Genomic DNA, 229575 nt, shown 5'->3' with positions numbered 1-229575 from the left:
GTCCTGACCAGCCCGGGGCTCGGCGGGGAGATCGCGCTCGGCGGGGTGCTCCTGGTGCTGGCCGGCTCGGTGTGCTGGTCGCTCGGCTCCTTCTCGGGCTCGAAGCTGACCCTGCCCGCGAACCCCTTCACCGGCAGCGCGTACCAGATGCTCGCGGGCGGGACCGGCGGGATCCTCGTCGGCCTGAGCCGCGGCGAACAGCACGGGCTGGACCTCACCTCGTACTCCACCGCGTCCTGGCTGGCCCTCGGCTACCTCGTGCTGTTCGGCTCGCTCGTCGGTTTCACCGCGTACGTGTGGCTGCTGCGCGCGGCTCCGCTCTCGCTGGTGGCCACGTACGCCTACGTCAATCCGGTCGTGGCCGTCGCCCTGGGCCGACTCATCCTCGACGAGGCCCTGACCTGGCCGATCCTGCTCGGTGGCGCGATCGTCGTGGCGGCGGTGTGCGTGATCGTGAGCACGGAGCGCCGCGGCTGAGGGGCCGGCAGGACCTCAGTCCCCGGCCTTCGCCGCCCGCTCGTAGAGGGCCTTCGCCCGGTCGTCGAACAGCGCGGCCGTGGAGTCCACGTCGGTGTCCCCGCCGCTCAGCACCCCGATGAGCTGCCCCGGCCGCCCCGGCCCACCGCGGTCGGCGATCCACGGGCTGCCGCTCGTCCCCGTCCAGAACCCCGCGCAGTTGATGTAGAGCATGTCGGGGTCGTCCTCGTCGTGCCGGCTCTGCGTCGTACAGGCGACGGGCTTGTTCTCGGGGTTGTGCTCGGACTCCGGATAGCCGACGACGGTCACGTCCCGCTCGTAGCCGGAGGTCCAGACGGGCTTCGGGGCCTCCCCGCGGCCGACGACCTCCTGCAGGCTGCGCCCCTCCGCATCCGGTTCGACGCTGAGGAAGGCGAAGTCGGCGGTGTCCTCGCCCCACTTGCTCCAGCGCTCGTCGACCTGGACGGAACGCACCTTCCACAGCCCGAGGGGCCGCTGCCCGGAGCCCTCGCCGGAGAAGGCGGGGGCGAAGGAGAGCTCGCCGATGGCCAGCCCGTCGTGCGCGGCCTCGCCCGGCCGGCCGTCCTCGCCCGCGGGGGCCACGCAGTGCGCGGCGGTGGCGACGACATTGCCCTGCGGGCTGTCGACGACGCTGGCCGTGCACCAGTGCTCGCCGCCCGCCATGAGGACGCCGACGGTGGGGAAGGGGAGCGCCGCGCGGTCCTCGTAACCGCCGGAGTCGACGAACACCACGGCGAGCAGCGCGGCGACCCCCGCGAGGGCGGCCGAGCCGATCCCGATCCCCTTGATGCCGGGGCTCACCGCGAGGCGGCGCCGCTCGCGCCGCCGCTCGGGGCCGGCCGGGGCTTCGGGGTGGGTGCGGACATCACCTTGCTGATCCACTCCAGCGCACCCTCCCTCATCCCGCGTACGTACGACTTCCCGTTGTGCTCACCATCCTGGATCACTTGCAGCTTGGCGTGCACGGGGCCCTTGCCGTAGTCCTCGATGAACCGCTCGGCCTTCTCCCGGCCGGTTTCCTTGGTGCCGATCTGGAAGTTGACGTAGATCTCGGGACCGCCCGCCGCGATCAGCTTCGCGGCGAGCTTCTCCGGGTTGTTCTCGTCCATGGCCCGCGTGTTTCCCTGCCACAGCGGGGAGTCGGGGGCGGTGTCGACCCCGCTCGCGATGGCCGCCTTGAAGCGGTCGGGGTACTTCAGGACGTGCTTGAGGGCTCCGAAACCGCCCGATGAGGAGCCCATGAAGGCCCAGCCGTCGCGGGAGGTGAACGTCCGGAAATTGGCCTTCGCGAAATCCGGGACGTCCTCGGCCATCCAGGTGCCCATCTTGGGCTGGCCGGGGATGTCGGAGCCGTCGAAGTGGTGCTTGGTGTCGGCGTTGATCACCGGCATGATCAGGATGAAGGGCAGGCTCTTGCCGGACTTCGCCCCGTCGCTCACGGCCTGCTGGAGGCCGAGGCCGGGGCCCGTCCCCCAGTAGTTCGTGGGGTAGCCGCGGCCGCCGGGCAGGGAGATCAGGACCGGGAAGGCGCTGTCGGCGTACGCCGGGTCGTCGTACTGCTTCGGCACCCACACCCACACGTCGCCCTTGAACCCGGACTTCTCGCCCGTCAGGGTGGTCTTGGCGATCTGGGTGCCGTCCGGCAGCCGGGAGGTCCGGACGAACGAGGCCTTCGGCCCGGTCGGCATGAGCACGCCGGGCTGGGCGTGCGAGGCGGCGGAGACCGCGGGCCGGGGCTTCTCGAAGGAGACGGGATCGCCTATGTCCGAGAAGAGGTCGTAGTGGTACGCGGCCGCCCCGCCGCCCGCCAGGAGGGTGAGCCCGAGGCCCCCGCTGATCAGGATCAGGCGCAGCCGCCGCGTGGGGCGGCGGCCCCCGGTCGCGGCGGCGTGGTTCCCGGTCGCGGCGGCGTGGTTCCCGGTCGCGGCGGCGCCGCCTTCGGCCGCCGGACCCGCGCTCTCGGTCGTGGCGGCGGCTTCACCCTGCAGGTCTTGGTGCACGGCTCGTTCCCGTTCCTTCTCCGGCGCCCTCCGGGAGCGCGGGTTGGACCGTTTGGTCCCCCTTACATCCCTAACAGAGGTATGAACGACCGGATGGGTTGCCTGGGACGGGTGGACGTGGCGAGCGCCACGTGGGGGAAGCGCGCCGTACGCGGTGCGCGCGGGCGCCGCTCCCCCGCGCGGGTGCGTCCGATCGAGGTCAGCCCGCCTCGGGCTTCGGCCCCTTGAGCACCTTGCTGACCCACTCCAGCGAGCCTTCCTTCATGCCGCGCACGTAGTGCCAGCCGTTGTGCTCGCCGTTCTGGATGTCGCGGATGGTCATCTTGACCGGGCCCTTGGCGTACTTCTGCCGGAACTGCGTCATGCGCTCCTTGCCGCTCTCCTTGGTCCCGATCTGGAAGTTGATGTAGACCTCGGGGCCGCCCGTGTCGATCAGCTTCTGGGCGAGCTTCTCGGGGTTGTTCGCGTCCATTTCCGCCTGGTGGCCCTTCCAGAACGGCGAGTCGGGGACGATCTCGCCGCCGCTGGCGATCACGGCCTTGAACTTGTCCGGGTGCTGGAGGACCTGCTTCATGCCGACGAAGGCGCCGGAGGAGGAGCCCATGAAGGCCCAGCCGTCGCGGGACTTGTACGTACGGAAGTTGGCGCGGGTGAAGTCCGGGACGTCCTCGGCGATCCAGGTGCCCATCTTGGGCTTCCCGGGGATATCGGAGCCGTCGTAGTAGTACTTCGGGTCCGGGTTGAGCACCGGCATGATCACGATGAACGGGAGGCTGGTGCCGGCCTTGACGCCTTCACTGATGGCCTTCTGGAGGCCGAGGCTGCGGTCGGCCCAGTAGTTGTCCGGGAAGCCGTTGCCGCCGGGGAGCGCGATGAGCACCGGGAAGCCGCTCTTGGCGTACTTCGCCTCGCCGTACTCCTTCGGCGTCCACACCCAGACGTCGCCCTCGAAGCCGGACTTGGCGCCCTTGAGGCGGGTCTTGGCGATGATCGTGCCGTCGTCGAGCTTGGCGGTCTGCTTGAACGCGGAGGCCGGGCCGGTCGCGAGCTGTACGTCCGGGTCGCCGGTCGGCGCGGGCGGGCTCGCGGAGGCCTTGCCCGGGCTGCCCTGCGCCGCTCCGGTGTCGGCGGAGGGCGGGGTCGTGCCGAAGCTCACCGAGGAGCCGTTGCCGGAGAACCAGTCCAGCTTCCAGGCGGCGAAGCCACCGCCGCCGAGGAGGAGCACGAAGGCCATGGCCGCGCCGATCCACGGCAGGCGGCGGGAGCGGGCGCGGCGGGAGCGGCGCGGGGGCTCGGGCGTGCGCGGGGGCTCGGGTATGTGCGGGGGCTCGGATATGTGCGGGGGGACGTACGCCTCGTTGCCGTACGCGGGCCGGCCATCGGGTTGGTACGACAGGTCCTGCTGGTACGGCGGGTACGGCTGGTGCGTCGGGTGGGACTGGTACGGCTGATCATCGGGCCGCGGGCGCTGCGGGTCCTGGTGCACGAACTTCGCTCCGAACGGTCATGACTGCCCCCCGGCGGGACAGAAGGGACTGGGATCCCCCTAGTCCTGATGTGTGAATCCCCCGGAAAGTTCCAAATCAGCGCAAAATCATGATCCGAATTCCGGGCGCCTCACTTCAGTGCGTCGAGGACCCCCGCGCACCGCCCGAGCAGTTCGATCAGCAGCTTCCGCTCCTCACCGCTCAACTCGGCGGCCAGCGCCCGCTCCACCGCCACCGCCCCCGCGTCGGCCAGCTCCATCACCGAGCGCCCCTCCTCGGTGAGCCGGGTCTCCAACACGTTGCGGTGCAGTTCGTGCGGGGTCCGCTCGATGAGGCCGCGCTCCGAGAGGTTCTTCAGCACGGTGTTCATGGTCGGCGGCGTCACCCCGCACAGGCGGGCGAGCGAGGCGGCGGAGATCCCGGGCTTCTCGGCGAGCCAGAGCAGGGCGGCGTACTGCGGAACCGTTACTGCGGCCGGCTTCACCGCCGTGTTCTTGGCCCCGAGGAGCGCCTGCTCGGCGCGCTTGATGTGGGAGCCGATGCGCTCCTCGGCCGGCATGGAAGTCATCCCCGCATCATAAAGCCCTTGCACGCATTAGAGCTCTAACTTAGATTCGTGCTCACACAAAGAGAAGAGGACGTCCGATGACGAAGAGCTCGACGAAGAAGTTCCTGCCCGCCGCCCTGCTCACCCTGACCGCCGCCCTCACCCTCGGCGCGGCCCCCGCCGCCACGGCCTCCGGCGGCGCGGCCTCCGGCGGCCCCGATCGCCAGGGGGCCCGTACGGGCATCTCCACGGCCTTCACCCTCCCCGGCACGCAGGTCTTCCCGGAGGGCATAGCCGCCGACCCCCGCACCGGCACGGTCTACGTCGGCTCCTACAAGGACGGCACCGTCTACCGGGCCCGCTCCGGCGGACGCGCGGCGGAGGTCTTCCTGCCCGCCGGCACCGACGGCCGCCACACCGCGAACGGACTGCGGGTCGACGGCCACGGCCGACTCTGGGTGACCGACTCCACCTCGGGCGTCTCCGTCTACGACACCCGGTCGGGGGCCCGTACGGCCCACTTCGAGATACCCGGGAGCGAGCCCCGCTTCCTCAACGACCTGGCCGTCACCCCGGACGGCACCGCCTACCTCACCGACAGCGTCCGCGCGGTGGTCTACCGGGTCACCCCGGAGCAACTCGCCGCCGGCTCCGGCCCGTTGCGGGCCGCCTACGACCTGAGCGGGCGGCTCACCCCGTCCCCGGCGGGCAGCTTCAGCCTCAACGGCATCACCGCGGACCCGGCCGGGCGGTTCCTGCTCACCGTCGACATGACGGCCGGCGATCTGTACCGCATCGACCCGGTCTCCGGCGCGGTCTCCCGCGTGGCGCTGACCGGCGGGGACCTGAAGACGGCCGACGGCCTCGACCTCGCGCCCGGCGGGGTGCTGCGCGCGGCCCAGAACACGCGGAACACCCTGAGCCGCTGGCAGGTGTCGGCCGACGGCACCCGGGCCCGCCTGGTCCGCACCGTCACGGACCCCTCGCTCCAGATCCCGACCACGCTGGTCCGGGTCCCGGGGCGGACGCTGGTGGTGCGGTCCCAGTTCGACAAGGACGGCGGGGTGCTGCCCTCCACCGGCGCGCCGACCGCCTTCACGGTCGCCTCGGTCCGCGGGCTCTGACCCGGCGGCGCGACCGCATCGAGGAGCGGGCGGCGCGGTAGGGCTGGCCATACCCCCGAAGCTCGCCCCTGCCCCGCTGACCGGGGGCCGCGCGGCCTGTTGGCTGGGAACCATGCTGAGGATCGCGTTGAGGTCGCTGCGGCGGCGCTGGATGACACAGGTGGGGACGTTCGTGGCGGTGGCCCTGGGGGTCGCGCTGATGACCGTCATGGGGCTGGGGCTCGCCGCTTCGGCGGCGCTGCCCGCGGGTGCGGAGGTCGTGGGCCTCAACTCCATGCTGGGCACCGCGGGCGGGGTGAGCTCGTTCGTGGCGGCGTTCGTCGTGGCGTCGACCTTCTCGTACGCCGTGGCCGCACGGCGGCGCGAGCTGGGGCTGCTGCGGCTGGCCGGGTCGACGCCGGGGCAGCTGCGGCGCCTGGTGCTGGCGGAGGCCGCGGCCGTCGGGCTGGCCGGATCCGCGGCCGGGCTCGTCCTGGGCCGGGAGGGTGCCCCGCTGATGGCCCGCTGGACGGTGGCGCAGGGGCTGGCGCCCGCCGGGTACGCGATCGGGAACCAGACCTGGCCGCTGCACACGGCGTTCTGGACGGGACTACTGGTCGCGCTGTCGGGGGCGTACGCCGCTTCCCGGCGGGCGGGCCGGGTCGGTCCGCTGGAGGCGTTGCGCGAGGCCGTGACCGACGGGCGGCCCATGACCCCGGGGCGCTGGGTGGTCGGGGGCGGGCTGCTGCTGTGCGCGGTCGGCTTCGTGGGGTGGCGGCTCGGGTCGGATCCGGGTTCGCTGCTCAAGCGCAAGACGTACACCGTGCAGCCGATGCTGCTGATCTCCGCGTGCGGACTGCTGGCTCCGGTGCTCGTACGGCCCGTCGTACGGCTCCTGATGTGGGTGCCGGTGCGGCTGACCTCCTACGCGGGCCGGCTGGTGCGGGCGAACGCCTCCGCCGGGATCCGCCGGACGGCCGCGGTGGCGGCGCCGGTGCTGGTGATGGTGGCGCTGACCGGATCGCTGCTGGGATCGGCCTGGACCCTGAAGGATGCCAAGGCGGTGGAGGCCCGGGCCCGGACCGGCGCGGACTACGTACTGACCGGCGGGCGGCTGCCGGACCCGGCGGCGGGCCGGGGATTCGCCGGCGTCCCGGGAGCGAGCGCCCTCGCGGTGGCCGACACCCGGCTGACGGTGCTGGAGGAGGGGTTCGTGAAGGTGCCGACGGAGGCCTTCGCGGTCGACCCGGCGGCGCTGGCGGAGGTCTCCCGGCTGCCGGTGGTGGCGGGCTCGGTCGCCGACCTGGACGACGGCGGCATCATCGTCACGCAGGAGTGGTGGCAGCACCGGGTCGGGGACTCGGTACCGCTGTGGCTGGCGGACGGCACCGCGGCCCGGCTGCGCATCGTCGCCGTGATGCGGACGGGCACCGGCGACAACGGGGCCTACGTCACCCCGCGCAACGCGCCCGGCGCGAAGGTCTCCCGCATCGAGGTCAAGGCCCCCGCGTCCGCGGCCGCGGCGGTCCGCGAGACGGCGGCCCGATACGGGGCCACGGCCCACACCACGGAGGAGTGGCTGACGGCGACGCACCCGCGCACGAACCGCTTCACGGTGCTCGGTTACGTCCTGGTCCTGGGCATCGCCCTGGTCTACACGGCGATCGCGCTGGCCAACACCCTGCTGATGGCCACCTCCGACCGGGGCGGCGACCTGCGCCTGCTCCGGCTGGCCGGGGCCACCCGCGGCCAGGTACTCGCGGTGACGACGGCCGAATCCCTGCTGGCGGCCGCGGTCGGCGCCCTCCTGGGGACGGCGGTCACCGCGGTCAACCTGGCGGGCATGCGCGCCGCCCTCGCGGTCCTCGGGGTCGACTCGCCGGTGGTCGTCCCCTGGCTCCCGATGGGCGCGGTCGCCGGTGTCTGCGCCGTGCTCTCGGCCCTGTGCACCCTGCTGCCGGCGGCCCGCGTCCTGCGCCGCCGAACGGGGCGGCGCGGGACGGGGCGGCGCGGGACGCGGTCGGGGGAAGTACCCGGCATTGCCGCCGGGTTGGCCTCGCGCTGAAGCCGAAGCACCGGCCATCTGCGGGGTGTTCCGGAGACGGCGGCGGCGACCGCGGCGGCCGGTCAGGACCTGGTCAGGACCCGGTCAGGTGCTCCGGGCGCACCGGTGTCTTGTTCAGCTCCAGCCCGGTCGCGGCGCGGATCGCCGCGAGGACGGCCGGGGTGGACGACAGGGTCGGGGCCTCGCCGATGCCCCGTACCCCGTACGGGGAGTGCGGGTCGCCCAGCTCGAGGTAGTCGACCGGGAGCGTCGGCGTGTCGAGGATGGTGGGGAGCAGGTAGTCCGTGAAGGAGGGGTTCTTCACCTTCGCCGTCTTCGGGTCCACGATGATCTCCTCCATGATCGCGACGCCCAGGCCCTGGACGGTGCCGCCCTGGATCTGGCCGACCACGGACAGCGGGTTGAGGGCCTTGCCCACGTCCTGGGCGGTGGCCAGCTCCACGACCTTGACGAGTCCGAGCTCGGTGTCCACCTCCACGACCGCGCGGTGCGCGGCGAAGGAGTACTGGACGTGGCCGTCGCCCTGACCGGTCCTCAGGTCGAAGGCTTCGGTGGGCCGGTGGCGCCACTCCGCCTCGATCTCCACGACCTCGTCCTCCAGGACGTCCACGAGGGCGGCGAGCACCTCTCCCCCGTCGGTGATCACCTTCCCGTCCTCCAGGAGGAGTCCGGCGCCGGCCCACCCCGCGTGCTCGGCGCCGAACTTGCGCCGTCCCAGCTCCAGGACCTTCTCCCGGACGAGCCCGCAGGAGTTCTTGATGGATCCGCCGGTCATGTACGTCTGGCGGCCCGCCGAAGTCGAACCGGCCGAGCCCACCTGTGTGTCGGCGGGGTGGATGGTGACCTGCTGGACACCGAGTTCGGTACGGGCGATCTGCGCGTGGATGGTGATCCCGCCCTGGCCGACCTCCGCCATGGCCGTGTGGACCAGGGCGACGGCCTCGCCGTTGATGACCTCCAGGCGCACCTTGGCCGTGGAGTAGTCGTCGAAGCCCTCGGAGAAGCCGACGTTCTTGATGCCGACGGCGTAGCCGACGCCCCGGACGACCCCCTCGCCGTGCGTGGTGTTCGACAGACCGCCCGGCAGCGCGCGCACGTCGGCCGCGCCGTCGGCGCTCTCCCACTGACGCTCGGGCGGAAGCGGACGGGCCTTGACCCGGCGCAGCAGTTCGGCGACCGGGGCCGGGCCCTCCACGACCTGCCCGGTGGGCATGACCGTGCCCTGCTCCATGGCGTTGAGCCGGCGGAACTCCACCGGGTCCATGCCCAGTTTCGCCGCGAGCTTGTCCATCTGGGCCTCGTACGCGAAGCAGGCCTGGACGGCGCCGAAACCGCGCATCGCGCCGCACGGCGGGTTGTTCGTGTAGAGGCCGACCGCCTCGATGTCCACGTCGTCGATGACGTACGGGCCGACCGAGAGGGAGGCCGCGTTCCCGACGACCGAGGCAGTGGACGAGGCGTAGGCCCCGCCGTCGAGCACGATCTTGCACTTCATGTGCGTGAGCTTGCCGTCGCGGGTGGCGCCGTGCTCGTAGTACAGCTTCGCCGGGTGGCGGTGCACGTGCCCGAAGAAGGACTCGAAGCGGTTGTAGACCATCTTCACCGGCTTGCCCGTGCGCAGCGCGAGCACACTGGCGGTGATCTGCATCGAGATGTCCTCGCGGCCGCCGAAGGCGCCGCCGACGCCGGCCATGGTCATCCGGACCTTCTCCTCGGGCAGGCCGAGGACCGGGGCGATCTGCTTGAGGTCCGAGTGCAGCCACTGGGTGGCCACGTACAGGTCGACTCCCCCGTCCTCGCAGGGCACGGCCAGTCCGGACTCGGGGCCGAGGAAGGCCTGGTCCTGCATGCCGAAGGTGTACTCGCCGGTGACGATGACGTCGGCGCGCTCCCGGGCCGCCGCCGCGTCTCCGCGGAGGATGGGCTGGCGGTGCACGATGTTCGGGTGCGGGACGTGGCCGGAGTGGTGGTCGTCCCGGTTCTCGTGGACGAGGACGGCATCGGGCGCGGTCGCCGAGGCCTCGTCCGTGACGAGCGGCAGCTCCCGGTACTCGATCTTGATCTTCGCGGCGGCGCGGCGGGCGGTCTCCGGGTGGTCGGCGGCCACCAGGGCGACCGGCTCGCCGTGGTGGCGGACCTTGCCGTGCGCCAGGACCGGAGTGTCCTGGAACTCCATCCCGTAGTACTTCACCGGGGTCGGCAGGTCCTCGTAGGTCATGACCGCGTACACGCCGGGCAGGGTCAGGGCCTCGGAGACGTCGATGGACAGGATCTCGGCGTGCGCGACCGTGGACCGCAGGGCCTGGCCCCACAGCATGTCCTCGTGCCACATGTCCGAGGAGTACGCGAACTCGCCGGTCACCTTCAGGGTGCCGTCCGGGCGCAGCGTCGACTCTCCGATGCCGCCCTTGGTACGGGTGCCCTGGGTGACCTCGGTGGGAATGCCGGTGGTGGTGCCGGTCATGATCAGACCGCCCTTTCCTGGAGTCCTTCGTGTTCCCGGCGTGCCCGGCGGGCGGCGGCCGGCCGGACCGCGTCCGGGATCTTCTCGTAGCCCGTGCAGCTGCCGCTGCCGCTCCCGTTCTCACCCACGACCGTGCCGGTGTCGCGACCCCCGTACGCGACACGCTGCCCGGCGTGGGCGGCCAGTCCCTCGACCGTCACCACCTCCCGGACGTCATCCGCTTCTCTCGTACGGCCGTTGACCGTGAGGTTCACGCGCATGGTCACGCAACTCCTTCCCTGTGGCCGGAAGTCGTCGTCGGCCGCATGCGCAGAAGTAGATCCCGCACCCCACGGGGCGAGGCAGTCACCGATCGCTCAGAACCGGCTCCTCCAACGGCTGTGGACGAGCGTGCTTTCGCACGGCCGCACCCCGGTGAGCTGCACCGATCCCTCTCCCGCACACCCCGCTCCGTGCGAAAGTGGCGATCATGCGGCTACGTGAACTCCTGGACGCCACCGAGCTCGGACTGCTCCTGCTCGTGGGCCATGCCACCGACGAGACCGACACCTCCCTCGACCGCACCATTTCCGCCGTCGCGACCAATGACCTGGCCGACCCCGGCCGCTTCCTCACCGGCGGCGAGCTCGTCCTCACGGGGCTCGCCTGGTGGCAGGGGGACGGGGACGCCGAGTCCTTCGTACGCGTCCTGCACCGGGCGGGCGTCACGGCCCTCGCGGCCGGCGAGGTCGAACACGGACTCGTCCCGCACGACCTCGTGCGTGCCTGCCGGCGCCACGGGCTCCCGCTGATCGCCGTACGGCCGGAGACCTCGTTCGCCGCGATCACCGAACACGTCCTGCGCCGGCTGCACCGCCGGGACCCCGGCAGCCTCGCCGGCCTGGCCGCTCTGGTCGAACGCCACCGGCGGCTCCTCTCCGACCGGGCCGCCCCGGACTCCGTACTGGAGCTGCTGCGGCACACCCTCGGCCTCGACGTGCGCGTCCTGTCCGCGACCGGACGCCAGGTCGCCGGGGCCCGGCCGCCCCTGCGCGCCAAGACGGCGGCGGCACTGGCCGCCCGCCACCTCGCCGCCCGCCGCGCACGCGAGACGGCCCCCCACCACGTCACGGTCGGCGGCCGCCCGTACTCCCTCGTACCGGTGCCCGCGCCCGTACCCACGCCCGTACCGCCGTCGGGATCCGCTCCCCGCGCCGCCGAGCTGGGCGACTGGCTGCTCGTCCTGGAGGCCGACACCTCGCTCTGGCCGGCCCCCGACCGGGAACTCCTCGACCGCACCGTCGAATTGGTCGCCGACGCCCGCGCCGCCCACGAACAGGCCAAGACGGCGCGCAACGACCTGGCCGACCGCTCCCTCGCCCTGCTGCACAGCGACGTCCCGGCCGAGGAGATCCCCATCCGGCTGCGCAGCACCGCGCAGGCCGTGGTCAGCGGAGTCGGCTACTGGCCGCGGTGCCAGTTCGTGGTCGCCGGCGGCGAGTGGCACGCGGGCCGCCCCGTCCCCGCCGCGGCCCTGCGCGTCCTCCTGGAGGAGGCCCTGATCCAGGAGGACGGCCCGGTGCCGGTCTCCGCGGAGGACATCGCCGCCACCGTCGACGGGGACCGGGCCGTACTCCTCGTCCTGGTCCCCGAGCCCTCGGACGCACACCCCGACCCGGCCCTCGACCACGCCGCCCTCCAGCGCAGGCTCTCCGCGGCGCTCGCCCGCTGGCTCGGCCCGGCGGACGGCGTCTCGATCGGCGTCAGCTCCCCGGTGGCCGAGCCGGGCAACGCCCGCCGGTCACTGGAGCAGGCCCACAACGCCCTGCGGATCGCCCGCGCCGCCCCCGGGCAGGTGACGGTCCGCGGTCCGGAAGACCTCACCTCGCACATCCTGTCCCTGCTCCCCCTCATCCCGGCCGAAGCCCGCCGCGCCTTCGCCACCCGCCTCCTGGGCCCCCTGCGCGATCACGACGCCCGCCATCGCACCGAGCTCCTGATCACGCTGGAGACCTTCCTCGACTGCGACGCCTCCTGGACCGCCTGCGCCGCCCGCCTCCACCTCCACGTGAACTCCCTGCGCCAGCGCATCGCCCGCATCGAACACCTCACGCACCGCGACCTGTCCCGCCTGGAAACCCGACTGGACTTCCTGGCGGCCCTGAAATCCGGCTGACCGGGGATCACCGGCACAGGCTCCCCTCGACGGCCGCAATCGCTAGGGTTGCCCCATGACCGAACTGCCCGACTGGATGCGCCCGCCGCGCGCGGAAGGCTGGTTCGCGGAGGACCTCGACCGCCTCCCCGAGGCGCCCCGCCACACCGAGCTGATCGATGGAGCCCTCGTCTTCATGATGTCGCCCCAGAGGTGGTGGCACGGCCACCTCATCACCATGCTCACGGTCGCCCTCATGGAACAAGCACCCGCCGACTCCAGAGTCGGCCGCGAGATGACCATCAAGCTCGATCGGCGCAACCGGCCCGAGCCGGACCTGCTGGTGACGACGGCCGACTTCGATGGTGACCGGACCTGGTTCTCACCGGACGAAGTGCGGCTCGTCATCGAGGTCGTCTCCCCCGAATCCGCCCACCGCGACCGCACCGTAAAGCTGCGCAAATACGCCGAGGCCGGTATCCGGCACTACTGGTGCATCGAGGACGAGGACGGGGCACCCGTCGTGCACGTCTACGAGCTCGACGAGCCCACCAGGACCTACGCGCCCGCCGGCATCTTCCGCGACACCCTCCGGCGCCCCGTGCCCTTCGAGATCAACCTGGACCTAGGCAAGCTCACGCCGCCGCGGAGCGGCTGAAACCGGCAGGGCATGCGGAAGGGGCCGGACTCGTCGGAGTCCGGCCCCTTCCCGCTGCAAGGGTTACAAGGTCCCGGTCACAGCCGCTTCGCGCTCCGCAGGGTCGTCGCGTAGTAGCCGTTGCCGTCGAGGCGGGAGGTGCCGCCCTTGTCGCCGATGGTCGGGCCGTTGGCCTCTTCGCGGCTGGATATGAAGATCTGGTGGCCGTCGGTGTCGGTGCCGAGGTAGATGCCCGTGTGGTCCAGCCGCTCTCCGGTGCGCCCGTCCAGCTTGAAGAACAGAACGTCGCCCGGCTGCAGGACGTCGATGGAGGTGGGCCGGTTCTCGGCGCCGATGCCCTTGAGCGGGATGACGTTCACGCCGGTCTTGGAGCGGGCCATGCCGTTCGCGGTGCGCGGCAGGCCGTCACCGGCGGTGTCGTTGGCCATCAGCGGGAAGCGGGCCCGGTAGCCGAAGACGGTCCGGACGAAGCCGGAGCAGTCCATCGAGCGGGCACGCATCGCCTCGGGCTTCGCCGTGGTCCCGCTGCGGAAGGTGTACGGGATCCCCAGGTAGTCGTAGAAGTCCGACTCCTCCAGGCGGTAGTCGTTGCCGACCGAGCCGTTGGGGTTGATCGGGCCGAAGCTCGCGTCGCCGGCGTACGAGACGCCCTCCGCGTCCTTCTTGACCGGGGCCTGGTCTCCGTACTGGAAGGCCATGGCGAAGATGTCGTCCTCCTCGCTGCCCAGGTACTTCTTGAACCACTCCTGGAACCACTGCTCCTTCTCGGCACCGCTGCGCCAGGTCTCCGGCATCAGCCGCACCCAGTTCTCGGTGACCACCCGGGTCTTGGTGGTGGCCGGCTCGGTGAAGGTGCGGCTGGGGCCGGTGAGCGTGGCGGTGCGGGCGCCGTCGGTGAAGGTCGCGAGGATCCCGCCCTTGCCGTCGCGCAGCACGGAGCGCTCCGGGTTCTTCAGCCGTTCCCACTTCTGCGCGCCTTCGTCGCCGCCCCCCTTGCCGGCGACCGGGGCGTCGACGAGCGACTGGATGGCGGGCGCCTTGGCCTGCTCCTCCTTGCGCAGCTCGATGGTGAAGTAGGCGCTGCCGGCCAACAGGGCGACCACGGTGGCCGCGTGCAGGACGGGACGTGTGCGGCGCTTGGACGTGGCGGTCATCGGTTACTCCGGGCGAGGTCGGTCGAGCGGACGAAAGGGCGGGCGGGGGCGGCGGGCCGCGGCGGGGTCACGCGTGCGGCATGACGCCGAGCAGGATGCCGGCGGTCAGTACGACGTACGTCATGAGCGTCGCGGAGCCGGTGGCCAGCAGCGTGGCCCCCTTGGGCTGGCGGACCAGCTGGTAGGCGATCAGGCCGGGCACGATGAAGCCGAGGGTCTGGTTCGCGTACAGCAGCGGGAACTTCATCTGCAGCAGGATCACGACGCCGCCCTGGAGCAGCACGCCGATGAGCACGACGGTCGCGAACAGCCGCTTGCCGTAGAGGATCACGTAGCGCTGCGCGACGAGCGTGAGCGCGTACGTCAGGACGGTGACGCCGAGGACGATCGCGGCGCGCTGGAGGTCCTCGATGAGGGTGAGGGCGAGCCAGCCCGGGGTGATCATGCCGCCGGGAGACAGGTTGGTCGTCAGGTAGCAGACGAGGGAGAACAGCAGACCCAGGGCGATGCCGATCGCGGCGATCTCGGGGGTGAGGACGGCGGGGATCAACGGGGTTCTCCTGGGTTAGACCACTGCGGGGGCCGCGGGTGCTGCGGGTGCTGCGGGTTCTCGGGCTGAGAATTCTGGTGCTGCGGGTTCTGGTGCTGCGGGTTCTGGTGCTGGCGGGGCGGCGGCGGGAGCTGCGGCTGCTGCTGGAGCGGCTGCGGATGCAGGGGCAGCGGCTGCGGCTGCTGGAGCTGCGGCCAAGCCGCCGACGTCAGCTCCGGGCGCTGCTGCGGGAACTGCTGCTGCTGTTGCTGGTGCTGCGCCGCCTGGTACTGCTGCTGCTCCGCGGGCGGGAACTGCTCGTACGCGGGCGCGTACGGCCGGGGCTGCGGGAACTGCTGCTGCGGGAACTGCTGGTTCGGGTAGTGCGGGAACTGCGGGTTCGGGTGCTGCGGCGGGATCTGGGGGTTGCGCATCCGGCGTGCTTCCTCGGCCGCGGGCAGGTTCGCGTACGGGTCGAGGTGCTTGACGTACAGCGTCATGGTCTGGTCGTGCCGTACGTGCTGCGTGGGCGCGCCCGGCGTGGGCAGGGCATCGCCGTCCTCCTCGAAGGAGGGCAGTTCGGCGAGGTGCTCCAGCAGGATCTCGCCCTGGCCGTGGATGTTGCCGATGGCCACGAGCGAGGAGTCCGCGCTGAGGTGGTCGAAGAGCTCGTTCATGAACTCCTCGCCGTCGCGCCCGTCGCCGCCGAGGTCGACGGCACGGTCGCGCCAGTCGGCGGGGATCGCGTCGATGGCGCTCTTCGACGGGTGACCGATGACGAACACCTTGTCGGGCTGGAGGTCGGGCACGATCTGACCCATCTGGCCGTTGCGCTCGACCCGGTCGGGCCGGCAGTTGATGACCACGTTCAGCGGGCGGTTGATCGCGCCGAGGTCGAGCAGCTGGTTGATGTTCATCAGCGTGGACTCGGGGTCGTTGGCCGCGAACACGTTGGCGAACCGCAGCCGCTTGTCGCCGGGGCCGACGTAACGCTCGACGGAGAGCACACCCGGGTCCGGCGGGGCGTCGTACATGCCCTGCAGCGCGGTCTCCCGGTCGATGCCGAGGAGCTCGGCCACGACCAGCGCGATCGCCACGTTCTCCTTGAAGGTGAACCAGCTGAAGCCGCGCAGCTCCTCGTCGCTGACGATCTCGGGGTCGGCGTAGATGAGTCGGCAGTTCCGCGCGTCGGCCTCCTCCTGGAGGACGTGGAAGCGGTCCTTCTCGGCGGTGACGCAGATGCCGCCGTGCGGCATGGAGCGGGACAGCGAGCGGCCGATGTCGTCGAGGGTCGGGCCCATCTCGGCCACGTGGTCCTCGCGCACGTTGCACAGCACGCCGATGGTGGACTGGATCAGCTTGGCCTGGTTGAGCTCCTGGAGCGGCGGCATGACGGCCATGCACTCCATGACCAGCGCGTCGGGCTTGTAGGCCGCGGCGCGGCGCACGATGCCGATCTGCTCGACGACGTTGGCGATGCCGAACTTGCGGTAGACCGGCTCCTCGGTGGCGTCGGGGTGGATGAAGCGGGCCGCGGTGCCGGTGGTCTTGGCGACCGTGACCAGATCGCCGCCGCGCAGCGCGCCCGCGACGAGCCGGGTGATGGAGCTCTTGCCGCGGATGCCGTTGACCAGCACCCGGGTGGGTATTTCTGCCAGGTTGGCGAAGTGCCGCCGCTGCTCGATGACGCCGGCGATCAGCATCACCACGCAGCAGACGACCAACACGCTGAAGAGAAAGAGCACGGGGTCAGTTCCTTCCGGCCTTGGCAGCCTGGCCGGACCGGCCGGCGGTGCTGGTGGCTTCCCGCTTGCGCAGTTCCTGGAGCTGCTGCCTGATGACTTCCAGGCTGCGGGTGACGGCGCCGACCTCGTCGTGGTGGCGCGGGTAGAGGACGGTGCGGCGGTCGCCGTCCGCCAGGGCTTCGGCGCGCCGCGTGAGTTCGCGCAGCGCCTGGACCACCACGATCTGGAGCCAGCCGAGACAGACCAGGGCGGCCGTGAGGCCGAGCAGTCCGGCCAGCACCGTGCGGTTCTGCAGGTTGTACTCGGGGATGGCCAGGCCCTTGGCGGGCTGCCAACTGACCACGGTCCAGGCGAGCGGCTTGGCGGCGCCGCCGCCGGCCATCGGGACCGCGGCGGCGATGGTGATGTCGTCGTCGTTGTTGCGCAGCACGACGCTGCTGGGGCGCGGGCCCTTGCCGACCTTCTGGTTGGTGCCGGCCACCAGCGCCCGCAGGCTGTCGTTGGGCAGCTGCGAGAAGGCCAGGTAGCCGTTGTTGCCGCCGATGATGCGCTGCTTCTCGTCGATCACCCGGATCTCGCCCAGGCCGGGACGCTTGAGCAGGGAGTTGAGGAAGTCGATGCGCAGCTCTCCGACCACGGACGCGCCCTTGATGCCGGGGGCCGCGGCGAACTCGACGATGACCGGCGCGTTGCCGGATTCGAGCAGTGCCACGGGTGCGTCGACGGCGGGTGCCTTGCCGTGCGGGCGCCGGGGCGCGGCCCCGACCTTGGCGGTGATGGTGCCGTCCGCCTGGAGGACGTACAAGGACTCGTAGCGGCCGTGCTGGGTGAGGGTGCGCTCCAGGATGCCGGTCATCTCGGCGGGGGTGGTGGCCGGGCCGATCAGCGAGCCCACGGAGGCGAGGTCCGTGTGCCCCTCGTTGAGGGCGCGGCGGACCCGGTCGGCAAGGGTGTCGGTACGTTCGCGCTGGTCGTGGACGATCGTCTGCGGTACGCCGACGGAATCGCCGGCCCGGTTGAGCAGCAGCACCAGGGGCGCGGACCACAGCAGCAGGAGCGCGCCGCAGGTGGCGAGCAGGGCCCGGGCGCCGATCCGGCCGCGGCCGCGGCCGGGGCTGTGTGCCTTCTGGTCCTCGGAGGACTCGCCGAGCAGCTGGCGGCGCAGCCGCTCCAGGGCGGTGCCGATGCGGGCGGCCTCACCGTACTTGGGCCGGTTGACCGGACGGTTCAGGTCGCCGCGGCTGAGCCGGCGGCTCTCCAGGAAGAGCTGGAGCAGCGGCTTCTGCACGGTGCCGATGAGGAGGGAGACGGCGAGGAGGCCGATGACGAGCAGGACGGCCGCGGCGACGATCCCGAAGAAGGGGTCGACGAGGGAGGCCCGGTCCTCGGTGACGCTGATGAGGGAGATGACGGTCAGCCCGAGGGCGGTGGCCGCGGTGCCCTTGCCCGCCTCGGGGCCGGTCAGGCTCGCGTAGCCGACGACGGTCCGCTCACCGCCGTTGGAGGAGCCGAGCAGGCTGCCGCTGACGCCGCGGAAGCCGCCCCCGCCGGGCTCCTTGGTGGTCAGCGGGTTCGCCTTGGTCTTCCTCGCGGCGATCTTGGCGTACTTCTTGAGCTGCTTGCGGGCCTGCTCGGTGTCTTCCTTGACGTCCTCGGACTGGATCTGCTCGTCGTTGGCGATGCCGTCGCTGCTGAGGATCTGTCCGGTGGGGTCGGTGACGGCGATGGCCCGGAACTTGCCGAGGCTGACGCCGGGGAACCTCAGGCTGCTCGAGGCGACGAGCAGTTTCTGGGGCTGGCCGGGCCAGGACAGCACGGCGAAGGTGAGCAGGCGGGTCTCGCCGTTCTCCAGCCGCACCATGCGCGGGACGAGGCCGTTGGCCTCGGCGAGCTTGGTGTGGTCGATGGCCTTCAGCGGCACGTTCTCGCCGCGCTGGGCCTCCAGCCGTCCCGACTTGACCTCGATGACGGCCGTGCCGCGCCACTTCTGGTAGACGTTGCCGAGCTTGTCGAGCACCGTGTCGGCGGAGACCGGGGCGCCCGCGTTGAAGAGGGTGGCGGTGCGGGAGATGTCGGTGATCGACTCGTCCAGCGAAGCCCGCATCGCGATGGCGCCGTCCTCCGCGAAGTACTGCTGGGAGGTGCGGACCGCCTCGGGGACGGACTCATTGCCCACCTTGCCGAGGTGGAATGCGGTGAGCGCGGCAAGGGCGAGCAGCAGCGCGGACAGCGCGGCGATGGGCGGCCGGATGCCGCCCAGCAGCGACATGTCAGCCCTTCGGCGGGCCTTCTGCCGCCGCTTCGTGCGCGACGCGGACAACGGGACTCCTGTGGATGTGGGTGATGGTGCGGGTGCGGGTGCGGTGCGGTGCGGGTTCGCTGGGCGACACGTCCGGCGGGCGGACTGCGGTCGCCCCGGTCCTAGCGGTTCGTCAGCGGCGCCAGTCCGTCCTTGCCGCCGCCCCGGTTGAGCAAGGTGCCCTGGGTGCGGTCGAACGCGAGCTGGTAGCGGGCGCGCCGTTCGGCCGACAGCCCGCTGTCGTTCTTCAGCGCGGTGGCGAGCTCGATCAGCCTGTGGTCCTTGACCTGTCCGGTCTCCGGCAGCTTGACCGCGGGGTCGGAAACCTCCAGGTCCGGCGGCAGCTCCACGAAGGTGGGGACGTACCGGGCCTTGACGTCCCACTTGCCGTTCTTCTCGGCGAATTCGAACCAGCCGATGACGCCTTCCTCGGACAGTCCGCTCGGCACCTCGTGCCGGGCGAGCTGGTTGCCGAGCCCGTACGCGACCCAGATGTCGCCGACCTTCTCCATGGGCTGGACGACGTGGGCGTGGTGGCCGATGACCAGGTTGATGCCGGTCTTCTCGGCGACCTTCTTGGCGAGGCTCAGCTGGAGCGAGTTCGGGGCGGGCTGGTGCTCCGTGCCCCAGTGGATGCTGAGGATGACGACTTCGGCGCCGGCGGCCCGGGCGGCCTTCTCGGCGGCCGAGATGGCGTCCAGTGAGGTCTTGTTGGCCAGCCACGGCTTGTCCGCGGGTACCTGACGGCCGTTGAACCCGCCGGCGAAGGAGATCTGCGCGACCTTGACGCCCTTGACGTCCATGATCAGCGGCTTGGCGCCCTCCGCCTGGCTGCGTGCGGAGCCGGTGTGCTTGAGGCCCGCCTTGTCGAGGGCGTCGAGGGTGCTCTTGACACCGCCCTCACCGTGGTCGAGCACGTGGTTCGACGCGGTCGAGCAGGTGTCGTACCCGAGGTCCTTGAGGGTCGTGGTGACCTGCGGCGGCGCGATGAAGTCCGGGAAGCTCTGGAACGGCCCCTCCGGCTTGCCCAGCACGGGCTCCATGTGGCAGATCGCCAGGTCGGCCTTGCTGATGACGGGCTTCACCCCGGCCATGATCTGTCCGAAGTCCATGCCGGCCTTGCCCTTGGCCTTGGCATCCTGCTCGGCCTGAGTGGTCAGCTCGGGGTGGATGAGAACGTCACCGGCCGCGGCCACGGTGAAAGAACGCCCACCGGCCCCCGTGGACAGACGGCCCTTGGCATCACCACCGGATCCTGCGCCGCCGAGGAGTCCACAGCCGGTGAGCGCTGTCGACAGGAGCAGGGTGAGCGCTCCGGTGCGGAGCGTGACGAGAGAGGCGGATATCTTCACTCGGTCTATCTTTATCCGATCATGACTCCGTTCCTCGCGAAACGTATAACGATTAAGGCAACTCTGTGCGCGGTGGCCATCATGGCCGCGATTGTGGCGTATTTCACGCTCTCCGCAGGGCAACCATCGGGCGAAATGCAGGTGAATTCCAGACCTTCGGCTGCCCCGGGGGTCGACCTGGAAAAGCGGATTACGGCATTCACCCAGGGATTCGGCGAGCGGGGGGGGTACCGGATCCCCACCGCGACCGAGCGCCGGACGGTCACCCAGGGTGTCGCCCTCCTCCTCGACGGCAAGGAGGAGGCGGCGCGCAAGAGGCTGGCCGAGGTCGATTTCACCGTGCAGGCGTTCACGGACACCGTCAGCGGCCGGGACTACGCCGAGGTCGCGGACGCGGCGGGCTCTTCGGGCTCGGCGAACCGCGGCTGGGGCCGGGTGTACGTCAACCTGGGCGTGCCGCTGACCTGGAGCGTGCAGGTCCCCCACCCGGTCGCCGACCAGGAGACCGAGCGGCTCGGCGCCCGGGTGCTGCGCGGGGCGCCCGGCGGAGTGATGGTGCTGGCCGGCGCTCACCGGACCGCCGGCGAAGGGGACTCCGCCGATGTGGCGCACCGCACGGACTCGGTGTTCCACAAGGTGATCGAGGAGCTGATGGAGCGCGGCCTGCCAGGGGTGCAGCTGCACGGCTTCGCCAACGAGTCCTTCCCCGAATTCGACGCCGTGGTCTCGACCGGGGCCGGGGACCGTGCGGTGTCCGAGGCCAGGACCCTGTCGGCGGCGCTGACCGACGAGGGCCTTGAGGTCTGCCGGGCCAATGTCCGGAAATGCAAACTGTCCGGAACCTCGAACGAGCAGGGCCAGGTGGCGGCCGAGGAAAAGCTGCGTTTTCTCCACATTGAACTCGCGAGGGTGATAAGGACGGACGACAGCCGCCTCGACGATGTGACAGAAGCCATAACGGTTCTCACCAAGCGCTGGTCGAAATCTTGACCGTCTCGACCGCATTTGACTGGTTTGGCCGTGGTGACCGCACACCGAAGGGGCCGGCTCCCGCAGGAGCCGGCCCCTTCGGACCACTCAGACGTTGAAGCGGAACTCGACCACGTCGCCGTCCTGCATGACGTAGTCCTTGCCCTCCATGCGGGCCTTGCCCTTGGAGCGGGCCTCGGCGACCGAGCCGCAGGCGACCAGGTCCTCGAAGGAGATGATCTCCGCCTTGATGAAGCCGCGCTGGAAGTCGGTGTGGATCACGCCGGCGGCCTCGGGGGCGGTGGCGCCCTTCTTGATGGTCCAGGCGCGGGTTTCCTTCGGGCCGGCCGTCAGGTAGGTCTGCAGGCCCAGGGTGGCGAAGCCGACGCGGCCGAGGGTGGCCATGCCGGGCTCCTCCTGGCCGACCGACTGGAGGAGCTCGAGCGCCTCGTCGTCGTCGAGCTCGATGAGCTCCGCCTCGAGCTTGGCGTTCAGGAAGATCGCCTCGGCCGGGGCCACCAGCGCGCTCTGCTCGGCCTTGAAGGCGTCGTCCGTCAGCTCGTCCTCGTCCACGTTGAAGACGTAGAGGAACGGCTTGACCGTGAGGAGGTGCAGCTCGTGGAGGAGGTCGCCCTGCTCCGTGCCCTTCGTGATGCCGTGCGAGAAGAGGGTGTCGCCCGCTTCGAGGATCTTCGTGGCCTTCTCGACGGCCGCGAGGACCGCGACCTTCTCCTTCTGGAGGCGGGACTCCTTCGTCAGACGGGGCACCGCCTTCTCGATGGACTGGAGGTCCGCGAGGATCAGCTCGGTGTTGATGGTCTCGATGTCGTCCTTCGGCGAGACCTTGCCGTCGACGTGGACGACGTTCTCGTCCTTGAAGGCGCGGATGACCTGGCAGATCGCGTCCGACTCGCGGATGTTCGCGAGGAACTTGTTGCCGAGGCCCTCGCCCTCCGACGCACCGCGCACGATGCCCGCGATGTCGACGAAGTCGACCGTCGCCGGGAGGAGCTTGGCGGAGCCGAAGATGCCGGCCAGGACGCCCAGGCGCGCGTCCGGAACGCCGACGACGCCGACGTTCGGCTCGATCGTGGCGAACGGGTAGTTGGCCGCCAGCACGTCGTTCTTGGTCAGGGCGTTGAACAGGGTCGACTTGCCGACATTTGGCAGGCCGACGATTCCGATCGTGAGCGACACGTTGGCGACTTCCCGTAGCTGGAGGGGGCGGCGGCCCGGAGTGGGCCAAGGAGCAGTTTACTTTCGATGAGGGGGCACGGATGTACGCGTGTCCGGGCACACGATCGGCTGCCTCCCCGCCTAGCTTTGGGGGGTGGAGCGATACAAGGCGCGTACGGTACGTCACCCGGCGGAGCGGTCTGCCGAGCGGTCCCCCCAGCGAGTGCCGGCGCCGGTGCGCCGGCTGCCGCGGCCCCGGCTGACCGGGCTCGGCGGCGGGCTCTTCGCCTGCGCCGCGATGTTCCTGATCGGCGGCCTCGACTGGCTGCTGTTCGACGCCTCGCTGTTCGTCTACGGCCTGTTCTTCCTGCCGGTCGCGGCCGCCACCGCCCTGTGGGTGCGGCCCGCCGACCTGATCACCGCGCCCATCTCCGCCCCCATCGCCTTCGCCGCCGGAGTGTGGCCCGTGTCGGGCGGCTCCGGCGGCTTCGCCGGCGAGGTGATGGGGCTGGTGTCCGCGCTGTCCCTGCACGCCGGCTGGCTGTACGCGGGCACGCTCGTGGCGGCGCTGATCGCGGTGGTGCGCAAGGCCGTCCTCATCGGCCGCCGCCGGATGCCCCGCCGCGTCGCCTGAGCCCGGCGTCGCCTGAGCCCGGCGGGGCCGGGTCCTGCGGGGCCGGGCCCTGCACGGCCGGGTCCTGCGGCTACTGCCGCGCCGCCGAGCGCGCCGCCATCGCCGCGCCCACGATGCCCGCGTTGTTCTGCAGCTCCGCCGGCACGATCCGCGCCCGGACGCCCTCGATGAGCGGCAGGAACTTGTCCGGCTTGCGGCTCACGCCGCCGCCGATGATGAAGAGGTCCGGGGAGAAGAGCATCTCCACGTGCGCCAGGTACTTCCCCACCCGGCGCGCCCAGTGCTCCCAGGTCAGCTCCCCGTCTTCCTTCGCCTTCACCGAGGCCCGCGTCTCCGCGTCGTGGCCCTTCAGCTCCAGGTGGCCGAGCTCGGTGTTGGGCACCAGTCGTCCGCCCGTGAAGAGCGCGCTGCCGATCCCGGTGCCCAGCGTGAGCAGGATGACGGTGCCGTCGACCCCGCGCCCCGCCCCGTAGGCCATCTCCGCGACCCCGGCCGCGTCCGCGTCGTTCAGGACCGTCACCGGGCGGCCGTCCAGGCGCGAGGAGAGCAGCGCCGCCGTGTCCACCCCGACCCAGGCCTTGTCCATGTTGGCCGCCGACCGGGTCACCCCGCCCGTGACCACCCCCGGGAAGGTGACCCCCACCGGGCCGTCCCAGCCGAAGTGGCGCACCACCTCGACGACGCAGCCGGCCACCCCGTCGGGGGTGGCCGGCTGCGGTGTGAGCACCTTGTGGCGCTCCTGCGCCAGGTCGCCACGGTTGAGGTCCACAGGAGCGCCCTTGATCCCGGAACCGCCGATGTCCACGCCGAAGATCTCCATGGACTCACCGTACGAAAAGACCCGCCGGAGCGCCCTGCCGGGGAGATGCCTACTTCTGTACGCCCGAACCCGGGCCCGCACCCGCGCCCGGCGCCGCCACGAGCTCCGCCGCCTCCGCGCGCAGGTCGCGGCGCAGTTCCTTGGGCAGGGAGAAGACGATGGACTCCTCGGCCGTCTTGACGATCTCCACGTCCGCGTACCCGCGCGCGGCCAGCCACTCCAGCACCTCTTCGACCAGCACCTCCGGCACCGAGGCGCCCGAGGTCAGACCGACGGTGGTGACGCCCTCCAGCCAGGCCTCGTCGATCTCGCCGGCGAAGTCCACGAGGTACGAGGCCTGCGCGCCGGCGTCGAGGGCGACCTCGACGAGGCGGATCGAGTTCGAGGAGTTCTTGGAGCCGACGACGATGACGAGGTCGCAGTCCTTGCCCATCACCTTGACCGCCTCCTGGCGGTTCGAGGTGGCGTAGCAGATGTCGTCGCTGGGCGGCGAGACGAGCAGCGGGAACTTGGTCTTCAGGGCGTCGACCGTCTCCATCGTCTCGTCGACGGAGAGGGTGGTCTGCGACAGCCAGACGACCTTCGACTCGTCGCGGACGGTGACCTTCTCGACGTCGTGCGGGCCGTCCACGATGGTGATGTGGTCCGGGGCCTCGCCGGAGGTGCCGATGACCTCCTCGTGGCCCTCGTGGCCGATGAGGAGGATGTCGAAGTCCTCGTTCGCGTAGCGGATCGCTTCCTTGTGGACCTTGGTGACCAGCGGGCAGGTCGCGTCGATCGTCGCGAGCTTGCCGCGCGCCGCCTCCTCGTGGACCACGGGGGCCACGCCGTGCGCGGAGAACATCACGATGGATCCCTCGGGGACCTCCTCCGTCTTCTCGACGAAGATGGCTCCCTTCCGCTCCAGGGTCTGCACGACGTACTTGTTGTGGACGATCTCGTGCCGCACGTAGACCGGCGCGCCGTACTGTTCGAGGGCCTTCTCGACGGCGATCACGGCTCGGTCCACGCCCGCGCAGTAGCCGCGCGGGGCGGCGAGGAGAACGCGGCGGGATGCGGGAGCGGGGGCGTCAGCAGTCATGGGCTCCATCGTACGGGGGTGTCCAGGAGGCCGGGGGTCGCCCGTTCGGCACAAACTGGGTCGAACATCCGCACCTGCCTTACCTCCGGAGGAAAGATGGCGTCCGCGACGGATCCCAAAACGCCGCCCGGCCCGCCCGGTCCGTCCGGCGGCCCGTCCGCCGCGCCCGGCACCTCGCTGCGCCGCAGTCTCGGATTCCGGGACCTGGTGGTCTACGGGCTGCTCTTCATCGCCCCCATGGCCCCGGTCGGCGTCTTCGGCACCCTCGACGCCAAATCGCACGGCGCCGTCGCCCTCGTCTACCTGGTCGCGACGGTGGCGATGGCCTTCACCGCCTTCTCCTACGCGCAGATGGTGCGGGTGGCCCCGCAGGCCGGCTCTGTTTTCACGTACGCCCGCAAGGGCCTCGGCGAGGGTCCCGGGCTGATCGCCGGCTGGATGGCGATGCTCGACTACCTGCTGATCCCGGCGGTCGCGTACCTCTTCTCCGGCATCGCCATGAACGCCCTGGTCCCGGAGGTCTCCCGGTGGGTGTGGACGGCCCTGGCGGTGGTCGTGACCACCCTGCTCAACCTGTGGGGCGTACGGGCCGCCGCCCGCGTGGGCTTCGCCGTGCTGGCCATGGAGATCGCGGTCCTGCTGGTGTTCCTGGTCTCGGCGGTGACCGTACTGGTCCGGGGCGCGGAGCACCGGGCCTGGCTCTCCCCCTTCACCGGGGACGGCTCGCTCGGCGGGTTCTCCACGGCCGCCGTGCTCGGCGCGGTCTCGGTCGCGGTCCTGTCCTACCTGGGCTTCGACGCCATCGCCTCCTTCGCCGAGGAGGTCACCGGAGGCAGCGCGAAGGTGGCCCGGGCGGTGCTGTTCTGCCTGGCGCTGACGGGCGTGCTGTTCATCGCCCAGACCTATCTGGCGGCCCTCCTCAGCCCCCTCTCGGCGGCGGAGCTGGCGGCCGACCCGGCGAAGCAGGGCCCGGCCTTCTACACGACCGTGGAAGCCTCCGTGGGCATGTGGCTGCACGACCTGGTCGCCGTCAGCAAGGCCATCGGGGCCGCCTTCGCCGCGCTGGCCGGACAGGCCGCGGCCGGCCGGCTGCTCTTCGCGATGGCCCGCGAGCGGCGGCTGCCCCGCGTGCTCGCCCACACCTCGCACGGCACCCCGCGCCCGGCCCTGCTGCTGGCGGCGACGGTCACCCTGATCGCGGCCGTGTGGGCGGCCCGGCGCGACGACGGGCTGGACCACCTGGTCTCGGTGGTGGACATCGGGGCGCTGGTGGCGTTCACGCTGCTGCACGCCTCGGTGGTGGGCTGGTTCGTGGTCAAGCGCCGCGAGGGGGCTCCGAACTGGTTCAAGCACCTGGTGATCCCGGTCCTCGGCGCCGCCGTGACCATCACGGTGATCGTCGAGGCCTCGTGGACGGCGCAACTGGTGGGGGCGGTGTGGCTGCTGGCGGGCCTGTGCGTGCTGGTGGCCCAGCGCGGGCGACGCGGGCAGGATCAGGGCTCCCGGCCCGACGCCGGTGTCGGCGCGGGCGGTTAGCCTGCGTGCATGGGTCTGAATTCGTCGGCTGACGCGCCGCTGCCGGTCGGTCAGGTGTCCCGGCTCATCGGGGGCTGGATCGACAAGCTCGGTCAGGTGTGGGTGGAAGGGCAGATCACGCAGCTCTCGCGGCGGCCGGGAGCGGGGGTGGTCTTCCTGACGCTGCGCGATCCCTCGCACGACATCTCCCTCAGCGTGACCTGCTTCCGGCAGGTCTTCGACGAGGTCGCGGACTCCGTGACGGAAGGCGCGCGCGTCGTCGTGCTCGCCAAGCCCGAGTGGTACGCCCCGCGCGGGCAGCTGTCCCTGCGGGCCACCGAGATACGGCCCGTCGGCATCGGCGAGCTCCTCGCCCGGCTGGAGCGGCTCAAGCGCTCCCTCGCTTCCGAGGGGCTCTTCGCGCTGGACCGCAAGAAGCCGCTGCCGTTCCTGCCGCAGCTGATCGGGCTGGTGGTGGGGCGGGCCTCGGCGGCCGAGCGCGACGTCCTGGAGAACGCCCGGCGCAGGTGGCCGGCGGTCCGCTTCGAGGTCCGCAACGTCGCCGTCCAGGGGGTGCACGCGGTGCCCCAGGTGATCCAGGCGGTCAAGGAGCTGGACGCCATCCCCGAGGTGGACGTGATCATCGTGGCCCGCGGCGGCGGCAGCGTGGAGGACCTGCTGCCCTTCTCCGACGAGGAGGTCGTACGGACCGTCGCGGCGGCCCGTACGCCGGTGGTCTCGGCGATCGGGCACGAGCCCGACTCCCCGCTGCTGGACCTGGTCGCGGACCTGCGGGCGTCCACGCCCACGGACGCGGCGAAGAAGGTGGTCCCGGACGTCGGCGAGGAGCTGGAGCGGGTGCGCCAGCTGCAGGGCCGGGGGCTGCGCGCCGTGCGCGGGCTGCTCGACCGGGAGGAGCGGGGGCTCGCGCACGCGCTCGCGCGGCCGGTCTTCGTCCATCCCCAGCGGATGGTGGAGACCCGGGAGGCGGAGGTGGACGCGCTGCTGGCGCGCGGCCGCCGGACCCTGGGGCACTTGCTGGACCGGGCCGATTCGGAGCTGGCGCACACGCTCGCCCGCGTGGTGGCGCTGTCCCCGGCGGCCACGCTGGAGCGCGGGTACGCGGTGCTGCAGCGGGACGACGGGCACGTGGTGCGCTCGCCCGAGGACGTGTCGGCGGGCGATGTGCTGCGGGCGCGGGTGGCGGAGGGGGAGTTCTCGGTGCGGGTCGCCGCGGCCGAAGAGCCCTCGTAGGCAGGTCGCTTCACCGGCAGGTCGCTTCACACTGCCGCAACAAATTTCGGTGTACTACACAGTTAAGGTGGGAGCGGGAATGGCAGAGACCGATACGGCGCTGGGGTACGAGCAGGCCCGGGACGAACTGATCGAGGTCGTCCGCAAGCTGGAGGCCGGCGGCACCTCGCTGGAGGACTCCCTCGCGCTCTGGGAGCGCGGCGAGGAGCTCGCGAAGGTCTGCCGCCACTGGCTGGAGGGGGCCCGGGCCCGGCTGGACTCGGCGCTGGCGGCGCGTGAGGCGGCCGAGGGGGGCGGCGGGGAGTGATCCCGCTCACCCGGAAACATATTTAGTTGAATTTTCATCTACTTTCGTCGTAGGCTCTGGGCATCGCTTCAGTCCCGTACAGAAGAAGGCTTTCCGATGTCTCTCGTTCTCGACGCCGCCGCTCAGGACCTCCTCTTCCGTGAGGCCCGCACCGCCAACACGTTCTCCGACGAGCCGGTGACCGAGGAGCAGGTCCAGGCGATCTACGACCTGGTGAAGTACGGCCCGACCGCCTTCAACCAGACGCCGCTGCGCATCACCCTGGTCCGCTCCCCCGAGGCCCGCGAGCGCCTCGTGAAGCACATGGCCGAGGGCAACCAGGCCAAGACCGCCGCCGCCCCGCTGGTCGCGATCCTGTCCGCGGACAACGAGTTCCACGAGGAGCTCCCGCAGCTGCTCCCCCACTTCCCGCAGGCCAAGGACGCCTTCTTCTCCGCGCGCCCGGTCCGCGAGCAGTCCGCGCTGGTCAACTCCGCGCTGCAGGCCGCGTACTTCATCATCGGCGTCCGCGCCGCCGGCCTGGCCGCCGGCCCGATGACCGGTCTGGACTTCGCCGGCCTCCAGAAGGAGTTCCTGGACGGCGACCACACCCCGCTGATGGTCATCAACATCGGCAAGCCGGGCGAGGACGCCTGGTTCCCGCGCTCCCCGCGCCTGGAGTTCGACCAGGTCATCACCACCGTCTGAGCCCAGCCCCGCAGGCGGTGAACGAAAAGGCCGCGCTCCCCGGAATCCCGGGGAGTGCGGCCTTTTCTCGTCGTGCCGCGTACTGCCGCGTCCTGCTGCGTGCCGCCCGGCCCTACGAGCCCTGCTTGAACTCCAGCGCCGCGGCCATCGCCCCGAGCTGCTCGAAGGAGGCCGTCCCGGTCACCACCGTGACGTAGCCCTGCTCCTTGCGCACGAGGGCGTCGTACTTCTCGCCGTCCCAGCGCTCCCAGACCTGGTCCCCGACCTGCTGGGTCTCCCCGGTGGCCTGCGCCTTCAGGGTGACCTTCCCGATGTACTTGTCCGTGGCGTCCGCGGACTGCTCCACCGCCACGTACTGCCGCGCCGGGTCCAGGAAGCCCAGGTGCCAGGCACTGGCGTCCTTGCGCGCGTACCCGACGGAGGTCGCCCGCCACTGGGGCGGCAGCCCGACGGGCACCGCCACGGGGTACGGAGCCGCGCGCCGGGCCGTGATGCTTTCGACGCGGTAGTCGACCACCCTCGTCGGATCGGCCTTCTCGTCATGTGGGATGACCAAATAGATCCCCCCGACCACGAGCCCGATCACCGCCAGCGACCGGACCATGTCCACGACCGTCTGCTTGCCCTTCATACCTGCCACGACACCATCGTCCCGCATGGCTCCGGGCGATCACCGCCGGGGTCTCCATGGCGCGCCACGGGCGGCGCAAGATGTCCGCTCAGGACAATCAGCTGACCGATATGGCGCTCATACGTGACCCGGTCTGCTCAATATGTCGACGTACCGATAGAGTCCAGGGACCCTCACTCCCGGCCGTCGCCGTACAGAAAGGTGCGCTCCGATGACCGAGCACAACCTGCCGCCCCAGCTCGAAGTCTCTCCGGAGGCACCCGACCGCAACCTCGCCCTGGAACTCGTACGGGTCACCGAGGCCGCCGCCATGGCCGCGGGCCGCTGGGTCGGACGCGGTGACAAGCTCGGCGCCGACGGCGCTGCCGTCAACGCGATGCGCACCCTGATCTCCACCGTTTCGATGAACGGCGTCGTCGTCATCGGCGAGGGCGAGAAGGACGAAGCCCCGATGCTCTTCAACGGCGAGCGGGTCGGCGACGGCACCGGTGCCGAGGTCGACATCGCCGTGGACCCCATCGACGGCACCACCCTGAACGCCAAGGGCATGCCGAACGCCATCGCCGTTCTGGCCGCCGCCGACCGCGGCACCATGTTCGACCCGTCCGCGGTCTTCTACATGGAGAAGCTGGTCACCGGTCCCGAGGCCGCCGACTTCGTCGACATCAACGCCCCGGTCTCCGTCAACATCCGCCGCGTCGCCAAGGCCAAGAACATGGCCGTGGAAGACGTCACCGTGATCATCCTCGACCGCCCCCGCCACGAGGGCATCGTCAAGGAGATCCGCGAGACCGGCGCGCGCATCAAGTTCATCTCCGACGGCGACGTCGCCGGCTCGGTGCTGGCCGTCACGGAGGACAGCGGCATCGACCTGCTGCTCGGCATCGGCGGCACGCCCGAGGGCATCATCTCGGCCTGCGCGATCAAGTGCATGGGCGGCACCATCCAGGGCAAGCTGTGGCCCAAGGACGAGGCCGAGCGCCAGAAGGCGATCGACGCGGGCCACGACCTGGACCGCGTCCTGTTCACGAACGACCTGGTCTCCGGCGAGAACGTGTTCTTCGTCGCCACCGGCATCACGGACGGCGAGCTGCTGCGCGGCGTCCACTACCGCTCGGAGACCGCGACGACCTCCTCGCTGGTCATGCGCTCGAAGTCGGGCACGATCCGGCAGATCGACTCGACCCACCGCCTCTCGAAGCTCCGCGCGTACAGCGCGATCGACTTCGACCGCGCCAAGTAGGCCACGGGCGGCACGGCATCACGGAAGGGGCGCTCCCGCGTGCGGCGGGGGCGCCCCTTTGCCGTTCGTCCTTGCCGTTCGTCCTTGCCGTTCGTCCGCTGCCGGCCCGCGCACCGCGGAGCCCCGCGCCGCCTACGAGGCTTCGCGCAGCTCCACCGCCCGGCGCCGCCGGCGGGCGAGCACCACCCGGCGCTCGGCGGCCGTCAGCCCGCCCCAGACCCCGTAGGGCTCGGGCTGGATCAGCGCGTGCTCCCGGCAGGCGACCATGACGGGGCAGCGGGCACAGACCCGCTTGGCGGCGTCCTCACGGGAGAGCCGGGCGGCGGTCGGCTCCTTGGAGGGGGCGAAGAAGAGCCCGGCCTCGTCGCGCCGGCACACCGCGTCCGCGTGCCATGGGCCGTCCTCTTCCCTGGCCGGGACCCGCGGCTTCGGCACGACCGCCGCCGGGCGCCCCTGGAGACTCTGGACGGCGGCTACCTGCAGGGACTGGCGCGGCGGATGCGGCACGGTCTACTCCTGACGACGTATACGCGAGCGAGAGAGGCGACGCACCTGTCCCTACCCGCTGTGGGCGCCCCTATGCACCGTGTGCCGCCGATCCGGCCGGTTCGACCGAAAGGTGCTCCCGCCCGGCCCCGCCCCTCGCGCCCCCGCCCGGCCCCGCCCCCGTCACCCGGACGTCACGCGGCGGACGGCGTCCAGTCGGGGCTGCGGCCCAGGAAGGCGAGCAGCGCACCGGCCGGATCGGTGTCCGGATCGGGCGCGGGGGTGAGCGCCGGGGCGTACGCGAACCCGCGCAGCGGCTCGGCGAGCACCCGGGCGGCCGGGCTCAGGGCCGCCGCGAGCGCGGGGGTCAGCGGGGAGGCCTGGCCGGTGGCGACCGCGAGGTCCCAGGCGTGGACGGCCGCGTCGAGGGCGGCCGCGGCGACCGCGGTCTCGGCGTCGAGGGTGAACGGGGGCAGCGGGACGGCCACCTCCGCGGTGCCCGGCGCGACCCCGGCGAAGGCCTCGGCGGCGGCTTCGAGGGCGGGCTCCAGCAGCTCCGCGGGGCTGCCGGCCAGGGTTCCGGTGGGCGCGAAGGGGTCCTCGGCCGGTCCCGGCCCGCCGGTGAGGCGGCCCGCGTAGGCGAGCTGGTCGCCCGCCGCGTGCTGGAGCACTTGGCCGACATTCCACTGGTCGCACGGTGTCGGCGCGCTCAGGGCATCGGCCGGTATGGCGACGGCGACGGAGCGCAGCGCCGCGTACGCCCGGTCGAGCAAGTCCCACTTGGATACGGTCATGGGCCGACCCTACGAGCACCTATCGACCAAGGGGGCCGATTTCAGCGGCAGTTGTCTGCGTGTCGGCCCTACCGGGTGCCCTACCGGCCCTTACGGGGCGCCCTCCCGGCCCTTGCGGAGCCTGTTCGCCAGGTCCACCAGGCGGGCGCCGAGCCGGGGGCGGGCCTCGATGTTGCCCAGCAGCGCGAAGCCGCGGACGATCACGACCGGGGCCTGCGGGTCGGTCTCCCCGCGCCCTTCGCCCCGGACCTCGAAATTGCCGAGGACCCCGCTGCCGTAGCCGCGCAAGGTGACATTCTCCGGGACCAGGATCTCGACGTTGCCGAGGATGCTGGTCACGTTGATCTCGGTGACCTGTTGCTCGAAGACCGCCTGGGTCAGGTCGATGCTGATGTCACCCATGACGGAGACCGCGCGGGTGTGCGCGCCCGGCCGCCAGCGCCCCTTGCGGGAGGAGCTGCTGCACACGGCCACGATCGTCTCGACCGGGGCGCCCGCGGGTGCTCCCGCGGCATAGGACGCCGCCGCCTGGCCGGCGCCGGGCCCGGGCGCGGGCAGGTCCCGTACGAGCACGTCCAGCTCGGCGACCGTCTTCAGCGCGTACAGCGAGTCGAGCCGGTCCGAGTGCTCCTCGGCGGTCAGCCGGCCCTCGGCGACGGCGTCGGCGAGGATGTGCGCGATCCGGTCCCGGTCCGCATCGGAGGCGCGCAGCCCGGGGGCGGGCGCGGGGGGCGGCGCGGGGGCCGGCACGGATGAGGGCTGCTTTTCCAGGTCCACGCGCCCCAGCATAGCGAGACACGATAGATCGCGATACAGGCCAGTGAGCCTTACCTCACAACAAAAGCCGCCGGAAGAGGTCCTACGCTGGTTACCGCGCTGCCAAACGGTCGTCAGCGCCGTCTGCCGAGTGAGGGAATGACTGCCGTCATGCCAGAGTTTGCGTACACCGACCTGCTGCCCCTGGGCGAGGACTCCACCCCGTACCGGCTGGTGACCTCGGAAGGCGTCTCCACCTTCGAGGCCGACGGCCGTACGTTCCTCAAGGTCGAGCCCGAGGCGCTGCGCAAGCTCGCCGAAGAGGCCATCCACGACATCCAGCACTTCCTGCGCCCGGCGCACCTCGCGCAGCTGCGCCGGATCATCGACGACCCCGAGGCCAGCGCGAACGACAAGTTCGTCGCCCTCGACCTCCTGAAGAACGCGAACATCGCGGCGGCCGGCGTCCTGCCGATGTGCCAGGACACGGGCACGGCGATCGTGATGGGCAAGCGCGGCCAGAACGTCCTGACGGAGGGCGCCGACGAGGCGGCCCTGTCCCACGGCATCTACGACGCGTACACCCGCCTCAACCTGCGCTACTCGCAGATGGCCCCGGTCACCATGTGGGAGGAGAAGAACACCGGCTCGAACCTGCCCGCGCAGATCGAGCTGTACGCGACCGACGGCGGCGCGTACAAGTTCCTCTTCATGGCCAAGGGCGGCGGCTCCGCCAACAAGTCCTTCCTCTACCAGGAGACCAAGGCGGTCCTCAACGAGGCCTCCATGATGAAGTTCCTGGAAGAGAAGATCCGCTCGCTCGGCACCGCGGCCTGCCCGCCGTACCACCTGGCGATCGTGGTCGGCGGCACCTCGGCGGAGCACGCCCTCAAGACCGCGAAGTACGCCTCGGCCCACTACCTGGACGAGCTGCCCACCGAGGGCTCCCCGCTGGGCCACGGCTTCCGCGACGAGGCCCTGGAGCAGCAGGTCTTCGAGCTGACCCAGAAGATCGGCATCGGCGCGCAGTTCGGCGGCAAGTACTTCTGCCACGACGTCCGCGTCGTCCGCCTCCCCCGCCACGGCGCGTCCCTCCCGATCGCGATCGCCGTCTCCTGCTCCGCGGACCGCCAGGCCACCGCGAAGATCACCGCCGAGGGCGTCTTCCTCGAGCAGCTGGAGCGGGACCCGGCGCGCTTCCTCCCGGAAACGACGGACGAGCACCTCGCCGAATCCGAATCCGCGGACGTGGTCTCCATCGACCTGAACCAGCCGATGGAAACGATCCTCGCGACCCTCACCCGGCACCCGGTCAAGACCCGCCTCTCCCTCACGGGCCCGCTGGTCGTGGCGCGCGACATCGCGCACGCCAAGATCAAGGAACTGCTGGACTCGGGCGCGGAGATGCCGCAGTACCTGAAGGACCACCCGGTCTACTACGCGGGCCCCGCGAAGACCCCCGAGGGCTACGCCTCCGGCTCCTTCGGCCCGACCACGGCCGGCCGCATGGACTCCTACGTCGAGCAGTTCCAGGCGGCGGGCGGCTCCAAGGTCATGCTGGCCAAGGGCAACCGCTCCCAGCAGGTCACGGACGCCTGCGACAAGCACGGCGGCTTCTACCTCGGCTCCATCGGCGGCCCGGCGGCGCGCCTCGCCCAGGACTGCATCAAGAAGGTCGAGGTCCTGGAGTACGAGGAGCTCGGCATGGAAGCCGTCTGGAAGATCGAGGTCGAGGACTTCCCCGCCTTCATCGTGGTCGACGACAAGGGCAACGACTTCTTCCAGAACCCGGCCCCGGAACCGACGTTCACCCACATCCCGGTCCGCGGCCCGGGCCTGTGACCTGAAGAACGCAGAGGGGCCCCGCGCCGTATGGCGCGGGGCCCCTCTTGCGTTCTACTGGGCGGCGGGGTCCGCTCCGCCGGAGGAGCGCGCGATGCTGTTGTCGATGTCTGCGAGGACCTCGCGCGTCAGATCGAGCTCAATCTCAAGGATCTCGCGGCTGAACTTACCTGGGCCCTTCTCATAGCGGGCCCTCCCGCGCGCCGAGGTGAAGGCGGATGCGGGAACCGCGTCCTGGCCCTCTGGGATGAACTTGAACACCTCTTCAACGGCAGCCAGCGCACTCGCCATCGCACCCTGGTACTTGTGGTGCTCAGACCCGGGCGAGTTCAGCAGCCCTAGGCCGGCCCAGCGGGAGTAGCGGTCCGCCACATCGGAGAACTCACCCGGATCGATGATCTCGGACGGCTCGGCACCACCGTAAGCCGGCGGAGGCGGCGGAACTTCCACCGCCATCACAAACTCAAAACGCCGGTCCCGACCACAGCCACGGCACACACCCTCATACACGGCCACAAGGTCATCACCCAGCCGCTCCAGCTGATGCCGACGCCCGAAATCCGCACCCCCACACTCACAAGGGTGCAGATCCATGTACAGATGCGCTTCCGACGAAGAGCGGGCTCTCAACGTCATCCGGCCGCAGGACCGGCACCGCCGGACGAACGCGCGATGCTGTCGTCGATGTCTGCGAGGACCTCGCGCGTGATGCTGAGCTCGTAGTCAAGGAGCTCACGGCTGAACTTCCCCGGATCCCGCTCGTAGCGGGCCCTCCCACGCGCAGAGGTGAAAGCGGACGCTGGAACCGAGTCCTGACCCACCGGGATGAACTTGAACACCTCTTCGACGGCAGCCAGCGCACTCGCCATCGCACCCCGGTACTTGTGGTGCTCAGACTCAGGCGAGTTCAGCAGCCCCGGGCCAGCCCAACGGCGGTAACGGTCCGCGACCTCGGAGAACTCGCCGGGATCGATGATCTCGGACGGCTCGGCACCACCGTAGGCAGGCGGAGGCGGCGGAATCTCCACTGCCATCACGAACTCGAAGCGCCGGTCCCGACCACAGCCACGGCACACACCCTCATACACGGCCACAAGGTCATCACCGTGTTGCTCAAGGTGATGCCGGCGCTCGAAATCCGCACTCCCACACTCACAGGGGTGCAGATCCATGTACAGGTGCGCTTCCGACGAAGAGCGAGCTCTCAACATGGCATGATCTTAAAGTCTGTTGTGCGATGTGCATATGACGCTTCCTGGGGAGGGGCATCACATGGAGCCGTCGGCCTACCCTCGGATGGGCACAGGAACCCTACCGCCGTACCGGGACGGGCAGCAGCACGAGCTCGTTTCGGCTGCAGCACAGGAGATGGAAGGGGTGGCCGCCGCTGTCCTGCGCGAGCGGCTCGGAGGCTTCCAGTCACTTCGGGACCGGGAGGGGCGCCAGCACTTCAAGTTCCTGGACGGCAACGGCGGCGAGGCGACCATCTGGGTGGACGCCGTTCCGCTGGAGGCCGAGGGAATCGTCGCCACAGCGACGAACACCAAGTCTCAGAACTACGTGATCCTCGTCTCCGATCGCCTTCCGCGCGAGCTGCTGGGACGGGTACTCGCCCACGAGCTGGGCGAACTCACCACGGTGCGTCAGCGGGCGGCCGAAGGCCTGACTCCCGTGCGGGAAGACCTCCTGCGTGACGGTCCCGAGCTTCCGGCCGAGCGGGAGTTGTCCGCCGCGGACATGGGACGCATAGGCGAGCTCGACTGGCTGGCCGCACGAAGCGCGGACCCCGGCCTTTCGCCGCAAGAGCAAGCGGCGGCCCGTGCGGAGTTCTCCTCGCTGCTCGACCCGTACGGGCTTCGGCCGACGGCCGTACTCGATGACGAGGTGTTCCGCTCTCAGGCTCGGGCAGCGCGCGTCCGGATCGCAACCTCATTCGGATCCATGTCCAATGCTTCCGGAAAGCTCCTGAAAGACCTCGCCCGTCCCATCGAGCAGCTCAACCCCGCCGACGCCACCGCGCTCCAGGCCTCCCGCGAGGCCGCCACCCGCGCCGAGCGGCAGGTCGCGGCGTTCATCGGGCGGCGCGAGGTCACCATGGCCATGCCCGGCTACGACCAGAACGGGCTCCCGCTGCCGCGCGACCAGACCGGGGTCGCCGCCGGCGAGTGGTCGGCGTGGCGGACGCATGTCAGCGAGCAGACCGACCAGAAGCTCCAGGAGCAGATCGCGCGCGGGGAGACCCCGCTGCGCAAGGTGACGATCGGCGGCGGGGCGAGCCTCAGCGGCCGCGACCCGGAGGCGTTGCTGGTCGATGCCGTCGGGCGGTGGCAGCGGGATCCCGGCGTCGGGATCGTGCAGTCGGCGGATCAGGACCGGGATCTGGCCCAGTGGATGGGAGTGGACCCGTACGCGGCGGTGGACGACCCCCGCAAGCGGGTGCCCATCAAGGCGGTCCGGGTGTGGGAGGACCAGCTGGCCACCCAGGGCGACGTGGTGAACGGGCACGCGCGACTGGAGCTCGGCGAGAACGGCGAGCTCGTCGCCGAGATCAACACCCTGGGCGAGGACGGTGCCGCGACGGGGAACCCCCTGCAGGTGGCCTGCGCCGGCACGCCCGTCGTGGCGACCGGTCTGCCGCCGGAACTCGTACCCGGAAACGTGCGCGACCAGCGCGACCGGCCAGGGGTGGAGAGCCGGGGCGAAGCCCTGCGGCTGGTCGGGGACCGGCTGCGGGAGCTCGAAGGCGAGGGTGTCGCCGGGGCGGGTGAACTGCGCGCCTCGCTGCAGCAGGCCGAGCGGGGCGGCGCCGACACCCGGACCGTGCTGGAACAGCTGGGTGCGTCCCCGCTGAACGAACTGCTGCGGACCGGTCGGGACGGCAGCCCCGCCACCCGCATCGAGGGCTGCTTCACGGTCCTGAACGCGACCCAGAAGTGGGAGGCCGCGCGCGAGGACGCCCCCGGGCGGGCGCTGATGGGCGACGAGGTCGCCGACAACCGGTTCGACGCGCGCGACGCCGATCACTGGATCATCGCCGGATCGGGCGGAACCGGGGTCGCGAACGCCGAGATCATCCTGCGCGAGAACCGGAACGCGCGGGTCACCATCATCGGCCGCGGCAATCCGCCGCCCGCCCTGGCCCACCAGGTGCAGTTCGACCAGATGGACGCCAAGTGGGGCAAGGAGAACGGCGACGGGCGGCTGGAGTTCGGCTACGCGAGCATCGGCGAGATCGAGACCGTCCGGGGCGAAGACGGGCGCACCCGCTTCCGTATGACGTACAAGACCAGCCAGGACGAGAACGCGGAGACGGTGACGGTCGACGCGGACGGCTACGTCGCGAGCCTCGGCCGTACGAACCCGCTGCCCGCAGCCGTGCAGGGTCTGGCGGACCAGGTACAGGACCGGGGCGGCCAGGTCAGGGGGGACCTGATGTTCGACCGGGACGACCAGTACATCGGCTACGGCCTCACCTTCGACGTGGACGGTACGGAGCACCGGGTCGACGTGGACGGCGCGGCGTCCTGGCAGCTGCCGCGCGAGGTCTTCCCCCCGGAGAACGGACTCCAGCAGGAGCTGAACGCGATGGGAACGCGCGCGCTGCCTTCCGAGACGGGCAACGCCGCGCCGGGGTTCGCCCCCATCGCCCGGCAGAGCGCGCTCCGGGCACGGGCCGTCGCGCAGGTGCACGACGGGGACCACGGGGCGGTACAGCGGCTGGAGACCGTGCCGGACCGCTGGAAGCGCCCTTCCAAGCCTGCCCGGAATACCCCGGCCGCGACCGTGGCCCGGGAGGACCCGTCCGTGGCCCGGGAGAACCCGGCCGCCGCCGTGGACCGGGAAGCCCCCACGCCCTCGGCTGCCGCCATCGACCCGGCGGCCACCGCGCCGCCGGCCGCCACGGTCGACTCCGCGACCCCGGCCACCCCGGCCACCCCGGCCACCCCGGCGCCCCCGGCTACCCCCGCGACCCCGGCCGCCACCGCACCCCCCGCCCCCAAGGCGCCTCCCGCGCCCGAGGCGGCCCCGCCCGGCCGGGGGGCGCCCGGGGGGCACCTCTGGCAGCTCGGCGTTGCCCGGCCCGGAAAGGGCGGGCCTCCGACCCCACCGGCGTCCGGCCAGGGTCCCCCGCCTCCGGAGACCGGCCCGACCCGCCCGGGCCTCGGCCACGGGGACTGACCGGGCGGGGGGCCGGGCCCCGTACCGGCAGGGCGCGCAGGGTGGGGAGGCCGAGCAGGGAACCGTCACGAACTGTTCGGCCGCCGGTGGAGCACGCTGCACCGGCCCGGTCATCGCATCCGGTTACCGTCTACTCCATGACGCAGCCGTTCCCCTCCGCCGCGCGCGCCACCCGCGTGGTCGCCCACCGCGGGGCCTCCCACGAGCACCCCGAGCACACCATGGCCGCCTACCGGCAGGCCATCGCCGACGGGGCCGACGCGCTCGAGTGCGACGTACGGCTGACCGCCGACCACCGGTTGGTCTGTGTGCACGACCGGCGGGTCGAGCGGACCTCCGACGGGCGCGGGGTCGTCTCCGAGATGACGTACGAGGAGCTGCGCGCCCTCGACTTCGGGGCGTGGAAGGGGTCCGGCCACGCCGGGGCCCGGGTGCTGCTCTTCGAGGACCTGGTCAAGGAGGCGCTGGCCGCGCCGTACCCCGTCGGGCTGGCCGTGGAGACCAAGCACCCCACCCGAGCGGGCGGCCGGCTGGAGGCCGAGCTGGTGCGGCTGCTCGGGGAGTACGGGCTCGCCGACGGCTCCGCCGGGCGCGTCGAGGTGATGAGCTTCTCCCGGACCGCGCTGACCCGGATGCACCGCCTCGCGCCGGGGCTGCCGGCCGTGTACCTGATCGAGCGCAGGGTCCGGCCGGTCCGGCCCCCGTACGCCACCCACGCGGGCCCGGGCATCGAGCTCGTACGGCGGGATCCGGGGCTGGTGGGCCGGCTGAAGGCGAAGGGGCTCGAGGTCCGCGTGTGGACCGTGGACGAGCCCGAGGACGTGGAGCTGTGCGTGCACCTGGGCGTGGACACCCTCATCACCAACCGGCCCCGGGACGTACGCAAGCTGCTGCTCGACATGTGAGCACCCGGCCGGGGTGCGCCGGCCGGGTGTGGGGGGTCGTTGGGGTGTGGCGGTCGTCTGGATGTGGCGGTCGTCCGGATGTGGCGGTCGTCCGGGCGCCGGAACCTACGGGGGTGCGGGTCCGGAGGGGGTTGCCGGAGGGGTTACACGAAGCGCTGGTTGGCCGAGCCGTTGCAGGTCTGGAGGCGCAGCGGCTCGTGGGCCGCGGCCACCGTCAGGCACATGCCCGGGGCGGCGGCGGGCCGGAAGGTGGCTCCGTCGCGGACGAACTGCTGGTTGGCGCCGCCGTGGCAGTTCCAGATGATCAGTGCGGTGCCGCCGCCGTAGTTGGCGCCGGGCGCGTCCAGGCAGCGGTCGTGGGTGAGCTCGACGTGCAGGGACTTCTTCGCGGAGTCGTACCACCAGCCCTGGTTGCGGCCGCCGTGGCAGTCCCAGCCGAGGACCTTGGTGTTGTTGGCGCTGGCGCCGCCGTTGGAGTCGAGGCAGTTGCCCGTCGCCTCGTTCTTCAGCGGCTTGTAGAGGTCGTCCCAGGCCCCGGCCTGCAGGACGGGGGTCCCGGTGCTCGCCGGGTCGGCGCAGGAGGCCTCGCGCAGGCCGGAGGAGTAGAGCTGGGTCAGACAGGACGCGAAGGCGCCGTGGCCGCGGTAGTTGGGGTGGAAGGACTGCCGGGCGGTGTTCTCGTCCCACGGGAAGTGGTCCCCGAGGTCGAGGTAGAGGCCGCGGGCCCAGGTGTCCTCCATGCAGACCTCGTGGCCCTGGAAGAGCCGCGAGTTGTCGAGGTAGGTCGCGCCCGCGGCGAGGGCGGCCGCGCGCATGCCCTTCTCGAAGGTGGGCACCGCGTAGTTGCGGCCCCAGGTGGCGTCGGAGTCGTATCCGGCGCAGCCTCCGGGAAGCTTGCCGGGGAAGTCGGGGTTGTCGTTGAAGTCGGGGCCGATCGGGCTGGGGTAGCCCATCACGACCAGTTTGTAGTCGGTGTCGGCGTAACCGGCGTCGCGCATGACGGTCTTGAGGTCGCCGATCGTCGACTGCACCTTGGGCTTCAGCCCGTCGACGCGTGCCTGCCAGCCCGGACCGTACTTCGGCTCGCAGGTGCCCTGACTGAGCACCCAGCGGGTGACGCAGTCGGTCATGACCGGGCCGAACTGCAGGTCGTCGTTGGCTCCGGCGACCAGCAGCACCATCTTGATCTTGGTGTTGCGGGCCTTGATGGCCAGGCTGTCGCTCTGCACCAGCTCGTCGGCGTACTGCTTGCTGCCGCCGATCTTGATGTTGCCCGTGTAGCCGCCGGAGCAGGCCGCGTTGAAGGTGTAGTCGGCCGCGATGCCGGTGCGGTGGATCGCCGCGTCGGGCGACCGGTGGCACTGGTTGGACGAGGTGTTGGTGGCGGGGTCGTAGTTGCCGACGCCCTCGCCGGAGATCTCGCTGTCGCCGAGCGAGATCAGACCGGTCTTGCGGTCCGCGAGCGGGCGGATCGCGGAGTCGCCGTAGATCTTGACGGCCTCGGCGGCCCGGATGGCCTCCAGTTCGGGCGTGAGGGGCGTGACGGCGGCCCCGGCGGAGGACCCGGCGGCTGTTGCCGCCTGGGCCATGGGAGTGATGGCGGTGATGCCCCCGAGGGCGGCCGCGACCGCCGCGACGGCGGCGAAGGTAGATCTGAACCTGGATTGTGTACGGACACGTGCCATGAGCGCCTCCCCGATCTCAGTGTTACCCCCGGTATTTACTGGCCGGTAGGCGAGTTGGGAACAGTCCGAACAAGACAATTGCTCAACTTTTTGAGGAGGCACCACAGATGACCGATGATCAGCAACCGACCGAGGGCTCCGCGGAGTACCGCACCGAGCACGACTCCATGGGCGACGTACGGGTCCCCGCGCACGCCAAATGGCGAGCTCAGACCCAGCGCGCCGTGGAGAACTTCCCCATCTCCGGACTGCGCCTGGAGCGCGCCCACATCGAGGCCCTGGCCCGGATCAAGGCCGCGGCCGCCACCGTCAACGCCCGGCTCGGCGTGGTCGACGAGGACATCGCCGCCGCGATCGTCTCGGCGGCCGAAGAGGTCGCCGACGGCCGCTGGGACGAGCACTTCCCGGTGGACGTGTTTCAGACGGGTTCCGGCACCTCGTCCAATATGAACGCCAACGAGGTGATCGCCACCCTGGCCGCCGAGCGGCTCGGCCGCGCCGTCCACCCCAACGACCACGTCAACGCCTCGCAGAGCTCCAACGACGTCTTCCCGTCCTCCATCCACATCGCGGCCACCGCCGCCGTCACCGGCGAGCTCATCCCCGCCCTGGAGCACCTGGCCGGCGCGATGGAGCGCAAGTCCGCCGAGTTCTCCCAGGTGGTCAAGGCCGGCCGGACGCACCTGATGGACGCCACCCCGGTCACCCTGGGCCAGGAGTTCGGTGGATACGCGGTCCAGCTCCGCTATGGAGTCGAGCGACTGCGCGCGGCGCTGCCGCGGCTGGCCGAACTGCCCCTGGGCGGAACGGCCGTGGGCACCGGGATCAACACCCCGCCCGGGTTCTCCGCGGCCGTGATCGCCGAGGTGGCCGCGGCGACGGGGCTGCCGCTGACCGAGGCCCGGGACCACTTCGAGGCCCAGGGGGCACGGGACGCCCTCGTCGAGACGTCCGGAATGCTCCGTACGGTCGCCGTCTCCCTCACCAAGATCTGCAACGACCTGCGCTGGATGGCCTCGGGCCCGCGCACCGGATTGGCCGAAATCAATCTCCCGGATCTCCAGCCGGGGTCCTCGATCATGCCCGGGAAGGTCAATCCGGTCGTCCCCGAGGCCGCGCTGATGGTCGCCGCCCAGGTGATGGGGAACGACGCGGCGGTCGCCGTGGCGGGCGCCGCGGGCAACTTCGAGCTCAACGTGATGCTCCCCGTGATGGCCCGCAACCTCCTGGAATCCATCCGGCTGCTGGGCTCCGTGAGCCGCCTGCTGGCCGACCGCACCGTGGACGGAATCACCGCCAACACGGCCCGGGCCAGGGAGTACGCCGAGTCCTCGCCCTCCGTGGTGACCCCGCTGAACCGGTACATCGGCTACGAGGAGGCCGCCAAGGTCGCCAAGAAGTCCCTCGCGGAGCGCAAGACGATCCGCGAGGTCGTCCTGGAGTCGGGCTACGTGGACCGCGGCGACCTCACCCTGGAGCAGCTCGACGAAGCACTGGACGTGCTGCGGATGACCCGCCCCTGACCCCGGCGCGGCCGCCCCGTCCCGGGGTCCGGATCCGGTCGTTTCCCGCCCCCGGGCACCTCGGTGACCTGCAGCGCAGCGATCCTCCGGACCCCAGCCCTAAGATCTGCCCATGACAGGTACCGGAGGCCGCGGGGGCGGCAGTGCGCGGAGCTCGGCACGGGGCGCGGCACGGGGCGCGGCACGGAGTGCGGAGCGGACCGTGGAGCGGGGCACCGCCGAGGGCGTCCGCTGGGCGCCCGGGGAGCAGATCCTCTGGCGCTACCGCGATCACGCGCCCGGCGCGAAGGGCGCCGTCCACATCTGCCGGCCCGTGACGGTGGTGACCGACACCGACGATCTGCTCGCGGTGTGGATGGCCCCCGGGACCGAGTGCGTCAAGCCGGTGCTCGCCGACGGGACCCCGGTCCACGAGGAGCCGCTCGCCACCCGGTACACCGCGCCGCGGACCACCGTACGGTCACGCTGGTTCGGGGCGGGGGTGCTGAAGCTGGCACGGCCCGGGGAGCCGTGGTCGGTGTGGCTGTTCTGGGGGCCCGGCTGGCGGCTCAAGAACTGGTACGTGAATCTGGAGGAGCCCAGGTCCCGGTGGGCCGGCGGGGTGGACTCCGTGGACCACTTCCTCGACATCGCCGTCTACCCTGACCGAAGCTGGAAGTGGCTGGACGAGGACGAATTCGCGCAGGCCCAGCGATCCGGTCTGATGGACCCGGAACAGGCCCGGCGCGTACGGGACGCCGGCCGCGCGGCGGTGGACGTGATCCGGGCCTGGGGTCCGCCGTTCTCCGAAGGCTGGCAGGATTGGCGACCGGACCCGGCCTGGGGCGTACCGGCCCTGCCGGAGGACTGGGACCGCACCCCGGCGCATATGACCTCATGAGACCCTTGATGCGCCCCCGGGGGGCAATCGTAGGATCGTCCCGCACCGGGGTGCCGGGGGTCAAATGTCGCCGGCAGAACAGCATTTGACCTAGGCCGACGCGATAGCGAGAGGTAACGAGCGGGACGCGGAAACGCGGGGTGATGGTGTCCCCGCCGCTGAGCGGGTATACCGCGACTGACCGAGTTGAGTGCAGCGCACATCGAGCGCAAACGGACGGAATGCCACGCGTGACGGAGTACCCCACCTCTCAGGAGGGCCCCCAGCCGGTTGCCTCCGGCGGTCGGACGGACGAGTCCGGCCACGGCACGGAGGAACTGGGCCACGGCAAGGCCCCGCTCCCGGCGGCCGAGGCCGTGCGCACGCATGCGCAGCCCCAGGCGGCGGACCTGCCCCGCCCCCGCGCCACGGCGGAGGCGCCGTCCGCCTCCGACGGTGCCGGGGAGCCCGGCGATTCCCCCGCCGGGCCCGGCCAGGGCGCCGCCCGGGTCCGGGCCGGCCGTGACGAGGCCGCGGCCGCCGAGGCCGGCAGTGCGCGCACCCGCGACGGCGAAGCCGCCCGCGAGACCGCCCGCGAGACGGGTCGGCCCGGATCCGCGTCCGGACCGGGCTCCGGCACGTCCGGGACCGCGCACGGACCCGTCAGCGGCATCGGGGTCGACGCGACCATCGCGCGGCGGGAAGGCGACCGGCTGCGGTTCGTCGGAGCCGCCACCCGGCGGATCGCGCGCGGGATCGACCTCGACGAGATCGTGCTCGGCCTGTGCCGGGCCACTGTGCCCACATTCTCCGACGCCATCCTCGTCTACCTGCGCGATCCCCTCCCCGTCGGCGACGAGCGGCCCGTCGGACCGGTCGTTTTAAGGCTCCGCCGAACCGACCGGCTCCGGCCGATCGACGAGTTCACCGGAGCGGGAGCCGGCGCGGGAGCCGGATCCGGAGCGGGAGCCGGCACCGTCGGCGCGATGACCCCCGACGGCGAGCTCGACTTCAGCCAGCTCGCCCTGGTCGGCCCGCAGGGTGACCTGCCCGCGGCCGAGCTGTGCGAGATCCGCCCCGGCGGGGCCCTCGCCGAGGTGCTGCGCGGCGTACGGCCCGTCTTCGGGTCCTCCGCCGCCGCCCGGGCCGCCCTGCCCGAGCTGCTGGGCGCGGAGCACCCGGTCCCGCGCGGGCAGCGGGCCATCCTCGCCCCGCTGCGGGGCCGCCGCCGCGTCATCGGCGCGGCGGTGTTCCTGCGCACCCCCGAGCGGCCCGCCTTCGAGACGAACGACCTGCTGGTCGCCGCGCAGCTGGCCACCCACACCGCGCTGGGCATCGACAAGGCCGTGCTCTACGGCCGCGAGGCGTACATCGCCGACGAGCTCCAGCGCACGATGCTGCCCGACAGCCTCCCCCAGCCCACCGGGGTCCGCCTCGCCAGCCGCTACCTGCCCGCCGCCGAGACGGCCCGGGTCGGCGGCGACTGGTACGACGCCATACCCCTGCCCGGCAGCCGGGTCGCACTCGTCGTCGGCGACGTCATGGGCCACTCCATGACCTCCGCCGCGATCATGGGACAACTCCGCACGACGGCCCAGACGCTGGCGCAGCTCGACCTGCCGCCCGCCGAGGTCCTGCACCACCTGGACGAGCAGGCGCAGCGCCTGGGCTCCGACCGGATGGCCACCTGCCTCTACGCCGTCTACGACCCGGTCTCGCACCGGATCACCATCGCCAACGCCGGCCACCCGCCGCCGGTCCTGCTGCACCTGGGCGGCCGCGCCGAGGTGCTGCGCGTGCCCCCCGGCGCCCCCATCGGCGTCGGCGGCGTGGACTTCGAGGCCGTGGAGCTGGACGCCCCGGCCGGGGCCACCCTCGTGCTCTACACCGACGGCCTCGTCGAGTCCCGGCTGCGCGACGTCTGGACCGGCATCGAGCAGCTCCGCGAGCGCCTGGCCACCACGGCGCAGCTGACGGGCCTGGACCACCCGCCGCCGCTGGAGGCCCTGTGCGACGACATCCTGGACATGCTCGGCCCCGGTGACCGGGACGACGACATCGCGCTGCTCGCGGCCCGGTTCGACGGGATCGCGCCCAGCGACGTGGCGTACTGGTTCCTGGACCCGGAGGAGACCGCTCCGGGCCGGGCCCGCCGGTTCGCCCGCCGCGCGCTGGCGCGCTGGGGTCTGGAGGAGCTGGAGGACTCCCTGGAGCTCCTGGTCAGCGAGGTCGTGACGAATGCCGTGCGGTACGCCGAGCGGCCGGTGACCCTGCGCCTCCTGCGGACGGACGTACTGCGCTGCGAGGTCGGCGACGACTCCCCGCAGCTGCCGCGCCAGCGCCGGGCGCGCGACGACGACGAGGGCGGCCGCGGCCTGTTCCTGGTCAACCGGATGGCCCGCCGCTGGGGTGCCACCCGGTTGAGCAGCGGCAAGGTCGTCTGGTTCGAGCTGGCCCTGCCGCCCGTACCGGGTGCGCCGGGTGCGCCGGGCGCGCCCGAGCGCCGCTGACCGGGCCGCCACCCGGTCCGTACGCACCACTGCCCCGCCGGCACGAAGCCGCGGGGCAGTGGTGTGTACGGGGCGGGGTCCTGCGGTGGCTACCGCTCCGGTTCCCGGTCCGACGGCGGGGGCTTCGGCGAGTTGGACTTGGTCCCGCTCGGCGACGGCGTGCCGCTCGGCGTCCGGCTCGGCGACGGGGTCCCGCTCGGCGTCCGGCTCGGCGACGGGGTCCCGCTCGGCGTCCGGCTCGGCGACGGGGTGCTGCTGGGCGACGGGGTGCCGCTCGCGGACTTGCTCGGCGTGCTCGACGGGGAGCTGGTGGGGCTCGACGACTGGACCTTGCCCATGTCGGCCTCTTCCAGGTCGAAGGAGCCCGTGTCGGCGCCCTTGAGCGCGGCGAGCGTGTACTCCTTCCAGATCGCGGCCGGGAAGCTGGAGCCGCCCGCGCGTCCGCCGCCGGCGGTACCGGTCAGGCTGGTCTGGATGTGGGTACCGGGCTCGTCTCCGAACATCGCGACGACGGTGACCAGTTCCGGGGTGAAGCCGGTGAACCAGGCGGCCACGTTCTTCTCGGTGGTGCCGGTCTTGCCCGCGGCCTCGTAGGCCGAGCTCTTCACGGCCTTGCCGGAGCCGTCCTCGACGACGCCGGTGAGCACCTTGGTGACGGTGTCGGCGGTCTTGCGGCTGATGGCCTGGGTGCCGACGGCGCGGACGGGCTTGTACTCGCGGGTCGCGTGCTCGGCGGACTTGATGATGCTCGGCGTGACCTTCTTGCCGTGGTTGTCGAAGGTGGCGTAGACGCCGGCCATCTCCAGGGTGTCGGCGCTCATGGTGCCGAGCGACATGGCGGGCCTGTCCTCGGGCCAGCCGTCGCGGTCCTTCATGCCGAGTTCCAGGGCGGTCTTCTTCGCGTACTTCGGCCCGACGTCCACGATCATCTGGGCGTACACGGAGTTCACCGAGGAGTTGGTGGCGGACTGCACCGTCATCATCGGGTCGCCGTAGTCGCGGTCGTCCTGGTTCTGCGGGTTGAACGGGGTGTCGCTGCCGACCACGGGGCGCTTGCTGGTGCCGTCGTAGAGGGCGTTGGGCGTGATCGGCTTCCCCTCCTGCGTGCTCGCCTTGCGCTCGAGGGCGGAGGCGAGCACGACCGGCTTGAAGGTCGAGCCCGGCTGGAAGTCCTTGCGCAGGGCGTTGCTGGCCCACTGCTCGCTCTGTCCGGTGCCGCCGTACATCGCGACGATCATGCCGGTCTTCGGGTCCACGGAGGTGGCACCCGCCTGCACGGCGGCGTCGACGGGACGGCCCTTGCGGTCGAGCTTCGATTCCAGCTCGTCCTGGACGGCCTTCTCCAGCGCCGCCTGCTTCTTCGGGTCGATGGAGAGGGTGATCTCCCAGCCGCCCGCCTTGAGCTGAGCGTCCGTCATGCCGGTCTGCCGCTTGAGCTCCTCGTCGGCGGCCTGGATCAGATAGCCCTTCTGGCCCTCCGAGCCGGCGGCCGCCTTGGGCTTGATCGGCTCCTGGAACTTCATCTCCCGGCGCTTGGCCGGGTCCAGCTCGCCCATCTCGACCATGTTGTCGAGGACGCCGTTGAAGCGGATCATGACCAGCTTCTTGCCGTTCGGGCCGGCGGTCGCCCAGTCGTACTGGCTGGGGGCCTGGAGGAGGGCGGCGAGGTACGCGCCCTGTTCCAGGGTCAGCTTGTCGGCGTCGACCCCGTAGTAGGCCTGGGCCGCGGCCTGGATGCCGTAGGCGTTGCGCCCGTAGAAGTTGGTGTTCAGGTAACCCGCGAGGATCTCGGGCTTCTCCAACTCCTGGTCGACCTTGAGGGAGATGATCAGCTCCTTCAGCTTGCGGGTCGCCGTCTGGTCCTGCGTCAGGTAGAAGTTCTTGACGTACTGCTGGGTGATCGTCGAACCGCCCGCCTTGCCCTTGCCGGTGACGGTGTTGAACAGGCCGCGGCCGATGCCCTTGAGGTCGATGCCCCGGTCGCTGTAGAAGGACTTGTTCTCGATCGCGATGAAGGCCGTCTGGACGTTCTTCGGAACCTTGTCGATCGACACGATCTGACGGTTCATCGCGCCGACACGGGCCATGACCGAGCCGTCGGAGAGCTTGTAGACGTTGTTCTGCGTCAGCGCGTCGGCCTTCGGGTCCGGCAGTTCCACGTAGAAGTACAGGCCGACCAGGGCCGCCATGCCGAGGAGCATCGCCCCGAAGAGGGTGCCGAGCACCTTCCTCCAGGTGAAGAAGCGGCGTATGCCGGTGGGCTTCCCGCCCCTGCTCTTGCCGCGCCCGCGCGGCGCTCGTCGTGCACCGCGCTGCTGCTGCGCCCTTCGCGCTTCTGCTCGGCCCATCGCTCCCGCTCCGCTCGATAACCCCCCGACGTCAGCTCAGAAAGCTAACACCGCAGGCTGTGACAAAAACCGGCCAACCAATGGACATACAGGGCAATTCGGACGTGACAATGAGCACCCGTCCCACCGGAACCGACGCACCCGGAACCCCGGAGGTTGCCGGACCCGCACCACCTTCCCACCGTCCGGCCCGCCCCCTTCCCACCCGGCTCCCATCGGGCCCAAAAAAGTGATATCACTTTGCTAAGCGGCTCGACCAGCCGCAACCGAAGGAAACGGGGCAGAAGATGACGAACACCACGGGCGGTACCGAGACCGGCGTACGGGAGTTCCCCGCGCGGAGCGTGGGCGGCGGGCTCGCGCTGCTGCTCGGCCTGGCGGGAGTCGCGGCCGGGGCGGGCCTGATCGCGCTCGGCGCGGTGTCCGGGACCGACGGCGCCAAGGTGGGCCTGATCGCGGCGGGCGTCGTCGTGATCCTCGCCGCCCTCATCGCCATGGGCGGGCTGAACACGGTCTCGCCGGGCGAGGCCCGCGTGGTCCAGCTGTTCGGCCGCTACCGCGGCACCGTCCGCACCGACGGACTGCGCTGGGTCAACCCGCTGACCTCCCGCCGGCCCCTGTCCACCCGGGTCCGCAACCACGAGACGGCCGTCATGAAGGTCAACGACGCCTACGGCAACCCGATCGAGCTGGCGGCCGTGGTGGTCTGGCGGGTCGAGGACACCGCCCGGGCCGTCTTCGAGGTCGAAGACTTCACCGAGTTCGTCGAGACCCAGACCGAGGCGGCCGTCCGGCACATCGCGATCGAGTACCCCTACGACGCCCACGAGGACGGCGGCCTGTCGCTGCGCGGCAACGCCGAGGAGATCACCGAGAAGCTCGCCGTCGAACTGTCCACCCGCGTCGAGGCGGCCGGCGTCCACATCATCGAATCCCGCTTCACCCACCTCGCGTACGCCCCGGAAATCGCCTCCGCGATGCTCCAGCGGCAGCAGGCGGGAGCGATCGTCGCGGCGCGCAAGCAGATCGTCGAGGGCGCGGTCGGTATGGTCGAGCTCGCCCTGACCCGCCTCGCGGAGCAGGAGATCGTGGACCTCGATCCGGAACGGAAGGCGGCGATGGTGTCCAACCTGATGGTGGTCCTGTGCGGCGACCGCGCGGCCCAGCCGGTCATCAACACGGGCACCCTCTACCAGTGATCCCCGACGACGGCACGGACTCCCCCGGCGACCGGGCGGCCCCCACCGACCCGACCGGCTCCGGGGCAGCCGAGTCCGGCGCGGGCGGTTCCGGCGCGGGCGAGGCGCCCGCCGTGCCCCCCAAGGCGGCCGGACGACAGGCCCGCAAGCAAGTGCTGCTGCGGCTCGACCCGCAGGTGCACGACGCGCTCGCGCGGTGGGCCGGGGAGGAACTGCGCAGCGCCAACGCGCAGATCGAGTTCCTGCTCCGCCGCGCCCTGGCCGAGGCCGGCCGCCTCCCCGGCGGGGCGGGCCCGATCGCGCCCCGGGGCCGCCCCCGCGCCACTCCGGATTCCTGAGCCCGCCGGGACGGCCCACCGGACACCGGACCCGGCGGACCGGCGGACGGGCGGACGGGCGGACCGGCGGACGGGCGGACGGACCGGCGTCAGGCCCGCTAAGAAGGCCGGTTGAGCAGCACGAAGCCGTCCTCCTGGGCCACCGTCCGGTACCCCTCGCTCCGGGCCCGGCCGAGGGCGATGGACTCGTCGATCAGCGACAGCGGCCACCGCCGCTCCGGTGCCACCTCGGTGTCCACGATGATCCACTCGGGGTCGGCCCGGCTGTCCGCCCAGCCGTGCAGGCTGACGCTCGTACGGTTCGCCAGGTGGGGGACCAGCCCGTCCGAGGCCTGGACGGTGGCCCCGTCCGGGATCCGGTCCATCAGCCGCTGCGCCACGGCCACCCGGGGGTCGGTCCGCCAGAAGTCCGGCCGCCCCAACTGCCCCAGCGAGTGCACCGGCAGCAGCAGCAGGCAGACCCCGGCCGCGCCCGCCAGGTAGCGCCGCAGCCCGGCGGTGGTGGTGCCGCGCCTCGCCAGGGCGTCGACGAAGGCGGCGAACACGATCGGCATCACCGTGAGGGAGTAGTGGTACCCGGTCCCCCAGTGGGCCGGATAGTCGGAGATCCCCCGCCACAGCAGCCCCGGCACGGCCACCAGCACCAGCGGGGAGCGCAGGGCCAGGAACAGGGTCGGCGCCAGCACCGTCAGCAGGGTGGCCACCTTGATGTCGGGGGTGACGAGCCCGATCGTGGCCTTGAACAGCAGGTCCCCGAAGCCGCCCCCGGCCTCCGCCCCGGCGGCGGCCCCGCCACCGCCCCCGCCCAGGAAGGAGGCGTAGAAGTACGAGCCGCTCGGGCTCAGGGCCGGCAGCACCACCGTCATGGCCAGCAGCGTCCACGCCGCGCCCGTCACGGCGAGGGCGATGCCCAGTCGGCGCCCGCCCCGGCCGCCGCGCCACGCGATGAGCCCGCCGATCGCGGCCACGGTCAGCCCGAGGTCCTCCTTCACCAGCACCAGCGGCAGCGCCCAGCACACGGCGGCGCGCAGCCGCCCGCTGCCCAGCGCGGCCAGCGAGCAGGCCAGGAGCGGTACGGCGAAGGCCCATTCGTGGAAGTCGAAGCCGATCGCGTTCGCGATGCCCCACGAGAGCCCGTAACAGAGCCCGATCACCACGGCGGCCGCGTCGCCCAGCGTCCGGCGCGCCCAGAGGGTCAGCGGGAGCACGCTGACGGCGACCAGCGCGGCCTGTGCCACGAGGAGGGTCCGCGCCGAGGGGAAGATCCGGTACAGGGGGGCCAGGACGGCCAGGACGGGGCTGAAGTGGTCGCCCAGGACCGGGAAGTCCGGCCCCTTGACCTCCGAGACCGGCAACCGGCCCACGGCGTAGGAGCGGACGGCCTGTTCGAAGATCGCCAGGTCGAAGCTGTGGGAGTGCAGGCGCGCGTGGGTCCGCAGCGACAGCGCCGCGTAGAGGACGAAGAGCCCGCCGGCCAGGGTCCACGCCCACCACGGGACCGGATGCGGGGCCTCGGGGGACGGCTCCGCCCCCGGCTGTCCCGCGGGGGCGGACTGCTGGGGCGGGAGCGCTGCGGTGACGCCGGTGGGGGGTGCGTGCATGGCGGGCCTTTCGGGTGCGGGGCCGATGCCCACAACGTGCCAGCCGCCCGGGGCCCCCGTCCCGAACCGCGCTCCGTACGCCCGCCGGTCCCTTCGAATGGGCGCAAACCGCCTGAAGATCATCTCTGCACCGCGTGTATACATCGAGCGTATACACCGCGTGTATAGTCCTCGGCATGTCCATCAGTCACGCACTCCTCGGCCTCCTGGAGGCCGGCCCCCGGCACGGTTACGACCTCAAGCGGACCTTCGACGAGAGATTCGGCCACGACAAGCCCCTGGCCTACGGGCAGGTCTACTCGACCATGTCCCGGCTGCTGAAGAACGGTCTGGTCGAGGTCGACGGGGTGGAGAGCGGCGGCGGCCCCGAGCGCAAGCGGTACGCGATCACCGACGCCGGGATCACCGACGTCGAGGGTTGGCTCGCCCAGCCCGAGAAGCCCGAGCCGTACCTGCAGTCGACCCTCTACACGAAGGTCGTCCTCGCCCTCCTCACCGGCCGCAGCGCCCAGGAGCTGCTGGACACCCAGCGCGCCGAGCACCTGCGCCTGATGCGCATCCTCACCCAGCGCAAGCGCAAGGGGGACCTCGCCGACCAGCTGGTCTGCGACCACGCACTGTTCCACCTCGAAGCGGACCTGCGGTGGCTCGAGCTCACCGCCGCCCGCCTCGACCAGCTCGCCCAGGAGATACGCCGATGACCCCGGCCGGCACGCTGCTCAGCGCCACGGACCTGCGCAAGACCTACGGCACCACCCACGCCCTCGACGGCGCCGAATTCTCCATCCACGCGGGCGAGGTCGTCGCGATCATGGGCCCCTCCGGGTCCGGCAAGTCGACCCTGCTGCACTGCCTCGCCGGGATCGTCACCCCCGACTCCGGCACCATCACCTACGCCGGACGCGAGCTCTCCGCCATGAACGACGGCGAGCGCAGCGCCCTGCGCCGCGGCGAGTTCGGCTTCGTCTTCCAGTTCGGCCAGCTCGTCCCCGAGCTGACCTGCGTCGAGAACGTCGCCCTGCCGCTCCGCCTCACCGGCGTGAAGCGCAAGCAGGCCGAACGGACCGCCCTGGAATGGATGGAGCGGCTCCAGGTCGACGACCTAGGCCGCAAGCGCCCCGGCGAGGTCTCCGGCGGCCAGGGCCAGCGCGTCGCCGTCGCCCGCTCCCTCGTCACCAACCCCCGGCTGATCTTCGCCGACGAGCCCACCGGCGCCCTCGACTCCCTCAACGGCGAGCTCGTCATGCAGCTGCTCACCGAGGCCGCCCGGTCCACGAACGCCGCCGTCGTCCTCGTCACGCACGAGACCCGCGTGGCCGCGTACTCCGACCGCGAGATCGTCGTGCGCGACGGCAAGTCCCGCGACATGGAGCGCGCGGTATGAGTCACGGCACCCACAGCAAGCAGGGCGGCCCCGGCCGCCAGGGTGCGCTCGCCGTCTGGCTCCGCGACCTCGCACTGGGCACCCGCTTCGCCTTCGGCGGCGGCCGCGAGGGCTGGACCCGTACCCTCCTCACCGGCGTGGGCGTCGGCCTCGGCGTCGCCCTGCTGCTCGTCACCAGCGCGATTCCCGCCGCCATGGCCGCACGCGACGCGCGCGGCGCCGCCCGCCAGACGTTCACCTCGCCCACCGCCGAGCAGCCCGGCCCCGCCACGCTGCTGATCACCGACGTGAACCAGACGTACCGCTCCTACGGGGTCGACGGACGGCTCGTGCAGCCCGAGGGCCCGGACGCCCCGCTGCCCCCCGGCGTGAAGAAGTTCCCCGGGCCCGGCGAACTGGTCGTCTCCCCCGCCCTCGACAGGCTGATGAAGACCGGCGAGGGCGAGCTGCTGCGCGACCACCTCGACGGGAAGATCGTCGCGACCATCGGCGAAGCGGGCCTGGTGGGCCCCGGCGACCTCTACTTCTACGCGGGCAGCGACCGGCTCACCCAGCTCCAGAAGGAAGCGCCCAACTACATCCAGCGGATCACCGCCTTCGAGAACACCATGGAGAAGGAAGGCCTGGACCCCGTCCTCACGCTCCTCGTGGTGCTCACCTTCGTCGCCCTGCTGATGCCGGTCGCCGTGTTCATCGGCGCCGCCGTCCGCTTCGGCGGCGACCGCCGCGACCGCCGGCTCGCCGCCCTGCGCCTGGTCGGCGCCGACGCCCGGATGGTCCGCCGGATCGCCGCGGGCGAGGCCGCCGCCGGATCGCTGATCGGCCTGGCCCTGGGCACCGGCTTCTTCCTCGCCGCCCGCCAACTGGCCCCGGCCATGGACCTCTACCAGCGCAGCGTCTTCCCCTCCGACCTCAACCCGACGCCCTGGCTGGCCGCGCTCATCGCACTGGCCGTACCGGCCGCGGCCGTCGCCGTGACCCTGTTCGCCCTGCGCGGCGTGGTCATCGAGCCGCTCGGCGTGGTCCGTACGACGACCCCGGGCAAGCGCCGGATCTGGTGGCGGCTGCTGCTCCCGCTGGCCGGACTCGGCCTGCTGGCCCCCCTGATCGGCAAGGGCAACGACAGCGGGCAGTTCAACCAATGGCAGGTCTCGGGCGGCGTGGTCCTGCTCCTCGTCGGCATCACCGTCCTGCTCCCTTGGGTGCTGGAACGGGTCGTCGGCCGGATCGGCGGCGCGGGCCCGGTCTCCTGGCAGCTGGCCGCCCGCCGGCTCCAGCTCACCAGCGGCAGCTCCGCCCGGCTGGTCAACGGCATCGCCGTCGCGGTCGCCGGAGCCATCGCCCTGCAGATGCTCTTCGCCTCCACCGCGGACTCGTACACCCGCGAGACCGGCCACGACCCCACCCGCGCCTCGATCTCCGTCATGCAGCGCACCCGAGGCGGGGGCGAGGACGTCGCCCGGGCCCTGACCGGGACCAAGGGCATCACCCAGGTCGTCGCGGAGTCCTCGACCAATGCCGGGCGCAGAAAGGACATGAACTACACGGACACGGCGATCTCGGTGACGACCGGCACCTGCACCGCCCTCAAGGAGTACGCGCAGCTGCCCTCCTGCAAGGACGGTGACGCCTTCGTCATCGCCGGCGGCGGCGATCCGAGCGGCATGACCGGCGATACCGCGGGGCCGGGCGAGAAGCTGTTCGCCGGGAACATCTTCAAGGAGAACGAGGGCGACGGCGCGAAGCCGGTCGCCTGGACGGTGCCGGCCGACGCCCGCACCGTGCAGGCCCGCAAGGGGCCCATGGGCGAGACGCTGACCGGGCTGCTGGTCACCCCGGCCGCCGCCCCGAAGGGCATGGGCAACTACCAGTCCTCCCGGGTCTACGTGACGCTGGACCCGAAGGTGCCCGACGCGATGGAGCTGGCCCGCAACGCCGTCTTCAAGGCCGACCCGCTGTCCGTCCCCATGACGATCCAGGCCACCGAGGTCAGCGACCGCTACGCCTCCATCCGGACCGGCCTGTTCGTGGGCTCCGCCCTCGTGCTGATGCTGATCGGCGCCAGCCTGCTGGTCTCCCAGCTGGAGCAGCTGCGCGAACGCAGGCAACTGCTGTCGGCGCTGGTCGCCTTCGGCACCAAGCGCTCCACGCTCAGCCTCTCCGTGCTGTGGCAGACCGCCCTGCCGATCGGCCTGGGCCTGGCCCTGGCCACGGTGGTCGGGCTCGCGCTCGGCACGGTGCTGATGCAGATGGCGGGCGCCACGATCCGGATCAACTGGACCGCGGTCCTGTCGATGATCGGCATCGGCGGGGGCGTGGCCGTCCTGGTGACCCTGCTCAGCCTGCCGCCGCTGCTGCGCCTGATGCGTCCGGACGGCCTGCGGACGGAGTAGTTCCACCGGATCCGCGAAGCCTGCGCCCGCTCTCAGTCCGTCAGCCAGACGGGGAGCGGGCGTACGGCTTCGCGCAGCGCGTCGGCGACGGCGCGGAACTCCTCCTCGCGGGCCGTTCCCGTCCGCATGGCCAGCGCGATCCGCCGCGAGGGCGCCGGTTCGGCGAAGTACCCGGTGGCCAGCTGCTCGTTGCGGGCGGTCTCCAGGCGCAGCGCGGTGCGCGGCAGCAGCGTGACGCCGAGCCCCCCGGCGACCAGCTGGACGAGGGTGGACAGCCCGGCGGCGGTCGTGGTGACGTCCGCCCCGGTGGCGCGTCCCGCGTCGTGGCAGATGTCGAGGGCCTGGTCGCGCAGGCAGTGTCCCTCGTCGAGGAGGAGCAGCCGCAGCCCGCGCAGTTCCTCGCGCGGGATGTCCTTGCGGCCGGCGAGCGGGTGATCGCGCGGCGCGAGCAGGACGAAGTCCTCGTCGAAGAGGGGCAGTTCGGTGACGCCGGGCACCCCGAGCGGTACGGCGAGCAGCAGCAGGTCGAGCCGCCCGGCGGCCAGCCCCTCCAGCAGCGAGGCCGTCTGCTCCTCGTGGACCTGGAGGTCGAGCCGGGGGTAGCGCCGGTGGAAGAGTCCGAGCACGGTCGGCAGCAGGTACGGGGCCACGGTGGGGATCACCCCGAACCGCAGGGCCCCGGTGAAGGGGGCCCGTACCGCCTCGGCCTCCTCCAGCAGCCCGCCCATCGCGTCGAGCACCGCCCTCGCCCGGCCCGCGATCCGTTCCCCGGCGGGCGTGAGCAGCACCTTGCGCGTGGTCCGCTCCAGCAGCCGGACCCCGAGCGCCTCCTCGAGCGCGGACACGGCCCCGGAGAGCGCGGGCTGGCTCATCCCGATCGCGGCGGCCGCGTCCCGGAAGTGCAGCTGCTCGGCCACGGCGGCGAAGGCCCGCAGCTGGGCGAGCGTCGGCTGTTTCGTTCCCCTGTTGCCCACGGCCATTGATAGGTACCTCCGATCAGAGCTCACCAGGGTAGCTATTTCCGCAATCAATGCGGCTGTGTCAGCATGTGAGATACGTCCAACCCCCTCGGAAAGCCCCCAAAAGGGTCACTTTCCTATCCGCAAGGAGAGCGCGTGCTCACTGTCGGCGACCAGTTCCCCACCTACGACCTGACCGCTTGTGTCTCGCTCGACGCCGGAGCCGAGTTCGCGCAGATCGACCACAAGACCTACGAGGGCAAGTGGAAGATCATGTTTTCCTGGCCGCTCGACTTCACCTTCGTGTGCCCCACGGAGATCGCCGCCTTCGGCAAGCTGAACGAGGAGTTCGCCGATCGTGACGCCCAGATCCTCGGCTTCTCGCTCGACTCCGAGTACGTGCACCACGCCTGGCGCAAGGACCACGCCGACCTGCGTGACCTGCCCTTCCCGATGATGTCCGACATCAAGCGCGAGCTCTGCGCCGACCTCGGCATCCTCGGCTCGGACGGTCTCCCGATGCGTGCCGTCTTCATCGTGGACCCGAACAACGAGATCCAGTTCTCCATGGTGACCGCCGGTTCCGTCGGCCGGAACCCCAAGGAGGTCCTGCGGGTGCTCGACGCCCTGCAGACCGACGAGCTGTGCCCCTGCAACTGGACCAAGGGCGAGGGCACCCTCGACGCCGGTGCGCTGCTGGCCGGTGAGTGAGCGATGTCCCTCGACTCCCTCAAGTCCGCCCTGCCGGACTTCGCCAAGGACCTGAAGCTGAACCTCGGTTCGGTCATCGGCAATCAGGACGCCCTCACGCAGCAGCAGCTGTGGGGCACGGTCCTGTCCTGCGCCATCGCCGCGCGTTCCCCGCGCGTCCTGCGCGAGCTGGAGCCGGAGGCCAAGGCGGCCCTGTCGCCGGAGGCGTACACCGCCGCCAAGGCGGCCGCCGCGGTCATGGCGATGAACAATGTCTTCTACCGCACCCGCCACCTGCTCTCCGACCCGGAGTACGGCAACCTGCGCGCGGGCCTGCGGATGAACGTCATCGGCAACCCGGGTGTGGAGAAGGTCGACTTCGAGCTGTGGTCGCTCGCCGTCTCCGCGATCAACGGCTGCGGCCAGTGCCTGGACTCGCACGAGCAGGTCCTGCGCAAGGCCGGCGTGGACCGCGAGTCGGTCCAGGAGGCCTTCAAGATCGCCTCGGTGATCCAGGCCGTCGCCGTCACCCTCGACGCGGAAGCCGCCCTCGCCGGCGAGTGACACCCCGCCGTACGTGCCACAGGGGCCCCGCGACTCCGGTCGCGGGGCCCCTTGCGCGCGAGGGACGGCCTAGCGCTTCAGCTTCGTCATCAGTGCCCGCATGTCCTCGATCATCGCCGCGTGCATCGCGTTCTCGTCGATGGTGCCTGACGGGAATTTCCCGTCGACGGCGGCGGCCTCGCGCACGGGGAACCACTGCACGGTGAGGGTGAACACCGCCCCTCCGTCCAGCACCATGAGCCGCGATCCGTCGTGCGCGTACTGCCGGTCGAGCACCGCCCGGTCGCCGAGGCCCGGCACTTCCTGCCGCTCGTCGGTGTCCAGCCGGGTCGCCGGTTCCGTCCCGGGGCCGGTGGCGAACTCCGGCGCGGGGTCACCCTTCTTGTGCAGCTCGACCAGCAGCTCGACCCCGTACATCATGGTCCCGTCCTCGTACGGCGTGGAGACCGTGCAGTACGACCAGTCCTGCGCGAGGAACACGCCCTCGCCGCTCTGGCGCCCCTCGAACGCCCGGCCGGCGGCCTGGGTGACCGTCTTGAGCTCGAAGTCGTCGCACAGGTCCGGGGAGTGCCGGTAGCCGAGGCGCGGCACATCCGGGAAGAATCTTTCTTGCACGGCCGGCACGCCCGCCCACACCGCCGAGGACACCACCACCCCGGCCAGCGCCCACAGCCATGGCCTGCGCGTGGCCCGTACGCGTTCCCGCTCGTGCTCGCGCCCGGCCGGGAGGGCCTCCGCGGCTGCGTCCGCCCCGCTCGCCGTCTCCCAGCCCCCGTCGATCTCGGGCTCGCCGATCATCCCCGTGTCCCCCGTCCCCCGCGCCCCCGCGGCTGTCGCGCCTACCTGCGCAGCGCCTTCATCAGGCCGTGCATGTCGTCGATCATCGCAGCCTGGACCGCGTCGGAATCGGGCTTCGGCGGATCTTGCGGAAGCCCGGAGCCGGAGATCGGATTGCCGTCACCGTCGACCTGGTCCGGGCCGAACGCCCACACCGACACGTCCACGGTGAACACCGCACCCCCGTCGAGGACGGCGAGCCGCCACGACTGCTCGTACTCCATCTCCCAGATCAGCGCCCGCTCCCCGAGCCCCGGCACCGAGCGCGGCTCCGCGCGGTTCATGCCGGCCCAGCCCGCGGGCGCGGGATCCGCGCCGAACTCCGGGGCGGGGTCGGTCCGTTTGTGCAGGGTCATCGAGGCCTGGGCCTCGTACGAGAGCCGGAACCCGAGCTTCTCCGAGGGTTCCATGTTGGTGCTCAGCTGGCAGTACGCCTGGTCCACTCCCGGGTGCTCGAACAGCTTCGGGGTGGAATTCCACTGGATCACCTCGGCCAGCCGGGCCAGCGTGGGCAGCTTCGCCTCGTCGCACAGGCTCAGGGGCAGCGCGTAGCGCAGCGGCGGGCGGTCGTCCTGGGGGGTTACGGACCACCAGGCGCCCGTCCACAGCGCGGAGGCGATCAGGGCCCCGCCGAGCGCCCACCGCCAGGGACGGCGGCCGGGAGGCGGGGATCCCTCGTAGCGCTCCGGTCCCTGCGGCCCCTCCGGCTCTTCCAGGCCGTCCGGCCCCGGTATGCGGTACGAGCCGCCGTCAAATTCAGGCTCCGTTATCACCCGTACGTGTCTCCTCCGCCTCGGCTGCCGTCTGACCCAGGGCCGTCGCACCGTGCGGCCCGGGGCCGACCGGGGAGAGCCCGTGATGGAGCTGTTCGCGGGAGTAGGCCCGCAGGTACCCGACCACCGTATTGGTGACGGCGACCAGGGGAACGGCGACCACCGCTCCGCCGATGCCGGCGACCAGTCCGCCGGCCGCCACCGAGAGCACCACCGCGAGCGGATGGACCCGTACCGCCCGGCCCAGGATGAAGGGCTGGAGCACGTGGCCCTCGATCTGCTGCACGGCCAGGACCACCAGCAGCACCATCGCCGCGGTGAACGGCCCCTGGGTCACCAGGGCCACGACCACGGCGAGGGCGCCGGAGATCACCGCACCGACGAGCGGGATGAAGGCGAAGAGGAAGATGAAGACGGCGAGCGGCACGGCCATCGTCACGTCGAGGAAGTACAGGCCGAGGCCGATGAACACGGCGTCGATGAGGGCCACCAGGACCGTGCCGCGCACGTACGCGGTCAGGGTGCGCCAGGCGCGCGGACCGGCGCCGGCGACACCGGGGCGGGCGGCGGCCGGGAGCAGGCTCGTGGTCCAGGTCCAGATGCGCTTGCCGTCGTAGAGCAGGAAGAGCGTGGAGAACATCGCGAGCAGCATGCCCGTCAGTACTTCGACGAGGACCGTGACGCCTTGCAGGCCGGCGGAGGTGATCTGCTCGGTGTTGGTGCCGATGGTCTCGCTGAGGTTCTTGGCGATCTCGTTGATCTGCTTCTCGGTCACGTGGAACGGACTGTCCAGCGCGGCGAGTTTGAGGTCGTTGATGCCTTCGCGCAGCCGGTCGGAGAGCTGGTCGAGGTTGTCCATGACCTGCCAGACCACGAACCAGCCGACCAGCCCGATGACCACGAACCCGAGGATCGCGGTGACGGCCGTGGCCAGCCCGCGGGGCATGCCGAGCCGGCGCAGCCGGACCACGAAGGGCTGGAGCAGCGCGGTGACCAGGAGGGCCGCGGCGAAGGCGAGGACGACCAGGCGGACTTCGCTGATCACCCGCATCAGGACCCAGAGCATCCCGGCGAGCAGCAGCAGCCGCCAGCTCGCCTCGGCGGCGACGCGCACGCCCCACGGGATGACGGACACGGGGTCGGGGCGCACGGCGGTGGCGTAGCCGGCGCGTTCGGCGCCCGGGGCCGCGGGGGGCGGGGGGGCGGGGGCCGCGGAGGGCGCCGGGGCCGGAGAGGGAGAGGGAGACGCGGAGTCGGAGGTCTCGGCCTCGACCTCGGCGCGCCGCTCCGCGAGCCGGGCCTCCACGTGGCTCAGCCTCTTGCCGAGCCCACCGAGCCAGCCTGTCTTCGCCATCTCGTTCCCTTCCCCCCGCCCTGGACCGCATGCCGGGGCACACCTCGAAAGACCGTACACGCGAGGAGCCCCGCACCGTAGGACGATGCGGGGCTCTTCGGGGTTGAGGCGCGCGGGCGCGCTCTCGTACCGGTGTGTCCGGGTGTGCCTAGTACCAGTGGTTGGCCTGGTGGAAGCTCCACGCGCCACACGGGCTGCCGTAGCGGGAGTTCATGTAGTTCAGACCCCACTCGATCTGGGTGGCGGGGTTGGTGCGCCAGTCGGCGCCCGCCGAGGCCATCTTCGAACCGGGCAGGGCCTGGACGAGGCCGTAGGCGCCCGAGGACGCGTTCACGGCACGGTAGTTCCAGGTGGATTCCCGGTTGATGATGTTGGAGAAGCACTGGAACTGCCCCGCCGGGACCATCTGCTTGGCGATCGCCTTGACCTGGGCGACCGTGTAGGTGGCCTGGGGTGCGAAGGAGGATCCGTCGCGGGGGTTGGAACGGCTGGCGGCCTGCTCCTTCTCCTCACGCTCCTTCTTCGCCTTGTCGTCCGCGGCCTTCTGCGCCTCGGCCTTCTTCGCCTTGGCGTCCTGGGCGGCCTGGAGGCGGGCCGCTTCCTCCACCGAGCGCTTGGCGTCGGTGTCGGCGGCGTGGGCGATGGAGTCGGCCTGCTGCGTCAGGGACGCGTTCTGGACCTGCGCCTGCTCGCCGAGCGGGATGTCCGTGAGGAGGGTCACCCCGGACGCGGTCGTCTCGAGATCGTTCGCGACGGGGTCGCCGGTGGCAACACCCACGACGGCGCCGACGGTGGTGACGGCCGTGGCCGAAGCCACAGCGAATCCCCGAACCGAGATCCGGCTCACACGGTTTCCTTCCAGCAGCGCCTGCAGTGACCGCACGGGCGCAATAGTGCCCTCGACACTGGCCTCCGTGGTGGTTCGGTCACTGGAGGCGCGGGCCCGTGGGCAACTCCCTTGCGGGAGTGCCGCGTGATGCTCCGGGCGGCATACGGCGATCGATTGTGGAGTTAGCGGTACTGCGCGCATCTCACGGGAGATACAGGTGTGCCGTATGCGGGGCCTGACGGAAAACAGACTCTGCCGGACCTCGACGCCGCAGGGCAATTCTCCGTTGCGTGGGAAAGGTCACACCTGGCATGTCGCCACTGGTTTCGACAAACCCCTGTGCGTGAAGGCGCCGCCCGGCTAGGCTCTTTGGCCTTTGCCGGGCGGCGCCAACTCACCTTCCCGCTATGGGTGTTTTACCTGCTTTGCGGCCCGTGCGGGCCGGCCCGGCGGCCCTACAGGTTCTCCAGCATCTCGGTGACCAGTGCGGCGATCGGGGAGCGCTCCGAACGGGTCAGCGTGACGTGCGCGAAGAGCGGATGCCCCTTCAGTTTCTCGACCACGGCGACGACTCCGTCGTACCGGCCGACCCGCAGGTTGTCCCGCTGGGCCACGTCGTGGGTGAGAACCACCCGCGAATTGGCCCCGATACGGGACAGAACGGTCAGCAGGACATTGCGCTCCAGGGACTGTGCCTCGTCCACGATGACGAACGCGTCGTGCAGCGAGCGGCCGCGGATGTGCGTGAGCGGCAGGACCTCCAGCATCCCGCGGTTCAGCACCTCCTCGATGACCGCGCGCCCGGCGACCGCCGAGAGCGTGTCGAACACCGCCTGGGCCCAGGGGCTCATCTTCTCGGAGGCGTCCCCGGGGAGGTAGCCGAGGTCCTGGCCGCCGACCGCGTACAGCGGCCGGAAGACCATCACCTTCTGGTGCTGCCTCCGCTCCAGTACGGCCTCCAGCCCCGCGCACAGCGCCAGCGCCGACTTTCCGGTGCCGGCCCGCCCGCCCATCGAGATGATCCCGATCTCGGGGTCGAGCAGGAGGTCGAGCGCGATCCGCTGCTCGGCGCTGCGGCCGTGCAGCCCGAAGGCCTCGCGGTCGCCCCGTACGAGCTTCACGTTGCCGTCGGCCGTGACCCGGCCGAGCGCCTTGCCGCGCTCGGACTGGAGGACCAGCCCGGTGTGCACGGGAAGTTCCGCGGCCTCCGGCACGTAGAGCCGCTCCTCGGAGAAGAGGAGGTCCACCTGCTCGCCGGAGAGTGCCAGCTCGCTCATGCCGGTCCAGCCGGCATCGGTGATCGCGAGCTCCGCGCGGTACTCCTCGGCGATCAGCCCCACGGAGGAGGCCTTGATGCGCAGGGGGAGATCCTTCGAGACGACCGTGACGTCGTAGCCCTCGGCCTGGAGGTTGCGCGCGACCGCGAGGATCCGCGAATCGTTGTCCCCCAGCCTGAAACCGGCGGGCAGGACGCTCTGATCGGAGTGGTTGAGCTCGACGCGCAGGGTGCCGCCCAGATCGCCCAGCGGGATGGGTGCGTCGAGGCGTCCGTAGCGAACCCGGAAGTCGTCGAGCAGGCGCAGGGCCTGGCGGGCGAAGTAGCCGAGTTCGGGATGGTGCCTCTTTGCCTCCAGCTCGGTGATCACGACGATCGGGAGCACTACCTCGTGCTCGTCGAAGCGGGTGATCGCGTTGGGGTCTGCCAGCAGGACGCTGGTGTCGAGGACGTAGGTCCGCCTGTCGGGCAGGCGGCTCTTTGTGCTGGTCACCACGGAAGGACGTACCCCCTCGGAAGAGGTCGGGCCATGAAGACCGGACCGGTCATCGGCACCCCTGCGCGGGCCGACTTCCGGCCCTCCACTCCGTCCGTGCGAACCGCACGTGCGTCCTGGTGCAAAGGGCCTCCCGGGCGGACGACCCCATGCCGTCCGCTGAGACTCGACACCCGTGGATCGGGCGTCGACCTGCAAGGGATATTCCCCGAATGGGTCCAGCCATGCCATGGCATATGACGGACGCTCGGTGAATCCCTGGTGAAGGCCTCGCGCGAAGGGCCCCAGGGGACGGGCAGGGCGTACGGGAACACGGGTACGGCGCGCCACGGAGGGGTCCGGGCGCGCCGTGAGGTGCCGAGGGGGCGTCAGAGACCCGCAGGTCAGGTGCCGTACGGGTGCCCTGCCGGGCGGGTCAGCTGCCGTAGCGCCGGTGGCGGGCGGCGTAGTCGCGCAGGGCGCGCAGGAAGTCGACCTTGCGGAAAGCAGGCCAGAAGACTTCACAGAAGTAGTACTCGGAGTGCGCGCTCTGCCACAGCATGAATCCGGACAGCCGCTGCTCTCCGCTGGTGCGGATCACCAGGTCCGGGTCGGGCTGGCCGCGCGTGTAGAGGTGCTCCGCGATGTGCTCGATGTCGAGGATCTCGGCGAGCTCCTCGAAGGAGGTGCCCTTCGAGGCGTGCTCCAGCAGGAGCGAGCGGACCGCGTCGGCGATCTCCTGGCGGCCGCCGTAGCCGACCGCGACGTTGACGAGTATCCCGTCGACGTCGCGGGTGGCCTCCATGGCCTCCTTCAGGACGCTCTGGGTCCCGGCGGGCAGGATGTCGAGGTTGCCGACGTGGTGGACGCGCCAGCGGCCGTCGGCGGCGAGGCCCCGGACGGTGTTCTCGATGATGTTGAGGAGCGGGCGCAGCTCGACCTCGGGCCGGTCCAGGTTGTCCGTGGAGAGCATCCACAGGGTGACGACCTCGACGTCCGTCTCGGTGCACCAGCCCAGCATCTCGGAGATCTTGTCGGCGCCGGCCTGGTGGCCCTGCACCGTCGTGCCCCCGGACGCCTTCGCCCAGCGCCGGTTCCCGTCCAGGATCACGCCGATGTGCTTGGGCGTCTCGTCATGGTCGATGCGGCCTTCCACCCGGCGTGCGTAGAGCCTGTACACAGGACGGCGTACCAGGTCGCGCAGCTTCACGATCTTCCAGCCCCTCCGAGCGATACCCCCGTGCGGAATGCGGTGGTCCCCCCAAGTCCGCCACAGACCGCCACATTACTGCGGAGAGGGATCCGGCACCCAACTCGGTCCTGTCACAAGTCCGTGATAGGGAGGACAACGTGACTGAAAACAATCTCTATCGGGCAGAGCCCTCGCGCTACGACTCCATGGAGTACCGGCGCACCGGCCGCAGCGGCCTCAAGCTCCCCGCCATCTCCCTCGGCCTCTGGCACAACTTCGGCGACGACGCGTCCCTGGGGTCCCAGCGGGCGATCCTGCGCCGGGCCTTCGACCTGGGCGTCACCCACTTCGACCTGGCGAACAACTACGGCCCGCCCCCCGGCTCGGCCGAGCTGAACTTCGGCAAGATCTTCGCGCAGGACTTCGCGTCCCACCGCGAGGAGCTCGTCCTGTCCACCAAGGCCGGCTACCTCATGCACGAGGGGCCGTACGGCGAGTGGGGCAGCCGCAAGTACCTGCTCGGGTCGCTGGACGCGTCGCTGAAGCGGATGGGCGTCGACTACGTCGACATCTTCTACTCGCACCGCTTCGACCCGGACACCCCGCTGGAGGAGACCATGGGCGCGCTGGCGTCCGCGGTCCAGCAGGGCAAGGCGCTCTACGTGGGCGTGTCCTCGTACACCGCGGAGCAGACGGCCGAAGCGGCCCGGCTGCTGAGGGAGATGGGGATCCGTCCCCTCATCCACCAGCCCTCGTACTCCATGATCAACCGCTGGACGGAGGACGACGGCCTGCTGGACACCCTGGAGGAGGCCGGCATGGGCTGCATCTCCTTCGTGCCGCTCGCACAGGGGCTGCTGACCGGGAAGTACCTCAAGGGCATCCCGGAGGGCTCTCGGGCCACCCAGGGCAAGTCCCTCAACCCGGACCTGCTGTCGGACGAGGTCGTGCGCCGGCTGAACGGGCTGAACGAGATCGCGGCGCGGCGCGGGCAGACGCTGGCCCAGCTCGCGCTGAACTGGGTGCTGCGGGACGAGCGGATGACCTCGGCGCTGATCGGCGCGTCGAGCGTGAAGCAGCTCGAGGAAAACGTGGCTTCCCTGTCCGGCGCACCGCTGTCGGAGCAGGAGCTGAAGGAGATCGACTCCTTCGCCGTGTCCACCCCCGGCGCCAACATCTGGGCCCAGCGGGGCTGACCTGCGCCTTTGCCGGGCGCTGCCCGGAGACAAAAAACGGGCCGGTCCGTGGGGGGGATACGGACCGGCCCGAGGGGGGGGTTCCACCATAACCCTTCGTAAAGCCTGCTGCGCGCATCACCGCGACACGATTACGCTCCGGAGCCGTCCGGGAGCACTCCGCAGAGCCGAAACGGCCCCACAGCCCTTGTGGGGCCCGGCCGGAGCCCGTACGGACCAACCTGCGGGCGTCCCTCCCCAGGGGGACCCCAACGGGTGCACCGCCTTGACGCCGAAGCCGGTCCCGAGGGCGGGGCGGGCCCCTAGGGTGGCCCGCATGGGGAAGAGGGAACGGTGGCGCGATGGCGGGGCAACGCTCTACGTCGACCGGGGCGCGGCCCACGGCGACCGGGGCGCGGCACCGGGAATGCCCGCGGGGCACCCGGAGCGGCTGGAGGCGGCCGCGGAGGTGCCACTCGAGGTGCCCGTGGAGGTGCCACTCGAGGGGCCCCTGGAGGTGCCACTCGAGGTCGCCGCCTCCTACCGGGCCCGCACGCGCGGTCTGCTCGGGCGGGACGGTATCGAGGGGGCGATGCTCCTGACCCCGGCCTCGAGCGTGCACACCTTCCGGATGCGCTTCGCCATCGACGTGGCCCACCTCGACCGCCGGCTCACCGTCATCGCGCTGACCACCATGGTGCCCGGCCGGCTGGGCCTCCCCCGGCTGCGCGCCCGCCACGTCCTGGAGGCCGAGGCCGGAGCCATGGCCGCCTGGGGCCTGCGCGTCGGCTCCCCGCTCCGGGTCCGTCTCACCGCGCGCTAGGCGCGGCCCCGCACCGGCGGTAGGTTGGGGCGGTTGAGCTGGGGTGTGGCAGGGGAGCGGCATGACCGAGAACGCGCGCGTCAAAGCGCTGGAGCAGATCATGCCGGCGACCCACGGAGCCGACGAGGACATCGACTGGCAGGCGGCCGAGGCCGTCTGGGGCAGCCGTTTCCCCGCCGATTTCATCGCCTTCATGGGCCGCTTCGGCGCGGGCTCGATCAACGGCGAGGCCAGCGTGCTGCTTCCGCTGCCCAAGCCCGGGCTCCAGTGGGACCCGGCACAGATGGCGGAGGAGACGGCCAATGCCCGCCAGGTCTGGGAGGCGGAGGGCGGCCGGGCCGCCTTCGACGTGGACCCGGAGTCGATCCTCGCCTGGGGCGTCACCGGCGGCTCCGACATCCTGTGCTGGCTGACGACCGACCCCGACCCCGACCGCTGGCCCGTTCTGGTGGTCGGCCGGCACACCGCCGACTCCTTCGCGGTGTATCCGTACGGCATGGCCGAGTTCCTCTACCTGCTGTGCTCCGACGAGTTCGACGTGAGCCCGGTCAGCATCACCTTCTGGGACGGCGGCCACCTCAGCTTCGTGCACTGGCGCAAGGCCCAGCGCCGCTGGCAGGAGGGGCGCAACCCCGAGACGGGCGAGCCCGATCCGTACGCGGGCGACTTCGCGGACTGAGTTCCCGCCGCTCCCCCGCCACGCTCCCTCCCCTCCCCCTCCTCCCCCGTCCTCTCCCCCCTCCCACCCGTTCCGCCGCGCTCCGCGGCCGGAAACGGGCGTTTCGGCATGTCTACGCGCGTCCGAATTGTTGATCACATATCGGAAAACACCATTCTGAAATGCCGCACTTGGAGCATTGACCACAAGTGCCGACCCAATGGAACCAACCGCCCTCCCTCAGGAGAGAATTCCGGCCAACGGGCCACTGAGGGACACCGCAGCCCGGAGTAACTCATAAGTAATAACGGGACTCAAAAGAAAATCAGGGGAACACACCCGTGCGACGAAGAATCTTCGGCACGGCCGCCACCACGGTCGTGCTCGGTCTGCTGATACCGCTGGCCGGCTGTGGCAGCTCCGGTGGAAGCGCTGATGACAGCGGTACCCTCCGCCTCGTCGCCGCCGAATACGGCGACGCCTCGACCAACAGCAGTTCCAAGGCTTTCTGGGACAAGGTGACGGCTGATTTCACCGCCTCGAACCCCGGCATCAAGGTCCAGGTCCAGCTCCTGCCGTGGGCCGACATCGACCGTGAAGTCTCCCGCATGGTCAAGGACGGCAACGCCCCGGACATGGCCCTCATGGGCGGCTACTCGGACTTCGCGGCGCAGGGCAAGCTCTATTCCGCGCCCGAACTCCTCTCGGTCTCCGCCGAGGCGAACTTCCTCCAGCCCCTCTCCGACGCAGGCTCCGTCGGCAACACGCTCTACGGCTTGCCCTTCGTGGCGAGCAGCCGCCTCCTCTTCTACAACGAGGAGCTGTTCACCGGGGCCGGGATCATCCCGAAGGGCTCCAAGAACGGCTGGCAGCCCAAGAACTGGACGGACCTGAAGTCCGCCGCCACGGCGCTCAAGGCGAAAGGCGTGAAGACCCCGTTCGCCATGCCCCTGGGCCCGGAGGAGGCGCACGCCGAGGCGATGATCTGGGAGCTCAGCAACGGCGGCGGTTACGCCGACAACAGCGGCAACTACAGCCTGGCCTCCGACCAGAACATCACGACCTTCAAGTGGATCAAGGAGCACCTGGTCGCCCCCGGGCTGCTCGGCCCCACTCCGCCGTCCAAGCTCAACCGCGCCGACGCCTTCGCCGCGTTCGCGCGCGGCGAGGTCGGCATGCTCAACGGCTACCCCCAGCTCGCCCACGAGGCGCGCAACAAGGGGATCACGGTCGGTGCCGTCGCGATGCCCGCCTCGGACATGCTGAACACCGGGGAGGTCCCGCCGAACGTGGGCGTGGCCGACTGGATGATGGCCTTCAAGCAGAACGGCCACCGCGACGAGATCGGCAAGTTCCTGGAGTTCGTCTACCGGGACAAGAACCTGTCGGACTTCGCCGGCCGCTACCACCTGCTGCCGTCCACCGTCTCGGCTTCCCGCGCGATGGCCGGAACCTCGGGCGGGGACAAGAACGACCAGCAGTTCCTGAACGCCCTGCGCGGTGCGCAGCTCTACCCGGTCAACGACCCGTCCTGGGTGGTCATCAGTGACACCATCAAGCGGAACATCGGCCGCGCCGTGGACCCCGGCGGCGACCCGAAGGCCGTCCTGGAGGAGATCGCCTCCAAGGCGAACGAGGCCAAGAAGGCCCGCTGACGCGCGGCCGCGCGGCCGGGCCGACGCGGAGATACCCCCGAACGCCCCTTCCGAAAGGGACCTTCGCCCCCTGCCGCACCCCACCCCGTGCGGCATCATGGCTGGTACGGCCTTGATCCAAGGCCGAGGCCCAGTCGCCCGCGAGCGCCCACAAGGCGCGCGGGGCGGCCGGCCCAGCTCTCCCCTTCCGCCTCTCCCCTTCCCACCCCTCCGCCCGGCTCGGCTAGCTCGCGCCCTGGTTCTTCGGGGTGAAGGCCGTGCGGTACTGCTCGCAGCTGGAGTCCCACGACAGGGACCCGGTGAGGGTGCCGTATCCGGTGCGGGTCACAGACCATTCCACCGTGTACTTCCCGGTGTCACACGTGATGCGCTTGCCGCCGGGGACCTTCGTACGGCCCGTCGCGGGCCGGTCCTTGAGCTCCTGGCGCACCTGCGCCACCTCGGCGCGCCGGGCGTTGCGCAGGACGGCGCGCAGGACGAACACCTGCTTGCCGTCCTTCGTCGTCAGCAGCTTCTTGACCCCCTGCGAGTCGGACACCGACCACGCGAACTCGTACCCGGGCTCCCAGGCCAGGGTGGTGGGGTCGCCGACCTTGCGCTCGTACTCCTCGGCGCCCTTGGGGCCGGGGCGGGTGATGGTCTTGTACTGGATGCCGGGGTGGAAGCGGAACTGCGCCTCCACCTTGTGCATGTCGTCCTTGGTCCACATCGACTTCATCTTCCCCTCCCCGCCGCTCGGGTCCTGGAGATAGTCCGCGCTGCCCGCGGCGGTGGCCGCGCCGCCCGAGAGGGCCGGAGCGAGGGCCGCGGCGGCGGCGAGGACGAGGAAGGCGGTGCGGGTGCGGTTCATGCCCGGACCAACGGGACCCTCCGGCGGGCCGGAACGACGCCGGGCACCCTTTCACCCGTACGGGATCCGGCCGGGGATGGGTGGACGCCCGGCTACGCCTGGCCGGTCTCGAAGCGGCTGATGCGGCCCCCGCCGGGGGCGATGACGAACCTCCAGGAGGTGCGCATCTCGCCCCAGGTGTCGTTGCGGTAGCCGACGGTCAGGGTGCGGCCGCCGTCGGACTCGGACTGGACGTCCATGTGGCCGCCGGAGTCGAAGATCTCCCGGTCGATCCACTCGTGGAGATCGCGCTCCGTACCGTCGTCGGACATGGTCGCGTCGGCGGTCAGGAGCGCGAGGAAGGCGTCCTTGTCGTGCGCGTTGACCGCGCTGACGAGGGCGCCGACGACGGGGTCGGACAACTTCCCGGGGGCGATGGCCACGGAGACCTCCTGGTCGGGCGTACGGGCGTACGGGCGTGGGGCGGCGCCGGTACGGGTGTGCGTGCGCGACCAGGGAACACCGCGGGCGGCACCGGGGCGTCGACCCTCACCCGTTCGCCACCGGACGGCGTGTCAGGCGGCCGCGCCGGCTCAGGCGCTGGGGCCGGTGACCACGGGGAAGCCGGTGGGGCGGCCCTGCTCCTTCAGCCAGGCCAGGACCTGGTCGAGGGCTTCGACGCTCTGGGCGCGGTCGCCGCCGCCGTCGTGGAAGAGGATGGTCGGGCCGTTGCCGATCTCGGCCTTGACCGCGGCGACGATCGCGGCCACGCCCGGCTTGGTGAAGTCCTTGGTGTCGACGTTCCAGCCGAGCGGGCGCATGCCGTTCGCGGCGGCCAGGGCCCTGCTCTCGGGGGTGAACGCGCCGCCGGGGGCCCGGTAGTACTCCACCTTGGCCCCGCCGCCCGCGGCGTCCTCGATCTGCTTCTTCGCGTCGAAAATCTGCTGCCGCTGGTAGGCCAGGGGCTTCTTGTCCATCCCCGTGTTGTGGTCCATCGTGTGGTCGCAGAGCCGGTGGCCACCGGCGACGACCTTCTTGACCAGGTCGGGGTGGTCCTTGGCCTGCGGTCCGATCATGCAGAAGACCGCCTTCACGTCGTACTTCTTCAGTACCTCCAGCACCTTCGGGGTCCACTTGGGGTCGGGTCCGTCGTCGATGGTGATGTTGACCGCGTCGCCGCCGCTCTCCGACGCGTGGGCTATGCCCTCCGGGACCTGCCCGCCCGGCTTCCCGGGCGCCTGCGGCTCGGCGTCGCCGCCCTTCGTGGGGTCGTCGGTCTGCCGGGCGACGTTCTGGTGGTTGGTGTCGTGACCCGGGTCGACGAGCACCGTCACCCCCCACGCGGTCGCGGCCACCGCCGCCACCGCTCCGGCGACGGCGATCCGTGCCTTCGTACCCCGCATCTGCGTGCGCGTCATGAACCCCATGTGCTGTCTCAACTCCCCATATCCACGTCCGCCGTGTGACCTCGCACTGGTCAGGACGTCGGTCGGGGATGCGGGGTTCCAGCCGAATGGCCCATAAATTTCGGGTTGGAGGACTTTGGTCCTTGATCGTCCCGAATTCCGTCCCGACTGAAACCGAGGACGAACGGACCGGCCTCATACCGGACATCCCGGTCCCAAGACCCGGGCTCTAGCCGGAAGTTCACCTACCCATGCACAAGGCGGCAATCACCCCCTCCTTCACCCCGCACACGCTGCTCGCCCTGCTCGCCCTGTCGGTGACGGCGTGCGGGGCGGACGGAGGCGGGAACGCCGCGGAGGCCTCGAGGCCGGCCGCCGAGCTGAGCCTCGTACCGCCAGCCGGGCACCCGGGTGACCCTGGAAGCCCCCCTGTCGGGGGGGGATCACGGCGGGCGACCCGGCGAAGACGCCGACGTGGAGCGGAAGGATGCCCCTCATGGCCAAGGAGGGAAAAGCAACGGCTTCGGCGCGTGGAACCTGCCCTGGAACGAATGGCAGAAGCACTCGGCCCTGAAGCAGTCCGACCGATCCAGCCCCGCCGAATCCAGCCCCGCCGGCGTTTGAGGCGCGGGTCCGGGCGGAGCCCGGTTTCGGGAAGGGGCGGGGTGGGGGAAGGCCCCGCGCAAGCGGCCCACCCGGCCATCCGACCGCCCACCCGACCGCAGCCGACCGCCGCCCGCCCACCCCGCCCGCCCGGGGTACGACGGGGGCCCGGCCCGAAGGATCCGTAGATCCAGCGAGCCGGGCCCACCGTCCACCCGAGCGCGAGCAACTCAGTGCACGACAACCGTCTCCGGAGCCACCTCGGACTTGGCGGAGCCCCCACCGTCGGAGCCCCCCGCCGGCCCGGCGCCCCGCAGCGGGACCTCCTTGACGAACCAGGCGGCCACGAAGCCCAGTACCGCGATCCCCGCACCCAGCAGGAACGCCGAGTGCGTACCGGCGGCCACCGCGTGCTGGTACGCGTCCCGCACGAGCTCCGGCAGCTTCGCCAGACTCGCCGCGTCCAGCTGCGCGGAGCCCGCCGCGGTCGCCGCTTCGGGGCCGAGCCGGTCTGTCATGGTGCTGGCGACCTGACTGGTGAACAGGGAGCCCATCAGCGCGACGCCGAAGGAGCCGCCGAGCGTGCGGAACAGGGTCGCCGAGGAGGACGCGACGCCCATGTCCTTCATCTCGACGCTGTTCTGCGCGACCAGCATCGTGATCTGCATCAGGAATCCGAGGCCGGCGCCGAGCACCGCCATGTAGACGCCGGACATCAGGCGGCTCGTCCCGGTGTCCATGGTGGCGAGCAGGAAGAGTCCGACGACCATGAGCCCGCCGCCGATGATCGGGAAGATCTTGTACTTGCCGCTGCTGGTGGTGATCCGGCCCGCGACCAGCGAGACGGCCATCATCGAGAGCAGCATCGGCAGGAGCAGCAGGCCGGAGTTGGTGGCCGAGGCGCCCTGAACCGACTGCTGGAAGAGCGGCAGGTACAGCACGCCGCCGAACATCGCGAAGCCGACCAGGAAGCCGATCACGGACATGAGGGTGAAGTTGCGGCTGCGGAAGATGTGCAGCGGCATGACCGGGTCGGCGGCCTTGGTCTCGGCGTAGAGGAAGCCGGCGATGGAGACGATGCCGACGGCGATCAGGCCGATGATCTCGGTGGAACCCCACGCGTACTCGGTGCCGCCCCAGGTGGTGACGAGGACGGTGGAGGTGATGCCGATGGTGAGCAGCGCCGCGCCGAGGTAGTCGATCTTGGGGCGTTCCCCGTGGACCTTCTTCGGGAGGTGCAGCACCGCGGTGACCATGGCCAGGGCCACGGCGCCGAGCGGCAGGTTGATGTAGAAGGACCAGCGCCAGCCCATGTGGTCGGTGATGGTGCCGCCGACCAGCGGTCCGCCGATCATGGCGAGGGCCATCACGCCGGCCATCATGCCCTGGTACTTGCCGCGCTCGCGGGGCGGGATCAGGTCGCCGATGATCGCCATGACGCCGACCATCAGACCACCGGCGCCGAGGCCCTGGATCGCGCGGAAGCCGATGAGCTGACCCATGTCCTGGGCCATGCCGCTGAGCGCGGAGCCGATCAGGAAGATGACGATCGAGACGAGGAAGGAGCCCTTGCGCCCGTACATGTCGCCGACCTTGCCCCAGATGGGAGTGGAGGCGGCGGTGGCCAGGGTGTAGGCGGTGACGACCCAGGAGAGGTGCTCCAGGCCGCCGAGCTCGCCGACGATCGTGGGCATGGCCGTACCGATGATCATGTTGTCCAGCATGGCCAGCAGCATCGCGATCATGAGCGCCATCAGGACGACCCGCACGCTGCGCGGCTTCACCTCCTCCGAGGCGCCCGCGTTCTTCTTGATTTCCACCATGTTCCACTCCCCTGGCGCATACGCACCGGCCCTGGGACTTACTTGCCGACCGGCTAGTTCACTACACTGGGGAAGGTAGACCCGTAACTAGCCGGGCGTCAAGTAAGTAATCAGGGAGAGTCCATGTCCAGCAGCAGTCCACAGCAGCGCCGCGGCAACACGCGGCAGCGCATCCAGGACATCGCACTGGAACTCTTCGCCGAGCAGGGATACGAGAAGACGTCGCTGCGGGAGATCGCGGAGCGGCTGGGGGTCACGAAGGCGGCGCTGTACTACCACTTCAAGACCAAGGAAGACATCATCATCAGCCTGTTCGACGACCTGACCCGGCCGATCGACGAGCTGATCCAGTGGGCGGAGGAACAGCCGCGCACGCTGGAGATGAAGCGCGAGGTCCTGCGCCGCTACAGCGAGGCGATGGCGGGCGGCGCCCCCCTGTACCGCTTCATGCAGGAGAACCAGGCGTCACTGCGGGAGCTGAGCATCGGCGAGACGGTGAAGAAGCGCCTCCTCACCCTGGTGGAGCTGCTCCGGTCCGGCCAGGAGGACGCCCCACTGGCCGACCAAGTGCGGTGCGTGAGCGCCCTGTTCACCCTGCACGCGGGAATGATGTTCCTCCAGCACGTGGAGGGGGACAACCCGGAGGAGACCCGCCAGGCCGCCCTGGAGGTCGCGACGGACCTGATCACCCAGGCCCACCGGCAGCCATAGCCCCACCTCCCCTCCGTTCACTCGATCGAACGAACAAGACGCCAGATAATCACTCTCCGTAGTCATTCCGGCTACTTTTGGTGATGTGCGCCGCGGAAGAGCCTCGGCGCCCGAGCCAAAGGCACCGTCGTCATGATGCGTCTCGCCGTCACCACCGCCGCTGCCGCGGCAGCCGTCTTCGCCACCGCTCTCGCGCCGCAGGCACCCGCGCCCGCCGCCGCATCCCTCTCCTACGTCGCCCTCGGGGACTCGTACAGCGCCGCCTCCTTCGTGCGCCCCTGGAACACCGACGGATGCGGCCGCTCCGAGCAGGACTATCCGCACCAGGCCGCGCGGCGGCTGAAGTTGAAGCTCACCGATGTCACCTGCTCCGCCGCGGAGGTCAGAGCGGGGCTGCTGGGGCCGCAGTCCGAGCTGAAGGGGCCACCATCCGTGCCCCCACCGGGAGGATGGACGGCAAAGCCGGCGCAGATCGGAGCCGTTACGGCTGCCGCCGATCTCGTCACGGTCGGCGCCGGCGGCAACTCCGTGGGCTTCTCCGAGATCGTCGAGACCTGCGTGAAGCGCGGCCTGGCCTCTTTCGGTACGGGCACCCCGTGCACCGATCACTACGCGCGGGGCGGGGGCGCCGCGGGGCTCGACGCCCGGTTCACCGCACTGGAGGCCGATTTCTCCGCCCTGCTGAAGGAGATCCGCACGCGCGCCCCGCGCGCCGGGGTCGCGGTCGTCGGGTATCCGGCCGTCGTGGACGAGGCCGCGGGCTGCGGCTGGGGGTCCTGGCACCAGCTCGGAACCGTGACCAAGGGCGACATGCCCTGGCTCGACAGCCTGGAGCGCCGGGTCAACACCCTCCTGCGGGAGCAGGCCCGCCGGAGCGGCGCGGTGTACGTGGACACCTACTCCTCCAGCACCGGTCACGGGGTGTGCGCGAGCGGAGAGCAGCGCTGGATGTACGGGATCAAGGACAGCCTGACCGGGCCGGGCGAGCAGAGCGACCCGCCCTCCGAGCTCTGCCGCTCCATCCCGGCCCGGGGCGAGGCCTGCACCGTCCTCCACCCGAACCTCCGCGGAGCCACCCACCAGGCGGACCGCGTCACCGAGACCCTGACCGCGCTGAGCGTCCGAGCGGGAACGGACTAGGGCGGCTTAGCCCGCTCGGCGGGGGCCGGACGGGGGCTTGTGTACGGCAGACGAGGTAACTGCACGTAGATAATATGAAACTGACGGTTGCTCTGGGTAGCGCTCAGGACCGACGGGCCCTCGACCCGGTCCGCGTTCGGCAACCGAAGGACAGCACCCATGAACATCCTCCGCACGGCACGCATCGCCGCCCCCGCCCTGGCCGCCCTCACACTGACGCTGACCTTCGCCGGCCCCGCGTCCGCCGCCCCCGCGTTCGTGATGCGCAGCGGAAGCCAGATCAATTTCGCCGCACTGCCCGGAGAGTCGAACAACGTCACCTTCAGCGTCAGCAGTGGATTCCTTACGGTGAGCGACGCCGCGAACCCCCTGACCCCGGGCTTCGGCTGTGTCCAGTTCGGCAATCCCAACACCGTCCGCTGCGGTTCGGCGGGCGGGGTGACCCGTATCCAGGCGTCGATGGGCGACCGCGACGACGTGGCCACCAACAACACCGCGATCCCGAGCGACCTCGTCGGCGGGGAGGGGGACGACATCCTCGTCGGCGGCAGCGGTGCCGACCGGCTGACCGACTCGGACGGCTGGAACGCCTCGCCCGGCAGCACCCTCACCTTCGACGGGCGCGGCGGCAACGACACCGTCCTCAGCCGCAACGGCGGATTCGACCGCATCAACTGTGGTGAGAACGCCGGTGACTTCGACATGCTGCTGGCCGACTCGGCCGCCCTCGACGCCGTGGTCCCGGGCACGTGCGAGTTCGTGCAGCGCTTCTAGACCGTCCCGCCGGGCGGCGGTGGGGCGAGCCCGCTCCGCCGCCGCCGGGGGCGGGTTCGTCAGCGGCTCAGGTCCCGGAAGCGCTTCACGGCGAGCGGGAAGAACACCGCGATCAGGGCTACCGGCCAGGCCACCGCGAGGAGTTCCGCGTGGGTCGCGGCCCAGGAGTCGCCGGCCGCGCCCGGGTTGCCGAAGAGGCCGCGTACCGCGGTGGCCGTCGCGGACATCGGGTTCCACTCCACGATCACGCCCAGCCAGGAGGGCATCGATTCGGGCGAGGCGATGACGTTGGAGAGGAAGCTGACCGGCCAGACGAGGATCTGCACGGCCTGCACCAGTTCCGGCTTGCCCGCGACCATCGCCAGGTGGATGCCGATCCACAGCATCGCGAACCGCAGCAGCAACAGCAGTCCTACGGCGCCCAGGAAGGCGGCGAGGCCCTCGTGCCAGCGCCAGCCGATCGCATATCCGACCGTGATCATGACGGTCAGGCCGACCGCCGACTGCAGCATGTCGGCGACGCTCCGGCCGACCAGGACCGCGCCGGAGTTCATCGGCATCGAGCGGAACCGGTCGATGACCCCCTTGCCGAGGTCCTGGGTGACCGAGAGCATCGTCGCCTCGAGGCCGAAGGCCATGGTCATGGTGAGCATGCCGGGGACCAGGTAGGCCGTGAAGTCGCCCTCGATGCCCCGTCCGCCGCCGATCAGGTAGCTGAACATCAGCAGCATCATCACCGGGAAGACCAGCCCGACGACCACCTGCACGGGCTGTCGCGCCCAGTGGGCCAGCTCGCGCCGGGTCATCGTCCAGGAGTCGACGGCCGCCCAGCCCAGCTTCGAACCCGTGCCGTGCTCCGCGCTCACACCGTGCGTCGCACTCATACGGCCTCCTCCCTCGTCAGGTGCATGAAGACCTCGTCGAGCGTCGGCCGGCGTACGGCGATGTCCTCCGCCTCGATGCCCGCCACTTCCAGTGCCCGCACGGTCTCGGTCAGGGCCGCCATCCGGTCGGTGACCGAGGCGCTGACCATCCGCCGGTCCTCGTCCACCACCACGTCACCGGGCAGGATTGAGGCCGCTCGGGCCAGTTGGGCCGTGTCGTGCAGGACCACGTCGATGCGGTCGCCGCCCGTCTTGGTCTTCAGCTCGTCGGCCGTTCCCTCGGCAATGACCTTCCCGTGGTTGATCACCGCGATCTTGTCGGCCAGTTGGTCGGCTTCCTCCAGGTACTGCGTGGTCAGCAGGACGGTCGTGCCGCCGTCGACCAGGGAACGCACCGCGTTCCACACCTCCGTGCGACCGCGGGGGTCGAGCCCGGTCGTGGGCTCGTCCAGGAAGAGCACTTGAGGCCGCAAAATGAGGGAGGCCGCGAGGTCGAGCCGCCGCCGCATGCCGCCGCTGTACTGCTTGACCGCCTTCTTGCCGGTGTCCGCGAGCCCGAACCGGGCCAGGAGCTCATCAGCCCGGGCGCCCGCACGGCGGGAGCCGAGATGGTAGAGGCGGCCGAACATCTCCAGGTTCTGGCGGCCGCTGAGCTCCTCGTCGACAGCGGCGTGCTGGCCGAGCAGCCCGATCCGCGAGCGCACCTCGTCGGGCCGGGTCCGCACGTCGAAGCCCGCCACCTCGACGCGCCCCTCCTCGGGGCGCAGCAGCGTGGACATGATGCGTACGGCCGTGGTTTTTCCGGCGCCGTTCGGGCCGAGGATCCCCTGGACGGTCCCGGCTCGGACCGTGAGATCGAGGCCGTCGAGGGCCTGCTTGTCCCCGTACTTCTTCCGCAGACCTTCGACGACGATCGACAGTTCGTGGTCAGACAAAACACCCTCCTTCACCCAGTACTCAAACTTGACCAGAGAGTGCAAGGTAAGCCACCCCGATCAGTTAGTCAAACTTGATTAGGTGAGAGGGTCAGCAGAAGTGCGCAGCTAGTCAAACTTGGATAGAGGTAGTCTAGTCAAAATTGCCCAAGAGGGAGAGGCGCATGTCAGCGATCCGGCTGCTGGTCCTCGGCGCGGTCCGCCAGCACGGTCGGGCCCACGGCTACCAGGTACGCAACGACCTGGAGTTCTGGGGCGCCCACGAGTGGTCCAACGCCAAGCCGGGCTCGATCTACCACGCGCTCAAGCAGATGGCGAAGCAAGGACTCCTCATCGCGCACGAGGTCGCGCCGAGCGCCGTCGGCGGCCCGCCCCGCGTCGAGTACGAGATCACCGACAAGGGAACCGAAGAGTTCTTCACCCTGCTGCGCGAGGCCCTGAGCTCGCACGAGCAGAAGTCCGACGTCGTCTCGGCCGGCCTCGGCTTCATCGTCGACCTGCCCCGGAACGAGGCCGTCGCCCTCCTCAAGCAGCGGATCGCGGGGCTCGAGCAGTGGCGGTCCGCCGTCACCGAGTACTACACGCCGGAGGACGGGCCCGGGCAGCTCGGCCACATCGGCGAAATCATGAACCTGTGGGTGCACTCGGCCGACAGCGGCGCGGAATGGACCCGCGGACTCGTCGAGCGGATCGAAGGCGGCGCGTACACCTTCGCGGGGGAGGGCGAACCCTTCGTGGGCGTGCTCGCGGACGATGAGCCGAACCCGTACGCGACAGGGCCACACCCGGAGGACGACCGCTAGCAGCGGCCGGCCTCGTGGCGGGTCAGTTGTAGTAGGTGTCGAACGAGGCTATCCAGAGCGCCGCCAGCGGCAGGACGGACAGTTGGACGGCTGCCGTGGTCCAGCAACGTCCGAGGATCGCGGCGGAGGTGCTCCACAGCGCCGTCGTGCGCAGCAGGTCCACCGCCCCTGCCTGGTAGCCCTGTCCGCCGGGATCCATCATGCCGGGGTACCCGAGCCAGCCCTCGGTGAAGATCCGAAGAACAGCCCGAAGATCAAGACACCCATGCCTCAGGAGATGCCCCCACTCCCGGAGCGGTTCCCTCATACCGCAGCAGGGCCCGGGCCGCGTGGTGCGGTCCGGGCCCTGCTTCGTGCGGGGTCGCCCTGGGGCGGGGGTGCGTCAGCTCTCGGCGGGAGCGTCGGCCGTCGGCTCGGCGCCCTCGGCCTCGGCTGCCTTCTCGCGCATCTTGCGCAGCAGCTCCGCCCTCTGGTCGGCCGCGCCCTGGCGGTCGAGGTTGCGGTGCGGGCCGTTGTTCGCCCGTTCGGCGCGGGACTGCCGCTTGCGCTGGCCGCCGCCCTGGCCCACGGGGTTGTTGATGTTCTTGCTGACGGTCACGGGTTCTCCCGGTCATGAGTGCGGAGTGATCTACGGATGCGTTGGTGGGGGACGGTCGGCGGCGTCGTCGTCGAAGGACGTCAGCCGGGGCCCATCACGCGCTCACTCGTAAATCGGCCTCTGGAAGAACATGACAAAGACGTTACCCGCTTCCGTCGACCCCTGACACCAACCCTTGCGGGGCGGCCGTCAGCGGGCTTCGCGGGACTCCCGCCACTGGGCGAGTTCGGCTTCGACGTCGAATTCCCTGAGGTTCAGCGGGGGGCCGGGCGGGGGCCTGCGCAGGGCCGTGCGGATCTTGTCGTTGATCTCCGTGAGGAGGTCGCGGACCTGGCGTTCGGTGCGGGCGGCCTTGATCGCCTCGCGGGCGTCTTCCGCCTCCTTGCGGAGTGCGAGCGCCGGCGGGAGGACCGCGAAGCCCTCGCGGTGCAGTTTGCCCTTGATCCACCAGAGCTCGTCGTACGGGGCGTCGAGCGAGGCCAGCGGCTTTCCGAAGCCGGGCAGGTTCTCGATCTCGCCGCTCGCCTCGGCCTGTCTGATCTGGCGGTCCACGAAGGATTCGAAGCTGACACCAGGCGGTTTGCGCTCGGTCACACTGCCTCCCCAGGGTTCCTGCCAGCATAACTCCGAGGGCTGGGGAGGGGGTTGCGGAGCGTAACCGTCCCGCCTGCGGGCACTCGGATCCAGAACGCTCAGAGGCGGCGGTCCGACTCGTCGATCGGGATGTCGTTGATGCTGGCCTCGCGGCGGCGCATCAGGCCTGCGGCATCGAACTCCCACTGCTCGTTGCCGTGGCTGCGCCACCACTGGCCGCTCATGTCGTGCCACTCGTACTCGAAGCGCACCGAGATGCGGTTGTCGGTGTACGCCCACAGCTCCTTGCGCAGGCGGTACTCCAGCTCGCGCTCCCACTTGTCGGCGAGGAAGGCGCGGATCTCGGCGCGGCCGGTCAGGAAGCGGTCGCGGTTCCGCCAGGCGGAGTCCTCGGTGTAGGCGAGGGAGACGCGTTCGGGGTCGCGGCTGTTCCAGGCGTCCTCGGCGGCCTGCACCTTGGCGCGGGCGGACTCCTCGGTGAAGGGCGGCAGCGGCGGTCGCACGGAATGGGTAGCGGTCACGGCGGGATACCTCTCCACATCGACTGGGGTGGGTGGGGCGGGGCGGAGCGGGGCGGGAGAATGAGAACGGTCGTTCTCCATGGCGTCCCGAGCTTAGAGAACGTGCGTTCTCCGCGCAAGCGATTCTGGTCTACGCTGCTTCCATGCCCGCCGCCCCGATGAACGACGAAGACGCCCGCACCCGCCTGCTCGACGCCGCGGAGGCGCTGTTCTACGCCGAAGGCATCCAGGCCGTGGGCATGGACCGGATCCGCGCCGAGTCGGGGATCCCGCTCAAGCGGCTCTACCGCCTCTACCCGGCCAAGGAGTCCCTGGTCACCGCCTACCTGGAGCGCCGCGACCGCCGCTGGATGGGGAGCCTGCGCGCAGCGGTCGCGGGGCAGGCCGACCCGGTCGGGGCGGTCTTCGAGTGGCTCGCCCGATGGTTCTCGGAGCCGGGCTTCCGCGGCTGCGCGTTCCTGAACGCGTACGGGGAGCTGGGCGCGGGGCCCGCAGGGGTGCTGGACGTCGTACGCCGCCACAAGGCGGAGCTGCGGGCTCTGCTGGCCGACGCCGCCGGGCCGGGCCGGGAGGGGCTGGCGGAGCAGTTGCTGCTGCTGGTCGAGGGGGCGACGGTGGTCGCGGCCCTGGAGCCGGGCCCGGGAGCGGCGGTGCGGGCGCGCGAGGCGGCGTACGTCCTGGTCCGGGCCGGCGGAGGGATTCACGCGGCTGCCGAGTGATCGGTTACGCGTCGTACACGACCGGGTCGCATTGTCAGCTTTTAACTGGTGTTGGGACTTTTGTCCACCGGAAGACCGCATTCGGCGGTCGCCCTCCGGTTCCGTCGCTTTTCCTCGCGGAGGAAACACCCTTGTCTGCTTCCCGCTGCACGTCGGCCGCCCTGGTCGTCGCGGCCGTCACCGCGACCTGCCTGCTGCCGGCCGTGCCGGCTTTCGCCGCCGGCTCGCCGCACATCCGGTTCTCCCAGCCGTACGTCCCCTCGATCGCCGCCGGAAAGACCGGCCGCGTGGTGATCGTGGCGGAGACCGGCGGCGATCCGGCGCTCAGCAGCAGATTCCGGATCACCGCGCCGGAGCGGACGACCTTCCCCGAGGCCCGCTTCTACTGGAACGGCGACCGCGCGGGCGCGCCCTGCACCCTCTCGGGCAACGCCCGCCAGCTGACCTGTGACGCCGGGACCCGGGCGGGCTTCGCCTTCCCGGCGGACAGCGGCACCCGGCTGGGCGTACTCGTACGGGTGGACGCGGACGCCCCCGAGGGCACGACGCTCGACGGCGGCGAGTGGGCGGCCGGGGCGGGCTCCTCGCCCGGTCTGTACGCGGTGTCCACCCCGGTGACGGGCCCCAAGGGCGACGACGGCCAGGACGGCCACGACGGGAAGCCGGGCCACGGCGGAAAGCCCGGTCACCACGGCAAGCCGGGCCGCCCCGGCCCCAAGGGCGACAAGGGTGACCAGGGCGAGCGCGGCGAGAAGGGCGAGCGCGGGGACCGCGGCGACCGCGGTGAGAAGGGTGACCGCGGCGAGAAGGGCGAGCACGGGCCGAAGGGTCCGCAGGGCCCCAAGGGACCCAAGGGACCGAAGGGCGACGCGGGACCGCAGGGACCGAAGGGCGACCAGGGCCCGGCCGGAGGCCCCCAGGGCCCGAGGGGCGAGACCGGGGCACCCGGCCCGAAGGGTGACACGGGCCCGGCGGGCGGCCCGAAGGGCGACACCGGGGCAGCCGGGCCGAAGGGCGACACGGGCAACCCCGGTCCGGCGGGACCGGCGGGAGTGCCCGGACCGGGCGGACCCCAGGGCCCCAAGGGCGACACCGGCCCGGCCGGCGGACCCAAGGGCGACAAGGGTGACAAGGGCGACCGCGGTGACCGCGGGAACACCGGCCCGGCCGGACCGACCGGTTCGCGCGGACCGGGCGGACCGAAGGGCGACCAGGGCCCGAAGGGCAACCGCGGACCGGGCGGACCCAAGGGCGACCAGGGCCCGAGGGGACCGCAGGGCCCGAAGGGCGACAAGGGCAAGCCCGGCACGTGCAAGTGCGGCAAGGACCACGGCGGTAAGGACCACGGCGGCAAGGGCGACAAGCCCGGCAAGCCGACGGCCCGCATCGTCAGCGACAAGCTGCACGTCCGCACCGGCCCCGGCACCCACTACAAGAAGACCGGCGCGATCAAGCACGGCACCGAGGTCCAGGTGCTGTGCAAGACCAACGGCACCTCGGTCGACGGCAACACCCTTTGGTACAAGCTCGCCGACGGCCGCGGCTGGATCGCCGCCCGCTACGCCGAGAACCTGAACCGCATCCCCTCCTGCTGACCCAGCCCCACCCATCCTTTCCTTCGGTGCGCATCGAGGCCCCCGGGCCCCGGTGCGCACCGAAGTCGTTTCCGCCCCGCGGCAGGCATCCGCACGGACAACGAAATCCGAACCACCCGCCCAAACGGACCGCTAATCCCGGCCATCAACAGGTAGTTGAACAAAAGAAACCGAAGAGAACCCTTGTGTCCCCACCGCCACCGCGTAGAAGATCTAGCCCTTGTACGCGGCTCAGAGGGGCACAGCCAGTGGTGAGCAAAAGGGCCGGCAGCGACGGGGGCGGCCTGCGCGCCGGCAGCCTGGGGACGCTCGACTCCATCGTCTTGGCGGTCGCGGGCTGCGGGCCGGCGTACACCGTCGCCGCGACGATCCCCGCGCTCATCGCCACCGTCGGGGTCGCGAGCCCCGCGGTGCTCCTGTACTGCGCGATACCGATGACCGGCATCGCGCTGGCCTTCCGTCATCTGGGCCGCCTCGACGTCAACGCCGGGGCGAGCTACGCCTGGGTGGCGCGCACGCTGCACCCCTTCCTCGGCTTCCTCAGCGGCTGGGCCCTGGTCGTCGCCGCGACGGCCTTCCTCGTGTCGGCCACCCTCCCGGCCGGCAGTGCCACCCTCGCCCTCATCAGCCCGGAACTGGCCGCGCACACCGGCCTGGCCACGGCCGTCGGCGCGGGCTGGTTCCTGCTCATGGCGGGCGTGGTGGCGCAGGGGGCCCGGATCAGCCCGTACACCCGCCGGATCCTCACCGGCCTCCAGCTCGTGCTGCTCCTGGCCTTCGCCGTCGCCGCCCTGGTCAAGGACGGGAACGCGGCGGACTTCTCGCTCTCCTGGTTCGGCTTCGGCCATTTCGACGCGTCGCACAGCTTCGTCGCCGGCGCGCTGATCGCGGGAGTCAGCTACTGGGGCTGGGACGTCTCCAGCAATCTCAACGAGGAGACCCGCACCGGTCGCCGTTCCTTCGGCCTCGGCGGCCTGATCGGCGTCGCGGTGTCGTTCGCGATCTTCGTCGTCTTCACCATCGCCACCAACATCCTCATCGGGGCGGACGCGGTACGGAACAACCCCGACGGCTTCCTCTCCGTGCTCGGCGACGCCGTATGGCCGGGCTGGGGCGGCCGGCTGCTCGTCCTCGCCGTCGTTCTGTCCATGATCGCCACCCTGGAGACGAGCCTCCTCCAGGCGACCCGCACGCTCTTCGCCATGGGCCGCGACCGCACCGTGCCCGCCGCGTTCGGCCGCATCCACCGCGACTGGCAGACGCCCTCGGTCGCCACGGCCACCGTGGCGGCGGTGGCTCTCCTGCTCGTCGCGGTGTCCGCCACGGCCGGCTCCGGCACGCAGTTCGTACGGGACGCCGTCAGCGGCATCGGCCTGCACATCGCCTTCTACTACGCCCTCGCCGGCCTGGCGGCCGTGGTCGCCTACCGCAAGGTGCTGTTCAGGTCCGTGGGCACCTTCCTCCTCGTCGGGCTGTGGCCGCTCGGCGGAGCCCTGTTCATGATCTGGATCTTCGCGATGTCGGTGCCGGAACTGACCGGCAGCGCCCTCGCCATCGGCCTCGGGGCGCTCGCTCTGGGTCTGATCCCGATGACCTTCTCCCGGCTGCAGGGCGTCTCCTACTTCAGGCCCAGGCCGCTGGATCCCGAACAGGACGTCTTCTACGAGGAACAAGGCTCCGGACCGGGCAGCGGACCCGGCCTCGCGGGGGCCGAACGGCGGGACGACGTGCTCACCGACTACTGACGGCACGCAGAGCGCAGAGCGCCGACGCCGCCAGTGCCAGCCGCTCCGGCGCCCGCGTCGTCCACCCCCACCGATCCGAGGAGTGTCCATGGCACCCTGGCCGCGCCGCCGCCGTTCCGGAGCACCGGTCTACGACCTGGCGTACGGCGACCGAGGCCTGGAGCAGTGCCGCCAGGACATGGTGATGGGCCGCTGGGAAGGGGCCCGCGACCTGCTGGCCGAGCACCCCCGTGAGGACTGGGACCGGCGCGCGCACCGCATCCGGCTGCTCGCGGACGCCGCGGCGAGCCGGCGCACCGTGGACGTCTGGTACGCCGCCGACCCCACCGATCCGGACGCGGCCGTACTGCGTGCGGAGACCGAGGTGATGCGGACGTTCGCCGCGGCGCGCAGCGGGGCGATGCCCGCGAGCGACAGCCTGGACCAGGTGGCCGGGCTCTGTCTGCGGGCCGCCGATCTGGCACCCGAGGACCCGTACCCGTACGTCTCCCTCGTGACGCTCGCCAGGCTGTACGACCGCGGCGACCCGAACATGGGCCACTGGTGGAAGGAGCTCCGCGCCCGCGACCCCTACCACCGGGAAGCCCACCACCAGGCGCTGCGCTACCTCTCCCCGCGCTGGCACGGATCGAACGGCGAGGCCAACAACTTCGCCTGGGACGTGGCCGTCTACGCCCCGCCCGGTTCGCCGCTCGTGGTGCTGCCGCAGGTGGCGCGGGCGGAGCAGTACCGGCACCAGACGGAGGCGGAGGGGCGCACGGCGATCGGCCTGGCCTATCACTGGAGCGGGGACCGGGCGCGCTGGGACCTGCGCAACGCGCTGGAGAACTGGATCGCCCACCGCACGGTGTCGTACGCCCAGGACGTCGCCGACCTGAACTACCTGGCCCACGGCCTGGTCCACGCGGGCATGGAGGCGCGGGCGCCGGCCGTCTTCGCCCTGCTGGACAACAGGGCCACGCGGGTCCCGTGGTCGTACAGCGGCGACGCGGAGAGCCTCTTCGTCCGCTGGCGGGACAAGTCACTGGACCTCCCGGACCAGCGGCGGGTCTGAGACGGCGCTCCCCGATCGTCGCGGTCGGTTGGTTTGTCAAGCCCCGAAAGTCAGGGGCATGACGCGGTGCGCCGGCGCGGGCTCAATGGGGGGAGGGGATCACGTAGAGCAGGTGACCACCCGCATCATCGGCCTTTCTCGCCGCCCTGTCCCTGTCTGCTCGCCGGAGGTGAACTCTCATGAACCACAGACCCCGCAGACCCCGCAGACGACAACGGTTCGCCGTTCTCACCGCCTCGGCCGCCCTGGCCGGCGCAGGCGCACTCCTGCCCTCCAACGCGTTCGCCGTGTCGGCGGCGGCGCCGCCGCAGGCCGGCCCCACCGGCGTCACCGCGACGGCATCCGGCCACGCCGGTCACCGCGACCGCGGTGACGACGGCTACCGCATCCGCTACTGCCACTGGCACCAACGCGCCCACCATCAGAGCTGGGGTCGGTGGGACTGCCACACGTACTGGTACGGACACGGGAACGGCGACTGGAAGGGCGGCTGGAACGGCCACTGGAAGGGCGACTGGAAGGGCGACTGGAGCGGCTACGACAGCCGCGGCCACCGCGCCTGATCCAGCCGGGCCGGAAGGCTGGATCCACACTCCGGACCGGGCGGTACATCCGCCCGGTCCGGCTCCTCGGCATCCCGTGGAAAAAACTTCGGCGGTGATGTCGAGAACCCGTGCCGGGCTCCGTCTCCTCCGTGAGAGCGGCCAGAATGGGCCGCACCGCACCGAGGAGACCGTCATGGCCAAGTACCTGCTTCTCAAGCACTACCGCGGCGCCCCGGCTGCCGCCAACGACGTCCCCATGAGCGAGTGGGCGCCGGAGGAGATCACGGCCCACATCCAGTACATGCGCGACTTCGCGGACCGGCTGGAGGGCAGCGGCGAGTTCGTCGACGGTCAGGCCCTCGCCCCCGAGGGGACCTGGGTCCGCTACGACGGCGAGGGCCGGCCGCCGGTCACCGACGGCCCCTTCGCCGAGACGAAGGACCTGATCGCCGGGTGGATGGTGATCGACGTCGACAGCTACGAGCGCGCCGTCGAGCTGGCCGGTGAGCTGTCGGCGGCCCCCGGGGCGGGCGGCAAGCCCATCCACGAGTGGCTGGAGCTGCGCCCGTTCCTGGCGGCGCCGCCCACCGTCCCCGAGTGCCACTGACGTGCACATCGACGAGGCCCTCCTGCGGAGCCTCACCCCGAACGTCCTCGGAATCCTCGTCCGCCGCGGAGCAGACTTCGCGGCGGCCGAGGACGCCGTCCAGGAGGCCCTGCTCGAAGCGGTGCGCGTCTGGCCCGAGGACCCTCCCCGGGATCCGAAGGCCTGGCTGGTCACGGTGGCCTGGCGCCGGTTCCTCGACGCGACGCGGGCGGACACCGCCCGCCGCCGTCGCGAGGACCGGGTGGAGGAGGAGCCCGCGCCCGGCCCCGCGCCCGCGGTGGACGACACGCTCCAGCTCTACTTCCTGTGCGCCCACCCGTCGTTGACCCCGTCCTCCGCCGTCGCGCTCACCCTGCGCGCCGTAGGCGGACTCACGACGCGCCAGATCGCGGCGGCCTACCTCGTCCCCGAGGCGACCATGGCGCAGCGCATCAGCCGCGCCAAGCGGACCGTCTCCGACGTCCGCTTCGACAGCCCCGGCGACGTCGGCACGGTCCTGCGCGTCCTCTACCTGGTCTTCAACGAGGGCTACTCCGGGGACATGGACCTCGCCGCCGAGGCCATCCGCCTCACCCGTCGCCTGGCGGCCTCCATCGACCACCCCGAGGTGTCCGGGCTCCTTGCCCTGATGCTGCTCCACCACGCCCGGCGCGCGACGCGCACCACCCCCGACGGCGGCCTGATCCCCCTCGCCGAGCAGGACCGCGGCCGCTGGGACCGGGCGCTGATCGCCGAGGGGATCGGCATCCTCCACCCGGCCCTCGCCCGCGACCGGCTGGGCGAGTTCCAGGCGCAGGCCGCCATCGCCGCCCTCCATGCCGACGCGCAGCGCACCGAGGAGACCGACTGGGTGCAGATCGTGGAGTGGTACGACGAGCTGGTCCGGCTCACCGACAGCCCGATCGCCCGCCTCAACCGCGCGGTGGCGGTCGGCGAGGCCGACGGCCCGCGCGCCGGCCTGGCGGCCCTCGCGGAACTGGACGCCACGCTCCCCCGCCACACGGCGGTGGCCGCGTACCTCCACGAACGCGACGGCGACCTGGCAGCGGCGGCCCGCCTGTACGCCGAGGCGGCCCACCAGGCCCCCAACCTCGCGGAACGCGACCACCTGACCCGCCAGGCGGCCCGCCTGAACTCCGCCCGCCGGCGCGGGTGACGGCCGCCGGGCGGGGAGATTCCCGGGACGCCCGTCCGTCGGCGGGTGCGTCTGGCAGGGTGTGGCGCATGGAGCCGTCGAGAGTCGTAGAGGCACTGTGGGACCGGATCCAGGCACGGGACTGGGACGGCGTCGCCCTGCTGGTCGCGCCGGACGCGGTCGTCGAGTGGCCGGTCAGCGGTGAACGCATCGTGGGCGGCAAGAACTACGTCGCGGTGAACCGTGAGTATCCGGAGGGCTGGGTGATCCGTGTGCTGCGGATCGTCGCCGCCGGCGATGAGGTCGTCTCCGAGGTGGAGGTCCCGCACGAAAGCCTCGGGGTATTCCGTGCGGCGTCGTTCTGGACCGTCCGCGACGGACGGATCGTCCGCGGGACGGAGTACTGGACGAGCCTCGGCGCCGACACCCGCCCGGAGTGGCGGGCGGCTTTCACCGAGCCCCCGCAGCCGGACACCGCAGGCTGAACCGGTCAGGACGCAGCCGCGCCCCGCTTCGGCTTCCGCCTCACATCGGCCACGCTGACACCCTCTTCCTCCGTGGCCCCGAACGCTTCGACGCTCACGCCGCCGCTGGTTCCCGTGACCTCCAGGGCCAGCCGGCTTCCCATCAAGCGCAGGTCGACCCTTGCCCGGGGCGCGCCCGCGTGGTCCGGCATCCGGTGGATGTACGCGGCCGGGTAGCCGAGGTCCGTCAGCTTCTTCCGCATCGCCTGGTAGCCGGCCGTCTTCGTGTTCCTGAAGGCCTCGCTCACACGCCGTACGTGGTCTGCGCCGAAGCACTCCTCCGCAGCGCTCAGAGCCACCTCCTCCTTCGGGTCGGGCGCGGTGAAGTCGGGGTCCGGCTCCGGCGGTGCGGGAGCATCCGGCAGGGGGACCGGTATGCCGGTGTCGGCGCGCGGAGGCTCCGGCGGCGTCCCGCCCGGCGCGTACTCCGGCCCCGGAACACCCAGCGGGCCCGGCGGCCGCTCGGGCTCGCGCGGGACCCGCGCGGCCCGGAACTCCTCGACCGAGACGCCCTTCTCGTCCGCAACCTCCTGATCGCAACTCGACGGCATGGTGCTCATCAGCTCCAGGAACCGCAGAAACTCCTCCTCGCTCGGCGCGGCGTCCTGCGCGCTCGCCGGCAGGGCGCCGCTGCCCGCGAGGGCCTGATCGGTGGTGGCGTTCCGGGTACCGCAGCCGGACAGCAGCACGCAGCCGAGTACGGCCAGCAGCAGGGGCTTCGGAAGGGAAAGTGATCGCATGCCCGCATCATGCTGCGACCGGTTCACGGGCCACATGAGTACGCCTACTCACCTCACCCCGGGCAGTTGGGGCACGACCGCGCCCGTCAGGAGGTGAGGTACCCGGCGGCCCCCGCGACCGGCAGACTCGCCCAGGTCCGCGTCCCGCCGCCGGGCTCCCGCGACTCCCCGAACCCCCAGGCCCCGCCGCAGTCCCGCACGACGGCGGCCATGACCCGCAGGGCGGCCCGGCGGCGGGCCTCGCAGTGGGCGGCGAGGCGGGGGTGGGCGTGGGGCGGGTGCCCGTCGTACACGGTGAGGCGCAGCGCCCCCTCGCGGTGACGGAGGGCGAGGTAGAGGCTCCGGCCCGGGTCCAAGTACCAGGCCGCGGCAATGAGTTCGCCGACGACTTGCACGGCGGCGGGTACGACACGGTCGAGGCGGTGGGCGTGGAGCACGGACCGTACGGTGCTGCGCGCGATCTGCGCGCTGTACGGCTCCCCGGGCACGGTCAGGCTGCACGACAGCCCGTCGGGAGACGGCGGCTCGTCGCTCGGCGGACAAGCGTCGAAGCAGCCGGGGCTGGCGGGCATGAAGGGGCTGAGCATGACGGACTCCCTGTCGTGAGCGGTGGTTGCTCTCGCGTTTGGTGGGGGCAGTGGCTCGTCGCCGAGGCCGAGGCATGCTGCGGCGATGCACTTCCAACTCCCTTGCGTGAGCGGTGCATTACCGAATGTAGCGCGCACGGGCCTTTTTTGGCCCGCTGCACGGCAGAAGTCAGCCGTTCGTGCACGAGGGGCTGGCGACGCGTAAGACTGCACCCCATGACCGCGAGGACAACTCCCACCGAGCGCCAGAAGCGACTGGGTTACGAACTGCGCCGAATGCGCACGTCAGCAGGGATGTCGGCCGAGTTCGCGGCGAGCCTCCTGGCCGTGGACCGGGGCGCGATCTCCGCGATGGAGTCGGGCACGCGCGCCATCTCGACGGAACGGCTCCGCACCCTGGCAGCCAACTGCCAGGTGGACGACGAGCGATACATCGCCGGACTGACGGACATGGCCCTGCCCGCCGGCCCTCGATGGTGGGACCGCTACAGGGGTCAAGTACCTCAAGGCTTCATGGACATCGCCGAGCTGGAGTCCCGGAGCATCCGCATGCGGGTTGCCTACCCGCTCCACATGCCGGGGCTGCTGCAGACCTCGGATCACGCCCTCGCCGTGTTCCGCATGGTCATCCCCGCACTCCCCGAGCACGAGGTCGCATTGCGGCTGGCACTGCGCATCGAGCGCCAGAAGGTCCTGGACGGCGAGAACGCTCCCGCGTTCGTGGCCGTCGTGCACGAGGCCGCACTACGGATGCGGTTCGGCAGTGCGGACGTCCTGCGGGCACAGCTGAACCACTTGATCCAGCGCTCCCAACAGGACAATGTGACCTTGCTAGTCCTCCCGTTCGAGGCGGGCGGCTTTCCTGGAGCGGGACAAACGGTGCTCTACGCGGAGGGGCCCACGGCGCAGCTCGACACTGTGCAGATCGACAACTCACACGGGCCCGATTTCCTCCACGCCGAGACCCAACTCGCGAAGTACCGAGGTCATTTCGAGCTGATGGAGCGGCTGGCGCTACCCCCGGGGCCCTCCCGGGAGTTCATCCGCGCCATCGCGAGCGAACTGTGAGAGGGGACACCGTGACCGACGTGACCTGGGAGGATCCCTTCTGCGGCGAGGGGAACTCCTGCTACCGGATCGGCGTGGACGGGGACGGCAACAGCTACATAGCCCTGTCCGGACAGGAGCACACCTACCTCACGGACACCCGCGAGGCCCTGCACCAGCTCATCCGGGACATCAAGGCCGGCAAGGCCGACCACCTGCTGACGGACTGACCCCGCCCCCGCCGGAGCGGGGGCGGAACGGTTCGGCTCTACTTGACGCTGCGCGGGAAGGTGATCTCCACGCGACGGTTCTTCTTGCGGCCTTCCTCGGTGCCGTTGTCAGCGATCGGGTAGTCCTCGCTGTAGCCGCGTACGTCGAAGGTGATGCCGGGATTGGTCACCGTCTTCGCCAGCTCGGCCTGGACCGCGTCGGCGCGCTTCTTGGAGAGTTCCTTGCCGTGCTCGTAGCTGCCCTGGTCGTCGGTGAAGCCGAAGACCCGGACGGTGGTGGCCTTCTGGGTGTTGATCTCCTGCGCGATGGCCTGGATACGGGCGGCGGCCTGAGCGTTGAAGATGGCACTGTCCTCGGGGAACATCACCTCGGACTGCAGCGCCATCATGACGGTCTGGTTCGTCTCCTGGCGCCGTTCCTCGCCCCCGATGTCCTCGACTACCTCGACCATGTCCAGCACCTTGGAGGGTGCGAGGATGCCGCCCTGCGGAAGTTTCAGCCCCGGGGAGTCGGGCCTGATGGGCGGAGGAGCAGAGGCCGAAGGTTCGGTGCCCGGGGGCACAGACGGCGTGACATCGTCCGCGTAGGCACTGGTCGCGCCGACGAAATGGGCCCCGGCGATGACGAGGCCAGCAACGGCTGTGGCAGCTGTGGTGCGATGGCGTTTGGTCATGGGGTCACCCGGAGATTTTGATGGCGGCCGCGGCAAAGGTCGGCAGACCGAACACGACCTCGGTTGTGGTGGCCGGTGGTGAGGGGAACTGCGCGAAGAAGGCAATGCTCTCCCCGCCCGAGATGGACGCGAGACCGGTAGTGCATGCACACCGCCCCTCTGTGTCACGCAGCACGAGGTAGCGCTTCTTACCAACAGCGTCGACCAAGCTTGCGCCAGCAACGGATCCAGGACTGGCCGTCCTCTCTTCGCCGCGCAGAGCCCCAAGTTTGCCGAACGGCTCGGAACCTGTGTTCTTGATCTGACCGCTGACGGTGACATACCCGTCTTGGTCACGAACAGCCGAATTGATCTCCAGTACAAGACTGGAAGGACCTTGCGCCTTAGCAATTACTTCGAGAGGACCCGAGTCCTTGCTCGCGGTGGGCGCGGGCTGCTGAGGACTACTCCCCTGGCTCTGGGGAGCCTCGGACTTCGTCGGCTCCTTCGTCTTCCCGCCATCTCCGCCGCACCCGGCCAACGCGAGGGCCAAGACCGCCGCAACCGCAACGGCCGCTCCCCCGCGGACCTTCACCTTCTGCCGAATGCCCATGTGCTCCGCTTCCTTGTCCGTCGGGTCGTTGTCAGTTGATCAGTCGCACATTGAAGAGCTGCCTCGCCAGCTTGGTCAATGAACCTGGAGTTGAGGGGTTCACTTTGACCTCACCTCGGCCCCTGCAGTCGATGACGACCGGACCGGGTGTCGCGCTGGGCGACGGCGTCGCTGTGGGGGTCGGCCCCGGCTGCAGGGTGCACCGAGGCTCGATCACGGCAGTCGCCGCGGCATGGCCCTTCATGTTCTCGGTTTCGGGGATAACCGTGTCCCCGATCGCCTGGCGAGTCTCCGTGGTGACGGTGAACCTCAAAACGCCAGGGCTGCATTCCGCAGTGGCACCGTTCGAGGCGGCAAAATCGCTCGCCTTCGCGCAAGCCCCGTTCAGGTTCAGCCGATCACCGTCAAGAATGTCTTCCCAGTCAGCGGGTGTGAGCGTGAGGAGATCCATGCCCACGAGCAGGTTGTCCCTGGCCTCCCGGGCAGCGGCGAGCGCCGCCGCATCGGCGGCACCCTGCGCATCGCTGCGCGTGGCCCCCGCCATACCGACGACGACGAAGGCCAACGCGGCGAAGAGCAGGCAGGCCATCATCGCGACATAGAAAGGGAGGACCTGGCCCCGGTCACGCGAGCCAGGGCCGGTCATCAACCCGTGATCTTCTTCAAGGCCACATCGATGGCACCCACGAGGTCGCCCGCCAACCCAGACGCAATGATCGCCGTGATGATCAACCCAATGATCACGATGATCCCCAGGTACTCGAAGACCGTCTGCCCCTCGTCCCCACCCTGCCGCACGCGGTTCTTCCGCTCCACGATCGCCTTGAGCAGCTTGAGGTTCTGCATGGGAGTCCTCTCCAGAGCCGGCGCCGATATCGGTTCGCGGACGGTACGTCGACGCACCAGCAGTTGCAAAGGGTCCCGGGACCCAATTACGGACCCACTGCGCACTCCGTCTACCCATGGCCAGCCACCCCCGGACGGGCGGTTCCCAGCCAACGGGCTATCGCCTCGCTGCGCGTAGCGGTCTGGAGCTTCGCGAAGATCCGGTTGATGTGGTTCTTGACCGTCTTCTCGCTGATAAAACAACTGGCTGCGATCTGCTGGTTACTCATGCCGGAAGCGATGAGACCCATGACCTCCTCCTCACGTGAACTCAGCCCGAACACAGCATGGTTGGGAAGACGCTCCGTCGACTGTCCCACAGTTCGTTGCGGATGCGAAGAGGTCCGGAGTTCTGCGAGCACCGCGCTGGCCGCCGTCGGGCTGAAATGCGCCCGGCCGGCGCGGACGTCGCGGACCGCTGCGACGAGGTGATCCGGCGTGAATTCGCCGTGCACCAAGTAGCCGCCCGCACCCAGCAACAGCGTCTCCCGGACGATCTCCGACTCCTGGCTGTACGTCAGCATCAGCACCGGCGCGAGCTGCACGAGGTGCGGCAGCGCCGAGATGCCGTCCACGCCCGGCATCCGTACGTCCAGCAGGACCACATCCGGGGTGTGGAGCCGAGTCAGGTGGAGCGCCTCGCGCCCGTCCGCCGCCTCTGCCGCCACCTGGATGTCCTCGGCGGTGCCCAGGAGGGCCGCCAGGCCGGCCCGTACGACCGGGTTGTCGTCGGCGATGAGCACGCGCAGCGGCGCCATCACGCACCCCTCCCGGCGGCAAGGGCCGTCAGAGGAAGGGCCAGGCGGACCTGTGTCCCCTGCTGCCGATCCGGGCGGGCCCCTATGTGGAGGCGGGCGCCGATCGCGGCCGCGCGTTCCGTCATGCCGATCAGGCCGAAGCGGCCCGCGCCGTGCAGCGTCGAGAGGTCCACGGCACCCGGGAGGCCCCGGCCGTCATCCTCGATCACCAGCACCAGCTCAGACGCGGCTACGGCCGCCTCGACCGTGACTCGCGCGGCTCCCGAGTGCCGCCGGGCGTTCTCCAGGGCCTCCCCCGCCACCGCCAGCAGGTGCCGGGCCACCGGGGCGGGCACCACCGGGAGGGTGCCGGTCACGCGCAGCTCGGCCTCGCCGGGGGCTATCCGGGCCTGGAGTTCCGATTCCAGGGACACCCCCGGCTCGTCCAGGTCCCGCCGCAGGTCGGCCAGTACGTCCCGGGACTCCGCCACCGCGCGGCGGGCCGCCCCGGACACCAGGGCGGCCTGGCGGCGGAGGGTCGCCGGGTCAGACGTACGGGTCAGGGAGTCGGCGGCCAGGGCGAGGCCGTGCAGGGTCTTCGCGACGGAGTCGTGCAACTCGCGGGACAAGTGGTCCCGTTCGGCCTGCACCGCCTCCGCCACCGCCTGGCGGGCTCGGGTCTCCAGCAGGGCCTGGCCGGCCGTCCCGAAGCGGAGGAGCAGGCCGCGCAGGCTGGCCCCGGCCGCGCCCGCCAGGACGCAGAGCACCGCCAGCGTCAGGGCCTCGGCGACCACCGCCACCACGGCCGCCTGGACCACCGCGTAGACCGCCGCGCCGGGCCGGCCGTAGACGATCCCGGCGAGGAGTGGAGTGCACACCGAGGCGAGGAGGAGCGGGGAGCCGGGGGTGGCCGTCAGGAACAGGAGTCCGCCGAAGAAGGCCCAGTCGACCGCCAGGGGCCAGCGGTGGCGCAGGAGCAGCGGTCCGAAGCGCTCCCAGTCGCGGAGCAGGACGTAGGACAGCAGGAAGGTGAGCAGGACCGCGCCGCCCGCGAGGTGCGTCGGCGCGCCGGGCGCCGTGCGGCTCAGCACCACCGGCGTCGCGAGGGCGATCATCACGAGGCGGAAGGCGAAGACCTGGCGGCACAGCGCCTGTAGGGCGTTGGCCTGGAGGGCGATCGGCAGCTGCACCGCGGGGCGGGCGGACGGACGGTCCCGTGCGGCGGCTGACGCCGTGGCGTCGAGCGAGGAGGTCATGGCTCACCCGCCCCCGAACATGGCGCCGAAGTCGACGTCGGCTCCGTACACGAAGCCGCCGATCAGAAGGATCATGGTCCCGGGGAGCATGAACATCGTGACGACGAAAGTGGCCTTCGGGACGGCCTTGGCGGCCCTGCGGCGGGCGTTCTGCGCGTCCGTGCGCCGCATGTCCTCGGCGATGGCGATCAGGGTGTCGACGATCGGGGAGCCCAGTTCCTCGCCCTGCTGGAGGGCGGTGACGAACTGCGCCACCTGCTCGGAGTCGTTCCGCCGGCGCAGCTCGTCGAAGGCCTGGCGGCGGCTGACGCCCATGGTCATCTGTTGCAGCGTGATCCGGATCTCGTCGGACCACGGGCCCTCGTACTTGTCCGCCACCCGCTCCAGCGCGGGCCGGAAGCCGAGCCCGGCACTGACGACCACCGCGAGGACGTCCAGGAAGTCCGGCAGGGTCCGGTCGATGTGGTCGCGGCGGATCCGGATCGCCGACCAGAGGCCTGCCTCGATCCAGAACAGGCCGAAGGCCACCATCAACAGGGCCAGGATCAGCTGGCCGTTGATGAGCATGGCGAAGGCCCCGACGCCGCCGAGGAAGGCGTAGACGGCACGGCGTGCGGCGTAGCGGTCGATGGTCAGGCCGGACGGGTTGCCCGCCGTGTCGATCTGGCGGCGTTTGCGCGCCACCCGGTCGGGGCCCATCAGGCGCAGTATCAGCGGCGCGTAGCGGATGCCGATCCGGTCGATGAGCGAGCCGACGGCCGTCGTGCGGGTGGCACCGACCTCCAGGGCCAGCATCAGGTCGGACGGGAGTTTGGTGTCGGCGCGGTAGAGCCGGACGCCCTGGAACACGCCGAAGACCGACAGGCCCACGGCCAGGGCCAGGAGCAGCGCGATCATGCGGACCTCCTCATACGTCGATCTTGGACAAGCGGCGGATGGCGAGGAACCCGAGCGCGAAGAGGCCGAGGGCGATCAGCACGAGGGTCTGGCCGAGGACGGATCCGGTCATCCGGTCCAGCGCGCCCGGCATCATCGCGTCGACGAGGAGCAGCGAGCCGACACCCATCACCGGCACCAGGTAGGCCGTGGCCGTGACCTGGGACAACTGGGTACGGACCTCTCTACGGGTCTCCTTGCGCTGCTCCAGCGTCACCGTCAGGTTGCGCAGGCTGCCGACGATCGCGCCGCCCGCGCGGGCGGACAGGACGAGCGTGGATACCAGAACGACCAACTCGCGGGAGGGCAGCCGTTCTTCGATCTCGCCCAGGGCCTCCTCGATGGAGTGGCCCACCGCGAGCCGGTCGGCGACGCGCGCCAGTTCCTCGCCGGCCGGTGCCTCCAGCTCCTCGGCCGCCATGCCGATGGCCGTCCGCAGGGCCAGGCCGGCCTGGGTGGCGTTGGCGAGGATCCGGGCCAGGTCGGGGAGCTGGTTGATGAACCGCTCCGTGCGGCGCGACCGCTGCCAGTTGAGGAAGGCGTTGGCCCCCCACAGGGCGATCAGCCCGGCCACCGGGCCGAAGAACGGGGCCAGGAAGGAGGCCGAGACCAGCCAGATCCCGGCGACCGTGGCCAGCATGTAGACGAAGTACTCGCCCACGGTGAGGTCCAGGCCGGTCACCGCGAGCTTGCGCTCGATGCCGCGCCCCAGCTGGGTCTTGCGCAGGCGCCGGTCCGCGCCCTGGAAGCGGCGCCTGCGGCCGAGGGGCGCGGGGACGCCGGTCGCCGAGAGGCGCTCGATGAGCGCGGCGCGCTGGGCGCGGCCCGTGGCGTAGGCGTGGAGGCCGACGACCACCAGGACGCAGGCCAGCAGCGTGGCGCCGAGGGTGAGGAGGACCAGTGGGTTCACAAGGCGGTCCGGGTGATGCGGGCGGGCAGGGGGCCGGTGAGGGGGTCCGTGAGCGGGTCGACCGTCGCCGGCTCGACCCCGAAGGCCTGCGGGATCGGCTGGTTGTTCATGTAGAGGCGGTCCGCGAGCCAGCGCGGCAGCGGGTAGTACTCGAAGCGGCCGTGGACGCGGCCGTCGGGCCCCATGGGCATCGCCGCGAAGCGGCAGACCGTCGTGATGCGGAAGGGCTCGCGGCCGTGCGAGTCGAGGAGCGAGATCTCGGTGATGCGGCGCGTGCCGTCGCCGAAGCGGGTGAGCTGGACGATGACGTGGACGGCGCTGTTGATCTGGTCCTGGAGGGCTTCGAAGGGGATCTCCACCTCGGACATCGAGGCGAGGGTCTGCAGGCGCATCAGGGCGTCGACGGAACTGTTCGCGTGCACGGTGGCGAGCGAACCGTCGTGGCCGGTGGACATCGCCTGGAGCATGTCGAGCGTCTCGCCGCCGCGGACCTCGCCGACGATGATGCGGTCGGGGCGCATGCGCAGGGAGTTGCGGACCAGGTCGCGGATGGTGATCTCGCCCTTGCCCTCCACGTTGGCCGGGCGGGATTCGAGGCGGATGACGTGCGCCTGCTGGAGCTGGAGCTCGGCGGAGTCCTCGATGGTGATGATGCGCTCGCCCTCCGGGATCAGACCGGAGAGGGCGTTGAGGAGGGTGGTCTTGCCGGTGCCGGTGGCGCCCGAGACGATCACGTTCAGCTTCGCCGTCACGAGCCCCGACAGCAGGAGGACCATCTGCTCGTCGAGGGAGCCGACGCCGATCAACTCGTGCAGGGTGAAGGCGCGGGGGAAGCGGCGGATCGTGAGGGTGGCGCCGGTCAGCGAGAGCGGCGGGATGATCACGTTGACGCGCTCGCCGCTGGGCAGGCGGGCGTCGACCATCGGATTCGCCTCGTCCACACGGCGGTTGACCGTGGAGACGATGCGCTCGATGGTCTGCATCAGCTGCTCGTGCGAGGCGAAGCGGAGCGGGAGCTGCTCCACGCGGCCGGAGCGCTCCACGAAGATCTGGTCGGGGCCGTTGACCATGATCTCGGAGATGGTGGGGTCTTCGAGGAGCGGTTCGAGCACACCGAGGCCGAGGGCCTCGTCCACGACGCGGCGGATGAGCTGGGCGCGCTCGGCGGTGGAGAGGACCGGCCCCTCGCGGCTGATGATGTGGCCGAGTACGCGCTCCAGGCGCGCGCGGCGCTCAGTCGGCGCGAGCGCGGACATCTCGGCGAGGTCGATCTCCTCCAGCAGCTTCGCGCGGTACGAGGAGACCAGGCGGCCGTCCTCGCGCGGGTTGTGGCGGTCGTCGGGGGTGTTCACCCTGGAACGCAGGCTCATGGCGCGGTCACCTCGGATCGTCGTTGGGCATGACGGCGGTCCGGGTGACGGGGCGGGAGTCGATCCCGGGCACGACCGAGTTGATCATGATGGTCACGGTCGCCGTGACCGTGTCAGGCAACGACGCCACGTCGACGACCGTGCTCGCGGCCGTGCCGAGACTCGGTCTGATCGACGCCCTGCCGGCGGCCGCACCCTCGCCCGGATTGCGCGCCTCCACGCGCGCCGCCGTACGAGCGGCCGTCTCGGCCTGCTGCGTCACGTACGCGGTCCAGCCGAGCTGGATCCCGCCGAGCCCGACCAGGAGCAGGAAGGGCAGGAACCCGATGTACTCCAGGGCGACTTGGCCCCGGTCACGATGGTTGTCGCGGATAGTGGGCTTCCGGTTCATCTCACTCCTCCTCATTCGGGGAGCCGCCCGTGCCGACGATGTCGATGTCGAGGTTGAGACCCGGAAGCAGGACCGGGAGGTTGAGCGTGACCTCGGCTTTGAAGAGCTTCCCCGACACGTAGCAGTTCGGGGTGCCCATGTCCCACGCCTCGGAGATGTGCTCCGCCGCGGCCTCCTGACACGCGCCGACGCCGTCCACCGCACCCACCCGCGCCGCCTCGTCCGCCGCGTTCCCGGCCAGGGAGTACGCGTACCCGATGAGCACGCACTCCCACACCGCCACCACGATGAGCAGGATGAAGGGGAGCATGCCGACGAACTCGATCGCCACCTGCCCCTGATCACCCCGGCCGCGCACCCGGGCCCATCTCCGCCCCGCCACCCCTCAGCCCTCCCGCCCGCGCCGCGACCACGGTCCGAATGCGCCCCGGTCGCCGCCTCGCAGGCGAGCCACCGGGCCGGAGCCCCGTACGGCCAAAACCCCGCCCGGCTGCTCCGGGACGGCGGCCGGCTCCGCGTCGGGGGCGGCGAGCAGTCCCAGCTCCCCCGCCACCGCCCACAGGGCCTGCTTGACCGTCGAGCGGTTGTCGAGGTCCTGGACCCGGCCCGCGTCGACGACGGCCTGGAGTTCCTTGAAGGCGGCCGGCACGGGGGTGCGTACCGCCCGGGTCTTGGTGATCTTCTGGATCAGGGCGGGCTGGATCTCCGTCTGCTTGGTCCAGCGGTTGACGACCGTCGTCGTCTCCTCCGCCTTCCTGACCTGGAGGCGTTCCCACATCCGGACCATCCGCTTGGCCGCCCGTACGGCGACCACGTCGGGGGTGGTGACCAGGACGGCCACGTCGGCCAGCTCCACCGCGGCCGCGTTGGCGCCGGTCACCTGGGTGCCGCAGTCGATGACGACCAGCTCGTAGCGGGCGCGCAGGGCGGCGATCACGTGCCGGGCGGCGCGGTCGTCGACCTCCTCGCCCCGTTCGCCGTCCGCCGGGGCCAGGAGCAGCGCGAGACCCGTGCGGTCGTCGTAGACGGCGTCCTGGAGGACCCGCGGGGAGATGTCCTGGATGCCGGCGAGGTCGGCGATGGAGCGGCGGAACTGCACGTCGGGCCGTACGCCGGCCGGCCGCCACCGCGGCGAGCGCGAACTGCACGGCCGCGAAGGTGGCGCCGACTCCGCCCTTGGCCCCGGTGACCGTGACGACCCTGCCGCCCGGCCCGCTGGGCAGCTCCGGGCCCCGGCCCAGGTGGCGGCGTACGCCTACGGACCACTGGGCGGCGGCCTGGACGCGGGCGGCGAGCTCCTCGTAGGCGAGGGGCAGGCCGATCAGGCCGCGGGCGCCGGAGTCCATGGCGGCGGAGAAGAGCGCCGGGCTCGCGTCGGAGGTGAGGAGGACGACGCCGACCGCGGGGAAGCGCAGGGCGACCTCGCGGATCAGCTCCAGGGCGGGGAGCGGACCGATCCGCTCGTGTACGAGGACCACCTCGGGCAGCTCGTCGATCGACTCGCCGGCCAGCCGGGCGAGCATGTCGAGGAGGAAGGTGGAGTCGGGGACGGGGGCGGCCGGCTCGGCGGCCGGGAGCTGGCTGAGCAGGGTGGCGATGATGCGCGCGGATTCCGGGTCGCCGACCGCGGGGAGGATACGGGTGGTCATCGGCGCCTCACCTGTCCCCTTCGAGGGTGTAGAAGTGATCGCCCGGGTTGGGCGCCGAATCGGTGCCGGGGGCCACCAGAGCCAGGCGTACGTGCACCGCGAAGGACTCGGCGTAGGCGACGCGCTGGGTGTCCTTGGTGGACAGGGCGAAGGTGATCGGGACGGCGTCGGTGGGGCTCTTCTTGTCGCTGTCCTTGGTGTCGAGGGCGGTCAGCTTGCCGACGTTGATGACGCGGGCGTTGGCCACCATGACCACGGACAGGTCGGGGTCGGTCGGCTTCTTGCCCTTGTAGGTGCCGATGATGTTGACCTTGGATCCAGGGGTGATCTTGCCCGCCACGCCCGTCGAGGCGTCGATCATGATCGCGATCTCCTGCTCCCCGGCCTGGAGCTTCGGCTTGTCGACGAACATGTCGCTCTGGAGGAGCGAGCCCTTCTTCAGGGCGGTGAGCGCCAGCTTGTCCTTGAGTACGGCCAGGTCGGTGACGGCGGTCTCGGACAGCCATCGCTTCGGGACCGTGACCTGCTCGAACTGGCCGGCCGCCAGGGGGGTGTACGGGGCTATGTCGCCCTTCACCCGGTAGGCGGCGACCTCGTTGCCGACCTTGGAGTTGACGTCTCCCACCACCACGAGGACTCCGCCGAAGGCGGCGAGGGCGCACAGGACCGACAGGATCAGCAGGATGACGCCGCGGCGCTGGCGTGAGTTCATGGCCGTCTTACCTCGCCGTTCTTCATTCGTTCGGGCCGGTCAGTGTCTGGATCTGGATCTGGGACGGAGCTGGGCCGCAGAGGCGGATCCGGATCCGGACCCGGCCGCCGTCGGGGGCGGGGCTGCCGGCGCGAGGAGCGGGGCGGCGCAGAAGCCGCAGCGGTCGCCGATGAGCTCGAAGCCGCACCAGCGGCACTCCTCGCGGCGGACCGAGGCGACGAGCTGGTAGAGCACCGAGGGGTCCGGGATGGCGGCCGCGAACTCCACCAGCTTCGGTGTGGCCCACCAGGCGGGCGAGTCGGCGGGCAGCTGGTTCTCCATGACGCCCTGGACCCGCCAGGCGGGGGCCAGGTCGGTGGCCACCCAGTCGGTGGTGAGCTGGCCGCGGGCGAAGGTGAGGTGGGTGGCGAACTCGGGGCCCGGGGGGAACGTGGCGCCGCCGCCGTGGGTTCCGCCGGAGCCCGAGCCCAGTTTGACCAGGTGCGGGGCCGGGTTGGCCAGTACGGCGAACTGGGCGTTCGGGGACCAGGACTTGGCGTGCGCCTTGAGCCCGACCGGTACCCGGTCCAGCTTGGCGACCGAGCCGAGCAGGGCGCCCGCGTAGATGTAGTGCGCCAGGAGCCGGGCGGCGGAGGCGAGGACTCCGGGGCTGAAGTCGCTGACGCTGAGCTGGCGCAGCTGACGTGCCAGCAGGCCGGTTCCCAGCGGCGGGAGATCGACGTCGACGAGGGCGATCCGGTCGGTTTCCAGGATGGCCCGGACGGTGTGCAGGCGGCGGACGGCGGAGGTCCGCAGCCAGGACGGTACGAGGACCACCAGGTGGCCGTGGCGCTCCAGCAGGCCGGCCGTCTGGGCGAGGGCGCCCTCCAGGTCGAGCTCCTCGGGCGGCGGCAGTACGGCGGCGGCCGGAGTGTGCCGGTCCGGGGCCGGCAGCACCAGATCGGCGCTGGTGACAGCAATGGCGATCGGCACGCGCATCCCCCCGTTCACCCGGTCATCCACGGGCGTTCCCCTGACCGCGGTGCGTGCGCGCATGCTGCGCGACCGCAAACGATCAACACCCTTCCCCCTTGCTCCAGCACCATATCCGCGTCCTTCCTGACAGGGCAGGGCCTTGCGAATTCCCGTGCCCCCGGCACGTGTCACGGAGGGCGGGAAAATCCGGACAACAAGGATCGCGAGACGACGGCCGGGTCGATCGGTTCAAGCCATATTGCAAAGACTCTTGACATGGACATTGGACTAGACCAACTTGGCCCTGGGGCACCCCACTTGCCCCAGACATGCCTATGACGCGTCCTCACTTCCCCACTCCCCCCACCGGAGCCCACGTGAACCGCATACGCTCCCTCGCCATCCCGCTCGCCGTGACCCTCGCCGCCGCCGGGCTCACCGCCCTGGCCTCCGGCACCGCCCAGGCCGCCGACGTCAACGTCGTCCGCAACGGCGGCTTCGAGTCCGGCCTCGCCAACTGGACGTGCACCTCCGGCAGCGGCGCCGTCGTCTCCTCCCCCGTCTTCGCGGGGGCCGGCGCCCTCAAGGCCACCCCGGCGGGCCAGGACAACGCCCGGTGCAGCCAGGTCGTCACCGTCAAGCCCGGTTCGACCTACACGCTGAGCGAGCAGGTCAACGGCTCGTACGTGTACCTCGGCGCGACCGGGACCGGCACCCAGGACGTCTCCACCTGGACCCCCGGCACCGGCGGCGGCTTCCAGAAGCTGTCCACCACCTTCACCACCGGACCGAGCACCACCCAGGTCACCGTCTACACCCACGGCTGGTACGGCCAGCCGGGCTTCGTGGTCGACGAGTTCAGCGTCTTCGGCCCCGACGGCGGAGGCGGCACCGACCCCTCGCCGACCATCCCCGGCGCCCCGGCCGGCAGTGCCGTTTCCGGCCAGAGCTCCAGCGGGCTCACCCTTTCGTGGAACACGGTCAGCGGAGCCACCGGCTATTACGTGTATCAGGACGGCGTCCGCGTCCAGACCGTGACCTCGGGCACCTCCGCGCAGATCACCGGGCTCGCCGCGTCGACCACGTACTCCTTCCAGGTGAGCGCGTACAACGCGGCCGGCGAGGGCGCCAAGGGCGCGGCCGTCCCCGGCACCACCACCGGCGGCGGCGGCAACCCGAACCCGGCGGTGCCCAAGCACGCGGTGACCGGCTACTGGCAGAACTTCGACAACGGCGCGACCGTCCAGAAGATCTCCGACGTCTCGGCGCAGTACGACATCATCGCCGTCTCCTTCGCCGACGCCACGAGCACGCCCGGCGGCATCACCTTCAACCTCGACTCGGCCGGCCTCGGCGGCTACACGGTCCCCCAGTTCAAGGCGGACATCGCCGCGAAGAAGGCGGCCGGCAAGTCCGTCATCCTGTCCATCGGCGGCGAGAAGGGCACCATCTCGGTCAACGACTCGGCGTCCGCGACCAACCTCGCGAACTCCGCGTACGCGCTGATGCAGGAGTACGGCTTCACCGGGATCGACATCGACCTGGAGAACGGCCTGAACCCGACCTACATGACCCAGGCGCTGCGCGCGCTGGCGGCAAAGGCCGGGCCCTCGCTCGTCCTCACCATGGCCCCGCAGACCATCGACATGCAGTCCACGCAGGGCGGCTACTTCAAGACGGCGCTCGCGGTGAAGGACATCCTGACCGTCGTCAACATGCAGTACTACAACAGCGGCGCGATGCTCGGCTGTGACGGCAAGGTCTACTCCCAGGGCTCGGTGGACTTCCTCACCGCGCTGGCCTGCATCCAGTTGGAGGGCGGGCTCGACCCCTCGCAGGTGGGCATCGGGGTCCCGGCCTCCCCCAGCGGCGCGGGCAGCGGCTACGTCTCGCCGGCCATCGTGAACAACGCGCTGGACTGCCTGGCCAGGGGCACGGCCTGCGGGAGCTTCAAGCCGTCGAAGACCTACCCGGGACTGCGCGGCGCGATGACCTGGTCGACCAACTGGGACGCCAAGGCGGGTAGTGCTTGGTCCAACGCGGTGGGTCCGAAGGTCCACGGCCTGCCGTAGCCGGTAGGTGTGTGGGGATGGCCGATTGGCCGGTTTCGGGTTCTTGACCCGGACATGCCACGAGAGCACGCTGTGCGCGTCCGCACGGCTACCCCCACACTCCCACCCAGGAGAACGCATGCGGCTCCACCACCGCCGAAGGGCCGCCGTCACGGCGGCCCTTCTCGCGCTCGCGCTCGGCGCACCCGCCTACGGCATGAGCGCGACGGCAGCCCCGCCACCCGCCCCGTCGACCGCCACCCAGGACGAGTCGATCGCCCAGTACGAGATCCAGGGCCCGTCCACGGCGACGGAACGCACCGCCCTGCTCCGTACCGGCGTCTCCATCGACGAGGTGGACGCCCGCTCGGTCGTCGTCAGCGCCGACCCGATGCAGGCCAAGAAGCTGCGCACACTCGGCTACGAGCTGACCGCGCTGCCCGGACCGCCGGACCGCTCCGACGGGCGCGACATCGCCGCCGGGATCAACGACTTCCCGTCGAAGGACGCGCTTTACCACAACTACGCCGAGGCGAGCGCGGAGATCGACCAGCGCGTCGCCCAGTACCCCTCGATCATCAGCAAGCGGGTCATCGGGAAGTCCTACCAGGGCCGGGACCTCGTCGCGATCAAGATCAGCGACAACGTCGCGACCGACGAGGCCGAGCCCGAGGTGCTCTTCACCGCGCACCAGCACGCCCGTGAGCACCTGACCGTCGAGATGGCCCTGTACCTGCTCAAGGAGTTCGGCTCCAAGTACGGGACGGACTCGCGCGTGACCAACATGGTCAACAACCGCGAGATCTGGATCATCCCCGACCTGAACCCGGACGGCGGCGAGTACGACATCGCCTCCGGCTCGTACCGCTCCTGGCGCAAGAACCGGCAGCCCAACGCCGGCTCCTCCTACGTCGGCACGGACGAGAACCGCAACTGGAACTACAAGTTCGGCTGCTGCGGCGGTTCCAGCAGCAGCAAGAGCTCCGAGACCTACCGGGGCCCGGCCGCCGAGTCGGCGCCCGAGGTGAAGGCGGTCTCCGACTTCGTGCGCAGCCGCGTGGTCGGCGGCAAGCAGCAGATCAAGGCCGCCATCGACTTCCACACGTACAGCGAGCTCGTGCTGTGGCCGTACGGGTGGACGTACAACGACACGGCGCCCGGCCTGACCGCCGACGACCTGGCCGTGTTCAAGAAGATCGGCACCAGCATGGCGGCCAGCAACGGCTACACGCCGGAGCAGTCGAGCGACCTGTACATCACCGACGGGACGATCGACGACTGGCTGTGGGGCGACCAGAAGATCTTCGGCTACACCTTCGAGATGTACCCGGCCAGCTCGGGCGGCGGCGGCTTCTACCCGCCGGACGAGGTCATCGAACGCGAGACGGCGCTCAACAAGGATGCGGTGCTGCAGCTCCTGGAGAACGCGGACTGCATGTACCGGTCGATCGGCAAGCAGGCGCAGTACTGCCCGTAGCACTGGCAGCAGCACTTGTCGTCACGTGAACCGGGGCGCCCCACCGCCAGGGGGGCGCCCCTTCTCCGTGTCCGCTCAGTCCTTCTCCGCGTCCTGGGCGTTGCGCCAGATCGTGAGGTCGACGGTGAGGTACCGGGTCGACTCCTTGTCGCCCGTCCTGCCGCGGAAGGTCGCCACGGCGATGTGCCCGGCCTTGCTCAGCACGCAGACCTGAGAACCGTCCGTGAGCTCGTCGAGGCCGAGCTTCTCGGTGAAGCGCGTCACCGTGCGGCAGGTCTCCAGGGAACCCTTCTCGGAGTTGTTCAGCAGGACGAGCTTGCCGTTGTCGGTGCCGAACCTCTCGTCCCCGAACAGGGTGTCCCGGTAGTAGAAGAGGTCCCCGCTTCCGTAGAGCACGCCGCTCTTGGTCTCGGCGGGGCGCGGCGGATTGTCGGCGAACATCACCTGGTGGTTCTCGGGCATCTCGATGCGCTGGTACGAGACCGGCTTCGGGTCGGCGCGCTTGCCGGACCCGCCCGGCGAGGCGCTCGCGCTCGCCGTGCTGCCGCTGCCGCTGCCGGGTGATCCGGCCGCACCGTTCTTCTTGGAGTCGTCCGGCAGCAGGGACCCGAGGACGGCGAGCCCGATGACCGCACCCACGACGGACAGCGTGACGATCAGCCCGGTCCGCTTGGGGCGGGTCGGCGCGGGCGGGTACGGAGCCTGCCCCCACCCGGGCTGCGCGTACGAGGGCTGCGCGTACGAGGGCTGGGCGTACGAAGGCTGCGGGCGCGAGGGCTGCGGGTGCACGGGCTGCGGGTACGTGGGCTGCGCGTACGAAGGCTGCTGGTGCTGAGGCTGCGCGTACGGCGGCGGCGTCCCGTAGCCGGGCGGCACCGTCGCCGGCCCGGGCGGCACCGGCCCGGGCTGCGCCGGAGCGGCCTGCGCCGGAGCGGCCTGCGCCGGAGCGGCCTGCGTCGGGGCGGCGGCCAGGCCGGTGGGCGCGTACCCGGGCGCGGCGGAGGGTGCCGGAGGCTGCGCGGAGACCTCGGTCGGAATCGGTGTGACCGGCTTCGGAGGCGGGGTGGGGGCCGGGGCGGGCAGCAGCTGCACCCGCTCGGTGATGGAACCGGCGACCGCGCGCGGCAGCCAGTCCTCGCCCTGGCGCAGCGGCTCGGTGCCCGCGGCGGCGTGGCACAGCGCGATGACCTCGGTCAGCGCCGGGCGGTCGGCCGGGTCGCGGCTGAGGCAGCGGGTCACCAGCGGCCGCAGCTCCTCGGGCAGCCCGCTGAGATCGGGGTCCTCGTGCACGATCCGGTAGAGCACGGCGTGCGAGGGCCCGTCCCCGTAGACGGAGGACCCGATCGCCGCGAAGGCCGCGATCTGGCCGAGGGCGAACACGTCGGTGGCCGGGCTGATCGTGCCCGCCGAGGCCTGTTCGGGCGCCATGAACGCCGGGGTGCCGACGCTGACGCCGGTGCTGGTCAGCGCGGTGCTGTCGGCCGCGCGGGCGATGCCGAAGTCGATGACGCGCGGGCCGTCGGAGGCGAGGAGGACGTTGGCGGGCTTCAGGTCGCGGTGGACGATGCCCGCGCCGTGGATGACGGTCAGGGCCTCGGCGACCCCGACGGCCAGCAGCAGCACGCTGCGCGGAGGGAGTGCGCCGTGGTGGGCCACGGCGTGCGCGAGGGAGGGGCCGGGCACGTAGGCCGTGGCCAGCCAGGGCTGGGAGCCCTCGGTGTCCGAGTCGATGACCGGAGCGGTGTAGAGCCCCTGGACCCGTTCCGCGGACCGTACCTCCTGCTGGAAGCGCCGCCGGAACTCCGGGTCTTCGCTGAACTCCGACCGGATCACCTTGATGGCGATGGGCCGGCCGCCCGGCGTGTACGAGAGGTACACCTTGCCCATGCCGCCCGCACCGAGCACCGCCGCGAGCCGGTAACCGCCCACGACTTCGGGATCGTCCGCCTTGAGCGGTTGGAAGATGCCTGCCGAAGGTGCGCTGCTCATGAGGATCCGTCCCTGCTGGCGGCGTTCCCGGCCCCCGCCGGCGCCCCGAAGTCATCCGTGAGGGTACCCAATGCGCGATCGCCTCACGGTCCGGGAACGCGGTGCCGGCGGCGGGAGTTCGCCCGCCGCCGGTGTGTGCCGGTCAGCCGTGGAAGGTGATGTACCCGTTGCCGTCGCGGTCGGATCCGCTCTTGGTGTAGGCGTGCGAATCGGCGGACTTGCCGGACGGGGTGGACAGGTGGATCGTGTCGCGGTCGTTGTTCCAGATGAAGTTGCAGCTGCCGCGGTAGGCCACGTTGCCGGCGTCGGACTCGGTGCCGTATCCGCCACGGAGCTTCACGAAGTCACCGGGCTGGAGGTAGTGGTTGTTGGTGAAGGTGAAGCGGTTGCCGGTGGCGTCCTTGACGACGTAACCCTTGAGGTTCACCGTCGCCGTGGTGGAGTAGTTCTTGATCGTCAGGTACTCCGCGGCGGTGTTGCCGGTGGAGCAGCTGTTGGAGTCCGCGCCGGGGGCGTCGTACTGGACTCCGCGGACCTTCAGGGAATAGCCGGACTCGGCGGCCTGGGCCGGGGTGACGGCGAGGGCCGCCAGCGTGCCGGTGGCTATGACCGCGGCCATGACGGAGATCTTGCGCAAGAGAGTTCCCCCCACATTGTGTGTATAAAGCGCGCTCAAGATACACAGAATGTGGAAGGTTCTCGCCGTTGTGCACACAACGTGAGACGTACGCCCGGGCCGCCAACTCCCTTGGGGCGCAGGGCTCGCACCGGCTCGGACTCAGGCGTCGAGCACCGCGAGGGCGTCGATCTCGATCAGCAGGCCGCCGGGGAGACCCACGTAGACGGTGGTGCGGGCGGAGGGGGCCTGCTTGAGGTTCTGCTCCTCGAAGTAGGCGTTGTAGATCTCGTTCATCTCCGCGAAGTGCGTGGTGTCGGTGAGGTAGACGCGCAGCATCATCACGTCGTCCCAGCCCGCGCCGCCCGCCTCCAGGACGGAGCGGACGTTCTCCAGCGTCTGGAGGGTCTGCTCGCGCAGGGTGGGGCCGGCCGGCGTGGGCTCCTGCCCGTCCACGTGCGGGAGGAAGCCGACCTGGCCGGCGACCTGGAGGATGTTGCCCTTGCGGACGCCGTGCGAGAACTTCGCGGGCGGGGCGGTGTGGGTGGCGGGGATGATCGCGATCTTGTCGGTCATGGCTGCCTGTCTTCCTGTGCGGGGCCCGAGCCTGAGTACTCGCGGCCGATGGCGTCGGCGGTCCGCCGTACGAGCGGGAGGAGTTCGAGCAGCCCCGCGACGGGGAGGACCACGCCGGGGGCGGAGACGGACATCGCGGCGACCACGCGGCCGTCGGGTCCGCGGACGGGGGCGGCGAGGCAGTTCAGGGACTCTTCGTGGCCGCCGAGGTCCGTGGCCCACCCCTGGGCGCGTACGAGGTCCAGCTCGCGCAGGTACGCGGCGGCGTCGGGGGTGGAGCGGGCGGTGTAGGCCGGGTACTCGATGCGCGCGGCCAGGGCCCGGCGCTCCGCCTCCGGCAGGTCGGCGATCAGCAGCTTCGCCACGGCGGCGACGGTGAGGGGGACGGGCCGGCCGATGCGCGAGTACATCCGTACCGCGTAGCGGCTGTCCACCTTGTCGACGTAGACGACCTCGTCGTCCTGGTGGAGGGCGAGGTGCACGGTGTGCCCGGTGGTCCGGTTCAGTTCCAGCAGGTGCGGGTGCGCGATCTCGCGCACGTCGAGGTTCTCGATGGACTCGGCGGCCAGGGCGAAGAGGGAGGCACCGAGCCGGTAGCGCCCGTCGGCCTGCCGGTACGCGAAGCCGTGTTCCTGGAGGGTCCGCAGCAGCCGCAGGGCCGTGCTCTTGTGCACGCCGAGCACCTCGGCGACCTCGCCGAGCCCGGCCGGGCCCTTGGCCAGGGCAGGCAGGATCCGGAGCGCCCGCTCCACCGACTGGCTCACGCCGCGCACCTCCGTACGGAACCGGGACCCGGACCCGTTGACCCGTCGTCATCCGGGATGTTAGACAGCACGCAGCGGCACACGCAACGACTGTTGCACTCTACGCAACAACCGCAACCGCCCGGGAGGCACACACCCATGCCCAGCGACCCCGTCCAGGCCCTCGCCCAGGAGCCGGTGGACCACCGGTTCAAGGGACTCCCCCCGGATGCCGCGCAGGCGGGCCTCACCGTCGGGGAGCTGACCGCCCAGCGGCGGAGCCTCCACACCGGCGGGTTCACCACGCCCGTGCTCACCCTCGACGCGGAGGCGCTGAGCCACAACCTCGCCGCCCTCGGCACCTACGCCGAACGCCACGGCCTGGCCTTCGCCCCGCACGGCAAGACCTGCATGGCCCCGCAGCTGTTCCGGCGTCAGCTCGAGCACGGCGCCTGGGGCATCACCGCCGCCGTGCCCCACCAGGCCCGCGTCTACCGGGCGTTCGGCATCCAGCGGATCTTCCTCGCCAACGAGCTCGTCGACGCCGCCGCCCTGCGCTGGGTGGCCGCCGAGCTCGCCGCGGACCCCGGTTTCCGCTTCGTCTGCTACGTGGACTCCGTGCGCGGGGTCCAGCTCATGGACCGGGCCCTGGCGGGGCAGCCGCAGCGCGTCGACGTGGTCGTCGAGCTCGGCGCCGGGGAAGGCGCCCGCACGGGTGCCCGTACGGACGAGGACTGCCGGGCCGTCGCCGACGCGGTGGCGGGGACCGACACCCTGCGCCTGGTCGGCATCGCCGGATACGAGGCGGAGGTGCCCGGCGCCGACCCCGACTCCGTGCACGCCTACCTGCGGCGGCTCACCGGCCTGGCGGCGGAGTTCGACAAGGCCGGGCGGTTCGCGGAGGTCGACGAGATCGTCGTCAGCGCGGGCGGCTCCGCCTGGTTCGACGCCGTCGCCGACGTGTTCGCCGAGCTGCCGGAGCTCTCGCGGCCGGTCCTGAAGCTGCTGCGCTCCGGTGCGTACGTCTCCCACGACCACGGCTGGTACACCCGGCTCACCCCCTTCAACCGGGTCCCCGAGGAGGGCGGCCTGCGCCCCGCCTTCCGACTCTGGACGCAGGTGGTCTCCCGGCCCTCCCCCACCCAGGCGTTCGTCAACGCCGGCAAGCGGGACATCGCCTACGACCTGGGGCTGCCCGAGGCGGAGCTCGTACGCGATCCGCTCACCGGCGCCGAGCGCCCGGCGACGGGCGTCCGCGTCCTCAAGCTCTCCGACCAGCACGCCTGGCTGGAGACGGACTCCGCCGAGGACGTGGAGGTCGGCGACTGGGTGGCGCTGGGCATGTCCCACCCGTGCACGATCTTCGAGAAGTGGCCGCTGATCCCGGTGGTGGAGGCCGACGGCACGGTCACGGAGTACGTCCGGACCTTCTTCTAAGCCCATGGACCTGGTCATCCGCGGGGCCCGCGTCGTCGACGGCACGGGCGGGCCCTCCTACACCGCCGACGTCGCCGTCCACGAGGGCCGCATCGCCGAAGTGGGCAGCCGGATCGCGGGCGGCGGGCGGCGCACGCTCGACGCCCGCGGGCTCGCCCTGGCCCCCGGTTTCATCGACATGCACGCCCACAGCGACCTCGCCCTGCTGCGCGATCCGGACCACGGCGCGAAGGCCGCCCAGGGCGTCACCCTCGAGGTCCTCGGCCAGGACGGCCTGTCCTACGCCCCCGTCGACGACCGCACGCTGGGCGAGGTGCGGGCCGCCATCGCCGGCTGGAACGGCACGGGCGAGGACATCGACTTCGACTGGCGCACGGTCGGCGGATACCTGGACCGGCTGGACCGGGCCCACGGCGGGCAGGGCATCGCCGTCAACGCCGCCTACCTCGTCCCCCAGGGCACCGTCCGCGCCCACGTCCTCGGCTGGGGCGACCGCCCCGCCTCCCCGGCCGAGCTCGACCGGATGCGGGCCCTGGTCGCCGAGGGCCTCGCGCAGGGCGCCGCGGGCATGTCCTCCGGGCTCACCTACACCCCGGGCATGTACGCGTCCGGCGCCGAACTGACCGAGCTGTGCCGGGTGGTGGCGCGGTACGGCGGCTACTACTGCCCGCACCACCGCTCGTACGGCCGCGGCGCCCTGGCCGCCTACGCCGAGATGGTCGAGCTGACCCGCGAGGCCGGCTGCGCCTTGCACCTGGCGCACGCCACGATGAACTTCGGCGAGAACCAGGGCCGGGCGGGCGAGCTGCTCGCCCTGCTCGACGGGGCGCTGGCCGGCGGCGCCGACATCACCCTCGACAGCTACCCGTACACCCCCGGCTGCACCACCCTGGTCGCCCTGCTGCCCGGTTGGGCGAACGAGGGCGGGCCCGAGGCGGTCCTGGCGCGCCTCGGCGACGACGCCGAGGCCGAGCGGATCCGGTACGCGCTGGAGGTGGAGGGCGCCGACGGCTGCCACGGGGTCCCGGTCGACTGGTCGACCATCGAGATCGCCGGAACCACGGACCCGGCCTACGGGGCGTACGTCGGCACGCGCGTCCCGGACTGGGAGACGGCCCGGGCGCTGCTGCTGGGCGACCGGCTCGGGCCGAGCATCCTGCAGCACGTCGGGCACGAGGAGAACGTACGGGCGATCATGCGCCACCCGGTCCACACGGGTGGCTCGGACGGCATCCTGCAGGGCGCGAAACCGCATCCGCGGGCCTACGGCACCTTCCCGCACTACCTCGGGCACTACGTGCGCGAGCTGGGCGTCCTCTCCCTGGAGGAATGCGTCGCCCACCTCTCCGGCCGGCCCGCCGCCCGGCTGCGGCTGGCGGACCGGGGTCTGGTGCGCGTCGGGCACCGGGCCGATCTCGTCCTCTTCGATCCGCTGGCGGTCGCGGCCGGATCGACGTACGAGCGCCCGCGCGCGCTGCCCGCCGGGATCCCGTACGTGCTGATCGACGGGCGGTTCGTCATCCGGGACGGGCGCAGGACGGACGTCCTCGCCGGGCGGGCGGTCCGCCGCACGCCACACGACGGCCTCTGAACATTCATACTTCACACCTACGATGAGCGGCATGTTCGCATTTGTCCCTGCCGCCCTCTTCCTCACCCTCTTCGGCGTGAGCGTCCGGGCCGACCGCCGCCGTTTCCGCAACGCGGTCTACCTGGGCCTCACCTTCATCTTCACCTCGGTCGGGCTGCTGTCCCAGGTCACGCGCCTGCCGTCCGGGGTGGCCCAGGCCGTGGTCCTGGCGGTCTTCCTGGTACCCACGGTCGGCACGCTCGCCCTCGGCGTCTTCCTGATCGGCAACGGACTGACGATGGTCCGCAAGGAGGGCCGGCGGCCCGGCAACCTGCTGTCCTTCGCGGCGGGCGTGGCGATCTTCCTCCTCATCGCCTTCGTCCTGGTGACGGCCGACACCGGACCGCCCGCCCTGGACGCCGTCGTGGCCGGAGTGGTCTTCCTCGTCGCGTACGTCTCCTTCCTCTTCCTCTGTTTCCTCGCCTACGCCTACCTCTACGGGCGGATCAAGGTGCGCGGGGACGTGGACTACGTGGTGATGCTCGGCTCCGGCCTGATCGGCGGCGACCGGGTCCCGCCCCTGCTGGCCTCGCGGCTGCGCAAGGGGCAGGCGATCCACGACGCCCAGATCGCGCGGGGCGGACGGGCGCCGCTGCTGCTGACCTCGGGCGGCAGGGGGACGGACGAGAAGGTCGCGGAGGCGCGGGCGATGGCGGACTGGCTGATGACCGAGGGCGGCGTACCGCGGGAGCACCTGCGGCTGGAGGACCGCTCCCGCACGACGGAGGAGAACCTCCGGTTCAGCCGGACCGTCATGGAGACGGAGATCCCCTCCTACCGCTGCGTGGTGGTCACCAACAACTTCCACGCCTTCCGCGCCGCGATGATGGCCCGCAAGGCCGGGGTCAACGGGCAGGTGCTCGGCTCGCCGACGGCGAAGTACTTCTGGCCGAGCGCGACGATCCGCGAGTTCGTGGCGGTGTTCTGGGAGCACAGGACCGCCAACCTCAGCATCTGCGGGGTCATCGTCGCCCTGACGGCGGCGCTGGCACTGTCGGCCTGAGGGCCGGGGCGACGCCGAGGTGCGTTCTTGGGGACACGGCCGGAGGATGGGGGCCAGGGGGACACAGCAGGAGGTAGCGATGGACAGTGAATCGGACCAGCAGCCCCAGCGCCCCGCCCACCTCTACACCGGGTCGGAGCACCCGTTCGACCCCGAGGACCTCGTGATGGCGCGCGGCCAGGACGTGACTCCGGAGCGGGTCGAGAAGGCACGCAAGCTGATCGAGAAGGAGGGCGCGAGGGCGCTCGAACGCTACCTCCCGTAGGCGGGCCCGGAGCGGGGCGGACCGGCCTCCCCGGTCCGCCCCGCGGTGCGCCGCCCGGTTCGCCCCGCGGCGCGCCGCGCAGCGTCAGGCGCGCGTGCTGGACCAGCCCCGGCGGCGGAGGTTTTCGAAGCCGTCCAGGAGGAGGTCCAGGGCGAATTCGAACTCGAACTGGTCGTCGCAGCCGCCGCCGACCGCGGAGCCGTCGTCGTGGGCGGCCGTCGCGGCCAGTTCCGCGATGTGCGGGTAGCGCGCCGCCATGGCGGGGTCGGGCGGGCCGGAGGGCCCCGAGGTGTCGAACAGCTCCTGGCTGAAGCCGAGCAGGCGGCTGCCCATCGCGTGCATGACGTGGTGCGTGAGGTCCGCGGAGAGGCCGCCGGCCCGCAGGAGCCCGGCCATCGAGTCCAGGTACGCCAGCACCGCCGGGGTGGGGCCGGTCCGCGACTCGATGACCCGGGCCGCCCAGGGGTGGCGCAGCAGGACCCGCCGGGCCGAGAGGATCCGCCCGCGGACCACCTGCTGCCAGCCGGGGCCGGCGGCCGGCGGGTCGATCTCGCCGACGACGGCGTCGGCCATGCCGTCGAGCAGCTCCTCCTTGTTGGCCACGTGCTTGTAGAGGGCCATCGGTACGACGTCCAGCTCCTGGGCGAGCCTGCGCATGCTGAGCGCGTCGATGCCGGTGGCGTCGGCGAGCGCGACGGCGGCGCGCAGGACGCGGTCCCTGTTCAGCGGGATCCGTTGCGTGTGCGTGGCTTCCTGCCGGGTCATTCCGGTTCGGTCCCTTCCCTGCCTCGACGACACCCCCTCCTTGACGAGTGTACGCCGTACACCTATGGTCACCTCAAGGTGTACGGCGTACACCTTCATCGAGCGAGGAGTGCCGAGAAGATGAGTCCCGACCGGAGAACCGCAGTGGCCGCCGGGTCGCTGTTCCTGCTGACCGAGGTCTCCGCGATAGTCGGGGCGATCCTCTACCGCCCCCTGCTGGGCGCGGCGGACGGCCGGCTCGCGCAGGGCGCCGACACGCAGGCCCTGCTCGGGGCGCTCTGCGAAGTGGTGCTCGTGGTGGCGGTGGCCGGCACCGGGGCGGCACTGTTCCCCGTCCTGCGGCGCCACGGCGAGGGGCTCGCGCTCGGGTACGCCTTCGGGCGACTGCTGGAGGCGGCCGTCATCGCCGTCGGGATCGTCGCCGTCCTGGCGCTCGTCACCCTGCGGCGGGACCCGGGAGCGGCGGACGGCGCGGACGGCGCGCTGGTGGCCGTGCACCACTGGACGTTCCTGCTCGGGCCCAACATCGCCCTCGGCCTGAACACCGTCCTGCTCGCGTACCTGGCGTACCGCGCACGGCTCGTACCGCGCTTCATCGCCGTGCTCGGACTGGCCGGCGGGCCGCTGATCTGCGCCTCGGCCGTCGCCGTGATGTTCGGCGCCTACGACCAGCTCTCCCCGGCGGGAGCGGTCGCGGCCCTCCCGGTCTTCGCCTGGGAGCTGGCGCTGGCCGGGTACCTGATCATCAGGGGCTTCAAGCCAGGCCCCGCCGCGGACGCCGCACCCCGCGCGGAGCGCTAGTCGAAGTCGTACACCGTGACGGCTATGCCCTTCGCGCACAAGCCGTCCCGGATCAGCGGCTCGATGCGCGACCACTTGCCGCCCGCGAGCCCACAGCCGATGCGGGGCATGTGGACGGAGGCCCCCAGCTCCGCGGCATGGACCGCCAGGAGCGCGAGGCAGCGCTCGACCGCCTCGTAGCGGATGGGCGGGCCGCCGCTGCCGGTGCGCATGCCGCGCTGGCCGACCATGTTCGCGACCCAGGTGTCGGGGCGGACCTGAACGAGCTGTACCGCGCCGAGCGCGAAGTCGTTCCCGCTGCGGCCCCTGTGCCAGGCCCGGTACGCGGCCTCCGGCTCGCTCCAGCGCTTCGAGAGCGCGAGGACGAACCCCTTCCCCCAGCCTCCGAGGTCGTTGCAGACGTGCGCGATGATCTTCGGCCCCCGGGCCTGCGGACTGCTCGCGTCCCCTCGGATGACGGTCGGCTGCTGCATGCGGATCCCCCTCTTCTCCCCTGCCCGGAAGGTATCCGGACCCCCTGACATCGCCGGAAGGCACGCACCTCGGGGGGCTTCGGACCTCAGCCTTCGGGTCGTAGGTCCACAGTCTGTCCAGCCATGGGTTTATGCGGTTTTAACCGTGTTACAACTGGAACATCGCGCTGCAAATGGCGCATTTTCCTTAGCTGTTGCCCAGCCCACACAAGCGCTGCCTGCCTTGGCAACACACCCGTTTCCGCTGGAGGAAGCAACCGTGAGTACAGCCGAGCAGACGGCCCCGTCTGCCAAGAAGAACTCCGCCGCGATGGCGGTCATGCAGCGCCTCGGCCGCAGCCTCATGCTGCCGATCGCCGTACTGCCGGCCGCCGCGCTGCTGATGCGCTTCGGCAACGCCGACATGCTGGGCAGCGAGTCGCTGCCGGGCTGGGTCAACGAGATAGCCAAGTACATGGCCGCCGGCGGCAACGCCGTCTTCGGCAACCTGGCGCTGCTGTTCGCCGTCGGTATCGCGGTGGGCTTCGCGAAGAAGTCCGACGGTTCCACCGGCCTCGCGGCCGTCGCCGGTTACGTGGTCTTCGCCAGCGTGCTCGGCAAGTTCAGCGACGGGAACGTGCCGCAGATCGAGGCGGTCGTCGACCACAAGTTCGCCATGATCGACGCCCCCGTCAACGCCGGTGTCCTCGGCGGTGTCGTCATGGGCATCGTCACCGCCCTGCTGTACCAGAAGTTCTACCGGACCAAGCTGCCGGACTGGGCGGGCTTCTTCGGCGGCCGCCGCCTCGTCCCGATCCTGTCCTCCTTCGCGGGCCTGGTCATCGGCATCGTCTTCGGTCTCATCTGGCCGGTGCTCGGCAAGGGCATCCACGGTCTCGGCGAGTGGCTGGTCAACTCCGGCTCCGTCGGCGCGGGCATCTTCGGCGTCGTCAACCGCGCGCTGATCCCCGTCGGCATGCACCACCTGGTCAACTCCTTCCCGTGGTACCAGGCCGGCGAGTACAACGGCGCCCACGGCGACATCGCCCGCTTCCTCGCCGGCGACCCGACCGCCGGACAGTTCATGACCGGCTTCTTCCCGATCATGATGTTCGCCCTCCCGGCGGCCTGCCTCGCGATCGTGCACTGCGCCCGCCCCGAGCGCCGCAAGGTCGTCGGCGGCATGATGTTCTCCCTCGCGCTCACCGCCTTCGTCACGGGCATCACCGAGCCCATCGAGTTCACCTTCATGTTCATCGCCCCGGTCCTCTACGCGATCCACGCGGTCCTGACCGGTGTCTCCCTGGCCCTGACCTGGGCGCTCGGAATGAAGGACGGCTTCGGCTTCTCCGCCGGCGCGATCGACTTCTTCCTCAACCTCGGCATCGCGTCCAACCCGTGGGGCCTGGCCGGCATCGGCCTCTGCTTCGCGGCGGTCTACTACTTCGTCTTCCGCTTCGCCATCACCAAGTGGAACCTGCCGACCCCCGGCCGCGAGTCCGACGAGGAGCTCGCCGAGCTGCTCAAGGCCGAGGCGAAGTAACCGTGCCCTCGACGCAGCGCACTCCCGGACGGGGACTGCCTTGCGAGGAGCGGCGTGAGCTGATCGCCGGCTCGGTACGGACCAGGGGCCGCGTGCGGGTCGCGGACCTCGTACGGGAACTGGGCGTCAGCCGGATGACGATCCACCGGGACCTCCAACACCTGGACGCCCGGGGCCTGGTCCGCCGGATCCGCTCCGGAGCCGATCCGGTGGACCCCGTGGACCCCGTGGACCCCGTGGACCCCGCGGCCCCCGCGGACCCCGCGGATCCGACCGACCCGACGGCCCCGACCGCCTGAGCTCCACCCCGAAAGCAGGGGCGGGGCGCCACCGACCGACCGGTGGCGCCCCGCCCGTTTTCACACCCGAGGACCCGGCAGGGTGACGAGCGCAACACCGGTCCGGCCCCCTCCGCCCGGCCCACCCATTCCGCAGGCCGGAGCGGGGAGCCGGCCCCGGTTTCCAAGGGTTCGTGGCACCCGTACCCAAGCTTTGCGCGAAAGGGGACATATCGGTCCGCCGACTACCCCTCCGCTCCGGGTCGAATAGCGGAGCGCGCCCGCACCCGGACCCGTAAGCTCCCGTCATGCAGGTGATCCAGTCAACGAAACTCGCCAATGTCTGCTACGAGATCCGCGGCCCCGTGCTCGAAGAGGCGATGCGGCTCGAAGCAGCAGGTCATCGCATCCTCAAGCTCAACACCGGCAACCCCGCGGCCTTCGGCTTCGAGTGCCCGCCGGAGATCCTTGAGGACATGCTCCGCAACCTGGGCACCGCCCACGGCTACGGGGACGCGAAGGGGCTGCTCTCGGCGCGCCGTGCGGTGATGCAGCACTACCAGACCAAGGGCATCGACCTGGACGTCGAGGACATCTACATCGGCAACGGGGTCTCCGAGCTGATCCAGATGTCCATGCAGGCGCTGCTCGACGACGGCGACGAGGTGCTCGTCCCGGCGCCGGACTACCCGCTGTGGACCGCCTCCGTCAGCCTGGCCGGCGGCACCGCCGTGCACTACCGCTGCGACGAGCAGTCCGACTGGATGCCGGACCTCGCCGACATCGAGCGCAAGGTCACCGACCGCACCCGCGCGATCGTGATCATCAATCCGAACAACCCGACCGGCGCCGTCTACGACGACGAGATGCTGCGCGGGCTCACGGACATCGCGCGCCGCCACAACCTGGTCGTCTGCTCGGACGAGATCTACGACCGGATCCTCTACGACGGCACCACGCACACGAACACCGCCGCCATCGCGCCGGACCTGCTGACGCTCACCTTCAACGGGCTCTCCAAGAACTACCGCGTGGCCGGCTACCGGTCCGGCTGGATGGCGGTGTGCGGACCCAAGAAGCACGCCTCGTCGTACATCGAGGGCCTGACGATCCTGGCGAACATGCGGCTCTGCGCCAACATGCCCTCCCAGCACGCGATCGCCACCGCGCTGGGCGGCCGCCAGTCGATCAACGACCTGGTGCTGCCCGGCGGGCGGATCCTGGAGCAGCGCGACACGGCGTACGACCTGCTGACGCAGATCCCGGGCATCACCTGCGTGAAGCCCAAGGGCGCGCTGTACCTGTTCCCCAAGCTGGACCCGTCCGTCTACAAGATCAAGGACGACCGGCAGATGGTCCTCGACCTGCTGCGCGAGGAAAAGATCATGGTCGTGCACGGTACGGGCTTCAACTGGCCCGAGCCCGATCACTTCCGGATCGTGACGCTGCCCAACACGAAGGACCTCGCCGACGCGGTCACCCGGATCGGCAACTTCCTCGACGGGTACGGCCAGCCGTAGGCCCCCGGCACGCGTGGACGGCCCCCGCGCGCGGACCCGTGAGGACGGGCCGCGCACGGGGGCCGCGCCGTTCTGCGCGGCCGCGGCGCTCTACGCGACTGCGGCGTCCTACGGGGTCGCGGCGAGTCCGGTGGACAGCGCCCCGGTGATCGCGGCGATGTGGTGGTAGGCGCGCCCGACGGCGGTGATCACGCCGTCCTGCTCGCCCTGCCCGGGGAGCACCTCGTTCAGGCGCGCCGTGAAGCGGGCCCAGCGCTCCCGGTCGCCGCTGGCGTAGTACGCCACGCCGTCCGTGTCGCGCAGCCCGTAGGCCTCGGCGACGTAACGGCGCAGGATCATGCCGCCGAGCGTGGAGCCCTCCAGTACGTAGAGGAACCCGAGCAGCGCCCGGGGGTCCGAGAGCGCGGCGGCGCGGATCTCCCGCGCGAAGGCCCCCGCCGGTGCGGCCGCGACGGACGCCGGGAACACCCCGTCCTCGGCGAAGTACATCAAGTCGCGGTCTATGAGGGGGAGTTTGACCAGGTCCGCCGACCACACCGAGGTGACGCACGGGCCGGTGGCGCGGGAGAGTTCCTCCTCCAGCGCCTTCAGGACCACACGGTAGGCGGCGAGCTGGTCGACGTACCGGTCGAGCGGAAGCGTCCCGGCGAGCATCGCCGTGGAGAAGGCCGTGGCCTCCAGGTTCTCGTGCCGGGTACGGGTGCTCGCGCGGATGCGCTCGACCACCGTCGGGCAGCCCGTGGGGCTCATGCGCCGTCACCCTTCAGGAGCGTCGCGTGCAGCCGGTCGATGAGGTGCCCCTTGCGCTCGATCGTCACGTCGAAGTACCGCGCGCTCCGCTCGGAGCGGCACACTCCGCGCACCGCCTCCATCGCCGCGCGCTTGAGCTCCACGGCCTCGGCCGCGAGGACGAGGAGCGTCGGCCGCAGGTCCGGATGGCCGAGCACGAACTCCTTCAGCCGGGCTCCGACGAGCTCGCCCGGGGCGCGCTGGTCCGCGGGCGCGGAGTCGAGCAGTTCGAGGAAGACCCGGTTGCTCAACTGGCCGAAGTCCTCGTGGGTGCCCCGGCCTGCGAACTCGGGCACGAAGTCGGTCAGGTCGTTGAACAGCTGGCTGGCCAGGCCGAGGTCGCGCATCGCGCCGTCCAGGATCCGCCGCTCGTCCTCCACCACGCCCAGGGCGGCCACCGCCGCGTCCAGCGGCATCCAGAACAGCGTGCCCGTCTTGAGCGCGGCCGTCGACTCCCAGAACGCCACCCGCTCGGCGCGGGGCGCGGCCACCAGTTCGGCGCGGGTGAGCGCGGTGCGCGTGGAGACGTCGACGGCCTGGCCGGTGAGGCCCCGGCCGACCGAGCGCAGCAGGCTCCGTACGACGGCCGGCTCGGCCGCGTGCTCCAGGGCCGCGGTGATCAGCAGGGCGCCCGTGTTGAGGGCGAGCGGAATGCCGTGGGCGACGTGGAGGGCGGGCTCGCCGTAGCGGATGCCGCTGCCGTCCTGGACGTCGTCGAGGGCGACGGCGGCCTTCAGCAGCACGCGTACCGCCACCGCCGCCCGGCGGACCGCGGCCAAGTCCTCCGCGGAGGCCTCCTCGCCGGCCGGGCCGGGGAAGCCCCGGTAGTTGCGGTAGGCCCAGAACACCATCGAGGGGCGCAGCGGGGCCCCGCCCGCGGGCGCTCCCGCGGTGGGCTGCCTGACCAGAGCCTGCTGCCCCACCTTCGAGCCGACGGCATCGGCGACCGGCGCGTACAGGGACCGGCCCAGCGCCGCCTCGTACACCGATTCCGGCGCGGCCGCCGCCGCCCCGGTCAGGGAGGCCAGGAAGGCCGCCAGGTCGTCCTCCAGGAGCGCCGCATCGCTCCGCACCACCGCCTCTACCGCTGCGTCTGCCGCCGCCTCTGTCGCTGCCTCTGTCGCGGATATGCCGGATGCGTCCGGCGCATCCGATGCGTCTCTCGTACCAGCCATGACCGCCCACCCCGAACTTCACGTACATCGGCCCGCAAGGACTTCCCCCTGCGGGTACCGGAAGGAGAAGAGTGAAGGCCGTTCCCCGACCGTCACAAGACGCATTCAAGCCGACGCAGGCGATCAGGACACCGACACACGAGAGGCAAGATTCAGCTCAACTTTAGAACCAATCCAATGTAGGATGGTCCCCTGACCACGCAGGAGGACTCCCATGTACGAGCCGATTCGCACCAAGGCGGTCGACCCCCGCATAGGCGTCCACCGCAGCGACTACCCCCGCAGCAGCCGCGCCGAAGCCCTGGACATCCAGCTCGCCGGACACCTCGCGGCGCTGCTCACCGTGACCGACGAGCTCGGCCTCGACGAGGCCGCCGCCGCCGTCGCCGCCCAGGTGACCCGCCTGCGCGGGGCCCAGCCCACCCGCGCGCCCCAGCAGCCCGGCCGGGCGGCCGACACCGAGGCCGCCGCCTCGCTGCACCAGCGCGCCCACGACCTCGCCGCCCGCGCCCTGCTCGTCGCCGCGTCCCGCGCCGACACCACGGTCGCGATCCTCGCCGCCGAGCGCATGGACGCGCACTCCGCCGCGCTCGACCTCGTCGGCGCCCACTGACGGCCCCGGTCCGGGGCCGCGGAGGCTCCGGACCGGGCGCCACGCCCTGCGGGGCTCGAACGCGCAACCCCCTTCGGCCGCGCCCGCTGGATGGCGCCACCGTGCGGATGGCCCCGCCCGGGGGCCCTGTCCGGCGGATGAGTCCGCCCGGCGGGCCGCGCCTGCCGGCCTGAGGCGGCTCCGCCCCGGCGGGGCGGGGCCCTGCGGGGCCTGTCCCCTACCCGCCCTTCGCCCGTTCCCCGGGCTCCGCCCGGACCCGCGCCTCAAACGCCGGCGAGGCTGAGAACGCCCGGACCGGTCCCCGAACGCCGACAGGGCTGGGGATGCCCGCACCCGGTCCCCAGACGCCGACAGGGCTGGGGAATGTCCGCCGGACGGGCTGGACGTGTTCGGTGGGGTCAAAGGTGCCGTGCAGCGGCAAATCCAGCCTCGCCGGCGTTTGAGGCGCGGGGTCTGGGGCGGAGCCCCAGGGAACGGGCGAAGGGCGGGTCCGGGGCAAAGTCAGCGGCGGCGATGCCGCACCAGGGGATCACTGCCGGGGGCCAGACCGGGCCGACGACCTCGCCCCACTCCGTCCCGGCAGGCGGCACACCCGGGATCCGCGCAAGCGCCTGCGGCCCCCGCACGTCCGGGGAACCAGGCACCGCGGGCCCCGCCCCCCCGTCCGGGGATCCGGGCCGCACCGCAGGCCCCGCCCCGTTCGGGGAACCGGGAGCCGCGGGTCCCGCCGACCCGTTCCGGGATCCGGGCCGCGCCGCAGGCCCCGCCGACCCGTCCCGGGCCGCCGGCGGCTGTTCGCGGAACTCCACGGTGACGACGTACGCACCCTGCTCCGGGAAGCCGTTGACCGCCTCCACCGAGGCGACCACGCGCCGGCTCGTCGGGTCGATCCGGCAGCCGGTGATGCGTACGTCGTCCGGCGCGGCCTCCGCCGACCGCGCCGCCGGCCGCCCGCCCGCCCACACGTACAGCCCCAGCGGGGCGAAGACCAGCAGTCCCGCCACGAACACCAGGGCGACCAGCCAGCCCTGCCACTTCAACGCGCTCACGCCCATGACACGATCCTCCCGGCAGCCCGCCCCGGTCACCAGCACCCACGGGCCCACACAGCATTTCGAAGTGGGACCGCCTCGTCACCTCGCGTTCACCCAACTCGGCGCGGAATGTGGGTTTCCGCGAGCACTCTGCACCCGTGAGACGCATCCTAGGAATCGCCCTGGCGGTCCTCCTGGTCGGCGGCGTGATAGCGGCCATCGCCATCGGAGGAAAGAAGCCGGAGGGCACGGCAACGAAGACCGTGCGTGGCGTCATCGGTTCGGAGAAGTCCGAGTTCTTCCGCGACCCCGACGTCGTCAAGGCCCTTGCAGACAAGGGCTACACCGTGAAGACCGAAACCTCGGGCTCCTGGGCGATGGACCAACTCGCCCTGAAGGAATTCGACTTCGCCTTCCCCAGCAGCAGTGAACCGGCCACGGAGATCGAGGCGGCGGCCGGAGTGAAGGGCGCGCAGATCACCAAGCCCTTCTTCTCCCCGCTCGTCGTCATCGCCCGCGCCAACGCGGCCAAGGTCCTCGGCGACCACGGCCTCGCGAAAATGACGGGCAAGAACGCCGGCACCCTCCTCCTCGGCCCCTTCCTGAAGGCCACCGGCGAGGCCAAGACCTGGCAGGAGCTCCAGGGCGGGACCAGTGCCCACCCGGAGCTGGGCGGCACGGTCTTCGTCAAGACCACCGACCCCACCACCTCCAACTCGGGCGCGCTCTTCCTCGCCACCGCCTCGAACGTCGCCAACAACGCGACCGTCGTCTCCGACGACGCCGGCATCGAGCGGACCGCGCCCCTGATGAAGAAGCTGATCTCCGTCCAGGGCGCCCTGGAGCAGAGCACGGACGGCCCCTTCCGCGCCTTCATCAGCGGCAGCGGCGAACCACTCATCCTGGCCTACGAGTCCCAGGTGGCCAGTTTGCTCCAGCAGAAGCAGGTAACGGGGGACGTCGGCAGCATGGTGGTGCTGTACCCCGACACCACCGTCAACTCCCCGCACACCTTCGTGCCGATCAGCGACAAGGCCAAGGAGCTCGGCTCCCTGCTGGCCACCGACCCCAAGCTGCGTTCGCTCGCGGTCCGCCACGGGTTCCGGCCCACGGAGGGCGTGGCCGAGTTCACCGCCGCCACCGCGCCGCACACCGCGTACCTCAACTCGGGGCTGACCGGCATCCGCCAGGTCGGCGCACCGACCGTCAAGGTCCTGATGGCGCTGGCCGCGCGCGCCAAGGGATAGGGGGACCAGAAGACCATGACACTGACACCGCCCGAGGACGGCCCGCTCGTCCTCACCGCCCCCGAGCCCGTGGCCCCCGTCAAGCGGGAGCAGGCCTCCGGCCTGGTGCCGCTCCAGGACGGGGTGCGCGAGGAGATGGCCCGCCGGGCCGGGGAGTACGTCGGCTCGCTGGCCGGCATCGACAGCCGCTCCCCCGAGTTCGCGAACCGCATCGGGGAGATAGCCGGCCTCGGCTCCGCGGACATCCGCGGCGCCGCCCAGCAGTCCAACCGCATGCTGGAGCGGGCCGTACGCTCCCTCGGCACGGACGGCGGCGGCGACGCCCAGGCCCGTGTCGCGGGCTCGCTCGTCGAACTGCGCCGCACCGTGGAGGACCTGGACCCGAGCGACAGCTCCACTGGCTCAGGCAGGGGTGTGCGCAAGCTCATCTCCAAGCTGCCCGGCGGCAACAAGTTCCGCGACCACGTGGCCAAGTACGCCTCCTCGCAGGCCACCCTCAACCGGATCGTCGGCGCGCTGCGCGGCGGCCAGGACGAGCTGCGGCGCGACAACGCCGCCCTGCACACCGAGCGCGCCCGCCTCTGGGAGACCATGGGCAAGCTCCAGGAGTACGCGGTGCTCACCGAGGCCCTGGACTCGGCCGTCGAACAGCGGATCGCCGACCAGATCGACCCGCAGCAGGCCGACGCGCTGCGCGTGGACGTGCTGTTCCCCGTACGGCAGAAGCACCAGGACCTGCTGACCCAGCTGGCCGTCTGCGCGCAGGGCTACCTGGCGATGGACGTGGTCCGGCGCAACAACGAAGAGCTGATCAAGGGCGTCGACCGGGCCGCGACCACCACGGTGTCCGCGCTGCGGATCGCCGTGATGCTGGCGCAGGCGCTGACCACCCAGGGCGAGGTCATCAAGCAGATCGACACCCTGCGCGACACCACCGAGAGTCTGATCCGCGGCAACGCGGAGATGCTGTCCACGCAGAGCGGGGAGATCCAGCGGATCGCCGCCGATCCCGCGGTCGGCGCGGAGACCCTGCGGACGGCCTTCGCCCAGATCTACAAGACGCTCGACACCATCGACACCTTCAAGGTGCAGGCCACCGAGAACATGGCCGCCACCGTGGAGTCCCTGACCGGCGAACTCCAGCACGCCTCCGCGTACCTGGCGCGCACCCGCACCGCGAGCGCCCTGGAAGGCGGCGACGCCCGATGAACGGCACGAGCATCCGCAGCGCTGTGCTGCGCCGACGGCTCGCCGCGGCGGTGGCCCTCGCCGCCACCCTGCTCGGGGCGAGCGCGTGCACGGAGCAGTCCGACCAGCCGAAGCCGAAGCAGACCGCGTACCAGGAGGGCACGCTGCGCGTCCTGGCCTCCAGCGAGCTGTCCGACATGGACGAGGTGCTGAAGGCGGCGAAGGCCGCCACCGGGATCGGCGTGCAGCTGACCATGTCGGGCACCCTCGACGCGGTCGAGCAGATCGCCTCCGGCAAGGCCGACGGCAGGTACGACGCCGTGTGGCTCTCCTCCAACGACTACCTGCGGCTGCGGCCCGAGGCGGCGGGCAAGCTGTCGAGCGAGACCCCGGTGATGTCCTCGCCGGTCGCCCTCGGCGTGAAGCCCGAGGCACTGGCGCGGCTCGGATGGAAGCCCGAGTCGGTGACCTGGTCGGCGGTCCACGAGGCCGTGGCCGGCGGGAAGCTGACGTACGGGATGACCGACCCGGTGCGCTCCAACTCCGGTTTCTCCGCACTGGTTTCGGTGGCCTCCGGGCTCTCGGGCGCGCAGGCGGCGCTGACCGACGCGGACGTGGCGAAGGCCCAGCCGAAGCTGAAGGAGTTCTTCACCGGGCAGAAGCTGACCTCGGGCTCCTCGGGCTGGCTGGCGACGGCGTACTCCCAGCGCGGGAACGTGGACGCGCTGGTGAACTACGAGTCGGTGCTGCTGTCCATGAACCGGGACGCGAAGACGGACCTGACGGTGATCAGGCCGCTCGACGGCGTGGTCACGGCCCACTACCCGCTGACCCTGCTGACCTCGGCCCCGGCCGGGGCCCGCGAGTCGGGGCGCGTGCTGACCGAGTACCTGCGCGGCACCGAGGCGCAGAAGGCGATCACCGAGAAGACCTTCCGGCGGCCCGTCGCGGCCGGGGTGACCCCGGCGGCCGGGCTGAACCCGGACAAGCGGCGGGAGCTGCCCTTCCCGGGCACCCGGTCGGTGGCGGACGGGCTGCTGGCCAGCTACGAGAACGAGCTGCGCCGGCCCTCGCGCACGGTGTACGTCCTGGACACCTCGGGGTCGATGGCCGAGGAGGACCGGATCGGCCGGCTGAAGTCGGCGCTCACCGACCTGACGGGGAGCGGGAGTTCGGGCACCGGGGAGCGGTTCCGGGACCGGGAGGAGGTCACGCTGCTGCCCTTCGGCGACAAGGTGAAGAAGGTCCTGACGCACACGGTCGAGCCGGGCAACCCCGGCCCCGCCCTGGACGCGATCCGGGGAGACGTGAAGGCGCTGCAGCCTGAGGGGGGCACGGCGATCTACAGCAGTCTGGAGGCGGCGTACCAGCAGCTCGGCAAGGGCAACGCCGACGCCTTCACCTCGATCGTGCTGATGACGGACGGGGAGAACACCGCGGGCGTCGGGGCCAAGCACTTCGACGCCTTCTTCGCGGGGCTGCCCGAGGCACAGAAGCACACCCCGGTCTTCGCCGTGCTCTTCGGCGACTCGGACCGCAAGGAACTCGCCCACATCACCGAACTGACCGGCGGTCGGCTCTTCGACGCCACCGACGGGAACGGTTCGCTGGACGGAGCCTTCGAGGAGATCCGTGGCTACCAGTAGGCCGCTCGGCGCACGCCTCCTCGCGTACCTCGAGTCGAAGAAGAACCTGGCCGGCAGCGCCTGCGGCGTGGTCGGGGTGGGCCTGACCCTCACCGGGGTGGCCGGCACGTACTGGCCGGTGGTGGTCGCCGGGCTGTACGGGGCGGGCGCGCTCCTCGCCCCGCCGGACCTGCCGGCTCCGCCGGTGCCGCCGGAGCCCGCCGAGCAGCTGGGCTTCGTACGGGAGGACTTCGCGCGGCTCCGGGAGTACGTCGGCGAGGTGGACCTGCCGTCGGAGCCCGCCGGGGTGCTGACCGGGCTGCTGGGGCTGTACGCGGCGATGCTGGAGCCGGGCTGGGTGGCGGGGGTGCTGGCCGCCGACCCGGAGGCGGTGCACGCGCTGACCCGGGCGATCCGCACGGACGTGCCGGAGTGCGTGGACACCTACAACCGGACCCGCTGGTGGACCCGGCTCACGGCGGGCGGCGAATCGCCCGAGCGTCACCTGGAGCGGCAGCTGACGCTGCTGCGGGAGGAAGCGGAACGCATGACGGCGGACCTCCGTGAAACGGAGGCCCGCCGTCAGCAGACGCACACGACCTATTTGGAAGGTCGCAGGGACACCTAGATCGGGGAATCCCGCGTCAGCCCGTGGCCGGGGACAGCCGGCCGCAGGGGTTCGGTGGGGGCTGGATCAGCCCAGGCGCTCGACGAGCGCTTCGTACTGGTCCCACAGCTCCTTCGGCGTGTGGTCGCCGTAGGTGTTCAGGTGGGCGGGGACCAGCGAGGCCTCGTCGCGCCAGACCTCCTTGTCGACCGTGAGCAGGAACTCCAGGTCGGCGGCCGGCAGGTCCAGGCCGTCGGTGTCCAGGGAGGCGACGGTCGGCAGGATGCCGATCGGGGTCTCCACACCCTCGGCGGTGCCGTCGAGGCGCTCGACGATCCACTTCAGGACACGGCTGTTCTCGCCGAAGCCGGGCCACACGAACTTGCCCGCGTCGTTCTTGCGGAACCAGTTGACGTAGTAGATCTTCGGGAGCTTGGCCTGGTCCTTGCCCTTGGCCACGTCGACCCAGTGACCCATGTAGTCACCCATGTTGTAGCCGCAGAACGGCAGCATGGCGAAGGGGTCGCGGCGCAGCTCGCCGACCTTGCCCTCGGCGGCGGCGGTCTTCTCGGAGGCGATGTTCGAGCCGATGAAGACGCCGTGGTTCCAGTCGAAGGACTCGGTGACCAGCGGCACGGCGGAGGCGCGGCGGCCGCCGAAGAGGATCGCGGAGATCGGGACGCCCTTGGGGTCCTCCCACTCGGCGGCGATCGTCGGGCACTGCGAGGCGGGGACGGCGAAGCGGGCGTTGGGGTGGGCCGCCGGGGTGTCGGACTCCGGGGTCCAGGCGTTGCCCTTCCAGTCGATCAAGTGGGCGGGCGCCTCTTCGGTCATGCCCTCCCACCAGACGTCGGAGCCGTCGGGGGTGAGCGCGACGTTGGTGAAGACGGTGTTCGCGTACATCGTCTTCATGGCGTTGGCGTTGGTGTGCTCGCCGGTGCCGGGGGCGACGCCGAAGAAGCCGGCCTCGGGGTTGATCGCGTAGAGACGGCCGTCCTCGCCGAAGCGCATCCAGGCGATGTCGTCGCCGACGGTCTCGACGGTCCAGCCGGGGATGGTCGGCTCCAGCATGGCGAGGTTCGTCTTGCCACAGGCGGAGGGGAAGGCCGCGGCGATGTACTTCGCCTCAACCCGGCCGGAGGTGGAGGGCGGCGGGGTGAGCTTGAGGATCAGCATGTGCTCGGCGAGCCAGCCCTCGTCGCGGGCCATGACGGACGCGATGCGCAGGGCGTAGCACTTCTTGCCGAGCAGGGCGTTGCCGCCGTAGCCCGATCCGTAGGACCAGATCTCGCGGGTCTCGGGGAAGTGCGAGATGTACTTGGTGGTGTTGCACGGCCACGGCACGTCGGCCTGGCCCTCGGCGAGCGGAGCGCCGAGGGTGTGGACGGCCTTGACGAAGAACCCGTCGGTGCCGAGCTCGTCGAGGACGGCCTGGCCCATGCGGGTCATGGTGCGCATGGCGACCGCGACGTAGGCGGAGTCGGTGATCTCGACGCCGATCGCGGAGAGCTCGGAGCCGAGGGGGCCCATGCAGAAGGGGACGACGTACATCGTGCGGCCCTTCATGGACCCGCGGAAGATGCCGCCCTCCTCGCCCTTCCCTGCGAACAGCTCCTTCATCTCGGAAGGGGCCTTCCAGTGGTTGGTCGGGCCCGCGTCCTCCTCCTTCTCGGAGCAGATGAAGGTCCGGTCCTCGACGCGCGCGACGTCGGAGGGGTCGGAGGCGGCGTAGTACGAGTTCGGGCGCTTGGCCGGGTCCAGCTTCTTGAAGGTGCCCTGGGAGACGAGCTCCTCGCAGAGGGCCTCGTACTCGGCCTCCGAGCCGTCACACCAGACGATGCGGTCAGGCTGGGTGAGGGCTGCGATGTCACCGACCCAGGAAACGAGCTCCTGGTGCTTGGTGGGGACGTCGGAAGTGGTGCCAGCCGCGATGTCGCGCGCCACGATCGCTCCTTGTTGAGGGGTTTGATTTGTGATTGCCCCGTGGGGGCCGCGACCCGGACGCTTCGCGCTCCGCTCATCCGGTGTCGACCGCACTCATCTGATCATCCGGTGCGTGTGCGCATATGTCCAGGGGGCCTCTCACGTGAGCATCGCCACTCCGGTCAATCTTCCGTAAAGCGCACTAACGGAAACCTACGCACCCGTAGGTAGCATGGCCCGCATGACTTCCGACGCCGCTGCCGTGGCCGCTCCGATGGTCGAACCCGCCGATCAGGAGGCCAAGCCACTCATGCGCGGCTGGCTGCACACCGGCATGTTCCCCGCCGTGGTGATCGCCGGCCTCGTCCTGATGGCCTTCACCGATTCGACCCGGGCCCGCGTGGCGTGCGGGGTGTACGTCCTCACCGCGTGCCTGCTCTTCGGAGTCAGCGCCGTCTACCACCGCGGTACGTGGGGCCCGCGCGGCGAGGCCATCCTGCGGCGGCTCGACCACGCCAACATCTTCCTGATCATCGCGGGCACCTACACCCCGCTGACCGTCCTGCTGCTGCCCGACTCCACCGGGCGGACCCTGCTGTGGGCGGTCTGGATCGCGGCCGCGGCCGGCATCGCCTTCCGCGTCTTCTGGGTCGGCGCCCCGCGCTGGCTCTACACCCCCTGCTACATCGCCATGGGCTGGGCCGCGGTCTTCTTCCTCCCCGACTTCATGCGCACCGGCGGCATCGCCGTCCTGGTCCTGGTCATCGTCGGCGGCCTGCTCTACAGCGTCGGCGGCGTCATCTACGGCATGAAGCGCCCCAACCCCTCACCCCGCTTCTTCGGCTTCCACGAGGTCTTCCACTCCCTGACCCTGGCCGCCTTCGTCGCCCACTACGTGGGCATCTCGATCGCCGCGTACACCCACTGAACGGAGCGGGGCCCCGCCGCGCGAGCGGTCAGGGCCCCGCCTCGTACCGGGCGCCTACGTGCAGGCGTAGCCGTCGCCGTCCGGGTCCAGGCGGAGCGGGTCGCTGCCGTTGACCTTCAGGCGGGTCGGGTACTTGTGTGCGGCCAGCCAGTCGCAGCGGGCCTTCGTCGTCGCCTTCACCTCCGCCGGGAACCGCGTGGGCACGCACACGTTGGCCGTGCCGTAGTGCCGGTCGCAGCCGGCCACGCTCGGGGCCACCGGGGCCGAGTCCCGCTTCGCGGGGTTCTTCTTCGGGGCCGCCAGCTCGTTCGCGAAGGTGTGCTCGTGCGCGGTCGGGGGCTCGGCGGTGGCCGCCAGGGCCGACGGGCCGCCCAGGTGCACCCACTGCGCGATCGACGGGATGCCGTTCGCGTCGACCGCGAAGAGCATGTACCAGCCGGGCGGCGCCAGGTTCGGGTTGCTGGTGACGTTCAGGTCGATGGTGGTGCCGTTGACGACCGTGAGCGGCAGGTCCACGAACCGCTGGTTCGGGTCCGAGGAGTGGGTGACCGCCGCCGGACGGATCAGCTCCGCCTTGGCGACCGCCCGGTTGACGGTGATCCGCTGCGTGTCCCCGTACACCCACTGGTTGTCGATCACCGAGGTGATCTGCGGGCGCGCCCCCTTGAAGAGGTACGGCGGGGTGTAGATCGACACGTTGTGGTTGTACGTGCCGTTCCCCGGGTTGTCCCCGACCGACATGACGCGGCCGTCCGGCATCAGGAACGACGCCGAGTGGTACGTCCGCGGGATCGGGTCGGTGGCCAGGCCCGGCTGGTAGGTGTTGGTCACCGGGTCGAAGAGCGAGGCCTCGTACACCGGGTCGGCCCGGTCGTGCAGGGCGCCGCCGGTCTCCAGCACCTTGCCGTCCGGCAGCAGCACGGCGGACACGTACATCTTGCCCTCGGCGCCGGTCTGCGGGCGCTTGCCCGCGCCCTGGTCGACCAGACCCTGCGGCAGGTCCGGGCCGGCCGTGTAGGCGGGGCTCGGCTGCTTCAGGTCGATGATGTCGGTGATCCGGTTCGCCGCCGGGTTGGTCTCGTTGTTGCCGCCGCCGATGGTCAGGACCCGCTGGTCCTGCGCCGGCGGCAGCAGCACGCTCGCCGACTCGTCGCGCTGGTCCTTGTTGCGCAGGCCCGGCACGTCGGTGATCGTGTTGGCGGCGTAGTCGTAGACGGAGGCGCCGGTGCCCTGGGTGCCGTTGCCGAAGGTGTGGCTGCCCGAGTAGAAGAGCCGGCCGTCCTGCATGAGGATCATCGACGGGTACAGGCCCCAGTACGACCAGGTCTGATTGACCTCGTTCATCGGCAGCCACTTGTTCTGCGCCGCCGAGAACTTCTCCGCGGTCACATTGCCCGTCGAGTCCTCCTTCAGCCCGCCGAAGGAGATCACGTCACCGTTGCCGAGGACCGTCGCGGACGGGTACCAGTGCCCACCGTTCATGTCGTTGGTCTTCGTGTACTTCTCGGTCGCCGGGTCGAAGGTGTACGAGTCCTTCAGCCCCTGATAGCCGATCGTGCCGTCGGCCGACGGATAGCCCTTGTTGCCGCTCATCACCAGCACCCGGCCGTCGGACAGCTGCACGTGGCCGGAGCAGAACATGTCCACGGGCGTCGGGATCGTCTTGAACGAGCCGTTCGCCGGGTCGTAGACGGCGGAGGTGAAGGTGCCCGCGTTGAACTGGGCGATGTCGTTGCCCGAGCCCGCGATCAGCAGCACCTTGCCGTTCTTCAGCACGACGGCGTGCATCGACCGCACCGGGTTCTTGGCGGCGATCACCTCCCACTTGCCCTTCGCGCACTCCGTCGCCGTCCCCGTGCAGGTGGGCTGCGGCGGAACCGCGCCCACCTCCTCCAGCGCGTAGTCGTCGGTGGTGAGCGTGCCCACCCCGTAGACGGACAGACCCCACGCGATCTTGTCGGTGCCCGGCGGGACCGCCGGCGTACGGACCTCCGTGCGCGCCCACGCGGCACTGACGGGGGGATTCTGCAGGTCGGTCCAGTACTGCCAGCCGGCCGTCGCGTCGTGGCGGAACACGGTCACCGACACGTCCGGGGTGTTCGACTTGTACCAGGCCGAAAGGTCGTACTGCCGGCCCGGTACGACCGTCGGGGCGCAGGTGCCGCTCTCGGTGACCAGGGCCTTGCGGTCGCCGTCCACCCGGCGGGTGAGCGAGACCTTCATCGCCTTGGTGCCGGAGTGCGCGCCGGCGACGGTGGCGAAGGTGAAGTCGTTGTCGCCCCAGCCGGATTTCGACCAGCAGGCGGGCATGTCGGAGCCCGCCGGGCCGGCGGTCTCGAAACCGGGATTGGTGAGCAGGTTGGGCGGTCCGGCCGTGGCCTGCTGCGGTGCGGTCAGCAGCAGGCCCGCGGTCATCGCCCCGACGGCCAGCAGAGCGGCCCGCCACCCTGCCCTGCGCCGGATCGTCCTTCGCATGGGGATCATCCCTTCGTGCGGCTCAACTCGTGTGCGTACGGCCCGCTTTGCGCGGGAGGTAGACGAGCGCCTCCGTCGCCGCGAAACGCAGGACGAAGGTGACGACCAGCGCGAGCGCGGTCGCGGACAGGACGCCGAAGCCCCAGGTGCCGACGAACACCGCGATCAGCGGGATCCGCAGCAGCAGATCGGCGTTGGCCAACAGCGTGAAACGCCCGAACCGGTCGGCCCAGCGGCGGTGGCGGCGCCGGTCGCGGAACAGCAGGGTCTCGATGAGGAGGAAGTTCCACAGCACCCCGGCCTGGTTCGCCACCACCTCGGCGAGCAGGTAGTTCATCCCGGTGTGCGTGAGCATCCACAGCGCGGCCAGGTTCGGGACGAAGCCGGAGAGCCCGACCAGCCCGAAGCCGATCATGCGGGCCAGCGGGGTCGCGGACCGCAGCGAGGCGAGGTGGGTCAGGAACCGCAGGCCCTCGCGGGCGGTGGACTTGGACTCCCCCGAGAAGCGGTCCTGGAAGACGAAGGGCACCTCGGCCACCCGCGCCGGCCGGCAGCGCACGGCCAGCTCCAGCAGGATCTTGTAGCCCAGCGGCTTCAGCGCCTCCTGCGTGACGGCCGAGCGGCGCATCGCGAAGAACCCGCTCATCGGATCGCTGATCCCGTGCAGGGCCCGCGGGAAGAGCCCCTTGGTCAGCCAGGTCGCTCCGCGCGAGACGGCGATCCGGTAGCTCCCGGCGAGCCCGGCCCGGCTGCCCCCGGCGATGTACCGGGAGGCCACGACCAGGTCGGCGCCGGTGCGCTCCCCCTCCCCGACCAGCTCGGGGACCAGGTGGGGCGGATGCTGGAGGTCGGCGTCCATGACGACGATCCAGTCCGTGTCCGCCCGCGCGATCCCCTCCACCACCGCCCCGCCGAGCCCTCCGGTGGCGGTCTCGCGGTGCAGGACCGCCACCGGGAAGGCGCACTCCAGGGCGGCCTTCTCGATGACGGCCGGGGTGTCGTCCGTGGAATCGTCGACGAACAGCACCGAGCAGGGCAGGTGCGCGGGCAGCGCCAGGGCCAGCCTGCTCAGCAACTCGGCTATGTTCCCGGCCTCGTTGAAGGTCGGGATGATGAGGGTGACGCTGCCCGGGGCGGGCGCCTCGACGGCGGCCTCCGGCAGGTGCGGGGCATCCGGGGCGTGCGGGGCGTGCGGAGCCCACAGGTCTTCGCTCATGCCGGATCAACTCCCGTTGACGGTGCGGACCGTGGGATCGGTGCGGGTGGTGGGATCGGTGCGGGTCGAGGCGTCCGTGCGCCGGATCTCGATGCGGTCCTCGCCCGTGCCGAAGACGGCGACCGGCGTCGAATGCTCCAACGCCGCCTTCACATTGGGCAGTTGCGCAGCGTCGCGCCGGACGGTCGGCGAGGAGACCACGTAGTCGATGTCCCGCCAGCCGCCCGGCAGGGTCTTGGTGACCGCCGGGTCCAGGTCGGCCTTGTAGAACCAGATGGCCCCGAGCCCCGGGGCGAACCCGTGGTGGACCGCGTCCAGCCACAGCGCGTCGTCGACCAGCACCCGGGTCGTGGCGGGCTCGCTCACCTCGCGCCCGAGCCAGGCCGCGGCCTGCCGGTACGGGGCGTTCGCGTCGACCGTCAGCGCCGTCCGGTTGCCGTCGTACCAGCGCGGGACCAGGTACACGACGGCCGCGGCGGCCAGGACGCCGATCAGCGCCCACCGCCCGTAGGCCAGGGCCCGCCGCTCCCCCGGCACGCGGCGGCGGCGCAGCACGGCGTGGGTGACGCTGGCCGCGCCCCCGGCGAGGACCAGCGCCAGGAACGGCAGCGCCTGGATCACGTACATCGCCGGGAGGTAGCCGGAGGGCCGCAGGGCGACGAGGGCGAGGATGACCACGGCCAGCGCCGGACCGGCGAGCGCCCGGGCCGTGACCGACCACCGGATGGTGGCGAGCAGCAGCACCGCACCGGCCAGACCGCCGAGCGGCAGCACGGTGTCGTAGTACAGCCAGGACTCGAAGACCCCGTGCGAGCCGGAGCCGGGGTCGAGGATGAAGCCGGAACCGGCCCGGCCCATCTGGTAGACGATCCCGCCGATGAGGGAGACGTGGCCGGAGCCGGGCAGCAGCTCGGCGTTGAGCAGCGCGTACAGGGGATACGTCACCCCGATGAGCACACAGGCGGTGACGGCTCCGGTGACGGCGAACTTACGGGTGTCCCGGTGGCTGTGACGCCACATCGTCACCAGCAGCGCCGGGAGCACCACCAGCATCGTCTCCTTGGTCAGCACGGCGGTGGCGGCCGCCAGTCCGGAGGCGAAGTGGTGCCAGAGGTGGCGGCTGGGGGACGCGGCCAGGCAGAAGGCCAGCAGCATCCACATCACGGCGATGTTGTCGAGGAAGATCTCCCGCTGCAGCACGACGGAGAGCGGGGAGAGCCCGAACAGGCCCATGGCGAGCCCGGCCGCCCAGCGCGGCAGCCAGAGCCGTCGCGCGAGCACGTACAGCAGGACCGAGCTGGCGGCGGAGACCGCGAGCATCGAGAACCGCATCGGCGCGACGGTCATCGAGTCGGGTACGAACAGGGACGGCAGGTAGGTCAGGCCCGCTATCTGGATCCAGCCGAGCGGAGGATGGTCGTACCAGTAGGTGTAGTGGGCCAGCCCCTTGCCCTGCTGGACGGCCCAGGCCTGCGCGAGGTAGGTGCCCTCGTCGTCGCTGAGGGTCGGGAAGTTGGTGATGTTCCAGCCCTGTACGAGCAGGATCGCGAGCAGCAGCGCCCCGCACAGCAGCAGATCGGGGCGGGAGGAACGGAACCGGACGAGCGGCCGGACCGGCGCGGCGGGTCGGACCCCGAGGCCGCCGGTGCGTTGGCGCGGGATGAGGGCGGCATCGGCGGTGGCGGCAGGCGCGGTGGCGGTGGCGGTCGAACCGGGCGCGGCATCAGTGGCCGTGGGCAGGGTGGCGGTCACCGGGGGCTGTCCTCTCGGGTGAGGGTGTTCGGGCTGCTCGGGGCTTCACCGGACGCGGACACGGTCGCTGTCGCGGTCGCGGTCGCTGTAGCGGTCGCTGTCGCTGTAGCGAGGTGGGCTCCGGTGTGGCTGGTGAGCTCCCACTCGTTGCGGCCGCGCTGCTCGCGCCAGACCGCGCGGATCGCGGCGCCGGCCAGCATCACCTGGTAGAACGGGCCGCCGACCACGAGCTTGACGTAGTGCGTGAAGCGCACCCGCAGCCCGTACTGGCGGCCGAAGTCGTGCAGGCCGACCACTTCGAAGACGAAGGTCACCATCGCGGTGATCATCGGCAGGAAGGTGACGATCGCGACGCCGACGGGCACGTCGAGGAAGACGGCGACGGCGAAGTTCACCGGGATGACCACCCCGGAGGTCGCCTGCATGAAGGGGGTCATCAGCGTGTAGCGGGCCAGCCAGCGCTGGCCGCGGCCGGGCAGCTGCTGCCAGTCCTTCTTGCGGTAGACCTGTAGGAATCCCTGGTTCCAGCGGGTGCGCTGCTTGAGCAGGCTGACCAGGGATCCCGGGGTCTCCTCGCGGGTCACCATGTCGGAGTCGTAGGCGACGACCACCTTCTTGCCGACGGAGGACAGCCGTACGCCCAGGTCACAGTCCTCGGCGAGGCAGTTCGGATCCCAGCCGCCGGCCTCGCGCAGCACCTCGGTGCGCACGAAGACGGTGTTGCCGCCGAGCGGGATGAAGCCCTTCTCGGCGTGCAGGTGCAGCCGGGAGCGGAACCAGAAGAAGTACTCCAGGCAGTTGCGCAGGCTGTACCAGCTGGAGTGGAAGTTGATGAGCTGGACCCCGCCCTGGACCACGTCGGCGCCGGTGGCGCGGAAGGCGTGGTCCACGTGGGACAGCAGCTCGGGATGGACCTGGTCCTCGGCGTCGAAGACCCCGACGATGTCGCCCCGGCAGTGCGGGAGGGCGGTGTTGAGGGCCTTCGGCTTGTTCTTGACCTCGTGGTGGTCGGTGATGACCCGTACGAGACCGGGCGCGCGGGCGGCCGCGCGTTCGGCCACCTCAGCGGTCCCGGGGTCGTCGTGGCCGACGATCACGATGATCTCGTAGTCACGGTGGCTCGATTCCAGGAGCCGCTCGATGGTGTGCTCCAGGACCGCCTGCTCGTGGCGGGCCGGCAGGAGCAGGGAGAAGGCCAGCCGGCCGCCGCCGTCGGGGCGGTCGAACCGTGTCGAGGCGAGCGTCTCGGGCGTCCGCCAGGCGTGCATCTGCCACCAGAGCGTGAACGCCGCCATCCAGAAGAGCGCGAGCGATACCACACAAATGAACACGGATATGAACAAAGCGCCCCCCACAGACATGCCGCAACCCCAAGCGGCGATTCCCCAACCCCCCGGGAACGGGCGCGTGCGGCGGGCTCCCCAGCCCGCCGCCCCGCCCCGTCCCCGACTCCCCCCGCGTGCGCAACCCCCGGTGCGCGCTCCACTGGCGCCCGAGGGCGCTCTCAGTGACCGATCGGTGACTCCGAAGTCACGAGACTAAGCACCGAACATGACGTTCAGGCGCTTTCCAGTTAAAAACCGCATTGCCGAAGTGACCTTCAGCCAAGCGGAATTGACGCTACTCCAGCGCTTTCAGGGACGAACCGTCCCCAACTGCTCCGCCAGCTCGACCGGATCGGTCGTAGGCCGCGCGCAGACGAAATGTCGACACACATACGCCGTGGGGCGGTCGTGCATGAGCGTGCGCTCGGCCAGAAGGGGGAACTCCCCGCCACTGCCGTCCGCCGCCCCCGGCAGACCCGTCGCCACCACCGCCCCGGGCGCCGTCCCCAGCAACGCGACCCGGTGCAGCTCGGCCCGCGCCGGATCCTCCGGATGACCGACCACGGCGACCTCGCGCGGCCCGTCGACCAGCGCCTCCGCGACCGCCAGCCCGTGCCCGATGAAGCGCGGAGCGCGCGGCCCGAGCGCGTGCACCACCGCGAGCGCCCGCTCGGCCGCCGTACGGTGCGCCTGCGAACCGGTGTGCGCGGCGTACGAGAGCAGCGCGCCGGCGGCGGCGGTCCAGCCGGAGGGGGCCGCGGTGTCGGTCGGGTCCTGCGGCCGCCGGATCAGCTGCTCCGCATCGTGCGCGGTGTCGTACAGCGAGCCGTCCTCGGCGGTGAACCGGTCCAGGACCAGGTCGACGAGGAACCCGGCGAACTCCAGCCAGACCCCTTCCCCGGTGACGGCCCCCAGCGCCAGGAACCCCTCCGCGACGTCCCCGTAGTCCTCCAGCACCCCGGCGTTGACCCCGACGCGCCCGTCCCGACTGGTCCGCGCGAGCCGGGCCCTTCCGGCAGCCGCGTCGAAGTGAACCCGTACGAGCAGATCGGCGGCCTCCGTGGCCCGCTCGACCAGATCGGGCCGGTCGAAGAAGGCCCCGCACTCGGCGAGGGCCGCGATGGCCAGCCCGTTCCACGCGGCGACGATCTTGTCGTCCCGGCCGGGCGCGGGCCGCGCCTGCCGCGCGGCGAGCAGCCGCTCCTTGAAACCGGCGAGCCGCTCGTCACCGATGTCCGGCCCCTGCGCGGGCAGTTGGAGCACGGACGTCCCGTGCTCGAAGGTCCCCTCCTCCGTCACCCCGAAACAGGCGGCGGCCAGGTCCCCGTCCTCCTCCCCCAGCACCTCGCGCAACTGGGCGGGAGTCCAGGCGTAGTAGGCCCCCTCCACGTGCTTCCCGGTCTCCGGGTCCTCACTGTCGGCATCCAGCGCGGAGGCGAAGCCGCCCTCGTGCGTGCGCAGTTCACGGACCATGAAATCGGCGGTCTCCAGCGCGATCCGACGCGCGAGATCGTCCCCGGTGGTGCGCCACAGGTGGGCATAGACCCGGCAGAGCAGCGCATTGTCATAGAGCATCTTCTCGAAGTGCGGCACCACCCACTCCCGGTCCACGGAGTACCGCGCGAACCCGCCCCCGAGCTGATCGTAGATCCCGCCCCGCGCCATGGCCTCACACGTATCGGCCGCCATCTCCAGCGCCCCCTCGGACCCGGTCCGGGCGTGGTGGCGCAGCAGGAACTCCAGCACCATGGACGGCGGGAACTTCGGCGCCCCGCCGAACCCGCCACGCGTGGAGTCGTACTCCCGCACCAGGCCGAGCAGCGCCTGCGCGAGCTCCTCGGGCCCGGGGGTGCCGGCCTTCCCGTAGTCGAGCTGCCGCCCCGCGAGGTCCCGTACGATCCGCTGCGCGACCTCCGCCACCTCCTCGGGCCGCCCGACCCACGCGGTGCGCACGCCTTCGAGCACCTGCATGAAGGAGGGCATCCCGTGCCGGGGCTCGGGCGGGAAATAGGTCCCGAAGTAGAAGGGCTCGGCGTCGGCCGTCAGGAACACGGTCATGGGCCACCCGCCCTGCCCGGTGGCGGCCTGCACGGCCTCCATGTAGACGGCGTCGATGTCGGGACGCTCTTCGCGGTCGACCTTGACGTTGACGAAGTGCTCGTTGAGATAGGCGGCGGACAGCTCGTCCTCGAAGGATTCGTGGGCCATCACATGGCACCAGTGGCAGCTCGAATAGCCAACACTGAGCAACACCGGCACCCCGCGCTCCCGCGCCTCCGCGAAGGCCTCCGGGGACCAGGGCCACCAGTCGACGGGATTGTCGGCGTGCTGGAGCAGGTACGGCGAGGTCTCGTTCGCGAGGCGGTTCGGCATGGGGCCATCCTGCCGCACGAGGGCTACGGGAGCCGTCCGCGGCACAGGCGGGCAGACCCAAGGCAGACCGGCGCCGCCCCGGAACCGGCCGTCCCCTATCCTCGGCGCCACGGGAGGGATCTCTTCGACGAGCAGATCCTTCCGGGGCGGGGACGGTTTCGAGGGGGAACATCGATGACGGATTCCACGGTGGGCGACGGCGAGGAAGAATCTGCCGGGCGGGCCGTCTATCGGTTCGAGGGCCGGCGGGTACTGGTTTCGGACCTGGTCGATGCCGGGCTTCTGGCCGCGGGGACCGATCTCGTCTTCCGGCGCAAGCGATCGGGGAAGGTGTATCCGGCCCGCGTGACCGCTGACGGCAGGATCGAGCTGCCCGACGGCCAGCGGTTCAACTCCCCCTCCACGGCGGCCGCCGCGGCCACGGGACGGGGACCCTTCGACGGCTGGACGTCCTGGGCCGTGGACGGTGGCCCCCTGCTGGACGTTCTGCGGCAGGAACTGCTGGACACGGTGGCAGAGCAGCCGCCCTCCGGCGGACTGGCTGCCGGCGGCACCGCCACCCGCCACGCGCACCTGAAGAACGCCCGGAAACAAGCCGACGCGGACGCTCCGATCACCCTCACCGTCCGGGACCTGCTGGGCTGGTGGGGGGCTTCCCGGCGCGGCTACCTGGTCAGCGTGCAGGTGGCCGCAGAGCTGGCCAACCACGGCCTGTCCACCGTGCCGGACTTCGCGGCCGTGGGGCTCGATGACCGGGTCACCCTGACCGGGCCGTCCGTGAACGTCGAGGACGAGACCGAAACCGAGACCGAGGGCTTGACCGGGCCGATGACCGAGCTGGAGACAACGGCCGAACCGGAGGCAGCACCGCAGCAGAAGCCGGCAACGGGGTGGGAGGAGGCGAGGATGACCGGCGCCCCGGGACCCACCGCCTCCGACGGTGAGGACGAACCGGGCCAGGGGCAGACGGTCGGCAACCTCCCCTCGGCACTCAAGGGGGTGGAATCACTCACCTCCTCGGCAAGTTTCGAGGAGGCGTTCACCAAGATGCGGCTCAACGGGTACTCGCAACTACCGGTGCTGAACGGGCCTCGGAACCTCCAAGGGGCCGTCACCTGGGAATCCATCGCGCTGGCCCGTTACGCGGACGGCGACGCCCCCTTCTCCCGGGCCATCGTCAAAGCCCACGCGGTCAGCTACGCCGACCACCTGATCGACGTCCTGCCCTATCTGGCACAGTTCGGCTTCCTCCTGGTCAAGGACCAAACGAACCGGATCGCCGGCATCATCACCGTCGCCGACCTGGCCGCCGAATACGGCTCTACGGCCCGGCCTTTCATGCTCATCGGCGACCTCGACCGGATGCTGCGCCGAGTCATCTCGGAAAGGCTCGACCTTGCGGAGGTGATCGCTCTGTGCGACGGCGACGGACGCCGCGCCCTCAGCTCCTTCGACAAACTCTCTTACGGGGACTACCAGCAGGTCCTGAGCAATCCGAAGCAGTGGGAGAAGCTCAACTGGAGGCTGGACCGAAAGGCATTCACGGACCGCCTCGACGAGCTGCGCGAGGTCCGCAACGAGCTGATGCACTTCAACGACAAGGACAAGGTCGGCGACGCGGCGATACCGATGCTCCGCAATATGATCGAGGTTCTGCGCGAGTACACGGGCTGAGGCACGGCGCTCGCCCTCCACGGGGCGGCCGGTCGCTTCCGTCACCGATCGGTCAGTGCCGCAGGAGCGGGGCCAGGTCGTGGGTCCAGGTGTCGCGGGTGTGGGTCCAGGTGGTGGCGCAGGCGGCGCGGGCCGGGGTCGACAGGTTCTTGTGGCGGGCCGGGAAGGCGCCGTAGACCGCGCAGCGGTGGGATTCCGCTCGGGCCGCGTCCGGGGCGTGTTCGTCCGTGGGGTCGGGGGCGTCCTCCTCGGCGGCCGAAAGGTCGTAGGCCCGGGCCGCCGCCAGCAGGGTCTGGTCGCCCTCGGGGTCGCCGGTCAGGAGCGCCACCTGGGCGAAGCGGTCGGCGGCGTCCTCCTCGGCCCGGGCGCCCTCGTCCGGGAGGTCCAGGGCGTCGACGAGGGCGTGGCCGACCTCGTGGAAGATCGTTTCGCGGACCACCTCGGAGAGATCCTCGTCGCCGAGCCGCTCGCGCTCCTCGGTCACGTCGTCGTAGCAGAGCTCGATGCGACGGGCGTCCGGGTCGTAGCCGGTCCCTTCGCCGTGGCAGGACTTGGCGACGAGGGTGACCGGGTACGGCAGGTCCACGTAGGAGTTGAGCTCGGCGAGGGTGAACTCGGGGAGCTGCCAGGTCTCCACGAAGCGGGCACTGTCCTTGTCGGCCGCCACCGGCTTCTCGTAGCGGAGTCGGAAGCCGCGTTCGGGAACCTGCTCCTCCGGCAGGAGCGCGCAGCCGGCCACCGCCAGCAGCAGGGCCGCCAGCGCCGCGCACGGTCCCGAAGCGCCCCAGCGTCTGCTCACGCGGCCACCCTATGCGAACGGTTGATAGCCAACTCCCTCTGAACTAGCTCAGATTCCCTCGCGCTCGCGACCGTACCGAAGGACACTTGTCGCACCATGCCGGAGCTCTCTGAGGGGGATGCCGATGCGGGACAGTCATCGCGTTGAGGCCGAGCGGCTGCTGGGGCGGGCCGTGGAGGAGGAGTCCCGGCGGGGAGCGGGCGGGGCCGCGGGCACCGCGGAGGCCAGGGCGGTGCTGCTGGCTCGCGGCAAGCAGGCTCTGGACGCGCTCGCGGCGAGCGCGGCCACCGAGTACGAGGCGTACACGCGCGCCCTGGACGAGGCGGCGGCCGGGGACGAGTCGCTCGGTGAGGCCTTCCGGCGGGCGAACACCTCGACCGCGTCGCTGGTCACGGGGGTCGCGGCCGCCGCCGCGATCGTGGCCGACCTGGCCTTCGGCGTGGCGGTCGGTACGGCGCTGACCACCGGTGCCGTGGTGGGCGTGGCCGGGGCGACGGCGACGGTGGCCAAGGTGACCGCCCTGCACCTGCCGGCGGCGAACCGGCGGGCCGGGGAGGCGGGTCGGCCGGGCGGTGCGGAGCAGCTCAAGCTGCAATGGCTGACGGCGCTGGAGGTGCGCGGGATACGCCCTTTCCTGGAGCAGCAGCGCAAGGTGGCCGCGGCGTCGAACGCCCCGCACAAGGTGAACGGGACGGGCAATGGCGGCTCCGCCCTCCAGCTGCGCGGCGCCAATCGCAGCGCCGAGGCCCGGCGGCGGGCCATGCTGGAGCAGTCTTTCGGCCAACTCCCGGCTTTGGAAGGTGTGTTCGTCGGCCGCCGGGCCGAGCTGGCCCGGATCGCCCAATGGGTGCACAGCGCCCGGGCGAGCACGGAGACCCGCCCGGTGGTCGTGGTGCTGCACGGGGAGCCCGGGGTGGGCCGCACCACGCTCGCGCTGCACGCGGCGCAGGGGCTGCGGGACCAGTTCAGGGGTGCCTGCGTGGTGGACCTGCGCGGCGGCGGCGCCTCCGAGAGTCCGCTGCCGACCCGTGAGGCGCTGCTGCACCTGATGAACCGGCTCGGCGCGCCCCGTGAGCAGTTGCTGTTCCGCGAGGGCTCGTCGGCGGAGCAACAGGTGCGCAGGTTGGGCGAGTTGTACCACCAGCATGTGCAGGGCACCCCGGTGGCGGTGGTCCTGGACGATGCCGTGGACGCCGCGCAGGTACGGATGCTCGTGCCCGAGCGCTCCGAGAGCCTGGTCCTGGTCACGGCCCGGGAGCCGCTGGAGCTGCCCGCCGAGCTCGCGGCCTGGGTGTACCAGCTGCCGGTGACCAGGCTGACGGAGGAGGCCGGCGCGGAGTTGGTCAGGGCGGCCGGCGCGGACCCGGTGGGCGGCTCGGGCGGCTCGGACCGGGCGGCCGCGGGTGCCGGAGGGACGGGTGCCGCGGGGGCGAGTGCCGGAGGGGCCGAGCCGCCCACCGGCGCGGGTGCGGGTGGGGGTGGGGGTGGGGGTGCAGCCGCAGGCGTGGCCGCGCCCGCGGCCCCGTACCCGTACCCGGAGGAGACCGTACGCGCGCTGCTCGCGCTCGGCGCCGGCCTGCCGCTGGCGCTGCGCGTGCTGGCCCCCCTCGGGGCCGTCGGGGAGTCCCCGGGGGCCGGCGGTTCCCTGGAGGCCGCCCTGGACCTGGCCTACGCCGCCCTGCCCGAGGAGCGGCGTCGGCTGCTGCGCCGCCTGACGCTGGCGGGCCGGGCCTCGCTGGGGGCGGCGGCCGCGGCGGCGCTGATCGACGCGGACCAGGTGGAGGCCGGGCGGCTGCTGCGCGAGCTGGCGCGGGCGGGGCTGCTGGACCACGTCCGCGGGGACCGGTTCCGGATGCACGACGCGGTGCGCGCGTACGCGGCCGCGCGCCTCGCCCGGGACGAGGACCGGGCCGGCGCGGCGGCGGCGCACGAGCGGCTGATCCGTACGTACGCGCAGCTCGCGGACTCGGTGATCCGGATGGTCGACGGGAAGATGTCCACGCGGGCGAACGCCCTGTCGAAGGCGAGCACGGTCGGCGGGCACGGGTTCGTCTCCCTGGACGCGGCCCTGCGCTGGCTGGACGACGAGTCGAGCTTCATCACGGCGGCGCTGCGGCACTCGGAGGGGGTGGACCAGCAGGCCGTACTGGACCTGCTGGGCGCGCTCTGCGACTTCTGCCTGCTGCGCGGCGACCTGTACCGGCTCGGTGAGATCAACGAGCTGACGCAGGCCGTCGACCAGGGCCTGCTGGTCCGCTCGGTGCAGTGGCGCACGGGCATCGCGGCCCGCCAGCTCGGTGAGCTGGACAAGTCCCGCACCACCCTGACCTCGCTGGTCGACCAGTACAAGGAGGCCCGGCAGGAGGCGGGCGCGGGCATGGCGCTGGTCTCGCTCGGCATCACCCTGCACCACCAGGGCAACCTCCCCGAGGCATCGGCCCGCATCCGCGAGGCGCTGGTGCTCCAGGCCCCGGACGAGCTGGCGGGCGACCGGGCGTGGGGCCTGCACGCGCTCGGCGCGGTGGAACGCGACCGCGCGCACCTCGCGGAGGCGCTGCGGCTGCTGCGCGAGTCGCTGGGTCTGCACCGCGAGAGCGAGAGCGTGCACGGCGAGGCCTGGGCGCACCTGCAGCTCGGCCAGGTGTACCTGCGCCTGGGCGAGGTGCCGCGCGCGGAGGCGGAGCTGCGGCTGGCGCTGGAGCTGTACGGGCGCACGCGCGACGACCGCGGCCAGGCGTGGGCGCTGACCCAGCTGGGCCGGGCCCGGGTGGTCGACGGGGATCCGGGGCCGGCGCTGGACCGGCTGCGGGACGCGCTGGCCCGGCACCGGGAGGCGGAGGACGCGCGCGGCGAGGCGTGGACGCTGTACTACCTGGGTCAGGCGCTGGAGGAGGCCGGGGAACGGGACCGGGCGGTGCGGGAGCTGGAGCGGGCCCGCACGATGTTCTCCCGGATGCGGGACGTGTACGGGCTGGCACACGCCCGCCACCACTCGGGCCGGGTCACGCGCGACCAGCGGGCGGCGCAGACGGGGAACCTGAGGAACTCCGGCTTCGCCCGCCAGCTGCTGGTGGACGCGCGGGCGGACTTCCGGCGGATCGGGCTGGCCCACGGGGAGGCCTGGACCTGTCTGGAGCTGGCGGTGGTGGACGCGGGCAACGGGCGGACCGCACAGGCGGTGGACCTGTGCGAGGAGGCGGTGCGGCTGTTCATCTCCTACGGGGACCGGCGCGGGGAGGACTGGGCGCGCTTCCTGCGCTGCACGCTCCTGCCGTACGCGCTGCCGGAGGCCCCGGACGAGGCGCGGACGGAGCTGGCGCGGCTGGCGGCGGCCCCACATCCGATGCGGGACGGGCGGCTGGAGGACTGTCTGGAGTCCTACACGGTGATCCTGGCGCGCGGGGTGGACCCGGCGGAGGGCTGGCAGGCGTGGCGGCTGTCGCTCGTACCGAACCTGCACTCGCGGGAGATCATGGGCGTCCCGGTGGCGCTGCCACCGCACTAGCCGCCGCCACCGCTCCAGCCGCCACCACCGAACTGGCCGCCGCCACCGCACCCGGCCGGCGCCTGCGGCTGCCAGGCATGCTCCTCGTACGGCCCGCGGTCGGTGATCATGCACATGCGAAGGCCCGCCGCCCCACCGGTTTCGGCGCGGCGGCGGTCGGTCGCACGGGGACCCGTACCGGGTCCCCTACCGGGGTCGCCGCCCCTACGGGGCGCGCGTGCCCTCCGTCGGGGTGGGCTCGGGGGCTTCCTTGAAGTCGACCCGGCCCATGTGGCGGCTCATCGACTTCATCAGGCCCCACACCCCGAGGGCGAGGGCCGCGAACACGACGAATCCGAGGAGGCCCGGGGTCACCTTGTTCTTGTCGAAGGTGTCGCCGGCCAGCGGGAGGAGCTGGGCGATTGCTTCGTGCGTAGCGCTCATAGCTACGCATTCTCCCGGATGCCCGCGAAGAGGTCGGACTCGGGGAGGGAAGTGTCCACAAGGGACTTCGCGAGCTCGTACTCTTCCGTCGGCCAGACGTCCTTCTGGATCTCCATCGGGACGCGGAACCAGCCGCCGTCGGGGTCGATCTGCGTGGCGTGGGCGATGAGCGCCTTGTCGCGGATCTCGAAGAAGTCGGCGCAGGGGACGTGGGTGGTCAGGGTCCGCTCCTTGCGCTCGAACTCCTTCCACCGCTCCAGCCACTCGCCGTACGGGGATTCCAGGCCGCGGGCGAGCAGCGCCTCGTGCAGGGCGACGGTGCGCGGCTTGTTGAAGCCCTGGTTGTAGTAGAGCTTCTGCGGCTGGTACGCCGGGCCGAACTCGGCCTCGGGGTACTTCTCGGTGTCGGCCGCGTGGTCGAAGGCCACCATCGTGATCTTGTGGGTCATGATGTGGTCGGGGTGCGGGTAGCCGCCGTTCTCGTCGTACGTGGTGACGGCCTGGGGCCGGAAGGCACGGATCTTCTTCACCAGGCGGCCGGCCGCCTCGTCGACGTCGGCGAGGGCGAAGCAGCCCTCGGGCAGCGGCGGCAGCGGGTCGCCCTCGGGGAGCCCGGAGTCGACGTACCCCAGCCATTCCTGGTCGACGCCGAGGATCTCGCGCGCCTCGTCCATCTCCTTGGCGCGCACCTCGTGGATGTGCTCCTCGATGTACTTGTCGCCCTGGAGCTTGGGATTGAGGACGGAGCCGCGCTCACCACCCGTGCAGGTCACCACCAGCACGGACACCCCCTCGGACACGTACTTGGCCATGGTGGCCGCGCCCTTGCTCGACTCGTCGTCGGGGTGGGCGTGGACGGCCATCAGTCGAAGCTGCTCGGTCAAGACAGGATCCTCTTTGAGTCGTCAGGGCGGGCGCTCCTATAGTGACCGAATCGGGCGGTGGAAAAATTCCGGGGGGTCTCCCCGGGATCCCGCCCGTCGCCCACCTCGAAGGGAACGATCGATGAGCGCGGTGCGCGAAGAGCTGCCCGAGGGCCGCTACGGCCGGTCGGCGGACGAGCGTGCGGACCGCAAGCTCAAGGTGATCGGTTCGGTCCTGGGGGTCGGGCTGCTGGGGCTGGTCGGCTGGATCGGCTGGGACTACGTGGCCGGGCAGAGCGTGAGCGCCGAGCTCATCAAGTTCAAGGTCGTCTCCGACTCCGCGGTCGAGGTGCACTTGGAGGTGCGCAAGGGCGCCTCGGAGACCGGGGTGTGCACGCTGAGCTCTCAGGACGAGGGGCACGGCGAGGTGGGCCGGGCCGACTTCACCTTCGCGCAGAAGAGCGGGCGCGTGGACGAGATGGTCACGCTGAAGACCACCGGTCGGGCCACGATGATCGAAATCGTCGGCTGCCGCGTGGCGGGTTCCGCGGGCTGACCTGACGCAGTTCACACACTTGGCGTCCTCCCCCTTTTCTTCCCGAATTGTTAGGCTCGTGGTTTCGTCCGCCGCTGGCGGCTTTGTTGTCCCTGTACCGACGAGGAGCACCCGTGACCCAGACGAGCGAGAGCGTCACCTGGCTGACCCAGGCGGCGTACGACCAGCTGAAGGCCGAGCTGGAGTACCTCTCTGGTCCCGCACGGTCGGAGATCACGATCAAGATCGCGGCCGCCCGCGAGGAGGGCGACCTCCGTGAGAACGGCGGTTACCACGCGGCCAAGGAGGAGCAGGGCAAGCAGGAGCTCCGCATCCGCCAGCTCACGCAGCTGCTGGAGAAGGCCAAGGTCGGCACGGCTCCCGCCTCGGAGGGCGAGGTGGCCCCCGGCACCCTGGTCAAGATCGCCTTCGACGGCGACGAGGACGACACCATGGAGTTCCTGCTGGCCTCGCGCGAGTACGCGTCCTCGGACTTCGAGACCTACTCCCCGCAGTCCCCGCTGGGCCTCGGCGTGCTGGGCAAGAAGATCGGCGAGGACGCGCAGTACGAGCTGCCGAACGGCAAGCAGGCGTCGGTCAAGATCCTCGACGTCAAGCCCTTCACCGGCTGATCACCCCCTTTCTTTTCCACCTCTTTTCACTACGACGCCCCGCCGGGCTGCCGCTCGGCGGGGCGTCGTGTTGAGGGCGTGCCGGGGGGGGCGGTGCCTACGCCGTCGCCGAGCGGTACTTGCGTACGGCAAGGGTGCGGAACACCACGATGATCACAACGGACCAGAGCAGCGAGGCCCATACCGGGTGCTGCATCGGCCAGGCGTCCGACGGCGACACACCCGGGTTGCCGAAGAGTTCGCGGCAGGCCTGCACGGTCGCGCTGAACGGGTTCCACTCCGCGATCGGCTGGAGCCAGCCGGCCATGTTCTCGGTGGGCACGAAGGCGTTGGAGATGAAGGTGACCGGGAACAGCCAGATCAGCCCGCCCGAAGTGGCGGCCTCCGGGGTCCGCACCGACAGGCCGATCAGGGCGCCGATCCAGGAGAAGGCGTAGCCGAGGAGCAGGAGCAGGAGGAAGCCCGCGAGCGCCTTCGGTACGCCCTCGTGGATGCGCCAGCCCACGAGGAGCGCCACGATCGCCAGGACCACCATGGTCAGGGCGGTCTGCACGAGGTCGGCCAGGGTGCGGCCGGTGAGGACCGCGCCGCGGGCCATCGGCAGCGACCGGAAGCGGTCGATCAGGCCCTTGTGCATGTCGTCGGCGATGCCCGCGCCGGCTCCGGCGGTGGCGAAGGTGACGGTCTGCGCGAAGATGCCGGCCATCAGGAAGTTCCGGTAGTCGCTGGCGCTGGTCGAGCCGCCGATCATCATCGAGCCGCCGAAGACGTAGCTGAACAGCACGACGAACATGATCGGCTGGATCAGCCCGAAGATGACCATCTCGGGGATGCGGGACATGCGGATCAGGTTCCGCTTCGCCATCACGAGCGAGTCGTTGATCCCCTGGACGATGCCGCCGCGCGGGCGGGGCGCCGCCCGCTCCGGGGTCGTGGAGGTGAGGGTCACTTCGCCGCCTCCTTGCGGTCCTTGCGGCTGCCCGTCGACTTCGCGGCCTTCGCGGACTTCGCGTCGGCGGGGGCCTCTCCGTTTTCCTCGGCGGTGAGCTCCGCCGCGTGGCCGGTCAGGGAGATGAACACGTCGTCCAGGGTGGGACGGCGCAGGCCGATGTCGTCGATCTCGATGCCGCGTCCGTCGAGTTCGCGGATGACCTCGGCGAGCAGCTTGGCTCCGCCGGAGACCGGCACGGTCAGCTTGCGGGTGTGGTCCTCGACGGTGGTCTCGCCCTTGCCGAAGCCCGCGAGGACCTCGCGGGCCGTGACTATGTGGTCGCGCTCGTGCACGACGACCTCGACGCGCTCGCCGCCCGTCTGGGCCTTGAGCTGGTCGGAGGTGCCGCGTGCGATGACCCTGCCGTGGTCGACCACGCAGATGTCGTGCGCGAGGTGGTCGGCCTCCTCCAGGTACTGCGTGGTGAGCAGCAGGGTGGTGCCGCCCGCGACGAGCTCCTGGATGATGGCCCACAGCGCTTGGCGGTTGCGCGGGTCGAGACCGGTGGTGGGCTCGTCCATGAACATCACGGGCGGGCTGACGACGAGGGCCGCGGCGAGGTCGAGCCGTCTGCGCATGCCGCCGGAGTAGGTCTGGGCGGTGCGGTCGGCGGCGTCGCCGAGGTTGAAGCGCTCCAGCAGTTCGGCGGCCCGGGCTTTGGCCGCCTTGGCCCCCATCTGGTAGAGCTGGCCGACCATTTGGAGGTTCTCGCGGCCGGTGAGGTATTCGTCGACGGCGGCGAACTGGCCGGAGAGGCCGATCGAGCGCCGGACTTCGTTGGGGTGCTTGAGGACGTCGATCCCGGCCACGACCGCCTTGCCGCTGTCGGGCTGGAGCAGGGTGGTCAGGACGCGTACGGTCGTGGTCTTGCCCGCGCCGTTCGGGCCGAGCAGCCCGAGGACCGTGCCTTCGGGTACATCGAGGTCAACGCCGTCCAGAGCCCTTACGTCGCCGAAGGTCTTGACCAGACCTTCGGCGTAGATGGCGCCTGGCATATGGGTACTCCCAGTGCGAATCGAACCGGTTGAATCGTGACATTCCTACGCGAATCTTATGGGCGCCGAGCCGACCGCGCTCGGCCGAACGGGCGACACCGTATCGCGTCATATCGCGTCTCGCCACCGGATCGGGGAGTGTCACCCCGGGGGGTGAGCTTGCTAGCTCATGACCTTGTACCCCGCGCCGTGCAGCGCCCGCGCGACTTCCGCGCAGTGCTTCGGCCCCTTCGTCTCCAGGTGCAGCTCCACCTCCACCTCCGTGAGCCCCAGTCGCGGATCCGTCCGCACGTGACTCACGTCCAACACGTTCGCATCCACCACTGACAACTCCCCCAGCAGACCGGCCAGTGCCCCCGGCCGGTCGGTCACCCGCAGCCGCAGCGACAGGTAGCGGCCGGCCGCCGCCATGCCGTGGCGCAGGATCCTCTGCAGGAGCAGCGGGTCGATGTTTCCGCCGGACAGCACGGCCACCACCGGGCCGTCCCCGTACAGTTCGGGCTCGCTCAGCAGCGCGGCCACCGGGCTGCACCCGGCCGGCTCGACGACCATCTTCGCCCGCTCCAGGCACAGCAGCAGGGCGCTGGAGAGCGCGTCCTCCGACACCGTACGGACGTCGTCGAGCAGCTCGCCAATGATTTTGAAGGGGATGTCGCCGGGCCGGCCCACCTTGATGCCGTCCGCCATCGTGTTCGGGTTGTCGATGGACACCGGGTGCCCGACCTTCAGCGAGGGCGGGTACGCGGCCGCGCCCGCCGCCTGGACTCCGATCACCCGGACGTCGGGGCGCAGCGCCTTCACCGCGACCGCCACCCCGGCGGCGAGCCCGCCGCCGCCGATGCCGACCAGGATCGTGCGCACCTCGGGGCACTGCTCCAGGACCTCCAGGCCGACCGTGCCCTGGCCCGCGATGATGTCGCGGTGGTCGAAGGGGTGGATGAACACCGCGCCCGTGCGGTCCGCGTAGTCCTGGGCCGCGGCCAGCGTCTCGTCCACGACCTGTCCGTGCATCCGCACCTCGGCGCCGTAGTCCTGGGTCGCGGCCACCTTCGGCAGGGGCGCCCCGACCGGCATGAACACGGTCGAGCGGACCCCGAGGAGGGAGGAGGCCAGCGCCACGCCCTGGGCGTGGTTGCCCGCGCTGGCGGCGACGACCCCGGCGGCCCGCTGCTCGGGGCGCAGGCCCGCGATGCGCACGTAGGCGCCGCGCAGCTTGAAGGAGCCGGTGCGCTGGAGGTTCTCGCACTTGAAGTGGACCGGGGAGCCGGTGAGGGAGGAGAGGTACCGGCTGCCCTCCATCGCGGTCACCCGGGAGACGCCGGAGAGCATCTTCTGGGCCCCCCGGATGTCGTCGAGGATGACCTGCGGGACGGGCTGCGGCACGCGGTAGTTCATGCCGCCAGTCTCGCAGCCGGTCCGCCGCGCGTTCCGCTGCGCTGGGCGGGACGGGTGAGGGGCGGGGCCGCCGGGCGGTTGCGGGAGGCCTCCGGACGGTTGCGGGAGGGGCGCAAGGACGCGGTGTGGGAGCCGGGCGGACCCCCGGCGGGCCCCGGGCCGGAGCCGGACCCGGAGCCGGGCCTGGAGCCGGACCCGGAGCCGGGCCTGGAGCGGCGATATCTCGCCATGCGGGACGGCTCGTAGTCGCCGTTTCATCGCTGCCGTATCAGTTCTTGTACGAGGAGTACGAGCCGCCGCACGGCCGCGTACTCTGTCCCCCATCCTTGTCGGCCCCATGCGAAGAGAGCCCACGGCCATGCCCTCCACCCCGGCCAGTTCCGACCTGCCCGCGCCGGCCGGCGCGCCCGCCGAAGCCGGTCTCCTCGACGCGCTCCAGCACCAGGTGGCGGTCTTCGCCCGGCGCGCCGAGCAGACCCGCCTGGGCGGGGTCGGCCAGGCCCGCAACTCCATGGACCGGGCCGCGTACCTGCTGCTGAACCGGCTCGACCTGGAAGGCCCGATGGGCGTCAAGGCGCTCGCCGGCGGGATGGGCATCGACTCCTCCACCGTCACCCGCCAGGTCGCCCCGCTCGTCGACAGCGGTCTGGTCAAGCGGACCTCGCACCCCGAGGACGGGCGGGCCGTCGTACTCGCGCTGTCCCCGCGCGGGCTGGCGCGGCTGGAGGAGGTCCGCTCCTCGCGGCGCGAGCTGATGGCCCGGGTGACGGACGGCTGGGACGAGGAGGAGCGCGTGGCGTTCACGGGTCTGCTGACGCGTTTCAACGTCTCGCTGTCCGAGCTGATGTCGGCCGGCTCCGAGCCCGGGTCCGAGGCCGGCCCCGCCTCCTGACGCCCGACCCCTTCCGAGGCGGTCCCTCCGGCCGCACTATGTGGTGTGTGGACCACGGACCGGGCCCCTACGCGGAGTTCGAAGCCTTCGTCGCGGGTGCGGCGGGGCGGCTCCTGCGTGTCGCGATCCTGCTGACGGCGGAGCCCCCGACGGCCACGGCCGACACCGGGGCCGATGGCCCGGCCGGCGCCCCGGTCCCGTCCGACGCCACCGCCGCGGCCGAAGCCCCCGCCGCGCGCGGGCTGCTCGGCGGCGCGCTGGCCCGTACGTACGCGAACTGGCGCACCCTGCGCGGGGACGACCCGTACGACTACACCCGCCAGGAACTGTGCGCCGCCTTCGCCCGCACCGGCCGCCGCCACCACCGGGGCAGCGGGGTGCTCGGGCGGCTGGCCCCGCTGGAGCGGCTCGTCGTGGTGCTGCGGCTCTACGAAGGGGTCGCGGAGGAGGTCACGGCCGCGCAGCTGGGGCTGGCGCCCGAGCGCGTACGGGCCCTGTGCGACCGGGCCGTCGGCGAGCTGCGCACCCGTCCCGGAGCGGTTCCCGGGAAACCCGGGCCGGACGCCCGCCGCAAGGAGGCGGCATGAGTCGCCCCGACCCCCGGGAAGCCCAGGTCAGGCGGCTGCTGGAGGGCCCGTACCCGGCGGTGCCGCCCGATCTCGCGGCGGGCGCGGCCGCGCGCGGCGACCGGCTGCTGCGACGGCGCAGGGCCGTTCGGCGGACCGGCTGGGCCCTGCTGTGGGCAGCGGTGGTGGCCTTCGTGGTGTGGGCCTCGCTGACCGGCGCCTGGTCCACGCCTTCGAGCGAGGTCTCCCCGCCCTGGTAGGACGGGGAGACCCGGTTGCGGCGGGCTCTGCGGGCCTGCGCCTTGCGGTTCTGGGCTCTGCAGGCCTGCGGTTCTGCGGTTCTGCGGTTCTGCGGTTCTGCGGCCTGACTAGCCCAGCGCCTGCGCGAGGTCGGCCAGCAGGTCGTCGGCGTTCTCGATGCCGACCGACAGGCGGACCAGGTCGCCCGGGACCTCCAGGGCGGAGCCGGCCACCGAGGCGTGGGTCATGCGGCCCGGGTGCTCGATGAGGGACTCGACGCCGCCGAGGGACTCGCCGAGCGTGAAGATCTTGGTCCGGTCGCAGATCGCGACGGCCTCTTCCTCGCCGCCGGTGACCCGGAAGGAGATCATGCCGCCGAAGTTGCGCATCTGCTTGGCGGCGATCTCGTGGCCCGGGTGCTCGGGCAGGCCCGGGTAGAGGACCGTGTGGACCTTGGGGTGGCGGACCAGCATCTCGGCGATCTTGCCCGCGTTCTCCGCGTGCCGGTCCATGCGGACGGCCAGCGTCTTGATGCCGCGCAGCACCAGCCAGGAGTCGAAGGGACCGGCCACCGCGCCCATGGCGTTCTGGTGGTAGGCCAGTTCCTCGCCCAGCGCCGCGTCGGCGGCGACGAGGGCGCCGCCGACGACGTCGGAGTGGCCGCCCATGTACTTGGTCAGCGAGTGCACGACCACGTCCGCGCCGAGCGCGAGGGGCTGCTGCAGGTAGGGGGACGCGAAGGTGTTGTCCACGACCAGCTTGGCGCCGGCCGTCCGCGCGATGTCGGCGACGACGGCGATGTCCGTGATGCCGAGCAGCGGGTTGGAGGGGGTCTCGACCCAGATGACCTTGGTCTTCGGGGTGATGGCCGCGCGCACCGACGCCGGGTCGGAGGTGTCGGCGACCGACCACTCGACGCCCCAGCGGGAGACGACCTTCGCAAAGAGGCGGAAGGTGCCGCCGTACGCGTCGTTCGGGATGACCACGTGGTCGCCCGGGGAAAGCAGCGTGCGCAGCAGGCAGTCCTCGGCGGCGAGCCCGGACGCGAAGGCGAGGCCGCGCCGGCCGCCCTCCAGCGCCGCGAGGTTCTCCTCCAGCGCGGTACGGGTCGGGTTGCCGCTGCGGCTGTACTCGTAGCCGCCGCGCAGTCCGCCGACGCCGTCCTGCTTGTACGTGGACACCTGGTAGATCGGGGGTACGACCGCGCCGGTCAGCGGGTCCGCCGTATTGCCCGCGTGGATGGCGCGGGTCTCGAAGCTCTGGTGCTCGTGGCTGTCGTCGCTCATGAACCCGATGCTATGCCCCGTCCGGGCCCCGCGCGGCCCCGCCTCCGGGGTGCGCGGAGGGGTCTGCGGAAGTGTCTGCGGAGGTGTCTGCGGAGGTGCCCGTCGAGGGGGCCGCGGCGAGCGCCGACGGGAAGACCGTTTCGCGTCGCCCTTTGCCTCCTATTGGCCATTCCCGGGGTGTGTCTGGTTCGCTGGGGGGATGGAGATTCTGTGGTTCCTGCTCGCGATGGCCCTGCTCTTGGCCGCCGTCGGACCGATCCTGCGGCGCAGGCGCGGCGGACTGCGCCTGGTCACGCCCGGGAGCCCGGACGCCGCCGACCCGGCGGATTACGGATTCGCCCTCCAGGAGGAGCTCGACATCCGGATCCCGGGCCCCGACCCGGACCTGATGGACGCCCTCGACCACGTGCGGCGGACCGGGCAGTGGCAGGCCGCCTCCCAGCTGCTGGCCGGCACCGCCCGGGAGGGCGAGGTGCGCTGGCAGCGCGTCCAGGCCTTCGCCGGCTCGGCGGCGCTGGAGCTCTCCCGGGAGCCCGGGGCCGGGGCGCGCTGGCTGAAGGCGTGGCGGCTGGAGGCCCCGAAGGACGCGGGCGGTGCGCAGGTGCACGCCGAGCTGCTGGCGCAGCAGATGTGGCGGCGCCCGGAGGGCATGAGCGAGGGCGGAGACGACGTGAGGATCATCGCGGAGGAAGCCCGGGAGTCCTGCCACAAGGCCGCGCTGCTGGCCCCGGGCGACCCGGTCCCGTACATCATCGAGCTGTCCGTGGCCCGCATGCTGCACTACTCGGAGCCCGAGTACGACGCCCTCTGGGCGAAGATCATCGACCGGGCGCCGCAGCACATGGGCGCGCACCTGGCGGCGCTGAACTACTGGTGCGAGAAGTGGCACGGCTCCCGCGAGAAGGCCGACGCCTTCACCCACCACGCCGCGGCCCGCGCCCCGCAGGGCTCCCTGCTGGCAGCGCTCCCCCTCTTCGCCCTGTACGAACACGTCCCGGACGTCGTCCTGATCCGCAGCTTCCACCAGAGCGCGTCCGTGACCCGGGCGGTGGAGGGCGCGCTGTACGCGGTGCACAGCGCGCGTCCCGACGACCCGATGCTGGCGCACGTACGCCACCTGCTGATCCTCTTCCTGGTCGGCGGTGAGCGCTGGGCGGAGGCGATGGACCAGATCCGCCACGTCGACGGCTACGTGGGCGCCCTTCCCTGGTCCGCGGACCAGGACCCGGCCGCCTCGTACGCCATCTACCGCGCCCTGGCGGTGGCGGGCTACGAGGCCAACGGCGGCTCCCCGGCGACGCTGCCGCACTGACGGGCGGGACACGCCCCCGCACACGGCGACGGCCGCCCCTCCCGGACGGGAGGGGCGGCCGTTGTTTGCGCCGTGGTGGCGCCCGGTGTCAGCGGCGAGGCGATCCTGCCGGCCACCGGGCGCTACGGGTGGCTAGGGTGCCGCGTCCAGCGTGGGGATGGGGAGGGGCGCGGTGCCCAGGGTCGTGATCGTCCAGCGCTGGGCGTCCGAGCTGTTGCAGTCGAACAGCCAGAGCTGATGGCCCGGCGTGGTGTCGAAGCTGCCGAGGTCCATGCACCGGCCCGAGACCGGGTTGTAGACCGAGCCGTCGGCGCGGGGCACGAAGATCTGGGCCGGCGTCGGCGTACCGCCGCAGGTCCGCAGTTCGAGCAGGGTGGTGTTGCCCGTTCCCGCGTTGGCCGCGTTCACGCACTTGCCCTGGATCCGCAGCGAACCGTCACCCCGGACCTCGAAGTCCTGGGCGGCCGTGCCGTTGCAGCCCGCGATCTGGATCGGGTTGCCGTCGTCGGGGCGGGCGTAGTCGTTGTCCACGCAGGAGCCCGGAGCCGCGGTCATCGAGATCCGGCCCACGGTGGCCGGAGCGGTGGGGGCGGCCGCGTAGGGGTAGGCGGCGAAGTTGCTGACGCCGCCGTTGAGGACGTCCGCGTTGGCCCCGGAGACCTTGTAGCGGCCGAAGACGATCGAACCGCTGGGGGCGGGGCTGGTGCTCGCCGCGTGCTGGCCGGTGCTGGCGAGGACACCATTGACGTAGAGGCTCATCAGACCGCTGCCGGCGTTGTAGACGGCGGTCAGGCGGGTCCAGGCGTCAGCGGTCCACCGGGCGTTCTGGTTGGCCACGCCGGTGTAGTCGAAGGGCCAGCCTCCGCCCTGCGCGTTGGCCATGGCGAAGTGCCACTGACCGGTGTTCTTGTCGCCGTAGATCATGAACGAGCTGTTCTGCGTGCCGTCCTGACTGACGATCATGCTCGTCGTGGGCCCCGGGGTCGTCGACCCGTGCTTGGCCCAGACGGAGACGGTGAAGTCCTTACGGGTGTCGACACCCGTGTTCGTACCGGAGGTGGTGATGGTGGCCCCGGCACCGCCGAACGCCGCGTAGGGAGTGCTACGGCCTTCGATGACCGCGGTGGGGAAGGTGACGGCGCCCGCGATCGTGCCCGGGGTCTTGTTGCCGCCGGCGCTGGGGGTCTTGCCTGCGGTCGCCGTGTTCAGCTTCCACTGGTGGGTGGGGGTGTTGAGGTTGCCCTGGAGGGTGAAGGTGGGGGCGATGCCGGTGACGGTGGGGTAGAGGATGCTCGTGCCGTTGGGGGCGATGCCCACGCCGTTGAACGCGACGAGCTGCTGTTCCTTGTCGACGGCCCAGAGGTCGGGGATGTTGTCGCCGGTGAGGTCGCCGTCGGAGCCGACGCGCGGGTAGCGGGCGGGGTCGATCTTGCCGGTGATGAGGCCCGCGGCGGGGTTGGTGGCGGCGGTCAGGACCGGGGCCTCGGGGGTGCCGCCGGTGATGGCGAAGGCGTGCAGGGTGCCGCCGTCGGTCTTGTTGCGGGCCCACAGGGTCGCGAAGTTGGTGCCCTTGGCGCGGCCCGGGGTGAGCAGCTCGTAGCCGTCCCACTTGGTGTCGTTGGCGGAGATCAGGATCGCCGGCGAGTCGAGCTGGTGGGTGGCGCCGGGGATGGCGAGCCACAGGCGCCCGTTCTCCACGAAGAGGAGGGAGCTCTGGGGCAGGGAGTTCGGGAGTCCGGCCTTGCTGTCTCCGGTGACGGAGCCGTAGGCGGCGATCTGGGTGACGTTGGTCCAGTTCGCGGTGGAGAAGCCGTGGGCGGCGCAGTCGATGGGGGTGAAGTCGGTCTTGGCGCAGGCGTTGGGCTTGGCGACGTTGATGGGTGCCTGGCCGTCGACGAGGCCGGTGTTGTTGTTGGTGAAGTTGTAGAGGTTGGGCTTGCCCGGTTCGTGGGCGAGGAGGTCGTCGACGTTCTTGTTGCCGAGGCTGCCGCGGTGGGTGAGCTGGATGCCGTTCCAGCCGTTGCCGCTCACGCTGGAGCGGGCGAGGGCCACGGGTGAGGCGGCGGGGTCGCCGCCGCCGTTGATCTGGCGGATGTTGCCGGCGGAGTCGGCGAGGACGACGTCGGCCTTCTTGTCACCGTTGATGTCGCCGAAGATCGGCGCGGGGCTGTTCGGGTTCGACGGGACGTAGAAGCTGTGGACGACGGGCTGGGACATGTTGCCCGCGTTGTCCTGCGTCTGGAGGTACAGGTAGTTCGTGCCCCAGGCGCGCGGGGTGTAGGTGATGTTCGCCTTGCCCGCGGTGAAGGTCTTGATGATCTGCGGGTCGGCGTCGGTGCAGTTCCAGTCGGAAGCCGCCTGGACCGGGTCCATGGTCCAGCGGGCGCAGGCCAGGCCCGAGCTGCGGTTGGTGCCGGTGGTCGGGGCGTTGTCCGCACCGGCGAGGGTGAAGGTGCCCGGCTCGTCGACGCGCTTGGGGTGACCGCCGGTGGTACCGGACAGCGGGAAGTCGGTCGAGGTCACGGCCGCGGACGGCGGGGTCCGGTCGACGCGGAAGAAGCACCAGTTGCTCTCGGCGCTGGTCAGCGTGTCGTCCGTGGTGCGCGAGGTCCAGCCGTACTGGTGGCCCTCGATGAGCGTGCCGGCGTTGACGACGGCGTCGCCCGCGGAGCCGTTCCAGCCGGTCTGGTGCCACACGGAGGCACCGGCGGCGTCGTCGTCCCAGATCTGGAAGGTGGTCTGGAGCTGGCGGCCGGTGGGCGACCAGGTCTCGGACGTCAGGTGCACGTTGGTGTTGGCGCCGATCCAGCCCGGGTTGTCCCAGGGCTGGGCCGCACCCGGGGTGGTGCAGGCGGAGTAGGTGCCGGTGCCGGCGAAGCCCGGGGTGGGGCTGGTGCGCGGGTTGCCGATGTGGGGCTGGAAGTCGTACGTGGTGACGATGTGCGGGGCGTTGCTGAACCGCTGGCGGTAGTACATGTTGCCTTCGTCGTCCGGCGCGAGGCCGAAGGTGAAGGTCGACCAGCGGCCGGAGGCCGCGTTCTTCATCTGGCCGGTGACGTTGTACTGGATCTCACCGGTGCCCGAGATGGTGGCGCCACCGATCTTGGTGCAGCCGCCCATCCGCGAGTTCTTGTCGCAGGGCTGCCGGTTCCAGCTCGTGGGGCTGCTGATGCCCGTGGGGCTGTGGTAGAGACCCATCGGCGTGGCCGTGCTCGGGCTGGAGGAGGAGACGACGGTGGCGTAGAGCCGCGCGTCGAGGACCTCGGCACCGTGGATGCCCGAGTTGATGCCGATCTGGAAGTACGCGCGCTCGCGGCCCTTGCGGGTGCAGGTCGAGTATCCGCAGTAGCCGGCGGCGGGAGTGTTCTGGCCGTCCGCGGTGCCGTTGAACTCGTTGGTGTCCGGGTACGCCTCCTGCACCTGCGACCACGCCTGGTTGGCGCTGTCGGCGGAGGGGTTGACGCCGGGGTCGATGTACCAGGGGCCGGTGCCCTGGCCGAGGAGCGAGGTGTCGGGGATCAGGTCGATGCCGGTGGCATCGGCCTTGACGCCGATGGGCTTGACGTTGGCGGTGTCGCCGGGGGCGTCTGCGCTGGAGGCGATGACCCGGTCGGCGGCGGCCGGCGCCGACGGCGGGGCGTCGGTGCCGCTCGCGGCCGCGGACTTGCCGCTCTTGCTGCTCTTGCTGCTGCCCTGCGGGGCGGACGCTGCCTCGGGGAGGGGCTTCTTCGTGGAGTCCCACATGAAGGAGGTGGGGCTGGTGAAGCGGGCCTTGCCCTGGGCGTCGTTGAAGCTGATGTTGCCCGCGGCGTCGGCGGTGGTCTTCAGCCCCGGGGCGTCGACACCGAGGCGGATCTTCTTCAGCGCCGGGTTCGCGGCGGCCTGCGCGGTGTGGACGATCAGGACCTGGCTCCAGCCGCCGAGCTGGGTGGCGGTCAGGCGCAGGTCGACGTCGGGCAGGACGTTCTTGTAGAGGGCGTCGTTGCCGTCGAGGACCGGCTTGGGCAGCTTGAAGGGCGTCTTGAAGGCCAGCTTCTTGCCGTCGGCCGTGGTCATCGTCGCCATCGGCCCGCTGCCGCCACCGGAGATGCTCAACGGGGAAGGAACGGCCGCCGGGGATATCGTCCCGTCGGCGTTGACCCGGAGCGTGGTGTCGATCGCCCGCCACGACCCGTTCGCCTGCTTCACCCGCTCGGGCACCGAGGCGGCGTCCACGCTGAGGGTGCCGGCCGGGTTGGCGAACGTCCGCGAGTTGCCGGTCGTCAGGTGCTCGATGACCACGCGCTTGCCGCTGCTCTTCGCCTGCGCCAGCGCGGCTTCCACCGCCTTCTGCTCGGCGGTGGGCTCGGGCTTGGGGGTCGAAGCGGGCCAGTTGCTGTCGGCCGGCCCGTTCGAGGCGAAGGCACCCGGGGCGGTGATGAGCCCGGCCCCGAGGGACAGCGCAACAGCGCCTGCAAGGGGGAGCATCGCGGCCGCGGATGCTCGTCGACGCCGGAGGGCCCCCGGTCTGGCGTCGGATGAAGAAGAAGATGGCCTCATGTGCAGAGGTCCTCGCAATGTGCGTCGGTGAACGAAGGTCACGCGCACGTTCCTTGCTGGCCGAAAACCTGTCAAGATTTCATAAGCACGGTATGTCCGGTTCACCTCAGTAAGGATTATCTTGGCCGTCAAGTGACATTGATCATGCAAGAGGATCCTCAGGAAAATTTAACGATTGAAACCCCCCGTCCTTAAGGTGCGCTGTCCGGCCTCTGCCAGAGCCGGACTTTGCCGTTCCTTTTTGTGGGGGAAGTTTGTTGTCTCGTCAGGGTGGTTTGCTTTCGCGCGCACGCGCGAGACGGCCACGTGTTGCGATGGTCGCCGTGCTCGCGGTGTTCATCTCCGGCCTGGGCTTGCCCGCGGTCGAAGCGGTGGCGAAGCCACCGAAGGTGTGGGTGCCGCCGAATACGGCGCTCCCGCAGACCAAGCCCGTCAAGGGCTCGAATGCCAAGCCCGTCAACGCCAAGGCGCCGGTCGGTAAGGCGTGGAAGCCGGATGCGAAGGCGAAGGCCCCGTCCGGTTCGGCGACCGTTCCGCTCGCCATTACCGGTGGAGCGACAACCGCAGCCGCAGGAAAGTCGGTTCAGGCCGGCTCTTTGCCCGTATGGGTTGCTCCCGCCAAGGGTGTGAACCGTTCGGCGAAGTTGTCGGAGCTCGCTACTTCCGGTTCCGGTTCTGGTTCCGGTTCTGGTGAGGGTTCGCTTCGGGTGGAGGTGAAGGACGAGGCGAAGACGCGTGCGGCTGGTGTCGGGGGCGTCCTCGTCGCTCTGACCGATGCGGCGGGCAGTGCTGCTTCGGGCAAGGTCCAGGTCGGTTTCGACGTCTCGGCGTTGGCGAAGACGACTGGCGCGAACTGGGCTGATCGTGCACGGGTGGTGCGTCTTCCCGACTGTGCGCTGACGACTCCGGGCGCGAAGGGCTGCACGGCCCGTACCCCGGTGGCTTCCCACACGGATGCGTCGGGCCGTCTGGTCGCGGAGATCGACGCCCCCAAGACGAAGGCGACTGCCTTCAAGTCGGCTCCGTCGGATGCTCCGCAGATGCTGGCCTCGCAGGCCGTGGCCCTCGCCGTGGAGGCGGGTCCGTCGGGTGCGAGTGGTGACTTCACCGCTACCCCGCTGGCGCCGTCCATGTCGTGGCAGGCCGGCGCGAACGCCGCGAACTTCACCTACGGCTACACCGTCGAGGTTCCCTCCGCGATCGCGGGTGCGGGTCCGGATGTGGGCCTGGCCTATGACTCGTCCTCCATCGATGGCCGTACGGCGTCGACGAACGCGCAGGCGTCCGGTTTCGGTGAGGGTTGGGACTGGAGTCCGGGCTCGATCTCGCGTTCCTACAAGGGCTGCAAAGACGCGGGGATAGCGGAGTCGGGTGACGAGTGCTGGGCCGGGGACATCCTGTCCCTGAACCTCGCCGGCCACGCCGGCCAGATCGTCCGCGACGACACCTCGTGCGTGTATCACCTTCAGGGTGAGGACGGCACAAAGATCGAGCGGCTGACCGGGCAGCGCAACGCCGCCTGGAAGGGCGAGGGCTTCAAGGTCACCACGACCGACGGAACCCAGTACTACTTCGGCTCCAACCGCCTCCCCGGCGGCGACGGCACCGACCCGGAGGCCAAATCCGTCTCCACGGTCCCGGTGTATTTCAACAGCGGCCAGGACAAGTGCCTGGGCGCTGACACTCCCGCGAACGGGACGTGGCAGCAGCTGGGCTGGCAGTGGAACCTCGACTACGTCGTGGACCCGCACCAGAACCTGGTCTCCTACCGCTACGAGCAGGAAGACAACTTCTACGGGCGTGGTGGCGGCCAGAACGGCGGCACCGGCACCAACACGAAGTACCAGCGCGGCTCCTACCCGACCTGGATCGGCTACGGCCAGCGCCTGCCCGAGCAGATCACGGCGAAGGGCACGGCCAAGCCGGCCGTCCAGATCAACATCAAGAACGCCGAACGCTGCGTCGTGATCGGGACCGTCACCTGCACGGACACCGCTCAGCGTGTGAAGGCGAACGCCGCTTCCTGGCCGGATACCCCCATCGACCAGGAATGCCCGGCCACCGGTCAGTGCCTGAACCTCTCGCCGACCTATTTCACGACGAAGAAGTTCACCCAGATCGCCAGTCAGGTCTGGACGGGCACCGCGTGGCGCACGGTCGACTGGTACGACCTCAAGCACTCCTTCCAGGACCCGGGTGACGGCACGTCCCCGACCCTGTGGCTCGACTCGATCCAGCGCAACGCCAGCAACAGCAAGACCGCGATCAAGCTCCCCGCGGTCCTGTTCCAGGCGACGCAGTTCCCCAACCGTGTCGACGGCGTCGTCCGCCGCCCCGACGGTACGGACGCTTCGGCTCCGAGCTATCGGCGTCCGCGGATCCAGACGATCACCACCGAAACCGGTGGCCAGATCAACGTCGCCTACAAGGCACCGGAGTGCTCGCGCCTCAACGGCACGATGCCGTCCACCGAGGACGGCAACACGATGGCCTGCATGCCGGTCAAGTGGTACTTGCCCGGCCAGTCCTTCGCGGACCCGGTCAACGACTGGTTCAACAAGGTCGTCGTCCAGTCCGTCACCCAGCAGGACAAGGTCGGCGGCCAGGTCTCCACCGTCACCGACTACGAGTACGGCGGCGGCATCGCCTGGCACCGCAACGACTCCGAGTTCACCGACCCCAAGACCCGCACCTGGGACCAGTTCCGCGGCTACGCCACGGTGACGACCCGCACGGGCAGCGGCAACGCGAGCGAAGCCCCGCGCACCAAGAACGTCACCACCTACCTGCGCGGTATGGACGGCGACGTCCTGGCCAACGGCACCAAGCGCAGCGTGTCGGTCGATGACACGCAGGGCGGGACGATCAAGGACGAAGAAGTTCTGTCCGGCTTCGCCCGCCAGACCCAGACCTACGACCGCGACGGCGGCGCGGTGGTCTCCGACGAGGTCACCACCCCCTGGATCGGCCCGGTCACCGCAACCCGCGCCCAGTCCGCCGGGATGCCGCCGATCACGGCCCGCGCGCTGAACACGGCTAAGGTCACCACCCGCGCGAAGCTCGCCAACGGCAGCTGGCGCACGAGCGAGCGCTCGTCGACGTACGACACCACGCTCGTCACCCGGCCCCTCCAGGTCGACGACAACAGCGACATCTCCCGCACGGACCAGCGTCTGTGCACCACGTTCGAGTACCCGACCGGCCCGGGCGGCGCGGTCACCGAGATCGCTGCGCGCACCCTGGTCCTGTCCGGTGTCTGCGGTCAGACGCCGACCGCGGCCAACACCGTCGGCGACACCCGCTCGTACTTCGACGGTCTGCCCTACGGCCAGGTCGGAGCGACGGCGGACGGCACGGGCACTGAGGTCCTGGAGAAGTACGACGGCACCGGCAAGCCGGTCTACCGCCTCAACTCCACCTCCACCTACGACACCTACGGCCGCGTCACCAGCAACACCAACAAGGTCCGCACCGACACCGCCCACCCGGGCGGCGCGGTCACCACGACCCAGTACGCGCCTGCCACGGGTGTGCTTCCGGACACCATCACCCACACCAACCCGCTGGGCTGGAAGTCGGTCACCACGCTCGACATCGGCCGCTCACAGCCGCTGAAGAGCACCGACGAGAACAACCACGTCGCCGAACGCGAGTACGACGCGCTCGGGCGGGTCACCTCCATCTGGCAGCCGGGCCAGGAACGTGCGAACAGCGCTCTCCCGGTGCGCAAGTTGTCGTACACGATGAACGGCACGAACGCGCCGTCCGCCGTTCTGAGCCAGGCGCTCATGAACGACAACAGCTACACGTCCTCGTACACGATCTACGACGGTATGGGCCGCGTCCGCCAGACGCAGGCCACTCCTCCCTCGGGCGTGGCCGGCCGGATGATCACGGACGCACTGTTCGACTCCCACGGCTGGCAGGTCAAGACCAGTTCGGCCTACTACACCGACCAGGGCGCGCCCTCCGCGGCGGTCTTCCTGCCCAACGGCGGGGTCCAGCCCGACAGCAAGATCCCGGCCCAGACCGTCTCCGTCTTCGACGGCCTCGGCCGCGTCACCGCATCCATCAGCCAGTCCTTCGGCGTGGAGCAGTCCCGCTCCACGACTCAGTACCCGGGCGTGGACGAGAGCCGTCAGATTCCGCCGGCCGGCGGGTTCGCCACGGCGACGATCACCAACGGCACCACCTCGATCCTGCGCCAGTTCAAGTCGAACACGCCCACCGGTGCCTACGACGACACGACGTACGTGTCCAACTCCGAGGGCCAGGAGCTGTCGCGGAAGGACTCCGCCGGCAACGAGTGGACCTTCACCTACGACCTGCTGGGCCGCGTGGTGAAGACCACCGACCCGGATGCCGGGATCAGCACGACCGTCTACGACGACAAGAAGAACCTCACCACCACCACCGACGCCCGCCTCAAGAGCGCCACCTTGGAGGCCGACCTCCTCGGTCGCACCATCGCGACGTACGAGGGCACGGCCGTCGACCCCGCCAAGCAGGTCGGCGCGTTCACGTACGACGCCAAGAAGCTCGGCAAGGCCGACAGCGCCACCCGCTACGTGGGTGGCAAGACGGGCAGCGCCTACGCCACGGAGGTCACCGGTTACGACGGCGGCTACCGGCCCCTCGGCACCAAGGTCACCATCCCGGCGGCCGAGAAGGAGCTGGCTGGTACTTACCAGACGACCAACACCTACGACGCCTACGGCCAGCTGAAGACCTCGGCCCTGCCCGGCATCCCCAAGGCCGGCCTCGGCGCCGAGACGCTGACGTTCGGTACCGATGTCGCGGGCAACACCACTTCGCTCAGTGGCAAGATCGGGCTCGCCAGGACCCCGTACCTCGTGGACGTGCGCTACGACCCCTACGGGCGGGCCATCCGTAGCACCGTCGGTGACACCGGCTTGCAGGTGGTCTCCACGACCGACTACGACGCCGGCACCGGCCGTCCGGTCCGCTCGACCCTGGACAAGCAGACCGCCGCGACGGCCAGCGTGGATGTCCTGGACTACACCTACAACAAGGTCGGCCAGCTGACCTCGATCGGTGACACGCAGGACGGCGCGGGCCGTGACCTGCAGTGCTTCACGCACGACTACCTGGGACGGCTGACTCAGGCCTGGACCGACACCGGCACCCAGACCACGGCTCCCGCACCCAGCGTCCGCGGCATCGGCGGCTGCACCAACGCAGCCGGCCCCGCGGTCGACGGCACGGGCAAGCCGAGTGTCGGCGGTCCTGCTCCGTACTGGCAGCAGTACGAGTACGACGCGATGGGCAACCGCAAGAAGCTGGTGAGGAAGGACGTCACCGGCAACGCGGCCAAGGACGTCACGACCACCCAGACGTTCGGACCGAAGAACAACACCCCGTCTTCCGACCCGAAGACGGGCGGCGGCACGGGCGGCCCGCACGCGCTGATGTCCTCGACCGAGACCGGCCCGTCCGGAACCAAGGTCACCTCCTACACCTACGACCAGTCCGGCAACACCGCCGGTATCACCAACACCGCCGGCACCAAGACCCTGACCTGGAACGGACAGGGCAAGCTCGACAAGATCGTCGGTACCGGGGAGAGCGCCGGCACCAGCTATCTCTACGACACCGCCGGCAACCAGCTCATCCGCCGCGACCCCACCAGCACCACCCTCAACATCGGCGCCGACCAGATCACGCTGGACACCGCCAGCGGCAAGGTTGCCAACGTCCGCAGCTACCCCGCCCCCGGCGGCCTGTCCGTCACCCGCACCACCAGCACGGTCGCGGCCACGCTCACGTACCAGGGCGCGGACCACCACGGCACCGGCGGAGTTCAGTTCAAGGCCTCCGACCTCAGCCACGTCCGCCGGGCCTCCGACCCGTTCGGCAACGAACGCGGCACCCAGCCCGCCCCCGGCACCTGGGCCGGAGACAAGGGATTCGTCGGCGGCACCAAGGAGAAATCCACCGGATTCACCCTCCTCGGCGCCCGCGAATACGACCCCACCACCGGCCGCTTCATCAGCCCCGACCCGGTCCTCGACGTAAGCGACCCGCAACAGTGGAACGCCTACGCCTACTCCAACAACAGCCCCGTCAACGCCTCCGACCCCAGCGGCCTGGCGCAACAGATCACGTGTAGTAGCAACTGTGAGCAGTACGAGTACACAGAGAGCCACAACATCAGTCTCTGGGGTGGTGGTGACGACGGGGAAGGGCAGGCCCAAAAGGCTTTGGACCAGGCGAACAACAACGTCACCAAGGCCAAGAAGAAGCGCGACAAGCTGATCGACGAAGTCATCGACGTGGTCGGTGACCTGATTGGATACAACGACGCCCGGGACTGCTTCACCAAGGGCGACGTGATGGCGTGCATCAACACGGCCCTGAACTTCGTCCCCTGGGGCAAGCTCGTCAAGGCCGTCAAGGTCGGCATCAAGGCCTTCAAGATCTACAAGGAGATGAACAAGGCCTACGACGCCATCCACGAAGCCGAACGCGGAGCCTCGAAGGCCGCCGATGCCGTCAGCTCCGTCAAGAAGGCGGCCAAGGAAGCGCGTGACGCCGAAGCCAAGGCAGCCCAGGCCGCATCGGATAAGGCCGCCAAGGAATCCCTGAGCGACAGCGCGGGAACCGAGTCCCGACTCGTGGCGAAGGAGTCCGACGCCGCGAAGAGCACCAGCAGGGCCGAGCCCGAAGCCAGGAGCGGCGGGGGCGATGCCCCGTCGGGCACGACCAAGTGCAACAGCTTCCCCACCGGCGTCCAGGTCCTGATGGCCGACGGGTCCGCGAAGTCCATCGAGGACGTCAAGGACGGGGACGTGGTCATGGCCACCGACCCGCAGACCGGCGAAACCCGGCCCAAGACCGTCACCACCACCATCACCACGCCCGACGACAAGGACTTCACCGACCTCACCGTCACCGACGAGGCCAGCCCTCGCGGCCCGCCGGCGAAGATCACCTCCACCTACCACCACCCCTACTGGAGCGCGACCCGACAGCAGTGGGTCGACGCCGGCGAGCTCATTGCCGGCGAAAAGCTCCGCCAGCCCGACGGCACCACCCTCACGGTCCAGGCGACGCGCACCTATCCGTACGCCGTCACGACCCACAACCTCACCGTCGACGAGTTCCACACCTACTACGTGCTCGCAGGCGCCGCGTCGCTGCTCGTGCACAATTGCCCCACCGCTGAGGGAAGCGGCGGGAAGGCTGAAAAGCCTGTAGAGATGGTCCGGATGCGGCACTACACGAACAGTGCCGGCGCGCGGGGCATCGTAGAATCGAAAATCATGCGGGCTCGCGACCAGAACAAGGTATTCCTCCTCCCTGCGAAGGGGAAGCTGATGGCTCCGAAGGACGCGGAACCCAAGCTCGGCATCGGCATGGGCCGCGGAAGCAAGGTAGTGGAATTCGACGTACCGGCGAATCGGATCACCAAGGAATACAACAAGAAGTTTGGTTTCTGGGAGTGGGTCGCAGTGGGAGATATTGCAATCGAGAATGTGAAGATCGTGCGATGAGCGATGAGATGGGGATGCGAAAGGGACGGGTGGAGATCTCCCTGGCCGACGCGATCCAAGCGACCCGAGATCTCAACGAGTACGTCGTCTCGCTGGACAGGATCCTCTCCCGCATCGGTACCGGAGGTAAGGACCCGGAGATCCTTTGTGACTACGTCGTAGATCGCAAGGTACTGCGCCGCTTGGGCAACCTTCGGAATGTCATCGGCACAGCCCTGGAACAGGAGCTGGGTGAGGAAGCAGTGCACGAGATCGCCGAGGAGGCGTACTTCTACACCGACTGATCCACCCTCTGAATGACGGACGGCCCGGGGCTCTGAGCCCCGGGCCGTCCTGGTCACCCACCTGCACCTTCGTACGGAAATCCGGGGGTGAGGGAATCCCCGACCGCCGTCCGCCGTTATCGGTAGACCACAAGGAGGGAATCCATGTTCTCGTACCGCCGCACGCCCGAGCTCCCCACCCGCGAGGAAGCCCTGACCGGCCGCGCGGAGCCGCTGTTCGGGCTGCCCGCCGTGCACACCGTGCTCGGCAACCCCCTCGCGGGCCCGTACCCCGCCCACCTCCAGGTCGCCGACTTCGGCCTCGGCTGTTTCTGGGGCGCCGAGCGCAAGTTCTGGCAGGCCCCCGGCGTGTGGACCACCCTGGCCGGCTACCAGGGCGGCTTCACCGAGAACCCGACCTACGAAGAGGTCTGCTCGGGCGGCACCGGCCACACCGAGGTGGTCCGGGTCGTCTTCGACCCCTCGCTGGTCTCCTACGAAGCCCTGCTGAAGCTCTTCTGGGAGTCCCACGACCCCACCCAGGGCTTCCGCCAGGGCAACGACGTCGGCACCCAGTACCGCTCGGCGCTCTACACCCACTCCCCCGCCGCCCAGGCCACCGCCGAGGCCTCCCGCGAGGCCTACCAGCGCGTCCTGACCGCCTCCGGCTACGGCACGATCACCACGGCCGTCCTGCCGGCCTCGGAGCGCCCCTTCTGGCCGGCGGAGGCGTACCACCAGCAGTACCTGGACCGCAACATCAATGGCTACTGCGGCATCGGCGGCACGGGCGTGGCCTGCCCGATCGGCGTCGCTGAAGCCCCGTCAACGGACGGCTGACGCACAACACACTCACGCCGGAGCCCCATGGGAGACCTTGGGTCCCTCTTCAGGTTGGAGGACTTTGACTCGGCCAAGGCCCAACGCAGTCAGCGGTAGTCCATACACGCAAGGCAAACGAAGGGGCACCAGCCAGACGGCGGTGCCCCATTCCGTTTCCACTATCCCCGTCAGTCCCGCCACTTCGGGACCAGCAGGTCAGGGTTGAACGGGCGCCGACCTCCGCCTCCCGCCGGCAGCACGATCACCGCGTGCAGCGCTTCCCTGATCAGGGCACGCTTCTGCGCCAGGTCCAGCCTGCCCGAGGTCCAACGCTCGCGTACGTCGCCAGTGACTTCGGCGGCCCGCTGTCGCCTCAGCACATGACGTGTCCTGTCCGCACGAAGTTCCTTGACGCGCGCTTCCATCTTCTGATTCTCGGGGAAGAACAGCTCATCCGAGACCTGGTCTTCCTGCCACGCCTGAAGCAGCTTGCGCTGCTTGGCCATCAGACGGGCCGGCTCTTCCTCCCCTCCCCACAGCTCGTCGGCGCGCGTCGCCCTGGCCGCCCTCGCTTCCAGCTTCGCGAGTACGGCCCCCGTAATGAATTCATCGATCTTGGCGCCGTTCCGTCCAGTTCCCCCACATCCGCCCATTTCCTTACTGGGGCATTGGTAGAGATAACCCCCGGAGAGGTCCGCTCGTGCGGTCGCCCGAAGGGGCGAATTGCAGATCTGGCCGTCCTCGCGAGGCTTTCCGCATCGGAGGATTCCCGTCAGCAGGTACGACGGGGTGCGATAGTCCGTGACCGTTCCGTCAGACTTCACATTGGGGCCCACCCGCGCCGAGAAGATGGCGTCGATAGCCATCCACTCCTTCGGCGTGATGATGGGCTCCCAGCGACCCACGACCGGCACGCCGTTGGCGTCGCGTACCAGCTCTCCGTTGTGCTTGCGCCAGCCACACAGCCGTGGGTTCCACAGGGCGAGCTTGAGCGAGCGGCTCGCCCATTCCTTGTCGTTGATCGTGCGGACGCCGACCTCACGCCACTCGCGAAGGATCGAGTGCATGGACTTGCCCGCGATCACCTCGCGGGCGCCCTTCGCCAGCCACGCCGCTTCCTCGGGCTCCAGCGTGAGCTTGTCGTCCTGCCAGCCGAAGGGGCGCTTCCCACCCACCGGGATGCCCAGCTCCGCGCGAGCGCGGTGTGAGCGGCGCGCCCGCCGCTGCATCTTGGTTCTTCGACCCCTTGGCGTCGGCGTAGAGCCGTCCTTCCTCGTACGTGAGCGCGTCCACGAACCGCTCATAGTCGCCCGCCCGGCGCGTGAGCCGGTCGTCCGCGACCACGATGACGCCGCGTACGGGCTGCCCGTCCGGCATGTGTCCCGACTTGAGCGCCTTCACCATGGCCTCGAAGTCCGGGCGCACCACCGCTGCCTTGGCCGCCGACAGGTCGTTGTCGGTGCAGCGGTGCACGATCGTCCAGCCGAGACGGGCCGCCGTCTCACCGTTCACCTTGTGCTGGTCCTCGACGCCGTGGCCGTCCCTGGCCGTGTCGGCGGAGATACGCGCGTACGAGACAACCGGGATCACCGGTGCCGCTTCGTTCACTTCCCACCCCTTTACGAAGAGTCACTAATTCCACACAAAGAGAAGTGGTACAACCAGCAGTACCTGGACAAGAACCCCGGCGGCTACTGCGGCATCGGCGGCACGGGCGTGAGCTGCCCGATCGGCGCGGCCCGCGCCGACAGCTGACCGGCCGACGGGCTGGTCGACTGACGGAAGAGGCCCCGGCCACCGCGTTTCGCGGGGGCCGGGGCCTCGTGCGTGCTCCCGAGCGAGCGGCTCAGAGCACCGTCACCCGTGCCAGCGCCCACGACGTGTGGTCGAAGGACGACTTCGCGTTGGCATCCTCCACCACCAGGTGGAGCAGCCGTACCCCCCGTACGTCGACGTCGAGCGCCGTCGGTCCCGAGGCGCCGGTCAGCAGGCCCGTCGTGGCCAGCGTGCGCCCGTCGCCGCGCACCGTCGCGCGGGTGCCTCCGGCCGACGACTGCTTCGTCGAGAAGTCGTCGATGCCGACCAGGGCGGTGAAGCGGTTCCCGCGGCCGCCCAGGTGGTAGACGATCTCCGACGGGGCGTGCACGCCGAGGCCCTTCGCGTAGGTGACCCCGCCGAAGGCGATCGGGGTGCCGTCGCCCGCCGGCTGTTTGCCGTTGGAGCGGTCGATCTCGACCGGGCCCCAGCCGTTGGCCGCGGAGACCCAGGGGAGGTCGCTGAGGTAGCTGTCCCGGGTGGGCGGGGCGGGCAGCGGGGCGTACGGGGTCTTCGCGGTGAAGGTGTGGCCGCCCGCCGTGGCGGACGCGGTGAGGGTGGTGGCCGCGGCTCCCGGCGGGGCGGTCAGGGTCCACACCGTCGTCAGGGTCGCTCCCGGGGCGAGCGAGGCGGCCGCGGCGGGGCCCGCCGGGGTCGCGGTCCAGCCCGCCGGGGCGGTCAGGGAGACCCGGGCGTCGGCCCAGGGGCGGGCCGTGCCGTTGGCCAGGGTGGTGGTGAGCGTGCCGGCGGACGGGGAGGCGGCCGTGGTCAGGCCCCAGGGGCGGCGGGTGTACACATCGGCCCAGGAGGAGCGGAGCAGTGCGGTGAGGGAGGCCACCACGGCCGGGTTCGCGGCGGCCACGTCGTGCTGCTCGCCGAGGTCCGCCGACAGGTCGTAGAGCTCGAACCGCCACTGCGCGTCCGGTACGGTCCGGTCCCGCGCCGGGGCGAACCGTACGGCCTTCCACCGGTCCTTGCGGATGGCCTCCGCGACCTGCTTCGCCCGGCCGCCGTCCTGCGTGTTGGCCCGGCTGGTGACGCCCTGCTCGTCCCGGTACCAGTACAGGTGGTCGTGGACCGGGGCGAGCGCCGGGGAGCCGTTCAGGACGGGTGCCGCCGAGAGCCCGTCGATGTCGGAGGGGGCCGGGGCGCCGCCCGCCAGGTCGGCGAGGGTGGGCAGGAGATCGTAGAGCGGGGTGGGGCGGGCGCTGGTGGTGCCGGGGGCGATCCGGCCCGGGGACCAGGCGACGAGGGGGACGCGGACGCCGCCCTCGTACAGGTTCCGCTTGTAGCCGCGCAGCGGGCCGTTGGCGTCGAAGAGGTCCGGGTTCACCCCGCCCTCCTCGTGCGGGCCGTTGTCGGAGGCCACCAGGACGACCGTGCGCTCCGCGACGCCCCGCGCCCGCAGCCGGTCGACGATCGCGCCGACCTGCGCGTCGAGGAGGCTGATCTGCGCCGCGTGCGACTTGTTCGCCTGCGTCCAGGACCGCGAGGCGTAGGCGCTCGCGTCGGGGATCTCGCTCGGGGCGTGCGGGAGGTTCGGGGTGAGGAAGAGCAGGAAGGGGGCGGGGCCGGCGGCGTGGGCGTCGATGAAGCCGAGGGCGCGTGCGGCGATCGCGTCGGGGGCGAAGGTGCCCGTCGGGACGGTCTCCTTGGCGTTGCCGTTCCACAGGTACGCCGGGTAGTACTGGTGGGCGTGGCCGTGGTCGATGTACCCGTAGAACTCCTCGAAGCCGCGCGCGGACGGGTGGCTCGGCTGGTCCCCGGCCTCCGGTCCGAAGCCCCACTTGCCGAAGAGGCCCGTACGGTAGCCGCGTGCCCGGAGCACCTCCGCGAAGGTGGTGTCGCCCGCGCCGAGGCTGCCCTGGCCGCCGCCGGAGGGGTTGGCCCGGACGGCGGCGTGGCCGGTGTGCAGGCCGGTCAGCAGCGCGGCGCGGGAGGGCGCGCAGACGGCGGCCGCGGAGTAGGCGTCGGTGAAGCGGAGCCCCTCGGCGGCGAGCCGGTCGATGTGCGGGGTGCTGATCAGCTTCTGGCCGTACGCGCCCAGGTCGCCGTAGCCCAGATCGTCGGCCAGGATCACCACGAGGTTCGGCGGACCCTCCGTCCCGGCGGCGGCCGCCCGTGCGGGCTGGACGGCCTGCGGGAGCGCCGCGAGGCCGACGGCGGCGGCCGCGGAACCCGCGAGGAAGTGGCGGCGGCTGGGCATCTCGAACTCCCCGGTGGCTGAAGGCTGATGGGAAGATCGTCCGCGCGGAGGGCCGCCGAGACCATGCACGGGGCATGAAGAACGTGTGACGGCCCCCGGAGCGGGCTCGCAGAGCGCGCCCCGGGGGCCGAGCAGGTACCGGACGGGGCCCGCCGGGAGCGGGCCGGCCGTCAGATGGTCGAGGTGTCGATGACGAAGCGGTAGCGGACGTCGCCCGACTGGACGCGCTCGTAGGCCTCGTTGACCTCATCGGCGCGGATCAGCTCGATGTCCGCACCGAGCCCGTGCTCCGCGCAGAAGTCGAGCATCTCCTGCGTCTCGGCGATCCCGCCGATCATCGAGCCGGCCAGGGTCTTGCGGCCGCCGATGACGGAGAACAGGTTCAGCGAGACCGGCTCCTCGGGGGCGCCGACGTTCACCAGGGCGCCGTCGACCTTGAGCAGGCCCAGGTAGGCGTCGAGGGCGAGCGGAGCGGAGACGGTCGACACGATCAGGTCGAAGCGGCCGGCCAGCTCCTTGAAGGTGGCTTCGTCGTTCGTCGCGTAGAAGTGGTCGGCCCCCAGCTTCAGCCCGTCCTCCTGCTTGCGCAGGGTCTGGGAGAGGACCGTGACCTCGGCGCCGAGGGCGTGGGCGATCTTGACGCCCATGTGGCCGAGGCCGCCGAGGCCGACGACCGCGACCTGCTTGCCGGGGCCGGCCTTCCAGTGCTTGAGCGGGGAGTACAGCGTGATGCCGGCGCACAGCAGCGGGGCGGCGATGTCGAGGGCGAGGCCGTCGGGGATGCGGACGGTGTAGTTCTCGTCGACGACGACGTGCGTGGAGTAACCGCCGTACGTGGGCTCGCCGTTCCTGTCGAGGGAGTTGTACGTGCCGGTCATGCCCTTGGCGCAGAACTGCTCCTGCCCGGCGAGGCACTGCTCGCACTCGCGGCAGGAGTCGACGAAGCAGCCGACGCCCACGCGGTCGCCGACCGCGAACTTGGTGACTCCGGAGCCGACTTCGGTGACGACACCGGCGATCTCGTGGCCCGGGACCATGGGGTAGATGCCCTCGCCCCAGCCGTCGGTGACCTGGTGGATGTCGGAGTGGCAGATGCCGGCGAACTTGATGTCGATGAGGACGTCGTGCGCGCCGACCGGACGGCGCGGGACGGTGATGCGCTCCAGCGGGGCCTTGGGCGCGGGAGCGGCGTAGGCGGCGACCTGGGTGACGGACACGATGGGGCTCCTCGGAAGACTGCGGTGCGGGGACCTGCGGTGCGGGACCTGCGGTGCTGGTCCCGCGGTGCGGACGTGTGGTGCGGTTCCGCTGTGTGTTCACAGCCTGCACTCCCGCGCCCCGGACACCCATCCCCCTGCCCTGCCTAGGTCTGCCGAACCTACCCTTGGCGGGGTCAGGCTGACACCCCCGGCCCGCGCCCCCGCGCGGGGATACTGGGGTAATGGACCAGCTTGATCAGCGAGCCGAGCTCGGCGAGTTCCTGCGCTCCCGGCGCGCCCGGCTGCGCCCCGAGGACGTGGGCCTGCCCGACTACGGGCGCCACCGCCGGGTCCCCGGCCTGCGCCGCGAGGAGCTGGCGCAGCTGGCCGGGGTGTCGGTCGCGTACTACACGCGCCTCGAGCAGGGCCACGGCCAGAACGTGTCGGCGGAGATCCTCGACGCCATCGCGCGGGCCCTGCGCCTGGACGGCACGGAGCGCGCGCACCTGAGCCACCTGGCCGGCCCCAAGCCGCGCAGGCGCCGCCAGGCCCCGCGCCCCGAGCAGGTCCGGCCGGAGCTGCGGACGCTGCTGGACGCGATGGACGGCGTACCGGCGTACCTGGTCGGGCGGCGGCAGGACGTCATAGCCTGGAACAGCCTGGCGGCGGCGGTCTTCGGCGACTTCGGGAAGCTCCCGGCGCAGGAGCGCAACCTGGTGCGGCTGGTGTTCCTGGACCCGGCGACGGCGGAGCTGTACGCGGACTGGGAATGCCGGGCGTGCGAGGTGGTGAGCAATCTGCGCGTGTACGCCGGGCAGTTCCCGGACGACGAGCGGCTGTCCGCGCTGGTCGGTGAACTGTCCGTCAAGAACGAGGAGTTCCGCAGGCTGTGGGCGGCCCACACGGTGGCGGACAACAAGATCCACGGAGTCAAGCGGCTGCGGCACCCGCTGGTCGGCGAGCTCCGGCTGTCCTTCGAGACCCTGGCCCTCCCGGACGACCCGGCGCAGTTCCTGGTCACCTACCACGCACCCCCGGGCTCCCCTTCGGCCGACGCCCTCAGCCTCCTCGCCTCCTGGTCCGCGTCACCCACGGACCAGGACCGGGAGCACGCTCCCGGCCCCGTCGGGGAATCCGCCCCGTAGGCCCCGTAGGCCCCGTAGGGCGGCTACAGCGTCAGCTGGAAGTACCCGACCCCGCGCTCGCGCCGGTAGCCCAGGGCCGCGTTGACCGCGAGCATCGGGGTGTTGTCGTCCGCCACCGAGGTGGCGATGGTGCGCAGGTCCGGGTGGCGGGTCGCCGCCTCCGCCAGCATGCGGAGCTTGACCGCGCGGCCGAGGCCGTGGCCCCGGTGGCCGGGGACCACCACGGTGTCGTACTGGAGCGCGCGCGGGCCGGCCGGGTCGGGGAGGACCAGTTCCGTGTAGGCCGCCACCTCGCCGTCCGGGGTGACGGCGGCGACCGTGGTCAGAGCGCCTCCCCGGTCCAGGACCTTGCGGTGCGCCGCGTGCAGGCGCTCCGCCGTCCAGGTCTGGATCTGCTGGTCCAGCTCCCCCGTCGGCGCGTCCTCCATCGCCCCGTGGGCGACGGCCACGGCCTGCGCCCGGTCGTCGGGCACCAGCCCGGGCCAGCAGTGCAGCTCGTAGCCGGGCGCGAGGGGCGCCGCCTCCCCCTTCGCCGCCTGCGCACCCTGCGCCCACCGCGCCTCCCGCACGTCCTGTACGTACCAGGCCATGGACAGGACGTTCTCGAAGCCCAGGGACTCGGCGAACGCCTGACCCGGACCCTTCAGGTCCAGCTCCGCCGCGACCGAGGTCCGGCCGTCCGCGAGCAGCTCCTCGCGGACCAGCGCCCACAGGGCCGCTCCCGCACCGCGGCGCCGCGCGTCGGGCCGTACGGTCAGCTCGTCCAGGAACGCCGTGTGGTCGTTGACGCCGTCGGTGAAGAGCACGAGGGAGGCGACGGCGTCGTCCGTCGCCCAGTGCAGCGAGCGCCCCCGCGCCGAGGGCACCCGCAGCGCTCCGGCCACCTCCGTCCGGGAGGGCGGCGGAGTCCCCGGCAGGTCGGCCGTCCTGGCCGCGGCCAGGACGGCCCACCAGTGGTCGATCTCGGTGTCGGTCGGGGGTACGGAGAGTGGGGTGATCATCATGCTCCGGACCCTAAACCGGAGCGTGGCGGGGCGCTCAGGCGTTTTCGGTGACGGTCTCAGGCGTTTTCGGTGATGGTCACCTTCCCCCGGCGGATGGTCGCCACCCGCGGTGCCCGCTTCGCGAGCGCGCTGTCGTGGGTGACCATGACGAAGGTCAGGCCGTGTTCCTTCCACAGTCCTTCGAGCAGTTCCATGACCTCGTCGCGCATGGACTCGTCGAGGTTGCCGGTCGGCTCGTCGGCCAGCAGCACCTTCGGCCGCTTCACCAGCGCCCGCGCGATGGCCACGCGCTGCTGCTGGCCGCCGGACATCTCCCCGGGCAGGTGCCCCATCCGCTCGCCGAGGCCCACGGAGTCCAGCGCTTCGGCGGCCCGGTCGCGCCGCTCGCGGGCCTTCAGGCCGAGCGGGACGAGGGCCGTCTCGACGTTCTCCTGGGCGGTGAGCGTCGGGATCAGGTTGAAGGACTGGAACACGAAGCCGATGCTCTCCGCGCGGACCCGGGTGAGGCGGGATTCGGAGACGGTGGCGAGGTCGAGTCCGTCGAGGACGATCTGTCCCGCCGTCGGGCGGTCCAGGGCGCCGAGCATCTGGAGCAGGGTGGACTTGCCGCCGCCGGTGGGGCCCTGGATGACGAGCCGGCCGCCGTCCTCGATGGTGAGGTCCACGCCGGCGAGCGCGTCGATGGATTCCTTGCCGCGCTGGTAACGCTTGGTGACACCGGTGAGTTGGTACATCTCTGGTTCGTTCCCTCGGGTTGCGGGGCGGTGGGACGGGCGGGCAGGCGGGCCGGCAGGGATGCGCGGGGCCGCGCACACGGAAAGGCGAACGGCCGTACGAACCTGCGGCCGCGGGCTATTCGACGCGACGCAGTGCGTCCGCCGGCCTCAGCCGGGAAGCGCGCCAGCCGCCGAAGCCGCCTGCGATCAGTCCGCCCGCGACGGCGAGCGCGACGGCCAGGCCGATGGTGGAGAGCGAGACGGGCGCGGTGAGCGCGATGTCGAGGGCCTTGCCGGCGCTCTGCTGCGCGGAGCGCATCATCCCGCCGCCACCCCCGCCCCCGCCGCCCGGGCCCTGGAGCCGGCCGGCGCCGCCCGCGAGCTGCGCGGTCAGCTGCGGGCTGATCGCGGTGATGGCGTAGGCGGCTCCGAGCCCGAGGCCGATGCCGAGCGCTCCGCCGATGAGGCCGTTGACCAGGGCCTCGCCGGCGACCTGTCCGGTGACGCGGCCGCTCTTCCAGCCGAGTGCCTTGAGCGTGCCGAACTCGCGGACGCGCCGGGACACGGCCGAGGAGGTCAGCAGGCCGGCGACGAGAAAGGCGGCGAGGAGGACCGCGTACGAGAGCCACGTGCCGACGGTGGAGGCGAGGGAGGCGGCGGTGGAGAGCGAGCCGGAGACGGTGTCGGCGAGGTCGGCCGAGGTCGTGACGGTGGTGTCCGGGACGTTCTTCTGGATGGCCTGCTTGACGGAGCCGATGGCCTGGGAGTCCTCGGCCTGGACGTAGACCGTGGTGATCTTGTCGGGGGTTCCGGCGAGGGTCTGGGCCTGCTTGAGCGGGACGTAGACGTTGGCGGCGGCGTCGCCGCTGTCGGCGGTGGCGATCCCTATCACCTTGAACTTGGCGCCCTTGACCGTGATTTCGGAGTCGACGGCGAGCTTGTTCTTCGTGGCGTAGGCGCTGTCGACGACGGCGACGGCCGCGTCGGTCTCGCCGGCCGCGAAGGTGCGGCCCGAGGTGATCGCGGAGGTGGTGAGCGGGCCCAGCTCGGGCCGGGTGACGTCCGCGCCGTAGACGGAGAAGGAGTTGACGTCGAAGTCGGCGCCGCCACCCTCGACCGTGCCGCCCGTACCACCCGTACCACCTGTGCCGCCGCCGGTGGCGCCCGGCTTGGCGGCCGTGCCGCCGCCCTCCGCGCGCGTGAACTCCCCCCGCTTGAACTGCCCGTTGACCTTCATCACCTGCAGACTGAGTCCGCCGACGGCCTGCGCGACGCCGTCCTGGCCGGACACCTTGGCCACGGTCGCGGCGTCGAGGGTCTCGAAGCCCTGCGGCATGACGAGGTCGCTGCTCTGCTCGGCCCCGGCCTCCTCGTCGCCCTCGCCCTTCGCGTCGAACCGGAACCGGGGCCGGGCCGCGGCCTCCCCCTCCGCGGGCGGGGCCTGGGCCTTGGTGACGGTCATGTCCGTGCCGAGGCCGTAGAGCGACTGGAGGACCTTGCCCTGGGCCTGCGTCATGCCCGCCGAGACGGAGGTGACGACGATGACGAGGGCGATGCCCAGCGCGAGTCCGGAGGCGACGACGAGCGCCGCCTTCCTGCGTCGGCGCAGTTCGCGCCGGAGGTAGGTGAAGAACATGCGGCCGAACGTAGGCAGCACCCGTGACGGTCGGATAAGCCGTCCATAAGAGCCGGATGAGAACGCGAACTCACAGATGACGCACAGACGGACGGCGGGGAGCCCCCTGGTCGGGGCTCCCCGCCGTCCGTCGCGGGGTTCAGCTGTCGATATCGGCGGTCAGACGGCCGAGCCGGCCTTCCAGTCCGCCCAGTTCATGTTCCAGCCGTTGAGGCCGTTGTCCGGCTTGATGGTCTTGTCCGGGGAGTTGACGACCGTGACGACGTCTCCGATGAGGGAGTTGTCGTAGAACCAGGCCCCGGGCTGGCTCGGGTCGTTCGCGCCCTTGGCGTCGTTCAGGCCGACACAGCCGTGGCTGGTGTTGGCGCTGCCGAAGACCGAGTCCGGTCCCCAGTAGTTGCCGTGCACGAAGGTGCCGGAGTTCGACAGGCGCATCGCGTGCGGCACGTCCTTGATGTCGTACTCGCCCTTGCCGTCGTCGTCCGTGAAGCCGACGGTGGCGCCGTTCATCCGGGTCTCCTTGAACTTCTCGGAGATCACCATCTGGCCGTTGTAGGTCGGGTTCTCCGGGGAGCCCGCCGAGATCGGGATGGTCTTGAGGACCGCACCGTCACGGGTGACCGTCATCTTCTTCGACTTCGCGTCGACCGTGGAGACCTGGCTCCGGCCGATCTTGAAGGTGACGGTCTTGCTCTGCACGCCCTGGATGCCCGGGCCGCCCTGGACCCCGTCCAGCGCCAGCTTCAGGGTGACGGTGGAGCCGGCCTTCCAGTAGTTCTCCGGGCGGAAGTCCAGCCGCTGCGTGCTGAACCAGTGGCCCACGACCTCCTGGCCGCTGCTGGAGGTGACGGTGATGCCCGCCTGGACGGCCTTCTTGTCCTTGATCTGCTTGTCGAAGGTGATGGAGACCGGCATGCCCACGCCGACCGTCTGACCCGCGTCCGGGATGAAGGAGCCCACGAAGCTGTTCTGCGGGGAGATGGTGGTGAAGGAGGCGTTCTCGTGCGCCTCGCGGCCCGCCTCGTCCTTCGCGGTCGCCGACAGGGCGTACTTGGTCGAGCGCTTCAGCGCGCCGTCCGGCTTCCAGCTCTTGCCGTCGGCGGCTATCTTGCCCGGCACCTTCGTGCCCTCGGAGCTCTTCAGCTCGACCTGGGTGAGCGTGCCCTCGGTGACGGCCACGGTGGCCGCGTCGTTCAGGCCGACGTTGGTGGCGCCGTCCTTGGGCGTGATGGCTATCTTGGCCTTGGAGGCGTCCTTGGCCGCGGCCGCGTCCACGTCCGCCTGGGACTTGGCCGACGCCTCCCCGCTGGACTTCGGCGTCTTGCCGCCGTCATCGTCGCCACCGCATCCCGCGAGCACCAGTACGCCGCCGAGTACGGCGGATATGGCCACCAGGGACCTTCTCCGCCGCTTACTGTCCGTCCTCACACGCCACTCCATCGTTGCCGGAACCCCGAACTCCCCGGGCAGGGGGCATGACCCCCCTGCCTCGTCCTGACAACGCATTACACCCCGAGGTGCTGCCACATTCCGTTCGAATGTGGTCAACCCCACCGTCAGGCGTTGTCAGTCTCTTCGTCGAGCTCCCCATCTTCCTCGTCGAGGTCCCACTCCATGGACTCGGGGTCGTATTCCACGGGCTCGCTGCTCCAGGAGGCCTGCGCGAGCTCCACGCCGGGGATGTCCGCGACCAGGTCGGTGGGGTCCACCAGGTAGGCCAGCGCCTCCGACTCGTCCTCCCGGACGGCCGCCTCGGCGTGGCCGCGCTCCTCGTCCGGCATGAACTCGTCGGCCTTGATGTGCGCGAGGGCGGCTCCGGTGAGCGCGTCGACGTCCGGCACTTCAAGTACCAAATCAACCCGAAGACGTACATATCGTGAGTTCTCAGAAGGGTTCATACGACGGAGAGTAATCCCGCGGCAGCCCCGGCTTTCCCACGACCCGCCCCTTTCCGTAGCATCACCGCACGGGGCCAATTCGCTGCTGCCACAAGGGGGATCGCACCGTGTCCGCACGCCGATCAACACTCACCGCTCTCGGAGCGACCACCCTCCTCGCCGCCCTGTGGTTCGTCCCCTCGGCGGGAGCCACCGCGCCCGAGCACGCGAAGGCCGCCTCCGGCGCGCCCGCCGCCGCGAACACCCGGGTCCAGGCCGCCTCCGCGCCCGGCCCCGCCCTCGAGCTCGCCGACACGGGCGGCGTGGACACCACGCCCTACCTGCTCGGCGGCACGCTGTTCCTGGGCGCCGGAGCCGGCTTCGTGGCCTTCTCCGTACGCCGCTCGCGCACGGCGTAGCGGCCGCCGCACCGGACACCGGACACCGGACACGCGAAAGGGTGCGGCCCCGGGATCCCCCGGACACCGCACCCTTTCGCTTGCCCTCAGGCGAGGGGGCCGGTGACGCCCTCGACGGCGTCCACGAGTCCACCCGAACGAACGAAGGCGTCCGCGGCGGCCAGGTCGGGCGCGAGGAACCGGTCCGGCCCGGGACCTTCCACGCCCGCCGCACGCGCCGCCGCGATGGCGGCCTGGCTGGCCGGCGCCGGGGTCAGCCCGTGGCGCAGCTCGATGGCGCGGGTGGCCGCGTACATCTCGATCGCGATGATCCGGGTGAGGTTGTCGACGGCGGTACGGAGCTTGCGCGCGGCCGACCAGCCCATCGAGACGTGGTCCTCCTGCATGGCGGAGGAGGGGATCGAGTCGGCGGAGGCCGGGACCGCGAGCCGCTTCATCTCGCTGACCAGGGCGGCCTGCGTGTACTGGGCGATCATGAGCCCGGAGTCCACGCCGGCGTCGTCCGCGAGGAACGGCGGCAGGCCGTGGGAGCGGTTCTTGTCGAGCAGCCGGTCGGTGCGGCGCTCGGCGATCGACCCGAGGTCGGCGGCGGCGATGGCGAGGAAGTCGAGCACGTAGGCGACCGGGGCGCCGTGGAAGTTCCCGTTGGACTCCACGCGCCCGTCGGGAAGCACCACCGGGTTGTCGACGGCGGAGGCCAGCTCGCGGGAGGCGACGAGGGCGGCGTGCGCCATGGTGTCGCGGCCCGCGCCGGCGACCTGCGGGGCGCAGCGCACGGAGTAGGCGTCCTGCACGCGCGGGGCGGTCTCCTCCTGGTAGTGCCGGACGAGCCCGGAACCCTTCAGGACGGCGGCCATGTTCGCGGCGGAGGCACCCTGGCCCGGGTGCGGGCGGATGGCGTGCAGCTCGGGCTGGAGCACCTTCTCGGTGCCGAGCAGCGCCTCCAGGGTCAGCGCGGCGGTGATGTCGGCGGCGGTGTACAGCTTGCCGAGGTCGGCGAGGGCCATGACCAGCATGCCGAGCATGCCGTCGGTGCCGTTGAGGAGGGCCAGGCCCTCCTTCTCGCGCAGCTCGACGGGCTCGATCCCGGCCTCCGCGAGCAGCTCCCCGGCCGGACGGACGGTCCCGTCGGGGCCCTCCGCGTCGCCCTCGCCCATCAGCGCGAGCGCGCAGTGCGAGAGCGGGGCGAGGTCGCCGGAGCAGCCCAGCGAGCCGTACTCGTGCACGACCGGGGTGATCCCGGCGTTGAGCACGTCGGCCATCGTCTGTGCGACGGACGGCCGGACGCCGGTGTGCCCGGAGGCGACGGTCTTCAGCCGCAGGAACATCAGCGCACGCACGACCTCGCGCTCGACGCGCGGGCCCATGCCGGCGGCGTGCGAGCGGACGATGTTGCGCTGGAGCTGCGCGCGCAGCTCGGGGCTGATGTGCCGGGAGGCGAGCGCCCCGAACCCGGTGGACACCCCGTAGACGGGCTCGGGCTTCGCGGCGAGCGCCTCCACGATCTCCCGGGCCCGCCCGAGCGCGGCGACGGCCTCGCCGGAAAGCTCGACGCGGGCGTTGCCGCGGGCGACCGCGATCACGTCTTCGGCGGTGGTCCCGGACGTTCCCACCACGACAGTGTGCATATCCATATTCAGCAGCCTACGGACTGAATCCCTTCATGTCACCCCTTCAAGGCGCCGCTCGCGCGGTGCGGCCCCGGCGGGCCTTACCGGCTTCGCGCCACCGCGCCGAACTCCGTCCGGCGGTGGCCGGTCGGCGGTGCCGCCCCTGCCGCCTGGGGCGGGCCCCGCTGGGCGGGTGCGGCCAAGTCCGCCCTGCGGGGCCGGTTCCCCTACCCACCCTTCGCCCGTTCCCCGGGGCTCCGCCCCGGACCCCGCGCCTCAAACGCCGGCGAGGCTGGAATGCCCCCTGCCCCCCTCCGACCGTCCGACACCCGAGGTCCAGGGCCCCTCCGGCGCCTGAGGACCGGGCTCAGCCCCTCCAGCCGTCCGGCGCTTGAGGACCGGGGTCTGGGGCAGAGCCCCAAGGGGGTCCGGGCGCAGCCCGGCCACCCCCTCCAGCCCGTCCGGCGCTTGAGGACCGGGGTCCGGGCAGCGCCCGGGGAACGGGGGAAGGGCGGGTAGGGGACTTCGCCCCGCGCAGCGGAACACCCGCACCCGCAGTCGGGCCCGCGGCCCGCCGGGGCGGGGCAGCCGCCGCGAGGCCGGCCGGAGCGTCGGCAGCCGAGCGGGAGCCCGCCCGCCGCCGGGACGGCTCCCATCACCCGGGCGGGACATACCCCAGGCGGGGGGCAGCGCCCCAGACGGGCATCGCGGCCGGCCCGCCGGGCCACCGCTAGGCCCGGCCCCGGAACCGCCGCCGCTCCCCCGGCCCCCCGGGCTCCGCGTCGGCGAGCCGGACCACCGCCGTGTCCCGCCCCGCCACCACCGGCTTCGCCGACCGCGCCGCCTTCGCCTTGTACTGCGCCGCGTCCGCCAGCCGGAACAACCGCCGCGAGGATTTCACCGGCCCGATCGGGTCCCCCGTGGACGCGACCCCGCAGGCGACCCCCTCGCCCAGCTCCAGCTCGGCGGCCCGCAGGCACACCTCCTCGGTGACCCGTACCACCTCGTCCGCCGAAGGCCCCACGCTGACCAGGCAGAACTCGTCCCCGCCCAGCCTCGCGACCAGCGCGCCGGGCAGTATCGCCCCGCACAGGCTGAGCACGGAGCCGAACCGTTCCAGCAGCCGGTCGCCCATCGCGTGGCCCAGGGTGTCGTTGACCTTCTTCAGTCCGTTCAAGTCACAGACGACCAGGCTCACCACGACGTCGGCCCCACCCCTGCGGTGCTCCTCCAGTGCCTCGTCGAGCCGCATGTCCACGGCCCGCCGGTTGGCCAGCCCGGTCAGCGGGTCGGTGAAGGCGAGCCGCCGGGCCTCCTCCAGCCGGTCGCTCTGCGCCAGCCCGGCCGCGATCACCGCCGCGAGCACGGTCGCGAACTCCGCGTCGTCCTCGTCGAAGTCCGCCATGCCCTCGTCCCGGGCGACGTACAGCTCGCCCCAGGCCCGCCCGCTCAGCACGATCGGGGCGACGACACAGGTACCGCGTCCGCGCCGCCGCAGCGCCTCGCCCCTGCGGCCCGGCCGGTCCCCGACCGCGCTGTCCACCCAGGCGTGGGGACCGCCCCCGCCGACCCAGCGCTCGTGCAGGAACTCCGTGATCTCGGGGAAATCGTGCACGGGGTACGACTCGTCCTCGGGGAACTCCTCCTCCCCGTCCCTGCGCTCCCCCTCGTTCACGAGCACCCGCAGGCGCCCCCGCTCCCGCTCCCACGCGGAGATCGCGGCGAACGACCCGTCCATCGCCAGCCTCGCCCCGCGCGCGGCGGCCCGCACACTGTCCCGCGGCGCGCACGCGGCCGCCATGGCCTGCGCGAGGCCCACAACGGCTCGAAGCCGCCCGTCAACACCCATCACCCCAGGTTAGGGAGTTTTGTCCGATTTAGTGATAATTGGCGCGACATTCGGTGGCACCAAGATCACACGCGGTCACGATCGGGGGCCGGACGGACACACTCCGACGCCCCGCCTCCGCCTCACACCCCGGGCCACTGCGGCTTCCGCTTCTCGTTGAACGCGGCCACACCCTCGGCCCGGTCGCCCGAGAAGGCCACCGTCCGCCACGCCGCGTCCTCGATCTCCAGCCCGGCCGTCAGGTCCATGCCGTGCCCGAGCCGCAGCGCCCGCTTCGCGGCCCGCAGCCCGACCGGGGAGTTCGCCGCCATCGCCGCGGCCATCGCCAGGGCGGCCTCGCGGTCCGACCCCGCCGGCACCACCGAGTCCACCAGCCCCAGGTCCAGCGCCTCCGCCGCCTCCACCCGCCGCGCGGTGAAGATCAGCTCCGCGGCCCGCGCCGCCCCCACCCGCCGGGGCAGCAGCTGCGTGCCGCCGCCGCCCGGGATCACCCCCACCGACACCTCGGGCAGCCCGACGACGGCCGTCTCGTCGGCCACGATGACATCGCAGGCGAGGGCCAACTCGAAGCCGCCGCCCAGCGCGAACCCGTGCACCGCCGCGATCACCGGCATCGGAAGCTCCAGCACTCCCCCGTACGCGCCCCGCGTGGTCGGCCGCTGCCGCAGCAGCTCGGCGTCCGAGAAGGAGTTGCGCTCCTTGAGGTCCGCGCCCACGCAGAACGCCCTCTCGGCGGTCGAGGAGAGCACGACGACCCGTACCGACGCGTCCGCGGCCAGCTCCGCACACGCGGCGCCGATGCCCCGCGCCATCTCGGTCGACACGGCGTTCATCGCCTTGGGCCGATCGAGCACCAGCTCGGCGACGCCGCCCTCATGCCTGCGCACCATCACGAATTCGGACACGGCGACCCTCCCGGTTAACGAACGTTATCCGGGGATCTTAGGGGTCCGGCGCGTCAGCGACCAGGGCTCCACGACGCCCAGGCCGCGCACCGGGCGCTGGAACATCGGCTGGAGTGCGAAGCGGTAGGAGCCGCCGCCCTCCTCGTTCTCCGCTTCCTTCTCCGAGACCGGCGCCGCGCCCGTGCGGCCCAGTTCCTGGGCCATCGCGCCGTCCACCAGGACCGCGTCCTTCGGCGCTATCGAGGTCAGCCTCGAGGCCAGGTTCACGGTGGTCCCGAAGACGTCGCCCATCCGGGTGGTCACCGTCCCGAAGGCGATGCCCACGCGCAGCTCCGGCATCTGCGGGTCGGATTCCATCGTCTCGATCAGCCGCAGCGCGATCTCCGCCGCCGTCGCCGCGTCGTCGGCGCAGTACAGCACCTCGTCGCCCAGCGTCTTGATCAGCCGGCCGCCGTGCGCCGCCACCAGGTCCGCCGAGGTCGTCTCGAAGGACTCGACCAGCTCGCCGAGCTCCTCCTCCTCCAGCCGCCGCGTCAGGCGCGTGAAGCCCACCAGGTCGGCGAAGCCCACCGCGAGGCGCCGGTCGACCATCTCCTCGTCGTCCGCCACCTGCACGACCCGCCCGGTCGCGGCCGCGAGCTGGCGCCGCCACACGTAGACGAGGAACTCCTCCAGCTCCGGCAGCAACAGCTCGACCAGCGGGTACGTGACCTCCGTACGGGTCATCCCCGGCTCCGGCGGCTCCGTCAGGCCCTCCAGGAAGGAATCGATCTGCCACTCCGCGAGCCGGGCCGTGGTCTGCCCGGTGGACCGCGCCACCTGGACCGCCATCGGCTCGCTCAGCAGCCCGGCCTCGACGAGGCCGGCGAGCCGGCGCAGCGCCAGTACGTCGGCCTCCGTCAGGGCCCTGGCCTGGCCGATGTCCGCGAAGCCCATCGCCCGCCAGAAGCGGGAGGCGAGCTCCATCGAGACCCCGGCGCTACGGGCCGCCTGGAAGGGGGTGTACCGGCGCTCGGCGCCCAGGATCAGCTGCTCCAGGCGGATGGCGAGCGGGTCGGCCGTCGGCTGCGCCGTGTGGTCGACCTCGTGGTGGGGAGTGTGCCGCTCGCGCCCGATCGGGGTGGCGTGGACTCCGGAACCGCCGGAGGCGCCCGAGCCGCCGGAGCCGCCCGCACCGCCCGTCGCCGTTCCGGGGGCGGGCGCGCTGGACCGAGGGTCGTCGACGGTCAAGGGCCGCCTCCTGTCCATTGCCGTGCGCACTGCCGAACCGGGTGATCACCGCGAGGACCGGGATCGCCTAAACCATACGGCAGGTGTGCCGTAGCTCACTCCCCTACTCCGTCACCCGGGGCGGGCCCCCCGCGGGCTACCGCACGGACCGCAGATGGACGACGTCCCCTGCCCCCACGGCCTCGTGCTTGTCCTCCGCCGTCCGTACGACGAGCCGTCCATCGGCGTCCACCGCTTCGGCCGTCCCGGTGAGGGTGCGCCCGCCGGGCAGCTCCGCCCGCACGTGCTTGCCGAGGGTCGCGCAGCCCGCCGCGTACGTCTCCTGCAGACCGCTGGCCGCCGGATCGCCGCCGGCCGCGCGCCAGTTTCCGTACCACTGCTCCAGGGAGCGCAGTACGGCCCTGAGCAGCGGGTCCCGGTCGGTGACGGTGGCCTTGGCCAGGAACAGCGACCCGGCGGTGTCCACCGGCAGCTCGGCGTCGGTCAGCGTCACGTTGAGGCCGATCCCGACGACGACCCCGTCGCCCACGCGCTCGGCGAGGATCCCGCCGGTCTTGCGCTCCTCCCCGTCCACGGTGACCAGCAGGTCGTTGGGCCACTTGAGGGCGGTGTCCACGCCGGCGGCGCGCGAGAGCCCGGTGGCGGCGGCCACCCCGGCCAGCAGCGTCAGCCAGCCCCACCGCTCCTGCGGCACCGAGGGCCCGGGCTTGAGGAGTACGGAGAAGAACAGTCCGGACCGCGCGGGCGCGACCCAGCTCCGGTCGAGCCTGCCCCGTCCGGCGGTCTGCTCCTCGGCGACGAGCACGGCCCCCTCGGGCAGCTTCGCGGCCCGCGCGGCGAGATCGCTGTTGGTGGACCCGGTGGAGCCCACCACCTCCAGCGAGCTCCACAGCCCGTCACCGGTCACGAGGGCCCGCTGCAGCGCGGCAACGTTCAAGGGCGGCCGGTCCAGACTCGACCAACGGCCCGCGGGAGCTCCGTTCGAAGCCCCGCCTGATGCATCTGATGGCGTCATGCAAGCCAGATTAGGTGTGTCAAACGCCGCACCGCCGAGCGCCATGCCCGCCGATACGCTACGCACCAGTAGCTAGTAGGAACCAAGTAAGTCACCAGGCAGTTGACACCACGCAGGGAGCCGCGACCCCGATGTCACAACCGTCAGAGCCGATCGACATGCACACCACCGCGGGGAAGATCGCGGATCTGCAGCGCCGCGTCGAGGAAGCCACACACGCCGGGTCCGGGCGGGCGGTGGAAAAGCAGCACGCCAAGGGCAAGCTGACGGCGCGTGAGCGGGTGGCCCTGCTGCTGGACGAGGGGTCCTTCGTCGAGCTGGACGAGTTCGCCCGGCACCGGTCGACGAACTTCGGGCTGGAGAAGACCCGCCCGTACGGCGACGGCGTCGTCACCGGCTACGGCACCGTCGACGGGCGCCCCGTCGCCCTGTTCTCGCAGGACTTCACCGTCTTCGGCGGGGCCCTCGGCGAGGTCTACGGCCAGAAGATCATGAAGGTGATGGACTTCGCGCTGAAGACCGGCTGCCCGCTGATCGGCATCAACGACTCCGGCGGCGCCCGCATCCAGGAGGGCGTCAGCGCGCTCGGCATGTACGGCGAGATCTTCCGCCGCAACGTCCACGCCTCCGGGGTGATCCCGCAGATCAGCCTGGTCGTCGGCCCGTGCGCAGGCGGCGCCGTGTACTCCCCGGCCATCACCGACTTCACGGTCATGGTCGACCAGACCTCGCACATGTTCATCACCGGCCCGGACGTCATCAAGACCGTCACCGGCGAGGACGTCGGCTTCGAGGAGCTGGGCGGGGCGCGCACGCACAACAGCACGTCCGGCGTCGCGCACCACATGGCGGGTGACGAGAAGGACGCCATCGAGTACGTGAAGTCGCTGCTGTCCTACCTCCCGTCGAACAACCTCTCCGAGCCCCCGGCCTTCCCCGAGGAAGCCGACACCGAGGTCTCCGAGACCGACCGCGAGCTCGACGTCCTGATCCCGGACAGCGCGAACCAGCCGTACGACATGCACAAGGTAATCGAGCACGTGCTCGACGACGCGGAGTTCCTGGAGACCCAGTCGCTCTTCGCGCCGAACATCCTCACCGGCTTCGGCCGCGTCGAGGGGCACCCGGTCGGGGTCGTCGCCAACCAGCCGATGCAGTTCGCCGGCTGTCTGGACATCGACGCCTCCGAGAAGGCGGCCCGGTTCGTCCGGACCTGCGACGCCTTCAACATCCCGGTGCTGACCTTCGTCGACGTGCCGGGCTTCCTGCCGGGCACCGACCAGGAGTACAACGGAATCATCCGGCGCGGCGCCAAGCTGATCTACGCGTACGCCGAGGCGACCGTCCCCCTGATCACCGTCATCACCCGCAAGGCCTTCGGCGGTGCCTACGACGTGATGGGCTCCAAGCACCTGGGCGCCGACCTCAACCTCGCCTGGCCGACGGCGCAGATCGCCGTCATGGGCGCGCAGGGAGCGGTCAACATCCTGCACCGCCGCGCGATCGCCGAAGCGGAGGAGGCCGGCACCGCCGAGGAGACCCGGGCGCGGCTCATCACCGAGTACGAGGACGCGCTGCTCAACCCGTACACGGCCGCCGAGCGCGGCTACGTCGACGCGGTGACCATGCCGTCGGAGACCCGGGCGCACATCGTGAAGGGGCTGCGGCAGCTGCGCACCAAGCGGGAGTCCCTGCCCCCGAAGAAGCACGGCAACATCCCCCTCTAGGACGCTAGGACGCTAGGAGGCAGTCCCGTGGTGATCAAGGTCGTCAAGGGGAACCCGACCCCGGAGGAGCTGGCCGCCGCACTGGCGGTGGTCCGAGCGCGCGCGGCGGCCCTCGCGTCGGAGCCGTCGGGCGCGGAGCGGGTGGCCGACGCGTGGTCGGCGCCGGGCCGGGTGGCCCGCCGCACCCTGCCGCACCCCGGACCGGGCGCGTGGGGCCGTACGTACTGGCCCGCGTAGCCGCCGGACGCGAGTGAAGATGGCGTGAACTGCCCGTGGCGCCTGAGTACCCGTACTCAGGCGCCACGGGCGTGCTCGGGGACAGGATCGGAGCATGCTCTGGTCAGACCCGAAGAACGAGCCGCCGAAGGACATGCGCGACGCCGCGGCGATGGTCCGGCGGATGACGGTGATCGTCGTCATCGCGATGGTCGTCGTGGTGTACGTGCTGGGCGTGGGCGGTTTCTAGGGCCGCACGCCGCCCCCAAGCCGCCCACAGGCCGCCCGAACCCGCCGGGGCCCGTACCGGGCGCCCCTACGATGGCAGGCATGACTGCTGCCCCCCGCCACGCCCTCGTCCTCGCCTCCGCTTCGCCCGCCCGGCTGAACCTGCTGCGGCAGGCCGGGCTCGCCCCGCACGTGATCGTGAGCGGGTTCGACGAGGACGCCCTCACCGCCGACTCCCCCGCCGAGCTGGCCCTCGCGCTGGCCGAGGCGAAGGCCGCCGTCGTGGCGGCCCTGGACGAGGCCGCGGGCGCGCTGGTGATCGGCTGCGACTCGGTACTGGAGCTGGACGGCGAGGCGCTGGGCAAGCCGGCGGACGCCGAGGAGGCCACGGCCCGCTGGAAGTCGATGCGCGGGCGCGCCGGGGTGCTGCGCACCGGGCACTGCGTGATCGACACGGCGAGCGGCCGCCGGGTTTCGGCCACGGCGTCGACGACGGTCCGCTTCGGCGAGCCCACGGACGCGGAGGTGGCGGCGTACGTGGCGAGCGGGGAACCCCTGCACGTGGCGGGGGCGTTCACCCTGGACGGCCTGTCGGCCCCCTTCATCGAGGGCATCGACGGGGATCACGGCAATGTGATCGGGATCTCCATGCCGCTGCTGCGCTCACTGCTGGGCGAACTGGACGTGTCCATCACGGACTTGTGGGCTTGACGTCCCCGAGCTTGCCGAAGTCCCCGAAGTCCGCGAGCGGGTGGCCCGGCGGCGCGTCCCGGATCTCGGGCCGGTCGTCCGGGGCGCCCGGGCCGCCGAGGCCGTCCCAGGGGCCGGTGGAGCCCTCCGCGGGGCCGCCGTCGCCGGCCCCGCCCACGCCCTTGGCCGCGTAGAGCGTCAGGCTCAGCACCAGCAGGCACAGGATCAGCATCATCACCGCGAAGGCGCCCCAGCCCACCAGGCCGACGACGAGGGCGCCGAGCAGTCCGTGGGTGACGGCGGCGCTGATCAGGAGCACGCGCGCGAAGGCGCCCAGGGCCTGGTCGCGGGCCGCGGCGAAGAGCAGGGACAGCGCGCAGGCCAGCAGGAACACGGCCATGCCGGCGCCCAGCGCATAGGTTGCCTTGGACATGACATCCGGATCGGCGCCCGCGATGGACATGGACTGGTTCTCGGTGGTCCGGCCCAGGACGAGGTGGACGAAGCCGAGTACCGCCGCCTCCACGACGAGTACGACCGCGGTCACTCCGGCCACGGATCTCCGCAGCACCACTCCACCCACACCACTCACACCAGCCACGACGCCCCCACCCCGCATGCACAAGCCCGTTCGACGCCTGGAGGCTACTAACGGGTAAACCTTCGGACAAGGGGCCGGGGCCTCTTCGTTACGGTCGGTGCGCCGTACCGGGCCCACCCCGGTGCCGACGCCGCGCCCGTGCAAGGAATGCATGGGCCGTTCGTAGGGATTCGACAAAGAATCACCCCGGCCCGCTGACCCGGCGAACAGAGACCCCGGACACACGGCAGGGTTACTGTGCAGTCGGGGATCCCCCTGACATGGGGCGCCACAAGGGTTCTTTCGACTCGAGGTCGACTCGGATAACAGTCCGTGTGGGCAAGGTCACCACTGGGGAAGGGTCGAAAGGCCGTGTGGGCTGTCCCTAAACTCAGCTTGTTTCAAGGAGGGAGCCATCGTGCGCAAGGTGCTCATCGCCAACCGTGGCGAAATCGCAGTCCGCGTTGCTCGGGCCTGCCGGGATGCCGGGATCGCGAGCGTAGCCGTCTACGCCGATCCGGACCGGGACGCTCTGCACGTCCGCGCGGCCGACGAAGCTTTCGCGTTGGGCGGTGACACCCCGGCCGCGAGTTACTTGGACATGTCCAAGATCCTTCAGGCCGCAGCCGATTCCGGTGCGGACGCCATCCATCCCGGATACGGCTTCCTCTCCGAGAACGCCGAATTCGCGCAGGCCGTCATCGACGCGGGCCTGACCTGGATCGGCCCGCCGCCGCAGGCCATCCGCGACCTCGGCGACAAGGTCGCCGCCCGCCACATCGCGCTGCGCGCCGGCGCGCCGCTCGTGGCCGGCACGCCCGACCCGGTCTCCGGTTCGGACGAGGTCGTCGACTTCGCCAAGGAGCACGGCCTGCCGATCGCGATCAAGGCCGCCTTCGGCGGCGGCGGTCGCGGCCTGAAGGTCGCCCGGACCCTCGAAGAGGTTCCGGAGCTCTACGACTCCGCCGTCCGCGAGGCCGTCGCCGCCTTCGGCCGCGGCGAGTGCTTCGTCGAGCAGTACCTCGACAAGCCGCGGCACGTGGAGACCCAGTGCCTGGCCGACTCCCACGGCAACGTGGTCGTCGTGTCCACCCGTGACTGCTCGCTGCAGCGGCGCCACCAGAAGCTGGTCGAGGAGGCCCCGGCGCCGTTCCTGACCGAGGCCCAGAACGCCGAGCTGTACGCCGCGTCGAAGGCGATCCTGAAGGAAGCCGGCTACGTCGGCGCCGGCACGGTCGAGTTCCTCGTCTCCGCCGACGGCCTGATCTCCTTCCTGGAGGTCAACACCCGCCTGCAGGTCGAGCACCCGGTCACCGAAGAGGTCACCGGCATCGACCTGGTCCGCGAGATGTTCCGCATCGCCGACGGCGAGGAGCTCGGCTACGGGGACCCGGTCCTGCGCGGTCACTCCTTCGAGTTCCGCATCAACGGCGAGGACCCGGGCCGCGGCTTCCTGCCGGCTCCGGGCACCGTCACCAAGTTCGCCGCGCCGACCGGTCCGGGCGTCCGCCTCGACGCGGGCGTCGAGTCCGGCTCGGTCATCGGCCCCGCCTGGGACTCCCTGCTCGCCAAGCTCATCGTTACGGGTGCCACGCGCGAGCAGGCCCTGCAGCGGGCGGCGCGCGCGCTGGCCGAGTTCGAGGTGGAGGGCATGGCCACGGCCATCCCGTTCCACCGCGCGGTCGTCGTCGACCCCGCCTTCACGGCCGACCCGTTCACGATCCACACCCGCTGGATCGAGACCGAGTTCGTCAACGAGATCCCGGCGTTCGTGGTTCCCGCCGCGGACGACTCCGAGGACGAGCCGGGCCGCGAGACCGTGGTCGTCGAGGTCGGCGGCAAGCGCCTGGAGGTCTCCCTCCCGTCCTCGCTGGGCATGACCCTGGCCCGTACGGCCGCCGCGGGCGGCGCGAAGCCCAAGCGCCGCGCCGCCAAGAAGTCCGGCCCGGCCGCTTCCGGCGACACGCTGGCCTCGCCCATGCAGGGCACGATCGTGAAGGTCGCGGTCGAGGAGGGCCAGCAGGTCAACGAGGGCGACCTGATCGTGGTCCTCGAAGCCATGAAGATGGAACAGCCGCTGAACGCGCACCGCTCGGGCACGATCGTGGGCCTCGCGGCAGAGGTCGGCGCGTCGCTCACCTCGGGCGCGGCCATCTGCGAGATCAAGGACTGACGTCCCGCACGCAAACGCCGGCGGGGCTGGATTCATCCAGCCCCGCCGGCGTTTGAGGCGCAGGGGTCCGGGGACCGGTCCCCTGCAACGGCGCGGCACCCGCCTAACGGCGCCGCATGTCCGCGACCCGCGCCCGCTCGCTCGCCTGCTGCTCGTGCAACGGCGGCCCCGCGCTACGGAGCTGCGCCGTCGGCCCGCCCCGCCGCTGGACCGGCAGCGGGGACTCCCGGCGCGGACGCCGCCCGGCCATCCCCTCTCCGGACCCACCGCCGGAGGCACCCGCGGCCCCGGCCACGGTGATCTGCACGCCCTGGTCCGCCAGTGCCTGCAGCTCCGTACCGGCCCGGTCGTCGTGCGGCGGCGGCTCGTCCGTCACCAGACGGGTGATCACATCGGTGGGCACGGTCTGGAACATGGTGTCCGTCCCGAGCTTCGTGTGGTCGGCCAGGACCACCACCTCCGCCGCGGCCTGCACCAGCGCCCGGTCCACGCTCGCGGAGAGCATGTTGGAGGTGGACAGCCCGCGCTCGGCGGTGAGACCACTGCCGGACAGGAAGGCCCGCGAGACCCGCAGCCCCTGGAGGGACTGCTCGGCACCGCTTCCGACCAGCGCGTAGTTGGAGCCGCGCAGGGTTCCGCCCGTCATCACCACCTCCACCCGGTTCGCATGGGCCAGCGCCTGTGCGACGAGCAGCGAGTTGGTGACGACGGTGAGTCCGGGCACCCTGGCGAGCCGGCGGGCCAGCTCCTGGGTGGTGGTGCCCGCGCCGACGACCACGGCCTCGCCTTCTTCGACGAGTCCGGCCGCGACATCGGCGATGGCGGTCTTCTCCGCCGTCGCGAGATGGGACTTTTGCGGAAAGCCGGATTCTCGCGTGAAACCGCCCGGCAGTACCGCACCGCCGTGCCGGCGGTCGAGGAGTCCTTCTGCCTCCAGTGCCCGCACGTCCCGCCGTACGGTCACTTCGGAGGTCTGGACGACGCGGGCGAGCTCCCGGAGCGATACCGCTCCGTTGGCCCGCACCATTTCGAGGATCAATTGGCGACGTTCTGCAGCGAACACGAAACTGACAGTAACCCCAACGACCATCTGCTTTCAGCTCTTTGCGCCGGAATTCCGAAGTTGTCCATACCGTGGGGCAACTAGTGGTATACGCCGCCGGCCCGCCGCGCACCTGCTCCGCGACGGGCCGACCACCCGCTCCAAAGCCCTTGCGCACAAGGGCCGTTATCGGTACTTACGCCTCGCCGGAGGACTTCCGCGTGTGCAGCTGGCGGGCGACCTCGGCGATCGAACCGGACAGCGAGGGGTACACGGTGAACGCGTTTGCGATCTGCTCGACCGTCAGGTTGTTGTCGACGGCGATCGAGATCGGGTGGATGAGCTCGCTCGCGCGCGGGGAGACGACCACGCCGCCCACGACGATCCCGGTGCCGGGACGGCAGAACAGCTTCACGAAGCCGTCCCGGATGCCCTGCATCTTGGCGCGCGGGTTGCGCAGCAGCGGGAGCTTCACGCAGCGGGCGTCGATCTTGCCGGAGTCCACGTCGGCCTGGGTGTAGCCGACGGTGGCGATCTCGGGGTCGGTGAACACGTTCGAGGAGACCGTCTTCAGGTTCAGCGGGGCCACCGCGTCGCCGAGGAAGTGGTACATCGCGATGCGCCCCTGCATGGCGGCCACCGAGGCCAGGGCGAAGATCCCGGTCACGTCTCCGGCCGCGTACACGCCGGGCGAGGAGGTGCGGGAGACCTTGTCGGTCCAGATGTGCCCGGACTCCTTGAGCTTGACCCCGGACTCCTCCAGGTTCATGTTGCTCGTGTTCGGGATCGCGCCGACCGCCATCAGGCAGTGCGTACCGCTGATGACCCGGCCGTCGGAGAGGGTGACCTCGACCCGGTCGCCCACCCGCTTGGCGGACTCGGCGCGGGAGCGGCCGATGACGTTCATGCCGCGGCGCCGGAAGACGTCCTCCAGCACGGCGGCGGCGTCCGGGTCCTCGCCGGGGAGCACGCGGTCGCGGGAGGACACGAGGGTCACCCGGGAGCCGAGGGCCTGGTACGCGCCGGCGAACTCGGCGCCGGTCACGCCGGAGCCGACCACGATGAGCTCCTCGGGGAGCTCTTCGAGGTCGTAGACCTGGGTCCAGTTCAGGATCCGCTCGCCGTCGGGCATGGCGTCGGGGATCTCGCGGGGGTGCCCGCCGGTCGCGATGAGCACGGCGTCGGCGGTGAGGATCGTCTCCGAGCCGTCGGCGGCGGTGACGATGACGTCCCGCGTGCCGTCGATGCCCTGCGGGCCGCCGAGCTTGGCGCGGCCCCGTACGACCCGGGCGCCGGCCCGGGTGACGGACGCGGTGATGTCGTGGGACTGGGCGAGCGCCAGGCGCTTGACGCGCCGGTTCACCTTGCCGAGGTCCACGCCGACGACGCGCGCGGCCTGCTCGATGTGCGGGGTGTCGTCCGCGACGACGATGCCGAGCTCCTCGTACGACGAGTCGAAGGTCGTCATGACCTCGGCGGTCGCGATGAGAGTCTTGGAGGGCACGCAGTCGGTGAGCACCGACGCGCCGCCCAGGCCGTCGCAGTCCACGACGGTCACCTCCGCGCCGAGCTGGGCCCCCACGAGGGCCGCCTCATACCCGCCGGGTCCGCCGCCGATGATCACGATCCGGGTCACGAAAACTCCGCCTCACGTCTACCCGGCCGGCTGCCGCCCCGGCCGGGGCTTCCGGGGGGTGTCCCCGGGGGATGCATTCCGTACGTCATTGTCCCGCACGCATCAAGGTGCTTCACGCCCGGTCCCACCATCCGGGACGCAGGGCCCGTACGCGGCCGGGAGCGCAGCCGGGGCCGCCCCTCCCGTACCCTCGACCTCATGTCGCTCTACGCCGCGTACGCCGGCAACCTCGACCCGCGGCTGATGACGCGCCGCGCTCCGCATTCGCCGCTGCGCGGCACGGGCTGGATCAACGACTGGCGGCTGACTTTCGGCGGCGAGCAGATGGGCTGGGAGGGCGCGCTGGCGACGATCGTCGAAGCGCCGCGCCACCAGGTCTTCGTCGCGCTGTACGACGTGGCCCCGCTCGACGAGGATTCCCTGGACCGGTGGGAAGGCGTCGGGCTCGACATCTACCGCCGCATGCGGGTGCGCGTGCACACCCTGGACGGCGAGGAAGCGGCCTGGGTGTACGTCCTGAACGGCTACGAGGGCGGCCTGCCCTCGGCCCGCTACCTGGGCGAACTCGCCGACGCGGCCGAATCCGCGGGCGCCCCGCACGACTACGTGATGGAACTGCGCAAGCGCCCCTGCTGAGCTCAGGCCGAATCCAGCCTCGCCGGCGTTTGAGGCGCGGGGTCCGGGGCGGAGCCCCGGCAACGGCGCCGCACCGTCCACCCCGACGGGGACAATTCGTCGGAAACGACAAGGCAACGATCCGAACACCGTGAGCTGCGCCATCTACGCGCGTAGGCGAAGAGCGGCTACGCTCTTCCGCGTGAACGCATCTGTTACCGACCCCTTCGCCGCCGCCGACGCCGCCGCCGCCCGCCTGCGCGAGCTGACCGGCGCCGAGACCCACGATGTCGCCCTCGTGATGGGCTCCGGCTGGGCCCCCGCCGCAGAGGCGCTCGGCGCGCCCGAGGCCGAGTTCCCGGTCACCGAGCTGCCCGGCTTCCCGCCCCCCGCCGTCGAGGGCCACGGCGGCAAGATCCGCTCGTACAAGATCGGCGAGAAGCGCGCCCTGCTCTTCCTCGGCCGGACCCACTACTACGAGGGCCGCGGCGTCGCCGCCGTCGCCCACGGCGTGCGCACGGCCGTCGCCGCCGGCTGCAAGACCATCGTCCTGACCAACGGCTGCGGCGGTCTGCGCGAGGGCATGAAGCCCGGCCAGCCCGTCCTGATCAGCGACCACCTCAACCTCACGGCCACCTCGCCGATCGTCGGCGCGAACTTCGTGGACCTGACCGACCTGTACTCGCCGCGTCTGCGCGCGATGTGCAAGGAGATCGACGAGACCCTCGAAGAGGGCGTCTACGTGCAGTTCCCCGGCCCGCACTACGAGACCCCGGCCGAGATCAACATGATCCGCGTCATGGGCGCCGACCTGGTCGGCATGTCCACCGTGCTGGAGGCCATCGCCGCCCGTGAGGCCGGCGCCGAGGTGCTCGGCATCTCGCTGGTCACCAACCTGGCGGCGGGCCTCTCCGGCGAGCCGCTGAACCACGAAGAGGTGCTCCAGGCCGGCCGCGACTCGGCCGCGCGCATGGGCAAGCTGCTGACCCAGGTCCTCGCCCGGATCTGAACGACGAACCGGACGGCCGCGACCGGGCGACCGGACGAACCGGACGACCGACCGTACGAGAGGTAAGGCGGAAGTAGTGCAGGACGTGCAGGACGATCTGATCGCGCGGGCCCGGGCCTGGATGGCCGAGGACCCGGACCCGGAGACGGCCGACGAGCTCGCGAAGCTCATCGAGGCCGGTGACACGACCGAGCTCGCGGACCGCTTCTCCGGCATGCTGCAGTTCGGCACCGCCGGACTCCGCGGTGAGCTGGGCGCGGGCCCGATGCGGATGAACCGCAACGTGGTGATCCGGGCCGCGGCGGGCCTCGCGGCCTACCTCAAGGCCCAGGGCCACGACGGCGGCCTGGTCGTCGTCGGCTACGACGCCCGCTACAAGTCGGCCGACTTCGCCCGCGACACCGCCGCGGTGATGACCGGCGCCGGACTGCGCGCCGCCGTCCTGCCCCGGCCGCTGCCGACGCCCGTCCTCGCGTACGCCATAAGGCACCTGGGCGCCGTCGCCGGCGTCGAGGTGACCGCGAGCCACAACCCGCCCCGGGACAACGGCTACAAGGTCTACCTCGGCGACGGCTCGCAGATCGTCTCCCCGGCCGACGCGGAGATCGCCGCGCAGATCGACGCGATCGCCGCGCTGGCCGACGTACCGCGGGCCGAGGACGGCTGGCAGGACCTCGGCGACGAGGTCCTGGAGGCCTACCTGGCACGTACGGACGCCGTCCTGACCCCCGGGTCCCCGCGCGGCGTGCGGACCGTCTACACGGCCATGCACGGCGTGGGCAAGGACGTGGTCCTGGCCGCCTTTGCCCGTGCCGGCTTCCCGGCCCCGGTCCTCGTGGCCGAGCAGGCCGAGCCGGACCCGGCCTTCCCGACGGTGGCCTTCCCCAACCCGGAGGAGCCGGGCGCGATGGACCTGTCCTTCGCGACGGCCGCCCGGGTCAGCCCGGACATCGTCATCGCCAACGACCCGGACGCCGACCGCTGCGCGGTGGCCGTCCCGGACGCCGCCTCGGCCTCCGGCTGGCGGATGCTGCGCGGCGACGAGGTCGGCGCGCTGCTCGCCGCCCACCTGGTGCACAAGGGCGCCACCGGCGTCTTCGCCGAGTCGATCGTCTCCTCCTCCCTCCTCGGGCGGATCGCGGAGGCGGCGGGCGTGGGCTACGAGGAGACCCTCACGGGCTTCAAATGGATCTCCCGCGTCGAGGGCCTGCGCTACGGGTACGAGGAGGCGCTCGGCTACTGCGTGGACCCCGAGGGCGTCCGCGACAAGGACGGCGTCACGGCCGCCCTGCTCGTCGCGGAGCTGGCCTCGGAGCTCAAGGAGCAGGGCCGCACCCTGACCGACCTGCTGGACGACCTGGCGATGGAGCACGGTCTGCACGCCACCGACCAGCTGTCGGTCCGCGTGGAGGACCTGTCGGTCATCGCCTCGGCGATGGCGGCGCTGCGCGCGGAGCCCCCGGTCTCGCTGGCGGGCCTGCGGGTCACCTCGGCGGAGGACCTGAACGAGGGCACGGCGACGCTCCCGCCCACGGACGGGCTGCGCTACTACCTGGAGGGCGACTACAAGGCCCGGGTGATCGTCCGCCCGTCCGGCACGGAGCCCAAGCTGAAGTGCTACCTGGAGGTCGTGGTCCCGGTGGCGGAGGCCTCCGACCTGCTCCCGGCCCGCGCCCGCGGCCAGGAAGTCCTCGACGCGATCAAGAAGGACCTCGCGGCGGCGGCCGGCATTTAGCCCTCTCGACGCGCCGCTCGCACCGCTGCGCGGGCTTCGCGTCGCTGCGCCGGACTCCGTCCGTCGACCCGGCAGGCATGCAACGGCCCCCCGAGCTCCTGCTCGGGGGGCCTTCGTCGTGACCGGGTCAGGAAGCCGAGGGCGCGGGAGCGGGCGTGGCCGTCGGCCGGACCACGTCGCCCAGGGTCGGGACCGCCTCCGGACGGGAGCGGACGGCGTCCGTGCACTCCCAGGCCCTCGGCGGATCCGCGTCGGGGCCGCCCAGGACCACCGGGCCCGGCTCCGCCGACACCGCGTCGCTCTCCGCGAGCGTGCACACCAGCTGCGACAGCGCCACCGGAGGCAGGTCCTCGGGCTTGCGGCTCAGCCGCACCGTGCCCTCCGGATCGCCCGGCCGCGGCGCCGAAGCCGTCAGCAGGGCCGGTACCTCGGTCGAGAAACCGGCCTCCTTCTCCTCAGCCGACAGCTCGCGCTGGAGCACCTCCAGCAGGGCCTGGGTGACGAGCACCGCCACGTCCCGCGCCGGCCGCTTCTCCGGCACCGGCACCACCCGCTGGACGCCCACAAGCTGCGCCCCGCACACCAGTTCCACCGTGGTCCGGACGCCCTGCATCCCGCCCGTTCCGGCCGCCGCCCCCGCCGGGGTCTTGCACGAGACCCGCGAGGGCGCCGGGCCCACGTCCACCGGCACGGTGGTCGCGCGGATCCCGCACCCCGACAGGAGTCCCAGGGACAGCAGGCCCAGGACCGCCACCGCGGCCGTCGCTCCGCGCCGCGGCGTCCCGGGCTCCGCCGTCCTACGCCTCGTCGTCGTCACCGGCGATCACCTTCCCCACGTCCACCGGCAGCCGCAGCGTGAACAGCGCACCGCCCTCCGCCCCGTTCTCCGCGGTGATGTCGCCGCCGTGGATGTGCGCGTTCTCCATCGCGATGGACAGGCCGAGACCGCTGCCGTCCGACTTCGGGCGCGACGCGCTCGCCTTGTAGAACCGGTCGAAGACGTGCGGCAGTACGGCCTCGGGGATGCCGGGCCCGTTGTCCCGTACGGCGATGACCAGCCAGTCCCCCTCCACCCGGATGGAGACCCGTACCGGCGATCCGCCGTGCTTGAGCGCGTTGCCGATCAGGTTGGCCAGGATCACGTCGAGCCGCCGCGGGTCCAGCCGCGCCACGATCCCGCGCTCCGCGTCGAGTTCGACCGCGTCGAGCCACGCCCGCGTGTCGATGCACGCCGTCACCTGGTCGGCGACGTCCACGTCGTCCAGCACCAGTCGCGCCGTCCCCGCGTCGAAGCGGGTGACCTCCATGAGGTTCTCCACGAGGTCGTTCAGCCGCCTGGTCTCGCTCACGACCAGACCCACCGCCGGCGCGATCATCGGATCGAGGCCGTCGACCTCGTCCTCCAGCACCTCGGCGACCGCGGTCAGCGCCGTCAGCGGCGTGCGCAGTTCGTGGGACATGTCCGCGACGAACCGCCGGCTGGACTCCTCCCGCGCGCTCATGTCGGCGACCTTCTTCTCCAGCGCCTCCGCCGTCTTGTTGAAGGTGTGGGCCAGGTCGGCGAGTTCGTCCGTCCCGGACACCTCAAGCCGGTGGTCCAGCTCCCCCTCGCCGAGCCGGCGCGCCGCGTCGCCGAGCCGCTGCACGGGCCGCAGCACCGTACGGGCCGCGGCCTGCGCGAGCAGCGCGGACCCGAGCAGCGCGAGACCGGTGGCGATGGTCAGCGACCAGGCCAGGGCGTTGAGGTCGTCGCGCTCCTGGGCGAGGGACTTGTACATGTAGCCGGTCGGGCCGCCGCCCACGATCCGGGTGCCGCCGACCAGGTACGGGTTCCCGTTCGGCTTCGTCCGCTGCCAGTACACGTGGTACTCGGCGTCGTTGGCCGAGGTGGTCTTCTGCCGGTCGTCGACGGCGTGCTGGAGCGACTTCGGTACGTCGGCCAGCGAGAAGGCGTCGGGACCGGCGGCGCCGGCCACCTTGTGGCCGTCCTTCTCGTCCACGAGCAGCACGCTGTAGCCCGGGCTGCTGCCCGCCATCATCTCGGCGGTGTGCTGCAGCTCGTCCTGCGTCGGGTCGGCGGGCAGCGCCGCGGCGCGGTCCTGCATCTCCTGCCGGAAGTCGCCGAGGGCGGCGTCCTGGGTCCGCGTCAGGACGGCCTCGCGGTTGAGCCAGTACGCGATCCCGGAAGCGGAGACGGCGGCCGTCAGCGCGACCAGTGCGAACACGACGAGGACCCGCAGCCGCAGGCTGGTCCAGCGCCGGCCCGCGAACAGGGCTCTGATCACTGCGGGGAGTCCAGTCGGTAGCCGACGCCCCGCACGGTACGGATCAGGGTGGGCGAGGAGGGCACTTCCTCGACCTTGGCGCGCAGCCGCTGCACGCAGGCGTCGACGAGGCGCGAGTCACCGAGGTAGTCGTGCTCCCACACCAGCCGCAGCAGCTGCTGGCGGGAGAGCGCCTGGCCGGGCCGGCGGCTGAGCTCCAGGAGCAGCCGCAGCTCGGTCGGGGTGAGCTGGAGGTCCTCGCCGTTCTTGGTCACCGTCATGGCGTTGCGGTCGATGACCAGCGAGCCGAAGACGGCGGAGTCGGTGGCCTCGCGCTCGCCGCGGCGCAGCACGGCCCGGATGCGGGCGTCGAGCACCCGCCCCTGGACGGGCTTGACGACGTAGTCGTCGGCTCCCGACTCCAGGCCGACGACCACGTCGATGTCGTCGTTGCGCGCGGTGAGCAGGATGATCGGCAGCTGGTCGGTGCGGCGGATGCGCCGGCACACCTCGAAGCCGTCGATGCCGGGCAGCATGACGTCGAGCACGATCAGGTCGGGCCGCTGCTCGCGCAGCAGTTTGAGGCCGTCCTCGCCCGTCGCCGCGGTGGCCACACGGTGGCCCTGGCGTGACAGGGAGAGTTCGAGGGCCGTGCGGATGGCGTCGTCGTCCTCGATGAGCAACAGGAAAGGCACGGCCTCATTCTGTCCCATCGCCCCTCGGGACTTCGACCGCCCTGCGCTTCCAATCCCGGCGCGGCTCCCGCGGGGTCCCTGTGACAGGCCTGTGACAGTCGAAGGACACCCCGGTTATGTCGGGCGGGCAGTCTTCTTGGCAACGGACCAGACAGACTCCACGACGGGGGGCGCGAGATGAACACGCTGCACAGCACCAGCACCGGCGCGGTTGTCACGCGGCTGCACGATGTGAACCGCCGCACGGCAATCCGTACGGCGACGGCCCCTTCCCGGCGGCCGGCGCACGTGGTGGCCATCGACGCGAAGACCTACGAGCGCCCCTCCGTCCCCGCCCAGCGCACGGCGGGCTCCCCGGACGTCCCGGACTCCTCCAACGAAGCCGAGTTCACGGCGTACGTCCAGGAGCGGCGGGCCGCCCTCTACGCGACGGCCTTCCACCTGACCGGCGACCGCTACGAGGCCGAGGACCTGCTGCAGACCGCGCTGTTCTCCACGTATCGAGCCTGGGACCGCATCAGCGACAAGGCCGCCGTCGGCGGGTACCTGCGCCGCACCATGACGAACCTGCACATCAGCGCCTGGCGCCGGCGCAAGCTCAACGAGTACCCGACGGAAGAGCTGCCGGAGACGGCCTCGGACACGGACGCCATGGGCGGTACGGAGCTGCGTGCCGTGCTGTGGCAGGCGCTCACCCGCATCCCGGAGCCGCAGCGCACGATGCTGGTGCTCCGGTACTACGAGGGCCGCACGGACCCGGAGATCGCGGAGATCCTGGGCATCAGCGTCGGCACGGTGAAGTCGAGCATCTGGCGCTCGCTGCGCCGCATGCGCGAGGACGAGGCGCTGAGCTTCGGCCGCGACGAGTCGGAGTCCTTCGAGGACCTGGTCGCCTAACGGCGACCACACGGAACCATCGGGCCAGGGGGCCCGTCCCACGGGGGTGGGACGGGGGCCACGGGGGAAAAGGCGGGATCATGCGGCCGGGGGTCCGCAGGGTCCCGCCTTTTCACGTCCCGTCTTCACGTCCCGGCTACGCCGGGGCCGCAGCCCGGTGCCGTCCGGCCGCTGCTGCGGCCAGCCGCCCGAGCGCCTCGTCACGCCCACACGCGTGAGCGCCCAGCGCGGTGTGCCGGGCCACGATGCCCCGCTCGGCCCGCATCAGCCGCCAGCCCCGCCGCAGGAGCATCGGCACCGACTTGCGGCCCTCGCGCAGGTCCCGGGCCAGCCGGCGCCGGAAGGTGGTGCTGGGCCGCCCGCGCAGGCAGATGGCGTCCGCCAGCAGCCCCAGCTCCTGGCACCGGCCCACGACGTCCGCCGCGAAGATCCCCTCGGCTATGAACAGCGGGGTCCGGGAGATGTCCAGCGCCTCCGTACCGGTCCGCGAGGAGGTGGCGATGTCGTAGACGGGGACCTCGGTCCGCCCGGCCGCGCACAACGCGGCGATCGCGGCCACGGCCGCCTCCGCGTCCCAGGACCGCGGGGAGTCCCAGTCGATGTCGGCACTGCCGTCGACGAGCGGGAGGGTGGGGTCGTCGCCGTCCTTGTAGAAGTCGTCCAGGCGCAGCACGGGCAGCCCCGAACGGGCCGCCAGCGAGGACTTGCCGGACCCCGAGGGTCCGGTCAGCAGGACGACACGCGTAGGCAAAGGAGAGGAACAGCTCACGGAACAACAGTTTGACTCCTCCCCCTCCCAAAGACAAAAGAGGGGGATTCCCGGCTCACGCAGCCTGGCAGCCCGACGGACCGACAGGTCCTCCGCGATCAGCGCCGACCGGGTCGAGACCTGCCCGGACGAGCATCACGCGTGCGGAGTTCTTGTGTCTCGCTCCGCACCGCCCACAGTCCATGGTGGTGTGCGACGGATGCACCAGACACAGCATTCGCTGGTGCTTGCGCCCCATATTGATCAGCTCGCGCTTGGTGGCGGAGATCGCCGCATCGGCCGCTTTCCGGGCCATGGTCGACTTGGCGAGGAACTTCGGCCGGAAGTCCTCCACAGCAAGGGCGTCGTGGTCGCGCACGACGGTCTTGGCCCACTTGCGGGCGGTGTCCTGGCGCTGCCGGGTCACCTTCTTGTGCAGTTTGCTGCGGAACACTGCTGCGTAGCGTCGCGATTCCTCTCCATCCATGGCTATCCCCAGGGATCTCCTCGAACGAGTGACGGCGCCCAGGTCGAGATACCGGTGAGCCACCCCATCTCGCTACGCTGCGTGCGCGCACGACTACGTCACCACACGAGCCCACAGGCGGGAATCCATGGCACGTCACGCAGCCCCCAAAGCACCCCACACCAAGGCGCTGCGCACCGCAGGCCTGAGCCTCTCGATGGCCGGCGCGGCCCTCGCGATGGCCGCCGGCGGCGCCCAGGCGGGGGAGCTCGATGTTCCGGCGGCCCTCGCGGGGGTCTCCGACCCGATCTCGAATCTCAAGGTGAACCCTCTGGCCCACACCGGAGTGGACCCCCTCGACAACGGCGTCGCCACCAAGGTCGCGGATTTCCCCTCGGTCGGCACCGGCATGGTCACGGGCATCCTGACCCGGGGGCCGTCGGTCGGCGAGCTGCCCACCGCCGCGGCCTCCTCGCTGCTGGGCCCGCTGCTGCCGGGCACCGCCAAGTAGCTCCCGTAGGCATGAAGAGGCCCCGGCAGCGCGGGGGACACTGCCGGGGCCCGTCTTCGGGGATCTCTAGTACGAGGATCCGCCCGCGCCCAGCGACCCCGTGGGGTGCCAGACGGTCTTGGTCTCCAGGAACGCCGTCATGCGCGCCGTGCCCGGGTCCGCGCTCCAGTCGTCCACAGGCTGTGGACGCAGGACGCGCTTGAGGTTGTCCGCGGCCGCGATCTCCAGCTCCTTGGCCAGCGCCTCGTCGGCGCCCGCCAGGTCGATCGCGTTGACGTCCTGGTGGGACGCCAGGTGCGGGCCCATCTCGGCGGCCTTGCCGGACAGGATGTTGACGACGCCGCCGGGCAGGTCGGAGGTGGCCAGGACCTCGCCGAGGGAGAGCGCCGGGAGCGGCGCCTTCTCGGAGGCGATGACGACGACCGTGTTGCCGATGGCGATCACCGGGGCGATCACGGAGACCAGGCCGAGGAAGGACGAGGCCTGCGGGGCGACGACCGTGACGACACCGGTCGGCTCGGGGGTGGAGAGGTTGAAGAACGGGCCCGCGACCGGGTTGGCGCCGCCGACGATCTGGCCGATCTTGTCGGTCCAGCCCGCGTACCAGACCCAGCGGTCGATGGCCGCGTCGACGGCGGAAGCGGCCTTGGACTTCGACAGACCTTCCGCCTCGGCGACCTCGCGGACGAACTGCTCGCGGCGGCCCTCCAGCATCTCGGCGACGCGGTAGAGGATCTGGCCGCGGTTGTACGCGGTCGCGCCCGACCAGCCGCCGAAGGCCTTGCGGGCGGCGACGACCGCGTCACGGGCGTCCTTGCGGGAGGACAGCGGGGCGTTGGCCAGCCACTTGCCCTTCGAGTCACTCACCTCGTACACCCGGCCGCTCTCGGAGCGGGGGAACTTGCCCCCGACGTACAGCTTGTAGGTCTTGAAGACGCTCAGACGCGTCGAAGACGACGCAGCAGACTCAGACATCGAGGTAGCCCTCCAGGCCGTGGCGGCCGCCTTCGCGCCCGAAGCCCGATTCCTTGTAGCCGCCGAAGGGCGAGGTCGGGTCGAACTTGTTGAACGTGTTGGCCCACACCACACCCGCGCGGAGCTTGTTGGCGACCGCGAGGATGCGGCTGCCCTTCTCCGTCCAGATGCCGGCGGACAGGCCGTACTGGCTGTTGTTGGCCTTGGCGACGGCCTCGTCGGGCGTACGGAAGGTCAGCACGGACAGCACCGGGCCGAAGATCTCGTCACGGGCGACGGTGTGCGACTGGGAGACGTTCGTGAAGAGCGTCGGGGCGAACCAGTAGCCGGCGTTCGGCAGTTCGCACGGCGCCGACCAGCGCTCGGCGCCCTCCGCCTCGCCGGTGTCCGCGAGGGCGGTGATCCGGGCGAGCTGCTCGGCGGAGTTGATCGCGCCGATGTCGGTGTTCTTGTCGAGCGGGTCGCCCAGGCGCAGCGTGGTCAGCCGGCGCTTGAGCGAGTCGATCAGCTCGTCGTGGATCGACTCCTGGACCAGGAGGCGCGAGCCCGCGCAGCAGACCTGGCCCTGGTTGAAGAAGATGCCGCTGACGATGCCCTCGACGGCCTGGTCGATGGGGGCGTCGTCGAAGACGATGTTGGCGCCCTTGCCGCCCAGCTCCAGGGTGAGCTTCTTGGAGGTACCGGCGACCTGGCGCGCGATGGCCTTGCCGACGGCGGTGGAGCCGGTGAAGGCGACCTTGTTCACGTCCGGGTGCTCGACGAGGGCCGCGCCCGCGTCCCCGTACCCGGGGAGGATGTTGACGACGCCCTTGGGCAGGCCCGCCTGGCGGCAGATGTCCGCGAAGAAGAGCGCCGAGAGCGGGGTCGTCTGGGCCGGCTTGAGCACGACCGTGTTGCCCGTGGCGAGCGCCGGGGCGATCTTCCAGGCGAGCATCATCAGCGGGAAGTTCCACGGGATGACCTGGCCGGCCACGCCGAGGGGGCGCGGGTTGGCCCCGTAGCCCGCGTGGTCGAGCTTGTCGGCCCAGCCCGCGTAGTAGAAGAAGTGCGCGGCGACGAGCGGGAGGTCCGCGTCGCGGGTCTCCCGGATCGGCTTGCCGTTGTCGAGGGTCTCCAGGACGGCCAGCTCGCGGCTGCGCTCCTGGATGATCCGGGCGATGCGGAAGAGGTACTTGGCGCGCTCGGAGCCGGGCAGCGCGGACCACTTCTCGAAGGCCTTGCGGGCGGCCTTCACGGCGCGGTCCACGTCGGCGGCGCCGGCCTGCGCGATCTCGGAGAGGACCTCTTCGGAGGCCGGGGAGACGGTCTTGAAGACCTTGCCGTCCGCCGCGTCGGTGAACTCGCCGTCGATGAACAGCCCGTAGGAGGGGGCGATGTCGACGACGGAGCGGGACTCGGGGGCGGGTGCGTACTCGAATGCGGATGTCTGCGTCTTCATGGTCTCAGTCCACCGTCACGTAGTCGGGACCGGAGTAACGGCCGGTGCTCAGCTTCTGGCGCTGCATCAACAGGTCGTTGAGCAGGCTGGAGGCTCCGAAGCGGAACCAGTGGTTGGACAGCCAGTCCTCGCCCACGGTCTCGTTGACCAGGACCAGGAACTTGATCGCGTCCTTGGTGGTCCGGATGCCGCCGGCCGGCTTCACGCCGATCTGGATTCCAGTCTGCGCCTTGAAGTCGCGGACGGCTTCGAGCATGAGGAGCGTGTTCGCCGGCGTCGCGTTGACCCCGACCTTGCCGGTGGACGTCTTGATGAAGTCGGCCCCGGCCATCATGCCGATCCAGGAGGCGCGGCGGATGTTGTCGTACGTGGACAGCTCGCCGGTCTCGAAGATCACCTTGAGCCGGGCCGCGCTGCCGTCGGGGCGGACGCAGGCCGCCTTGACGGAGCGGATCAGCTCGTAGGTGTCGAGGTAGTGGCCGGCGAGGAAGGCGCCACGGTCGATGACCATGTCGATCTCGTCGGCGCCGGCGGCCACGGCGTCGGCCGTGTCGGCGAGCTTGACGGGCAGGGCCGCGCGGCCGGCCGGGAAGGCGGTGGCGACGGAGGCGACCTTGACGTCGGCGCCGTTCAGGGCGGCCTTGGCGGTGGCCACCATGTCGGGGTACACGCAGACGGCGGCCGTCATGGGCGTGGTGCGGTCGGTCGGATCGGGGTTGGCTGCCTTGGCGGAGAGCGCCCGGACCTTGCCCGGGGTATCCGCGCCTTCCAGCGTCGTCAGGTCGATCATCGAGATGGCGAGGTCGATGGCGTACGCCTTGGCCGTCGTCTTGATCGAACGGGTGCCGAGGGAGGCCGCGCGGGCCTCCAGGCCGACAGCGTCGACGCCGGGCAGCCCGTGCAGGAAGCGGCGCAGCGCACTGTCGGACGTCGTCACGTCAGCGAATGCGGTGAGGGTGGTGGGCATGGTCACCACATGAGCATATCTACGCGCGTAGCGGCCTGTCACCCCCTCCCCCCGATTCATTCGGAATCGGACACCCCGTTTGCTGTTACGCGGCCATGACAGGAAGCAGATCGTTCACGCGCACAAGATCCGTAAATTCTTTCTCAGCAGCCCGCCACACCTGACCCGGTGAACCCGACCGAACAGACTCAACGCGGCATGCGACTCTCTTCCACTTTCCTCACCCACGCTTCTGGAGTCGTTATGCGTACCGCCCTCCGCACCTCGATCGTCACCGCCGCGCTCGCCGGCGCGATGCTCGCACCGGCCGCCGGCTCCGCCTTCGCGGCGTCCGCACCGCAGGCAGTGACCTCGACGGAGGTAGCCGCGTCCAAGGCCAAGCGGGTCACCCTCAGCAAGAGCCTGGTCGCCGACATGATCAACTCCGCGACGGAGGCGCCCTCGGTCAAGGTCTTCGCCGTGCTCGGGGACGGCACGGTCCACCCGAAGGCGATCGTGTCCCTCGACCGCAAGCACACCAAGGTCTCGGTCCAGGGCACGACCTTCGCCCTCACCAAGGCGGACTCGGCCGAGCCGGTCCTCACCGTGTTCGACAGCGAGAGCGGCAAGACCACGTCGTTCCCGCTGCCGAAGGGCAAGGCCGCCGAGACCGGGACCGGCTCCTGCGTCTCCGAGGTCAAGACGGTGCGGCTCGGCGAGTACCTGTCCGCAGACCTGACGATGTCCCCCAAGGGCCCGAAGGCCTTCGTGCAGACCCTGGAAGGGCAGCCCAACCCGCGGACCCTGGACCGCACCCACCCGGGTCGGAGCTCGGACTCCCTGCGCATCGAGAACCCGAACGGCGCCAAGCCGGTGTTCCGGTGGGAGTACCAGGTCGGCGACGTCACCAAGAGCGCCTCCTTCCCCGCGCTCCCCAAGGGCTGCAAGCTCGACTACCAGACCACCGAGGAGCAGGGCCCGAAGCCTGCGCCGAAGCCGAAGCCGAAGCCGGGCGCGCAGACCAGCGTCGTCCCCAAGGGCCCGGTGGCCGCGGGTGCCGAGCTGCCGGTCGAGAGCGTCGCCGACACCGACAACACCACCACGCTGGCGGCCGGCGCCGGTCTGGTCACGGTCTTCGGTGCGCTCGGCGCGAGCGTGTTCCTGCGCCGCCGCCGCGCCCAGGGCTGACACGCGACCCCTTCAGATCTCGACTCGCCTCCGGCGGGCCACCCCCGGGTGGCCCGCCTCGGCCCGTTCCGCCGGAGCCTCCCATGACCCGCCGTACCGCCCGGCCGCTGATCGCCGCCGCCCTCCTGGCCGCCGCGCTGACCGGATGCGGCGGCGCCACGCCCGCCGCCACGCCCGCGACCCCCGGCGCGGCCTCCGCGCCGCCCGCCGTCACCCCGACCTCCGCCCCGGCGGCCCCGGCCCCGGCCGCTCCGAAGCCCGCCTCCGCGCCCGTACGCGTACGGATCCCCGCGGCCGGGGTCGACGCTTCGCCGCTGCTGTCGCTCGGCCTGGCCGCCGACGGCACCGTCGAGGTGCCTTCCGTGGCCGACGGGGACAAGATCGGCTGGTACGACAAGGGCGTCACCCCCGGGGAGACCGGGCCCGCCGTGCTGATCGGCCACTTCGACACCGCCCGCGGCCCCGCCGTGCTCAAGGACGTCTCCAAGGTCCGCATCGGCGACGAGGTGACCGTCTCCCGCGCGGACGGCAGCACCGCCGTGTTCCGCGTCCGCGAGCTGGAGCAGGTCGACAAGAAGCGCTTCCCCACCGACAAGGTCTACGGGAACACCGCCCGCCCCGAGCTGCGCGTGATCACCTGCGGCGGTGAAATCACCGACGGTCACCGTCCCGACAACATCATCCTGTACGCCGATCTCGTGGGCTGAGACGGCTTGAGGCAGAATCTGCCGCATGAGCAGCGATCAGCCCACCGAAGAGCCTGCGTACGACGACCGGGTCTACCGTTCCCCGATGGCCACTGTCACCGGGGTGGTGCTGCTCGCGCTGCTCGCATGGCTCTGCGGGGACGCCGTGGTGCGGGGCTCCGGGAACGTCCCGTGGATCGCCCTCGCCTCCGCACTGTGCCTGGCCCCCGTCATCGTCGCGTTCACGGTCCGTCCGGCCGTCTTCGCCAACGACGACCGGCTGCGCGTGCGCAACCCCTTCCGGATCATCGAGCTGCCCTGGGCGGCCGTCGACACCGTGCGGGCCCGGTTCGCCGCCGAGGTGATCGCGGAGGGGACGACGTACCAGATGTGGTCGATCGCGGTCTCCCTGCGGGAGCGCAAGAAGGCCAACCGCCGCCAGGCGGGCCGGCTCGGCCTGGGCAACGGTCAGGCCAAGACCCCGGACGAGGACGTCCGCCAGGCCTCCGCCGACCGCATCATCGACGAGCTGCGGGAACTGCACGAGCGGTGCGCCTCGCGCGCCGGCGCCCAGGGCCCGGTGAAGGTCTCCTGGTCGTACGAGATCATCGCGCCCTCCGTGATCGGCGCACTCATCCTGATTGTGCTGCTCGCCACCGGCTGACCGGCGGTTTCCCCGGAACCGCGAGCACCGGAAGCCGCGTCTCCACTGGCGTGCACCGTCTCAAGGGCAACCGTGTCAAGGGCAGTGGCAGCGCTGCCGTACAGCTGTGGATCCGGCTTCTCGCCGGGGTCCTGCTGGCCGCACACCTCCTCCTCGTCGGCTGGCTGATGCTGCGCCCGCTCGACGTGCCCTGGGCGGCGGCGGCCAATCTGACCCCGCTGGAAGGGATCAGGGCGGACCTCTCCTACGGGCCCCTGGAGTCTGCCCGCCGGATCGGCGGCGGGCTGGCGCTGCTGGCCCCGCTCGGGGTGCTGCTGCCGCTGATCAGCGGGCGTGTGGAGCTTTCGCCGCTGGCCACGTGGTCCTCGCTGGTCCGGACGGCCGCCGCGGGCGCGCTGTTCTCCGTCGGCATCGAGATGCTGCAGATGGCGGTCCCGGGGCAGGTGGTCGACGTGGATTCGGTCCTGCTGAACACCCTCGGCGTGATGCTCGCGCACCTGGCCGTCGTCCCGGCCCTGCGGTGCCGGCTGCGGCGTTCTCAGGGCACGACCCCGAGAATTACCAGGGTCGGGCTCGGCCCCTGGACCGACGTTCTGTCCTCTGTTCAGCGGGAGTATTGAGGCATCGCGGGAAAACATCCCGCGGACCGCACAACGACCGAGGAGAGACCATGAGCGCCCTTGCCCGCCCCCGTGACGGACGATGGATCGGCGGAGTCTGTGCCGGTCTGGCGCGCCGATTCGGAATATCCGCGAACACGATGCGGATCATCTTCGTCGTCTCGTGCCTGCTGCCCGGACCGCAGTTCCTCCTTTACCTGGCGCTGTGGGTGCTCCTGCCGAACGAGAAGTCGAGCGCCTCTTCCGCCGCCACCGGCTGGTAATCGGCCGGACCCGGAATTCAGCGGGCGGCGCGGACCTTCTGGAGCTGCTTGTCCGCGACCTCGTGCGGGACCTGGGGGGTCTGGCGGCCGCCCGCGACGTTGAGTGCCATGAGGCGCACGACGGTGTCGCCCTGGCGTACGACGACCAGGTGCACCTGGGCGGTGACGCCCTCGGCGGCCGCGGTCGTGGTCCAGCTGACGCTCTCGTCGCCGCCCGTCTCGTAGTCGGCCGCCTTCACCTCGCGGTAGGCGCCGCTCTGCTTCTCGACGGTGGCGGTGAAGCCGGTGGCACAGGCGGCCACGGCGTCCTTCAGCCGGGCGATCAGCGCCTTGGCGTCGGACTCGGCGTAGGAGCTGACGGAGGCGGAGACGGCCAGGCCCATCTGCTTCTGGGAGCCGATGCCCCGGTTGACGGTCTCGCGCGCCGCCGGGTCGGGCTTGTCGCCCATGATGTCGGCGAGCGGCTGACAGGCCTTGCGGTCCGCCTGCGGCTGGCCGTCGGGGGCGTTCGGATTCTTGCCGTTCGCGGAGATCTGATAGCCGGCCAGGTCGCCCTGTGCCAGGGCGGAGCGCTCCAGGCGGCTGCCGCCCTGCTTGGGCGCGGTCGCGCCGCCCGTGCCACTGGCGGCCCCGCCGGTGCCCGCGGAGCCGGGGGCTCCCGTGCCGGCCGAGCCCGCCGAAGCGGACTGTCCGGGCGTGCTCGCGGAGCCCTTCGGGTCCGGGCTCTTGCCGGAGGCCGGGGTGTTCGTACTGCCGCAGCCCACCATCGCGGACAGCAGGGCGGGGAGCAGCACGGCCGTGGCCGTTCGTGCCTTCATGCGCATGATCGAGACCTCATACCCAGGGTGTCGGCGGGCAGTTGGCGGTGATCCTGGCACATGCCGCGACGCGGCACACACCTGGTCGAAGAGGTGTGCGCCGCGTGGGCGTGCGTGCGAATCGCGTACGGGTCGCGTACGAATCCGACCGGGGATCCGGAGTGGATCAGGCGCCGAGGTTGCTGGTCGGCAGACCGCCGAGCAGGCCGGTCACCGGGGCGAGCGCGGCGGCCGGGTCGGTCGCCTCGGGGGCCTGCTGCCCCTCTTCGGCGGTCACGTGCTGCTGGCTGGTCGCACCCTGGACGGCGCCCGTGACGGTGCTCAGCGCGTCGCCGAGACCGACGGCGGGGACGGCCGAGGCGGTACCGGCGGTGACGGCGGCGAAGGCGGCACCGAGAGCGGCAACACCGAGGGTCTTGGCAGCTGACTGCTTCATGAGGAATCGTCCTTGCGACGGGGAAATGAGCGGCTCCGCAAACTAGTCACTTCAAACCCCCTCTCGCAAACATCATTAAATACGAGAAAGCGCCCGGGAATTGCTCCTCCCGGGCGCTTTCAGTCCGTCATGCCATGGCCTAGGCCGAGACAGAACCGCTGGTGGAAGCGGTTTGCCGGAACAGCCATTCCGACTTCAGCTCCGCATAACCGGGCTTGATCACGTCGTTGATCATGGCCAGCCGTTCATCGAAAGGAATGAACGCGGACTTCATCGCATTGACCGTGAACCACTGCATGTCCTCGAGCGAGTAGCCGAAGGTGTCGACCAGGTGCTCGAACTCGCGGCTCATGCTGGTACCGCTCATCAGCCGGTTGTCGGTGTTGACGGTCAGCCTGAAGTGCAGTTTCCGCAGCAGGCCGATCGGGTGCTCGGCATAGGAGACCGCCGCGCCCGTCTGCAGGTTCGAGGTCGGGCACATCTCCAGGGGGATGCGCTTGTCCCGGACGTAGGAGGCCAGGCGGCCCAGCGTCACGGAGCCGTCCTCGGCGACCTCGATGTCATCGATGATCTTCACGCCGTGGCCGAGCCGGTCGGCGCCGCACCACTGCAGGGCCTGCCAGATCGACGGCAGACCGAAGGCCTCGCCCGCGTGGATGGTGAAGTGGTTGTTCTCGCGCTTGAGGTACTCGAAGGCGTCGAGGTGGCGGGTGGGAGGGAACCCGGCCTCGGCACCGGCGATGTCGAAGCCGACGACGCCCTTGTCGCGGTAGCGGTTGGCCAGTTCCGCGATCTCCAGCGCGCGGGCCGCGTGCCGCATCGCGGTCAGCAGCGCACCGATGCGGATGCGGTTGCCGTTGGTCCGTGCACGGCGCTCGCCCTCGCGGAATCCCTCGTTGACGGCCTCGACGACCTCTTCGAGGGTCAGGCCGGCTTCGAGGTGCTGCTCGGGCGCGTAGCGGATCTCCGCGTAGACGACGCCGTCCTCGGCGAGGTCCTGGGCACACTCGGAGGCCACCCGGAAGAGGGCCTCCTTCGTCTGCATGACGGCGCAGGTGTGTGCGAACGTCTCCAGGTAGCGCGGGAGGGAGCCGGAGTCGGCGGCTTCGCGGAACCAGGTGCCGAGCTTGTCGGCCTCGGTCTCGGGAAGGTTCTCGTAGCCGACCTTGTGGGCCAGCTCGATGATGGTCCCGGGGCGCAGTCCACCGTCGAGGTGGTCGTGCAGGAGCACCTTCGGGGAGCGGCGGATCTGATCCGGGGTGGGCAGGTTGGGGGTCTCGCTCGTCATCTGGGCACTCTAGCTCCTACGCGCGTAGAGCGGTGAGACGGAGTCCACCCCCGATATGTAACAGTGACCGCGCGGACGGGTGGCGTACACCTCCGCGTCTGAGACTGTTCCGTCATGGCACAGCATGCGCCGCCGGCGCGCGGGGCCCGCCTGGGGCGGGCGGCCGGCGCGATCGGCTCGGTATCAACGGTCAGTGGTGTGGTGCTCCTTCTTCCCGGAGCATCCAGATTGTCCCCCGGTCCGGTACGTCCGCTGGCTCGGGCCCTGGCCCGTGCCGGCGCGGCGGACGGGCTGGTCACGCACCAGGTCATCCACGGTGCGGGCACCCGGCAAGGGGACGCCGAGTGGGCCGCCGACGAGGTGGTCCGCCTGTACGGAGACGTGCCGGTGTGCCTGGCCGGCTATGACGCGGGCGGCCGGGCGGCGCTCGCCGCGGCCGGCCACGAAGCCGTCAACTCCGTTCTGGCACTCGCCCCTTCGCTGCCGCGACAGTCCGACACGGACTCCCCCGAACCGGTGAAGCAGCTCTCGGGGCGCCGGGTCCTGATCGTGCACGGCACCAACGACGCCCGCAGCGACCCGGAGTCGTCGTACCGGCTGGCGACCCGGGCGAAGAAGGCGAACCGCACGACGTGCCGCTTCGAGGTGCACTCCGACGGGCACGGTCTGCGCGAGCACCAGGACGAAGTCGTGGCCCTGTCCGTGGACTTCGTCCTGGGCTCCGTGTTCTGCGGCTCCTACTCGCGGCCGGTCACCGACGCCTTGGCGGCTCCCCCGCCGCTGGGTCTGCGGATGCCGCTGGCCTCCGGCTACGGACGGTCCCTGCGCGGCTGACACCCGGTGAAGGCAGCCCGGGTCCGCGGGGCGGAAGGGCGGCGGGGCGGAAGGGCGGCGGCCCCGGCGACAGCGGGGAGCCGCGGGCCGGAGCGCCCGGATGTGGTGGTGGTCGCGCGGGGCCGTCCGTGCCGGCCGCGCCGTCCCCTCCCGGTCGGATGACACGGGCGGGCCCGGCGCGACCACCTTGAGGCACACGCCCGCGCGAGGGCGCGATGCCAGGCCGGCGAAGCGCGGACGTGAGAATGCCCGCGCCCTCCCCCGAGAACGCCGTGGTACCACTGTGCCGGTTCGGCCTATCCTCACGAAGATCGGAGGGCATCGTCTTGGTGCCTTGCGGGAACACGAGGGGTTTACGAATCGGCACAGGCCGGGACGAATATGTATATGCCATCGGATGAAACGGACCAACTGAGCTCCGTGGCCCGGCGTCTTTACGGGTACGCGGCCGAGCGGCACGCCTTCTCCGAGACGGAGGCCGGCGAGGCGCTCGGCGAGTCCGTCGGAGCCGCACTCGCCGAACTCGAGGCGGCGCACCTGATCCAGCCCCGCTCCCGCCCGGCCTCCGCCGCGGACGGCGACAGCCCCGGCGAGCCCGCACGGGTGTGCTGGAGTGCGGTCTCCCCGCGGGCCGCGGCGGCCCGGACGCTGGCCCCGCTGGCCCTGCGGGTGCGCGAGACCCACGACGAGATGGACCGGCTGCGCGTCCGGCTGGAGGACCTGCTTCCCGAGTACGAGGCGGGCGCCGAACTGCGCGACCGGGGCGGGGCGAACGCCCTGGAGCTGGTCACCGACCCGGCCGCGCTGCAGGACCTGATCGGGGAGCTCGTCGCCTCGGCCGAGTCCGAGGTGCTGACCTGCCACCCGGGCGGCGGCCGCAGCCCGGAGACCCTGAAGGGGGCGGTGGTCCGGGACGAGGCGATGCTGGCCCGTGGCGTGCGGATGCGCACCATCTACCAGCACACCGCCCGCTACTCCCGCCCGACGGCCGCCTACGTGGAGCGGGTGACCGCGCTCGGCTCGCAGGTCCGTACCGTCGGCGACGGGCTGATGCGGATGATCCTCGTCGACCGGCACACCGGGCTGATGGAGGTGCAGGACGACATCAAGGCGGCGCTGGTGGTGCGCGAGCCCAACGTCGTCCACTTCATGACGCAGGCCTTCGAGCGCTGCTGGTCGGAGGCCGAGCCCTTCAGTACCACCGTCGGGCCGGACCAGGCCCGGTCCATCTCCGACGAACTGCGCCAGACCATCGTGCGGCTCCTGGCGGAGGGGCTGGAGGACAAGGTCATCGCCCGGCGCCTCGGCATGTCGGAGCGCACCTGTCAGCGGCACATCGCCGAGATCATGCGGGCGGTGGGGGCCAAGTCCCGATTCCAGGCCGGGTTCCTGCTGTCGGCGACGGCGGCGGCCGCCTCCGAGGCCGCCCGCACCCCGCTCACTCGCCACCCGGCTGAAGCTCCGGAATCAGCCGCCCCCGACGGGACAGCAGGAACTTCTTGAACTCCGCCACCGGAGGCGTGTCCGGGTGCCCGTCGAGCCAGGCCACCCCGATCTCGCGGACCGCGCGCGGGGCGGTGACCGTCAGCTCGACGACCCCGGGCCGGGCCACCGCGGGCGGCGGCAGCAGCGCCACGCCGAGACCGGCGGCGACGAGCCCGCGCAGGGTCTCGGCCTCTTCGCCCTCGAAGGCGACCCGGGGCGTGAAACCGGCCTCCGCGCACAGGTCGTCGGTGATGCGGCGCAGCCCGTAGCCCGGCTCCAGGGTGACGAAGGTTTCCTCGGCGGCCTCCGCCAGGCGGATCCGCTTGCGCGTGGCGAGCCGGTGGTCGTCCGGGACCACGAGCCGCAGCCGCTGCTCGTCGAGCCGGCGGGCCACCAGGTCCGGGGCGTCGGGCAGGGGTGAGGTCAGGCAGAGGTCGAGCTCGCCGGCGCGCAGCTTCTCCAGCATGGCCTCGCCGTAGTTCTGGACCAGGGAGAACCGCACGCCGGGGTGGTCGGCCCGGAAGGCCCGGATCAGGCCGGGTACGGTCTCGGGGCCCAGGGTGTGCAGGAAGCCGAAGGCGACCTTGCCGAAGGACGGGTCGGCGTCCTGCTGTACGGAGCCGGCGGCGCGGGCGATCTCGGCCAGCGAGCGCTGCGCCGAGGCGAGGAAGGTGCGGCCGGCGGTGGTGAGCGCGACCGTACGGCCCTTGCGGGCGAACAGCGTGACGCCCAGGTCCTGTTCGAGGCGGACCATGGCCCGCGACAGGGTGGACTGGGGAACGCCCAGCTCGTGCGCGGCGCGGGTGACGTGCTCGTGCCGGGCGACGGCGACGAAGTAGGCGAGGCGCGGGGCCAGCGCATGTGTCACGGCCATGTCTTCTTCGTAACGACTCATCGATAGGCACCCATCTGACCTGGGTTGATGCACGGATGGATTGATTATCGCGAATCTGTGCATTGGACGCATGAAAAGGCCGGCCCTACCGTCGTACGCATGCCTCCCGCTCATACCGGGGCACCCGTCATCCCGGGTGCCTCCACCCCGTCGTTCCCCGCCTCCGCACCCGAGGCGCACGAGCCCGGCCGTCCCGGCTACCGCCGCCTCAGCCTCGCGCTCTTCGCCGCCGGCCTGGCCACCTTCGCCCTCCTCTACTCCACCCAGGCACTGCTGCCCGCGATCTCCGACGGCTTCGGCGTGACGGCGGGTCAGGCCAGCTGGACGGTCTCCGCGGCCACCGGCGCGCTCGCCCTGTTCGTCCTGCCGCTCAGCGCGCTCTCGGAGCGCTTCGGCCGGACCCGGATGATGACCTGGTCCATGGTGATCGCGGTCGGCGTCGGCCTCCTCGTGCCCTTCGCTCCGAACCTGGAGTGGCTGATCGCGCTGCGCGCCGTCCAGGGCGCGGCGATCGCCGGCATCCCGGCCTCCGCGATGGCGTACCTCGCGGAAGAGGTGAAGCCGAAGGCGCTGGTCGCCGCGATCGGCCTGTTCGTGGCGGGCAACTCCATCGGCGGCATGAGCGGCCGTCTCGTCACGGGGTGGGCGGCCCAGGTCTGGGGCTGGCGCGGCGGGCTGCTGACCGTCGGCCTGATGTCGCTGGCCTGCGCGGCGGCGTTCCTGGTGCTCCTGCCCCGGGCCCGGTTCTTCCGGCCGGCCTCGCTGAACCCGCGTGCGGTGGGACGTACCGTCTCGGGGCACCTGCGCGATCCGCTGCTGCTGCGGCTGTACGGGATCGGCGCGCTGTTCATGACCGTGTTCGGGGCGGTGTACACGGTCATCGGCTACCGCCTGGTGGACGAGCCGTTCTCGCTCGGGCAGGGCCTCATCGGCTCGATCTTCCTGGTCTACCTGGTCGGTACGGTCTCCTCGGCGGCGGCCGGGCAGCTGGTGGCCCGGCTGGGCCGGCGCGGCGCGCTGTACCTGGCGGTGACCACGACGGCGGTGGGCCTGTTCCTGTCCCTCGCGGAGTCGCTCACCGCGATCCTGCTCGGCCTGGTCCTCATCACGGCGGGCTTCTTCGCGGGCCACGCGGTGGCCTCCGCGGCGGTGAGCCGTACGGCGAAGACGGGCCGCGCGCAGGCCTCGGCGCTCTACCAGTCGGCGTACTACGTCGGCTCCAGCGCCGGCGGCACGCTGGGCGCCCTCGCCTACCACTCGGCGGGCTGGGCGGCCACGGTCACCCTGGCGCTGCTCGCGGTCGCCGGGGTCGTCACGATCACCCTGTACGGGTCCCACGCGGCCCGTACGGCCCGGATCGAGGCGCTCGCGGCGCGCTGAGGGCTGCCGGACGAGGGGCCCGCAACCGGCGGCTGGCATGATCGCCGACCATGTCCACAGTCAACGTTCACCTCATACTCGGCAGCACGGTCAGCATGATCATCCCGGCCCGCGTGGTGGAGTCGGGCGACGGCGGCCTGCTGCTGTGGGTGGCCCCGGGCACCCCGCTCTGGCGCGCCGCCATCCCGCCCGGCACCCACCTGCGGGACCTGCCGCCGGAGGGCTCGTACCCGCTGCGGGCGGGTCGGTGGCGGCACGGGGGCGCGCTGATCCTGCAGCCGGCCGGGGCGGGGCACGCGGTGTGGTGGAACTTCACGCCGGAGCAGGAGTTCCGCAGCTGGTATGTGAACCTCGAATCCCGTGTCCACGCCCGGGACGGCGCGGACGTCCACGTGACCGACCAGGAACTCGACATCACGGTGACCCCGGACCGCGCGTGGGAGTGGAAGGACGAGGAGTCCTTCGCCGCGAAGACGGGCCACCCGGTGTACTGGACGCCGGCCGAGGCCGCCGCCATCCGCGCGGAGGGCGTCCGCGTCACCCGCCTCATCGACGCGGCGGCCTACCCCTTCGACGGCACCTGGTGCGACTTCCGCCCGCCGGAGTCCTGGCCCCTCCCGGACCGCCCGCCGCTCGCGCTCGCCGAAGACGAGGCCTGACGTGCCGCTGCTCCCCCACGCCTACCGGGTGACCAAGTACGACCCCGCCGACCGGGCCCCCGACGGGACCTACCGGGGGACGCAGGACACCGACAGCGACCACGGGCCGGTCGAGGCCGCGTACCTGGCGGCGATCGACGCCTTCGCGCGGGAGAGCGGGGTGGATCTGCTCACCGTGCGGGAGCCGCAGGTCTTCGGCGGGTCCGCGCACTTCGGGCGGGAGCCCGCGGTGGAGGGGTACGGGCTGACCGGGCTGTTCCCCGACGGCCCGGCCGGGTTCCACGACGGCACGCGGGTGACGCTGCCCGTGGCGCTGGAACTCGTGCGCGGCATGCTCCGCGGCGACGGCCCCTACTGCCGGCTGGAGGCCGCGGAGGAGGGGCGGGACGTTTTCGCGTTGCAGGTGGGGTGGGACCTGTACGTCTACGTCGGCTCGCGTACGGCCTGCGGGGCGGCCGTGGCCCGCGCCCGGGAACTCGGCATCTTCGCGGAGCCCGTCGAGGTCTCGCCGTACGATCCCGAGCTCGACGGCCCCTACGAGCTACGGGCCGCCGACGAGGGGTTCTGGGAGCGGGTCCGCGCGAGCGCGGCACGCGGCGAGGCGGGGCTCGTCGAGGAACAGCACGCCTGGACCCGCTGGCACCGGATCGAAGGCGGCGGCGACGTAGGCGGCCGACTCGGCGCCCTGCGGGCCGGGCTCACCCCACGCACACTCCTGAACGTCTGGCCGGGGCTGTCCGCCGACACCGCCGGGCTGATCGCGGGGCTGCCGGAGGAGTTCTCCCTGGAGTGCGTGTGGGAGGACGCGGACGGCCGCATCTCCGGCGGGCTCGTCGACGAGGAGGACCGCGCGGAGCTGGTCGAGGTGCTCGCCGGGGCGCGGGCCGCGGCGCTGCTGCCGGTGTACGCCGACGAGCGCAATCCCCTGTTCACCGGGGTTCTGCCGGACCCGGACGGGGTGGTCCGGGCCCGGTGGCAGGTCTAGCGGAAGGTTCCGCCGCCGCGTGCCGGGCTGCGGTTGTCAGACCCCTCGGGTAGCGTCCCAAGGACCGGGAACTACCAGGGGGATCAAGGGACATGACCGAAGCCACCGACCTCTCACCCGACCTCGACCTCGACGCTGCGCTGGACCGTTACCGCGTCGAGCTCACCGGTTACTGCTACCGCATGCTCGGCTCGGCCTTCGACGCCGAGGACGCGGTGCAGGACACGTACATCCGTGCCTGGCGGAGCTTCGCGAAGTTCGAGGGGCGGTCCTCCCTGCGGTCGTGGCTGTACCGGATCGCCACCAACGTCTGCCTGGACCTGCTGAGCGCGGGGAACAAGCGGGCCCGGCCCATGGACCTGAGTGCCCCGCAGCACCAGGCCTCCGCCGTGCTGAGCGAGCGGCCCGAGGTGACCTGGCTGGAGCCGGTGCCCGACGGGCGGGTGCTGCCGCAGACCGCCGACCCGGCGGAGATGGCGCTGGCGAAGGAGTCCGTACGGCTCGCGTTCGTCGCGGCGCTCCAGCACCTGCCGGCCAAGCAGCGGGCGGTACTGATCCTGCGCGAGGTGCTGGCCTGGAAGGCCGACGAGGTCGCCACCCTGCTGGACACCACCGTCGCGTCGGTGAACAGCGCGCTGCAGCGGGCCCGAGCCACGCTCGCCGCCACCCGGATCAGGGAGAGCGAGTCCGCGGACCCGCTGGACGCGGACCAGGTCAAACTGCTGGAGCAGTACCTCGCCGCCTTCGAGGCGTACGACATCTCCCGGCTGACCGCCCTGCTCCACGAGGACGCGGTGCTGTCGATGCCGCCGTTCGACCTGTGGCTCCAGGGCCACGAGGACATCGCGGCCTGGCACCTGAACCAGGGCATCGGCTGCAAGGGCTCGCGGATGATCCCGACCACGGCGAACGGCATGCCCGCCTTCGGCCAGTACCGGCCGCGCGTGGACGGGCAGCCGGGATGGACCCCGTGGGCGCTCCAGGTGCTGGAGGTCTCAGACGGGAAGATCGTCGGGCTCAACGCCTTCCTCGACACCGCCCGGTGGTTCCCGCTCTTCGGGCTCCCCGAGCAGCTCGACGAGTCCTACGAGGTGCAGTAGCGCGCGGAGCGGGGGCGGGGCCCCGGTGACCCGGAAGGGGATGCCGAGGCGCCGGGCGGTCAGGGCTGCGCGAGCCAGGGCCTGGACGGTCGCGAGGGTGGGTGAGGCGACCGCGCCCACGTCGCACACCACCCCGTGGGGCCCGTCCCTGCACAGTGCGCGCACGCGCGCGCACAGCTCGGCGGTATCCGGCTCAGGCCCCTCCAGGGCCAGGGTTCTGATCTCCACGAGGGGATGACTCCCCCACGCCCCAGAAGTCATCGGTGTCGAGAACTACCTCAATGGGCTGGGAACAGGGATGTGTCGAGGTCGACACTGAACGGCGCGGGCAGCCGGAAGGTGTCACCGAACTTGCCCGCCTGGAGCACCCGGTATACGGCGTCGCTCGGCTCTCCGTAGAGCGTGACAGTCGGGCCACCCCGGGCGAACGCGTCAATGAGGAGGTACAGCGGAACACCAGCCTGCGCGTATCCCGCAACCTTCGCGATGCGGTCGTGCGACGCATTCGAAGGGGACGTGATCTCGACGACGAGTTCAGCTGCGGCGGCGGGTACGTAGTACACGGACTCAGACTCGGTGAGGATGTCTCTCGGCATGACCAGCAGGTCGGGGATGAACATCCCCTTGCGGGACGGGACCGCCACGCTCTGCGTCTGGTAGATGCCCCAGTCACCAGGGAGGGCCGAGTAGAGCTTGCGCTGCACCTCTCCGGCGATGACGTTGTGGTAATTCGCAGGCGTGGGCGCCACGGTGATGATCCCCTTAATGATCTCCACCTTGCAGCCCTCCGGCCAGTCCATCTCCTCCCAGAGACGGACAAGCGCGTCCCAGCTGTCGCCACTCTGTGGCTCGTGCTGGACGGTGAGTGCGCTCATGGTGTGCTCCTCAAGCTGTTGGCACCGATCCCAGCATGCAGAACGGGACCGGTGGGCGTCCACCGATCCCGTTCAGCCGTACGAGTGAGTACAGGTCAGGCGATGCGGTCCAGCACGATCGGCGTGGCGGAGAAGGCCGTGCCGGGCGCCGCGATGTCGAAGGTTCCGTCCAGCGCCGCCAGGGCGTAGTCGAACTTCTCCGGGGTGTCCGTGTGCAGGGTCATCAGGGGCTGGCCCGCGACCACCGTGTCGCCCGGCTTCGCGTGCATCTCGATGCCCGCGCCCGCCTGGACCGGGTCCTCCTTGCGCGCGCGGCCGGCGCCCAGGCGCCAGGCGCCCACGCCCACCCCGTACGCGTCCAGCCGCGTCAGCACGCCCGAGGACGGGGCCGTGACCACGTGCTGCTCCCGCGCGACGGGCAGCGCCGCGTCCGGGTCGCCGCCCTGCGCGGCGATCATCCGGCGCCACACGTCCATCGCGGAGCCGTCGGCCAGCGCCTTCGCCGGGTCGGCGTCCTTGATGCCCGCGGCGTCCAGCATCTCCCGGGCCAGGGCCAGGGTCAGCTCGACCACGTCCGAGGGGCCGCCGCCCGCCAGGACCTCGACGGACTCGCGGATCTCCAGGGCGTTGCCGGCGGTCAGGCCGAGCGGGGTGGACATGTCGGTGAGCAGGGCGACCGTCTTGACGCCGCTGTCCGTGCCCAGGCCGACCATCGTGCGGGCGAGCTCGCGCGCGTCCTCGATGTTCTTCATGAAGGCGCCGGTGCCGACCTTCACGTCCAGGACCAGGGAGCCGGTGCCCTCCGCGATCTTCTTGGACATGATCGAGGAGGCGATCAGCGGGATCGCCTCGACGGTGCCCGTCACGTCGCGCAGCGCGTAGAGCTTCTTGTCGGCCGGGGCCAGGCCGTCGCCGGCCGCGCAGATGACGGCGCCGGTGGTGTCCAGGACGTGCAGCATCTCCTCGTTGGAGAGCAGGGCGCGCCAGCCGGGGATGGACTCCAGCTTGTCCAGGGTGCCGCCGGTGTGGCCGAGGCCGCGGCCCGAGAGCTGCGGTACGGCCGCGCCGCAGGCGGCGACGAGCGGGGCCAGCGGCAGGGTGATCTTGTCGCCGACGCCGCCGGTGGAGTGCTTGTCCGCGGTCGGGCGGGAGAGGGAGTCGAAGTTCATCCGCTCGCCGCTCGCGATCATCGCGGCGGTCCAGCGGGCGATCTCGGTCCGGTTCATGCCGTTGAGCAGGATGGCCATCGCCAGCGCCGACATCTGCTCGTCGGCGACCACGCCGCGCGTGTACGCGTCGATGACCCAGTCGATCTGCTCGGGGCTCAGTTCACCGCGGTCGCGCTTGGTGCGGATGACGGAGATGACGTCCATGGAAGTGCTTCCTTCTACGCGCATAGAGAGAGGAGAGGGGTTGGCGGGAGGGCCAAGGGCGACGGCCCCCCGCCCGGCAGGGGCGGAGGGCCGTCGGTACGGCTATCTCAGGTGGTCCGGCCCAAAGGCCTGCGGCAGCATCGCGGAGAGCGGCAGGACGCCTTCCGGCGTCTCCACCTGGAGCTCCGCCCCGCCGAACTCGAAGAGGAGCTGGCGGCAGCGACCGCAGGGGACGAGGATCTCGCCCTTGCCGTCCACGCACGTGAAGTGCGTCAGCCGGCCGCCGCCGGTGGCCTGGAGGGAGGAGACCAGCCCGCATTCGGCGCACAGGCCGAGCCCGTAGCTGGCGTTCTCGACGTTGCAGCCGACGACGGTGCGGCCGTCGTCGACCAGCGCCGCGACACCGACCGGGAAGCCCGAGTACGGGGCGTACGCCCGGGACATGGCCTCCCGGGCGGCCTCGCGCAGGGCCTCCCAGTCGGGAGCGGCCGTCACTTGCCCTGGCCCTTGCGGTACGGCATGCCGTCCGCCTTGGGCATCCGCAAGCGCTGCGCGGACAGCGCGAGCACCAGCAGCGTGGTCAGGTACGGGGCGGCGTCCACGAACTGGCTGGGCACCTGGTCCGTGAGCCCGTACCAGAGGAACAGCAGCACGGCGAAGACCGCCGAGATGCCGGCCGGGACGTAGCGCTTCTTGTAGAGCTGCCAGGCCACGACCAGGACGAGCAGGATCGCGATGAGCAGCAGCATCGCGTGGACGTTCTCGGCGCCGCCGCGCAGCTTGAGGCTGTCGGTGAAGCCGAACAGGCCGGCGCCCAGCGCCATGCCGCCCGGCATCCAGTTGCCGAAGATCATCGCGGCGAGGCCGATGTAGCCGCGGCCGCCGGTCTGGCCCTCCTGGTAGATCGGGCTGGCCACGATCGACAGGAACGCGCCGCCCAGGCCCGCGAGGGCGCCCGAGACGATCACGGCGATGTACTTGTACTTGTAGACGTTGACGCCGAGCGATTCGGCGGCGATGGGGTTCTCGCCGCAGGAGCGCAGCCGCAGGCCGAAGGTGGTGCGCCAGAGCACCCACCAGGTGCCGGGGATCAGCAGCAGCGCGACGACGGTCAGCAGCGACAGGCCGGTGACCAGACCGCCGACCACGCCCGCGACGTCGGAGACGAAGAACCAGTGCTTGCCCTGGAGGGTGGCCATCCAGTCCGACAACCCCGGCACGGTGATCTCGTAGATCGGCTCGACGCGCGGGGACTGCTTGGAGGAGCCGCCGGGCGCCTCGGCGAACGTGAAGTTCGACAGGTACTGGGTGAAGCCCAGCGCCAGGATGTTGATGGCCACACCGGAGACGATGTGGTTCACGTTGAAGGTGACCGTGATGATCGCGTGCAGCAGGCCGCCGATGGCGCCGCCGATCAGGCCGGCGATGACGCCGGTCCACGGGCCCCACTGGTAGCCGGCCCAGGCGCCGAACCAGGTGCCGAGGATCATCATGCCTTCGAGGCCGATGTTGACGACGCCCGCGCGCTCGGCCCACAGGCCGCCGAGTCCGGCGAGGCCGATCGGCACGGCGAGGGAGAGCGCTCCGGAGACCTGGCCGATGGAGGTCAGGTCGTTCGCGCCGCTGATCACGCGGACCAGCGAGACGAGAGCGAGGCCGCCCGCGACGATCAGCATGATCCACGGGAGGGTGAGCTTGGTGCGGCCGCCCGGCTTCTTGGGCGCGGCGCTGGTCGCGGAAACGGTGCTGGTGCTCACGCCGAGACCTCCTTCTCGGTCGTGATGGCGTGGCCTGCGGCCAGCTCCTCGCCGACCTTCTGCTGCTGGCGTCGGATCCCGTAGCGGCGGACGAGCTCGTAGGAGACGACGACCGCGATCACGATCAGCCCCTTCATGATCGTGCCGATCTCCTTCGCGAAGCCGGCCGTGTCGAGCGAGGCCGAGGACTTGTCGATGAAGGCCATCAGGAGCGCGGCGAAGAAGATGCCGACCGGGTGGTTGCGGCCGAGCAGCGCGATGGTGATGCCGGTGAAGCCGACACCGACCGGGAAGGACAGGCTGTAGGTGTGGCTCTCGCCCAGCAGCACCGGCATGCCGGCGAGGCCGGCGACGGCGCCGGAGATGAGCATCGAGGTGATGATCATCTTCTTGGCGTCCACGCCGGAGGCCTGCGCGGCGGACTCGCTGGCGCCGGTGGCGCGCAGGTCGAAGCCGAAGCGGGTGCGGCCCAGCACGAACCAGTAGACGATGCCCAGCGCGAAGGCGAGGAAGGTGAAGCCGTAGATCTCCAGGCCGTCACCGAGGGAGATCGCCGGGAACCAGCCGGACGCGGCGATGTCGCCGGTGGTCAGGTCGTTGGAGCCCGCGGGCTGGACGCCGAGGTTCTTCGGCAGGATCAGCCAGGCGATCAGGCTGGTGGCGATCGCGTTCAGCATGATCGTGGAGACGACCTCGCTGACTCCGCGCTTCGCCTTCAGGACGCCCGCGATGCCGGCCCAGAAGGCGCCGACCAGCATGGCGACGATCACGATCAGCAGGATGTGCAGCGGGCCGGGCAGCGAGACCGCCGCGCCGGCGACCGCCGACACCATCGCCGCGAGCCGGTACTGGCCGTCGACGCCGATGTTGAAGAGGTTCATCCGGAAGCCGATGGCCACGGCCAGGGCCGCCAGGTAGTAGGTACCGGCCTGGTTGACGATGAGGACCTGGACGTCCTCGTAGCTCGCGTTCTCCACCATGAGCCGCAGCGGTTCGATCGGGTCCACGCCCGTCGCCGCCAGCACGATCATGGTCAGCAGGAAGGCGGTGACCAGCGCGAGCGCGGGCCCGGCGAAGCCGAGGAGCAGCCGGTCCTTGTCGAGTTTCTTCATCGGGCCTCGTCCTCCGGGGAGTCGGTACGGGCATCCGTGCCGGCGTCGGAGCGGTTGTCGGTGGCTTCCGTGACCTCTGCGGCCTCGGCAGGAGCTTCGAGGTGCCCGGAGGCGGCGCCCGTCATGGCGGTGCCGAGTTCCTCGGGGGTCACGGTCGCGGGGTCGGCGTCGGCGACCAGGCGGCCGCGGTAGATGACGCGCAGGGTGTCGGACAGGCCGATGAGCTCGTCCAGGTCGGCGGAGATCAGCAGGACCGCCAGGCCCTCGCGGCGGGCCTCGCGGATCGCGTCCCAGATCTGCGCCTGCGCGCCGACGTCCACACCGCGGGTGGGGTGGGCGGCGATCAGGAACTTCGGGTTGTGGCTCATCTCGCGGCCGACGATCAGCTTCTGCTGGTTGCCGCCGGAGAGCGAGGCCGCGGTGACCTCGATGCCGGGCGTGCGGACGTCGTACTCGCGCACGATCCGCTCGGTGTCCTTGCGGGCGGCCTTCGGGTCGAGGATGCCGCGCTTGGAGTTGGGGGCTTCGGTGACGTGGCCGAGGATGCGGTTCTCCCAGAGGGAGGACTCCAGCAGCAGACCGTGCCGGTGGCGGTCCTCGGGGATGTAGCCGATGCCGCCCTCGCGGCGCTTGCGCACCGGGGACTTGGTGATGTCCTTGCCGTCGAGGGTGATGACGCCCGTGTCGGGGGTCATCATGCCCATGAGGGCCTCGATGAGCTCGGTCTGGCCGTTGCCCTCGACGCCCGCGATGCCGAGGATCTCGCCCTTGTGGATCGTGAAGCTGATCCCGTCGAGCAGCAGGCGCCCGGCGACCGGGGTCTCGCGCAGGTTGGCGTCCGGCAGGCCCGGCGTGCGCGCGGTGTCCTCCGTGACGACGGGCGCGCCGCCCTCGGCGACGGTCAGGCCCTTCACCTGGAGCATCGGGGTGGTGGTCACCGTGGACTCGCGGGTCTCCGGGGACGGCAGCTCGGAGCCGACCATCAGCTCGGCGAGCTGCTTGGTCGTGGTGGCCCGCGGGTCGGCGGTGCCGACCGTGGTGCCGCGCCGGATGACGGTGATGTCGTCGGCGACCTTCAGGACCTCGCCCAGCTTGTGCGAGATGAAGATGACGGTCAGGCCCTCGGACTTGAGCTCGCGCAGGTTGTCGAAGAGCGCGTCGACCTCCTGCGGCACGAGCACGGCCGTCGGCTCGTCGAGGATGAGGATCTTCGCGCCGCGGTAGAGGACCTTGAGGATCTCCACGCGCTGGCGGTCGGCGACACCGAGGTCCTCGACCAGGGCGTCGGGACGTACGCCGAGGCCGTACGCGTCCGAGATCTCCCTGATCTTCTTACGGGCCTTCGCGCCGATGCCGTAGAGCTTCTCGCCGCCGAGAACCACGTTCTCCAGGACGGTGAGGTTGTCGGCGAGCATGAAGTGCTGGTGCACCATGCCGATGCCGCGGGCGATGGCATCGCCGGGGCTGCTGAAGGAGACCTGCTCCCCGTCGATGGCGATGGTGCCCTCGTCCGGCTTCTGCATGCCGTAGAGGATCTTCATCAGCGTCGACTTGCCGGCGCCGTTCTCACCGACGAGGGCGTGGACCGTGCCCTTGCGGACGGTGATCGCGATGTCCTTGTTGGCGACGACGCCGGGGAAGCGCTTGGTGATGCCGTGCAGTTCTACGGCGGGGGGCGGGCTGGACGCGTTGATGACGCACTCTCCTTGGCGCGGAAGGAGCTGAAGGCAGGGAGGGGACAGGGCGGGGGGAGAAAGTATCGCGTCCACGATGCTTCTACGCGCGTAGCACTGTCGAAAGTGAAAACTTGCGGCCAACCGGACACAAGATCACATGAAACCACGTGACATGGGCCGGGGCCCGGGAGCGAAGAGACCGCTTCCCGGACCCCGGGTATCACGTGTACAGCGAGTCGGACCAGGCCTTACGGCGCGGTCTTGACCTGGATCTTCTTGGCGATGATGTCGGCCTTCGCCTTGTCGACCGCGGCGACGAGCTCCGTCATTTCCTTGTACTTCGGGTTGGAGTCGGCCAGGCCGACGCCGTCCTTGTCGAGGCCGTAGCGGACCTCACCGGACTCCGGCTTGCCGTCCTTGACCGACTTGATCAGGTTGTAGACGGAGTCGGAGACATCCTTGGTGACCGAGGTCAGGATGAAGTCCTTGTACTTCGACAGACCGGCCTGGTTGTACTGGTCCGAGTCGACACCGATGGACCACTTGCTCTTGGCCGAGGCGGCCTCGATGGCACCGGAGCCGGCCAGACCGGCGGCCGAGTAGATCACGTCGGCGCCCTTGTCGAGCTGACCCTCGGCCGCGGCCTTGCCCAGGTCGGGCTTGGCGAAACCGTCGAAGTTCGGCGGCTGCGTCAGGTACTGGACGAGCACCTTGGCGTTCGGGTTGGTGTCCTTGACGCCCTGCGCGAAGCCGGCCTCGAACTTCTTGATCAGCGGAACCTCGACACCGCCGATGAAGCCGACCGTGCCGGTCTTGGACGCCTTGGCGGCGGCGACGCCGGCCAGGTAGGAGCCCTGCTCCTCGTTGAAGACGAGGTTGGCGATGTTCTTCGCCTGCACCGAGGTGTCGTCGATGATGCCGAACGTGGTGTTCGGGAACTTCTCGGCGACCTTCTTGATGGCCGGCGCGTAGGCGAAGCCGACGCCGATGACCGGGTTGTTGCCCTTGCGGGCCAGCTCGGTGAGGCGCTGGACCTTGTCGGCCTCGCCCTCGCCGTCGGTGGGCTCCGCCTGGGCGCCCTTGATCTTGAGGTCCTTCTCGGCCTTGGCGAGGCCTTCGTAGGCCGCGTCGTTGAACGACTGGTCGCCGCGGCCACCGATGTCGTACGCGATGGCGGCGGCTCCCTCCGAGGAGGAGGAAGAGGAGGCGGACGAAGACGAGTCCGAGGACTTCTTACCGCCACAGGCGGTGGCCGAGAGGGCCAGCGCCGCGGACGCGATGCCCACGGTGGCGATCCTGGTGATCCGGCGCAAGGGGAGGCTCCTTCAAAACCTGACCGAAGCGCCACGACCGGCGCTGGTTTCGCCGCGATCGTAACGCGCGTAGATGTCAGTTAAAGGCCCGTTCATGAGTCGTTATCGGATCGTCGTGAACCAGACAGTGACCGATCAGTAACTGTTGACGCGTCCAACCCATGTGTACCAAGGGCTGGACGCGTCCGCCGGATCAATCTCCGATGTTGTAAGAACTCCTACCCCGCGGACCCCGCGAGCCTGGCGCGTCGCCCTTCGAGGGAGCGGCCGTCGAGCAGCGCCGCGGCCGTGAAGAACTCCACGCCGACCCCGATCGCGGCCTCGTCCACATCGAAATCGCCGCGGTGCAGATCCCGCTTCGCCGTGTCCCCGGGTGCCCGGACACCCAGGCGCGCCATGGCCCCGGGAACGTGCTCCAGGTACCAGGAGAAGTCCTCGCCGCCCAGGCTCTGCTCGGTGTCCTCGACCGAGTCGGCCCCGCGCCGGGCGCTCATCGCCTCGCGCAGCAGCTCGGTGACCATCGGGTCGTTGACGACCGGGGGCACTCCGCGCACGTAGGTGATCTCCGACTTGGCCCGGTGCATCGAGGCGATCTCGTCGATGACGGCGTGGATCTGGTCGGGGGCCTCGTGCCAGGAGGTCAGGTCCAGGCACCGAACG

208 protein-coding genes and 3 pseudogenes (2 of these 211 running past the window's edge) are annotated in these 229575 nt (G+C 71.2%); 94 read left to right on the top strand and 117 right to left on the bottom strand.

The genetic code is table 11. The features are described from left to right. Positions 1–477, top strand: partial view of an EamA family transporter gene (locus OG247_RS27665; RefSeq protein WP_327254764.1) — the 3' portion only. The gene continues 414 nt to the left of window position 1, outside the view; the window shows 477 of its 891 coding nt (coding positions 415–891); its start codon lies beyond the left edge, outside the window; the stop codon is at positions 475–477. 15 nt (positions 478–492) lie between these two features. On the opposite strand, the gene OG247_RS27660 is transcribed toward OG247_RS27665, so the two are convergent. The 4 genes from OG247_RS27660 to OG247_RS27645 all read right to left on the bottom strand — a co-directional run bounded on the left by OG247_RS27660 (position 493) and on the right by OG247_RS27645 (position 4553). After that, positions 493–1380 carry a trypsin-like serine peptidase gene (locus OG247_RS27660; protein WP_327254763.1) on the bottom strand — a complete coding sequence of 296 codons (888 nt, stop codon included), beginning with the start codon at positions 1378–1380 and terminating at the stop codon, positions 493–495. Then, positions 1296–2498, bottom strand: a complete 1203-nt coding sequence (locus OG247_RS27655) for an alpha/beta hydrolase (RefSeq protein ID WP_442813420.1) — start codon at positions 2496–2498, stop codon at positions 1296–1298. The genes OG247_RS27660 and OG247_RS27655 overlap by 85 nt, the downstream gene beginning before the upstream one ends. 199 nt (positions 2499–2697) lie before the next feature. Further along, on the bottom strand, positions 2698–3984 hold the full coding sequence (locus OG247_RS27650; protein ID WP_327254762.1) for an alpha/beta hydrolase: 1287 nt from the start codon (positions 3982–3984) through the stop codon (positions 2698–2700). 131 nt (positions 3985–4115) lie between these two features. After that, positions 4116–4553, bottom strand: coding sequence for a MarR family winged helix-turn-helix transcriptional regulator (locus OG247_RS27645; RefSeq protein WP_327254761.1), 438 nt, complete (start codon positions 4551–4553; stop codon positions 4116–4118). A 77-nt stretch (positions 4554–4630) separates the two neighbouring features. Between OG247_RS27645 and OG247_RS27640 the strand changes: the two genes are divergently transcribed. Together OG247_RS27640 and OG247_RS27635 are read left to right on the top strand one after the other, a co-directional pair. Then, positions 4631–5656, top strand: a complete 1026-nt coding sequence (locus OG247_RS27640) for an SMP-30/gluconolactonase/LRE family protein (protein WP_327254760.1) — start codon at positions 4631–4633, stop codon at positions 5654–5656. Positions 5657–5768: 112 nt separating this feature from the next. Continuing rightward, positions 5769–7700 carry an FtsX-like permease family protein gene (locus tag OG247_RS27635; RefSeq protein ID WP_327254759.1) on the top strand — a complete coding sequence of 644 codons (1932 nt, stop codon included), beginning with the start codon at positions 5769–5771 and terminating at the stop codon, positions 7698–7700. Between the two features lie 73 nt (positions 7701–7773). Here the strand turns inward: OG247_RS27635 and OG247_RS27630 are convergent, their stop codons facing one another. Continuing rightward, positions 7774–10164, bottom strand: a complete 2391-nt coding sequence (locus tag OG247_RS27630; RefSeq protein WP_327254758.1) for a xanthine dehydrogenase family protein molybdopterin-binding subunit — start codon at positions 10162–10164, stop codon at positions 7774–7776. 2 nt (positions 10165–10166) lie between these two features. After that, positions 10167–10430 carry a hypothetical protein gene (locus OG247_RS27625; RefSeq protein ID WP_327254757.1) on the bottom strand — a complete coding sequence of 88 codons (264 nt, stop codon included), beginning with the start codon at positions 10428–10430 and terminating at the stop codon, positions 10167–10169. 203 nt (positions 10431–10633) lie between these two features. Here OG247_RS27625 and OG247_RS27620 point away from each other — a divergent pair, with 203 nt between their 5' ends. Beyond that, positions 10634–12319, top strand: a complete 1686-nt coding sequence (locus OG247_RS27620; protein WP_327254756.1) for a PucR family transcriptional regulator ligand-binding domain-containing protein — start codon at positions 10634–10636, stop codon at positions 12317–12319. Between the two features lie 55 nt (positions 12320–12374). After that, positions 12375–12956, top strand: a complete 582-nt coding sequence (locus OG247_RS27615; RefSeq protein ID WP_327254755.1) for a Uma2 family endonuclease — start codon at positions 12375–12377, stop codon at positions 12954–12956. A gap of 77 nt (positions 12957–13033) precedes the next feature. On the opposite strand, the gene OG247_RS27610 is transcribed toward OG247_RS27615, so the two are convergent. The 5 genes from OG247_RS27610 to OG247_RS27590 all read right to left on the bottom strand — a co-directional run bounded on the left by OG247_RS27610 (position 13034) and on the right by OG247_RS27590 (position 20035). Then, complete coding sequence (locus OG247_RS27610) at positions 13034–14110, bottom strand: C40 family peptidase (RefSeq protein WP_327254754.1); 1077 nt, start codon at positions 14108–14110, stop codon at positions 13034–13036. Between the two features lie 67 nt (positions 14111–14177). Next, positions 14178–14660 (bottom strand): poly-gamma-glutamate biosynthesis protein PgsC/CapC, encoded by a 483-nt coding sequence (locus OG247_RS27605; protein WP_243335815.1) that lies wholly within the window; start codon positions 14658–14660, stop codon positions 14178–14180. Further along, positions 14657–16384, bottom strand: a complete 1728-nt coding sequence (gene pgsB, locus OG247_RS27600; RefSeq protein WP_327254753.1) for a poly-gamma-glutamate synthase PgsB — start codon at positions 16382–16384, stop codon at positions 14657–14659. Before pgsB ends, OG247_RS27605 begins: the two co-directional genes overlap by 4 nt. 4 nt (positions 16385–16388) lie before the next feature. Then, a complete protein-coding gene (locus OG247_RS27595) occupies positions 16389–18704 on the bottom strand; it encodes a HAMP domain-containing protein (protein ID WP_327254752.1) in 2316 nt (771 codons plus the stop codon). A 101-nt stretch (positions 18705–18805) separates the two neighbouring features. After that, a complete protein-coding gene (locus OG247_RS27590; protein WP_327254751.1) occupies positions 18806–20035 on the bottom strand; it encodes a CapA family protein in 1230 nt (409 codons plus the stop codon). Positions 20036–20116: 81 nt separating this feature from the next. On the opposite strand from OG247_RS27590, the gene OG247_RS27585 reads away from it, so the two are divergent. Further along, positions 20117–21025 carry a hypothetical protein gene (locus tag OG247_RS27585; protein WP_442813662.1) on the top strand — a complete coding sequence of 303 codons (909 nt, stop codon included), beginning with the start codon at positions 20117–20119 and terminating at the stop codon, positions 21023–21025. Positions 21026–21112: 87 nt separating this feature from the next. Here OG247_RS27585 and ychF read toward each other — a convergent pair whose 3' ends face one another. Further along, positions 21113–22201, bottom strand: coding sequence for a redox-regulated ATPase YchF (ychF, locus tag OG247_RS27580; protein ID WP_327254749.1), 1089 nt, complete (start codon positions 22199–22201; stop codon positions 21113–21115). A gap of 133 nt (positions 22202–22334) precedes the next feature. Here ychF and OG247_RS27575 point away from each other — a divergent pair, with 133 nt between their 5' ends. Beyond that, on the top strand, positions 22335–22814 hold the full coding sequence (locus OG247_RS27575; protein WP_327254748.1) for a DUF6542 domain-containing protein: 480 nt from the start codon (positions 22335–22337) through the stop codon (positions 22812–22814). 70 nt (positions 22815–22884) lie between these two features. Here OG247_RS27575 and ppgK read toward each other — a convergent pair whose 3' ends face one another. Further along, positions 22885–23634, bottom strand: coding sequence for a polyphosphate--glucose phosphotransferase (gene ppgK / locus OG247_RS27570; protein ID WP_327254747.1), 750 nt, complete (start codon positions 23632–23634; stop codon positions 22885–22887). 49 nt (positions 23635–23683) lie between these two features. Then, on the bottom strand, positions 23684–24724 hold the full coding sequence (locus tag OG247_RS27565) for a 4-hydroxy-3-methylbut-2-enyl diphosphate reductase (protein ID WP_327254746.1): 1041 nt from the start codon (positions 24722–24724) through the stop codon (positions 23684–23686). Positions 24725–24811: 87 nt separating this feature from the next. On the opposite strand from OG247_RS27565, the gene OG247_RS27560 reads away from it, so the two are divergent. From OG247_RS27560 to OG247_RS27545, 4 genes are all read left to right on the top strand, one after another. Further along, positions 24812–26251, top strand: coding sequence for an APC family permease (locus OG247_RS27560; protein ID WP_327254745.1), 1440 nt, complete (start codon positions 24812–24814; stop codon positions 26249–26251). 9 nt (positions 26252–26260) lie between these two features. Beyond that, complete coding sequence (gene xseA, locus OG247_RS27555) at positions 26261–27484, top strand: exodeoxyribonuclease VII large subunit (RefSeq protein ID WP_327254744.1); 1224 nt, start codon at positions 26261–26263, stop codon at positions 27482–27484. A gap of 79 nt (positions 27485–27563) precedes the next feature. Further along, a complete protein-coding gene (locus tag OG247_RS27550) occupies positions 27564–27791 on the top strand; it encodes an exodeoxyribonuclease VII small subunit (RefSeq protein ID WP_327254743.1) in 228 nt (75 codons plus the stop codon). Between the two features lie 96 nt (positions 27792–27887). Further along, positions 27888–28478: a malonic semialdehyde reductase gene (locus OG247_RS27545; RefSeq protein WP_327254742.1), complete on the top strand. Its 591-nt coding sequence runs from the start codon at positions 27888–27890 to the stop codon at positions 28476–28478. 112 nt (positions 28479–28590) lie between these two features. On the opposite strand, the gene OG247_RS27540 is transcribed toward OG247_RS27545, so the two are convergent. Beyond that, on the bottom strand, positions 28591–29109 hold the full coding sequence (locus OG247_RS27540) for a DUF4245 domain-containing protein (RefSeq protein ID WP_327257647.1): 519 nt from the start codon (positions 29107–29109) through the stop codon (positions 28591–28593). Between the two features lie 211 nt (positions 29110–29320). Between OG247_RS27540 and glpX the strand changes: the two genes are divergently transcribed. Next, positions 29321–30352, top strand: a complete 1032-nt coding sequence (gene glpX, locus OG247_RS27535) for a class II fructose-bisphosphatase (protein WP_327254741.1) — start codon at positions 29321–29323, stop codon at positions 30350–30352. Between the two features lie 132 nt (positions 30353–30484). Here the strand turns inward: glpX and OG247_RS27530 are convergent, their stop codons facing one another. From OG247_RS27530 to OG247_RS27520, 3 genes are all read right to left on the bottom strand, one after another. Then, positions 30485–30859, bottom strand: a complete 375-nt coding sequence (locus OG247_RS27530) for a WhiB family transcriptional regulator (RefSeq protein WP_374323290.1) — start codon at positions 30857–30859, stop codon at positions 30485–30487. Positions 30860–31032: 173 nt separating this feature from the next. Further along, a complete protein-coding gene (locus OG247_RS27525; RefSeq protein ID WP_327254740.1) occupies positions 31033–31632 on the bottom strand; it encodes a TIGR03086 family metal-binding protein in 600 nt (199 codons plus the stop codon). Between the two features lie 90 nt (positions 31633–31722). Beyond that, entirely contained in the window at positions 31723–32409 is a 687-nt protein-coding gene (locus tag OG247_RS27520) for a DUF1707 SHOCT-like domain-containing protein (protein ID WP_327254739.1), read from the bottom strand. A 150-nt stretch (positions 32410–32559) separates the two neighbouring features. On the opposite strand from OG247_RS27520, the gene OG247_RS27515 reads away from it, so the two are divergent. After that, entirely contained in the window at positions 32560–34230 is a 1671-nt protein-coding gene (locus OG247_RS27515) for a fumarate hydratase (protein ID WP_327254738.1), read from the top strand. Between the two features lie 54 nt (positions 34231–34284). On the opposite strand, the gene OG247_RS27510 is transcribed toward OG247_RS27515, so the two are convergent. Together OG247_RS27510 and OG247_RS27505 are read right to left on the bottom strand one after the other, a co-directional pair. Continuing rightward, the gene (locus OG247_RS27510; RefSeq protein ID WP_327254737.1) at positions 34285–34824 is read right to left on the bottom strand and encodes a hypothetical protein; all 540 of its coding nucleotides are present in this window, start codon (positions 34822–34824) and stop codon (positions 34285–34287) included. Positions 34825–34862: 38 nt separating this feature from the next. Further along, positions 34863–35402 (bottom strand): hypothetical protein, encoded by a 540-nt coding sequence (locus tag OG247_RS27505; RefSeq protein ID WP_327254736.1) that lies wholly within the window; start codon positions 35400–35402, stop codon positions 34863–34865. A gap of 124 nt (positions 35403–35526) precedes the next feature. On the opposite strand from OG247_RS27505, the gene OG247_RS27500 reads away from it, so the two are divergent. After that, the gene (locus OG247_RS27500; protein ID WP_327254735.1) at positions 35527–38409 is read left to right on the top strand and encodes a hypothetical protein; all 2883 of its coding nucleotides are present in this window, start codon (positions 35527–35529) and stop codon (positions 38407–38409) included. Between the two features lie 137 nt (positions 38410–38546). Next, positions 38547–39314 carry a glycerophosphodiester phosphodiesterase gene (locus tag OG247_RS27495; RefSeq protein WP_327254734.1) on the top strand — a complete coding sequence of 256 codons (768 nt, stop codon included), beginning with the start codon at positions 38547–38549 and terminating at the stop codon, positions 39312–39314. A 143-nt stretch (positions 39315–39457) separates the two neighbouring features. Here OG247_RS27495 and OG247_RS27490 read toward each other — a convergent pair whose 3' ends face one another. Then, the gene (locus OG247_RS27490) at positions 39458–40999 is read right to left on the bottom strand and encodes a ricin-type beta-trefoil lectin domain protein (protein ID WP_327254733.1); all 1542 of its coding nucleotides are present in this window, start codon (positions 40997–40999) and stop codon (positions 39458–39460) included. 107 nt (positions 41000–41106) lie between these two features. Between OG247_RS27490 and OG247_RS27485 the strand changes: the two genes are divergently transcribed. From OG247_RS27485 to OG247_RS27475, 3 genes are all read left to right on the top strand, one after another. Further along, entirely contained in the window at positions 41107–42522 is a 1416-nt protein-coding gene (locus tag OG247_RS27485; protein ID WP_327254732.1) for a class II fumarate hydratase, read from the top strand. A gap of 112 nt (positions 42523–42634) precedes the next feature. After that, positions 42635–43402 carry a cytidylyl-2-hydroxypropylphosphonate hydrolase gene (gene fomD, locus OG247_RS27480; protein ID WP_327254731.1) on the top strand — a complete coding sequence of 256 codons (768 nt, stop codon included), beginning with the start codon at positions 42635–42637 and terminating at the stop codon, positions 43400–43402. A gap of 230 nt (positions 43403–43632) precedes the next feature. Next, on the top strand, positions 43633–45891 hold the full coding sequence (locus OG247_RS27475; RefSeq protein WP_327254730.1) for an ATP-binding SpoIIE family protein phosphatase: 2259 nt from the start codon (positions 43633–43635) through the stop codon (positions 45889–45891). A gap of 89 nt (positions 45892–45980) precedes the next feature. On the opposite strand, the gene OG247_RS27470 is transcribed toward OG247_RS27475, so the two are convergent. After that, positions 45981–48239, bottom strand: a complete 2259-nt coding sequence (locus OG247_RS27470; RefSeq protein ID WP_327254729.1) for a transglycosylase domain-containing protein — start codon at positions 48237–48239, stop codon at positions 45981–45983. 287 nt (positions 48240–48526) lie between these two features. On the opposite strand from OG247_RS27470, the gene OG247_RS27465 reads away from it, so the two are divergent. Both OG247_RS27465 and OG247_RS27460 read left to right on the top strand, forming a co-directional pair. Then, complete coding sequence (locus OG247_RS27465; RefSeq protein ID WP_327254728.1) at positions 48527–49438, top strand: SPFH domain-containing protein; 912 nt, start codon at positions 48527–48529, stop codon at positions 49436–49438. Between the two features lie 113 nt (positions 49439–49551). Then, entirely contained in the window at positions 49552–49776 is a 225-nt protein-coding gene (locus OG247_RS27460; RefSeq protein ID WP_327257646.1) for a hypothetical protein, read from the top strand. 98 nt (positions 49777–49874) lie between these two features. On the opposite strand, the gene OG247_RS27455 is transcribed toward OG247_RS27460, so the two are convergent. Beyond that, the gene (locus OG247_RS27455) at positions 49875–51377 is read right to left on the bottom strand and encodes a DUF2079 domain-containing protein (RefSeq protein WP_327254727.1); all 1503 of its coding nucleotides are present in this window, start codon (positions 51375–51377) and stop codon (positions 49875–49877) included. 176 nt (positions 51378–51553) lie between these two features. Here OG247_RS27455 and OG247_RS27450 point away from each other — a divergent pair, with 176 nt between their 5' ends. From OG247_RS27450 to OG247_RS27440, 3 genes are read left to right on the top strand one after another with little or no spacing between them, the layout of a single operon-like run. Beyond that, on the top strand, positions 51554–52078 hold the full coding sequence (locus OG247_RS27450) for a PadR family transcriptional regulator (RefSeq protein ID WP_327254726.1): 525 nt from the start codon (positions 51554–51556) through the stop codon (positions 52076–52078). After that, entirely contained in the window at positions 52075–52761 is a 687-nt protein-coding gene (locus tag OG247_RS27445; RefSeq protein WP_327254725.1) for an ABC transporter ATP-binding protein, read from the top strand. Before OG247_RS27450 ends, OG247_RS27445 begins: the two co-directional genes overlap by 4 nt. After that, the gene (locus OG247_RS27440; protein ID WP_327254724.1) at positions 52758–55154 is read left to right on the top strand and encodes an ABC transporter permease; all 2397 of its coding nucleotides are present in this window, start codon (positions 52758–52760) and stop codon (positions 55152–55154) included. The genes OG247_RS27445 and OG247_RS27440 overlap by 4 nt, the downstream gene beginning before the upstream one ends. 32 nt (positions 55155–55186) lie before the next feature. Here OG247_RS27440 and OG247_RS27435 read toward each other — a convergent pair whose 3' ends face one another. After that, positions 55187–56134 carry a hydrogen peroxide-inducible genes activator gene (locus OG247_RS27435; protein WP_327254723.1) on the bottom strand — a complete coding sequence of 316 codons (948 nt, stop codon included), beginning with the start codon at positions 56132–56134 and terminating at the stop codon, positions 55187–55189. 135 nt (positions 56135–56269) lie between these two features. Here OG247_RS27435 and OG247_RS27430 point away from each other — a divergent pair, with 135 nt between their 5' ends. Together OG247_RS27430 and OG247_RS27425 are read left to right on the top strand one after the other, a co-directional pair. Next, complete coding sequence (locus OG247_RS27430; RefSeq protein WP_327254722.1) at positions 56270–56824, top strand: peroxiredoxin; 555 nt, start codon at positions 56270–56272, stop codon at positions 56822–56824. Between the two features lie 3 nt (positions 56825–56827). After that, a complete protein-coding gene (locus OG247_RS27425) occupies positions 56828–57367 on the top strand; it encodes an alkyl hydroperoxide reductase (protein ID WP_327254721.1) in 540 nt (179 codons plus the stop codon). Positions 57368–57436: 69 nt separating this feature from the next. On the opposite strand, the gene OG247_RS27420 is transcribed toward OG247_RS27425, so the two are convergent. The 6 genes from OG247_RS27420 to OG247_RS27395 form a co-directional block, all read right to left on the bottom strand. Beyond that, entirely contained in the window at positions 57437–58165 is a 729-nt protein-coding gene (locus tag OG247_RS27420) for a hypothetical protein (RefSeq protein ID WP_327254720.1), read from the bottom strand. A 41-nt stretch (positions 58166–58206) separates the two neighbouring features. Next, the gene (locus OG247_RS27415) at positions 58207–58977 is read right to left on the bottom strand and encodes a hypothetical protein (protein ID WP_327254719.1); all 771 of its coding nucleotides are present in this window, start codon (positions 58975–58977) and stop codon (positions 58207–58209) included. Beyond that, entirely contained in the window at positions 58961–60331 is a 1371-nt protein-coding gene (locus tag OG247_RS27410; protein ID WP_327254718.1) for an AI-2E family transporter, read from the bottom strand. Before OG247_RS27410 ends, OG247_RS27415 begins: the two co-directional genes overlap by 17 nt. 148 nt (positions 60332–60479) lie before the next feature. Continuing rightward, positions 60480–61196 carry a transglycosylase SLT domain-containing protein gene (locus OG247_RS27405; protein WP_442813661.1) on the bottom strand — a complete coding sequence of 239 codons (717 nt, stop codon included), beginning with the start codon at positions 61194–61196 and terminating at the stop codon, positions 60480–60482. 419 nt (positions 61197–61615) lie between these two features. Then, a complete protein-coding gene (locus OG247_RS27400) occupies positions 61616–62932 on the bottom strand; it encodes a PhoH family protein (protein ID WP_327254717.1) in 1317 nt (438 codons plus the stop codon). 415 nt (positions 62933–63347) lie between these two features. Further along, entirely contained in the window at positions 63348–64121 is a 774-nt protein-coding gene (locus OG247_RS27395; protein WP_327254716.1) for an isoprenyl transferase, read from the bottom strand. Positions 64122–64261: 140 nt separating this feature from the next. Here OG247_RS27395 and mgrA point away from each other — a divergent pair, with 140 nt between their 5' ends. The 4 genes from mgrA to OG247_RS27375 all read left to right on the top strand — a co-directional run bounded on the left by mgrA (position 64262) and on the right by OG247_RS27375 (position 68414). Then, positions 64262–65299, top strand: coding sequence for an L-glyceraldehyde 3-phosphate reductase (gene mgrA, locus OG247_RS27390; RefSeq protein ID WP_327254715.1), 1038 nt, complete (start codon positions 64262–64264; stop codon positions 65297–65299). A gap of 316 nt (positions 65300–65615) precedes the next feature. Continuing rightward, positions 65616–66101, top strand: a complete 486-nt coding sequence (locus tag OG247_RS27385) for a DUF192 domain-containing protein (protein ID WP_327254714.1) — start codon at positions 65616–65618, stop codon at positions 66099–66101. Between the two features lie 61 nt (positions 66102–66162). Further along, on the top strand, positions 66163–66780 hold the full coding sequence (locus OG247_RS27380; protein WP_327254713.1) for an SMI1/KNR4 family protein: 618 nt from the start codon (positions 66163–66165) through the stop codon (positions 66778–66780). A gap of 320 nt (positions 66781–67100) precedes the next feature. Beyond that, positions 67101–68414: an extracellular solute-binding protein gene (locus OG247_RS27375; RefSeq protein ID WP_327254712.1), complete on the top strand. Its 1314-nt coding sequence runs from the start codon at positions 67101–67103 to the stop codon at positions 68412–68414. 223 nt (positions 68415–68637) lie between these two features. Here the strand turns inward: OG247_RS27375 and OG247_RS27370 are convergent, their stop codons facing one another. The 4 genes from OG247_RS27370 to OG247_RS27355 form a co-directional block, all read right to left on the bottom strand. Further along, complete coding sequence (locus tag OG247_RS27370; RefSeq protein WP_327254711.1) at positions 68638–69264, bottom strand: hypothetical protein; 627 nt, start codon at positions 69262–69264, stop codon at positions 68638–68640. 92 nt (positions 69265–69356) lie between these two features. Continuing rightward, positions 69357–69686, bottom strand: a complete 330-nt coding sequence (locus OG247_RS27365; RefSeq protein ID WP_243335713.1) for a nuclear transport factor 2 family protein — start codon at positions 69684–69686, stop codon at positions 69357–69359. Positions 69687–69836: 150 nt separating this feature from the next. Beyond that, positions 69837–70661 carry a polysaccharide deacetylase family protein gene (locus tag OG247_RS27360; protein WP_327254710.1) on the bottom strand — a complete coding sequence of 275 codons (825 nt, stop codon included), beginning with the start codon at positions 70659–70661 and terminating at the stop codon, positions 69837–69839. Between the two features lie 821 nt (positions 70662–71482). Further along, positions 71483–73075: an MDR family MFS transporter gene (locus OG247_RS27355; RefSeq protein WP_327254709.1), complete on the bottom strand. Its 1593-nt coding sequence runs from the start codon at positions 73073–73075 to the stop codon at positions 71483–71485. A 123-nt stretch (positions 73076–73198) separates the two neighbouring features. Between OG247_RS27355 and OG247_RS27350 the strand changes: the two genes are divergently transcribed. From OG247_RS27350 to OG247_RS27340, 3 genes are all read left to right on the top strand, one after another. Continuing rightward, positions 73199–73786, top strand: a complete 588-nt coding sequence (locus OG247_RS27350; protein ID WP_327254708.1) for a TetR/AcrR family transcriptional regulator — start codon at positions 73199–73201, stop codon at positions 73784–73786. Between the two features lie 132 nt (positions 73787–73918). After that, a complete protein-coding gene (locus OG247_RS27345) occupies positions 73919–74926 on the top strand; it encodes an SGNH/GDSL hydrolase family protein (protein ID WP_327254707.1) in 1008 nt (335 codons plus the stop codon). Positions 74927–75085: 159 nt separating this feature from the next. Then, the gene (locus tag OG247_RS27340) at positions 75086–75700 is read left to right on the top strand and encodes a hypothetical protein (RefSeq protein ID WP_327254706.1); all 615 of its coding nucleotides are present in this window, start codon (positions 75086–75088) and stop codon (positions 75698–75700) included. A 59-nt stretch (positions 75701–75759) separates the two neighbouring features. Here OG247_RS27340 and OG247_RS27335 read toward each other — a convergent pair whose 3' ends face one another. Both OG247_RS27335 and OG247_RS27330 read right to left on the bottom strand, forming a co-directional pair. Next, a complete protein-coding gene (locus OG247_RS27335; protein ID WP_327254705.1) occupies positions 75760–76584 on the bottom strand; it encodes an ABC transporter permease in 825 nt (274 codons plus the stop codon). Continuing rightward, positions 76581–77519 carry an ATP-binding cassette domain-containing protein gene (locus tag OG247_RS27330; protein ID WP_327254704.1) on the bottom strand — a complete coding sequence of 313 codons (939 nt, stop codon included), beginning with the start codon at positions 77517–77519 and terminating at the stop codon, positions 76581–76583. Before OG247_RS27330 ends, OG247_RS27335 begins: the two co-directional genes overlap by 4 nt. A 164-nt stretch (positions 77520–77683) precedes the next feature. On the opposite strand from OG247_RS27330, the gene OG247_RS27325 reads away from it, so the two are divergent. Continuing rightward, positions 77684–78322 carry a PadR family transcriptional regulator gene (locus OG247_RS27325; protein WP_327254703.1) on the top strand — a complete coding sequence of 213 codons (639 nt, stop codon included), beginning with the start codon at positions 77684–77686 and terminating at the stop codon, positions 78320–78322. Positions 78323–78344: 22 nt separating this feature from the next. Here OG247_RS27325 and OG247_RS27320 read toward each other — a convergent pair whose 3' ends face one another. The 4 genes from OG247_RS27320 to OG247_RS27305 form a co-directional block, all read right to left on the bottom strand. Further along, complete coding sequence (locus OG247_RS27320) at positions 78345–78524, bottom strand: hypothetical protein (protein ID WP_327254702.1); 180 nt, start codon at positions 78522–78524, stop codon at positions 78345–78347. 180 nt (positions 78525–78704) lie between these two features. Beyond that, positions 78705–78920 (bottom strand): DUF6243 family protein, encoded by a 216-nt coding sequence (locus OG247_RS27315; protein WP_327254701.1) that lies wholly within the window; start codon positions 78918–78920, stop codon positions 78705–78707. Positions 78921–79109: 189 nt separating this feature from the next. Next, positions 79110–79514 (bottom strand): J-domain-containing protein, encoded by a 405-nt coding sequence (locus tag OG247_RS27310; protein ID WP_327254700.1) that lies wholly within the window; start codon positions 79512–79514, stop codon positions 79110–79112. A gap of 98 nt (positions 79515–79612) precedes the next feature. Continuing rightward, a complete protein-coding gene (locus OG247_RS27305) occupies positions 79613–80035 on the bottom strand; it encodes a nuclear transport factor 2 family protein (protein WP_327254699.1) in 423 nt (140 codons plus the stop codon). A 158-nt stretch (positions 80036–80193) separates the two neighbouring features. On the opposite strand from OG247_RS27305, the gene OG247_RS27300 reads away from it, so the two are divergent. From OG247_RS27300 to OG247_RS27265, 8 genes are all read left to right on the top strand, one after another. Beyond that, positions 80194–80754, top strand: a complete 561-nt coding sequence (locus OG247_RS27300; RefSeq protein WP_327257644.1) for a TetR/AcrR family transcriptional regulator — start codon at positions 80194–80196, stop codon at positions 80752–80754. Positions 80755–80885: 131 nt separating this feature from the next. After that, on the top strand, positions 80886–82349 hold the full coding sequence (locus OG247_RS27295; RefSeq protein WP_327254698.1) for an SH3 domain-containing protein: 1464 nt from the start codon (positions 80886–80888) through the stop codon (positions 82347–82349). A gap of 251 nt (positions 82350–82600) precedes the next feature. Continuing rightward, the gene (locus tag OG247_RS27290) at positions 82601–84094 is read left to right on the top strand and encodes an APC family permease (RefSeq protein WP_327254697.1); all 1494 of its coding nucleotides are present in this window, start codon (positions 82601–82603) and stop codon (positions 84092–84094) included. Positions 84095–84182: 88 nt separating this feature from the next. Continuing rightward, the gene (locus OG247_RS27285) at positions 84183–85148 is read left to right on the top strand and encodes a hypothetical protein (RefSeq protein WP_327254696.1); all 966 of its coding nucleotides are present in this window, start codon (positions 84183–84185) and stop codon (positions 85146–85148) included. A gap of 179 nt (positions 85149–85327) precedes the next feature. Next, positions 85328–85711 (top strand): hypothetical protein, encoded by a 384-nt coding sequence (locus OG247_RS27280; RefSeq protein ID WP_327254695.1) that lies wholly within the window; start codon positions 85328–85330, stop codon positions 85709–85711. A 175-nt stretch (positions 85712–85886) separates the two neighbouring features. Then, positions 85887–86300, top strand: a complete 414-nt coding sequence (locus OG247_RS27275; RefSeq protein ID WP_327254694.1) for a YciI family protein — start codon at positions 85887–85889, stop codon at positions 86298–86300. A 7-nt stretch (positions 86301–86307) separates the two neighbouring features. Continuing rightward, on the top strand, positions 86308–87456 hold the full coding sequence (locus OG247_RS27270) for an RNA polymerase sigma factor (protein WP_327257643.1): 1149 nt from the start codon (positions 86308–86310) through the stop codon (positions 87454–87456). Between the two features lie 68 nt (positions 87457–87524). Next, positions 87525–87920 carry a nuclear transport factor 2 family protein gene (locus OG247_RS27265; protein ID WP_327254693.1) on the top strand — a complete coding sequence of 132 codons (396 nt, stop codon included), beginning with the start codon at positions 87525–87527 and terminating at the stop codon, positions 87918–87920. Positions 87921–87925: 5 nt separating this feature from the next. Here OG247_RS27265 and OG247_RS27260 read toward each other — a convergent pair whose 3' ends face one another. Then, entirely contained in the window at positions 87926–88699 is a 774-nt protein-coding gene (locus OG247_RS27260; RefSeq protein WP_327254692.1) for a hypothetical protein, read from the bottom strand. Between the two features lie 86 nt (positions 88700–88785). Next, positions 88786–89286 (bottom strand): ATP-binding protein, encoded by a 501-nt coding sequence (locus tag OG247_RS27255; RefSeq protein ID WP_327254691.1) that lies wholly within the window; start codon positions 89284–89286, stop codon positions 88786–88788. A gap of 216 nt (positions 89287–89502) precedes the next feature. Between OG247_RS27255 and OG247_RS27250 the strand changes: the two genes are divergently transcribed. Both OG247_RS27250 and OG247_RS27245 read left to right on the top strand, forming a co-directional pair. Beyond that, on the top strand, positions 89503–90354 hold the full coding sequence (locus OG247_RS27250; RefSeq protein WP_327254690.1) for a helix-turn-helix domain-containing protein: 852 nt from the start codon (positions 89503–89505) through the stop codon (positions 90352–90354). Positions 90355–90365: 11 nt separating this feature from the next. Then, positions 90366–90563 carry a hypothetical protein gene (locus OG247_RS27245; protein ID WP_327254689.1) on the top strand — a complete coding sequence of 66 codons (198 nt, stop codon included), beginning with the start codon at positions 90366–90368 and terminating at the stop codon, positions 90561–90563. A gap of 38 nt (positions 90564–90601) precedes the next feature. Here OG247_RS27245 and OG247_RS27240 read toward each other — a convergent pair whose 3' ends face one another. From OG247_RS27240 to OG247_RS27175, 14 genes and pseudogenes are all read right to left on the bottom strand, one after another. Beyond that, positions 90602–91237, bottom strand: coding sequence for an OmpA family protein (locus OG247_RS27240; protein ID WP_327254688.1), 636 nt, complete (start codon positions 91235–91237; stop codon positions 90602–90604). 4 nt (positions 91238–91241) lie between these two features. Next, the gene (locus tag OG247_RS27235) at positions 91242–91829 is read right to left on the bottom strand and encodes a hypothetical protein (protein ID WP_327254687.1); all 588 of its coding nucleotides are present in this window, start codon (positions 91827–91829) and stop codon (positions 91242–91244) included. Positions 91830–91860: 31 nt separating this feature from the next. Beyond that, on the bottom strand, positions 91861–92475 hold the full coding sequence (locus tag OG247_RS27230) for a pilus assembly protein TadG-related protein (protein ID WP_327254686.1): 615 nt from the start codon (positions 92473–92475) through the stop codon (positions 91861–91863). After that, a complete protein-coding gene (locus tag OG247_RS27225; protein ID WP_327254685.1) occupies positions 92475–92675 on the bottom strand; it encodes a hypothetical protein in 201 nt (66 codons plus the stop codon). The genes OG247_RS27230 and OG247_RS27225 overlap by 1 nt, the downstream gene beginning before the upstream one ends. A gap of 110 nt (positions 92676–92785) precedes the next feature. After that, the gene (locus tag OG247_RS27220) at positions 92786–93472 is read right to left on the bottom strand and encodes a response regulator transcription factor (protein ID WP_327257642.1); all 687 of its coding nucleotides are present in this window, start codon (positions 93470–93472) and stop codon (positions 92786–92788) included. Next, the gene (locus OG247_RS27215) at positions 93472–94707 is read right to left on the bottom strand and encodes a sensor histidine kinase (protein WP_327254684.1); all 1236 of its coding nucleotides are present in this window, start codon (positions 94705–94707) and stop codon (positions 93472–93474) included. The genes OG247_RS27220 and OG247_RS27215 overlap by 1 nt, the downstream gene beginning before the upstream one ends. Before the next feature lie 3 nt (positions 94708–94710). After that, positions 94711–95601 (bottom strand): DUF5936 domain-containing protein, encoded by an 891-nt coding sequence (locus OG247_RS27210; RefSeq protein WP_327257641.1) that lies wholly within the window; start codon positions 95599–95601, stop codon positions 94711–94713. Between the two features lie 13 nt (positions 95602–95614). Continuing rightward, positions 95615–96553 (bottom strand): type II secretion system F family protein, encoded by a 939-nt coding sequence (locus OG247_RS27205; RefSeq protein ID WP_327254683.1) that lies wholly within the window; start codon positions 96551–96553, stop codon positions 95615–95617. After that, positions 96550–97923, bottom strand: a complete 1374-nt coding sequence (locus tag OG247_RS27200) for a CpaF family protein (RefSeq protein WP_327254682.1) — start codon at positions 97921–97923, stop codon at positions 96550–96552. The genes OG247_RS27205 and OG247_RS27200 overlap by 4 nt, the downstream gene beginning before the upstream one ends. Before the next feature lie 7 nt (positions 97924–97930). Then, positions 97931–98314: a TadE/TadG family type IV pilus assembly protein gene (locus OG247_RS27195; RefSeq protein ID WP_327254681.1), complete on the bottom strand. Its 384-nt coding sequence runs from the start codon at positions 98312–98314 to the stop codon at positions 97931–97933. 1 nt (position 98315) lies between these two features. Beyond that, the gene (locus tag OG247_RS27190) at positions 98316–98645 is read right to left on the bottom strand and encodes a TadE/TadG family type IV pilus assembly protein (protein ID WP_327254680.1); all 330 of its coding nucleotides are present in this window, start codon (positions 98643–98645) and stop codon (positions 98316–98318) included. A gap of 54 nt (positions 98646–98699) precedes the next feature. Then, positions 98700–99963 (bottom strand): annotated as a pseudogene (locus OG247_RS27185) (AAA family ATPase). 7 nt (positions 99964–99970) lie between these two features. Beyond that, positions 99971–100675 carry a Flp pilus assembly protein CpaB gene (gene cpaB / locus OG247_RS27180; RefSeq protein WP_327254679.1) on the bottom strand — a complete coding sequence of 235 codons (705 nt, stop codon included), beginning with the start codon at positions 100673–100675 and terminating at the stop codon, positions 99971–99973. Between the two features lie 39 nt (positions 100676–100714). Further along, on the bottom strand, positions 100715–101653 hold the full coding sequence (locus OG247_RS27175) for a hypothetical protein (protein ID WP_327254678.1): 939 nt from the start codon (positions 101651–101653) through the stop codon (positions 100715–100717). A gap of 311 nt (positions 101654–101964) precedes the next feature. On the opposite strand from OG247_RS27175, the gene OG247_RS27170 reads away from it, so the two are divergent. Further along, entirely contained in the window at positions 101965–103701 is a 1737-nt protein-coding gene (locus tag OG247_RS27170; protein ID WP_442813416.1) for a chitinase, read from the top strand. Positions 103702–103819: 118 nt separating this feature from the next. Beyond that, a complete protein-coding gene (locus OG247_RS27165) occupies positions 103820–105157 on the top strand; it encodes a M14 family metallopeptidase (RefSeq protein WP_327254676.1) in 1338 nt (445 codons plus the stop codon). A gap of 75 nt (positions 105158–105232) precedes the next feature. Here OG247_RS27165 and OG247_RS27160 read toward each other — a convergent pair whose 3' ends face one another. The 4 genes from OG247_RS27160 to OG247_RS27145 form a co-directional block, all read right to left on the bottom strand. Then, on the bottom strand, positions 105233–107146 hold the full coding sequence (locus OG247_RS27160) for a serine/threonine-protein kinase (protein ID WP_327254675.1): 1914 nt from the start codon (positions 107144–107146) through the stop codon (positions 105233–105235). 142 nt (positions 107147–107288) lie between these two features. Next, on the bottom strand, positions 107289–107765 hold the full coding sequence (locus OG247_RS27155; protein ID WP_442813660.1) for a lamin tail domain-containing protein: 477 nt from the start codon (positions 107763–107765) through the stop codon (positions 107289–107291). 159 nt (positions 107766–107924) lie between these two features. After that, positions 107925–108338, bottom strand: coding sequence for a RidA family protein (locus tag OG247_RS27150; RefSeq protein WP_327254673.1), 414 nt, complete (start codon positions 108336–108338; stop codon positions 107925–107927). After that, complete coding sequence (locus OG247_RS27145) at positions 108335–109102, bottom strand: IclR family transcriptional regulator (RefSeq protein ID WP_327254672.1); 768 nt, start codon at positions 109100–109102, stop codon at positions 108335–108337. The genes OG247_RS27150 and OG247_RS27145 overlap by 4 nt, the downstream gene beginning before the upstream one ends. A gap of 138 nt (positions 109103–109240) precedes the next feature. Here OG247_RS27145 and OG247_RS27140 point away from each other — a divergent pair, with 138 nt between their 5' ends. From OG247_RS27140 to OG247_RS27125, 4 genes are all read left to right on the top strand, one after another. Then, the gene (locus OG247_RS27140; protein ID WP_327254671.1) at positions 109241–110518 is read left to right on the top strand and encodes an amino acid deaminase; all 1278 of its coding nucleotides are present in this window, start codon (positions 109241–109243) and stop codon (positions 110516–110518) included. A gap of 4 nt (positions 110519–110522) precedes the next feature. Then, positions 110523–112109 (top strand): N-acyl-D-amino-acid deacylase family protein, encoded by a 1587-nt coding sequence (locus OG247_RS27135; protein ID WP_327254670.1) that lies wholly within the window; start codon positions 110523–110525, stop codon positions 112107–112109. 31 nt (positions 112110–112140) lie between these two features. Then, positions 112141–113151 carry a YdcF family protein gene (locus tag OG247_RS27130; protein ID WP_327254669.1) on the top strand — a complete coding sequence of 337 codons (1011 nt, stop codon included), beginning with the start codon at positions 112141–112143 and terminating at the stop codon, positions 113149–113151. 79 nt (positions 113152–113230) lie between these two features. Beyond that, positions 113231–113416 carry a hypothetical protein gene (locus OG247_RS27125; protein WP_243340661.1) on the top strand — a complete coding sequence of 62 codons (186 nt, stop codon included), beginning with the start codon at positions 113231–113233 and terminating at the stop codon, positions 113414–113416. 84 nt (positions 113417–113500) lie between these two features. Here the strand turns inward: OG247_RS27125 and OG247_RS27120 are convergent, their stop codons facing one another. Next, a complete protein-coding gene (locus OG247_RS27120; RefSeq protein ID WP_327254668.1) occupies positions 113501–114181 on the bottom strand; it encodes a TetR/AcrR family transcriptional regulator C-terminal domain-containing protein in 681 nt (226 codons plus the stop codon). A gap of 120 nt (positions 114182–114301) precedes the next feature. On the opposite strand from OG247_RS27120, the gene OG247_RS27115 reads away from it, so the two are divergent. After that, on the top strand, positions 114302–114982 hold the full coding sequence (locus OG247_RS27115) for a DUF4386 domain-containing protein (RefSeq protein WP_327254667.1): 681 nt from the start codon (positions 114302–114304) through the stop codon (positions 114980–114982). On the opposite strand, the gene OG247_RS27110 is transcribed toward OG247_RS27115, so the two are convergent. Continuing rightward, entirely contained in the window at positions 114979–115455 is a 477-nt protein-coding gene (locus OG247_RS27110) for a macro domain-containing protein (protein WP_327254666.1), read from the bottom strand. The two genes, OG247_RS27115 and OG247_RS27110, sit on opposite strands and share 4 nt — an antisense overlap. Before the next feature lie 310 nt (positions 115456–115765). Here OG247_RS27110 and OG247_RS27105 point away from each other — a divergent pair, with 310 nt between their 5' ends. From OG247_RS27105 to OG247_RS27095, 3 genes are all read left to right on the top strand, one after another. Then, entirely contained in the window at positions 115766–116977 is a 1212-nt protein-coding gene (locus OG247_RS27105; protein WP_327257640.1) for a PTS transporter subunit EIIC, read from the top strand. Positions 116978–116979: 2 nt separating this feature from the next. After that, positions 116980–117276 carry a DeoR family transcriptional regulator gene (locus OG247_RS27100; RefSeq protein WP_327254665.1) on the top strand — a complete coding sequence of 99 codons (297 nt, stop codon included), beginning with the start codon at positions 116980–116982 and terminating at the stop codon, positions 117274–117276. Between the two features lie 287 nt (positions 117277–117563). Continuing rightward, complete coding sequence (locus OG247_RS27095) at positions 117564–118775, top strand: pyridoxal phosphate-dependent aminotransferase (protein WP_327254664.1); 1212 nt, start codon at positions 117564–117566, stop codon at positions 118773–118775. Positions 118776–118883: 108 nt separating this feature from the next. Here the strand turns inward: OG247_RS27095 and OG247_RS27090 are convergent, their stop codons facing one another. Both OG247_RS27090 and OG247_RS27085 read right to left on the bottom strand, forming a co-directional pair. Beyond that, positions 118884–119525, bottom strand: coding sequence for a biliverdin-producing heme oxygenase (locus OG247_RS27090; protein WP_327254663.1), 642 nt, complete (start codon positions 119523–119525; stop codon positions 118884–118886). After that, positions 119522–120637 (bottom strand): polyprenyl synthetase family protein, encoded by a 1116-nt coding sequence (locus tag OG247_RS27085; protein ID WP_327254662.1) that lies wholly within the window; start codon positions 120635–120637, stop codon positions 119522–119524. The genes OG247_RS27090 and OG247_RS27085 overlap by 4 nt, the downstream gene beginning before the upstream one ends. 316 nt (positions 120638–120953) lie before the next feature. Here OG247_RS27085 and OG247_RS27080 point away from each other — a divergent pair, with 316 nt between their 5' ends. Beyond that, entirely contained in the window at positions 120954–121352 is a 399-nt protein-coding gene (locus OG247_RS27080) for an SCO4983 family protein (protein WP_327254661.1), read from the top strand. A gap of 398 nt (positions 121353–121750) precedes the next feature. Here OG247_RS27080 and OG247_RS27075 read toward each other — a convergent pair whose 3' ends face one another. After that, the gene (locus OG247_RS27075; protein WP_327254660.1) at positions 121751–122401 is read right to left on the bottom strand and encodes a hypothetical protein; all 651 of its coding nucleotides are present in this window, start codon (positions 122399–122401) and stop codon (positions 121751–121753) included. A gap of 143 nt (positions 122402–122544) precedes the next feature. On the opposite strand from OG247_RS27075, the gene OG247_RS27070 reads away from it, so the two are divergent. Genes OG247_RS27070 through OG247_RS27055 form a run of 4 tightly spaced genes read left to right on the top strand, consistent with a single transcriptional unit; the run spans position 122545 to position 127074 of the window. After that, positions 122545–123633 carry a hypothetical protein gene (locus tag OG247_RS27070; protein WP_327254659.1) on the top strand — a complete coding sequence of 363 codons (1089 nt, stop codon included), beginning with the start codon at positions 122545–122547 and terminating at the stop codon, positions 123631–123633. Between the two features lie 15 nt (positions 123634–123648). Then, positions 123649–124842 carry a toxic anion resistance protein gene (locus OG247_RS27065; RefSeq protein WP_327254658.1) on the top strand — a complete coding sequence of 398 codons (1194 nt, stop codon included), beginning with the start codon at positions 123649–123651 and terminating at the stop codon, positions 124840–124842. Then, positions 124839–126467 (top strand): substrate-binding and vWA domain-containing protein, encoded by a 1629-nt coding sequence (locus OG247_RS27060; RefSeq protein ID WP_327254657.1) that lies wholly within the window; start codon positions 124839–124841, stop codon positions 126465–126467. Before OG247_RS27065 ends, OG247_RS27060 begins: the two co-directional genes overlap by 4 nt. After that, positions 126454–127074 carry a hypothetical protein gene (locus OG247_RS27055; protein WP_327254656.1) on the top strand — a complete coding sequence of 207 codons (621 nt, stop codon included), beginning with the start codon at positions 126454–126456 and terminating at the stop codon, positions 127072–127074. Before OG247_RS27060 ends, OG247_RS27055 begins: the two co-directional genes overlap by 14 nt. A 66-nt stretch (positions 127075–127140) precedes the next feature. Here OG247_RS27055 and OG247_RS27050 read toward each other — a convergent pair whose 3' ends face one another. Next, positions 127141–128997 carry a phosphoenolpyruvate carboxykinase (GTP) gene (locus OG247_RS27050; RefSeq protein ID WP_327254655.1) on the bottom strand — a complete coding sequence of 619 codons (1857 nt, stop codon included), beginning with the start codon at positions 128995–128997 and terminating at the stop codon, positions 127141–127143. Between the two features lie 220 nt (positions 128998–129217). On the opposite strand from OG247_RS27050, the gene trhA reads away from it, so the two are divergent. Further along, on the top strand, positions 129218–129904 hold the full coding sequence (trhA, locus tag OG247_RS27045; RefSeq protein WP_327254654.1) for a PAQR family membrane homeostasis protein TrhA: 687 nt from the start codon (positions 129218–129220) through the stop codon (positions 129902–129904). A 54-nt stretch (positions 129905–129958) separates the two neighbouring features. On the opposite strand, the gene OG247_RS27040 is transcribed toward trhA, so the two are convergent. The 5 genes from OG247_RS27040 to OG247_RS27020 form a co-directional block, all read right to left on the bottom strand. After that, entirely contained in the window at positions 129959–132379 is a 2421-nt protein-coding gene (locus OG247_RS27040; RefSeq protein ID WP_327254653.1) for a galactose oxidase-like domain-containing protein, read from the bottom strand. A 22-nt stretch (positions 132380–132401) separates the two neighbouring features. After that, positions 132402–133595: a glycosyltransferase family 2 protein gene (locus OG247_RS27035; RefSeq protein WP_327254652.1), complete on the bottom strand. Its 1194-nt coding sequence runs from the start codon at positions 133593–133595 to the stop codon at positions 132402–132404. A gap of 6 nt (positions 133596–133601) precedes the next feature. Beyond that, positions 133602–135257 (bottom strand): ArnT family glycosyltransferase, encoded by a 1656-nt coding sequence (locus OG247_RS27030; protein ID WP_442813659.1) that lies wholly within the window; start codon positions 135255–135257, stop codon positions 133602–133604. A gap of 86 nt (positions 135258–135343) precedes the next feature. Beyond that, positions 135344–136690 (bottom strand): glycosyltransferase, encoded by a 1347-nt coding sequence (locus OG247_RS27025; protein ID WP_327254651.1) that lies wholly within the window; start codon positions 136688–136690, stop codon positions 135344–135346. Positions 136691–136981: 291 nt separating this feature from the next. After that, a complete protein-coding gene (locus OG247_RS27020) occupies positions 136982–139045 on the bottom strand; it encodes a thioredoxin domain-containing protein (RefSeq protein ID WP_327254650.1) in 2064 nt (687 codons plus the stop codon). Positions 139046–139219: 174 nt separating this feature from the next. On the opposite strand from OG247_RS27020, the gene OG247_RS27015 reads away from it, so the two are divergent. After that, complete coding sequence (locus tag OG247_RS27015) at positions 139220–140719, top strand: CBS domain-containing protein (RefSeq protein ID WP_327254649.1); 1500 nt, start codon at positions 139220–139222, stop codon at positions 140717–140719. Between the two features lie 52 nt (positions 140720–140771). Here the strand turns inward: OG247_RS27015 and OG247_RS27010 are convergent, their stop codons facing one another. Then, positions 140772–141518, bottom strand: coding sequence for a DUF4344 domain-containing metallopeptidase (locus OG247_RS27010; protein WP_327254648.1), 747 nt, complete (start codon positions 141516–141518; stop codon positions 140772–140774). A 124-nt stretch (positions 141519–141642) separates the two neighbouring features. Between OG247_RS27010 and OG247_RS27005 the strand changes: the two genes are divergently transcribed. Further along, positions 141643–145023 (top strand): tetratricopeptide repeat protein, encoded by a 3381-nt coding sequence (locus OG247_RS27005; RefSeq protein WP_327254647.1) that lies wholly within the window; start codon positions 141643–141645, stop codon positions 145021–145023. A gap of 204 nt (positions 145024–145227) precedes the next feature. Here the strand turns inward: OG247_RS27005 and OG247_RS27000 are convergent, their stop codons facing one another. Then, entirely contained in the window at positions 145228–145446 is a 219-nt protein-coding gene (locus OG247_RS27000) for a hypothetical protein (protein ID WP_327254646.1), read from the bottom strand. Between the two features lie 2 nt (positions 145447–145448). Further along, on the bottom strand, positions 145449–146330 hold the full coding sequence (mca, locus tag OG247_RS26995; RefSeq protein ID WP_327254645.1) for a mycothiol conjugate amidase Mca: 882 nt from the start codon (positions 146328–146330) through the stop codon (positions 145449–145451). 121 nt (positions 146331–146451) lie between these two features. On the opposite strand from mca, the gene OG247_RS26990 reads away from it, so the two are divergent. Beyond that, positions 146452–146865, top strand: coding sequence for a DUF4307 domain-containing protein (locus tag OG247_RS26990; RefSeq protein WP_327254644.1), 414 nt, complete (start codon positions 146452–146454; stop codon positions 146863–146865). Positions 146866–146978: 113 nt separating this feature from the next. Beyond that, complete coding sequence (greA, locus tag OG247_RS26985; protein ID WP_327254643.1) at positions 146979–147476, top strand: transcription elongation factor GreA; 498 nt, start codon at positions 146979–146981, stop codon at positions 147474–147476. A gap of 97 nt (positions 147477–147573) precedes the next feature. Here the strand turns inward: greA and OG247_RS26980 are convergent, their stop codons facing one another. From OG247_RS26980 to ilvA, 3 genes are all read right to left on the bottom strand, one after another. After that, complete coding sequence (locus tag OG247_RS26980) at positions 147574–148425, bottom strand: ABC transporter permease (RefSeq protein ID WP_327254642.1); 852 nt, start codon at positions 148423–148425, stop codon at positions 147574–147576. Then, a complete protein-coding gene (locus OG247_RS26975) occupies positions 148422–149462 on the bottom strand; it encodes an ATP-binding cassette domain-containing protein (RefSeq protein WP_327254641.1) in 1041 nt (346 codons plus the stop codon). Before OG247_RS26975 ends, OG247_RS26980 begins: the two co-directional genes overlap by 4 nt. A 162-nt stretch (positions 149463–149624) precedes the next feature. After that, positions 149625–150857 (bottom strand): threonine ammonia-lyase, encoded by a 1233-nt coding sequence (ilvA, locus tag OG247_RS26970; protein WP_327254640.1) that lies wholly within the window; start codon positions 150855–150857, stop codon positions 149625–149627. A 358-nt stretch (positions 150858–151215) separates the two neighbouring features. Between ilvA and OG247_RS26965 the strand changes: the two genes are divergently transcribed. The 3 genes from OG247_RS26965 to OG247_RS26955 are packed head-to-tail and all read left to right on the top strand — an operon-like array spanning position 151216 to position 152575. Then, positions 151216–151749, top strand: coding sequence for a MarR family winged helix-turn-helix transcriptional regulator (locus OG247_RS26965; protein WP_327254639.1), 534 nt, complete (start codon positions 151216–151218; stop codon positions 151747–151749). Between the two features lie 47 nt (positions 151750–151796). Further along, positions 151797–152336: a sigma factor-like helix-turn-helix DNA-binding protein gene (locus OG247_RS26960; RefSeq protein WP_327254638.1), complete on the top strand. Its 540-nt coding sequence runs from the start codon at positions 151797–151799 to the stop codon at positions 152334–152336. Then, positions 152333–152575, top strand: a complete 243-nt coding sequence (locus OG247_RS26955; RefSeq protein ID WP_327254637.1) for a hypothetical protein — start codon at positions 152333–152335, stop codon at positions 152573–152575. The genes OG247_RS26960 and OG247_RS26955 overlap by 4 nt, the downstream gene beginning before the upstream one ends. 108 nt (positions 152576–152683) lie before the next feature. Here the strand turns inward: OG247_RS26955 and OG247_RS26950 are convergent, their stop codons facing one another. After that, positions 152684–153841, bottom strand: coding sequence for a cystathionine gamma-synthase (locus tag OG247_RS26950; RefSeq protein ID WP_327254636.1), 1158 nt, complete (start codon positions 153839–153841; stop codon positions 152684–152686). Between the two features lie 199 nt (positions 153842–154040). On the opposite strand from OG247_RS26950, the gene OG247_RS26945 reads away from it, so the two are divergent. After that, the gene (locus OG247_RS26945; protein WP_327254635.1) at positions 154041–155153 is read left to right on the top strand and encodes a hypothetical protein; all 1113 of its coding nucleotides are present in this window, start codon (positions 154041–154043) and stop codon (positions 155151–155153) included. A gap of 132 nt (positions 155154–155285) precedes the next feature. On the opposite strand, the gene OG247_RS26940 is transcribed toward OG247_RS26945, so the two are convergent. Further along, positions 155286–159620, bottom strand: coding sequence for a ricin-type beta-trefoil lectin domain protein (locus OG247_RS26940; protein WP_327254634.1), 4335 nt, complete (start codon positions 159618–159620; stop codon positions 155286–155288). A 779-nt stretch (positions 159621–160399) separates the two neighbouring features. Here OG247_RS26940 and OG247_RS26935 point away from each other — a divergent pair. The 3 genes from OG247_RS26935 to msrA all read left to right on the top strand — a co-directional run bounded on the left by OG247_RS26935 (position 160400) and on the right by msrA (position 168309). Beyond that, the gene (locus OG247_RS26935; RefSeq protein WP_327254633.1) at positions 160400–167206 is read left to right on the top strand and encodes a polymorphic toxin-type HINT domain-containing protein; all 6807 of its coding nucleotides are present in this window, start codon (positions 160400–160402) and stop codon (positions 167204–167206) included. After that, positions 167203–167490, top strand: a complete 288-nt coding sequence (locus tag OG247_RS26930) for a hypothetical protein (protein WP_327254632.1) — start codon at positions 167203–167205, stop codon at positions 167488–167490. The genes OG247_RS26935 and OG247_RS26930 overlap by 4 nt, the downstream gene beginning before the upstream one ends. A gap of 144 nt (positions 167491–167634) precedes the next feature. Next, positions 167635–168309 carry a peptide-methionine (S)-S-oxide reductase MsrA gene (gene msrA, locus OG247_RS26925; protein WP_327254631.1) on the top strand — a complete coding sequence of 225 codons (675 nt, stop codon included), beginning with the start codon at positions 167635–167637 and terminating at the stop codon, positions 168307–168309. A 170-nt stretch (positions 168310–168479) separates the two neighbouring features. On the opposite strand, the gene OG247_RS26920 is transcribed toward msrA, so the two are convergent. Together OG247_RS26920 and OG247_RS26915 are read right to left on the bottom strand one after the other, a co-directional pair. Beyond that, on the bottom strand, positions 168480–169358 hold the full coding sequence (locus OG247_RS26920; RefSeq protein WP_327257638.1) for a recombinase family protein: 879 nt from the start codon (positions 169356–169358) through the stop codon (positions 168480–168482). After that, a complete protein-coding gene (locus OG247_RS26915; RefSeq protein ID WP_327254630.1) occupies positions 169330–169899 on the bottom strand; it encodes a recombinase family protein in 570 nt (189 codons plus the stop codon). Before OG247_RS26915 ends, OG247_RS26920 begins: the two co-directional genes overlap by 29 nt. A gap of 48 nt (positions 169900–169947) precedes the next feature. Here OG247_RS26915 and OG247_RS26910 point away from each other — a divergent pair. Then, positions 169948–170046: pseudogene (locus OG247_RS26910) on the top strand (peptide-methionine (S)-S-oxide reductase MsrA); the annotation flags it as partial. A 91-nt stretch (positions 170047–170137) separates the two neighbouring features. Here OG247_RS26910 and OG247_RS26905 read toward each other — a convergent pair. After that, positions 170138–172312, bottom strand: coding sequence for a sulfatase-like hydrolase/transferase (locus tag OG247_RS26905; protein ID WP_327254629.1), 2175 nt, complete (start codon positions 172310–172312; stop codon positions 170138–170140). A 170-nt stretch (positions 172313–172482) separates the two neighbouring features. Further along, positions 172483–173529, bottom strand: coding sequence for an NAD(P)-dependent alcohol dehydrogenase (locus OG247_RS26900; RefSeq protein WP_327254628.1), 1047 nt, complete (start codon positions 173527–173529; stop codon positions 172483–172485). A 224-nt stretch (positions 173530–173753) separates the two neighbouring features. Between OG247_RS26900 and OG247_RS26895 the strand changes: the two genes are divergently transcribed. Then, positions 173754–174656, top strand: a complete 903-nt coding sequence (locus OG247_RS26895; RefSeq protein ID WP_327254627.1) for a helix-turn-helix transcriptional regulator — start codon at positions 173754–173756, stop codon at positions 174654–174656. Positions 174657–174679: 23 nt separating this feature from the next. On the opposite strand, the gene OG247_RS26890 is transcribed toward OG247_RS26895, so the two are convergent. The 5 genes from OG247_RS26890 to OG247_RS26870 all read right to left on the bottom strand — a co-directional run bounded on the left by OG247_RS26890 (position 174680) and on the right by OG247_RS26870 (position 179853). Then, complete coding sequence (locus tag OG247_RS26890) at positions 174680–175660, bottom strand: GNAT family N-acetyltransferase (protein WP_327254626.1); 981 nt, start codon at positions 175658–175660, stop codon at positions 174680–174682. Positions 175661–175716: 56 nt separating this feature from the next. Then, the gene (locus OG247_RS26885; RefSeq protein ID WP_327254625.1) at positions 175717–176394 is read right to left on the bottom strand and encodes an ABC transporter ATP-binding protein; all 678 of its coding nucleotides are present in this window, start codon (positions 176392–176394) and stop codon (positions 175717–175719) included. 118 nt (positions 176395–176512) lie between these two features. Beyond that, complete coding sequence (locus OG247_RS26880) at positions 176513–178012, bottom strand: ABC transporter permease (protein WP_327254624.1); 1500 nt, start codon at positions 178010–178012, stop codon at positions 176513–176515. 159 nt (positions 178013–178171) lie between these two features. Further along, positions 178172–179452, bottom strand: coding sequence for a L,D-transpeptidase (locus tag OG247_RS26875; protein WP_327254623.1), 1281 nt, complete (start codon positions 179450–179452; stop codon positions 178172–178174). Positions 179453–179568: 116 nt separating this feature from the next. After that, positions 179569–179853 carry a hypothetical protein gene (locus OG247_RS26870; protein ID WP_266880772.1) on the bottom strand — a complete coding sequence of 95 codons (285 nt, stop codon included), beginning with the start codon at positions 179851–179853 and terminating at the stop codon, positions 179569–179571. Positions 179854–180017: 164 nt separating this feature from the next. On the opposite strand from OG247_RS26870, the gene OG247_RS26865 reads away from it, so the two are divergent. Continuing rightward, entirely contained in the window at positions 180018–180308 is a 291-nt protein-coding gene (locus OG247_RS26865; protein WP_327254622.1) for an LPXTG cell wall anchor domain-containing protein, read from the top strand. Between the two features lie 86 nt (positions 180309–180394). Here OG247_RS26865 and hutH read toward each other — a convergent pair whose 3' ends face one another. The 5 genes from hutH to OG247_RS26840 all read right to left on the bottom strand — a co-directional run bounded on the left by hutH (position 180395) and on the right by OG247_RS26840 (position 186917). Continuing rightward, positions 180395–181936, bottom strand: a complete 1542-nt coding sequence (gene hutH / locus OG247_RS26860; protein ID WP_327257637.1) for a histidine ammonia-lyase — start codon at positions 181934–181936, stop codon at positions 180395–180397. 712 nt (positions 181937–182648) lie between these two features. After that, complete coding sequence (locus OG247_RS26855) at positions 182649–183767, bottom strand: GGDEF domain-containing protein (protein ID WP_327254621.1); 1119 nt, start codon at positions 183765–183767, stop codon at positions 182649–182651. 122 nt (positions 183768–183889) lie between these two features. After that, positions 183890–184657 (bottom strand): enoyl-CoA hydratase/isomerase family protein, encoded by a 768-nt coding sequence (locus OG247_RS26850; protein ID WP_327257636.1) that lies wholly within the window; start codon positions 184655–184657, stop codon positions 183890–183892. Positions 184658–184696: 39 nt separating this feature from the next. Then, positions 184697–185920, bottom strand: coding sequence for an adenylate/guanylate cyclase domain-containing protein (locus OG247_RS26845; RefSeq protein WP_442813414.1), 1224 nt, complete (start codon positions 185918–185920; stop codon positions 184697–184699). A gap of 118 nt (positions 185921–186038) precedes the next feature. After that, positions 186039–186917: a biotin--[acetyl-CoA-carboxylase] ligase gene (locus OG247_RS26840; protein ID WP_327254619.1), complete on the bottom strand. Its 879-nt coding sequence runs from the start codon at positions 186915–186917 to the stop codon at positions 186039–186041. Between the two features lie 131 nt (positions 186918–187048). Here OG247_RS26840 and OG247_RS26835 point away from each other — a divergent pair, with 131 nt between their 5' ends. The 4 genes from OG247_RS26835 (at position 187049) to OG247_RS26820 (ending at position 189799) form a co-directional block, all read left to right on the top strand. Next, positions 187049–188644 (top strand): acyl-CoA carboxylase subunit beta, encoded by a 1596-nt coding sequence (locus OG247_RS26835; RefSeq protein WP_327254618.1) that lies wholly within the window; start codon positions 187049–187051, stop codon positions 188642–188644. A gap of 27 nt (positions 188645–188671) precedes the next feature. Continuing rightward, complete coding sequence (locus OG247_RS26830) at positions 188672–188881, top strand: acyl-CoA carboxylase subunit epsilon (protein WP_327254617.1); 210 nt, start codon at positions 188672–188674, stop codon at positions 188879–188881. A 94-nt stretch (positions 188882–188975) separates the two neighbouring features. Next, positions 188976–189110, top strand: coding sequence for a morphogenic membrane protein MmpB (mmpB, locus tag OG247_RS26825; protein WP_279346700.1), 135 nt, complete (start codon positions 188976–188978; stop codon positions 189108–189110). An 80-nt stretch (positions 189111–189190) separates the two neighbouring features. Further along, the gene (locus tag OG247_RS26820; protein WP_327254616.1) at positions 189191–189799 is read left to right on the top strand and encodes a Maf family protein; all 609 of its coding nucleotides are present in this window, start codon (positions 189191–189193) and stop codon (positions 189797–189799) included. On the opposite strand, the gene OG247_RS26815 is transcribed toward OG247_RS26820, so the two are convergent. Next, the gene (locus OG247_RS26815; RefSeq protein WP_327254615.1) at positions 189780–190334 is read right to left on the bottom strand and encodes a hypothetical protein; all 555 of its coding nucleotides are present in this window, start codon (positions 190332–190334) and stop codon (positions 189780–189782) included. The genes OG247_RS26820 and OG247_RS26815 overlap by 20 nt on opposite strands. Positions 190335–190776: 442 nt before the next feature. On the opposite strand from OG247_RS26815, the gene OG247_RS26810 reads away from it, so the two are divergent. Then, positions 190777–192531, top strand: coding sequence for an acetyl/propionyl/methylcrotonyl-CoA carboxylase subunit alpha (locus OG247_RS26810; RefSeq protein ID WP_327254614.1), 1755 nt, complete (start codon positions 190777–190779; stop codon positions 192529–192531). Positions 192532–192634: 103 nt separating this feature from the next. On the opposite strand, the gene OG247_RS26805 is transcribed toward OG247_RS26810, so the two are convergent. After that, complete coding sequence (locus OG247_RS26805; protein WP_327254613.1) at positions 192635–193594, bottom strand: DeoR/GlpR family DNA-binding transcription regulator; 960 nt, start codon at positions 193592–193594, stop codon at positions 192635–192637. Positions 193595–193769: 175 nt separating this feature from the next. Next, positions 193770–195209, bottom strand: a complete 1440-nt coding sequence (locus tag OG247_RS26800) for an NAD(P)H-quinone dehydrogenase (protein ID WP_327254612.1) — start codon at positions 195207–195209, stop codon at positions 193770–193772. A gap of 198 nt (positions 195210–195407) precedes the next feature. Here OG247_RS26800 and OG247_RS26795 point away from each other — a divergent pair, with 198 nt between their 5' ends. The 3 genes from OG247_RS26795 to OG247_RS26785 all read left to right on the top strand — a co-directional run bounded on the left by OG247_RS26795 (position 195408) and on the right by OG247_RS26785 (position 198568). Further along, positions 195408–195845, top strand: coding sequence for a gamma-glutamylcyclotransferase (locus tag OG247_RS26795; protein ID WP_327254611.1), 438 nt, complete (start codon positions 195408–195410; stop codon positions 195843–195845). Positions 195846–196026: 181 nt separating this feature from the next. Further along, complete coding sequence (locus OG247_RS26790) at positions 196027–196833, top strand: purine-nucleoside phosphorylase (RefSeq protein ID WP_266905195.1); 807 nt, start codon at positions 196027–196029, stop codon at positions 196831–196833. 85 nt (positions 196834–196918) lie between these two features. Beyond that, positions 196919–198568, top strand: a complete 1650-nt coding sequence (locus OG247_RS26785) for a phospho-sugar mutase (RefSeq protein ID WP_327257635.1) — start codon at positions 196919–196921, stop codon at positions 198566–198568. A gap of 127 nt (positions 198569–198695) precedes the next feature. Here OG247_RS26785 and OG247_RS26780 read toward each other — a convergent pair whose 3' ends face one another. The 3 genes from OG247_RS26780 to afsQ1 are packed head-to-tail and all read right to left on the bottom strand — an operon-like array spanning position 198696 to position 201527. Beyond that, positions 198696–199385 carry a hypothetical protein gene (locus OG247_RS26780; protein WP_327254610.1) on the bottom strand — a complete coding sequence of 230 codons (690 nt, stop codon included), beginning with the start codon at positions 199383–199385 and terminating at the stop codon, positions 198696–198698. Beyond that, the gene (locus OG247_RS26775) at positions 199366–200853 is read right to left on the bottom strand and encodes a sensor histidine kinase (protein ID WP_327254609.1); all 1488 of its coding nucleotides are present in this window, start codon (positions 200851–200853) and stop codon (positions 199366–199368) included. Before OG247_RS26775 ends, OG247_RS26780 begins: the two co-directional genes overlap by 20 nt. Next, the gene (gene afsQ1, locus OG247_RS26770; protein WP_243333801.1) at positions 200850–201527 is read right to left on the bottom strand and encodes a two-component system response regulator AfsQ1; all 678 of its coding nucleotides are present in this window, start codon (positions 201525–201527) and stop codon (positions 200850–200852) included. The genes OG247_RS26775 and afsQ1 overlap by 4 nt, the downstream gene beginning before the upstream one ends. Before the next feature lie 177 nt (positions 201528–201704). Between afsQ1 and OG247_RS26765 the strand changes: the two genes are divergently transcribed. Further along, positions 201705–202424 (top strand): SigE family RNA polymerase sigma factor, encoded by a 720-nt coding sequence (locus OG247_RS26765; RefSeq protein WP_327254608.1) that lies wholly within the window; start codon positions 201705–201707, stop codon positions 202422–202424. Between the two features lie 136 nt (positions 202425–202560). On the opposite strand, the gene OG247_RS26760 is transcribed toward OG247_RS26765, so the two are convergent. Beyond that, the gene (locus tag OG247_RS26760) at positions 202561–203241 is read right to left on the bottom strand and encodes a uridine kinase family protein (protein WP_442813658.1); all 681 of its coding nucleotides are present in this window, start codon (positions 203239–203241) and stop codon (positions 202561–202563) included. A 7-nt stretch (positions 203242–203248) separates the two neighbouring features. After that, positions 203249–203713 (bottom strand): annotated as a pseudogene (locus OG247_RS26755) (RNA-guided endonuclease TnpB family protein); the annotation flags it as partial. Positions 203714–203786: 73 nt separating this feature from the next. Between OG247_RS26755 and OG247_RS26750 the strand changes: the two are divergent. Further along, entirely contained in the window at positions 203787–204149 is a 363-nt protein-coding gene (locus OG247_RS26750) for a hypothetical protein (protein ID WP_327254606.1), read from the top strand. Positions 204150–204215: 66 nt separating this feature from the next. On the opposite strand, the gene OG247_RS26745 is transcribed toward OG247_RS26750, so the two are convergent. From OG247_RS26745 to deoC, 3 genes are read right to left on the bottom strand one after another with little or no spacing between them, the layout of a single operon-like run. Continuing rightward, entirely contained in the window at positions 204216–205124 is a 909-nt protein-coding gene (locus OG247_RS26745; RefSeq protein ID WP_327254605.1) for an aldehyde dehydrogenase family protein, read from the bottom strand. Continuing rightward, complete coding sequence (locus OG247_RS26740; protein ID WP_327254604.1) at positions 205117–206562, bottom strand: aldehyde dehydrogenase family protein; 1446 nt, start codon at positions 206560–206562, stop codon at positions 205117–205119. The genes OG247_RS26745 and OG247_RS26740 overlap by 8 nt, the downstream gene beginning before the upstream one ends. A 4-nt stretch (positions 206563–206566) precedes the next feature. Then, on the bottom strand, positions 206567–207529 hold the full coding sequence (gene deoC, locus OG247_RS26735) for a deoxyribose-phosphate aldolase (RefSeq protein ID WP_266912778.1): 963 nt from the start codon (positions 207527–207529) through the stop codon (positions 206567–206569). 243 nt (positions 207530–207772) lie between these two features. Between deoC and OG247_RS26730 the strand changes: the two genes are divergently transcribed. From OG247_RS26730 to OG247_RS26710, 5 genes are all read left to right on the top strand, one after another. Next, positions 207773–208696, top strand: coding sequence for a hypothetical protein (locus OG247_RS26730; RefSeq protein WP_327254603.1), 924 nt, complete (start codon positions 207773–207775; stop codon positions 208694–208696). A gap of 83 nt (positions 208697–208779) precedes the next feature. Beyond that, positions 208780–209403 (top strand): class F sortase, encoded by a 624-nt coding sequence (locus OG247_RS26725; protein WP_327254602.1) that lies wholly within the window; start codon positions 208780–208782, stop codon positions 209401–209403. Between the two features lie 25 nt (positions 209404–209428). Beyond that, the gene (locus tag OG247_RS26720) at positions 209429–210046 is read left to right on the top strand and encodes a PH domain-containing protein (RefSeq protein WP_327254601.1); all 618 of its coding nucleotides are present in this window, start codon (positions 209429–209431) and stop codon (positions 210044–210046) included. Between the two features lie 50 nt (positions 210047–210096). Further along, positions 210097–210666, top strand: a complete 570-nt coding sequence (locus OG247_RS26715) for a VanZ family protein (protein ID WP_442813412.1) — start codon at positions 210097–210099, stop codon at positions 210664–210666. A 50-nt stretch (positions 210667–210716) separates the two neighbouring features. Continuing rightward, the gene (locus OG247_RS26710; protein ID WP_327254600.1) at positions 210717–210929 is read left to right on the top strand and encodes a PspC domain-containing protein; all 213 of its coding nucleotides are present in this window, start codon (positions 210717–210719) and stop codon (positions 210927–210929) included. 17 nt (positions 210930–210946) lie between these two features. Here OG247_RS26710 and OG247_RS26705 read toward each other — a convergent pair whose 3' ends face one another. The 3 genes from OG247_RS26705 to OG247_RS26695 form a co-directional block, all read right to left on the bottom strand. Next, a complete protein-coding gene (locus tag OG247_RS26705; RefSeq protein ID WP_327254599.1) occupies positions 210947–211747 on the bottom strand; it encodes a hypothetical protein in 801 nt (266 codons plus the stop codon). A gap of 166 nt (positions 211748–211913) precedes the next feature. Further along, positions 211914–212183 carry a hypothetical protein gene (locus OG247_RS26700; protein ID WP_327254598.1) on the bottom strand — a complete coding sequence of 90 codons (270 nt, stop codon included), beginning with the start codon at positions 212181–212183 and terminating at the stop codon, positions 211914–211916. Positions 212184–212322: 139 nt separating this feature from the next. Beyond that, positions 212323–213471, bottom strand: coding sequence for an adenosine deaminase (locus OG247_RS26695; protein ID WP_327254597.1), 1149 nt, complete (start codon positions 213469–213471; stop codon positions 212323–212325). Between the two features lie 114 nt (positions 213472–213585). Between OG247_RS26695 and OG247_RS26690 the strand changes: the two genes are divergently transcribed. Together OG247_RS26690 and OG247_RS26685 are read left to right on the top strand one after the other, a co-directional pair. Further along, entirely contained in the window at positions 213586–214305 is a 720-nt protein-coding gene (locus tag OG247_RS26690) for an alpha/beta hydrolase (RefSeq protein WP_327254596.1), read from the top strand. Positions 214306–214692: 387 nt separating this feature from the next. Beyond that, the gene (locus OG247_RS26685; RefSeq protein ID WP_327254595.1) at positions 214693–215808 is read left to right on the top strand and encodes a helix-turn-helix transcriptional regulator; all 1116 of its coding nucleotides are present in this window, start codon (positions 214693–214695) and stop codon (positions 215806–215808) included. Here the strand turns inward: OG247_RS26685 and OG247_RS26680 are convergent. Continuing rightward, a complete protein-coding gene (locus OG247_RS26680) occupies positions 215744–216685 on the bottom strand; it encodes a LysR family transcriptional regulator (protein WP_243333770.1) in 942 nt (313 codons plus the stop codon). The two genes, OG247_RS26685 and OG247_RS26680, sit on opposite strands and share 65 nt — an antisense overlap. Before the next feature lie 99 nt (positions 216686–216784). On the opposite strand from OG247_RS26680, the gene OG247_RS26675 reads away from it, so the two are divergent. The 4 genes from OG247_RS26675 (at position 216785) to OG247_RS26660 (ending at position 220809) form a co-directional block, all read left to right on the top strand. Then, entirely contained in the window at positions 216785–218065 is a 1281-nt protein-coding gene (locus tag OG247_RS26675; RefSeq protein WP_327254594.1) for an MFS transporter, read from the top strand. 50 nt (positions 218066–218115) lie between these two features. After that, on the top strand, positions 218116–218724 hold the full coding sequence (locus OG247_RS26670) for a DUF402 domain-containing protein (RefSeq protein WP_327254593.1): 609 nt from the start codon (positions 218116–218118) through the stop codon (positions 218722–218724). Position 218725: 1 nt separating this feature from the next. Continuing rightward, positions 218726–219709 carry an RNA-binding protein gene (locus tag OG247_RS26665; RefSeq protein ID WP_327254592.1) on the top strand — a complete coding sequence of 328 codons (984 nt, stop codon included), beginning with the start codon at positions 218726–218728 and terminating at the stop codon, positions 219707–219709. A 92-nt stretch (positions 219710–219801) separates the two neighbouring features. After that, entirely contained in the window at positions 219802–220809 is a 1008-nt protein-coding gene (locus OG247_RS26660) for a sigma-70 family RNA polymerase sigma factor (protein WP_327254591.1), read from the top strand. On the opposite strand, the gene OG247_RS44885 is transcribed toward OG247_RS26660, so the two are convergent. The 9 genes from OG247_RS44885 to OG247_RS26620 form a co-directional block, all read right to left on the bottom strand. Continuing rightward, the gene (locus OG247_RS44885; RefSeq protein WP_442813411.1) at positions 220705–221070 is read right to left on the bottom strand and encodes an STAS domain-containing protein; all 366 of its coding nucleotides are present in this window, start codon (positions 221068–221070) and stop codon (positions 220705–220707) included. The two genes, OG247_RS26660 and OG247_RS44885, sit on opposite strands and share 105 nt — an antisense overlap. A 17-nt stretch (positions 221071–221087) precedes the next feature. Beyond that, on the bottom strand, positions 221088–221684 hold the full coding sequence (locus OG247_RS26655; protein ID WP_327254590.1) for a Uma2 family endonuclease: 597 nt from the start codon (positions 221682–221684) through the stop codon (positions 221088–221090). A 95-nt stretch (positions 221685–221779) separates the two neighbouring features. Then, positions 221780–223057, bottom strand: a complete 1278-nt coding sequence (locus OG247_RS26650; protein WP_327254589.1) for a thymidine phosphorylase — start codon at positions 223055–223057, stop codon at positions 221780–221782. Between the two features lie 102 nt (positions 223058–223159). Further along, positions 223160–223552, bottom strand: a complete 393-nt coding sequence (locus OG247_RS26645; protein WP_243333749.1) for a cytidine deaminase — start codon at positions 223550–223552, stop codon at positions 223160–223162. Beyond that, the gene (locus OG247_RS26640; protein WP_327254588.1) at positions 223549–224814 is read right to left on the bottom strand and encodes an ABC transporter permease; all 1266 of its coding nucleotides are present in this window, start codon (positions 224812–224814) and stop codon (positions 223549–223551) included. The genes OG247_RS26645 and OG247_RS26640 overlap by 4 nt, the downstream gene beginning before the upstream one ends. After that, entirely contained in the window at positions 224811–225926 is a 1116-nt protein-coding gene (locus tag OG247_RS26635) for an ABC transporter permease (protein ID WP_327254587.1), read from the bottom strand. Before OG247_RS26635 ends, OG247_RS26640 begins: the two co-directional genes overlap by 4 nt. Next, a complete protein-coding gene (locus OG247_RS26630) occupies positions 225923–227587 on the bottom strand; it encodes an ABC transporter ATP-binding protein (RefSeq protein WP_327257633.1) in 1665 nt (554 codons plus the stop codon). The genes OG247_RS26635 and OG247_RS26630 overlap by 4 nt, the downstream gene beginning before the upstream one ends. Positions 227588–227850: 263 nt before the next feature. Beyond that, positions 227851–228915, bottom strand: a complete 1065-nt coding sequence (locus tag OG247_RS26625; RefSeq protein ID WP_327254586.1) for a BMP family lipoprotein — start codon at positions 228913–228915, stop codon at positions 227851–227853. Positions 228916–229133: 218 nt separating this feature from the next. Further along, positions 229134–229575, bottom strand: partial view of an amidohydrolase gene (locus OG247_RS26620; protein ID WP_327257632.1) — the final stretch only. 827 nt of this gene lie beyond the right edge of the window; 442 of the gene's 1269 nt are visible here — the last part of the coding sequence; the start codon falls outside the window, past its right edge; its stop codon occupies positions 229134–229136.

This window comes from Streptomyces sp. NBC_01244, from assembly GCF_035987325.1.
In the GTDB taxonomy this organism is placed as follows: Bacteria; Actinomycetota; Actinomycetes; order Streptomycetales; family Streptomycetaceae; genus Streptomyces.
This window is presented reverse-complemented; position numbering and strand designations above follow the sequence as displayed.

Coding starts and splice junctions, on each gene's coding strand:
- OG247_RS27645 (WP_327254761.1), bottom strand. CDS start 4,553: ATGACTTCCATGCCGGCCGAGGAGCGCATCGGCTCCCACATCAAGCGC.
- OG247_RS27640 (WP_327254760.1), top strand. CDS start 4,631: ATGACGAAGAGCTCGACGAAGAAGTTCCTGCCCGCCGCCCTGCTCACC.
- OG247_RS27635 (WP_327254759.1), top strand. CDS start 5,769: ATGCTGAGGATCGCGTTGAGGTCGCTGCGGCGGCGCTGGATGACACAG.
- OG247_RS27630 (WP_327254758.1), bottom strand. CDS start 10,164: ATGACCGGCACCACCACCGGCATTCCCACCGAGGTCACCCAGGGCACC.
- OG247_RS27620 (WP_327254756.1), top strand. CDS start 10,634: ATGCGGCTACGTGAACTCCTGGACGCCACCGAGCTCGGACTGCTCCTG.
- OG247_RS27615 (WP_327254755.1), top strand. CDS start 12,375: ATGACCGAACTGCCCGACTGGATGCGCCCGCCGCGCGCGGAAGGCTGG.
- OG247_RS27610 (WP_327254754.1), bottom strand. CDS start 14,110: ATGACCGCCACGTCCAAGCGCCGCACACGTCCCGTCCTGCACGCGGCC.
- OG247_RS27585 (WP_442813662.1), top strand. CDS start 20,117: ATGGCCGCGATTGTGGCGTATTTCACGCTCTCCGCAGGGCAACCATCG.
- ppgK (WP_327254747.1), bottom strand. CDS start 23,634: ATGGAGATCTTCGGCGTGGACATCGGCGGTTCCGGGATCAAGGGCGCT.
- OG247_RS27565 (WP_327254746.1), bottom strand. CDS start 24,724: ATGGAGCCCATGACTGCTGACGCCCCCGCTCCCGCATCCCGCCGCGTT.
- OG247_RS27560 (WP_327254745.1), top strand. CDS start 24,812: ATGGCGTCCGCGACGGATCCCAAAACGCCGCCCGGCCCGCCCGGTCCG.
- xseA (WP_327254744.1), top strand. CDS start 26,261: ATGGGTCTGAATTCGTCGGCTGACGCGCCGCTGCCGGTCGGTCAGGTG.
- OG247_RS27550 (WP_327254743.1), top strand. CDS start 27,564: ATGGCAGAGACCGATACGGCGCTGGGGTACGAGCAGGCCCGGGACGAA.
- OG247_RS27545 (WP_327254742.1), top strand. CDS start 27,888: ATGTCTCTCGTTCTCGACGCCGCCGCTCAGGACCTCCTCTTCCGTGAG.
- OG247_RS27540 (WP_327257647.1), bottom strand. CDS start 29,109: ATGAAGGGCAAGCAGACGGTCGTGGACATGGTCCGGTCGCTGGCGGTG.
- glpX (WP_327254741.1), top strand. CDS start 29,321: ATGACCGAGCACAACCTGCCGCCCCAGCTCGAAGTCTCTCCGGAGGCA.
- OG247_RS27525 (WP_327254740.1), bottom strand. CDS start 31,632: ATGACCGTATCCAAGTGGGACTTGCTCGACCGGGCGTACGCGGCGCTG.
- OG247_RS27515 (WP_327254738.1), top strand. CDS start 32,560: ATGCCAGAGTTTGCGTACACCGACCTGCTGCCCCTGGGCGAGGACTCC.
- OG247_RS27510 (WP_327254737.1), bottom strand. CDS start 34,824: ATGGATCTGCACCCTTGTGAGTGTGGGGGTGCGGATTTCGGGCGTCGG.
- OG247_RS27505 (WP_327254736.1), bottom strand. CDS start 35,402: ATGGATCTGCACCCCTGTGAGTGTGGGAGTGCGGATTTCGAGCGCCGG.
- OG247_RS27500 (WP_327254735.1), top strand. CDS start 35,527: ATGGGCACAGGAACCCTACCGCCGTACCGGGACGGGCAGCAGCACGAG.
- OG247_RS27495 (WP_327254734.1), top strand. CDS start 38,547: ATGACGCAGCCGTTCCCCTCCGCCGCGCGCGCCACCCGCGTGGTCGCC.
- OG247_RS27490 (WP_327254733.1), bottom strand. CDS start 40,999: ATGGCACGTGTCCGTACACAATCCAGGTTCAGATCTACCTTCGCCGCC.
- OG247_RS27485 (WP_327254732.1), top strand. CDS start 41,107: ATGACCGATGATCAGCAACCGACCGAGGGCTCCGCGGAGTACCGCACC.
- fomD (WP_327254731.1), top strand. CDS start 42,635: ATGACAGGTACCGGAGGCCGCGGGGGCGGCAGTGCGCGGAGCTCGGCA.
- OG247_RS27470 (WP_327254729.1), bottom strand. CDS start 48,239: ATGGGCCGAGCAGAAGCGCGAAGGGCGCAGCAGCAGCGCGGTGCACGA.
- OG247_RS27465 (WP_327254728.1), top strand. CDS start 48,527: ATGACGAACACCACGGGCGGTACCGAGACCGGCGTACGGGAGTTCCCC.
- OG247_RS27455 (WP_327254727.1), bottom strand. CDS start 51,377: ATGCACGCACCCCCCACCGGCGTCACCGCAGCGCTCCCGCCCCAGCAG.
- OG247_RS27450 (WP_327254726.1), top strand. CDS start 51,554: ATGTCCATCAGTCACGCACTCCTCGGCCTCCTGGAGGCCGGCCCCCGG.
- OG247_RS27445 (WP_327254725.1), top strand. CDS start 52,075: ATGACCCCGGCCGGCACGCTGCTCAGCGCCACGGACCTGCGCAAGACC.
- OG247_RS27440 (WP_327254724.1), top strand. CDS start 52,758: ATGAGTCACGGCACCCACAGCAAGCAGGGCGGCCCCGGCCGCCAGGGT.
- OG247_RS27435 (WP_327254723.1), bottom strand. CDS start 56,134: ATGGCCGTGGGCAACAGGGGAACGAAACAGCCGACGCTCGCCCAGCTG.
- OG247_RS27425 (WP_327254721.1), top strand. CDS start 56,828: ATGTCCCTCGACTCCCTCAAGTCCGCCCTGCCGGACTTCGCCAAGGAC.
- OG247_RS27420 (WP_327254720.1), bottom strand. CDS start 58,165: ATGATCGGCGAGCCCGAGATCGACGGGGGCTGGGAGACGGCGAGCGGG.
- OG247_RS27410 (WP_327254718.1), bottom strand. CDS start 60,331: ATGGCGAAGACAGGCTGGCTCGGTGGGCTCGGCAAGAGGCTGAGCCAC.
- OG247_RS27385 (WP_327254714.1), top strand. CDS start 65,616: ATGGGGAAGAGGGAACGGTGGCGCGATGGCGGGGCAACGCTCTACGTC.
- OG247_RS27380 (WP_327254713.1), top strand. CDS start 66,163: ATGACCGAGAACGCGCGCGTCAAAGCGCTGGAGCAGATCATGCCGGCG.
- OG247_RS27370 (WP_327254711.1), bottom strand. CDS start 69,264: ATGAACCGCACCCGCACCGCCTTCCTCGTCCTCGCCGCCGCCGCGGCC.
- OG247_RS27360 (WP_327254710.1), bottom strand. CDS start 70,661: ATGACGCGCACGCAGATGCGGGGTACGAAGGCACGGATCGCCGTCGCC.
- OG247_RS27355 (WP_327254709.1), bottom strand. CDS start 73,075: ATGGTGGAAATCAAGAAGAACGCGGGCGCCTCGGAGGAGGTGAAGCCG.
- OG247_RS27350 (WP_327254708.1), top strand. CDS start 73,199: ATGTCCAGCAGCAGTCCACAGCAGCGCCGCGGCAACACGCGGCAGCGC.
- OG247_RS27345 (WP_327254707.1), top strand. CDS start 73,919: ATGATGCGTCTCGCCGTCACCACCGCCGCTGCCGCGGCAGCCGTCTTC.
- OG247_RS27340 (WP_327254706.1), top strand. CDS start 75,086: ATGAACATCCTCCGCACGGCACGCATCGCCGCCCCCGCCCTGGCCGCC.
- OG247_RS27335 (WP_327254705.1), bottom strand. CDS start 76,584: ATGAGTGCGACGCACGGTGTGAGCGCGGAGCACGGCACGGGTTCGAAG.
- OG247_RS27325 (WP_327254703.1), top strand. CDS start 77,684: ATGTCAGCGATCCGGCTGCTGGTCCTCGGCGCGGTCCGCCAGCACGGT.
- OG247_RS27320 (WP_327254702.1), bottom strand. CDS start 78,524: ATGATGGATCCCGGCGGACAGGGCTACCAGGCAGGGGCGGTGGACCTG.
- OG247_RS27300 (WP_327257644.1), top strand. CDS start 80,194: ATGAACGACGAAGACGCCCGCACCCGCCTGCTCGACGCCGCGGAGGCG.
- OG247_RS27285 (WP_327254696.1), top strand. CDS start 84,183: ATGGCACCCTGGCCGCGCCGCCGCCGTTCCGGAGCACCGGTCTACGAC.
- OG247_RS27280 (WP_327254695.1), top strand. CDS start 85,328: ATGAACCACAGACCCCGCAGACCCCGCAGACGACAACGGTTCGCCGTT.
- OG247_RS27275 (WP_327254694.1), top strand. CDS start 85,887: ATGGCCAAGTACCTGCTTCTCAAGCACTACCGCGGCGCCCCGGCTGCC.
- OG247_RS27265 (WP_327254693.1), top strand. CDS start 87,525: ATGGAGCCGTCGAGAGTCGTAGAGGCACTGTGGGACCGGATCCAGGCA.
- OG247_RS27260 (WP_327254692.1), bottom strand. CDS start 88,699: ATGCGATCACTTTCCCTTCCGAAGCCCCTGCTGCTGGCCGTACTCGGC.
- OG247_RS27255 (WP_327254691.1), bottom strand. CDS start 89,286: ATGCTCAGCCCCTTCATGCCCGCCAGCCCCGGCTGCTTCGACGCTTGT.
- OG247_RS27250 (WP_327254690.1), top strand. CDS start 89,503: ATGACCGCGAGGACAACTCCCACCGAGCGCCAGAAGCGACTGGGTTAC.
- OG247_RS27240 (WP_327254688.1), bottom strand. CDS start 91,237: ATGACCAAACGCCATCGCACCACAGCTGCCACAGCCGTTGCTGGCCTC.
- OG247_RS27235 (WP_327254687.1), bottom strand. CDS start 91,829: ATGGGCATTCGGCAGAAGGTGAAGGTCCGCGGGGGAGCGGCCGTTGCG.
- OG247_RS27230 (WP_327254686.1), bottom strand. CDS start 92,475: ATGACCGGCCCTGGCTCGCGTGACCGGGGCCAGGTCCTCCCTTTCTAT.
- OG247_RS27225 (WP_327254685.1), bottom strand. CDS start 92,675: ATGCAGAACCTCAAGCTGCTCAAGGCGATCGTGGAGCGGAAGAACCGC.
- OG247_RS27220 (WP_327257642.1), bottom strand. CDS start 93,472: ATGGCGCCGCTGCGCGTGCTCATCGCCGACGACAACCCGGTCGTACGG.
- OG247_RS27215 (WP_327254684.1), bottom strand. CDS start 94,707: ATGACCTCCTCGCTCGACGCCACGGCGTCAGCCGCCGCACGGGACCGT.
- OG247_RS27200 (WP_327254682.1), bottom strand. CDS start 97,923: ATGAGCCTGCGTTCCAGGGTGAACACCCCCGACGACCGCCACAACCCG.
- OG247_RS27195 (WP_327254681.1), bottom strand. CDS start 98,314: ATGAACCGGAAGCCCACTATCCGCGACAACCATCGTGACCGGGGCCAA.
- cpaB (WP_327254679.1), bottom strand. CDS start 100,675: ATGAACTCACGCCAGCGCCGCGGCGTCATCCTGCTGATCCTGTCGGTC.
- OG247_RS27175 (WP_327254678.1), bottom strand. CDS start 101,653: ATGCGCGTGCCGATCGCCATTGCTGTCACCAGCGCCGATCTGGTGCTG.
- OG247_RS27170 (WP_442813416.1), top strand. CDS start 101,965: ATGACGCGTCCTCACTTCCCCACTCCCCCCACCGGAGCCCACGTGAAC.
- OG247_RS27165 (WP_327254676.1), top strand. CDS start 103,820: ATGCGGCTCCACCACCGCCGAAGGGCCGCCGTCACGGCGGCCCTTCTC.
- OG247_RS27160 (WP_327254675.1), bottom strand. CDS start 107,146: ATGAGCAGCGCACCTTCGGCAGGCATCTTCCAACCGCTCAAGGCGGAC.
- OG247_RS27155 (WP_442813660.1), bottom strand. CDS start 107,765: ATGGCCGCGGTCATAGCCACCGGCACGCTGGCGGCCCTCGCCGTCACC.
- OG247_RS27150 (WP_327254673.1), bottom strand. CDS start 108,338: ATGACCGACAAGATCGCGATCATCCCCGCCACCCACACCGCCCCGCCC.
- OG247_RS27140 (WP_327254671.1), top strand. CDS start 109,241: ATGCCCAGCGACCCCGTCCAGGCCCTCGCCCAGGAGCCGGTGGACCAC.
- OG247_RS27135 (WP_327254670.1), top strand. CDS start 110,523: ATGGACCTGGTCATCCGCGGGGCCCGCGTCGTCGACGGCACGGGCGGG.
- OG247_RS27130 (WP_327254669.1), top strand. CDS start 112,141: ATGTTCGCATTTGTCCCTGCCGCCCTCTTCCTCACCCTCTTCGGCGTG.
- OG247_RS27125 (WP_243340661.1), top strand. CDS start 113,231: ATGGACAGTGAATCGGACCAGCAGCCCCAGCGCCCCGCCCACCTCTAC.
- OG247_RS27120 (WP_327254668.1), bottom strand. CDS start 114,181: ATGACCCGGCAGGAAGCCACGCACACGCAACGGATCCCGCTGAACAGG.
- OG247_RS27115 (WP_327254667.1), top strand. CDS start 114,302: ATGAGTCCCGACCGGAGAACCGCAGTGGCCGCCGGGTCGCTGTTCCTG.
- OG247_RS27110 (WP_327254666.1), bottom strand. CDS start 115,455: ATGCAGCAGCCGACCGTCATCCGAGGGGACGCGAGCAGTCCGCAGGCC.
- OG247_RS27105 (WP_327257640.1), top strand. CDS start 115,766: ATGGCGGTCATGCAGCGCCTCGGCCGCAGCCTCATGCTGCCGATCGCC.
- OG247_RS27095 (WP_327254664.1), top strand. CDS start 117,564: ATGCAGGTGATCCAGTCAACGAAACTCGCCAATGTCTGCTACGAGATC.
- OG247_RS27090 (WP_327254663.1), bottom strand. CDS start 119,525: ATGAGCCCCACGGGCTGCCCGACGGTGGTCGAGCGCATCCGCGCGAGC.
- OG247_RS27080 (WP_327254661.1), top strand. CDS start 120,954: ATGTACGAGCCGATTCGCACCAAGGCGGTCGACCCCCGCATAGGCGTC.
- OG247_RS27065 (WP_327254658.1), top strand. CDS start 123,649: ATGACACTGACACCGCCCGAGGACGGCCCGCTCGTCCTCACCGCCCCC.
- OG247_RS27060 (WP_327254657.1), top strand. CDS start 124,839: ATGAACGGCACGAGCATCCGCAGCGCTGTGCTGCGCCGACGGCTCGCC.
- trhA (WP_327254654.1), top strand. CDS start 129,218: ATGACTTCCGACGCCGCTGCCGTGGCCGCTCCGATGGTCGAACCCGCC.
- OG247_RS27040 (WP_327254653.1), bottom strand. CDS start 132,379: ATGCGAAGGACGATCCGGCGCAGGGCAGGGTGGCGGGCCGCTCTGCTG.
- OG247_RS27035 (WP_327254652.1), bottom strand. CDS start 133,595: ATGAGCGAAGACCTGTGGGCTCCGCACGCCCCGCACGCCCCGGATGCC.
- OG247_RS27020 (WP_327254650.1), bottom strand. CDS start 139,045: ATGCCGAACCGCCTCGCGAACGAGACCTCGCCGTACCTGCTCCAGCAC.
- OG247_RS27015 (WP_327254649.1), top strand. CDS start 139,220: ATGACGGATTCCACGGTGGGCGACGGCGAGGAAGAATCTGCCGGGCGG.
- OG247_RS27005 (WP_327254647.1), top strand. CDS start 141,643: ATGCGGGACAGTCATCGCGTTGAGGCCGAGCGGCTGCTGGGGCGGGCC.
- OG247_RS27000 (WP_327254646.1), bottom strand. CDS start 145,446: ATGAGCGCTACGCACGAAGCAATCGCCCAGCTCCTCCCGCTGGCCGGC.
- OG247_RS26990 (WP_327254644.1), top strand. CDS start 146,452: ATGAGCGCGGTGCGCGAAGAGCTGCCCGAGGGCCGCTACGGCCGGTCG.
- OG247_RS26975 (WP_327254641.1), bottom strand. CDS start 149,462: ATGCCAGGCGCCATCTACGCCGAAGGTCTGGTCAAGACCTTCGGCGAC.
- ilvA (WP_327254640.1), bottom strand. CDS start 150,857: ATGAACTACCGCGTGCCGCAGCCCGTCCCGCAGGTCATCCTCGACGAC.
- OG247_RS26965 (WP_327254639.1), top strand. CDS start 151,216: ATGCCCTCCACCCCGGCCAGTTCCGACCTGCCCGCGCCGGCCGGCGCG.
- OG247_RS26955 (WP_327254637.1), top strand. CDS start 152,333: ATGAGTCGCCCCGACCCCCGGGAAGCCCAGGTCAGGCGGCTGCTGGAG.
- OG247_RS26950 (WP_327254636.1), bottom strand. CDS start 153,841: ATGAGCGACGACAGCCACGAGCACCAGAGCTTCGAGACCCGCGCCATC.
- OG247_RS26945 (WP_327254635.1), top strand. CDS start 154,041: ATGGAGATTCTGTGGTTCCTGCTCGCGATGGCCCTGCTCTTGGCCGCC.
- OG247_RS26940 (WP_327254634.1), bottom strand. CDS start 159,620: ATGCTCCCCCTTGCAGGCGCTGTTGCGCTGTCCCTCGGGGCCGGGCTC.
- OG247_RS26930 (WP_327254632.1), top strand. CDS start 167,203: ATGAGCGATGAGATGGGGATGCGAAAGGGACGGGTGGAGATCTCCCTG.
- msrA (WP_327254631.1), top strand. CDS start 167,635: ATGTTCTCGTACCGCCGCACGCCCGAGCTCCCCACCCGCGAGGAAGCC.
- OG247_RS26920 (WP_327257638.1), bottom strand. CDS start 169,358: ATGCACTCGATCCTTCGCGAGTGGCGTGAGGTCGGCGTCCGCACGATC.
- OG247_RS26905 (WP_327254629.1), bottom strand. CDS start 172,312: ATGCCCAGCCGCCGCCACTTCCTCGCGGGTTCCGCGGCCGCCGCCGTC.
- OG247_RS26895 (WP_327254627.1), top strand. CDS start 173,754: ATGGACCAGCTTGATCAGCGAGCCGAGCTCGGCGAGTTCCTGCGCTCC.
- OG247_RS26890 (WP_327254626.1), bottom strand. CDS start 175,660: ATGATGATCACCCCACTCTCCGTACCCCCGACCGACACCGAGATCGAC.
- OG247_RS26885 (WP_327254625.1), bottom strand. CDS start 176,394: ATGTACCAACTCACCGGTGTCACCAAGCGTTACCAGCGCGGCAAGGAA.
- OG247_RS26880 (WP_327254624.1), bottom strand. CDS start 178,012: ATGTTCTTCACCTACCTCCGGCGCGAACTGCGCCGACGCAGGAAGGCG.
- OG247_RS26875 (WP_327254623.1), bottom strand. CDS start 179,452: ATGGAGTGGCGTGTGAGGACGGACAGTAAGCGGCGGAGAAGGTCCCTG.
- hutH (WP_327257637.1), bottom strand. CDS start 181,936: ATGCACACTGTCGTGGTGGGAACGTCCGGGACCACCGCCGAAGACGTG.
- OG247_RS26855 (WP_327254621.1), bottom strand. CDS start 183,767: ATGGGTGTTGACGGGCGGCTTCGAGCCGTTGTGGGCCTCGCGCAGGCC.
- OG247_RS26850 (WP_327257636.1), bottom strand. CDS start 184,657: ATGGTGCGCAGGCATGAGGGCGGCGTCGCCGAGCTGGTGCTCGATCGG.
- OG247_RS26845 (WP_442813414.1), bottom strand. CDS start 185,920: ATGGACAGGAGGCGGCCCTTGACCGTCGACGACCCTCGGTCCAGCGCG.
- OG247_RS26840 (WP_327254619.1), bottom strand. CDS start 186,917: ATGACGCCATCAGATGCATCAGGCGGGGCTTCGAACGGAGCTCCCGCG.
- OG247_RS26835 (WP_327254618.1), top strand. CDS start 187,049: ATGTCACAACCGTCAGAGCCGATCGACATGCACACCACCGCGGGGAAG.
- mmpB (WP_279346700.1), top strand. CDS start 188,976: ATGCTCTGGTCAGACCCGAAGAACGAGCCGCCGAAGGACATGCGCGAC.
- OG247_RS26820 (WP_327254616.1), top strand. CDS start 189,191: ATGACTGCTGCCCCCCGCCACGCCCTCGTCCTCGCCTCCGCTTCGCCC.
- OG247_RS26795 (WP_327254611.1), top strand. CDS start 195,408: ATGTCGCTCTACGCCGCGTACGCCGGCAACCTCGACCCGCGGCTGATG.
- OG247_RS26765 (WP_327254608.1), top strand. CDS start 201,705: ATGAACACGCTGCACAGCACCAGCACCGGCGCGGTTGTCACGCGGCTG.
- OG247_RS26750 (WP_327254606.1), top strand. CDS start 203,787: ATGGCACGTCACGCAGCCCCCAAAGCACCCCACACCAAGGCGCTGCGC.
- OG247_RS26745 (WP_327254605.1), bottom strand. CDS start 205,124: ATGTCTGAGTCTGCTGCGTCGTCTTCGACGCGTCTGAGCGTCTTCAAG.
- OG247_RS26740 (WP_327254604.1), bottom strand. CDS start 206,562: ATGAAGACGCAGACATCCGCATTCGAGTACGCACCCGCCCCCGAGTCC.
- deoC (WP_266912778.1), bottom strand. CDS start 207,529: ATGCCCACCACCCTCACCGCATTCGCTGACGTGACGACGTCCGACAGT.
- OG247_RS26730 (WP_327254603.1), top strand. CDS start 207,773: ATGCGTACCGCCCTCCGCACCTCGATCGTCACCGCCGCGCTCGCCGGC.
- OG247_RS26725 (WP_327254602.1), top strand. CDS start 208,780: ATGACCCGCCGTACCGCCCGGCCGCTGATCGCCGCCGCCCTCCTGGCC.
- OG247_RS26720 (WP_327254601.1), top strand. CDS start 209,429: ATGAGCAGCGATCAGCCCACCGAAGAGCCTGCGTACGACGACCGGGTC.
- OG247_RS26710 (WP_327254600.1), top strand. CDS start 210,717: ATGAGCGCCCTTGCCCGCCCCCGTGACGGACGATGGATCGGCGGAGTC.
- OG247_RS26705 (WP_327254599.1), bottom strand. CDS start 211,747: ATGAAGGCACGAACGGCCACGGCCGTGCTGCTCCCCGCCCTGCTGTCC.
- OG247_RS26700 (WP_327254598.1), bottom strand. CDS start 212,183: ATGAAGCAGTCAGCTGCCAAGACCCTCGGTGTTGCCGCTCTCGGTGCC.
- OG247_RS26695 (WP_327254597.1), bottom strand. CDS start 213,471: ATGACGAGCGAGACCCCCAACCTGCCCACCCCGGATCAGATCCGCCGC.
- OG247_RS26690 (WP_327254596.1), top strand. CDS start 213,586: ATGGCACAGCATGCGCCGCCGGCGCGCGGGGCCCGCCTGGGGCGGGCG.
- OG247_RS26685 (WP_327254595.1), top strand. CDS start 214,693: ATGCCATCGGATGAAACGGACCAACTGAGCTCCGTGGCCCGGCGTCTT.
- OG247_RS26680 (WP_243333770.1), bottom strand. CDS start 216,685: ATGAGTCGTTACGAAGAAGACATGGCCGTGACACATGCGCTGGCCCCG.
- OG247_RS26675 (WP_327254594.1), top strand. CDS start 216,785: ATGCCTCCCGCTCATACCGGGGCACCCGTCATCCCGGGTGCCTCCACC.
- OG247_RS26670 (WP_327254593.1), top strand. CDS start 218,116: ATGTCCACAGTCAACGTTCACCTCATACTCGGCAGCACGGTCAGCATG.
- OG247_RS26660 (WP_327254591.1), top strand. CDS start 219,802: ATGACCGAAGCCACCGACCTCTCACCCGACCTCGACCTCGACGCTGCG.
- OG247_RS44885 (WP_442813411.1), bottom strand. CDS start 221,070: ATGACTTCTGGGGCGTGGGGGAGTCATCCCCTCGTGGAGATCAGAACC.
- OG247_RS26655 (WP_327254590.1), bottom strand. CDS start 221,684: ATGAGCGCACTCACCGTCCAGCACGAGCCACAGAGTGGCGACAGCTGG.
- OG247_RS26650 (WP_327254589.1), bottom strand. CDS start 223,057: ATGGACGTCATCTCCGTCATCCGCACCAAGCGCGACCGCGGTGAACTG.
- OG247_RS26635 (WP_327254587.1), bottom strand. CDS start 225,926: ATGAAGAAACTCGACAAGGACCGGCTGCTCCTCGGCTTCGCCGGGCCC.